Origin of the sequence: Bacillus sp. JNUCC-21, from assembly GCF_041222765.1 — a bacterium.
In the GTDB taxonomy this organism is placed as follows: domain Bacteria; phylum Bacillota; class Bacilli; order Bacillales; family Bacillaceae; genus Bacillus; species Bacillus velezensis.
Genome location: NZ_CP166019.1, coordinates 2,327,162 through 2,557,847 on the forward strand (window position 1 = coordinate 2,327,162; position 230,686 = coordinate 2,557,847).

The window sequence follows — 230,686 nt, forward strand, 5'->3', positions numbered from 1 at the left end:
AGAAGTCAGAATCTAACCATGAAGTAATCCCCTCCCCACCTGCAACCTGGACGATTAAATATTCTTTCTATAAGTTCAGCTTTTCGAATGATCAGGAATGCCACGTATCAATCAATGGTGGAGATCCTATCTATTTAAGGGCTGGACAAGGCTTTCAAATGGACGCTCACGATTCACCTATCACAAGCTTCAAAATTTCTGAGTCAGGAATTACATATAACTTTTTGGGGGCGCATAAATGAGTTTTTTCAATCCAATGGTTAATGTCTCAATTGTCACTGGGAAGTCTGCTTATGAAATCGCAGTGGACAATGGTTTTTCAGGAACTGTAGAGGAATGGTTAGCTTCACTAAAAGGTGAAAAAGGCAACACTGGAGCTACTGGCGCTAAGGGAGACAAAGGTGATACTGGTGCAACCGGTGCTAAAGGAGCTACTGGTGCTGCCGGTAAAGATGGAAAATCAGCATATGAATTAGCCGTTCAACAAGGCTTCACTGGAACATTAGATGAGTGGCTTGCTTCTCTAAAAGCAACAGCAAACTGATCATATACCCTTCTCTAACGAGGAGGGTATTTTTTTCGTTTCGTTCATAATCGAATTATTGATTTGTTTTTAATTTTCACTCAAATTCCCTTTACATTTCTTTCCTCCAATGCAACTATATAATAAAATGGATTTGAAAGGGGTTTAGGACTTGGAGAACGAAAAGGTCATTCCTTATGATTTAGTAGCAACAAAGATGAATCATTGGTATGTGGCTATTAAAAAGAATTGGGTCGGTAGAGCAGAAGAAATGCGTAAAGAAGTTATGCAGGAAATAAAAATTATGGAAGAAAACCAAGATGTTTTACTATACTACTCCCTACTTGAGTTTAGACATAAGCTAATGTTGGCATATATGTATCCTAACGCTATAAAAGACATTGAGAAAAACTATGGTGAGTTAAAAGCATACGAAGGCCATGAAAACTTAACTGGAATGCTCGAATATTACTATTATTTTTTCATGGGCATGTTCTATTTTAGACAAAAGGAGTTGGCATTCTCCCTTAATCACTATAGACAAGCTGAGAGATATTTGGATTCAATTGAGAGCGAAGATATTGAAGTTGAAAAAGCTGAATTTTATTTTAAATTGTCAGAAGTGTATTACCACATGAAACAGACTTATTTTTCAATGAATTATGCCATGAGGGCTTACGATATATTTAAAAAGCAACCTGCTATTGACGGGAGCCCTACATACGGGGTACAAAAGGTACGCTGTCAATTCGTCATATTTGGTAATTTATTGGACAGTATGAAGTTTGATGAAGCTTTAAAGCAAGCATACAAAGCGTATCAGGAAGCAGTAGAGCTAAACAAAAGTGAAAAGAATCGTGGGCATTTGATGCGTTCAGCACTGTTTAATATTGGATTATGTTATAATCAAATGGAAGAACTTGATAAAGCATTTTTTCACTTTAATAAGTCACTTCAAATCATTGAGCCGGAAAATCATGATTACGCTGCTAAAACATTATTTGTTATCTCCTTCTTAAAGGGAAGGCAAAATGACATTGAAAACGCAAAAAAATTTTATGAACAGGCCAAACAGTTGGCTGAACGGCATAACAATGAAATGGTACTTGAAAAGTTAAAAATGGTTAAAGGACTTTTCTTGGACTATGATTTAGACTTAGTTAGGAAAACATTCGAGTTCTTCAAAGAAAGAAGTATATACCCTGACATGGAAAGCTATGGTGTCTCTGTAGCAGATTTTCTCACTGGAAAACAGGATGCTTGGGGTGCAGTTGAATTTTATCGTTTGGCAAATGAAGCAAGAAGACAAATCAAAAGGGGAGAAGCAATATGAAAACTAAACTATTTATCTGTGCAGTTCTATTATTCGGCGTTGCCGGAACAGTGGGTGCTTCCTATCTCCAACAACAAAATGATACGTTCAAGGTTGCTGAAAGAGCCGAAACGTAAAAAACTAATGACTTTGTAAGGAGAACAGAGGGAGCTGCTCTCTGTTCTCATGATTTATGTCCACCCGTCAAACCTGCTCTATGCAAAGCTGTGCCTCCAGGTGTATAAGAAACAGCTCGTAAGATCGCTTTAGATCCGTATTTGTTTCTTATCCCGTCCATAACGAATCCAAGCATTCTTCTCTTCTCATTATCTTTTTCAAACAGACTTAATTGTTGATTTACATCATCCTCAATATTGGATAAGGTAACTGAAACACTTCGTACCGTTTTGCCTGTATAGAATTTATCAAACAACATCAAGCAATATCGATAAATATCCATTGTGATATTTGTAGGCAAATCAATCGTTTTAGCTCTGTGAAAGCCGCCGCTGAACTCATCTTTACTGTAACCAATACCCAAGCTAATTGTGCGCCCTACTTTGTTATGTGTTCGTGCTCTTCGTGCAACCTCTTCACAAATCTCCAAGAGAACCGCCTTGATATCCTCTTTCTTCGTATAGTCTCTAAGTAATATCTGACTTTTCCCGTAGCTTATTTGCCCTTGCATCAAAGGAGCTCCAATTTCAGAAAGGTCAATTCCATGTGCATGATAATAAAGCTGATTGCCCATAATGCCGAATCGTTTTTCAAGTAGCTCTAATGGATATTTAGCTAATTGACCAACAGTTGAAATCCCCATCCGGTTTAAATTCCTCTCCATCCTCCCTCCTATTCCCCACATTTCAGATAACGGATGAACACACCAAAGCTTATTTGGAACATCTTCATATCTCCACCGTGCAATCCCAGTCTTTGTTTTCTTACTCTCTAAATCAAGAGCTAACTTACTCAGCAACATATTGTCACCAATACCAACAGTACAAACTAAGCCAAACTCTCTCTTCATACTGCTCTGAATTGCTTCTGCCATGACTTCAGGATTTTCTTTTCCTGCATCTAAAAAAGATTCATCAATTGAGTACGTGTGCACACATGTTTCAGGAACGAACCTGTAAAACAATTTAGTGATTTCAGTTGAAACTCTGATGAAAAGTTTCATTTGCGGGTTTACTATATGAATTTTTGGATCATCTGGAATCTCAAATAACCGGGAGCCAGTCTTGATTCCATAATCTTTTTTAAGTGCAGGAGACGCTGCTAAGACAACACTTCCCTGTCTATCCGTGTTTCCGACTACAGCGAGATAACATGTCATTGGATTCAATCCCATTGTTACAGCCGATACTGAAGCATAAAAGGATTTCATATCTACACAAAGTATATTTTTACGTGGAAACTGTGAGTAATCAATCATTGTAAGCAACTCCTATGATGTCATTCATGGTGATGTATACGGTTTGATCGTGATGATCTTTTACATGCAATTTGTGTTGTTCGTAATTGAGATATTGAACTGTACCGATTAAATCCTCGGCAACCCCTTCTTTAAAGAGCTTAAACTTTAGTTCTTTATTCAGCGCCATTGCTTCAGAAACCAGGATGTCAATCTCCTCAATTTGTTGCTCATCTAAAGATGGCTTCTCCATTTTCGAAACATCTAACAAGTCCTGTTTTAATTGCGTTAAATGTTCTGGAAGCATCATGGAAGTCCATTTGATCGCCCCTCGATCTCTAAGCATTTTGAATCACTCCTTTATTGATCTAATATTAACAGAACAAATGTTCTTTATTCAATATAAATAAGAACAATAGTTCGATGTAATTGTTGGAAATGACTATTCAGCAAGTATCCACTAAGCTTTATGGGCTGCTCTAGTCGATACTTGAGTTCAGTTTCAAGAAATCCGCAGGAAAAAGTAAAAACAGCCGCCAGAAGAAAATGCGGCTGTGTGTCTTTATTTGTCTTTCTCCTTTTTTTCATTCGGCAGCTGGATGGAAGGCGTCACACCTGATCCGCCGCTTCCGTTATAAAACTGCGGCACCTCTCCTTGAATCGCTTTAATGGAGACCGGAATATTATTTGTCACGACTGATGTTTTACTGGCAAACGGAATAATGACCTTCACTTTAATTTCCACAAAAATACTGATATCGATCAGGGCATTGTTAATGCCGTACGGCTTTATTTTTGTTTTCACATCAGTTAACGCATCACCGATCAGGTTAAAGCGCACGGGGATTTTCGGCCCCAGATTTCCGAGAATGCTGTTTCCCGTGACCTGCCCTAAAGGGATGTTAATCATAATTTCATCGGCCGTTTTCGCGCCTTTTTCCGTTTCATGCTGCTTATTGTTCGACTCCGCTTCCTTCAAATGAGCCTGAAGCTGCTTTGTCACTTTCGCCTTCATGCTGTTGACCACTTGTGTATTAAAATCCATCGTTGTGACTTTTCCGTTTTCATCCGTTTTCATATCGACCATATCTTTCACATTGTCGCTGTGAGACATGTATTCTTCAATGGATTCCGTAATGACCTCTGTCGCCACCCGTTTGGTTTCCATTTCTCCTATGTTCATCAGCACCGGTTTGATTGAGGAGTTGATCATCCAGAGGCTGATGACCGTCGATATGATAAAAAAAGCAAACGACAGAAGCAACACATACCGAAAAGGCAAAGGCCCTCTCTTGCGAAGAGCGCTCCGGTATCTAGGCAAGAAAAATCCCCCCTTACATATCACAATGTATGCTTGTAAGGGGGGACATAGTAATTTATTTTCACACTTAAAAACTCCGGCACAAAGTATTGCTTTTCTTTCTGATCACGCAAATGACGGGCTATTTTTATAGCCTGCTTATTTTCGTTTTTCTAATCCTTTTTCTTTTTATGCTTTCTTTTGAAATTCCCTTATAAATTTGATGTGAATTTTCCATTTCATTGCTTAGCTCTTTTGTGTTTTCTTCCATCATAGGAATTCTTGTATTTACAATCTTAGATAGTTCCTGGTTAAATTGTTTCATCAGTTTAGCTTGGTCTTTAAGATTTACGGCAATGTCAGTATATAGTTCTATTTCATTAGGATTTACCCCATCAATGACAGCTTTAGCATAACTCCTAGCAGCTTCATGTGGGTCTGCATATGTAATGCTTGAGCCATTATGAATTAGCAAAATTTCTTTCTTCATGATAAATTTCCTCTCTTGTTGAAAATCTTAATATATCTTATAACACAAATTTCAAAAAGAAAAGTACTACATTATAACTTGTCTATTGTCAATAAGGCTCCAATAATCACAGACATATATTTGGAATTAGTGTATAATGATTCCTGTACATTAAAGCATGCTCACTCAAGGGAGTCTTGCTCATCCCCTACGAAAGGGGGTGATGCTTATGTCAACATTTCAGGCATTAATGTTAATGCTTGCATTCGGGTCGTTTATAATCGCCCTGTTGACGTATATAAATAAAAAATAGACCTCCCTTGAGCCTGGAAACCTGAAGGGTTAGGCCTATCATGAACAACTGCTGAGCAAGCCCTTTGATGGGCAGCTTTTTGTACAGAGCCGGGGTGCTACCAACACCCTGGTCTTTTTATTTTATGCATTTCTTATGAAAGAAATACACTGTAACCGATCAAATATCTTACACTTCTGATTATAACACATTAAGTGAAACCATTGAAATAATTTACAATACTTTGTTTATGGAAAAAACCATTATTTTATTTTGATTACGAATGCTTACTTTTGCATCATCTCATACAATTGCAATACTTTTGCTTAACTGTTTAATAAATCATCATCTAGCTCAATAGATAAAATACCATCGTCTTCATCGTCCACATCTGTTGATTCTTCTATAAACAGACTTTGAATGAAGCCAGAGAAAGAATTTGCCACCAAAAACGTGTCTTTCACTCCATTTGTCAATTCATGATCCCAAAAATAAACTTTCCCTGCTGCTTCTCCTTTCACACCAAGACAAATTTGATCTCCTCCGTCACCATCAGAAATCGGTATAATCCAGTCCGGCATTTGTTCTTCATAAGTAACTGTCATTGATATAACATCAAAGTCAGCATCGTCTACCCCAAACCCATAAAATAGCCCTAATCTTAAATGATTATTACTAGCCACTGGATTCTCTTCAAGGCTTGGAAATAGAACATTATCTGCCTGTATCGTGCTTCCGCCATATCTTACAACGAATTCTTTGTACACCTCATCAAGATTTATGTTTAATTCGTTTTCAAATGCTTTGATTTTTCTTTTGCTTTCTTGTTCATTGCTTGATGCGTAATACTTTAAATTAAATTTGTTCATCTTTTCAGTGATATCGTGTATGCTCATTCCAAAATCCTCACTTAGATCGGGTTTTCAGGATAATCAGCTTTATATTTCTCAATTATTCCTTTTAGAGACGCATCAGACGGTTCCTCACCTAGACACCTATGTTTCCGAAACTTGTGCATAAAACCAAAACTTTTCCCATTGCTCGGGGATCATTTCATTTATTGTTTCTGCAATCTCTTTATATAGATTGTTTAGCTCAGTCTCCATCATATGCATCGCCCAATGTACTAAAATCATCCCTTAACCAATACCAGTGCTCACCCTTATTCTCAAGCAGTCGCTGTATTAAATCAGTAAATGAAGTGGCTATTACCTGTGTTTCACCAACAATTCCATGTCGATCAAAAAAGCTGTCGTAACACTTACCTTTACGATCTTCATTTAAATCAATTGTCAGATATTCTCCTTTTCCATCCGTACAAACAATATACCACTCAGAGGAAATGTCTTCTTCACAAAGTTCCCCAACAATAACGGGATTAGCCAATTTAAACTCAGCTGGTCGTACTATATATATTGGATAATCCGCATTTTCATATAAAACTGCTCCACCGCATTGTTTATAAAATTCACTAACATCTCTTGGTAGTTGATGCTTCTCGTCTATTGTCGGGAGACCGTCAACTTCAAACAGCCGGCAGTCTGATGTAGAAGCAATCTTCTTGATTAACATATGAATACTCAAGTCCACACCTACTTTCTAAAATTGTATTGATTAAATGCATTATAATATTGCTGTCTCGCTTCTTTAGGAACATTAGCAGCATCAAACATCTTCTCAGTAAGCTCTTGTATTTCTCTAGGGGATACTTCTTTCCAGTTTACTTTGCCGCCAACTTTCTTCCCTGTTTTTTCGAACAACCATTCTCTATATACTTTCTTCGTAGCGTTGTGTTGTTCCTTAGTTAAAGCTACTGTTGGTGTGTTACTCCCTCTACTCACATAATTCGGAACATTGTGTTTAGCCCATACGTCCATTACACCGTGATGATTCTCTAAGGGACTGTTACTTGGCCTATAATCTACGACATCGAAAGGTTTTACTTCTTTATCTGACTTATTAGCAAAACTCATTAGTTGATTTTTTAAGTTTGCTCCATCCACTACATTGTATGGCACGTCACCTGTCAGAGCAAGGTCATACTTTGGATTATATGGCAGTAAATCCGGAATTTTAACATCCTTCATTTTCGTACCTGCCTGCCCTACCTTGTTTATGACCTTACCTGCTGCATCTGCTTTGTTAACGGCTCCTGCGCCTTTCGTTCCGACGACAGCTACAGCCACTGAACCGACCGCATATGTCACCCATCTTGATCGGGAATATGCATCCCCGTTCACCATATCTTTTTGATACGATTCCTCGATTGCTGCTGAAACAGCATCATATGTTTTAACTGGATGAAGTACTGCGTTTCCCAGTGCTGACAAGGTTTCTCCCGGATCGGTTATGAAGTCCCATAAACCGGTTACCGTGTCTTTCCCGACATCATATAAACCAACGCCAGCTCCTTTTAAAATATCCCAAGTCACTTCTCCGGCTTCTTCCATCTGTTTTGCTTGTTCAAGCTGGATCACATATTGCTGTTGGGAAGGTTCAAGGTTTTCATAGCCGATCTTCTTCGCGATTTCCAAATACTCATCCGGATCGGTTACACCATCAGCCAGCTTTTTCTTCAGATCCTTGATTTCACGCTCTTTCGCCTCTTCCTTTTTAATCGTCAAATAAGCATCCGAATGTCTTGCAATCTCGCCTTTTTTCTTATGGATGTCGCTTTCACGGTACGCCTTGGCGTTGTAGTGAAGCGGCGTGGCGTTTTTTCCTTTGCCTGTGGCGTTTTGAAGCTGTTGAAAGTCGGCTTGGATGAACTGTTCGTTCGCTTCCGTTTCTGCGTATTCCTTCATTAGATCATGATCGAGCTTTCCGAGCTTGTGTACGGTATTGTCCCGTTTCTTATCTGCTGAATCCAGCTTTTGATCGACATCCTCTGTCGAGAAAACATCAAGATGAACAATATCGCTTATCTCATTAAGAATATCCCTCATTTCATTCCGCTGCTCCTGCATGATAGCTTTTGATTTATTCTTCGCATGAATCAGTTCATGTTCTAAAAATGACTCTTCCACAAACGAATCAGTCAATCCGGCATCAGATACTTTTCCAGAAATACTGTTAAGAAAAGCAATCTTCATATCGATCAGATCAAGCCAGCTGTCTGTGACGCCGGCGTGGTCCTGGAAAAAGGCTTTGATGTTGTCGGCGCCACGGCCTGAGAAATCATTGTCACCAAGATCAGCCATGCCTTGAAATGCTTTTCTGAGATTAATAAACTGTTCTCTAATCTGATCGTATTCTTTTGCTCGTTTCTCCGCTGCTGAGATTAACGAGGATGCTTCAAATACTTTCATGCCTGTCTCCTTTCCACTTATTCTCATGTAAATTTTACCACATTATATTAATGTAAGGAGCTTCTTCCTTTTGTGAAAGGTCTCTTTCTTAGGAGATTTGAACTTTAACAAAATCTTAAAATAGGCTCACTTCTGTTGATAAAAAATGGAAAAGGTGATACTATCCTCACGAAAGGAGGTATTAATTGTAAAATGTATTATTTATTTACATCTCAGATACTCATAACAGGTTTAAACAGAAGAAAAAGGAGTGTAAAACCATTATGAAGTATGTGTCAAAGAGCATTTGGCTAGTTGTAGTAGCTCTCTCTTTATTATTCTCTTGCTATCCCCTCCACGATGCAAAGGCAACGACAAACAAAGAAGTCACTGATAATAATGCAACTGGCATTGACCTAAACAAACGTATCTCAACAGTAAATGAAAAACCGCAAAACACCGATTCCTCTAAAAGAGAATTATCTGGATCAGAAAGCAAGTTGCAAAAAATCGCCAAGGAACAAGGGATGGATGTTGAAAGTTCATATCAAACTTATATAGCTTATGACAAAGATGGTAATCAAACATCATCTGGACAAGTAACCTCTGAAAACCAACGGAAAACTGTTGAGAAAAAAGCAGAAAGTATTATCTATTTCAGTCACACTTTTTTAGGTGGAAAAGTTAATAAAGTGATGCACGGAGTTGAAATTTCAAAAATAGTAGGGATTCCTCCTGCGTCAGCAGAAGTACACCAGGGTTTATGCAAAAGTGGTTATTATAATAAACAGTTTACTTGCCCCCATACTATTAGAAAGACCTTTGTAGGGCCTCAAGTGAAAAAGGGATCGGAAGTTCATCAATTTATTAATGTAAACAAAACAACATTTTGGAAGTATACTGGCGGCGCAATTGCTACTTGGGCAGGGAAAAAACCAACTGTTAGAACGATATCCTGGACTGAAGGATTATACCTAACGAATATGAAGGGAATGTTTTTCCCCTCCAATTACACAGATAAGCAATCAGGATTAAATATATTAGCTCCACCTAATGCATTTATTAAATGGGTGCCTAGCGATAAAAGAGTAAAATGGGGAACTACAGAACGCAAAGCATATAGGAAATGGTATGATAAAAAATACGGCAAAAAAACTTGGGTAAAATTTGAGATTCATCATCAACTACCTAGAGAGTACGGTGGAGGAAATCAGACAAGCAATTTAATTCCTATCGATGTGAATTTTCACAGGAAAGAAGTAAATCCATGGTGGGCTTCTTATACAAAAAAGAAGTAAAATTGTAGATGAACGTAGATGAAGACTCCTATGCGGAGTCTTTTTATTCTGAAACCAGTTTATAATACTCTCGGATATTCGGATTCACTTCCCAATATTTCGTTCCATTGGAAGACACTAACATATCAAACCATATTTCAAAATTCGAATCTAAGTTAATCGCATCTTCAATATCATCAATTGAGTCTAGATATAGCATATAACCTAATCCATTTTTTGATTTGTTTGTGTCTATGACATATCTTCCATCAAAATGATATCCAATTAAAACGTATCCCTCTGGGAAATCTTGAACCTCATTATATTCAATGATTCCCTCTAAGCTAAGTATTTCAATCCCATCAAACATTTCCATCCCATTGTGCTGTAACAAAAACTCTTTATAGTCATTAGGGAAGGTAACACCTAGCTTCTGTTCTATATCGCTAATTTCTTGAGGACTAGCAGGATCTTTGAAATGAAAAGTAGCATCTTCCATGACATACCCTCCATGATGAAACATAGGGAATGTTCCGTATTTAGAAACAGCTTCCTTTATTCCATTAAGAGTCATTTGAATTAACTTCCCTTCTTCCATATAACTTTCCCTCCTCTAAGGTTTAGACCACTAAATTTTACCACACAACTTTATTTGAGTGTTTTAAAATGACAAAATCAAATTTACAATCTTTGGTTTTATATTTATAATTAGGAAGGTTTGTCCGATATAGAGACAGAACAAACAAATTTGGGGGAATCACAATGAAGAAATGGTTGTTAGGTATTAGCGCATTATCTCTAAGCTTTTCTTTGGCTGCGTGTGGGTCTGATTCTGCTTCTACAGATAAATCAGATTCAGATAAAGCTAAAACAACGCAGCAAGAAGAAAAGAATGCAAAAGAAACAAAGACCGACACTCAATCAAACGACAAAAGTACGAATGACAAGAATGAAAACGCCGAAGATGCTGCAAAGAAGAGTTCGTCTGATAAAAAGGCATCTGACAATAAGAAAAAGCTGGTCGATGTAACATTAAACAGAACGGTTGATGGGGACACGATCAAAGTTGACTATAAAGGTGAAGTCAAAACTGTTCGTTATTTACTTGTTGACACTCCTGAGACTAAGAAACCAAACTCTTGCATACAACCATATGGTGAAGATGCATCAGCAAGAAACAAACAGTTAGTTAACAATGGAAAGCTTCAACTGGAGTTTGATAAGGGAGATCGCACAGACAAGTATGGCAGAATGCTGGCTTACGTTTATGTGGATGGCAAATCTGTTCAAGAAACACTGCTTAAAGAAGGATTAGCACGAGTAGCTTATGTATATGAGCCAAACACGAAGTACTTAGACATGTATAAGAAAGATGAGCAAGTTGCGAAAGATAAGGACTTGAAGATTTGGAGTAAGAATGGCTATGCAACTGATAAAGGATTTAATGGCTGCGTAACTAAACCGAAGAAATCAGTAAGTGTGTCTAAGCCGGCTCGAAAGTCAGTTACACCACATCAATCTGAGACACATAAATCGAACTCAAGCAGTTCCCATTCAAGTAGTTCAGCATCAAGTAGCTCTTCTAACTCTACACAAGCCTCCCCTTCTACTGGAGGAACAGAACACTTTGCAAACTGCACAGAGCTGAGAAAGAAATATCCGCATGGAGTACCAAGCACTCACCCTGCTTATACATCTAAGATGGATCGGGATAATGACAACTTTGCATGTGAGAAGAATTAATCAATTTGAAGCCCTCTGAGGCTTCTTTTTTCATTTGGGTATATTCCAATCTAAACAAAAAACCACAGAGCGTGTGAGGGACTCTGTGGTCTATAGTGGCTGTTAAACCCCTATGATACATCAATTAGGATACTTTAAATTAGATTAATAAGCAAGCTGATCTAAAATGTTTCGTTAAAATGAGGATTTTATAAAGAAATTCCAATGCGCATGATATAATCTAACTACACTTACAATAAGAAGAAAGGATGAAATACTTGGCGTTACACGAAAATTCAAAAATAGCAGTTTACTCAAGAAAATCCAGAGAAGACAGAGATTCAGAAGATACGCTCGCAAAACATAGAAATGAGCTAGAATATCTCATAAAAAGAGAGAACTTTAAAAATGTTCAGTGGTTTGAGGAAGTTGTCTCAGGTGAGACTATTGATGAACGACCAATGTTCTCAATGTTGTTGCCCAGAATTGAAAATGGCGAGTTTGACGCAGTTTGTGCTGTAGCAATGGACAGACTCTCTAGAGGGTCACAAATTGATTCCGGACGTATACTTGAAGCATTTAAGCAAAGTGGGACATTGTTTATTACACCCAAAAAAATATATGATTTATCAATCGAAGGCGACGAAATGCTTTCTGAGTTTGAATCAATAATTGCCCGAAGTGAATATAGAGCAATAAAACGGAGAACAATTAACGGAAAGAAAAATGCCACAAGAGAAGGTAGACTGCATTCAGGGTCAGTTCCATACGGTTATAAGTGGGACAAGAATCTTAAAGCTGCAGTAGTTGTTGAGGAAAAGAAAAAAATATATAGAATGATGATTAAATGGTTCTTAGAAGAGGAATATTCTTGCACAGTAATTGCTGAGATGTTAACCGAACTAAAAGTACCCTCCCCATCCGGCCGTTCTATTTGGTACGGAGAAGTTGTTTCAGAAATTCTGTCCAACGATTTTCATAGGGGTTATGTATGGTTTGGTAAATACAAGAAAAGCAAAAGCAATAACAGTATTGTTCAAAATAAAAATTTAGATGAAGTATTAATTGCAAAAGGTCATCATGAAACCATGAAAACTGATGAAGAACATGCCCTAATCCTAAATAGAATAGAAAAACTTAGAACATATAAATTGGCCGGAAGACGTTTAAATATGAATACCCACAGGCTTTCTGGTATTGTTAGATGTCCTTATTGTCATAAAGCACAAGCTATAGAACAACCCAAAGGCAGAAGAAAACACGTTAGAAAGTGTTTACGAAAATCTGCTGAAAGAACAAAAGAATGCGAAGAAACAAAAGGAATTCATGAAGAAGTACTGTTCCAGTCAATTATGAAGGAAATAAAAAAATACAATGAATCTCTCTTCTCCCCTACTGAGCAAGATGTTAATGATGACTCTTATACAGCTCAGCTTATTGGTTTAAGAGAAAAAGCTGTTAAAAAGGCAAAGGGAAGAATAGAACGCATAAAGGAAATGTACTTAGATGGGGACATCAGTAAAACAGAGTACAAAGAAAAGCTGAAAATTTCACAAGAGACACTTCAAAAAGCTGAAAATGACTTAGCAGAATTAATTGCATCTACTGAGTTTCAAAATGCTCTTAGCGCTGAGACAAAAAAAGAAAAATGGAGTCATCATAAAGTGCAGGAGATGATTGAGTCTACTGACGGGATGTCTAACTCTGAAATAAACTTAATACTAAAGATGCTCATTAGTCATATAACGTATACGGTCGAGGATTTGGGAGATGGTACGAAGAATTTGAATATCAAGGTCTACTATAACTAGGTTTATGTCGTACTCAATCAATAATTCTTACGACAGATCCGGTTACGACAGGCGGGAAAAAGGATACGAGCTTGCCGAAGAAAAACGACAGCAGAATGACAAGCAGACCCGATGCCAAAATGCTTCCGTAAATGGCTGAAATCCCGTACTCCTTACCGATGGAAATAATCGGCGCTACCGCGGTGAACGTACAGCCGAGCACAACGGGCAAGCCGATGCCGAAACATTTATTCCTCCATACTTGAAGCAGCGTAGCCGCCCCGCACATAAAAATGTCAATTGATACGAGATATGTCAGCTGTTCTGCGTTCAGTCCCAATGCCGCTCCTACAATTAAGGGAACGACGACGGCGCCGGCATACATGGCAAGCACGTGCTGGATACCGAGTGAAAGTGTTTTGGCATAGCCGTTTTTCATGAACGGACCTCCTGTACAAATGTCACTTTTCCGTCTTCAAGCGATTGAATTCTCGCCAATGATTCGACCCGGCATCCTTTTTTCACCAGCTCATCTCTTCCCGGCTGAAATGACTTTTCAATGACGATTCCGATCCCGCAAACCGCTGCGCCTGCTTGTTTTACGATGGATAAAAGTCCTTCTGCCGCCTGTCCGTTCGCTAAAAAGTCGTCAATGATTAACACGCGGTCATCTTTCGACAGATGATTTCCGGAGATTGCAATCTGACTTTCTGTTTTTTTCGTGAAAGAATAGACGGATGCCGTCAGCAGATCATCCGTTAATGTGAGAGACTTCCTTTTTCTCGCAAAGATGACGGGAACGCCGAGTTCAAGGCCGGCCATCACCGCAGGGGCAATGCCCGAAGATTCAATTGTGACGATTTTGGTTATCTCGTCTTTTTCAAAACGGCGCGCAAATTCCCGGCCGATCTGCTGCATGAGAACCGGATCAATTTGATGGTTTAAAAAAGAATCCACTTTCAGCACTTGATCAGAAAGAACAATTCCGTCTTCTGCTATTTTTCGTTTTAATGCTTCCACAATGATTACCCCCGCTTATAAAAAATAAAAAAAGCATTGCCCGCTCTCCAAAAAAGAGCAAGCAATGCCGAATGATCTACACGCAACGGCCGAATAAAGCCGTTCCATTGCTCACTCATAGTCGGACATTTACGGTGACCGGTAGAAACTTGCGTGCCATATCCACGCGATTATATGAGTGTTCGTATGATATTAATCAAATTATAACAAGATACACTTCTTTTGCATAGTGAAATTTGAATATTTCCGAACTTTTACAAAGAATTGGTTCTCGATTATTCGTGTTTTTAGAATTTTTAGAAAAACACCCGGTGTATACCGGGCGTTTCGTTTATAAATATAAATTTGAATATTTGCCGACGAGATACTCAATGAGATATTGAACGTTCAGCTCTTCTCCCGTTGCATCTTTTATGATGTCAAGCGGCATTTTGCGTCTTCCGTGCTGATGAACCTTTTCTGTCAGCCATTGTTTGATCGGCTCAAAATCGCCCCGTTCTATTAATTGGTCAAATTCAGGCAGATCGTCAAGCATGGTATGCTTCAGCTGTGCCGCATACATATATCCGAGCGCATAGGAAGGGAAATAGCCGAAATCGCCGCCCGCCCAATGTACGTCCTGCAAAATGCCTTTTGCGTCAGATGGCGGCGTAATGCCTAAATAATCATGATATTTTTGATTCCACAATGCAGGCAGTTCTTCCACTGTCACTTCATTGCTGAAAATCGCTTTTTCAATTTCATAACGGATAATAATATGAAGCGGATATGTCAGCTCATCGGCTTCAATTCGGATAAATGTCGGTTTCGCCTCATTTACGGCGCGTACAAAGTCCTCTCTTTTCACATCTTGAAATTGATCAGGCGAAGCCTCAACCATTTTTTCATAATAGGCGGTCCAGAAATGTTGATTTCTGGCGATAAAGTTTTCATAAAATAACGATTGGGATTCATGAATTCCCATGGATGCACCGTCAGATAAGTTCGTTCCGCTCAACGCTTCGTCAATATTCTGCTCGTAGATCGCATGCCCGCATTCATGAATCGTTCCGAAAATCGCCGTGCGGAAATCGTTTTCGTCATATCTGGTCGTCACCCGCACATCGCCCCGGTTGATTGTCGTCGCAAACGGATGCACCGTCTCGTCCAGGCGGCCGCCGTCAAAATCATACCCGAACTCTTTTAAGAAATACAAGGAGAGGTCTCTTTGTTGTTCTTTCGAAAACGTTTTCGTTATAAAGGAAGTGTCCGGTTTATTGCCGGATTCCGTCACTTTTTTGATAAGCGGAATAATCGCTTCCTTCAATTCAGAAAACAGCTGATCCAGCACCTTTACCGTAACACCCGGTTCGAAAATATCGAGCAATGCGTTGTATGGATGATCTTCATAGCCCCAATACGAAATAAACCGCTTATTAAAATCAATCAGCTTCTCAAGGTACGGAGCAAACATAGAAAAATCAGAGGCAGCCTTTGCATCCTCCCAAGCCGTTTCAGCTTTCGATGTTAAAATGACATATTCTTTATACTCATCTTCAGGAATTTTTTTATTATGATCATAATCTTTTTTCGCAAGTTCCGCCGCTTTCACTGTATCTTCAGAGAGCTCTTCTGCATGCGCGAGAAGGATGTCGATCAGCTCTTTCATCCGGTCGGATGTCTGGATTTGAAAAACGTCAGCCGACAGCTGTCCGATGCTTTCCGCCCGGTCATCAGAGCCTTTTTTTGGGGCTCCCGTTCTTAAGTCCCAATGCATAAGTGCAATGGCTTCGACATAGTGGGATACTCTTTTTAACAGATCAAAAAACTCTTTTTCATATGTATGTAAATCCATATCCGTTCCCCTCCCTTTTCACTATCAATTACAGGCTAATGGAATGCCGTGATAAAGTCAACTTCCCGGATTTAAAAAAGCCGCAGGATAAGAATCCTGCAGCTTTTGTTTTTATACGATTTTCGGTGTAACAGGCAAAACCTTTTTGACTTCGGCCAAGACCAGTTCACTTTCTCCGCCCGCATAAATGGATATGGTTCCGCTGTCCTGATTAGAACGGATGAGGCGGCCGATTCCCTGCCGGACTCTCAAGAGCATGTACGGCAGATCAACTTCCTCAAACGGATCTTTTTTCGCTCCGTTCCGCTTTGCGGTAAACACGGGATCATGAGGCGGATACGGCAATGCCCAAATGGTCACATTCCGGAGCGAGTCACCGGGAATGTCAAGACCTTCCCATAAGTGGACGGAACAAAGCACGGATTCTTCATCCCGCTGGAATTTTTCGACCAGACTGCTGATCTCTTCATCACCTTCGTAGTATATCGGATACGGCAGCTCCCACGCGGCAGCCTGTTCTTTAAATTCCTTCATGTCTTCAAAGGAAGGGAAAAGAACGAGGGTGCGTCCTTCATTCTTCTTAATGGTTTCAATCGTTTCGGCTGTTTTCTGCTCAGACGTCATGTCACCGTGAAGCGCAACAGACATTTGCTCCTCGTAATCGTACGGAGATTCAACGGTGAATGATAAAGGATCACGGATTCCGAGGCTGTCAGCGATATAATCAAATGAACCGCCCTCAGAAAGAGTGGCCGATGAGAAGATATAAGGAATCTTTTTAGAAAAGACCTTTTCTCCCAAAACTTCGGCTACAGTTCTCGGCATAACAACAAACGTTGAGTCTGTATCCCGCGTTTCAAGCCAGCTGATGGCATCCTTTTGATACAGCGACAGCGAATATGCCATTTGTTCGACGTATTCTTCTACAACTGACAGCTCGTACTTATCGATCGTATACATTTCCGATTCAAATACGAGCGCCTCACCGATTTTATCGAGCAGACGGCACAGTTCGTCAGCCGCACGCTTAACACGCTGATCGTTTTGGATGTCCAATCGGTGAGAGCCTGCGATTTCCTTCGATTCCTCTGACAGCACATAGAAAAACTCATCGTTTGCGGCAAGGGCATCTTCAATCAGTTCGGCGAATTCCTCTCTGATGTCATTTTGAAGCAGACGCTCTAAAAACAGCTCAAGCGTCGACTGCTTCACGCGATAGGTTAACGCTTTTTGCGCGGCGAATTCCAGCAGATGTCCTTCATCAAACACGACGGCGCTGTGGTCCGGCAAAAGCGGCAGCTGTCCTTCCCTTTTGCGTGATTCTTCCGTCCATACATGCTCCATGTAGAAATCATGGGAGCAAACAATCAGATCCGTTGATTTTCTGTAATGATCTCTCGAAAGTGTTAAACCGCATCTATGTCTCATATCACAAGTTAAACAATCTTGGAAGGAATCATAGCTGACGCCTGCCCACTCTTCATTCGTCAAATCAGCGTACTGTTTGCGGTCGCCGTACGGATAAAAGCGCTGCATCGCTTGTGATTCGTGTACGAATGAAGGCAGCGACTCATAAAGATCCAGCCACTTTTCATCATCAGAACGCTGCATCGTTTTCTCAAGCTTTTTCAGACACAGATACTGCTCATGGGATTTGGACAGCCGTGTATCAATCTGCAGATCCAAATGTTCTGTCAGCTTGGAAATGTCGCCTTCTTTTTTGACAAGCTGTTCAATTAACGTTTCATCGGCGCATGCGATAATGGCCGGTTTACCCGTATATCTGGCATAGCTGATGGCAAACAGCAGATACACCAGCGTTTTCCCCGTACCGACTCCTGCCTCAGCGAACATGACCTTTTTCTCTTTAAATGCCCGTTCAAGCTGAAACGCCATAAATACCTGCTCATCCCGAAGGTCAAAGCCTTTCTCGGGAAGGATATCGTAAAACACGTCACCAATCCAATTGTTCAATTCTTCGTAAAAATTCTTTTCTTTTGTTAAAGCAAAAGGCAAACGTGATGTTGTCACCCAACTCCAACCCCTAACTATTCGGCATTCAGACCATCTATAATATCATTTAACCCTTTTCAATACAACAAAAAAACTTGGCCTCGCCAAGTTTTTGCCATTATCATTTCCGGTTAATGATATGTGTACATAGGAACGGATGGTCTGTTGAATGTGTATGTTTTACCGCATTTTCAAGTTCTTCCTGTGCGTGTGTCATGGCGGAAGGACCGAACTCCGCTCCGGCTTCCTCCAGCCGGAAAGCAGTTGCGTCTAACGCCTTTTGTATTTTACTGAAGTGCTCGCTGTTCAGCATAAAATAGATCACCTCTCAAATAGAAATAATCATCATTCTATGCCGATGCTTCACTTTCTATACATGCCATTCTGAATGATCCGCACCTGACCTGCACAAACTACAACAGATATTCGATCGAATATCCATCTGCACAAAGGGAGTGATGGTTACATGAGTTATAAAGATCGATTAGATCAGCATTCTGAATTGTTTCATCACAATTGGACGCGGCCGAAACGCTCTAAATCGCAAGTGAACGGCCACACCGAAATGTCCCAGACCAACATTATTTTACGGAGCAACGCAAAAGCGCACCGCTGGTAATGGCAGAATAAAACGTAAAGATGCCGGAGAAGACGCTGTTTCAGGCGTCTTCTCTTTGTTGCGGCTTTTTCCGCTGCGGCCGCACTTTAGCCCAATACTGATAATAATCCGTTTTGATAAAACCGTTAAAGAGCTTCCGTTTTTTGGTTGCTTTTCTTCCGTAGACCTCTTCAAATTGTTCATTTGACGTTAACATGTAGACAGACCATGTATCAAGAGATTCAAATGCCCGGCCCATTTCTTTATACATCTGCTCGACTTCCCTTTTTTCGCCGAGCCGTTCGCCGTACGGAGGGTTTCCGACGATTACGCCGTATTCGAGCTTCGTCGTAAAATCCTGCACCCGCATTTGCTTGCATTCGATCAGGTCACCAAGTCCCGCTTCTTCTGCGTTTTCTTTAGCGATGTTTACCATCCGGTGATCTACGTCACTGGCAAAGATCTGCAACGGCTGATCATAGTTCGCCTTTTCTTCCACTTCAAGACGCGCCTTGTCCCACAGTTCTTTTCCGATCCATTCCCAGTCTTCTGAAACAAAATCACGGTTAAAACCGGGAGCAATGTTTTGTCCGATTAAAGCGGCTTCGATGGCGATCGTGCCGGAACCGCAGAACGGATCGACGAACGGACGGTCAGGCGTCCAGTTGGTTAACTGAATTAACGCGGCAGCGAGCGTCTCTTTAATCGGAGCTCCTCCCTGATCAACCCTGTATCCCCGTTTGTGAAGGCCTGTTCCTGATGAATCCAGTGTAAGTACGGCTTTATCTTTTAAAAGGGAAATCTCCACCTTATACTCGGGGCCCGTTTCTTCAATCCATTCATTTTGTTTTCCTGATTGCAGTTTCAGCTTTTCCGCTATCGCCTTTTTGACGATCCGCTGGCAGTCAGGCACACTGGCAAGCACTGATTTCACGGACTTTCCGGTAACGGGGAACTTTGCGTTTTCCGGGATGTACGCGCGCCAGTCAATCGCTTTTGTTTTTTCAAACAGCTCATCAAACGTTTTCGCCTGAAACTCGGCGACCTGTACTTTGATGCGGTCAGCCGTCCGCAGCCATAAGTTAGCGCGGCAGATCGCAAGCGCATCTCCTTCAAAAATGACTTTTCCGTTGTCTACTTTGCATTCATAACCTAAATCACGCACTTCTTTGGCGACGATCGCTTCGATTCCCATCGGCGCTGTCGCTATTAGTGTGTACTTCTTCATCGTATCACCCTGTCTCTTTTAAGCTTTCGTTTCATTCAAGATAAAAGCTCCCCTTTAAAGGAGAGCTCTAATTTGTCATATCAATAATGTTTAACGTTCTGTAAGCCATGTTTTGTTCCGTCGTACTGCAATCGGCTCATCACCTCGTACTCAGGCGGCAATCATCTATCTACAGAAAGCATTCTGTCCTTCTATCTGTTCAATTCCTTCAAGAAGGTTCCCCTACCAAAATTTGGGTTTCTCGCTCGAGGGGTTTACCGCGTTCCACTCTCACCATTTCTGATGAGACTTCGTCACTGTGGCACTTTCAAGGATACTCAGCCATATCCGGAGACGTAGGCTTTTTTCCTGCCGTCAGCCTATCAAGGCTGCCCTAGCTTATTTCTTCGCTAGGCACGAACACTACGGGCATCTCAGCACCGTGCGAGCATGGACTTTCCTCTACAGATTCAAAGATCTGCAGCGATTACCCGAACGTTAAGAACACTTGTTCATTATAAAGCAACTTGTCTCATTTGACAAGTGCATCTGCCCTATTCGTCATAAAGTTTGCTTCCGAATACATGTTTCTCAAGGTTGGACAGCCTTTTCAGAATGTCAAAGTTGGTCGTATTGGACTGCACCGGCTGTTTTTTGCTTGCTTCTTCAAGCTGTTTTTTCAGCTGCAGATTTTCTTGCTGCAGTTCTTCAATTTCTTGATGAAAGGTTTCATAATCCTTAATAATCATATCTAAAAATTTGTCAACGTCTTCTTGTCTGTAACCTCTAACGCCTGTTTTAAATTCTTTTTCCAAAATGTCTTTCGCAGAAAGCTTTACTTTATCAGCAAGCATCTTTTTCACCTCATATCGTGAATCATCATGTTATATTTTATTCAGAAACACGTCCCGTTGTCAAATATTCTCTGACGTGTTATGTAAAGAAATCTTCTTCTTCAACGGCGGCACGGAGATCATCCATCGTGATCGAATAAATCGGATATCCGTCTGTTTCACGGCGTTTTTCTGCCTGCTGCAGCATATATTTCGGCGATCCTTCCATTTCAGGATCATATAAAAGCAAAAGCGCATCTGACTTTTCAATAAAGAACGCGTTTTTCTGCCGGAATTGGAGCGGACTTTCGTACGGCCGATGCGTCAGGCTCTCCTCATAATCTGCCTGAGCAAGCACCGCTTCATACATTTCTTTATTCGGTTCCTTCCACTTTTCTTCTTGGCCGTAGAAAGGCGTGATAACGGCAACCTTTAATTCCGGATACTCTTCTCTGAGATCGTACGCCGTTTCTGCCGCCCAAAGCTCAGTCCCCAGCTGTCCGGATATGAGAATCCATTCCAAGCCTTCGTCAATAAAGCTTCTGAGTCTGGTTTCTATCGCCTTTTTTATATAAACAAGCGCCCGGTCATCCTGTTTAAAAATTCCGAGTTCAAACGGCTTGTATCCTGTTACGGCTAATACTTTCAATTGATCACCTGCTTAAAAAATGGGGCTCCCCATCGGGCCCCATTTTGATTTGCTGATATCCTAACCGATCTTGCTTAAGCGTTCAATACTAATGATCGCAGCAAGGGCTTCCGCACTGAAAATGCTGGTGAGTTGTCGGGTCAACATTTGAAAAAGTGTGCGGATAGTAATGAACGTGCTCAAAGTTGTGGTGATTTACGTTAGTTGTATGTTGCGGATGAATATGCGGCACAACCGTGTTAGAAAAGCAATGGTGTTCACAGCAATGAGTCGGATGGACAATCGGCGGCATCACGTTTGGTCTGCAACAATGATGATGAAACATGCTAAATCCCCTCTCCATTAACTTTTATTACACTGTTAGGTTATGAAGAAAAGAGGGTACATGTTCTAATTCAATCACCCAATTTAAAAGTGCGTCAGCAAACTGTCTTTAAAATTCGAAAATACAAACGCAATCAAAAAAACCACGACAAAGAACAAGTAAAAAACACCTTTATACATACCAACTCTCCCCTATAAATAACTAACGCTATTTTACAAGATGCGGCACCATTCTACAACAAAATCGATGCGGATTCAGAAAAAAATATTTTTGGCGAAACAGCTCGGCTTTTGCGCTTTCCCGGACAATATTTCAAGAGGAATATTTCCTCTTGAGCCGGGCAATTCTCACATGGAGCTTCTCGGCTTCTTTTTCCGATATTTCCCCGTCTTCTGCCGCCTGCTGCGCGGCCTGCAGAGCTTTTTTGTAATCTTTTGCGTGATGCTCAAAATAGATTGCCAGCTCTACCGCTGATTGGTGTCTGCATATGTGAAGATCAGAGCCCGTCAGTTTCTCCCAAAGGGGCACGGCGTCTTGCCTGCGGTTTTGTTTTTTATAAAGCATTGCTAAGTCAAAAAGGGCCCGATCTGAATCTTCAAAGGCTTTGCCTTGCAGCGCTTCCAGCTGTGAAACAGCCCGATCGGTTTCTTTATGAGCGATAAACCATTTCGCCATGGCGTATGCTTCCTGACGTTCTGACGTCTGATCAGAAGATGCAAAGATCTTTTTTGACATATGGATGTAAAGACCGATGAGGGAAAGCACATCTTGTTCATTATGCGAGAGCACTCCCTTTAAAAGAGCCGGATCCTCCGCCTTTAAAAATTGAAAATACAGCATCGGCGCCAAATAACCAGGTGTGTCTTCGTCCCTTTTAAAAGCAAGCTCTTCATTTTCAACTGCCAAAAGCGATACACGCTCTAATTTATGTTTCCAAAGCCGTCTCGCCCCGTGCAGAAGATCAAAGTGACCGAAGTCAGGAAGCTTCGGAAGCCTGTCCCGCAGCAATGTATGCCTAGTTTTTACCTGCGGCCAGTCAAAGGCTTTTCCGTTATACGTAACAAGGGACGTAATGTCAACCTCACTTAAAAAGCTTTTGTAAAGAGCCGTCTCGTTTCCCGGTTTAGGAAGCAGATGCTGTTTAACCGCGACACGGTCTTCATACACTCTTGCATGGCCGAGCAAAAAGATCATATTGCCGGCCCCGCCGCCGAGGCCGGTCGTTTCAGTATCAAAGAAGAACAGCTGGCTTTTTTTGTATCCTTCTGCTGATAAAGTATGTGTCAAACCGCCTTTATTCCATAATGCCATGACGTCATCAAGTTCACTGAAGCTGTACCGTCCGTGGCGGTGCGAAAGCGGATAGACGGTTTCGCGGATAAGACAGTATTCATCCTCAAAAAAGAAAGGCTTCACTCCGAATGCCTCCCATTCTTCTCTAAATGGGACTTGAATATCCGGGACCGAAAGTTGTGAAGCTGCCGGCTTTTTTTCAGCTTCCGGCACATTCAGGTGGTTTTTCATCCGCTTTAATTTATTTTTCAAGGACATCTTTCGTCCCCCTTTTCTTTTACACGTAATTCAAGAGCCGGAGTATCGCTTTCTTTGCATCTATTCCTTCTATTTCGGAGCCGATGCAGGAAGGACATCCGTCTTGACATGGACATTGTCTGATCAGGCGCTCAGCCCCTTCATTGATTTCATCAAATCGCTTATATACTTCATCGGCAAGTCCGATTCCGCCCGGATAATGATCATACAGAAAGATTGTCGGAAGTCCGGTATGTGCGGCTTTGATTTGCGGCACGACATGCACGTCATTTCGGTCGCACATGACGTATACAGGCACGATATGCTGCAGGACGTGGGCAATGCCTAAAAGCAGCTGTTCAAGCGTTTTTTCGCCGATCTCCGAATCCGTCTCTTTCAATTCAAGCCAGGCAGCACTGGTATGCAGTTCTTCTTCTGGAAGATGAATCGGCCCTGATCCTATATTTTCAAATGTCGTCATTTTAATTTTTTTAAATATTGTCGGAAGTGCGTTCACGGTTACATCGCCGAAATGTAAGGCCGTTTTCTTTCTGCTGTCCGTTCTGTCAATGTCCAGCACTTTCAGCTGCACCGCTAAATTGGCATCTGTATAATATTCGACATCGACCTTTCGCACGTACGCTTTTTTATGATCCCAATCAAGCTTTTCAACCTGGTACTGCACCCCTTCATGAAGATAAATCGCTTCATCATGAAGAAGCGTCATCGCGCTGAAGCGGTCCATTTCTCCGATGATTTTTACATCAGCCGTCTCTGACCGGTCAACGATGACCACGTTTTCCTGTGACGCCGAACGGAGACTGATGTTGGAGGCGGGAAAAGATTCGCTCGCCCAGTGATAGCGTTCGCGGTTTTCGTGAAGCACCCCTTCTTCTTCTAAATACTCGAGAATGTCTCTTGCATCATTTTCTCCGAATGTTTCATCGGCTCTGAAAGGCAGCTCATACGCGGCGCATTTCAGGTGATCGACCAATATAATGAGATTATCGGGATTGATCCTTGCAGATTCAGGCGAGCGTTTAAAGAAATAATCAGGATGGCGCACAATATATTGGTCAATCGGATCAGAGTTCGCCACCATCACGATAAGCGCCTCTCCCTGCCGCCGCCCGGCCCGGCCCGCCTGCTGCCATGCGCTCGCGACACTGCCCGGGTACCCCGTCATCACGCAGACCTGAAGCTGACCGATATCAACGCCGAGCTCCAGCGCGTTTGTGCTGACAACGCCGAGAATGCTGCCGTCTCTTAACCCCCGCTCTATTTCTCTTCTTTCTTTCGGAAGATATCCGCCGCGATAGCCTCTGACAGACTTCGCGCCGATTTCTTTTTTTACGATCTCCTGAATGTGGCTTAAAATAATTTCAACCCGGACACGGCTTCTGGCAAAAACAATCGTCTGGATCTTATTTTTTAAAAAAGTTTTGGCAAGTTCGTTCACTTCCACGGTGGCGCCTTTTCGAATATGCAGCGGTTTATTTACAATCGGAGGATTGTAAAAAGCAAAGTGCTTTCTTCCGGCCGGGGCGCCGTTATCGTCAATCAGGCGCACTGATTTTCCCGTCAGCTGCTCCGCCAATTCCCTCGGATTGGCGATTGTGGCGGATGTGCAGATAAATGACGGCGTGCTTCCGTAAAAAGCGCAGATTCTCATTAAACGGCGGATGACGTTCGCCACATGGCTGCCGAATACGCCGCGGTACGTATGTAATTCATCAATGACGATATATTTCAGGTTTTCAAACAGACTCACCCATTTTGTATGGTGGGGAAGAATGGCTGAATGAAGCATATCAGGGTTTGTAATCACAATATGCCCGGCCTTTCTGACTTTCTGCCTGATGGCCGGAGACGTATCTCCGTCATAGGTAAAGCTTTTAATGTCCATGCCCGTCTCGTCTATGATTTCGTTCAGCTCGCTTTTTTGATCCTGCGCGAGCGCCTTTGTCGGAAATAAATAAAGCGCGCGGCTTGAGGCATCTTCCGCGATAGACTGAAGAACCGGAAGATTATAGCACAGTGTTTTTCCGGAGGCCGTCGGTGTGACAGCCACAATGCTTTCTCCGTTTTGAACCGTCTGAAAAGCGGAGTATTGATGTGTAAAGAGCCGCTCGATCCCCCTCTTTTCGAGAGCCGCCCGAATTTTCCGATCTACTTGCTCCGGCATCGGCATGGTTTTCGCCTCCCGCGGTTCCTCTTCATGCCAATGCACAATATTTTCATGATTTTTTAATTCCTGAATCAGTTCGCTCAGTGATTTTTTCTTCATCGTTCACACCTCTTTATGAGGTACAGTTTACCGAATATTTGTTTGCCTGGCTAGATGAAAATCCTGCACAAGAAAAAAAGCAGGGAATCAGCCCCTGCCTACTTCATTTTTATCGTAAAAAGCTCTGTTTGTCCTTTTTTCGCTTCATTTGCGCCTGCAAATTGCAAAGGTTCTGCGGCATCGCCATTCATAATCACCATAGGGATGACGGTGCTGCTTGCTTTTTCTTTTATTAAATCCAGCCGGCACGTTAAAAGCAGATCGCCTGTTTTCACTTTGTCTCCTTCTTTTACATGCGCTTCAAAGCCTTCACCGTTCATATTGACGGTATCCAAACCGACATGTATCAAAAGTTCCGCTCCGGAAAGGGTGCGGATGCCGACAGCATGTTTTGTATGGAACAGCTGAATCACTTCTCCCTCAACCGGTGAAACAATGTCTCCGTTTGCAGGCTCGACGGCGATCCCGTCCCCCATCATTTTTTGTGAAAATACGGGATCCGGCACTGAAGCCAAATCCATCACCGCTCCGTCAGCCGGAGAAAAAATCACTTCCTCGGCCGGCTTTTTCCGGCTGTCTCCCAATCCGAATAATTTTTTCAGCAATGTGTTGTGCTCCCCTTCCTAAATGTGAATCCGTTACCAGTTTATTCTCCACTATTTAACCATACTTTCTTTTTTCCTTCAATTCTTAACCATACGGCATAACATCGCATAGTCTGTTTGTAAAAAGGCGGTGGTCATATGGATCAATCACAAAACGATAAACTTGATCCGCAAAGAAATGAGGACATCATCAGCCATGCGATGGACCAATTTTTTCACTCAGGTCCCTTCGCAGAATTGATGCAGGGTTTTCAGCACCTTGTCAATTCGGCTTTTACTGAAGCGCAAGTGACGATTGACGTCAGAGAAGAGCCGACGGGCCTCGCGGTTGATATCAGCGTTCCCGAGACATTCCGTGACGGTGATATGCTGGTGGAAACGAAGGGGTGCTACCTTCACGTTACAATCCGCTACGATCATAAACAGGCTCATTCCTCCCATGTGTCTTCAAGCATGACAAGAACCGTTGTCCTCCCGTATAAGGTGAGTGAAGAAGATATGGAAACATCCTGGAATGAACAGACGCTTACCCTCTTTTTCCCTAAAAAATAAGCATGAATGATGGATATCATTCATGCTTTTTATTTGAAGATACTGGTGAAGCCTTTCACCAGCGATCCGACCTGATTTACGGCGCTTACCATCTGCCCCGTTGTATCTATCATTTTATTAAAGTCAAACTGTCCGTTCGTTTTTTTAAACTGGGAGAGTATGCCTGAGAATTGGGAAGACTGCTGCTGATTCGGTCTGGGAACGGGGTAAGGATTCACAAACCCCGGCTGCCCCCCGGGCATGGCTGCCTGAGGAGGAGAGGGAGCAAACGGCTGCAGCATATGACCGTATTCCTGATTCGGATAAAATTGCTGCGGGTACTGCCCTTGCTGATGATATGGCGGCTGCTGCAATGGCTGTATCTGCTGCGGATACGGCTGCTGTAATGGCTGTATCTGCTGCGGGTAGAAATATCCCGCCGGCTGCTGGTACATATTTTGATATGGCTCTGCTCTCCATTGCATATGACATTCCCCCTTGTCTCTCACTAAGTTTCTGCTATATATGTATGAATTCCGCCGTGGTTATGTGCTTTCGGTGATTCTGATTTTTGTCAAATGCTGTCGAAAGTCTTAATTTTTTAAAAACAGAAAAAAGTCGAATCGTTATGTTACCATAATCTCAACATACATGAGAGGGGATGCACCATTATGAACGTATCATACTTAAGAAAGCGTTTTGCTGAAGTGAAAAAATATGAAACAGATTGTGCAGATAAACTGATGGACTTTGCAAAATTCCTCTATATTCAAGGCCATCTCACCGCAACCGAATTTCGAAACAGTATGAAGGTTCTCGAAGCAAGTGGAGCAGAAAACCCGGCGTATGAATAACATACCCGACCCCTTTATATAAAAGAAGGCAGCCGTTTTCAGCTGCCTTCTTTTTCAATTTCATCCCTTAATATACGAAGCGTATATAAAACAGATTCAGTTAAATCCCTGTATCTTTTTTTATGAATATGATGAACATATGATTGGAGCATCAGCTCTCCGAAATTTTCTGTAACGGCCTGAATTTGTGCGTGATGAACGTATTTCGGACGGTTTTCCTGAATAAACGCAAGCGCTGCTTCTGTCCAAAGCGCGCAAAGCCGGTCTCTTTTTTCAACATCGGGTTTAATAATCTCAAAAAAATCATATGAACGGCCTGACTCTTTTCCATCCTGATACCTTTTTTCGGCTTCCAGAACCGCCTCTATCATTTGTTCTGTCAGCTCCAATAACGACTGTGTCTGCAAACGGACTCACCTCAGTACATATGGTACCAAAGTTTTTGCATAAAATCAGCTGATCCGGCAGGCTTTCGGCAAATCCTTTTTACGCCGGTCAGCCAAAAACAGGTCATCAATACAAACATGAAGCTCCCGCGCCTCTTCCTCAAGGCGGGAAAGTTTCTCCTGTCTGATTTCTTCAGCTTCCGCCTGACAGGATCTGACTGCTTGGGTAAGCGTCTTTTCAGCAGCAGAAATCCGGAATTCGATATCAGAAAGCAGACGGAGAATATCAGCCTTGCTCGTGTAAACAGACATTCATGTTCCTCCCTTTTATCACTTGCGTCTCTTTAGAATATAATTCTCGTTTTCATACCGCTCTCCTTTGCACATGACAAAACTAGAAGCAGTTCGGCAAACAAACAGAGATTATCCTAAAAGGCGTGCCTTTCGACAAAAAAGTGCCGCAAACTTTGTATGAACCGGCACGTTAATGCAAACGATACAGTTGAGGAGGTGCCGTATGAAAACGAGACCGAAAAATGCAGGTAAACAGCAAAAAACCGAAGCAAAAACGACTGATACGCTTGATAAAAAATTAGGCGGCCCAAACCGCCCTTCCACGTAACACATCAGCAGCCCGAAACCCCAGCGAACGGTTTCGGGCTTTTTCATTTCTTCAGCCACTCTTTAACCGCGAAGAGCGCATGGAGCTCCCGTCTTTTCTGGAAGTACCATTCCGTCAGTTCAAGCTGTTTCGGCATTTTCTTCTGTAAGAAAGCCCCTTTTCTTAACCTTTTTTGAAACCAATCCGCCCTTTCGCCGTCTAATGGGTGGGCAACAATGGGATAGGTTGTCCTCAGCATCGGTGATGTTCTTTTTTTGATGCCGATCATTTTCTCCATATCAAAGCGTGAACCGGTATGAGGAACGGTATCAAGAAAACGGTAAAAAGAAGCGTGAAGATCAGGGCTGAACAGAAGGCGGGCCAGCTGTTTTCCGAGCGTAATTCTCTCTTCGGTTTTTGAAAACCGTTTGACGGAAATTCCGTATAATTGTCCGTCAAATGAAGGGAATATCACCGTATTAAAGTGAAACCAATCACTTAAATAAAAAGGAATCGTGCCAAAAACATTCTTTTTAAACGAAGGATTTTGTATAATAGGTGCTTGGATAGTGTTTTGTTCATTTATAATAAGAGCATACATGAGCCGTTCCGTATCTCCGTCACGCCAAAAGCGAAACCACTCTTCCTGCATAAAAGCCGAGACGCGGAAATGAGGAAGATGACGGAAAAGAGGTTCGCCGATTTGTTTTGACCACTGGTAGACCAGAAGCTGAGGATAGGCATCAGAAAAAATCAGCCAATTCGCCCTTTCATACGAAAGGAAAAACCAGTTTTTCTGACTGCTGTCAAGGCCCTCCTGATAAAGGACGCCTCTTAAATCAGTCATCGACCAGCCCGCATTGCGGGACACAAAGGATGCCAAAAGCGGCCACTTGATCTCAGGATGGCGGTCATAATATGCTTTATAGGCATTCGTCCGGGAAATATTATCGGCATTTTTTATTTTCGTCTCTTTTTCGATCAGGCGAAGAATGGCGGTTACGGTCTGTCGTTTATGCACGTTCATTCACTTCCGTCACTATTAGTTTGATAAGGAGGATGGAAAAAGTGATTCGGTACCCGAATGGAAAAACTTTTCAGCCGAACAAAACGGTTTCATCCCAAAACAGCCAGAAACGGTCCCATTCTTACAGTAATCGCGGCATGACCCTCGAAGACGACCTGAATGAAACGAATAAGTATTATCTGGCTAACCAAATTGCTGTCATTCACAAAAAGCCGACACCCGTCCAGATTGTAAACGTCCACTATCCGAAAAGAAGCGCCGCAGTCATTAAGGAAGCTTATTTTAAACAGTCTTCAACAACTGACTACAACGGCATTTATAAAGGACGCTACATTGATTTTGAGGCAAAAGAAACAAAAAACAAAACGGCATTTCCCCTGCAGAATTTTCACGATCATCAGATTGAGCATATGAAGCAGGTGGTCAGGCAAGACGGCATTTGTTTTGTTATTATATCCGCTTTCGGAAAGGTTTATTTCCTCGAAGCCGACAAGCTGTTTGTCTTTTGGGACAGAAAGGAGAACAATGGCAGAAAATCGATTCGCAAAGACGAATTAGAAGATGCTTCCTTTCCGATTTCCCTTGGATACTCACCGAGAATTGATTATATTAGTATTATTGAACAGCTTTATTTTTCGCAGGAACAGTAGACTGAGCGAAAGGTTGATAAACGAAAGGTTGAGATGTTATGTCAGATCAATTTACGAGCCGTGAAGAACGCCGTAAGGCAAGGCAGACGAAAAGCACTAAGCCCTCTTCACCGAAAAAAGGCAAGAAACAGCGTAAAGGCGGTTTATTCAAAAAGATTGTGCTGTCCTTGGTTATTCTGTTTGTCCTTGGCATAGTCGGCGGAGCGGCGGCATTTGCCGTTTTGGTTTCCGGCGCGCCGTCTTTGGACGAAGCCAAGCTGAAAACGCCTTACTCTTCAACGATTTACGATAAAAACGGCAAAGAAATCGCGGAAGTGGGCGGTGAAAAACGAACCTACGTCCCGATTAAGGATATACCCGATGTTGTGAAAGAAGCATTTATCGCAACTGAAGACGCCCGTTTTTATAAGCACCACGGTATAGACCCGATCCGGATCGGAGGCGCCTTGGTCGCCAACTTTACGGATGGATTCGGTTCAGAGGGAGGAAGCACAATCACCCAGCAGGTTGTGAAAAACTCGCTTTTGACCCACCAGAAAACGATTAAACGGAAAGCACAGGAAGTGTGGCTTTCACTGCAGCTGGAGCGCCATTATTCTAAAGATGAAATCTTAGAAATGTATTTAAACAGAATTTATTTCTCACCGCGCGCCTACGGCGTCGGTAAAGCGGCTGAAGAATTCTTCGGCGTAAAAGACTTGAGCAAGCTTACGGTTGAACAGGCGGCAACGCTTGCCGGAATGCCGCAAAGCCCGACCGGATATAACCCGGTTAAAAATCCGAAGGCTTCCGAAAAACGCCGGAACATTGTTCTCAGCTTAATGGAAAAACAAGGATTCATTTCAAATTCTGACTACCAAAAAGCAAAGAAAGTGTCCATGAAAGATGAAGGCGTCGTCAGCCAAAAGGAATACGATAAAAAGGACACAAATAAATACAGCGCTTTTGTCGAAGAAGTTATGAAAGAAATTGAGACAAAAGAAAAGAAAGACGTCGATATTTCAACTGACGGATTGAAAATTTACACGACTCTTGATACGAAAGCACAAGATTATCTTGATCAATTGATGAACGGAGATACAGCCGGCTTTTCGGAAGGCATGCAGGGCGGCGTCACTCTCCTTGATACGACAAACGGAGAAATCCGCGCTATCGGAGCAGGACGGAACAGAACTACCGGGGGATTCAATTATGCAACACAAGGTAAAACCCAGCCCGGTTCAACGATAAAACCGATTCTTGATTACGGCCCGGTCATTGAAAATAAAAAATGGTCGACGTATGAGCAGATTGACGATTCGGCTTATACGTACTCTGACGGCACACCGATTCATGATTGGGACAATAAATACAGAGGCCAGATATCAATGCGAGAGGCCCTCGCAGACTCACGTAATATTCCTGCTTTAAAAGCATACCAAGCAGCAGGAAAAGATAATGCCGTCGACTTCGCAAACGACTTAGGATTGGGATTAAACAAAGATCAAGTATATGAACCCTACTCTATCGGGGGATTTGGTGAGGGTAACCGCGGTGTATCTACTATGACCATGGCAGGCGCCTACAGTGCGTTCGGAAATAACGGAACGTACAACGAACCGCACGCGGTCACATCGATTGAATTTAATGACGGCACTAAGCTTGATTTAACACCGAAACCGAAAAGTGCTATGAGCGACTACACAGCGTTTATGATTACCGATATGCTCAAATCAGCTGTCGAATCAGGAACAGGTAAACTGGCTCAGGTGCCGAACGTGGAAGTCGCCGGTAAAACGGGTACGACCAACTTTACTAAAGAGGACATTCAAAAATATAACATTGCTCCGGGCGGAGTCCCAGACTCATGGTTTGTCGGATACACCCCTCAATATACAGCGGCGGTTTGGACCGGAGTTGAGTCTGGCAACAAAGCAGGCAAGAAATCACTGTCTTCTGCTGACCAGCAAGTCGCAAAACGGATTTTCCAAAAGCTGATCTCATACGTTGATGACGGTAAAGGAAGCTTCAAGCAGCCTGACAGTGTCGTCAAAGAAACGGTTGAGAAAGGCTCGAATCCTGCCGCTTTAGCCGGACCGAATACGCCGGATGATAAAAAAGTGACGGAGTACTTCGTGAAAGGAACGCAGCCAACTGCCGTTTCTAAAACGTACACGAAAGAAAAAGCCGATAAACCTACAGGATTGCAAGTGAAATACGATAAAGATAAAAAATCATTAACCTTAAGCTGGAATTATGACGGTGATGCAACATTCAATGTCAAACAATCCGTTGACGGCGGAAGCTACAGTGACATTCAAAACAGTTCAGCAAAAGAAGCCGTCGTCTCAGATGTCACACCAGGCTCCACATACAGCTTCCAGGTGACAGCGGAAAACGATGACGGAAAAAGCGATACGGCATCAGCATCTTTCAAAGTCCCGAAAGATGAAGAAGACGATGCGGATAAAGATAAAGCGACTGACGATGAACAGAAGTCTGATGAAGATAAAGACAAAGACAAGACGCAAACCGATGATTCAAACACAGATGACAATCAAACAGATACGTCTGACGGATCGGATCAAACACCAACTGATGACCCGGATAAAAATCAGGATCAATCCGATAAGGATCAAACAGATAACAACAATCAGAATCAGCCCGGTAACGGGACCGATAACAACGGACAGCAAGATAACAGCTCTGATAATGATTCCGATTCCGGTTCAGACGGCTCAAATAAACCCGACAGCGGTCAAACGGACAAAAACAAAGACTCATCTTCAAATATCAACGGGCAGTCCAATTCGTCAACCATCCAGTCAAATTCCGCTCATTAGCGGACGAAATCCTTCACCTCAAACAGGTGAAGGATTTTTTTCATACAAAAAAACCTCCTTATGAGAAAAGGAGGTTTTTAACCTTTGTTCATGGCTTCATATTTATGATATTGTTTCTTCATCTCCGTCATCAATTCATCAAGCTGAATAAACGAGTGATATTGAGTCGGTTTCGTTAAAATAAACGCCATTCGCTCCGCCCAATTGATCGGTTCGGCGGGAAAATGCTTTGTTTCAAGCACAGTCCAGTCGAGTGATGTGACCCGCTCCCCTGCCGTCCAGTGAAAAGCGGCAATCAGACAGGCAATTCCCTTCAGCATGTCATTTTGATCACATCTCGATTTTCTTGTTTGAAAAACGGGAAGCAGCGTTTCTTTCGTTTCATTCCAAATCTGAAACAGAAACGGGACATATTCGCCCCTTTCCCTCCATGGCTGCACGGTTGGCTGACCGCTGAAATCCATATACAGCGGATGGCGGCGCAGCGCCGTTTTGATCTCGAGGCTTTCCAAGTCCGTAAGGCTGCGCAGGTATGTTTCATAGCCTGCCAGAATGTCAATCGCCGTCACCGTTTCACCAGCCCTTTTTTGTCACGCTTCTGCCCTTCTCTGCACAGCGGAAGCAAAGGACATTCCGCACAGCGGGGAGATTGCGCTTTACAATGATACCTGCCGAAAAATATTAATCTGTGATGCGTAACAGACCAATCCTCTTTCGGCACTTTTTTCATTAATGTTTTCTCTACTTCCAAAACAGAGTCCTTCCAGCGGCAGATACCGAGCCGTTTAGAGACCCGCTCCACATGAGTGTCTACTGCGATCGCAGGTACGCCGAAAGCAACAGACACGACCACATTTGCCGTTTTCCGTCCGACACCCGGCAGATTCACAAGCACATCCCGGTCTTTCGGCACTTCTCCGCCGTACTCTTCGATGATCATTTTGCTCAGCTTTTGAATATTTTTGGCTTTATTACGGTACAGGCCGATTGATTTAATATCCTGCTGGAGTTCTTCCAGCGATACGGCAAGATAATCTTCGGGCCGTTTATATTTTTGAAATAGCGTTTTTGTCACTCTGTTGACGAGAGCATCCGTACATTGCGCGGATAGTGCGACTGCCACAACCAGTTCGAAAGGATTTGAATGGACAAGTTCACATTCTGCGTGCGGAAACATATCGCCGATTTTTTCAAGACAATATTCAATCTGCTTTAAATTTAACACGTTTCTCCCCTTCTCATGTTATTGTTCCAGCCAATTGTAAAAAGGCACCTGCCTCGTATACTCTTTTTGCGGATCATTTTGTTTTGTTTGAACACGCCGGAATTTTTGGCTGTGCGCCTTCGCCTGCTCAACCGTTTTGAAGCCGTTCTTTTTCCATTCAAATAAAATCCGGTCAATATAGCGAAAACTGAGTTTCCCCGATAAAACGGCTTCTTTTAAGGCGTGTTTAATCAGAATCGCATCATGCTGATCCTGGTCCTGCCATATGGCCAGCGTCTCGCATTCAAGGGGCGACAGCGGTCTTCCGAACTCTTCTTCAAAGATGGTATACAGGCTTTTTTGTTCTCTTTCTGACGTTCTTTCCTGCGTTTCGTTTTGTGAATGCTGCATGTAATCATACAGCTTCGCCCATAACGGCTGCAGAGAATATTTTTCAAACTTTATGCCGTTATGGTCTTCACATTCTTCAATAAACAGAAAACCTTTTTGAATAAACATCCTCAGGCAGCTTGTACATTCTTCAGCAGAGATGGACATGCCTGACTGAAGTTCAAACGGCGTCGGAAAATAAGAGCCCTTTTCCAAATGCATTTTAATCTTCAAAAGCAGGATCAATTCGGTTTCATTCAGCCCGAGCTGCCGGTAATGTGTCAGCAGCAGGTTGGGAATGCTTGAAATGCCGAGTTCCTGCATATCTATAAATTGCTGTTTTTTCATCCTTACACCTCTTACTGTAAAAGGTTATCTCCGGGAGCTTTCCCCTTTACTTAGAAAAAGTCTCCCTTGCAGGAGACTTCGTTTTTCATAACTATTACGGATACAGACGGTTCAGAAGTCTCGGGAACGGAATCGTTTCACGCACGTGAGGCGCTCCGCTGATCCAAGCCACTGTCCGCTCAAGTCCGAGGCCGAAGCCGGAGTGCGGAACAGAACCGTATTGTCTGAGTTCAGCATACCATTTGTAAGCATCTGAATCCAGACCGTGTTCTTTTAATCTTTCTTCCAATAAATCCATATCATGAACGCGTTCTGAACCGCCGATGATTTCCCCGTAGCCTTCCGGAGCGATTAAGTCGGCACATAACACGACATCGTCACGATCTTTGGCAGGCTGCATATAAAACGGTTTTAATGACGTCGGGTAATGAGTGATAAACACCGGTTTGTCATAGCTTTCTGCGATCGCTGTTTCATGCGGCGCACCGAAGTCATCTCCCCACTCAATATCGTCAAAGCCTTTTTCTTTCAGGAATTCGATCGCTTTATCGTACGTAATGCGCGGGAATGGCGCTTTGATTTGTTCAAGCTTCGATGTGTCTCTACCTAATGTGTTCAGCTCGATCTTACAATGTTCCAGCACACTTTGTACGATGTATGCAACATAATTCTCCTGAACTTCAAGGTTTTCTTCAAATTCAACAAATGCCATTTCAGGCTCAATCATCCAGAATTCGATGAGATGGCGTTTCGTTTTCGATTTTTCCGCTCTGAACGTCGGTCCGAAAGAGAATACTTTTCCCAGCGCCATTGCAGCTGCTTCCATATACAGCTGGCCGCTTTGAGACAAGAAGGCGTCTTCATCAAAATATTTTGTCGCGAAGAGCTCAGTCGTGCCTTCCGGAGCGCTTCCCGTCAAAATCGGCGGATCAACTTTCACGAAGCCTTCTTTATTGAAAAATTCATAAGTCGCACGGATGATTTCGTTGCGGATTTTCATAATTGCGTGCTGGCGTTTCGAACGGAGCCATAAATGTCTGTGATCCATTAAGAATTCCGTACCGTGCTCTTTAGGCGTAATCGGATAATCAGTCGCTTCGTGAATGACTTCAATGGATGTAACAGCAAGCTCATAGCCAAGCGGTGAACGCTCGTCCTCTTTCACAATTCCTTTTACATAAAGTGACGTTTCCTGCGTCACTGATTTCGCGATTTGGAAGATGTCTTCTTCTACTTCAGCTTTGACGACAACTCCCTGAATGAAGCCGGTACCGTCTCTCAGCTGTAAAAATGCGATTTTACCGCTTGAGCGTTTATTAGCGACCCAAGCTCCAATCGTTACTTCCTCGCCTGTGTGTTTATACACTTGGTTGATTGTTGTTTTCAAACTCTTTCCCTCCAGAACAAGAAAGACATTCAGGAATCTGCCTGAATCTCTTTTTTCATCACTTTATTATACCCGTTCTACTCTAACGGGGTCAATGCAAGTGAAAAGCGGCTTTAAAAGCCGCTTTTTCAGAATCAGCTGTGTTTTTCTGTGAAGCGGCGGATTCTTTCGACCGCTTCTTCTAAAAGATCGAGTGACGTTGCGTAAGATAAACGGACGTTGTCCGGTGAGCCGAAGCCCGAGCCCGGCACGACGGCGACTTTTTCTTCTTCCAGAAGCGCCTTGACGTATTCATCGACATCTTTGAATCCACAGTTTTCTGCGGCCGCTTTGGCGTTAGGGAACAAGTAAAACGCCCCTTCAGGTTTGACACAGGTGAATCCGGGAATCTCACTGAGCTGAGCGTAAATGGTGTTCAGTCTGTGCTCAAATGCCTGTCTCATCTCTTCCAGCGGCTCAGCCGGACCGTTATAGGCCGCAATAGCGCCGTATTGAGCGATAGACGTCGGATTTGATGTGCTGTGGCTCGCAAGGCTCGTCATCGCTTTAATAATCGTCTCCGAACCCGCCGCATAGCCGATCCTCCAGCCCGTCATGCTGTGAGATTTCGACACGCCGTTAATGATGATCGTCTGCTCTTTCAATTCATCTGAAAGCTGTGCGATTGAGACGTGTTTTTTTCCTCCGTATGTAAGCTTCTCATAAATCTCGTCGGAAACGATCAGAATGCCATGCTCCAGACACACTTTTCCGAGTTCCGCAAGCTCTTCTTTCGTATACATAACACCTGTCGGGTTGCTCGGTGAATTGATAATGAGCGCTTTTGTTTTCTCGGTGATAGCCTGCTTCAGCTGCTCCGGTGAAATTTTAAACTGATTGGATTCCAGCCCTTCTGCATAGACGGGACGCCCCCCTGCCAGTTTCACCTGTTCAGGGTAGCTGACCCAGTAAGGAGTCGGTATAATCACTTCGTCCCCTTCATCGAGAATAACCTGAAATAATGTATATAGAGCGTGTTTCGCTCCGGTGCAGACAATGATTTCTGACGGCTTATATTCAATCCCCTGGTCGTTTTTGAATTTTTTTGCGATACTGTCTTTCAGCGCCGGCAGACCCCCTGAAGGCGTATATTTCGTATGGCCTTCATTCATGGAACGCACCGCGGCATCTATAATGTGCTGAGGCGTATTAAAATCCGGTTCTCCTGCTCCGAGGCCGATGACATCATGGCCTTCTGCTTTCAGCTCTTTCGCTTTTGCAGTAATTGCTAGTGTTGCAGACGGTGTTAATGCGGATACTCTTTTTGCCAATTTCAACTTGAACTCCCCCTAATACGTCTCACGGTGTGATGTTTTTGAGAATCTTGCCGCTTGTAAAGTCCACATAGCTAAAGCTATACTGCCCGCTTTTGTTGATATAGGTCACTTCCCATAACGGAACATTGTTTTCTCTCGCCGGGTGAACGTCATTCAGCTTGGAAACAAGCCCTTCGTGCCGGACGATCTTGGCAGCCTTGCCGCTTGAAATGCCGTCACTGGCTTTTTTTGAGAGAATTTTTGCTTTTTTGTCGGCCGGAACCCATACATACATATCTTTTCCATGTTTATCCGTTCCGGTAACAACATAATATTTCTGTTTGCCGACAAAGGTCTCCACTTTCTCAGCATCTGTCAGATCCGTTTTTTCTTTAGCGGCTGCGGCAGCTGTTTCGTGGCCTTCTTCTTTTTGGGCCATTGCAGATTTAAAAATGCTGGCCGAAAATAAAAGAACTGCTAAAAAAATAATACCAAATACGGCTGTAAATATTAATGCTTTTTTTCTCATCTTTTTCACCTATGTGCGATAAATGGTGAAGACCGCTTCATTTTGATTTTCTTCGTCGAGCGCAAGGCCGAACATCAGATTGTCCCGTTTCAAAGTCCGGTTTAATGTATCGACGATTTTATATAAATCATCTGAATGCTCCACATTAATCGTTGACAGAATTTCAATTTTGCTTTCCATTTTTATACCCTCCATCGGTCGAACAAATTTTGTTAGTCATAACGGGATGCGCCCGCGGCATAATAAAATCACAAGGCGGCATGAACCCGCTTTTACTATAAAAACAATTCCTCATCCCACACCACGAAAGCCGCGATTATGCGGCTTTTATTCCGTTTGGCTGACATAAGCCCCGAGTTCGGCATCCGTCAGCTCCAAAAGGGATGAAGTCGGGAGCGCTTCAAGAAACAGCCGTCCGTATCCCGCCGTCTTTACACGCTGATCTAAAAGAACGATTGTTCCTTTGTCTCCCGCCGTACGGAGCAGGCGCCCGATCCCCTGTCTGAACGTTAACACGGCCTCAGGCAGGGAAATCGTCTGAAACGGATTTTTCCCCTGCTTCTTGGCAAATTCGCATTTTGCGGCATGAAGCGGATTGTCAGGCGCCCTGAAAGGAAGTCTTGCGATCATGACGGTTGACAATTCATCCCCCGGAAAATCAACGCCTTCCCAGAAATGATTTGTCCCGAGTAAAATCGCCCGGCTTGCCGTTTTAAAGGTTTTCATTAATTTACCGGGACTCCCGCCCGAAATACCTTGGGCGAGAAGCTGAATGCCTGATATCTCCATACTGAGTTTCAGTTCCTGATACACTTTTTTCAGCATATCATGAGACGTAAACAGGACAAGGATCTTCGGCTGTTTTCCCTTTGACATGATTTCTGCATACTTGGCAATATGCTCAATGACTTCCCGCTCTCCGTCATATTTAACGGATTTCATCTCTTTCGGAAAGATGACGTTCATCTGATCATCGTAAGAAAAAGGAGACGGGATGCTTTTGGTGCGCGGATAAAAATCCGCAAGTCCGAGCCTTTCAATCATAAATTGAAAAGAATGCTCCACCATTAAGGTCGCTGATGTGAGCACAACGCTTTTTTTGCGGGCGAAAAACTGGTCTGCCAGCATTTCACCGGGCTCCAAAGGCTGCGCATAGATGCTGACGGCATTTTTTGCGCCCTTCGCGTCAATTTCAACCCAAACGGCTTCTTTCTCATCATTTTCAAACAGCAGCCTGCTGAACGTATCGCGATATTCTTTCAGCCCCCTGATACACTTTACATATTCGGCCGCTAAAAAAGCCGCTCCGCTTTTCATCTGATCAAGCTTTTGATGTAACAGTTTCTCTTGTACTGAAAACATGTCAAGCAGCTGATCCAGCATCGCACAAAGCCGCTCCGCTCCGTCCGTTATCATGTGAAACCCTTTATCCTGGCTTTTATGATTGAGACTATAGACGAGACGGTTCGAATCGTCTTTAGGTTTTCTTCGTTTGACAAAAGAATGCACTGAACTGAAAAATGCGTCGCTTTCCGATTGAATATGCTTCATCCACTCATCGGCGTCAAAAAAACTTTCCGCCGGCAGTTCATACGTATAAAACAGTTTTCTCATCCGCTTTAACAGTCCGTGTTCCTTTAAGGTGCCGATTCGGCTGAGCTTTGTGTGCAGTCCGATGTATGAAGCTCTCTTCCCCAGGTGCTCGCTGGCGGCGCGTTCGAAATGATGCGCTTCATCAATGATGACCGTTCCGCTTGCAGGCAGTTTTTTCGTTTCACTGCTTTGATCTGAAAACAGCAAAGCATGGTTTGTGATAATCAGATCTGCGGCCTGCGCCTTTTCTTTAGCCCGTTCATAAAACCCGGCAGCCGAGTCCTTCCCTTTTTTAAAAAAAGAATTCTCATCGTAAGCCATGCGCTCCCACAGCAATCTGCCGCCTGATGGAAGATTCAGCTCAGCGGCGTCGCCAGTTTCAGTCTCCGTCAGCCAGACGAGAAGCTGCGCTTTCGTCAAAACCGCATCATAGTTGTCATCTTCCTCATGCAGAATATGTTCAAACTTAGGCAGGCACAGATAATGTGATTTCCCTTTTAAAATAGCGGCTTTGACCGGCCAAGGAAATATACGCTCCAAAAGCGGAAGATCTTTAGACATGATCTGCTGCTGCAAAAGAGTAGAGTACGTGCTGATAATCACGGGAGTTTGTTCCGCTTTGGCAAATAAAACAGCCGGAACGAGATAACCGATCGTTTTTCCGATGCCGGGTGCCGCTTCAATCAGCGCATGCTCCCGATTGCGGAAGGCGCCAAGCACTTCATCCATCATCGAAAGCTGCCCTTTCCGCTTTTCATAGCGGGGGATGATGCCGGATAAGATCTGTTCTTTTTCTTCGTTCCACTTTTCAAGGTCAATGGCCGCATTCACCGGACGGGAAACCGGAATGTGATCGGGCTCTTTAATCGAAAAAGAGGCGTATGGAATGCAGCTCTTTTCTTCCGCCGGCCTGCTTTCATGTATAAAAGAATCCAAAAGCAGCGTCAAATCGCTGATAAAATGCTGTGAAAGCCTTCTAAGCTGCTTTAATGTCGGTAAAGGCAAATGTTTCAGTTTATGTAAAATGTCTAAAAAGACCAGTCCCGTAACCTCCGCATCGCTGTCTGCGCGGTGAGGTCGGTCATGAACAATATTCAGCTCCGCGCACAACTCACCGAGCTTATATCCTTCAAACCCCGGGAAAACAATACGCGAAAGCTCAACCGTATCAAGCACTTCACAATCCGGCAGCTCATAGCCCGCTTCGCTCAGTTCATGCCGGACAAATCCGAGGTCGAAATGAATATTGTGGGCAACAAAATACGCGCCGTCAAGCAGATGAAAAATCTCCTCCGCGACCGCTTCAAACGGCAGTTCATTTTCAACCATTCCGGACGAAATTCCGGTCAGCTGTTCAATAAACGGCGGGATAGCCTGATTCGGATTGATATATTTTGAAAACCGCTCAGTTATTTGTCCATTTTCAATGACAACCGCTGCGATTTGAATGATTTTATCGCCCTTTTTCGGCGAATTTCCTGTTGTTTCGACATCTATGACAACGAACCGTTGTTTGTTCATTAAAATGGACACCTCAATTCTTGCATACGAGAAAAGTGTAACACGTTTTGTTGAGAAATGGAGCGGAAAAACAGCTTTTGCCCCTAAATCTTAAAAGAAAACCCCCATGAAGGGGGCTCTTTTACAAAATCGTGTATGCCGGCTCCTGGCCCAGCATCTGCTCGATTTTATTCTGATCATCCAGAACGGCCACCTTCGGCTGATGGCTTTTTGCTTCCTGATCAGACATCATTTGATAAGAAATAATAATGACTTTATCTCCTTCTTGGACGAGACGGGCGGCTGCTCCGTTTAAACAGATGACGCCGCTCCCCCGCTTACCGGGAATAATATACGTTTCAAGTCTCGCTCCGTTATTATTATTCACAATCTGAACTTTTTCATTAGCGAGCATTCCGACGGCATCTAAAAGATCTTCATCAATCGTAATGCTGCCGACATAGTTTAAATTGGCTTCCGTCACGGTAGCGCGGTGCAGTTTTCCGGCCATCATAGTGCGGTACATATTATGATCTCTCCCATTCATCAATATCAATAATGATATTATCAATCAGTCTGGCTTTAGAAAATTGGACGGCACAGGCCAGAATGACCTTGCCGTTTAATGTTTTAAGCAGAGTCAGCTCCGGATAAGCGTACAGTTCGGCATAATCAATGACGCCGCTTGTGTTTTCGATGATATCGGTGACGGTTTTTATAACGGTTTCCGGATTTCTTTCACCGTCTCTGATCAGTTCGGCACCTTGCTGCAATGCTTTATAGATCATCGGCGCTTCTTTGCGTTCCTGCTCAGTCAGATAGACGTTGCGAGAGCTTTTGGCAAGTCCGTCTTCTTCTCTGACCGTGTCCACTGCAACCAATTCGATATCCATAAAGAAATCCTCAATCAATCCGTCCACAACCGCTGCCTGCTGGGCATCTTTCAGGCCGAAGTAGGCGCGGGTCGGTTTAACGAGATTGAAAAACTTCGTCAGCACAGTGGCCACTCCGTCAAAATGGCCGACGCGGGAGGCGCCGCACAACACGTCAGTTCTCCTTTTCACTTGCACGGCAACATTTTGCTCGCCTTTGTACATATCACTTGGAGACGGCGTAAACAAAACATCTGCCCCCGCCTGTTCTGCAAGCCGGGCATCGCGCTTTAAATCTCGCGGATATGCTTCGTAATCCTCGCCCGGTCCGAATTGAGTCGGATTGACAAAGATGCTCATCACGACAATATCGTTTTCTTTGCTTGCTTTTTCAACCAGCGTCAGATGTCCTTCATGAAGAAAACCCATTGTCGGGACGAATCCGATCGTCCGGCCTTCTGAGCGGTATTGTGCAATCAATTCTTTCAGCTGTTGAGTTTCTGTCAGTTGTTTCATCGCTTACTTTCCTCCGTACAAGCCTTGCAGCACAGTTTGGTTTATCCGAAAGGAATGCTTTTCTTCCGGGAAAACCCGTTCTTTCACATCACGGACGTAACCGCTGAGTGCCGACTCAATCGTGCCGTCGATTTTGGCGTATTGCTTCACGAACTTCGGTGTTCTGTCCACGCCGTGGCCGACGACGTCATGATAGACAAGGACTTGGCCGTCCGCTTTTGAACCGGCTCCGATTCCGATGACGGGAATGGATACTTCTTCTTTTATTTTAGCAGTCAGTTCAGCAGGCACGCATTCAAGCACGAGCATCATCGCTCCCGCCTGCTCGCATTTGATGCTGTCTTCAATGAGCTTTTTCGCGCTTTGCTCATCTTTTCCCTGTACTTTATATCCGCCTAATACGCCGACAGACTGCGGTGTGAGGCCTAAATGGCTGACGACGGGAATTCCGCCGAGAGTCAGCGCGCGGATGGATTCGAAAACGCCGTCTCCGCCTTCCAGCTTTAACGCGTCCGCGCCGCTTTCCTGAATAATGGCCGCGGCGTTTTTCAATGTATCCTCTTTTGAAAGGTGGTAAGACATAAACGGCATGTCAGTTACGATAAACGTATTTTTCGCACCGCGTTTTACCGCTTTTGTATGGTGAATCATGTCACTGACCGTTACGCCGACTGTTGAATCGAGTCCGAGCACGACCATTCCGAGCGAATCCCCGACTAAAATCATGTCGACTCCCGCCTGTTCCGCAAGCTTTGCCTGCGGATAATCGTAAGCGGTCAGCATCACGATCGGCTCTCCGTTTTCCTTCATTTTCATGAAATCCAGTTTTGTTTTCATTCTGTTTCTCCTCCTCTAAACGGTGAGGAGATGAGCCGCCAATTCTTCGCAAGCAAAAAAGCCTTCTGTAAAATAAGAAGGATTCCCACTTGTTTAACGTTCGGCGAATGTCATCCCTCTGTCCCAGTCCTTTTTTGGATCAAGGCAGACTTTTCGTAATCTCTGTTCTGCTGATCAGGTGCAGTTCATTATGATACTGCCCATAGGAAGTATACCAAATTCACGAGGCTTGTACCAACTAAGATTAATTGAGCTCGATATCGGCAGAATAGATCTTCTTTATACCGTCTCTCGTTTCCAAGAGAAGAACTCCCTCATCATCAATGCCGAGCGATTTCCCGTAAAACGTCCCTTGCAGCGTTCTCGCTCTGAGCTCGTTCCCCAGTCCGACCGCATAGCTTTCCCATAGCAGCTTGATCGGTGTAAAGCCGTGGTTCAAGTAATCCTGATAGCGTTTTTCAAAAGTCAGCAGAATCTCTTGTATCAGACCCGCTCTGTCAATTTTCTCGCCGGCTTCCATGCTCAGGCTCGTCGCAATGTCCTGAAGCTCGCCGGGAAAATCGGTTTCCTGCTGGTTCACGTTGATCCCGATCCCGAGAATAACCGAACGGACACGGTCTTCTTCCGCCTGCAGCTCAGTTAAAATCCCGACGGCTTTTTTGCCGTGAATCATTAAATCATTCGGCCATTTAATGGCGGGCTGTACACCTGTAAAAGCCTCGATGGCCTGTACGACCGCAACGGCAGATAACAGGGTGAGCTGCGGCGTTTTTTGCAAAGGAACGTCGGGTCTCAGAATGAGGCTCATCCAAATCCCGTTTCCCTCCTGTGAATGCCATACTCTGGCCATTCTTCCTCTGCCTGCCGTTTGTTTATCGGCGACTACGAGCGTCCCTTCCGGCGCGCCGTCATTGGCAAGTTCATGAGCGGTTTTTTGGGTGGACGGCAGGACGTCCCGGTAATGAAGCTGTTTGCCCAAAACCTCTGTTTTCAGCCCGAAACGGATTTCGGATTCACTGAGTTTCCCCGGTTTTTTAATGAGCCTGTACCCTTTTCGTCTGACCGCCTCAACCTCATAGCCCTCTTTGCGGAGTTCCTCTATATGTTTCCAAACGGCGGTTCTCGAGCAGCCGAGCGCGTCACTTATTTTCTGCCCGGAGATAAAGCCGTCACCCGCCTCAGAAAATAAATCAATTAATCGGGTTCTTAATGTTGATCCCATGATGCGAGCCACTCCTTTATGTCATGTTTTCGGTTAGGGAGCTTCCCTGCCAATACCGCTTCTTCGATCCGGCGAAGTTCTTCGGCCACCCATTTACCCGCGCGGCGGTTTCTGAGCTCCATCAGATCAGCGCCTGAAATGTCGAGGTCTCGAAGGCTTTTGATCGGCAGCTGCTCATACAGGCTCTGAACCTCTTTCAGCTTTTGTTCATCAATCGTCTTATGCTTTTTCAGCATCCCGATTTTAACGGCTGAAAACAGCGCCTCTCCCGCCCGGTACATCGCTTCCGCTTCCAGCTGCGCCGGATAAACGCTTATGATCTGCACCGCTTTTTTTATGACTTTTCCCGGCAGTTTCCATTGTTTTAAAAACGCCTCGGCGCTTTTCGGACAAAGACCGAGAAACAATAACAGCGCTGCCCAGCGTTCTTCGCGTGCATCTAAAGAAGAAAAGGGAAATCCGCTCGCTTCCAGCATTTGCTGCTCATAACCGGAAAGGCCGGGCAGCTCTTGTATCAAACCTGTCTGCACCATCGTTTGAATCGCATCCTGTGAGAAAGCGCCCTGCAGCAGCTTTTCAAACTCGGCGGTCTTTCGTTCTACTGATACATGTGCCAAAAGCTCCCTGTCTTTTATGACGGCCTCTCTTGTTTCTTTTTCTAACAGAAAGCCGAGCTGACTCATAAAGCGGACGGCTCTCATCATCCGCAGAGCGTCTTCCCGAAAACGGTCTTCAGGGTTACCCACCGTTCGGATCAGCTTTTGTCCGATATCATGTGCGCCTCCGAAATAATCAAGCAGCTCTCCTTCGGCAGACATCGCCATCGCATTAATCGTTAAGTCTCTCCGCTTTAAGTCTTCTGATAAAGAAGTAATGAACCGCACAGCTTCAGGGCGCCGGTAATCCTTATATTCTGATTCGGCACGAAAAGTGGTGACTTCATAGGTTTCATCTTCCCACAGGACGATGACGGTGCCGTGCTCTTTTCCTACATCGACAGTCCGCTTAAAGAGACGCTCCACCTCATTCGGCGAAGCGCTGGTTGCGATGTCCACATCACCTATTTTTCGTTTCATATAGCTGTCTCTGACGGCTCCCCCGACAAAGTATGCCTGATGGCCCGCCTTCATCAGATGATGAAGGATGGGGAGGGCTTTGACAAATTCCTGTTCCATAAGATCACTCCGGTCCTGCCAATTCGTCATAAATCCGTTCATACTGACTGACGATTCTTTGCGAAGAAAAGGCGGTCTCTACCATTTTCAGCGCATGATCAGTCAATCGTTTGCTGAGCTGTTTATCTTCTAAAACGGCAAGCGCTTTTTCAGATGCCGTCTGAATATCGCCGACTTCCACCAGAAAACCGCTTACTTGATCTTTAATCACTTCCGGGATTCCGCCGATATTTGTTCCGATGCACGGCACGCCGCAGGCCATCGCTTCAAGAAGGACGAGTCCGAAACTTTCTTTTTCAGACAGAAGAAGCTTAAGGTCGCTGATGGAATACAGCTCTTCCACCCTGTCCTGATTTCCGAGGAGCAGCACTTGATCCTGCAGGCCGTATTTTTCGACTAGCTGCCAAGCGACGCACTTTTCCGGCCCGTCGCCGACAAGCAGGAGCTTCGCCTTTGTTTTGGCTGCGATATTACGGAAAACGCGGATGACATCTTTAACACGTTTTACCTTTCTGAAGTTCGAGACATGGATGACGACTTTTTCATCCGGCAAAATGCCATGTTTCTCTTTTATACTCTCTGTATTTTTCTTAAGATAAACACGTTCATCAATAAAGTTGTAGATGGTCTCAATTTTTTTATCCGGCTTGATTAAGTCATATGTTTCTCCGGCAAGCGCGGTTGATACCGCCGTCACTCTGTCGGACGCTTCGATGGCAAAACGGATTAAATCTTTTAATGACGGATCATATCCTAAAACGGTGATGTCCGTACCGTGAAGCGTCGTCACGATGCCGATGTCGCGCTTGAGCATCTGCTTGGCAAGATAAGCGCATACCGCATGCGGCAGCGCATAATGCGCGTGGATGATATCAAGATTTTCCCTTGCGGCAACCTCGGCGATTTTGCTCGCCAGCGTAAGGTCATAAGGCGGATATTTAAATACCGCGTATTGGTTGACTTCCACCTCATGAAAATGAATATTCGGATGATATGTATTTAATCTGAACGGGATGCTTGATGTGATGAAATGAACCTGGTGCCCTTTTTCTGCAAGCAGCTTGCCGAGTTCCGTCGCAATAATACCCGAGCCTCCGACACTCGGGTAGCATGTAATCCCTATTTTTAATGGTCTCATTGTCCGCCCCCAAAAACATCATCATTCAAAACGGGAAGCTGTTTTGAAAAGAAACCCTCGGCATACCCCGTCCCGGCTTCTTTGCCATACAGTCTTTCCCGCGCTTCCACCATTTCAATATAACCGTTGGTCAGCGGTGTGTTCACTGACTGCGCCGTAGGAATAAACTGGCTTTGATAGGCGTGCAGGCTTTCTTTTTTCAGATCGATGGTTTCCGTTATGTCGATTACAAAGTCCGGACGGTGAAACCCGTTGATCATATAATAGTATACGCGCTGAGCCTTATGAGCCGGCAGTTCCTGATGATCTCTGTATTTATGAATTCCCGCCGAGAACACCGCCTCTTCGACCAAAGCCGCCGCATTGCCGTGGTCAGGATGGCGGTCTTTCGGATAAGGCATGAAAACGGTTTTCGGCCGGCAGGCTCTGATGACACTGACAATCCGGCGGATGCCGTCCTCACTTTTCAAAAGCCCGCGGTCGGGAAGCGTAAGCTGGATTCTCTCTTTTACGCCGAGAATTCGTGCCGCCTCTGCCGCTTCTTCTTTTCTTATCCCTACCGTTCCGTTGGATGATAGTTCGGCCTCGGTCAAATCGCATATCACCGCGGTTTTTCCTTGAGCCGTAAATTTTGCGATCGTGCCGCCCATACCGATCTCGACATCATCACTATGGGCGCCGAACGCCAGAATATCAACGTGTTCAGACATTCGGCTCTCCTCCGCGCACAAGATTGCGGAAATCAAATGCCCCGCCGTCCAGTGTCCGGACGAGGATTTCCGCTGTTCCCATATTTGTGGCGAGCGGGATCGCGTATACGTCACACAGCCGGATCAGCGCCGAGACATCCGGTTCGTGAGGCTGCGCAGTTAATGGATCGCGCAGAAAAATGACGAGATCCAGGGCATTTGCTGCAATCAATGCGCCGATTTGCTGATCTCCGCCGAGCGGGCCGGATTGAAAACGTTCAACAGACAATCCGGTCGCTTCCTGGATTTTCAGGCCCGTCGTACCTGTCGCGTATAACTCATGATGGCTCAGTATATCTTTATATGCGGTCGTAAACTGAACCATATCCTGCTTTTTTTTATCGTGAGCAATCAAAGCGATTTTCATTTGATGTTCTCCCCCTTGCCGATTCAGTCGATAATATTTTCGAGTCCGTATACAAGCTGGTCGATTTTCATCACTTGCTCCACTGACAGCTTCACTCCTGACATAAAGGAAGCCCGGTTATAAGAGTCGTGGCGCAGTTTCAGCGTCTGGCCGTCCATGCCGAACATGACTTCCTGGTGGGCGATAAGGCCTGGCAGACGCACGCTGTGAAGGCGGATGCCGTTTAATTCAGCACCGCGGGCGCCCGGCAGAATTTCTTTTTCATCAGGATGGCCCTGCTGCTTTTCTGTACGAACGCTTGAGATCATTTCCGCTGTTTTCAGCGCCGTTCCGCTCGGGGCATCCAGCTTTTGATCGTGATGAAGCTCAATGATTTCTACATCTTCAAAATAGTTGGCGGCCATTTGTGAGAACTTCATCATCAGCACCGCGCCCAATGCAAAGTTCGGAGCGATGATGGCGCCGATTCCTTTCTCTTCAGTCAAGGCTTGAAGCTCCTCTAAATCCGCTTCAGAAAATCCGGTCGTTCCCACAACGGGGCGGAGGCCGTGTTCAAGAGCGGCTTTCGTATGTTTTTTGCCGATTTCAGGCGTTGTCAAATCGATCAGCACATCCGGTTTTGTTTCTTGGAAACATGCGCGGATATCCGTATAAATAAGAGCGTCTGAATCAGCTGACATCACTTCCCGCAATGTTTGCTGATCGTATGTATGGTCAATGGCGCCGACAAGCTCAAAATGAGGCGTGCGGACGGCAAGTTTTACGGCCTCCTGGCCCATTCTGCCTCTCGGTCCGGCAATGACGACTTTAATGGTTTCATTTGACATGGTTTCTCCTACTTTCCTTCTTCTTTTCTAGTCCAGCGGTCTTTATCACGTGTATTAAATTTATGCATGACGCGGTTATGAGCTTCCTCCAATGAAATATCAAGGGAGTTGGCGAGGCAGATCAGGACGAACAGCACATCGCCCATTTCCTCTTCCATGCTTTTCTCATTTTCCGTCGTTTTCTTCGGCTTTTCCCCATAATAATGGTTGACTTCTCTTGCAAGTTCGCCCAGTTCTTCCGTGAGACGGGCCATCATGGCAAGCGGGCTGAAATAGCCTTCTTTGAATTGGCCGATATATTCGTCGACCTCAGCTTGTAAGTCTTTCATCGTTTTGTCACTCACTGTGCGAATACCTCCTGTCATCTCTTCCATGTTAGCTAATTCAAGTACATTTGACAAATGTTAAAAACGGCAGTTTGCTGTTTTCTTTTGTATCCACTATAATATTTACGCAATCTTATGGAAGGAAAAGGGGTTTGATGCAATGCTTGGAGAAATCAGAATCAAAAACATTTGCTTTATTTTAATCGGCGCCGCTGTTTTTTCATTCGGACTGGTTCACTTTAATATGCAGAACAATTTGGCGGAAGGCGGATTTACCGGCATTACGCTGCTTTTATATGCGTTATTCCACATCAGCCCTTCTATTTCCAACCTGGTATTGAACATTCCTATCTTTTTCATCGGCTGGCGTATGCTCGGCCGGACGATGTTTGTCTATACCCTGATCGGCACCGTCTCTCTTTCTGTTTTTCTGAGTGTTTTTCAGCGCTACGAAATTCATATGCCGCTGTCCCATGATTTAGCGCTGGCTGCCTTATTCGCCGGTGTATTTATCGGCGCGGGTCTCGGCATTATTTTTAAATACGGCGGCACGACGGGCGGGGTCGATATCATCGCCAGGCTGATCAACAAATTTTTCGGAATCCCGATGGGCCGGACGATGTTTGCCTTTGACGCCTGTGTCATTTTGCTTTCTTTGTTTACGTATCTTTCTTACAAGGAAGCGATGTACACGCTTGTAGCCGTTTTTGTCGCTGCGAGATTGATTGATTTTATCCAGGAAGGCGGCTATGCCGCAAAAGGGGCAACGATTATTTCTTCGAAAAACGATTTGATCCAGCAAAAAATCATTGAAGAGATGGAGCGCGGCGTCACCGTTTTAAAAGGACAGGGATCATATACAAAAGAAGACAGGGACGTTCTTTACTGCGTCGTTCCGAAAAACGAAATTGTGCTTTTGAAAAGCGTCATCACTTCCGTTGACCCGCACGCCTTTGTTGCAGTAAGCGACGTCCATGATGTGCTCGGCGAAGGATTTACGCTTGATGAAAATAAAAATCCGATCAGACGATAATAAAAAGGCGGCTTTTGCCGCCTTTACTGTTCGTGTTTCCATTTGACAACCGGTGATTTTTTCTTTTTCAATCGGCGGACAAATGCCGGACTGACATTGAGCGTCTGCTCGACGAAGCGCTGCGGTGTCAGTGCCAGCCATTGGTTTAAAGAGACGTCTTCGAAACGGTCGCTTTTGAAGATTTCCAGAAATCGAAGCACGGTGTCACCGGTATTCTGAACATAATGTCCCATTGCAAAAGGAACATATCCTACGTCACCCGCTTGATAGTTAAATGTCCGCGCTCTTCCCTCCGCCGCAAACACCGTCATTTTCGCTTCTCCTGAAAGATAATACTGCCACTCGTCCGTATTCGGATGCCAATGCAATTCTCTCATGCCTCCGGGTTCGACCTCCACAAGAGCTGCGGCAATCGTTTTTGACACCTTAAACGTTTTTGAATCGACAATCTTTACTCTTCCCCCGCTGGTAACAAGAGGCTCCTGCCGGGAAAGCTTGTAGCTGAACGGCTCCAAAACGGTGCCTTCCGGGGAAGAAACTGCTGCCTGTTCAATCGGGGGAGGCGGTTCCAGCTGAAACATGTAACGCTCTTTCTTGTGAATGTAGGCCAAGTCATATCCGGGAACACCGAAGTTCGTCTCCAGCACGCTGCGCGGGGTATGGGCAAACCAGTCAGTTACTGAAAAGGTGCTGTTTTCTGAAAAAGAGCCGTCATCAAAGACAAGCAAAAACTCACTGCCCCGTTCCATCCCTTGAATGGAATGAGGAATGCCGGAAGGAAAATACCACAGATCCCCTTCACTTACGTTATCAATAAAATTCCGCCCATTTTGATCAACCGCAGTTAAACGGACTTCTCCGTTAATCACATATCCCCATTCGGCTTCTTTATGCCAATGAAGCTCCCGCACAGCTCCCGGTTTCAGTCTCATGTTCACCGCCGCGATGTTTTTGGATACCGGCAGTTCCCTGACCGTCACCTCTCTGGACCATCCGCCGTCTTCAAGCCTCATATGCGTATCAGAAAATGAGAATTTCAAGTTTTGAACCGTTCCTGCATCCGTTGAGGGCGGAACGAGCATGTCAGGATTCTGGAAGTCACGCGCGAGGTTTCGCGGTCCTTCGTCAGTCGCCCCTTTTCTGCCTCTGATCGGCTGCGGGAGGTGTTTTGAAGCCAATTGCTGGATGAGTTTTTTCACTGACTTAGCTCCTTTACAGCAATTTCTGTTTATTTAGACTTAGGATACTCACGCTTTTTCTCTTTCTTTTTTTCCGCTCTGTATTTTCGGTAGCCGACATATGTCAGCGCAGTAATAATGATACCGCCTGTTGTCAGAATGACCCAGAGCAGCGAAGGGTCAGCGTCATCCCGCTCCACCTTGTCAAAAACCCGCTTTAAATCCTGCTGCAGGAGCGTCAGACGCTCAAGCTTTGTTCCTTTTGTCATCTGCTGAAACCCGTCCTGCTCAATCACCTCGATATGTTTCGCCACCGTATCAAGCTGGCCGGCCGACACATCCATTGTCAGGCTGGGATAAATTAAATCATATAATGATATAAATTCATTCCACTTTTCATTGAAATTTTCACTTCCGTTTCCGCTGACATCTTCTTTTAAGGCGCTGAATGTCGCCATAATCGGTCTTTCAAGCGAACCCCACAGCGGATCGGAGTGGTCTTCCATCGCATCCATTACCAACCTGAACTGGGCGGCTGCCCGGATTTTTTCGGTATCTGAGGCGTCTGCCTGTTTCAGAACGCGCACTAAATCATTGAAACCCAGAGTCACCTGCCTGACTTCGGCGCCGCTCAGTGAGTTTACGTGTGTCATTTTTTTCTTAAAGTAGCCAAGCACTTGCAGAGCCTCATCATACTGCGAATGCCGCGTCATTTGGAAAACGGTATCCGAAAGGTCGTTCAGTTCCTTGAGACCGCCCTCATCTTCAGCTTTGGCAGTTGTGATGAAACACATAAGAGCAAGTAAAAGACAGATCGTCAGCTTTCGTTTCATAGAGGTCCCTCCCACTCCTTCTCTTTACAGAATATGAGGAGCGGGACAAGGTTAGACCAAGATTCTATCAGTGTAAGTCAAGCTTTATCCGTCTTTTGGAAATCACCAAATAGTATGCAAGGCCGAGTGAAAATATGCTCAGCCAGAATGTAGCATAGCCGATTACTTGCATATAGTCATTGAGCATTGAGTAGCGGGGCATCATGCCGAAAAGATAATCAATGACATCATTATGAAGCGTCCAAACAGCGGCAACGGCAAGATGCCATAACCGGAACCGAAAATACGGGCTGTATAAAACGCCTTGAACGGCCATGGCGAAATGTGAAGCAATCAGCATGTACCCTTCCCAAGGCATCTGCCCCATTTTGACCAGCACAAAGACATTCATTCCGACCGCCCACAGCCCGTATTTTACAAGGGTTACAAGAGCCAGCGCTTCAAACAGCGGCGCGTTTCTTCCCATGAGAAATGCCAGAAGCACGAACAGGAAAAAAAACGTCGCCGTCGGGCTGTCAGGCACAAATATCAGAAATCGGAACGGCGTGTCCGCAAGCTGCGGCACATACCAATAATAGCCGTACACCGTACCGATAAAATTAACGGCAAGAACAAGCAGAAGCATGCCGCGCAACCCTAAAAGATAAGAAATCCACCTCATACCATCAACTCTCAGTCCGTAAAAAGTATGTATCATGCAAAAAAAAGCTGACATCCGGTCAGCTCTTTTCATAAAAGTATATCCTGCTATTGTCTACTTCACAATACGTTATTTCGCTGTCGTTTCAGAAATGAACTTCGCCAGCTGATCAAGCTGTTTGTCATTCCCTTTAAAAATACCGGCTGGCATCTGCCCTTTCCCTTTAACGGCGATTTTTTTAATTTCTTCCGGGCTCAGCCCGTTATCGACCAGGGACGGACCGGCGCTTCCGCCTTGAAGATTATCCCCGTGACAGGAAATACAGCCTTGTTCTTTAAATACCTTATAACCGTCTGATTCAGTATCAATGGCGGCTTCTTTTTTGATTTTCCCCTGTTCCTCCGCCTTCGCCCAGTCATGCGTCGCGACTGACTGCCACGTTAAAAAGACCGTAGCGCAAAGCGCCAAAAGCATCATGCCGACCGCAACCGGACGCTTCCACGGCCTTCTTTCAGACCCCCTGTCGAGAAACGGAGCCAAAAGCAGCGACCCGAAGGCAAGACCCGGTATAATCATCGCGCCGATAACGGTGTAGCTCCCTGCGGCATATTCATATTTTAATAGCTGGTATAAAAATAGAAAATACCAATCCGGCAGCGGAATATACCCTGTATCCGTCGGGTCCGCCACCCGTTCCAAAGGCGGCTCGTGCACAATCGTTAAAACGAGAAATCCGACGAGGAAAACGGCCCCGACCATCCATTCTTTCAGCAGGAAGTTCGGCCAAAACGCCTCTGTCTTTCCAGGATACTCTGAATAGTCTTTCGGTATATTCGGTTTTTTTTCAGCCGGTATCCTTGAATCTCCTACAAACTTCATTCCTTTCCCCGGTGCATGTCATCCCCTCCCTTTTATATCAGATTTGTATTAAAGCGGTCCTGAAATTCCCTGCTTGCGGATCATGACAAAGTGGGCGCCCATGAGCGCAAACAAAGCGGCAGGGAGAAAAAATACGTGAATCGCAAAAAATCTCGTCAGCGTTTGTGCGCCGACAATATCGTGGTGGCCGGCAAGAAGAGTTTTCACCTGCGCTCCGATCAATGGCGTCGCCTCCGCAATCTGAAGACCTACCTTTGTCGCAAACAGCGCCTTCATATCCCATGGAAGCAGATACCCTGTAAAACCGAGACCGAGCATCACAAAAAAGATCAGAACACCGACGATCCAGTTCAATTCCCGAGGCTTTTTATAAGCTCCCTGAAAGAAAACCCGCAGCGTATGTAAAAACATCATCACAATGACTAAACTTGCACCCCAATGGTGCATACCCCTTACAATCTGCCCGAAAGCGACTTCATTCTGCAAATAATACACAGATTCCCACGCGTTTTTTATATCCGGCACATAATACATCGTTAAAAACATCCCGGACAACACTTGGATAACGGTTACAAAAAACGTCAAACCGCCGAAACAATAGACAAAAGCCGAGAAATGGTGAGCGGGATTTACATGTTCCGGCACTTCATGGTCGGCGATATCCCGCCACATCGGCGTAATATCGAGACGTTCATCCACCCAGTCATAAATTTTGTTCAGCATGTCACCCTTCCCCCCTAGGCTTTGCTTTTCCAAGATACAAAAAGCCGTCCTTTACTTTTTGCTCATAACGGTCAAGAGGCGCGAGCGGCGGCGTGCCCGGAACGTTCGTGCCGTCTTTTTCATACAGCCCGTAATGGCAGGGACAAAAGAACTTGTTCGGATTTTTAGGATCATTGTTCCAGTTTACGGTGCAGCCCAAATGCTTACAGATCGGAGAAAGCGCTATAATTTCATCCCCATGCTTGTAAACCCAGGCTGACCTGGATTCTTCCGATTCGTACCAGGCGTCGACTTGATGAATTTTAAAGTCAAACCGCTTCGGCTCCTTCGTCAGCTCATCCACACTGACAACCTGCACCATTTTTTGATCTCCCGTCGGTTTTAATACCGGGTCCAGCGCAAAACGGACCATGGGCATAAGCGCACTGGCGGCCATAAATCCCCCCACGCCGGTGAGCGCATAGTTTAAAAATTGTCTTCTTGATATATCTTGTTTTCCGCCCATCTCTTCCCCCCCTAAAGATTGACCAAAAATTAACTAAAATAGAAAATAATTCTGAGATTTGACACCCTCATAATATATGAATCTTTCAGCAAGGTCAACAGAGGCAAAACGGGTGTTTTGCGGGATGCCTGGTGTTTTTAAGAATTGTTCCACTTCTGTAACAAAACGTTCAAAATTTCTCCGCACTTGTCATCCGCTATTTTTCTCTTTAAAGAGTCTTTCATATGTTCAAACGGAACGGCAGGTATGTATATGACATCAGACCCTATTTCAGAATCCTTCCATTTTTCGTCTGCCGTCAGGAACAAGACGTGCCGAAAGTTGGTCATCACTTCGTCTTTGAGTTTTTGAAGCAGGGCGATTTGTGATTGGTCTATATCAACATATGTATAAGAGGGGAATAAATATACCCGTCCCTTCAATTGGCGCTCAAGCTCTTCAGAAAGCAATTGGGTGCTTTCCCCCTGTTCAACGGCCTCTTTTAAGCCTCCTGAAGATTTTATGGAAATTAACGGAATGACAGCGGTATCAATGTAATCCGCAGATTGTAAATAGGCATCGGCATCAGCGGCCCTCCATCTCATGTCTCGTTCCTCCTCTTTACGCAACAAGCCTTGCATATTCTGCAAGGCTGTCATTTATGTGAGCTGATTCAATTGGCGGGAAAGCTTTTCAAATGTTTCTTTGTCGTGGCGGTCCAGCGCCTCGTCGATATCTTTAAGCAGCTTTTCCCGCTGGAAAGTGGAAATGGCATGTTCTAATATTTTTTCGGCCATCCCCTGATCCTGTTTATTTTCAAACAGGTCTTTCGGCAGATGCGGATTTGATTCAAGAACAGCGGCATATTCCGGTGAGCTGTAGGCCGAACGGAAATTCAGCTGGATAAATAAATCCTGCTGTTTATTTAACCGGATGTCGTGAAAAGATTTTTCAGCGTCCGTAGTCATGACATTTTCTTTGTAAAACCTAAACGGCACCTCATCAACGCAATGAGTAGACATGATAATGCCTCTCGGGCAAAATTCGGCTTGTTCTACAAAATGGACTTTTTCCATTAATGAATCATGACTCATTAAATAATTTAAAATCCAGACGCACTCCCGGCGTTTAAGCTGATAATGATTTAAAAACCAACGGATAAAATCCTTTTTTTCATTGACAGAAACAGGGGTCTGCATGTAATTCCCTCCTCTATCGATCGTATAATCTGACATCACTTATACATTCAGCAAGCATGGTCCAAAATCCTGCTTATCTTAAAAATTCATCCTCTATCCGTAAGATTGTTTCTTCAAGCTCTTCGTTTGTTCCATCCATTGAAAGCACTTGTTTTAAAAGCGGCAGCGCTTCTTTCTGGAGACCCTCTTCCAATAAGAAGTGAGCGTATTCATATAAGAAATCCCGATCATCCTGATAATGGAGATACGCAGCTTCGAAGCTTTTTTTCGCTTCAGCGTATTGCTCAAGGCCTGTATAAGCACCCGCCAAATACCAATTGTATTTCGGATCTTCTTCTCCGTAGCCGCGGACTTCCTGAATCAGATCAATAATCTCTTCAAAGCTTTCTTCTTTATGATAGACGGCTAAAAGCGTATGGAGCGCTTCCACGTAACCCGGATCGAGCGCCAGCGCTTCCTGAAGAAGCTTTTTGCCTTCCTCTTCGCTGCCGAGCTTTAACGCCATTTTCGCCGCATAGAGAAAAAGCTCTTTATTGTATTCATCGTAAGTAATACCTTCTTTAGCGGTTTTTAATGCATCTTCATACATGCCTTCTGCCTCGTAGCTTTTTGCAAGCGGCATATAAAGCGATGAATAGGAAGGATCAAGCCCTTTTAAATCAGACAGCTGCTTGATGGCTGTTTTGACCATTCCCGCCTGATAGGCTGTGAACCCGTACCCGAAAATCGTATTCGGTTCTGTATGTTCTGCCGCCGCTTTTTCATACCATGAAATCGCTTCCTCAAATTCACCCGCCGCGCTCAATGACTCAGCCAGCCTCTGATGAACATTTACGCCGCCGATTTCGTGCCGTTCTTTTGCCGTCTCTTCATAGTAAGGAACGGCTTTTGCGTATGATCCCTGAGTGAAGTATAATTCCCCCAGAGCGAAATCAATAACAGGTTCATCTTGTAACATCGCTTTCGCCTGTAACAGCTTTTGCTCACTTACTTCAAATAAGCCCTGCATCTGATACAGATCAGCCATTAAAAGAAGGCTTTCCGCGTAAGACGGGTCTTCCGGAGAAATCGTCTCCAGCACCTCTAGAGCTTTTTCTTCTTCATCAATATCTATTAACAATTCGGCGTAAAAATTCGTCAGCTCAGACTCATCCGGATAAAGGTCATGCAGATCACTGATCAGCGCTAACGCTTTTTCGGCGTTTCCCCATTCATAGTAGAGCTGGGCTGCAATGGCTTTGTCTTCGTCATGAAGCTGCGTTTCAGCTTTTGAAAGCGCTTTGAGTCCCTTTTCGGTTTCACCTGCTTCAACTAATTTTATGGCTTCTTGGATCAATGTATTCAAATCAGACCGGTCCTTTCTTTTCCTATACCTCATCAACCAATGAAAAGGGTTTTTATTCGGGTTATTCTTATCATAATTCAGACAGGGCCTGCCCGCAAATAAGATGCTTCACCCGGCATTATAGTTTATCAGAAAATGCTTAAGAGGAAAACGGCAAAAAAGGGGACGGCATCTTTATACGCAAACAGCGCAATTTGTTCCGGCTGTTTCTGTAACGAAAACGCATTCCCCCTTTCTGTTATTTTCTGTTTAAGACAAGCTATGTCAAAGCCCAAAGTTTTATGACACATGAAGAAAAAAGCCCGAAGAATCGTCTTCAGGCTTTTTTGGCTAATTGATCTAAATGCTCAAAAAATGTCGGATATGAGACATGGATCGCCTCAGTATCACGAATGTCAATCGGCTCTTCTGTCAGGCATGAAGCGACACTGAGCATCATGCCGATGCGGTGGTCGCCGTGGCTTGACACATCGGCTCCGCCCGCAAGCGTTTTTTTGCCGTGTATTTTCATGCCGTCTTCAGTCGGTTCAATGTCTGCGCCGATTTTCCGGAGCTCTGATACGACGGTGTCGATCCGGTTCGTTTCCTTCACCTTCAGCTCCGCAGCGTCTTTAATGACAGTTGTGCCTTCAGCCTGCGTTGCCAAAAGGGCGATAATCGGGATCTCGTCAATTAAACGGGGAATGATTTCTCCGCCGATTTCTGCCGATTTCAGAGCTGAGGTTTCAATAACCAGGTCTCCGTAAGGCTCTGCGCTGTCCGCTTCTGAAGGAATCACTTCAAGTGAAGCTCCCATTTGCTTTAAGACATCAATCATTCCCGTGCGTGTCGGGTTCAAGCCGACGTTTTTCAGCACAATCCGGCTTCCGGGAACGACAGCGCCTGCCGCGAGGAAAAAGGCTGCTGAAGAAATATCGCCGGGCACGAAAATATCAGCCCCCCGAAGCTTCTGGCCGCCCGTTACGGAGGCGCTCGTCTCCGTTTCCGCAAGCTCGGCGCCAAAAGCGTTCAGCATCCGTTCCGTATGGTCTCTTGATTTATGAGGCTCAGTGACGGTCGTCGTTCCTTCAGCCTGCAATCCGGCAAGCAGCACGGCGGATTTGATCTGCGCGCTTGCAACAGGGGAGACGTAATCAATGCCTTTCAATTGTCCGCCTCTTACGGATAAAGGCGTAAATCCTCCGTCCGCTCTTCCGTCAATCGCGGCTCCCATCTGTTTTAATGGCTCCGTCACCCTCTTCATCGGGCGCTTTGCAATACTTTCGTCGCCCGCTACCGTACTGTGAAATGGGCGTCCGGCTAAAATGCCGAGCATCAGGCGGATGGTCGTGCCGGAATTTCCGACATCAAGAAGGCTGTCGGGCTCACAAAGTGCGTCAATGCCCTTCCCGTATATCGTTACATCACTTCCGTTTTGTTCAATGGAGACACCCATTTTTCTGAAGCAGGCAATGGTGCTCAGACAATCGGCTCCGGGCAAAAAGTTTTTTACCGTTGTGGTTCCTTCCGCAAGCGCTCCGAACATAACAGAACGGTGGGAGATGGATTTATCCCCCGGAATATGAATTTCACCGTTTAAAGACGTCACTTTTTCTCTTTTCAATGTTTTCCACCTCAGTCAGCGTAAAATGTGTCATATTTGGCGCGGGATTGAATGCAGGTTTCCGCACGCTTCCGGTCATCATCAGTCTGGAAACTGATTCTGAGAATTCCGTTAATATCTTCTCTTGTTTCGATAATGCGGATGTTGGTGATACTGATTTTTTCTTCTGCCAATATCGCCGTAATTTCCGAAATGACCCCCGGATGATCGGGAACATCGACATAAAGGTCATAAAAGGACGGGATCGCTCCTTTTTGACGGAGCGGCAGACCGTCGCGATAATCTTTCGCTTTTTTAAAATATCCGAACAGGCTGTCCGCATCTTCATTTTCTACATAAGACTCGATCGTGTCAATCTCCCGTTTCCATTCTTTGAAGCGGTCAAGCAGTTTATCTTTGTTATGAAGAAGTATGTCCCTCCACATCGCCGGGCTGCTTGAGGCGATCCTGGTGATGTCCCGAAAACCGCCGGCTGCGAAACGTTTCAAAAACGGATAATCTTCTTCAGCATGATGAGCCTGATGTACGAGGCTTGCAGCAACGATATGAGGGAAATGGCTGATGACGCTCGTTACGCCGTCATGCTCCTCGGGGGTCATCTCCACAAAGTGGGCGTTTGCCGCTTTCAAAAGTTCCTTCAGATGCGTTACTGACTCTTTAGAAGTTGATTTTCCGGGTGTTAAAATATAAAACGCATTTTCGAATAAAAATTCTTTCGCGGCAGCGGCTCCGGATTTATGAGATCCCGCCATCGGATGGCCGCCGACAAATTGATAGTGAGCCGGAAGCACTTTGTCGGCGTAGCTGACGACTTTCTGTTTCGTGCTGCCCACATCCGTAATCAGGAGTTCATGGGTGATGTCTGATGCGGCCAGCACATCGAGCATTTTCAGCGTTTGGGCGACAGGCGTGGCGATAATGACAACAGACGCTTGCTGCGCCCCTTCCGTAAATGAGCCGGCCCGCTCGTCAATAATTCCGAGCTTCAGCGCGGCAGTGAGCTGTTCTTCCGAAATATCCACACCGATAATCCGTTTATGCGGATGCTCCTTTTTGATGGCCAATGCGATCGATCCGCCAATCAGCCCGATCCCCGCAAGCAATATAGTATCCTTCATTTCACTCATTTCCTTTTTCAACTATTTTAATAGAGCAAAGAGGTGATGCCTGATCACCTCTTATAATATTTCAGCTAAAATTGTGAGAATTTCCTCATTCTGCTCTTTCGTACCGACCGTAATCCTTAACGCTGTCGGAAATCCGAGCGCCTGTCCTGAGCGGACGATATATCCTTTTTCCAACAGGGCTTGGAACAGTTCATCCGCCGGGCGGTTAAAATCAATGAGCACAAAGTTGGTTTGTGAAGGATAACAAGTTAATCCGTGAGTTTCTGCAAAATCATAATACTGCTTAAGGCCTGCTTGATTTTTCTCGACGCATTCCTGAATAAATGTCTGGTCATCAAGCGCTGCCAGTGCCGAAGCCTGACCGATTCTGCTCGTATTGAACGGCTCTCTCGCCGGTTCAATCTGGCGGATCAGTGCTTCGTCCGCAATGCCGTATCCGACGCGCAGCGCGGCAAGTCCGTACGCTTTAGAGAAGGTGCGGAGGATCATAACATTCGGATATTGCTTTAAAAGCGGAATGCTTTCTGGGTAATCTTCCGCCGTAACATACTCGTAGTACGCTTCATCAAGTACAACGAGTATATGCTCGGGAACTCTGTTTAAAAAGGCAATTAGCTCTTGCTCAGAAGTATATGTCCCCGTCGGATTATTGGGGTTGCATACCCATATGATTTTCGTCCCGCCGTCAATTGCTTCCAGCATCCGGTCCAAATCATGAGCGCCGTCACTGCGGAGCGGAACCTCGCGCACCTCAGCGCCTTCAATCACCGCATTGTGTCTGTATTGCGGGAAAGTCGGGGCGGCGGTAATCGTGTTTGCCTGATCATTTAATAAAGAACGGCAGATAATCTGCACAAGCTCATCAGAGCCGTTGCCAAAAATGATCGAAGATTCACTGACCTGCAGATGCTCACTGAGCCGTGTTCTCAAAGCGGCACTGTAACCGTCGGGATACAGCGCAAGCTGCTCAATCTCCTGATGCAGCGCATCTTTAGCGGCCTGTGAACAGCCGAACGGATTTTCGTTAGAAGCGAGTTTTACTACTTTCTCAAGCCCGTATTCCATTTTCACTTCTTCTATTGGTTTGCCCGGCTGATACGGTTTCAGCTGCCGCAGCTGTTCTTTAATCTGCAAATCCAGTCACCTCATTTTACACTGTACAGTCGTCCGAACGTCTTTGCGTATTCTTCAAATTCAAGAAGCGCATCAGCTCTTGTTCCGGGATTCACAAGCTTTGTTTTAAGCTCTTCAACTTTTTTGACAAGCGCGCTGCCGACAACGACACCGTCAGATATTTCATTCATCCCGTCAACCTGTTTGCGGTTTGAAATGCCAAAACCGACCGCCACCGGAACAGAGCTGAATTCTTTCACCTTACGTATGAAAGAGTATACAGACGGATCGAATTCGCTGCGTACGCCCGTCACTCCTAAAGAGGATACACAATACACAAAGCCGCAGGCCTGTTCAGTAATTATTTTCAAACGGTCTTCACTTGTCGGCGCAACCAGAGAGATATAAGCGATGTTCGCCTTTTTGCATGTCATTTGCAAAAGGGCGCTTTCCTCTAATGGAAGGTCGGGTACAAGCAGACCGTCTATGTCGTTTTCCCGCAGTAAAGCGAAAAAGTATTCTTTTTCTAATTGTAACACAGGATTATAATACGTAAAGAGGATAATTGGAATATGAACGCCGTTTTTTTTCATTTTGCCGCCAAGTTCAATTGCTTTTACGATATTCATTCCGTTTTCCAGAGCCCGTTTTGAAGCCCGTTGTATGACGGGTCCGTCCGCAAGCGGATCTGTGTAAGGAACGCCGATTTCAAGGGCAGAGGCGCCTGCATTCTGCAATGATATTGCCAGCTCAACAGAAATGTCAGGAAGCGGATCGCCAGCCGTAATAAAAGGGATAAATAATTTTTCAGAATCTCGCAGATTAAACATGTGTCCCCACCCCGTTTTCCAAAACATTCATCAGCGTATGAACATCTTTATCTCCTCTTCCCGACAAACTGACGAGAATGATTTTGTCTTTATCCATGTCTTTTGCCATTTCAAACGCTTTTGCCAGAGCGTGGGCAGATTCAATAGCCGGAAGAATACCTTCTGTTTCAGAAAGCAGACGTAACGCGGCAATCGCTTCATCGTCTGTCACGCTTTCGTACGTTACACGGCCGCTTTTATGCAGATAAGCGTGCTCAGGGCCGATCCCCGGGTAATCAAGGCCTGCTGAAATGGAATACGGTTCGATAATCTGCCCGTATTCATCTTGTATTAAATAGGTCATTGAACCGTGAATCACCCCGAGCGTCCCTTTTGCGATCGTTGCCGCATGCAGCGGCGTATCAATTCCTTTTCCGGCAGCCTCGGCGCCGATCAGCTCAATATCTTCGTCTAAAAAGGCCTGAAATATGCCCATCGCATTGCTTCCGCCGCCGACACATGCAACAACCTTGTCCGGGAGCGTTCCTTCAACCCGGCGGAGCTGTTCTTTCGCTTCCTCGCCGATGATTTTCTGAAATTCGCGAACGATATACGGATACGGGTGCGGCCCCACTACAGAACCGATAAGGTAGAAATGATCTTCACAATGCTGGACCCAATACCTGATCGCCTCATTCGTCGCATCTTTCAGCGTGCCGTTGCCGCTTGTGACCGGCACCACTTCCGCGCCGAGCAGTTTCATCCGGAATACGTTCAACGACTGGCGTGCAACGTCTTCTTCACCCATAAAAACTGTACACTTAAAACCGAATTTTGCGGCGGCTGTCGCGGCAGCCACACCGTGCTGTCCCGCACCGGTTTCGGCGATGATTTTCGTTTTGCCCATCTTTTTGGCAAGCAGAATCTGGCCTAACGCATTGTTAATTTTATGAGAGCCGGTATGGTTTAAATCTTCTCTTTTCAGATAGATTTTCGCCCCTCCCAAATAATCTGACACCCTGTCTGCGAACGTTAATGCGGTCGGTCTTCCGGAGTAATCAAACAATAGCTTTTTATATTCGGCATGAAAAACGGGATCATTCTTTAATTCTTTGAAAGCCGTTTCGATTTCCTCAAGGGGCCGCATCAATGTTTCAGGGACAAATTTGCCGCCGAATTCGCCGTATCTTCCGATTTCATTTGGATATGGATACATAGTGGTTCATCCTTTCTTCTAAAAGCCGGATCAGTGTTTGATCCTTTTGTCCGTTTTTTTCAATTCCGCTGGCAAGATCTATACCGCACGGACGCGATTTCAGTAAGCCGGTAATCGTTTCAGGATTAACGCCGCCCGCGATAAAACAGCGCTTGTTTGCATTTTGAGCCTGCTTTCGGTACAAGGGGACACGAGCCCATGAAAACGCGATTCCCGTGCCGCCTCTCATTCCTTTTACTGAAGAATCAATGACATATCCGTCGACAGCAGGTGCAAATTGAGCCATCTGACGAAGCGTCCCTTCCCCGTGATGGAGCGCTTTCCATATCTCCGAGCGCACAAGCGGACGGAGACGGAGGGCATCCTCAGGCGATTCATCACCGTGAAGCTGGATGGCGTCAAGTGCCAGATCAGAGGCGATTTGCGCGATGTTTTCTATCGTTTCATTTACAAATACTCCGACATGTTTCTTGTCTGTCCGGATCTGCTCTTTCCATTTCCGGACCTCATCCGGCGTTACTCTCCGTTTGCTTGCGGCAAAAACAAATCCCAGATAATCCGCTCCTGAAGCTGCCGCAAGTTCGTAATCACGCTTCGATCGTATCCCGCAGTACTTTACCTCAGGCTTTTTCATATCGTCACTCCCCGAACAGTCCGCGGATCGCCTTTTGCTGCGAATCCTCTCTCATTAAGGATTCTCCGACCAATACAGCCTGCGCCCCGTGCTTGTTGACGAATTGCAGGTCAGCCAAAGAACCGATGCCGCTTTCGCTGACCAGCAGGCAGCCGTCCGGTACAAGCTGCGCTATTTTTTCCGTTTGCGAAACAGAAGTACGGAACGTTTTTAAGTCCCGGTTGTTTATGCCGAGAATGTCCGGCTGAAACACTTGTAAAATCCGTTCAAGCACAGTTTCATCATGGACTTCAACGAGAACGTCCATGCCCTTCTCGCGGGCTTCCAGATAAAGCTCATGAAGCTCTGAAGGTTCCAGCGCTTCCCCGATCAGCAAAATGGCATCGGCGCCGATCCTGAACGATTCCTCCACCTGAAGGGAATCAATAATAAAATCTTTTCTCAGCACGGGAAGAGACACGGTTTGTTTAACATCTGTCAGAAATTGATTTCTCCCCTGAAAAAAACGGGTATCCGTGAGAACTGAAAGGGCGTCGGCTTTAGCCGCTTCATAATCCGCCGCAATCGTTTCCGGAACAAAATGCTCTTTAATCAATCCTTTAGACGGCGAAGCTTTTTTCACTTCGGCAATCAGCCCGATAAAACGGTTCGGGTTCTGGAGCGCTTTTTTAAAGGATCTCCGTTCAATTTGACAGGTTTCCGGCAGCACGATGGATTTGATTTCTTCTTTTTTCTGCTGAATGATTTGATCAAGCATACATTTCTTCCTCTTTCTGTTTCAGACGTTCGAGCTGCCTTTTGGCATCTCCGTTTTGAATCGCTTCTAAGGCGGTTTTCGTTCCTTCTTTCAGATCGTTTGCAAGACCTGCCGTATAAATGGCCGCGCCCGCATTTAAGGCGGTAATATGCAGAGCGGATGACGGAGCTTTATTTGCAAAAATATTCTGAATGAGGAGCGCGCTTTCTTCCGATGAACTCACTTGAATATCCTTTAGTGAACCTTCTGTAAAACCGAATTGTTCAGGTGAAACGGAATATTCCAGACGTTCACCGTTTTTCAGTTCAATGATATCGGTCGGTGCTGAGAGGGACAATTCATCTAATCCGTCACGGGCCGACACAAGCATGACGTGTCTGACATCAAATTGTTCCAGAGCGCTTGCCATCAGGCGCGCTTTATCAAATGAATAGACGCCGATCACCTGCCGCTTCACCTGCAGCGGGTTGCTGAGCGGGCCCAGCAGATTAAATACGGTTCGGAAGCCAAGCTCTTTTCTTGCGGCGGCGACGTGCTTCATTGACGAATGAAACAGCGGCGCAAACAAAAACCCCATTTGTTTCATTTCAATGCTGCGTTTAACGCTTTCTGGAGTGGCTTGAATGGGAACCCCCAGTTTTTCCAGCACATCCGCGCTGCCGCTTTTAGACGAAACGGAGCGATTTCCGTGCTTGGCAACTTTAGCTCCGGCAGCAGAAGCTGTAATCGCCGCTGCCGTGGATATGTTAAACGTAGAAATCCCGTCTCCGCCTGTTCCGCACGTATCAACGACATCCGCCAAGCCACCTGATGTCTGTGCCCGCGCCCGCATCACTTTTACAAATCCGGCAAGCTCCTCCGCCGTTTCACCTCGGTGGGCTAATACCGATAAAATCCCGCCGATCTCAGACTGCGACATGTCCCCGTTCATCATCATCTCCATCAGCTTTTCGGCTTCTCCGGTTTTCAGCGTACGGCCATTAACGCACGATTGCAGAAATTTGTTCATCCGTCTTCTCCTCCCCGCCAGAAAAGATGTCTTCTGCGATTTGAATCGTTTTTAAAAGCGCCCCCGCTTTGTTACAGCTTTCTTCATATTCGGCTTCCGGGACGGAATCGGCGACTATTCCCGCGCCCGCCTGCACCGACGCCGTACCGTTTTTGACACTCATGGTGCGGATGGTAATACACGAATCAATCGACCCGTCAAATCCGATATAAGCGATACATCCGCCGTAGGTTTCTCTGGAAGTCGGTTCTAATTCATTTAAAAGCTGCATCGCGCGGATTTTCGGAGCGCCCGTGAGTGTTCCTGCCGGGAATGCGGACATCAGCGCGTCAACGGGATGGACGCCCTGTTTTAAACGGCCGGTTACAACAGAGATGATGTGCATCACATGTGAAAAAGAAACGACCTTTGTGAATTCCGGAACGGCTACGGAACCGTACTCCGCAACTCTGCCGATGTCATTGCGCGCAAGATCGACGAGCATGTAATGTTCAGCTTTTTCTTTTTCGTCATTCATCAGCTCTTTTTTCAGGCGTTCATCCTCTTCTTTTCCGGCGCCCCTTCTTCTCGTTCCGGCAATCGGATGAATTTCCAGGTGCCTGTCATGCACGCGGATCAGACGTTCAGGCGAACTCCCGACAATGTCTCTGTCAGGCAGTTTGATATAGTACATATAAGGTGAAGGATTGACGATGCGGAGCACCCTGTACAGCTCAAATGAATGTTTGGATACCGGAATGTCAAACTTTTGCGAAAGCACCCCTTGAAAAATGTCTCCCGCTTTTATATATTCTTTCAGTTTATTGACGCCGGCCATAAACTCTTCTTTCGTATAATTGGATGTCACAGCGGCAAAACTTGGCGTGTCAAACGTTTCTTTAGAAAAAAACGGCTCTTTCATATCTTTCGATTCTGTCAAAATACCGATAAGCTTACGAAGCTCCGCGCAATTTTCTTTAAAAACGGCCCGCTTTTCTTCCTCCGTCTCCCGGCCGTTAAGCGCCGCATATTGAATGAAATGCACTTGTTTCGTTTCGTGGTCGTACGCGATGATTTTCCGGCAGACAAACAGCATACATTTTTCGAAATCTGTTACTTTCGCGTGGCTTGGCACGGAAGGCTCAATCAAAGGAATCATGTCATAGCTCAGATAACCGACCGCCCCTCCCGAAAATGGGATATCAAGCTCGGGTGTTTTAATGCGGAAGCTCTCATTCATCCAGTCAAGCACGGCTTTTAATTCTCCGGCTTCAAACAGCGTATGCCCATTTGGATCAGCGGCAGTGAATGTGTTATGACTCTCTTTAATGGTGATAAAAGGATCAAGGCCGATAAAAGAGTATCTCGACCAGCTTGACGACTCATCCTTGCTTTCTAAAAGATACGTAATGTTTCTGTCCAGTTTTTCAACCATCTGAATGGGTGTGATCGTGTCGACCGTAAAAGTCTCTGCGATTGGAATGGTGCGGTGTGTCAGACTGTCCTTTAAAAATAAAGAAACATCCGATTGTAAATTCATGATTCTCCTCCTTACGGTAAGGAGAATGAGATGAAGAGTGAGAGGAGTCTTGCGTATAAGAAATAAACCCAAAAGAAAGGCTTCTTTTGGGCAGAATAAAAACGTGTTTATCTCAGCTCAGCTAAACTCATTCTCTGCTACCCTATTCTAAACTCAACTGTTCAATGTCTTACTTACCAGCTCTATACACACTCTTGTGTATTTCTAAGCTTTGTTTATCGTATTACATGTCAGTATTTTTTGTCAATGATAAATCCGGCCTTAACACAACGGCTTTTTCTAAATAGACATGCTTGATTTCATCCTGAGGCGTATCCGTCTGAACCGTCATCAGGACACGGATACACTTTTGCAGAGCGCCGGTGACATCCATTTCCTGCATGCACGTCACCGGGACGTATTGCCACCCGGAAAGGCGGCGGACCGCTTTTGCCGGAAATACGGAATGGATATCAGGCGTGGCGGATAACAGGATCTGTACAACGTCTTCCGGCTTGCATCCATTTTGTTCAATGATTTTTTCAAGCAGCTGCTGTGTTTTTTCTAAAATTTCTTGTTCGGTGTCTTGTTCCACCGTTGTTGCTCCGCGAATGCCGCGTATCATCATGCTGTTTCCTCCATTCGCCATTTGTTCAGCAAATTTTCGAGCTCATCTTTTGAAAGCATGCAGTCCCGCGCTTCGCCTAATTCCTTTAACACGATAAACTGTGTCATGCCTCCGCGCGTTTTTTTATCATTCATCATCCGGGCGGAGAGAACCGGCGTTTCAATATCTTGTCTGATGCTTCCCGGGTAGCCGAGCCCAATCAGCCATTGTGTAAGTTCTTTCCTGTTCATCTTGCAACCCGCAACCTGTTCACTCACGTAAAGGGCAAACTGCATGCCGAGGGCGACCGCATCTCCATGTGTAATCCGTCCGTAGCCGTATTCCGCCTCAACGGCATGGCCGAGCGTATGGCCGAAATTCAGAAAAGCTCTTACCCCCTCTTCCTTTTCGTCCTCACGCACGACGGCCGATTTGATTGAAATTCCTTTATAAATCATTTCATTCAGCTCAGCGCTTGTCAGTCCTTGCAACGTGTCAAACGTGAGAAGTTTTTCTAAAAAAGCATGATCGGCGATAAACGCGTGTTTGATCACTTCAGCCATGCCCGATCTCAGCTCTTGTTCCGGCAGGGTTTTCAGTAGCTCCGTATCGTAAATCACCGCTTTCGGCTGATAAAACGCGCCGATTAAGTTCTTTCCGAGTTTATGATTGACGGCCACCTTGCCGCCGACCGCGCTGTCATGGGCAAGCAGTGTTGTCGGCATTTGAATGAAATCAATTCCGCGCATAAAAGTTGCTGCGCAAAAGCCGGCCAAATCACCCGTCACGCCGCCTCCGAAGGCAATCATACATGAGGAGCGGTCCATATGGAAAGCGATCGCTTCCGTTTGAATCCGTTCATACTCTTTTAGAGATTTCGCTTCTTCTCCGCTTGGAACGATCACTTTTTTCACGGGCCATGTTTCGTTTAAAAGCCGGAACATCTCATCACCGTAAAGCCGGTCAACTTCAGCATCAATGATGAGAAGGACCTTTGTCAGCGGCCTGTTCAGTGAAGACAAAAGGGCAGCGGCCTGTTTCCTTATACCTTCACCGATATACACGGGATATGCGGAGGAAGCTGTCCGAACCTCAAGCTCTTTCATCAGAATTCCCTCGATAATTTTTTCATGTTTTCAACATTTTCTTTAATTCGGTCGATCTGGTCAAGCCCGAATTGTTCTACGACGGCATTTGCGATTTCCCAGGCCACTGCTGCTTCAGCCACTACACTTGCTGCCGGAACCGCGCAGCTGTCTGAACGTTCAATGCTCGCTGTAAACGGTTCTTTCGTTTCAATGTCGACGCTTTTCAGCGGCTTGTACAAAGTAGGGATCGGTTTCATAACGCCGCGGACGACAATCGGCATTCCCGTCGTCATACCGCCTTCTAATCCTCCGAGCCTGTTTGTGGCGCGTGTATAGCCTTTCTCTTCATCCCATACGATTTCATCATGAACTTCACTGCCGTTTTTGCCGGCCGCTTCAAAACCGATGCCGAACTCTACGCCTTTAAACGCGTTAATCGACAGAACGGCAGCAGCGAGCTTGCTGTCCAGCTTACGGTCATAGTGGACATAGCTTCCGACACCGACCGGCATACCTTCGACGATCACTTCAACGATTCCGCCGATCGAGTCGCCGTTTGCCTTCGCTTCATCAATGGCTGCCATCATTTGACGGCCTGCTTCTTCATCGTAGCATCTGACCGGTGATTCTTCCGTTACCCGTTTGAGATCCTCAATGGATGTGTAATCGGTTTTCTCTGCTTTTACGCTGCCGATTTGCAGGACATGTCCGGCGACTTTAATGCCAAGCTCAGCTAAAATCTTTTTAGCGACGGCTCCGGCAGCCACGCGAACCGTTGTCTCACGCGCGGAAGATCGTTCTAACACATTTCTCATATCACGGTGATTATACTTAATAGCACCGTTCAAATCTGCGTGTCCCGGTCTCGGTCTTGAAATCTGGCGTTTCATTTCACTTTCTTCTTCTTCTGTAATCGGTGCGGCGCCCATAATTTTTGTCCAGTGGGTCCAGTCTTTATTTTCTACAACGAGCGCGATCGGTGAACCGAGTGTCCGGGCATGCCGCACGCCGCTTGTGATCTTCGCTCTGTCCGTTTCAATCTGCATGCGGCGTCCGCGGCCGTGCCCTTTTTGACGTCTGGCAAGCTCAAAATTAATGTCTTCTTCAGTTATATAAAGCCCCGCAGGCACACCTTCTATAATTGTCGTCAGCTGCGGACCGTGTGATTCTCCGGCTGTTAAGTATCTCATTTCTTTCTTCTCCCTTCATCGCATTAACGCTTTTAAGTAAAACTATACCACAAGTTTTCATTAAATGTCTTCTATCTTTTTTGATAAAAAAATGTATCAGTGCTCTCAAGGCCGAATTTTTCCGGGCTGAAAATCTGTTCTGTACTGCCGACAAACAGAATTCCGTTCTTTTTCAGACTGCCCGCCATTTTCACATACAGCTCTTCTTTTGCTTTTTCAGTAAAATAAATAAAGACGTTGCGGCAGACGATCAGATCAAAATCCTGTTCATAGCTGTCGGCAAGCAGGTTGTGCCGCTTAAACCGGATGTTGTTCTGAATCTCTTGTTTTACTTGATAACTGTTGTCAGCCTGCTTGGTGAAATAACGGCTTTTCACGGAAGCCGGCACCTCTTGCAGCGAGCGTTCCTGATAGATGCCCCGCTTGGCTTTGCTTAGCGCCTTTTCATCAATATCTGTCGCCAATATATCAAATCCGGCCAGTCCCGTCTGCTGATTGAGAATCATAGCCAAAGTATAAGGCTCCTCTCCCGTTGAACAGGCCGCACTCCATATTTTTAACGGTTTGTTATGCTTTATTAACGGAAGAATTGAAGTTTCAAGAACTTCCCACCGTTTATAATTTCGGTAAAATTCAGAAACATTGATCGTCATTCTGTCCAATGTTTCGTTTAATAAAAGCTTGTCCTTTTCCAAAGCGGCGGCAAATTCCTGAAAATCTCTGAACCCCTTCTTTTCATAAAGGGACGTCAGCCGCCTTTTCATCTGTGCTTCTTTGTATAAAGATAAATCAACGCCGGTTATTTGTTTCCACTTGGTGATAAAAATGTCGTAAGGCTCCATTGCTTCTCTCCCAATCTCGCTGTCTTTTGTCCTAGTATAGCCTGTTTTCTGTCGAAATTGTACGATTTCAATAAAAAAATCAGCCCGCGGGCTGATTTGTGAGAAACGAAAAGACAGGGCAGCGCAGCCTCTGTCTTTCATAAATGATGTAAACCTTTTCATAATACGAGAAAAAGAAAGGCTGACGGTTTAGTACACCCAGTCGGCCATTAATTTTTGATACGGTACAAGCTCTTCCTGTTTAAAGAAAATGTGAATTTCCCGCTCAGCGCTTTCTAAGGAGTCTGAACCGTGAATGATATTTTTGCCGACAAACATGCCGTAGTCACCGCGGATTGTGCCCGGCAGTGCATCTTTCGGGTTCGTTTTTCCGATCAGCTGTCTTGTGATCTCTACTACATTTTCCCCTTCCCATACCATTGCAAATACGGGTCCTGATGTAATGAATTCCACAAGCTCGCCGAAAAACGGCTTCCCTTTATGTTCAGCATAATGGTTTTCAGCCATCTGTTCTGAAACTTGCATTAGCTTGGCTCCTGCCAATTGTAAGCCCTTACGCTCAAATCTGGATAAAATCTCTCCGATCAGCTGACGCTGTACGCCGTCCGGTTTTACCATGATAAAAGTTTTTTCCATAAGATTCTCCACCCCATCATTATGTATAGGCTTTCAAGTTGCACACCGAAATCGTAACATCTTTCTGACAATTAATCAATCCAGGGCGGAGAATGTTCACATCTTGTTCGTAAAAGGAATTTAAAATTTCCGTTTGCCGATATATTTGGCGATGGCGGCCAATGATGAGCGCGCACGTCCTCTCGGCAGTGTATTCAGTTTTTCAAACGCTTTTTTTAAGTACCTGTCACTGACGGCCATTGATTTTTCAATCGCGTCTGTGCGTTTAATATTTTCAATAATGGGGGCGAGCTGCTCCTGTGTTGTTTCACTGTTAATTAATTTCAGCTGATTTTTCAATTCAGGCTGACGGAGCGCGTACAAAACGGGCAGAGTGACATTTCCTTGCAGCAGATCCCCTCCGACCGGTTTTCCCAGTTCCTCTTCCGTTGAAGTGAAATCAAGAATGTCGTCAATAATCTGATAGGACATGCCTACGTAATAACCGAACCAATATAATGCTTTGTGAATCTTCTCATCAGCTCCCGAAGCGATGGCGCCGAGCTGGCAGCTGACGGCAATGAGAAGAGCCGTTTTCCGTTTGATGCGGCGCAAATAGGTTCTGAGGTTTTGTTCCATATTGTATTTATCTCTGATCTGTTCAATTTCTCCGAGGCATACTTCTACGATGGTTTTGGACAGGATCCGGTGGGCTTTCGGCTCATCCAATCTCGTCATCATCTCAAGTGAGCCCGCAAGCATATAATCACCGGTATACATGGCGATGCGGTTGTCCCATTTGGCTTTGATGGTCGGTTTTCCCCTCCGCAGCTCGGCGTCATCAATGACGTCGTCATGCACGAGGGATGCCATATGAATCATTTCCAGCGTCACCGCAACATATTTTATTTTATTAATGTCATAGTCACCAAACATGCCGGAAAGCAATACGAAAACAGGGCGGATCCGCTTGCCGCCCGCCTGGAGCAGGTGGAGCCCGGCTTCACTCAGCAAAGGATAGTCTGACCGCACCGTTTGCTCAAGCTCCCTTTCGATCACATCAATATCGTCATTTAAAAAAGAATAGGCCATTTTAAATTTCATATCATTCACCCAAACATCTGTATATTCATCATTTCCAACCGATATGCGTAGCGGCCACTCCGCCGGTAAACGAATGGTATTTGACATTCGTCAGGCCCGCTTCTTCAAACAGACGCGCAAGTTCTTTCATACCGGGAAATTCTCTTGCCGATTCTTGAAGCCAAGAATATTCTTTATAGCTCTTCGCAAACATTTTTCCGAAGAAAGGCATGATGTATTTAAAATAAAGAAAATATGCCTGTCTGAATCCGAACATTTCCGGCTGGGATGTTTCCAGACATACGACCTGCCCGCCCGGTTTGACGACCCGCCGCATTTCTTTCAGCACGGTCAGATAGTCGGGAACGTTCCGCAGCCCGAAGCCGATGGTGACAAAATCAAAAGAATCATCAGCGAAAGGAAGCTCCATCGCATTTCCGTGCAAAAGCTCAATTTGGCTGTAACCGCCCTCTTTCACTTTTTTCTCACCGATGCTCAGCATATTTTTGCTGAAATCCAGTCCTTTGATTTCGCCGCTTTTTCCGGCCGCTTCTGCGAGGGCAATCGTCCAGTCAGCCGTTCCGCAGCAGACATCAAGCGCTTTTGCGCCTTCTTTTACATTCATGATCTGCATCGTTTTATCGCGCCATTTTTTATGCTGCTGAAAACTGATAACAGAGTTCATTTGGTCATAATTTTTATAGATTTTTTCAAACACGCCGTGTACGCGCTGTTCTTTTGACTCCTGCATGTTGATTACCCTTCTTCCACTTTCTGATGATATGTTTTGTCCTGGCTGATCGCTTTAAGCCGGTTCAGCATTAGGTTTTGGATTGGTGAATTGAGCGGCAGCAGCGTTTCAATGCTTTGCTTTGCCTTTCGGAAGCTATCTTCCATTATGTCAGCCTTTGATTTTCCTGACTTTACAATATTGCCGATGACATCGAGAAATATAGCATTGCCGTTCATCAGCCGCTTATATACAAAAAAATCACTCGCCAGCTCTTTCCAGCGCGGAAGATTAAAGTGGTCTGACACTCTGTGAAACAGGGCCGCTTCCACAATCGCCATGCTTTCGATCAATTGATTCAAGTCATTAACAGACCGATCGTACAGACGGATTTTATGCTCATTGATTTCTTTAATTGCCGTAGCGAGCGTCCGAATCATATAGATATCCTTCATTTCGGATAAAAGCGAATAATACAGTCCGCTGAAATAGTCGCCGGCAAGCACGGTGAGCTGCCGGTTTTTATTTTCGTCTCGCTTTAACGCTCTGGCTGTTGTCACTTCATCGTGGGTATCAAGGGCGCTTTGGACAAGCATCGCAGTTACTATGTAATTTTCTCTGTCGTTGTTCTTAATGTCCGCCTCTTCAAACAAAGCGTGAAAAAGAAGAAGCTTATCCTCATCGATTTTAGGCGCAGAAATATGTTTCGCTAAATAAGGATGAGACAGCTTTTGTTTTAATTTCATATTTAGATTCGCTAAAGTTCCGTAGATGTCTTGCAAAAATATCACCCTTGTCCCCAAATTCACATTTATTCTAATATGTATGAGATTTACTCGTCATTATTATACGCAGGTATCATTATAGCATAAAAAAAAGAAATTGGCTGTATTCTCCCGCCGTTTGCGGGCATTTGGCAAAAGCGGGAAACAGCCGGCTTATTTTTTTTCGCTGTTCATTTCTCCGTAAGCGGTCTGGATGAGGGCGTTGCCTCTCACTTTGATGGCAGAGGTATGCTCAGTAAACTGAGCGATAATCACTTCGCCTTTGTCCAGTTTTTCGGAATGGTGAAATTTCGTATCCGTTCCTCTCGTTAAACCGATGACGTTCACGCCGTCCTCGACCGCTTTAATGACGACAAAATCACTTGAATGCTTTGAATTCATATCTGCACCCTCTATCATTATTAATCCGCACGTTTAATATGTTCTAACACTTCGGAACGCGCCGCTGCGTCATCTTTAAAAATACCTCTTACAGCGGAAGTCACTGTTTTTGCACCCGGCTTTCTTACGCCCCTCATCGTCATGCACATATGCTCAGCTTCGACGACAACCATGACGCCGTGGGGATCTAAGGTCTCTACGATGCTTTCTGCAATCGTTGAAGTGATGCGCTCCTGCAGCTGCGGGCGTTTTGAGACGGCTTCCACCGCCCGCGCCAATTTACTCAGGCCCGTCACTTTGCCGCCGCGCGGAATGTAGGCAATATGCGCTTTTCCGTAAAAAGGAACAAGGTGATGTTCACACATGGAATGAAACGCGATATCTTTTACAAGAACAAGCTCCTCATGGTCTTCTCCGAAAACGGTTTTAAAGTGTTCTTTCGGGTCTTCATTTAATCCCGAGAATACTTCCGCGTACATTTTTGCCACGCGTTTCGGCGTATCTAAAAGCCCTTCCCGGTCCGGGTCTTCTCCAATCGCCTCTAAAATCTGGCGAACCGCCTGTTCAATCTGTTCTTTATTAACTTCTTTCATTGTCTGTGTCCTCCACCATTGAATACATTTAATTTCGATTCTAGCACATTTGCCGCGCCAAAAGCAAAACGAAAGTCCTGCCCGGTGACCGAGGCTGCTTAAATATGAAAAGCCCCTTTATCAAGGGGCTTTTCTGTGAAGAAACAAAGTGTATGTATCAGATGCATACACGATCTATATTCACAATTATTTTCCTGCAACAGCGTCTTTAAGAGCTTTACCTGGTTTGAAAGCAGGTACCTTGCTTGCAGGGATTTCGATTTCTTCACCTGTTTGCGGGTTACGTCCTTTACGTGCAGAGCGCTCGCGCACCTCAAAGTTACCGAAACCGATCAGTTGGATTTTATCACCGTTTTTAAGTGCATCTAAAATCGTATCAAAAACAGAATCAACTGCTTTTGTAGCGTCTTTTTTAGACAATTCGCTTGCTTCAGCAACCGCATTGATTAGTTCTGTCTTGTTCATGCCTTTCACCTCCTCCCAAAAGGGTATCAAATCAGCAGTTTATTATCATTTCTTCACAGTTCAGCCTGATTCTAAACCTGTCTGATAAAAAATCAAAGCAGGGAAGAACAGACAAGTAAACGGCTTTTCAAAAGAAAACAGACACTTTGAGGAATGTTTGTCCAACAAAGTGAAGATTTTCTGTATGTAGAGTAACACATATAAAAAGCCATATCAAGCATTTTAAAGCCTCAATCCCTTGCTCGTCAAGGTTTTCACGTGTTTTACCGAACAAATATTCCTTTTTTTGCTTTTTTCCTCCTAATCCTTGATTGATTTCCAGTATCTAAAAAGAATAAAAAAAGACCCCCCGTTTCAGGAAGAGGTCCTTCAGCTTACAAAATAATGGCGATCAGGCCGCCTGAGCCTTCGTTAATAATTCTCTCCAGCGTTTCTTTCAGTTTATATCTCGCATTTTCCGGCATGAGTGACAGTTTTGCGGAGATTCCTTCTCTTACGATAGAGCTCAATGATCTGCCGAAAATATCGGAGTTCCAGATAGAAAGCGGATCATCTTCAAAGTCCTGCATTAAGTAACGGACAAGTTCTTCACTTTGTTTTTCCGTCCCGATGATCGGCGCGAATTCACTTTCCACATCCACTTTGATCATATGAATGGACGGAGCGACCGCTTTGAGCCTTACTCCGAACCTTGATCCCTGTCTGATGATTTCCGGTTCATCAAGGCTCATATCGGCTAAGGCCGGGGCGGCAATGCCGTAGCCGGTCTGTTTCACCATTTTCAGCGCATCTGATACCTGATCATATTCTTTTTTCGCGTGGGCGAAGTCCTGCATTAATTCAAGCAGGTGGTCTTTCCCGCGGATTTCAACACCGACAACTTCTTTTAAAATCTGGTCATATAAATGATCCGGCGCATACAAATCAATTTCTGCGACACCCTGGCCAAGTTCGATTCCGGCCAGACCGGCGCTTTCAATAAACTCAAATTCACTGAAGTGGCCGACAACCCGGTCGACATCGCGCAGGCGTTTAATATCTTTTACGGTTTCTTTCACTGATTCCTGGTAGCTCTCTCTGAGCCAGTGATTTTCTTTCAGCACCATGACCCAGCTCGGAAGGTTGACATTGACTTCCAGCACAGGGAACTCGTAAAGCGCTTCTCTGAGGACGCTTAACACATCTGTTTCCCGCATGCTTTCAACACTCATGGCGAGGACGGGAATATCATATTTCGCGCTTAATTCAGCTCTGAGCGCTTCTGTTTCCGGGTGGTACGGTTTTACCGAGTTGATGACCATAATAAACGGTTTGCCGACTTCCTTCAGCTCGTCGATGACTCTTTCTTCCGCTTCCACGTAATCGCCCCGCGCAATATCGCCGATTGAGCCGTCTGTCGTAATGACGACCCCGATTGTGGAGTGTTCCTGGATGACTTTTCTCGTACCGATTTCCGCTGCCTCATGAAAGGGAATCGGTTCTTCGTACCAAGGTGTATTGATCATTCTCGGGCCGTTTTCATCCTCATATCCCTTCGCCCCGGGAACCGTATATCCCACACAATCCACAAGACGGATGTTGACATCAAGTCCTTCCGCGACATGAACGGACATGGCTTGATTCGGGACAAATTTTGGTTCTGTGGTCATTATCGTTTTTCCTGCTGCGCTTTGCGGAAGCTCATCCTGCGCCCGCGCTCGATCGGCCTCATTGCTGATATTCGGGAGCACCACGAGCTCCATAAATTTTTTAATGAATGTAGATTTCCCTGTACGGACAGCGCCAACGACTCCTAAGTATATATCGCCCCCTGTTCGTTCAGCGATATCCTTGAAAATATCGACCTTTTCCAAGTGATCCCCTCCCGGACTTCCTATCCTTATCATTTTTCATTCACCATTCTCCAATCAAATACAGGACACTATATGTGTATGACGTTGTCCTATTTCAATATGACATCTTTAGAAAATTTTCAGGCAGTCTTTTCTATCAAAATCAAAAAAACCTTTCTCCCTATTTGTATGCGCGGGAAAAAGGTTCATTCCTGTTTCGTTTGACTTTCTAAAAAAACGGGTTCCTGTTTTTCATTTACGGTGTATGTGACTGAAAAGGCCGGGACGAAAGGAGTCTCTTTCCATAAAATATCTTGAATTTCCGCGCCCGGTTTGATTTTCTTTTTGTTTTCCTTCAGGCAGCGGGCGAGATCGACGCGATAGTCGGCATAGATTTCTCCGTCAGCGCCGATTAAAAGCGGCAGAGACGTGCCTGAAACCGGACTTTTGACTGAAGGAGAGTCTTTCATGCCGAGCTTTTTTTTATTTAAAGTGAACAGCCCTTTTGAAACGGCGTCCTCATAGGGAGGATATGTATGCTTTTCCTGATACATTTTGACACGCAGCTTCATGTCGCGGATTGCTTCCGCCATTTGGAGATCGACCAGCTTGACGGTCGGCTTATTTTCCACATCGACAAGCACGTATTGGTACATTCCACCGCTTTCATAAGCTGAGGCCGGCGGCTCCTCTATGTATCTGGGCGCGAGCCGCTTAAAATCTATCGGATATTTTTGATAGAGCGGTGTTTTCATATCTTTTGTCTGAATCGGCAGAAGTCCGCCGTTCGCCTTTTTAAATTCATCCACTGCCGCTTGCACCTGCTGAAGCTGATGTTTGTAAGATACTTTATTTTCAGTTTTTTCCGCTTCAGGGTACAGACAGCCGGACAGCAGGAGCACCGCCATTGCCGTTATGACGGCCATTTTTAACTTATGCATTCCGCGCCCCCTTTTTGCTTTATTCATTGACAGGCCCGCTGAAAACGACCATTAACACGATCAATCCCGAGATGACCATGCAGGCATAAGCAAGTGAAGAAACCGCTGCTTTTATCAGTTTGTTTTTCACTTTGTACCTGCTGACATAAATAGAGACCACCGCAACAAACATTAATCCCATAGCACCAAGCGCAAACCACATTTTCATCAATGCCACACTCACGTTCGTGCCCCCCGTCCCATCATTGTAAGCGTTATATTTCATTTTAATATACAAATGTTGAAAAGATCAACAGGTTTTCCATCTATTGAAAAAACAAAAAAACTGAAGCAAAGAGGGGGACTTTGCTTCAGTCAAGTTGACTATATTCACCTGTACGTCTGAGATACACTCTCTTGGACTTCGATGCTATAGTATGCGCAGATGCATACGTCTGCATCCTCTTCTGCCTAAATCAGCAAATGTTTTAAGCGATTTCAGCCGGAGAGTTCTGCGTTTTGGACTTTCGTCACTTCAGAATATGCTGACGGCATGTTATTGTCACTTCACCCGGTTTTCGAATGTGTTGACCAAGTCTTCCATCTCATGGGTTTTCACTCTGGCCATTAAGGATTCTACGGCCGTTTCTACCTTCTGCCCGTTAAATAATACTTGGTGAAGCGCCTCTGTGATCGGCATTTTCACTTGGTATTTTTGAGACAGCTGATACGCAGCTTTCGTCGTCCGCACGCCTTCAACAACCATCCCCATCTTATCCAGGACAGCTTCCAGCTTATATCCTTTGCCGAGCAGGTTGCCGGCGCGCCAGTTTCGGGAATGAACGCTTGTACACGTCACGATTAAATCGCCTACGCCGGTCAGGCCGGAAAAGGTGAGCGGATTTCCGCCCATCTTTGTGCCGAGTCTGGCGATTTCAGCAAGACCTCGGGTGATTAAGGCCGCTTTTGCATTATCTCCGTATCCCAATCCGTCTGTAATCCCCGCTGCAAGAGCGATGATATTCTTTAACGCTCCCCCTATTTCCACACCGATCATATCCGGATTGGTATAGACGCGGAAATGCTGGTTCATGAATAAATCCTGAACCGCTTCTGCAGCCTTGATATTTTTTGAAGATGATGTAACAGTCGTCGGGTGTCTTAATCCGACTTCCTCAGCGTGGCTCGGCCCTGAAAGCACGACGATGTCTTTTCTGTACTCCTCAGGCAGCTCCTCTTCCATTAATTCTGAAATGCGGAGAAGCGAATCCGGCTCAATTCCCTTGCTGACATGAACAAAAATCGATCGTTTCGGGATGTACGGCAGAGCCTTTTTCAGCACTTCCCGAATGGCTTTTGTCGGAACTGCCACAATGATGAAGTCAGCTCCTTTTAAAGCCTCGCTTAAATCAGCTGTACCGATGATAGAACTTGATAGCTCCACCCCCGGCAGGTAATCTTTGTTTTCATGCAGTTCGTTGATTTGATCGATCAATTCGGCACGGTGTCCCCACATCATGACTTGATGTCCGTTATCAGCCAGCACTAAAGAAAGTGCAGTGCCCCAGCTTCCCGCTCCAAGCATTGCCACTTTTTTCATCTCTGTATCACACCTTTTTATTTTCTTGCTCTTGCAAATATTTTAATTGGCGTACCTTCAAATCCGAAAGCGTCCCGGATTCGGTTTTCTAAAAAGCGTTCATAAGAAAAATGCATCAGTTCCGGATCGTTGACAAAAACAACGAAGCTCGGCGGCTTAACAGCGACTTGAGTCGCATAGTAAATTTTCAGACGGGAGCCGTTGTGCGTCGGAGTCGGATTCATGGCGACCGCATCCATAATGACATCATTTAAGACATTTGTCTGCACGCGGAGAGAGTGGTTTTCACTCGCTTTAATAATCGCAGGCATGAGTGTATGAATCCGCTTTGTCGTCAGTGCCGACATAAACAGCACCGGCGCGTAATCGAGAAATTGGAAATGTTCCCGAATATTCTGTTCAAATTCTTTCATCGTGCGCTCGTCTTTATCAACGGCATCCCATTTGTTTACGATAATGACGACGGCTTTCCCGGCTTCATGGGCGTATCCGGCGATCCGCTTGTCCTGCTCAAGGATGCCTTCTTCTGCATTCAGCACAACGCCGACGACGTCTGAGCGGTCAATGGCTTTTAACGCCCGAAGCACACTGTATTTTTCTGTTGTTTCATATACTTTACCCTTTTTTCTCATTCCCGCCGTGTCAACGATTACAAATTCCTGCTGATTGTAGGTGAACGCCGTATCCACAGCGTCTCTAGTCGTTCCGGCTACGTTGCTCACGATAACCCGCTCTTCGCCGAGCATCGCATTGACAAGGGATGATTTTCCGACATTCGGGCGGCCGATCAGGCAGAATTGAACGACATCATCACTGTACTTCGTCTCCGGAATGTTTTTAAAATGCTCGGCACAAGCATCGAGCAAATCTCCCAATCCTAAACCGTGTGTGCCCGAAATCGGATACGGTTCTCCAAAGCCGAGCGCATAAAAGTCATAGATGTTCGCTCTCATTTCGGTATTATCTAATTTATTTACGGCTAATACGACCGGTTTTTTCGTCCGGTACAGTATTTTCGCCACTTCTTCATCCGCAGACGTCACACCTTCGCGGCCGTTCACCATAAAGATGATCACATCAGCCTCGTCCATGGCGATTTCAGCCTGCTGGCGGATCTGTGTCAGAAACGGTTCGTCTCCGATATCAATTCCGCCCGTATCAATCAGGTTAAAATCATAATTCAGCCATTCCGCCGAACTGTATATCCGGTCCCGCGTCACTCCGGGGGTATCTTCTACTATTGAAATTCTTTCACCCGCAATCCGGTTAAAGATTGTGGATTTTCCCACATTCGGTCTTCCGACAATGGCTACGACAGGTTTACCCATAGTACCCTTCCTTTCAATCCAGCCGCTTACATTTTCACAAAAAATTGTTCAACCGGTTATTAAAAATCATCTTCGCTATGAAAAGAACCCTTCAAACAGAAGGGCTTAACTCATTTATTATATCAGTTTTCACTGAGATCACAATGTATTCTTCAAAATGTTTCGCATTCATGTAACAGTCTCCGTCTGTTTTCAAGACATTTTTGTCGCTCCTTTGCCCTGCTTTTTGCTTTTTTGGCTGATGCGCGCCGCAAGCTGTTCATATGTAGTCAGCCCGACGAGCAGAACCACTCCCGCCGAACAGCCTGAAAGCCATTGATAATCCCCGACGGCTGCAGCACCCGCAATATTGCGGATGACCGCAGCATACAATAGCTCCCCCTGGCACATGCCGAGAACAAAAAGACAAAGCCTCTCAGGGAACCGCCCCTCAACGGAAAGCGTAATAACGGTAAGCAGTATAACCGCCGCCCATTCAGGTTTTATGATAAACCAAACAGGATCATATAATGCAAAAAGAAAAATAAAGCTGTACGCCGCAGCCGCCGTCAGATGAATCACAATATTACGGAGCCGTTTATGCATGCCGAGGCTTCCCGCATAAACAAATGCCGCAGCAAAAAACATGACATATGCCGCATTCAGCGTAAAATAAGCCGTAATCTGATGTATGCTTGCCATCATATTAGTCAAAATAAAGACTGATACGTAAAAACGGCTTTTCGTTTTGGCAAAAATAAAAGTCGCTAGTATCCATAAAAACCACATTGACCAGTAATAATAAAACGGTTCCATAATCGCTCCTCCTCTGATCAGTATGGAGCGGGAACGCATTTTTTAAACCAATTATGCCTGAAAGGAGCGGATAAGGATGGGAAAAGACAGACAGGAGAAAAAACTGAAAGCCTCCCGCCGGGTGGAATCTGATCGCGATGATTCGATTCACCATAAAGGAGCGACAAGCCTTGAGCAAAACGGGGAATTCCGAAAAAGAAAATCGTAAAAAACAGAAAAAGGCATGCGGGTTCGCATGCCTTTTAACGTCTGCTGAAACGGGATGTGTCAATTCCCCGTTCAGAAAGCCAATGATGTGTGTCACCTTTTATGACCAAAGGCGCCTTTTGCAATTGGGAAACCGATTGGCATCCGAGGGCGGTCATAATCATTTTCAGCTCTTGCAAAAGCGCCGTCATCTCGTCAAACAGGCCCTCTTCTCCTTTAGAGGTGAGAGCTTTCAGAAAAGTGCCCGCCATTCCCGCGCCGGAAGCGCCGAGGGCAATCGATTTGGCGACATCCAGGGCGCTTTGCAGCCCGCCGGATGCAATAATTGATTGATCAGCGGAGAGCGAGTGGATTTCCGCTAAGCTTGCGGCAGTGGAAATCCCCCACGTATTAAAAAATTGAAGCGCCTTCTCTCTGCGCATATTTTCAATCTTAGAGAAATTTGTACCGCCGTATCCGCCGGCATCAACTGCTGCTGCGCCAGCCTCAAATAACTGCCGTGCCGATTCCCTGCTCATTCCGAAGCCGACTTCTTTGACAAAAACGGGAACTCCCGCTTCCGCCGCAATCCGCTCAATACGGCCGAGAGCGCCAGTAAAGCTTCTGTCACCCTCTGGCATGACGATCTCCTGAATCACATTTAAATGAATCTGGAGGGCATCTGCTTGAATCATATCAACTGCCCTTTTCGCCTGCTCGGCATCCGCCTCGCTGCCTAAATTGGCAAATATCAGCCCGTCCGGATTCTCTTTTCTGACGATCTCGTAAGAACACCGTTCGGAGGGATCTTTTAAAGCTGACATTTGCGAACCGACAGCCAGCGGCATGCCGGCTTTGCGCGCCGCTCTTGCCAGCGATCTGTTAATTTCGTATGTAAGCTGTCCGCCGCCGCCTGTCATCGCATTGATAAAAATCGGCGAACTGCTTGTGAGTCCGCCGATTTTCGTTGATATATCCACTTTTTCCAATGCTAGGTTCGGTAGGCTGACATGAACAAACGTAATATCATCAAGCCCCGTTTCCCGGTTTTGGCCGGTAGACAGCGCATGATTTATATGTTCTCTTTTTCGTTCTGCTCGTGTCACGTTTTATCACCAATTTATTTTAATTTATTAAGCTTGTCTCCGATTAAATCGCCAAGCTGGAAGCCGGTGCTCGGCTCTTCTTTCGCCTGGTATTGGCGGAAGTCCTCCTGATCGGCTTTCGGCGCTTCTTCAAGCTCACGCATGCTTAAGGAAATGCGCTCTTCGCTTTCGTTCACGTCAAGCACTTTCACTTTAACAGTCTGTCCTTCTTCAAGCACTTCATGCGGCGTTCCGATATGTTTATTGGAAATTTGCGAAATGTGCACAAGTCCTTCCACGCCCGGAAGAATTTCAACGAAGGCGCCGAAGCTTACAAGGCGCTGCACTTTTCCTTCAAGCACATCTCCCTGTTTTACCTTTTCGCCGACCTGGCTCCAAGGTCCCGGCAGCGTTTCTTTAATAGATAAAGAAATACGCTCGTTATCGCGGTCTACGGACAGTACTTTCACTTTTACGTCCTGACCTTCTTCCACCACGTCAGACGGTTTTTCGACGTGTGAATGAGACAGCTGCGAAATATGAACAAGCCCGTCAATTCCGCCGATGTCGACAAATGCGCCGAAATCAGTCAGACGCTGCACTTTTCCTTCAAGCACGCTTCCAACCTCAAGCGTTTGGAGAAAATCATGCTTTTTGGCTGTCTGTTCTTTTTCCACTACAGCCCGGTGTGACAGAATCACCCGGTTTTTATCACGGTCGAGTTCAACGACGATAAGAGAGAGGGTTTTCCCTTTATAGTCAGTGAAATCCTCGACGAAATGAGCTTCGACAAGTGATGCGGGAATGAAGCCGCGAACGCCGATATCAACGACGAGACCGCCTTTCACCACATCTTTCACTTCAGCTTCAAACACTTCTTTTGTGTCGAATTTTTTTTCAAGGTCTTCCCAAGCGCGGTCAGCATCAACGGCACGTTTAGATAAAATCAAAGCATCGTCTTCCACTTTTGTTACTTTCAGGTCAAGCTCGTCGTCAACTTTTACGACATCCGATGCTTTCTCTACATGAAGACTTGATAATTCACTGATTGGAATGATTCCGGACTGTTTGACATTGACAATTTCGACATCTACATGCTTGTCCTCTACCTTTGTCACAATCCCTTTTACTACATCTCCAACCTCTGGCACTTGAACATCAATTTGATTCATTTCCTCTGTCATTTGAATAACCTCCTTGGTCCAAACCTACACAGCTTAATTAATACGGTTTGAAAGCTGAACATGTGAATGTCCGCTTTTCAGCCGAATATGTATTAAAGAATCATCCAAAAAAGATTTTGAATGATCAATAAAAAGTTTTATTAGTATTAACTTCTAATAAATGGACTGGTTTGTCAAGCAATAACATCTTGTCTTTCGAAAAAAATTATAAAGCGCTCCGCCCAAAGTTAACGTGATTTCTGTTCGACGATCTCCAGAATTTTTCCTGCGACTTCGGCAATGCTGAGTGACGTCGTATCGATTTCAATCGCGTCTTCCGCTTTGCGCAGCGGGGAAACTTCCCTCTCTGAATCGAGTTTGTCGCGTCTGGAAATTTCTTCAATGAGCGTCTCGTAATTCACGTCATAGCCTTTTTTCTTATTCTCTTCATATCGGCGCTTCGCTCTTTCCTCTACAGACGCGAGCAGAAAAATTTTCACTTCGGCATCAGGCAGCACATGAGTACCGATATCACGGCCGTCCATGACGACACCGCCTTTTTGTCCGAGCTGCTGCTGTCTTTTGACCATTTCTTCTCTGACGCCTTTATGCTTGGCGGCGATTGATACTTGGTTGCTGACTTCGTCTTTTCGGATTTCTTCTGTCACATCTTCTCCGTTTACCAGAACGATTTGTCCTTCCGGAGCGGATACAAGCTCAATTTCCGTACGCTTCAGCAGCTCTGTAAGCGCTGCTTCATCAGTTAAATCGGCATTCTGCTTGAGCGCCGTATATGTAATGGCACGATACATCGCTCCTGTATCAATGTACACATATGATTTTTTCTCAGCCACTATTTTAGCAACGGTGCTTTTTCCGGCAGCGGCCGGCCCGTCGATCGCAATTGATAATTTCTTGTCCATAATCTCTCTCCTTGCTCTTTTCTCCTCTATGGATTGTATCATGAACTGCCGGAAAAGGGGCGAAAAAATTGAGCTGATTTACCGCTTTACCGTTTCAATCCATTCTTTTTTCTCCATTTTATCAACTCCCTCATATTTCACAGCTTTCGAAATATAAGGTTCAATAGGCTGATAATGAAGCAAAAATTGCACCGCGCCCAAAATTATAAGCTGAATGCAGACCAATTTGACCAGCAGACGTTCAAACGTTTTCATATACGCGCACCTCCATTAGGATTAGTATGGAAAAGTGCGCTGCTGTTTATTCCGACAGACTGTTTCTTCTCTGCTGAAGCTGCGCGCGCATACAATATTGGAGTAAAAGCTGCTGTGATGCGGGATCGATTTCTGCAAATTCAAGCGTCATTTTTTGTTTATCCGCCTTTTCATCATAAAAAATCCGCTGGGTAACAGCCTCGGCCGTAATATCGGCTGTATTTTCCTTGCCGGGAAGAGAAAATGAGACATACAGCTTTTCACCTGGTTCCGCGGAAATATGCTCAGGCATCACAACAGCGATTCCGCCGGCGCTGATATTAGAGGAAACCGTTTGGAAAGCGGTTTTTTTCGCTTCCATTTTGACGGATACATCCAATACTGCGTCTGCACGGACGTATCGGCGTCTTTGAATCCGCTTCATTTCCTCCTGAGGGGGGATGTCCAATCCGATCATCGGGATGGGGTCTTTTTTCTTTCCTTTGATTATGCTTTTAAATTGATACGGCACGTGGCCATTCCCCATAAATTCCGCTGTTATTTCCAATCCTTTATGCAAAAAGACCGTCCGTCCCGAATCCAAATCGACGGGATATGAGATGTGCAGTTCGCCGTTTTCAACGCTTACTGCTTTGCTCCTCGCTTTTTTGGGCTCATTGTTCTCTATGTATTCAATCCAAATATAATCTCCGACAGCTATCATGGGCCTTCACTCTTTCATTATTTATGCTTTTATTAAAGCATGTAACGAAAAAAAGGAAAAGACTTTTAGTCCTTTCCTCCTTTATTTTTTATAGGTCTTTATATATAGGTTCTGCACTTTTTAACTTTTCTATTTTTTCCTCTTTTCCGTCGTCCGCATTAATGAACATTTGATATGTGTCTTTCCCGATCGTCCCAAGCATTTCGTAGCAAAGCACTTCCTGACCGAGCTCATTCGTGATCAGCGCCTGCCGGGTCTCCCGCACTTCAACATTTTTATTCAGCTTCGCTTTCGCTTCATCAGCTGACAAAGCGGGAGCCGGAATCGTTCTCGTGCGGTGCGCCGCCAGGTAATCACGCGCGGAAAAACCGACGACTTCACCATCATCCAGCGCCACTTTCATTCGGATGGCTTCCGGATAAATGCGGACATTTTTCTCCACGGGGATAAAAGAAAAGACGCCGATGTTATTATATTGCGCGCTTTCATCAATTTCGAGGCCTTTTGTTTCATATCCATTTTTCTTTAAAAACGCGACGGCCCGGTTAGATGCTTCATTGAGGCTGATCTTTTGTTTCTTCACGGCCCGTTTTTGAATCAAATAGACCGGATGTCCGCCTTTTTGGGTAATATCCATATAGATAAAAGACTTGTTGTCGGCGTCTTTCATGCGGATGCTGTATACGTCCCGATTCGTCTTCCTGCCGCTTTTGACCACTTTAATTGAATAATTATGATCAGGCGCAAACCGTTGTGCGATTTTGACCGCTTCTTTTTCCGTAATTTGTTTTCCTTTCAGATGCGTAAAACCTTTTCGTTCTGTATTTGCTCCCGTAAATGTGGGGCTGATGCTGTCTTCAGAAAAAGCGCCTACATTTTTTTCGACTGTTTTAAAGCTGTCGACGATCGTATTATCGCTTTGTTTTTTGTCAGAGGCGAGCGCCATCTCAACATCCATCCACCGTAAATTTTTGCTCATGACGAGATGCTGAACGCTGCGGAGCTGGTTTTGAATGTTCTCCGCCTGTTTGTACAGGCTGTTCAGTGTTGTATATTCTTTCTTATCAAGCGGTTTTTGGTCTAAATCCCGGACGGATGTTTTATAGCTGAAATCTCCTATGTTGGATAAAAACTCCTCCGTCTTATTAAAAGGCATGAGAGTCAGGGGCAGCTGGCTCACATTGTTATGAGCTTCAGATGTTATTCTCCATACATCAATGAGCGCCGGAGACAGAGATTTTTTACTGTTCATCGCAAGCGTCGTCCCGATTTTGTCGTGAAGCTGATCAACATGGTACGTCAATTCATGAAAAGCCCTCTGATAATTATTTTCCGCATGCAGAAGGACCGCATCTTTTTCCTGATGCTCTTTATATCCCCAGTATCCGGTTGCGGCGATCGCGACACCGAGAACAGCGATAATGATTCCTCTAATCATGTTAACACCTCATTTTGCGTACTTTTACTCACAGAAAATGTGTTTTCCGATTCTTTTTATCTGCGGACGTCCCCAAATCCATTTGCTTGTCGCCGTATCAGGATTGAAATAATAAATCGCGTTTTCAGAAGGATCCCAGCCGTTGATCGCATCAAGAACCGCTTCTTTTGCTCTTTCATTCGGCTGCATATATATTTGGCCGTCGGCAACGGCGGTAAACGCGAGCGGTTCGAAAATGACGCCGGCCACCGTATTCGGAAATAACGGGCTTTTAATACGGTTTAAAATAACCGCGGCGATGGCAACCTGCCCTTCAAACGGCTCACCGCGCGCTTCCCCGTACACAGCCTGTGCCAGAAGATTGATGTCGTTGTTTGAGAAACCGCCAGGCATATTGGCCGCTGTCGTATTTTGCTTTTGATTTGACTGACCGCCTGTTTTGTTTTGCGGCTTTTGAGCAGGCTTATTCGTTCCCGCCGGCTTCTGCGTTCCGGCTCTCGGTTTTGTTTGGTTTTTCAATGGGACGTTGCCATAATGAGTGAACGTATTCCCTTTTTGGATCTGCTCCATTACATATTCACGGTAATATTTTGATTTAGAAATCAGCACCTGTTTGGTTTTCGCGCCGACGAGGCCGTCAACCGGCTTCATGCCGAATTTCTCCTGAAAATTTCTCACGGCCCAGTATGTGGTCCAGCCGTAAACACCATCGATTTTCCCGTTATAAAATCCGTTATATTGAAGACGGGCCTGCAATTCTATAACATCATCACCCGTCGCGCCTCTTTGAATCACTTGATTTGAAAACGCATGAACCGTTTCATGATGATCGAAGAAAGCAGCGGCGAAAGAAAATAGAATGAGACATGCCATAAAGGCTCCTTTGCACTTCATCTCTTCAAGCCTCCTACTGCAAAATTTAAAGTGTACCCGTATTGTCTGTCACGAGGTTATTTTTATGCACGTTTCCTTCTTATCCCCTGTCAAGGCATAAAAAAGAAACCGCACGCGACGCGCGGTTTCTTCACACTTGGATCATATTGACGGAGCGTGCTTTTTTTGCCTTTCGCAGCCCGAACCACCATAAAAACAGCATAAACGGCAGCATATAATATACCCAATGATTGAGGGCGGTAAGAATAAAATCGTAAGAACCGTGCAGACATGAAGGCACGGCCAGCGAAATCACAAGCCATTTGACACGGGCTTTTTTCTGCGAAAAGCGGGCTTTTCCGAGATAAAATCCCATAATCACTCCGATCAGCGCATGGCAGGAGACCGGCAGAAGCGCCCTGATGAAAGCATGCTCAACGCCGTGGCCGAATAAATACAGAATATTTTCAAGCGTGGCAAATCCTAAAGACACACTGGCCCCGTAAACGATTCCGTCATAATGCTCATCAAAATGAGCATGCGGATACACACTGATCATCAGAACGAACCATTTCACCGATTCTTCCAGAAATCCCGAAGACAAAAACGAAACGAAAAAGCTTCCTCCCCCCACATGCTCTTTTTCAAGAACATATTGGATAAACATGGTCGGAAACACAAGGACAACCCCGAGAAAAAAAGACCTCAGCACCATATGTACGGGTTCATTGTCATACTGATCTTTTAAATAAAAATAGCTTAACAGCGCAATGCCGGGAGCAATTCCTGCAGAGATGATTGCAAACATCAGGCAACCTCTTTCCTTTATATTCCTATATCTATCGTACCATGTTGTTCACATTTTTACATCTTTCAATTTTTTTAAAAAAGAGCATATGAATGATCATATGCTCTCTGCACCCAGCCGTTTTGATATTTCATTTGCGATCAAGCCGCCGTGAAAACGGCCGTTCTCGATAAAAATTTCGTTGGCGTTATTTCCAGCCGCAATGACTCCGGCGATAAAAACACCGTCAACATTTGTTTCCATCGTTTCTTCCCGGAAAAACGGCCGGCCTGATTCCGCATCAATCCGCACACCGATTTTTTCGAGGAAACCGTGATCGGGATGGTATCCCGTCATGGCAAATACGAAATCGTTTTTCAGCCGGACCGTCTCATTTCGGCCGGAGCGGAAAATGATTTCATCTTCCGTCACTTCTTCAAGACAAGCGCCGAATTCCATCCGGATTGTGCCGTTTCTGACGAGGGCCTCAAACTCAGGCAGAATCCACGGCTTGATGCTCGGGGAGTACTCATGTCCTCTGTAGAGCACCGTGACGCGCGCACCGGACTTCACCAGTTCCAAAGCCGCGTCCACACTTGAGTTTTTCCCGCCGATCACAGCAACATCTTTATCAAAATAAGGATGGCCTTCTTTAAAGTAATGAAATACCTTAGGAAGCCCTTCACCCGGTATGTTCATATAATTCGGATGATCATAATATCCTGTCGCAATGATACAAAACGGAGTGAGGTAGCGGTCTTTTGATGTTTCTACAAGAAAACGGCCGTCTTCCTGTTTCGTTACGCGCTCCACCGTTTCAAAGGCGTTTACGCGCAGCTCTTTTCTTCTGACAACCTCTCTGTAGTAAGAGAGAGCCTGTATGCGGACCGGTTTTCTGTTTTCCGTAATAAAGGCGACATCGCCGATCTCCAATTTTTCACTTGAACTGAAAAAAGTTTGGTGGGTCGGATAGTTATAAATGCTGTTTACGACATTCCCTTTTTCGATCACAAGCGCGTTCACGCCAATTTGCTTCAGATGTATAGCCGCCGATAATCCGCAAGGACCTCCGCCTATTATAATTGCTTTTTCTTCTGTCATGTCCTTCAACTCCTGCGATTGGCATTTCCATCATAAGTTTCCACTCATATAAAAAATCTCCTATATTATCATAGGAGATTTTTTTTGTTTATGCAAACGATTGGTTTATATCCAGCCTCTGAAACGCGAAGCCTCCGCCATTTTCCGCACGCCGACCATGTAAGCCGCAAGCCTCATGTCAATCCGGCGGTTTTGGGACATTTCATAAATATTATTAAACGATTTTATCATCATATTTTCCAGTTTTTCCTCGACTTCTTCTTCACTCCAGTAGAAGCCTTGGTTGTTTTGAACCCATTCGAAATAAGAAACCGTTACACCGCCGGCGCTCGCCAGAACATCGGGAACCAGCAGCGTTCCTTTGTCTGTCAGGATTTTCGTTCCTTCCAGTGTCGTCGGTCCGTTTGCCGCTTCTACAACGATTTTCGCTTTGATGCGGTCAGCGTTCTCTTCTGTAATTTGGTTTTCGATCGCCGCCGGGACAAGTATATCACAGTCCAGCTCAAGCAGCTCCTGATTCGTAATGGTGTCATTGAAAAGCTTCGTCACCGTTCCGAAGCTGTCTCTGCGGTCAAGCAGATAATCAATATCAAGACCGTCCGGATCGTAAAGGCCTCCGTACGCGTCAGAAATTCCGACAACTTTCGCGCCGGCGTCATGCATAAACTTGGCCAGATAGCTGCCCGCGTTTCCGAAACCTTGTACGACGACGCGCGCGTTCTGAATATCGAGACCTTTTTTCTTGGCCGCTTCTTTTATGCAGATGGTGACGCCTTTTGCCGTCGCTGATTCCCTGCCGTGGGATCCGCCGAGTACAAGCGGTTTTCCCGTAATAAAACCGGGTGAGTTAAATTCATCAATTCTTGAATATTCATCCATCATCCAAGCCATAATCTGTGAGTTTGTAAATACGTCAGGTGCCGGGACGTCTTTAGTCGGTCCGACAATCTGACTGATTGCTCTGACATATCCCCTGCTCAGTCTTTCAAGCTCTCTGAATGACATATTTCTCGGATCACAAACAATTCCGCCTTTACCACCGCCATAAGGAAGATCAATAATTCCGCATTTTAAACTCATCCAGATGGAAAGTGCTTTCACCTCTTTTTCAGTTACATTCGGGTGAAAACGAATGCCGCCTTTTGTCGGACCTACGGAATCATTGTGCTGCGCACGATAGCCTGTAAATATTTTCACAGACCCGTCATCCATCCGAACAGGAATTTTAACCGTTAATAATCTGAGCGGCTCTTTCAGCAGTTCATACACTTCTTCTGGATACCCCAATTTTTCCAGAGCTTTATGTATTACGGTTTGGGTTGATTTTAATACATCATGTTTGTCTTCTTCATTATGACCGGTGAATCGATCGGCTGCCATTTGAGTTAACCTCCTAAAATCTTCTGTTTCTCTCATGCTCCCTTTCAGTGACTAGTATACACCTTCAATATCTCCGTGCATAGAAGAAAGACAATGATTTTTCCATTATTTCGCTTAAAAAAAGACGGCCGCTGAAAACAGCTGCCGTTTCAAATCTTTTTTATGAAAAATGTTTCTGGATGGTCTCCACAGCATTGCCGTCCATGATGAGTTTTCCGTACTCATGGAGCCTGTAAATCGTAATCGTCGCCGGGTGTCCGTATTCAGCCAGCACCGCGATGACGCCTTCGGCGGAACGGGAGCCGAGGTCTTCAAGGCTTACATAGTATTGGTTCTCATAGTGGTAGACGGTGCCGCCGGTAATCCCGATTCGGTGAAGGCTTCCGGCAAGCTGAATGATATCTTCAAACGAATGGAACTGATAAATAATATCCGGGCTTTCGTCAAGTTTGACCTGCATCTCGATATAATCATCGTCATATTCGTCATCTTCTGCGTCCGCGTCATGATTTTTCGTTACAATCACAACCATGCCTTGTGCCTGAAGAGAATATACTTCCACCGCGATCGGACCATTCGCTTCAAAGCCGAGCTCTGTATTTGCTTCATTCATCATATCTTTAAATAACTGGTGGACTTTAAACGAGTCCTTCCAGAGGTCTTCTTTTGTCAGTCCCCGATCAGTCAGATCGTCGAGGGTTAAAAAGATTTTAATCTTATTATAGTTCAGACGCTCAAGCCGCATAATGTTCCCTCCTGCCTCTTCTTGCACACAAATCATATAACACAGTATATGAATAAATGAGTCATAGGTTCTTAATTTGTTATCAGTTTACACCGTGTACAGCGGGAAGACAAGCAGAATGCCGTTTTTTATCACAGCGGCCGGGTTTGTTTCAGGAAGACGGCTCATCCGGTCCGCACAGCGTAATCATATGCGTCTCCGGTTTCGCCCCGAGCCTCAGCGGAACTTTTGTCGTCCCGTAGCCGTTGCTGATCAGGTAATGCGCTTTTTTTACCGTTCCCGTCCCGCCCAATTCGTACGGCCCGAACCGGCCGAAACGGATTTGGCCGCCATGCGTATGGCCGCTGAACACAGCGTCAATCCCGTCTGACTCCCTCATCTGCTCATGGATGTCGGGGTTATGGCAAAGCAGGAGGTTTACTTTGTCAGCACCCGTATATCTGATTGCAGATTCGTAATCATCCATCATCATCCTGATATCATCCACCCCGCAGATCGTAACGGTTTCCCCTCTATAAGCAAACTGAACCGATTCATTTCTCAGCGGGATCACTTTGTATGCCCGTAAAAGAGAGAGCAGTTTTTGCTGGCTGACCTCGTAATCATTATTTCCCCACACATACATGACAGGCGCGAGAGCCGTCAGACGTTTGATGTTTTCTTCAATTCTGGCGTAAGGAACTCCGCCCTCCGCCAAATCACCGCCGAGCAAAACGGCATCCGGCTTATAACCTGCCGCTTCGCGGAGAAGCTTTTCATCAATTAAACGGCGGTGCACGTCAGATATAAAGAAGATGGTGAGCGGCTTCATCCCCTTCATTTTATCAAGCGTAAATGTATGTGTTTTCAGATGGCTGCCGTTTGCCGTTTTGTACATAACGGCCGCCATAACCGCAGCCGCTCCCGCCAATGAGCCGAGAATTCCCGCTGTAAGCTTCATAAACGCACTCTCCATTCTGTCATTGTCTTACATTAGACGGACAAACAAAAAAAGACGTTTCTATCCTTTCCGGAAAACGCCTCATTTTATTTGCTTTCAAAATAAAGATTGATATCATACCGATGTTTCATCAAGTGAAAAACAGATTCTCTCGCCCTCCATTTTTCAGGCTGGGGCCATAAATCCGTGCTTTTTTGGATAATTTCACATCTCAGTTTATGAAATTCACCCTCAGCTTTTTCTTCCTTTTTTTTAAAATAATAAGAAGTGCAATACGCAAAAGCGGAAGCCATAATCCAGCACAAGTAAACCGTATGGCCTAATATTTCCTGCAGAATCAGCTGCGGAGAGGCTTGGGGGGCATTAAAGCTTTTAAACATCAGCAGTATGCACATCAGGGAAAAACAAACGAGGGACGCCCACTGCCATCTTCGGCATTGTGCGGCATAATTTTCGTATTTTAATTTCCGTTTCACCAGCGCCTGAAGCATTTGTTTCGTCGGTCCGTCAGCAAATCGGTCTAATTGCTTCCATAAAGAATCCATGCGCTTCACACCTTGTCCGTTTTCATTGGTACACTATATGAAAAACGCGGTGAAAACATGCATTTATTTTAATCAGACAGCGGAATGTTCAGAACCTGGCCGGTGTACACGTCGTTTCCGTTTAATCCGTTGTAGCTGCGGATTTTTTCTTCGCCCGCCCGGCTTTTATAATATTTCATTGAAATGCGGTAAAGCGTTTCTTTCGGCTGTACAGTATGCTGTACGGTCCGCACATTTTTCGGGACAGTCCCGGCTTGATCACTCGCGGCAGCCGGAGCCGCTTTTTCACGGACAGCCGGCGGAGACTGCTGTTTTGTCTCCGCGTATTCGGTGTCTGTCGGCTTTACTTGTTTTTCTGAGGGCGTTTCCGTTTTTTCAGGTGTTTTTTCACTTGGTTTTTCTTTCGTTTTTTCAGATGCAGCCGCTTCTTTCTTATCTTTGTCGTCAGACTTTTTTTTCGGTTGTTCTAAAAGAGCGGTTTCTGACGTTTCTTTCTGAGCGCCTTTCGGAATAACGGCAGGCGCACTTTCACTGTGGTCTATGAAGACATCTTCATAGTCCTTCGGGTCAAATCTGCTGCTGTTCGTCATATAAAGAAGACCGAAAAAGACACCGATTGTTACGATAATAAACAGGACGGTCAAAAAAGTGAACAGCGGCGTTTTTGTTTTGGTTTTTTCCTTCACCTGCTCTTCCTTTTTTTTACGCTCCTCTTTTACAGATTGTCTTGTCGGGAGGCTGTCTTCAAGATATTCAATTTGTTCATCCGCGGCCGCGGCAACCTGCTGCTCGGCACGCAGCTGAGCTTTTCTTCTTTCAACTCTTGACATTTCCGTCATGCAAACCCCTCCTAACATATTGAAAACGGATCTGACAGGCAAATACCGCATCAATAATAAAATGCGCTGTAACCGGAACGAATAAATTGCCGGTCCATTCATAGATAAGCCCCAGCAAAAGACTGATGCCCGCAACCATCATAAACAGAAGCCACTTCGCCAAGTATCTGAAATGAAGCACGGTAAAAATGAAGCTGGCGGCCCATAAGCCGATATGTGTCTGCAGAACGCCTCTGAACAAAATCTCTTCGCTGAACGAAATGAGAAGCGTCAAAAACAAAATGTGCAGAACCGGCCTGTTCTTAAAAAGCAATACATTAATGCCGCCGTCATCATATAAATGCGAAGGACACCATTTCATCACCGCCAGATCGGCAAAAATGACAAGGACGGCAAGAGTTACACCGTACCATATGATATTATCGTCACGTATATGCCACAGCTTTAAAAAATCGTGAATGTCGGTAAAAAAGAAAAAGCCGATAATAGCTGAAACCGCCAATATGAGCAATTGGGTGGCATACAGCTGCATCACAATCTCCCGGTCTGAGAGCTGCCGGATCAATTCGCTTTGCCGTCTCAGCTGAACTCACCCGCAGACTCTGATCCGAAAATCCGGCCTAATTCCAGCTTCCAATCTTCAAACCGTTCCATATTTTTACGTTCTCCTTTTTGCTCGTACGGAGCCAGATCAAGTCCGCAGCTGCTGCAGCATTGTCCGGTTTGACCATCAGGCTCATACGGTTCATCAAAATAAGACAGCAGCGCTTCTCTTATACATTCTTTCCGCTCTAATAACGCCGAAAAACGATTCATTTTACGCAGCTTCTTTTCCACGCGGTATGTCAGTTCTTCCTGCAGCTGCTCTTTTGTGGTTTTTCCTTGCAGATACAGATGGACGGCCGTTCGCGCCTGTGTTTCCTGGACGCCCTTATTGATCAGAACGTCCCGAAGCTTTCGCTCATCACCCGTACCGGCATCCCGTATGACGGCCAGAATGCCTTCCAGGTCATAATCAGACAGGCTTTCTGTCTGAATAATCTGCTGCTGAAGCTCGGTATCGCCGGGCGCCCTCAGCAAAATACTGACACTCGGGCTGCCGTCGCGTCCCGCTCTGCCGATTTCCTGCATAAAGGCCTCGGCCGTTTGGGGAGGATAAAAGTGAATGACAAAGCGGATATCTGACTTATCCACACCCATGCCGAACGCATTGGTGCAGCAGATGCAATCAAGCTGGTTATGGATAAATTGCTGCTGGATTAAAATCCTGTCGCCTGTATCCATTCCGCCGTGATAATAATCCGTCCGCTTTCCCGTTTTTTCGTTCAGCTCAGCCGCAAGCTCTTCCGCCCATTTTCTGGTCGGACAATATATGATACCCGGGCCTTCAAGCTTTTCGGCAAGCTCCGTGAGCCTGCTTATTTTTTCGGCATTATCAGCCAAATGTTCTGCCGCCAGGAGAATATTCGGCCGGTTGACTGAATAAAGATGACGCACCGCATGCTCAAGTCCGAGCACATCCGTCACGTCTCTGAGCGTTTCTTTTGTCGCTGTTGCGGTCAGCGCCAATACAGGCGGCTTTCCGAGTGCCTGCCTGAAAGGCCCGAGCTTCGAGTAATCAGGCCTGAAATCATGTCCCCATTCTGATATGCAATGAGCCTCATCAATAACAAATAAACTGACCGGGACATTTTTCAAACGGTTCAGCACATAAGGTGAAGAAAGGGCTTCAGGAGACATATAGAGAAATTTATACCGGCTGATGTTGCTGAGGATAAAATGCCGCTCTGCGGAATTCAGCATGCTGTTTAATGCCGCAACCCGCTTTTCTCCTTTCGCTTTCAGTTGCTGCACCTGATCTTCCATTAATGAAAGGAGCGGCGAAATAATCAGCACCAGCCCGTCCATCATGTAACCCGGGAGTTGATAGCATAATGATTTTCCCCCGCCGGTCGGAAGCATGGCGATCGTATCTTTTTTTTGGAGCACGCTAGTCATAATCTCTTCCTGCCCTTTTTTAAAGGAATGCAAACCAAAATACCTGGATAAAGCTTTATGCAGCTCAGTCATGCTGATTCACCGTCTTTGCCAGCGCCAGCCTGATCTGAAAATAGCTGAAGCGCATCTGCATTCCTTCGCGAATCCGTTTAATTTTATTCGTTTGATGCTGTTTTGCAAATGCCGTTATCATACGCTGTTCCTCTTCAGAAAGATACTGTTCTATAAAAAATGCAGGCTGATGCAATGATATTTCTACGATATGATCTTCGATTGTGGCGGTTTTTAAATTTCTGACCGCGGCGATCCGTTCAATCGGAAACCCTTTTTCCAACAGCTCAAAGGTTTTTCTGGCAGACTGTGTCAGCGCGCTTTCCGCCTGCAGATCGGACAACAGCTCGCGCAGAGCGGGATATGCACATTGCGGAAGCGATTGAATAACATAATGTACCGCTCCCCAAAACTGGACGGACACATACCATTCATCTTCGTTCAGCTGGAGAGCAAGCTGCTTATTCGTTTTGCCGATTCTGTTGAATGAAGTTAAAGAATAGACAAAAATAAGCGCCTGCCGTTCACTTACGCCTTGCAGAAGGTGAAACAGCGTCTCATGCATTTGGACGGAGAGCTCTTTAGCGTCTCTGTTGTTCCGCATGAACCGTTTGACCCATCTCAGCGTCTGCACATCATTTGTAACCGGGATATATTGACTGCATTGATGCTCTTTGTTTGACAGGACTTGAATGAGCAGGGAAAGCCGCCTCCACAGGGTGACAGCAGGCGTTTGATAATTCGCGCCGTGGCAGTGCTTCGGCCAAGGCCGCTCGGCAAACGCCCGTTCAAGCCTTTGAACACCGTGCGCAGTCACTTTCCACGTTCCCTCTTCTTTTCCGGCTGTAATGAATGAGTTCTCGGTGAGTTTATGCAAAGAAGCCGCAATATCGCCGCGTTCACAATGTGAAGCCATGCCGAAATATTTAGCGATCTGAAATAAGCCGGCATCCTGAATGGTTTGAGACGACTTTTTTCCTTTTAATAAATGAAACACAGCACTCGGAGTCCGTTCGCCGTCTATTTTGTCCAGACAGTCGAGAACCACGGTATCAAAGTAGTTTATCGCCAATCTAAACACACCTACATTTCTTCTGTGACAAGTTTCGTTTTTTGGTTCTTTTTATTTTAACAGATTTTCATATAAATTTGACGTTTAAAGTCATCTTTTAGGGGGAAGTGCTAAAGAGAATCCCTTATGTGATAAGCATTCTCAATCATTTTTCTGTTGAAATTTGACACTAACATCATTACAATAAGTAAGAGGAATAGGTGTTATATTTAAAAATATATAAGGTAAACCATTTGTTCCAACACGAACAATCTGGGAGGTTTTATTCATGGCAAAGTACACAATTGTAGATAAAGATACGTGTATTGCATGCGGCGCCTGCGGAGCTGCGGCACCAGACATTTATGATTATGATGATGAAGGCATTGCGTTCGTTACGCTTGACGAAAATAAAGGCGTCGTCGAAGTTCCGGAAGTTCTGGAAGAAGATATGATTGACGCATTTGAAGGATGCCCTACTGATTCAATCAAAGTTGCGGATGAACCGTTCGAAGGCGACCCGCTGAAATACGAATAAAAAAGCCCTCCCCGTGAGAGGAGCTTTTTCGTCCTGAATAAGACTCCGGCTGTTATCGGCCGGAGTCTTATTTTTTGCGATCAGCACAAACAAAAAAGCGTCCGGCTGTTTTCACAGAGCGGACGCTTTGGAGTGGTTATTGTGTCTGGATGCTGCGTTTTTGTTCAATCCAAGGTTTCAGCTTCGTAAAGATGAACGTAAAGACGATGGTGATGATAACGCCTTTTACAATGTTAAACGGCAGGATTCCTGCGACAACCGCCGTTTTTAACTGGCTGTTTGACAGTGCCGGTGAATGTAAAAACCAAGTATACGCGGGCAGGATAAGAATATAGTTCAAAATACTCATCAATACAGTCATCGCTGCGGTTCCGGCCAGCAGGCTCACTGCAAGTCCTTTAGCAGATTTGAGCTTTTTAAACATAAACGCCGTCGGCAGAATAAACAGCGTTCCTGCGATAAAATTGGCTGCCTGCCCGACAGGCACGCCGGCCATGCTTCCTTGAATGATATACTGCAGAATATTTTTAATCGCTTCAACCGCAATCCCCGCCGCAGGCCCGTAAACCAAAATGGCGATAATTGCAGGAACGTCACTGAAATCAATTTTCAAGTAATCCGGCAGCCCCGGAAACGGGAAATTTAACAGCATAAGCACAAAAGCAATACTGCTAAGCATACTGATGACAACTAATTTTTTTACTTTCACAATGCTCTCTCCTTTTCGATCAAATCTCTCGAAAAGAGGAAAGGTTCTTTTGTGCCCCAATAAAAAAACCGCTTTTGTTAAAAAGCGGGAGCTTACTAAGGCTTGGCAAAGAAACGTTTGATATAAGCATCAAAACGTCTGCTGAACCTCCATCTTCTCCCATCCAGACTATACTGTCGGCTCCGGAATCTCACCGGATCCTGCCGCCGAAGCAGCTCGCGGGCTTAGAGCATGATGCTCATCACCGCCGGTAGGGAATTTCACCCTGCCCCGAAGATTGATCTTATGAATTTATTCACATTATATATGATCAAATTGCAATTGTATAGAGAACTGCTCAAATTTAAATAAAATATTGGGGAAGCCCAATTTAAGCTGATTCAGCGGTTTCCTTTTCTCCTTTACTGCGTCAATACACATTGACACTCTATTGAGAATATGATAAATTATCAGATATTTAGTCAGCTAAACTAGGAGGAAATCTAACAATGTTTCGAGTTTTGGTCTCAGATAAGATGAGCAATGACGGCTTAAAGCCGCTGATGGAATCAGACTTTATAGAAATTGTTCAAAAAAACGTCGCGGATGCAGAAGATGAATTACATACCTTTGATGCCCTGTTAGTCCGCAGTGCCACGAAAGTAACCGAAGAATTGTTTAAAAAAATGACCTCTTTAAAAATCGTCGGCAGAGCCGGTGTCGGCGTAGACAACATCGACATTGATGAGGCCACAAAACATGGGGTTATCGTGATAAACGCGCCGAATGGAAACACCATTTCAACGGCAGAGCATACATTCGCGATGATTTCTTCATTAATGAGACACATTCCGCAAGCCAATATCTCAGTAAAATCAAGAGAATGGAACCGGACGGCTTTTGTCGGGGCGGAGCTCTACGGAAAGACTTTAGGCATTGTCGGTCTGGGCCGGATCGGAAGCGAGATTGCCCAGCGCGCCAGAGCGTTCGGTATGACGGTTCATGTATTCGATCCTTTCTTAACCGAAGAGAGAGCCGGTAAAATCGGCGTAAACAGCCGGACATTCGAAGAAGTGCTTGAAAGCGCGGATATCATTACCGTCCACACGCCTTTAACAAAGGAAACAAAAGGACTGCTTAACAGAGAAACCATTGCTAAAACGAAAAAAGGCGTCCGTCTTATCAACTGCGCAAGAGGCGGCATTATTGATGAAGCGGCGCTTTTGGAAGCGCTGGAAAGCGGCCATGTCGCAGGCGCTGCCCTTGACGTGTTTGAAGTGGAACCGCCAGTTGAATCAAAGCTTCCCGACCATCCGCTGGTGATCGCCACACCTCACTTAGGCGCTTCAACGAAAGAAGCACAGCTGAATGTCGCTGCACAGGTTTCTGAAGAAGTGCTGCAGTTTGCAAAAGGTCTGCCTGTCATGTCAGCGATCAACCTGCCTGCGATGACGAAAGATGAATTCAAAAAAATCCAGCCTTATCACCAAATTGCCGATAAAATCGGAAGTCTCGTGTCACAATGTATGAAGGAACCCGTCAAAGATGTTGCGATTCAATATGAAGGCACCATCGCCAAACTTGAAACATCATTTATTACAAAAAGCCTGCTGTCCGGTTTCTTAAAACCGCGTGTAGACTCAACGGTCAATGAAGTGAACGCCGGCGGTGTAGCAAAAGAACGCGGAATCAGCTTCAGCGAGAAGATTTCCTCCAATGAATCAGGATATGATAACTGCATCAGCGTAAAAGTAACCGGAGACCGGAGCACATTTACGTTAACGGCTACGTATATCCCTCACTTCGGTGAACGAATCGTTGAGCTGAACGGCTTTAATATTGACTTAAATCCTGCCGGCCACCTCGTTTATATCCAGCACCAGGATACGACTGGTGTAATCGGACGCGTCGGACGCATCCTCGGCGATAACGATATCAATATCGCTACCATGCAGGTAGGCCGTAAAGAAAAAGGCGGAGAAGCCATTATGATGCTTTCTTTTGATAAACATTTAGATGATAAAGTCATCAATGAGCTGACTTCAATTCAGGATATTGTTTCCGTTAAACTGATTGACCTTCCGTAACCAACAAAAAACCCAAAACATTCATATGTTTTGGGTTTTATTAGGTTTAATGGCTTGGAAGCGGATTAGGCGCGGCAGGCACAGCGATAGGTTTTGTCACATCATAATTACCGATTTTCTTTGTATGCGCATGTGTGAACAGCACCTCAGAATAACCGAATTCCTTCGCAGTTAACAGAAGCCCTTCGATCATTAAAATCCCTTCCAGCGAATCTTCAACCTTATGTTTTTCGGACAATTGAATCCGCAGCTGCTCGCCGTCTTCCCTTTCCGATACCGATGCAATCGCATCGGCTTCTATAATGCTCGCGGTCTGTGAGCCTCCGTCTGTTGTCTTCATCCCGTCAATAGCCTGATATACTGAATAATAGGTTTGTTCAGACGGGATGAGATACTCTTGTCCCAGACTGTCGCTGTAAGAAAAATACGCCCGGTTTGTCTGTTTATGTACGGACATTTCAGCGGATATGCCGTAAGATTTATAAAAATCCTGTCCGGCTCCGTTTTGAATCTTTTTCAATTTAATCCGCTCGTAAGGACTCCATGTCAAAGTCTCTTTCAGCATCTTTTTCAATAAGTCAGCATCGGCAACTGATTCGATAGAAAGCCGTCCGTTTACCTGCACAAGCAAATCCTTCTTATCCGCCGTTACCTGCACACCTTCCAAAAGGTTCGGCACAGACAGGAAGGATTCGGGCACTTCTAGGTTTTCCGCTTCGGATAAAGCCTCTGATACCGATTCATCCGGCTTCTTTTTTTCAAAACTGACCGGTATGACGGCGGATGTATCTGAATCGGCAAACGCCAAAGTAATGTAATTGTTTTTGTTTTCGTTAGAAACGACAAACGTCTTCTGATCCGGCTTGACAGCAGCTGACTGACTGGCTTTTTCAGCTTGACCGCTGTCAGCTGTAAGATCACCGGCAGATTTGTTTGTCATCAGGTGAGGAGATATAATCAGAGCGATGCACAATGCGCAGACGCCGGCTGCGGCGGGGCCGATCCAGCTTCGGGCCGGTTTTTTCCTGTACGGTTTACCCGTTTCAATATTCCGGTAAATGGCCTCGGGTGAACGATGATCTCTAACCGCCGGAAGTTGTCTTAACAACTCCTCTACTCTTTCTTCGTTCCAATATGACTTCATCATCCATTAGCTCCTCCCTCAAAAGCTCCATCTGTTTCCGAAGTATTTTGAGCCCTCTGTGTTGGGTCGTTTTGACTTTGCTTTCCGAGAAGCGGAGAGCGGCGGCTGTTTCCTGAATGGAATATCCCTGAATAAATCTCAAGATAATAACAGCTCTTTGATCAATGGTGCAATGATCAAGCGCGGTATAAATTTCCCGGACGTTTTCATGCTGTACGGCGAGTTCGTCCGGAAGCAAATGCTGATCTCTGACATCTTGTGTATCCCAATCAAACGTACCCATAATACGCTGTCTGATCGTCTGCTGCTTGCGGAACCAGTCAATCGCCACATGGCGTGCGATGGACAACAGCCATGTTTTTTCACTGCTTCTTCCTTCAAATGTATGATAGGAATTCAAGACGCGGATATACACTTCCTGCGTCAAATCTTCAGCCTGCGACTTATCTTTTACCATATAAAATAAAAATTGATATAAATCTTGATGGTATGCATCATATAATATCTGAAAGGTTTCTTCCATGGGAAACCCCTCCGTTCACTTTTTTGTCGTAAAAATGCGTTGAAAAGTTACATTACAACTATATTACGAGAAACTGGAATTTGGAAGGGAATTTATATTAACATATTCTTAAATTTTTAAAGGAGAAACAAATAAAAAACACCCGCAGAACATGCGGGTGTTTCGTATGGAACAAGATTGTTCGTCAATTTCAGACGTCATCCTGCGCTTTTGTCGGAATATAAAATGTAAACGTCGTCCCTTTGTCGATGCTGCTGTGAACCGCAATTGAGCCGCCGTGGGCTTCCACGATATTTTTTACGATGGCGAGTCCGAGTCCGGTTCCCGCCCTGCCTCTTGTTCTTGCTTTGTCCGCTTTATAAAAACGTTCAAAAATAAAAGGCAGATCCTCTTCCGGTATTCCCGAGCCGGAATCTTTGATATCGATTTTCAGTCCGTCTTTTACGGTCTGAGCCGCGATATGAACGCTTCCGCCTGACTCCGTATGGCGCAGCGCATTATCTATAAGGTTGGTAAACACTTGTTCCATTTTGTCTTCATCAAAGACACACTCCGGCTGAGACACCGAGATGTCCTCTGTGAGCGAAACGCCTTTTTCCTTCGCTACCCCGGAAAATTTGCGGGAGATCTTCTCCAGAAATTCATGCAGGTTTACCGTTTCATAGTGCAGGCCCGTATGTCCGGATTCCATTCTGGCCAAATCCAGCAAGTCATTGACGAGCCGGCCCATGCGAAGAGATTCATCATAAATGATCTGCGCAATTTCTTTTTTCTCCTCTTCTGTGCTTGCAATGTCGTCCACTATTGCTTCGCTGTATCCCTGCAGCATAGAAATCGGGGTTCTGAGCTCATGACTGACATTGGCAATGAAGTCTTCACGCAATTTATCCAGCCTGCGCTCTTCGGTCATATCACGGAGCACGGCCACGGCGCCGCGGACGTGTGATTCCGCATAAAGAGGCGACATCAATAAAACCCATGACCTTCCTTGAAGCGTCATTTCAATCATTTGCTCTTTTTCCGTGTTCACTGCATTTTGAAATAGCTCTTTTGCTTCAGGGGGAAGGTTGTCTCCTTCTTTAATGTTCATGTTCTGCTCATAATACCATGCCTGCAGAAAACGTTCGGCCGGCGGGTTGGTCACCAAAATGGTGCCGTCGATATTAATGGTGATGACCCCGTCTGCCATACTGCTTAAAATATTGGACAGCTGTTCTTTTTCCTGATTCAGCGCGTTAATATGGAAATTGAGCTGCCGTCCCATCTGATTAAAGGCAATGGCCAGTTCCCCGATTTCATCTTGGGTCAGAATCGGAATTTTTGTATCAAACTTTCCTTTCGCCAAGTCTTGGGCGCCTTCCCGCATTTTCCGAAGGGGATATGTCACCCTGCTGGATAAAAAGAACGCGAAAAACGTTGTCAAGACGATGGCAATGCCCGCCGCAAGAAAAATATAGCGTGTCGTATGTTTCGTCGTATCTTTGACGGCAAGCAGCGATTGGGATAAAAAGACCATGCCTTTTTTGCCGTCTTTTTCATACGGCACTCCGACGATCAGCCGTTCGTTATCCGAACCGGCATTGTTGGGGACCGCTCGTTTGCTTACTTTTTTGCGGTCTGTCAGCGCCTTGTGCAGATCCCGGTCATGTTTGATCTGCTCTAATGTAATAGAGGATAAATGATTATCGTCATTGGGCGAATACCAGACATGCTTATCATCCTGAATGATCGCGATGCTCGTTAAATTGTCCGCCAGTTCCCACGTGATGGATCTGGCAAGCGGCTGGTCTTCATGATTTTCTATTATGACCGCAATTTTATCGGCAAGCTGCGTTAAATCTTTTTCCGCTTCTTCAACGTGGTAATTTTCGATAAATTCCAGAAGCAGCACCGTTAAAATAAATAAAACAATTAACACGAGTGAAAGAATGGTAAACCAAAGCTTTCCTACTACGCTTTTCCAAAACTTCATTCAGCGCCTACCTCAAATTTGTATCCGACTCCCCATACGGTGACGATTTTTTTCGCCGCTCCCGGGGACACTTTATTTAATTTTTCACGGAGCCGTTTGACATGGGTGTCCACCGTTCTGAGGTCTCCGAAAAATTCATACTGCCACACTTCTTTTAAAAGCTTTTCCCTGTCGTACACTTTGTCCGGTGTTTTCGCCAGGAAGTACAGCAGTTCATATTCCTTCGGCGTCAGGCTCACCTCTGTGCCGTCCGCAGTCACCCTGTGAGCATCGTGATCAATGGATAGATGCGAAAAGACGAGCACATTTTTTGTCGGGGTATTGGCTGTCAGATAAGATGTTTGGGAAGCTCTTCTTAAAAGCGCCTTTACCCGAAGCACCACTTCTCTCGGGCTGAAAGGCTTGACGATATAATCGTCCGTACCCGCTTCAAACCCCTGGACGCGGTTGGCTTCTTCCCCTTTTGCCGTCAGCATGATAATCGGCGTCGCTTTTTTTTCTCTGAGCTGCCGGCATACTTCGATTCCGTCCGTTCCCGGCATCATTAAATCCAAGAGTACCAGATCATAATCTGATGCCAGCCCCATTTTAATGGCCTCGTCGCCGTTTTCCGCTTCTTCAATCACATAGTTTTCCCGTTCAAGGTACATTCTTAAAAGGCGTCGAATTCTGGCTTCATCATCTACTACTAATATTTTAGTTTCATTTGTTTGATCCATCGTTTTCCCCCTGCTTTCCTTCTGTTACTTTCATTTTAACAAACTGTGCGGCAGCTTGAGAACTGTATCGGCTTTTTGCATCTATGCGTACGAATGAAGTCCGGCAAGCACGAGATTCACAAAAATTAAGTTAAACATAATAATGGCGAAGCCGATGACGGCAAGCCACGCGGACTTTTCACCATGCCAGCCTCTTGACAGCCGCAAGTGCAAATACGCTGCGTAAAATAAAAAGGTGATCAGTGCCCATACTTCCTTCGGGTCCCAGCCCCAAAAACGCGTCCATGCAAGCTGCGCCCAAATCATCGCAAACACAAGCGCGCCGAGTGTAAATACCGGAAAACCGATGGAAACAGCGCGGTAGCCGACTTCATCGACCAAGTCCAGATTCACATTTTTGACGAGCGGGCTGATAAGAGCGCTGATTCTCTTTCTGAATATCAGCCTGAGCGCACCGTATAAAACGAGACCTGCGCCAAACGACCAGATCACCGTATTGACCTTTCTGCCTGAAAAAATGGCCGGAAGCTCAATAAGCGGCTTCATTGCGCCTTCCGTAAGCAATTCTCCCTCATGCGGGCCGACAAGCGCAGGCATATCATATATCATGACGCTTTTGGCTTCTTTTTTATCCACCCAATTAAATTCAGCTTTGTAATCCGCCAGCCGGAATGCCGACGTGACGGCGATAAATGCCACGGTCGTCACGAGTATAAACATGATGACTTCAAGCCAGAACGTTTTTTTGCCCGGTCTGGATTGGTCGACATGCTTTAACAGGAAAATGACGCCGGCTACAAAACTGATCGCAAGAATCGCCTGCCCGAGCGCCGCCGTCGTGACGTGAATGTACAGCCAATTGCTCTGCAGTGACGGAATAAGCGGCGTGATGTCTGTCGGAAACATGCTTGCATATGCGATAAGCAAAAGCGCGATAGACAATGTGAACATGCCTAATGAAGGCAGTCTGTAAATAAAGTAAATAATAATAAAAGCGAGAACAAGCATCATGCCGAATGACGTCGTAAATTCAAACATATTGCTGACAGGCGCATGTCCGCTTGCCGACCATCTCGCAATGAAGTAGGCGAGATGACAAAGAAATCCGAATATGGTTAACGTGATTCCGATAGCCGACCAGCGGCCCTTACCGTCCTTAGCACCTTTTGTTCCCCGGATGGCGCCGCCGAAAACCGGGACGGCAATTAAATAAATCAAAAAGGCAGCATAAAGAAAATTTGCGCTCAGCTCCGCCATGACACCACTCCTTTTTCACTAGGCCTGATTTTTGGCCAATTCTTTTTGATCGGCCGGCTCTTGAATCCCGGTCCCGCTAAGAACAAATTCGATATCCTTTTTCAGACCGAACCAGTTTTTGTTCGTATGTCCCGCCACAAGCACTTCATGATCACCTGTTTTGATCCAGATCCTTCTGTGCTGCCAGTACATTCCTTGAATGACGCCGATCATAAAGATCGCGCCGCCGACGGCAAGCACCCATAAGGTTAAATCTTTTCTGACGGTGAGTCCTGTAATGTTTTTCGTTTCCACATGGTCGAATTTTAATTTGTACTTGTTACTTTCGGAACCTTCAACAGTCTGCTGAATCGCAACAAAACTTTTCTCCCCTTTTGGCTTGTCAGGAGCCGTGATTTTAAAGACAAAAGCCGGATTGTTAGGAACCTTCGTTTTCGTGCTCGGTTCTCCGTCCTTGTTAAAATAAAAATCAGGAAGATAACTGGCGATCTGCACTTTGTAACCGTTACCAAGATCATAGTCCGTGTCGGGATCAAGAAGATTGATCTTCAGTTTGCCGAATGACTGTTTTGTTTTTTGGTCGATCAGCTGAAATACCATCTGATCGAGCTGGTTTTCTTTATAGTCCACCTGATACACAGAATAGGAGTCAAAACGCAGCGGTTCATTGACGCGGATATTGTTTTCTTTGACTCTTTTAAGCTTCGGCTTTTCGCCGAATACAATGTCGCCTTCCCTCTTGTACAAAACCGCGTCCGTTGTGAAGGATTTGGCGACTTTGCCGTTTCCGGCTCTGTCAATGGCGTCGGCGAATACTTTTTTCTCAGTGTCTTTGTTATATGTCTGCATCGTGAACCGGTTGTTTTTTAAGTAATACTTGCCATCAGTGCCGGGGATCTGAGCGGTTTCGCCTTCACGGACCCAGAGCGTTTCATCGACATACATACCGGGTACAAATCTCAGCATGGCTCCGATCAGAAAAATGATCAGACCGATATGATTGACGTAGGGCCCCCACCTTGAAAAACGGCCTTTTTCCGCCAGAATGCTTCCCTCTTGTTCTCGCACTCTATAATGCTTTTTTTTCAATCGTGTTCTGAGGCTATCAGCCGCATCCCCGCTCAGCTCGGTTTCTGTCCGGCTGTATAGACGCTGCCTCTTCAAAAAGATCGGATTCCGCCGAACTCCTTGATTTTTCAGCGCCCTGTACAAAGGAATCACCCGATCCAAGCTGCAGATGACCAGTGATATACCAATGGATGCGATCAGGAGCATATACCACCATGAGCCGTACAGGTGATGAAATCCCAGCAGATAGTACAGTTGACCGATTATGCCATACTGCTGTTCATAATATGTATCCGGCTGGGCGCCCGGCGGCAGATAAGCTTCCTGCGGAAAAACCGTGCCGAAAGCAGACGCCGCCAGAGTAATGACGATCAGCCATATTCCGACTTTTACGGAAGAAAAGAAGTTCCATACCTTATCTACGATTGTTTTGTTATATGTTTGCGAACGCCTTGCGCTGCCGTCGTACCGCATATCCGCAAGCAGCGATTTTTGATCATCAAGCGGCTTCCCGCACGACTCGCATAAAACCGTCCCGGCTGGATTCACGTGCCTGCATTCACATTTGACCTTTTTCATGAAGACGCCTCCGGCTTAATTAAATTCATATAGTCATGAACCATGCGTTCTGTCATCGTGCCGGTCACCACTTTCACGACTTTTCCGTCGGGATTGATCAAAAATGTCGTCGGAATAGGTGATACGCCGTACGCGTCCAGCACTTGCCGGTCAGTATCGAGCGCAACCGGGAAATTGACGCCGTATGTTTTCATAAAATTATGTACTGCAATTTTTGATTCGCCGACATTTACCGCAACCACCTCGACACCGAGGTCTTTAAAATGCTTGTATTGATTCTCCATGTAGGGAAATTCCTGCTTGCACGGCTCGCACCACGTTCCCCAGAAATTCAGAAAAACACCTTTTCCTTTTAACTGACTCAGTTCTATGAGTCTGCCCTCTGTATCTTTCAGCGCGAAATTCGGGGCTTTGGACCCCTCAGATATACGCTCACCGTTTGTGTATACGGCATTATAGATGGTATATCCGAGCGCGCAGAGTAAGATGAGAAGGATGCCGGTCCGAATGAATAAACGCCGCCGTTTTTTGTTCATTGTACACTGCTCCCCTCCCCTGCCTGCAAATCCATTCAATTATATCATCAACACGTTTTGTAATTTTTGAAGGTTATGTGAAAATTAGAAAGCGTTTTTACCGTGTTCAGCTAAAGCCCGCAGCCTTTTCACCTCATGCGGCGACAATTCTCTTGCGTCTCCTGTGCGCAGGCCTCTTAAATCTAAAAATGCGTATTCTTCACGTTTTAGTTTCAGCACGTCATGACCGATCGCCTCGAACATGCGGCGGACCTGTCTGTTTCGGCCTTCATGAATCGTCAGCTGAATGATGCTCGTCTGCTTTCTTTTGTCCAGGGAAAGCATTTTCGCTCTGGCCGGCGCCGTCTTGCCTTCCTCAAGCTGAATGCCGCGCTCAAGCTTTCTCAGAAGTTCCTTGGAAGGAATCCCCTTCACTTTGGCGACGTACGTCTTATCAATTTCGTATTTCGGATGCATGAGTTTGTTGGCAAACTCGCCGTCATTTGTCAGCAATAAAAGTCCGCTCGTATCATAATCAAGCCTGCCGATCGGATAAATGCGCTGCGGCACTTCTTTGAAAAAGTCGGTCACCACTTTCCGCCCTTTGTCGTCATCAGCTGCTGAGATCACTCCTCTCGGTTTATAAAGCAGAAAGTACACGGGTTCTTCCCGCTCCACCTTTAATCCGTTTACTTCAATCTGATCAGAACCGGTCACTTTTACGCCGAGCTCTGTTATTACTTTTCCATTCACCTTTACTTTTCCTTCTTTTATCAGCTCTTCCGCCTTTCTGCGTGATGCCACGCCGGCATGAGCAATAACTTTTTGCAGTCTTTCCATGTCGTTCACCTCAAGTATAATCTTACTTTTTTCCCCTTGAACAAACAAGCTTTTTCAAGGAGAGTTATTTTGATATATAAAAAGCGCCTGATTTCAGGCGCTTCCAAATAATAACGTAACTATGATGATTGATGCAACCACCCCGATCAAATCAGCAAGAAGACCAACCTTTAAAGCATCCCCCATTTTTTTGATGCCGACCGCCCCGAAATACACCGTCAGGACATACAGCGTCGTGTCAGTCGATCCCTGCATGACCGAAGCCAGCCTGCCGATAAATGAATCAGGCCCGTACACGGCGATCAGATCTGTCGTCATGCCGAGCGCCGCCGTCCCCGAAATCGGGCGGATCAGAGCAAGCGGCACGACTTCTGCGGGAATGCCGATTTCTGTAAAGAGAGGCTTGCACAGCCCCATGACAAAATCCAGCGCGCCCGAGGCCCGGAATACGGTAATCGCCACCAGCATCCCGACCAAATACGGAATGATGGAAAACGCAATCTCAATTCCTTCTTTTCCGCCTTCAACGAATGATTCATACGTCGGCACTTTTTTGATCGTGCCGTATATCAATATACCGGCGATAATAATCGGAATCATGGCTAAAGACAGCCAATTCACCATTTCCATTCGCTTACCTCCCTTTTCTTTTACGGCGGTACCAGAAGTAGCGGTCAATGAAAATCGCGCCGATTCCCGAAATTAAAGTCGCTAAGATGGTCGGCCCGACGATATCGGTCGGTGATTTCGCCGAGTAAGCCATGCGCACGGCAATGACGGTTGTCGGTATCAATGTAATACTCGAAGTATTTACCGCCAAAAAGGTAATCATGGAACGGCTGGCCTCAGACTTACCTCCATTCAGCTTTTTCATCTGCTCCATGGCTTTAATGCCGAGCGGTGTCGCCGCATTTCCCAGTCCGAAAAAGTTTGCCATGAGATTTGATAAGATGTATCCCATCGCCGGATGATCAGGGGGAATATCGGGAAACAGCTTAGAAATAAACGGGCGGCACATTCTGCTGAATATATCCAAAAGGCCGGACTGCTCGGCTATTTTCATCAGGCCGAGCCAGAACACGAGAACGCTCATTAATCCGAACGAGATCGTAACCGCTTCTTTCGCTCCTTTAAAAACGGCTTCATTCACATCCTGCAAGGTACCGTTAAACATCGCAAAGACAAGTCCGATTACCGTCAGACATACCCAGATTAAATTGACCATGACGAACCGCCCGCCGCGCTCATAAACAGGCTCGTAAACGTCTCAATGAAATGCTTTTTCGGTTTTTTATGGCGCTCGTTTTCATAATAGACGGGGATCCTGGCGATCACTTTCCCATCATGCATAACAGTCATTCGGCCGACGACATCAGGAATGAGAGCGGCGTCCTTTTTCCAGGCTTTTTTCGGTTTTATTAAGGTTGTGCGGATTTTTACATCGTCGATTTCATCCTCTTTTAACAAATATTTTACATCCCGGGCAATAAAAGCGCGCTTTCCGTAAAACGTCTTTTTCAGCTTCGGAATGCCGCCTTTTTTGGCGACGACATAGGTTTTATAGTGATCAAAGACATAATTAAACATATTCATATGATCATCCCAATCATCCGGATCATTTATGGTGACCGCGATGAGATCCGTACCGTCTTTTGAGGCCGTCGAGACGAGCGTCCGTTTCGCGATTTTTGTGTAACCTGTTTTTCCGCCTGTGCTGTAACGGTAGAGCCCTGTGAGAAGCTTGTTTTTATTTTTCCATACCCGGTCCATCGTTTCCGCCTTATACACTTTTGTGCCTGAAACGGTCCGGTATTCCTTGATTTTCATCGCGTATTTAGTCAAAAGCGCCATGTCATACGCCGTTGAATATAAATTTTCATGGTCGTCCAGCCCGTGCGGATTTTGAAATTTTGTATTTTCCATCCCGATTTGCTCGGCTTTTTTGTTCATCATAAATACAAAACCGTCAAGGCTTCCGCCGACATATTCCGCTATTGCCGCAGCGGCGTCATTTCCTGACCTTAACATAAGCCCGTATACGAGATCTTTCAGCTTTACTTTTTGTCCCGGCTGAAGATAAATGGCTGAGCCTTCCGTTTTTACGGCATTCGGGGAAACCGTCACGGTCTCTTCCATCTTCCCTGATTCAATCGCCAGCACCGCCGTCATGATTTTCGTAATGCTTGCAATCCGCCGCTTATGATGTTCATCCTTGGCGAATAACACCCTGCCAGATGCTCCGTCGATTATAATCGCGCTTTTTGCGCTGACATGTATTTGGGCATGTGCCGTATTGCCGTCTGTAATGGAAAAAAGAATAACAAAAGTCAAAAGAAATACGGCAGCTTTTTTGAGAAAGCGCATGAATGCTCACGTCCTTGTTGTGGGTTTGTACAAGTTTATGCGCATGTCCATGACTTATGAATACCAATTGCATCACTTTCACATAAAAAAACTCTCCCAAAAGGAAGAGTTTTTATCTGACTGATGCCATATTTGAGCCTGATGCTTCATATTGCGCCAATTCTTCCCGCATGCGCAGAAATTCACTGCTGAGCGAAAGCAGAAGGCTCCGCAGCGAGTCCGGCACTTGCTGGTAGAATTCAATCGCGCTTTGGCCTGTATAAGCGGCGCGGCTGTTTTCGTACCATGTATCCTTTTTCGGCATGAAAAACTCTTCCACGCACTGATGATATACTTTATACAGCGTTTTTTCCGCTCTCGCCTCATGAAACGTCTCCTGCATTAAAAGCCGCCTGCAGGCTTCCTGGGCGCCTTCGCAAAAGACGGTCATCCTCCTCAGCACACTGAGCACGTCGCGGCAGTATGCCTCATCCGCCTCTCCTTGAGCCCGCATCTCCGGCAAAGTTGTATGATTTAAATAGCTGCTGACCATCGTGACAACCTCGGCTAAAAATTCACCAGTTTCTTCAGTATGAGCCCTCACAATCGAATTTCCCATTTCCGTCCGTTTCCTTCCTCTCTTGTACGTCGTCATTTGCGTCATTCATCAATGGCCTTTCCCTACTATCGTATGATGAAAAACGATTATTATTTAATATCCTCAAAAGTTTGGTTGAAGTTTTCAAAGAATAAATCGGCTTCCTCCTGGAGAACGTCTTCCTCCGCATTTTCAGGAAGCGGCGGGAGCTCCTCCAATGTTTTTAAGCCGAATTGTTCAAGAAATACCGGTGTCGTGCCGTATAAAATCGCCCGGCCGGGACCGTCGGCGCGGCCCACCTCACACAGCAGCGCTTTTGACACGAGGCTGTGCAGAATCCGCTCAGACTTCACGCCCCGGATATCTTCAATTTCCGCCCGTGTGATCGGCTGCTTGTACGAAACGATCGCCAGCACTTCCAAAGAAGCCTGTGACAGCCCTTTTGACGGCACTTCGATTAGTTTTTTCAAATAAGGCACGAATTCTTTTTTCGTTCCAAGCATATACGTATCCGCATATTCGGTAAGCTCGATGCCTCTGTCGTCTTCCTTGTACTGAGCGGCCACTTCTTCCATGATTCCGGCCAGTTCCGCTTCTTCTATTTCAAGCACCGTCACCAATTGCTTTTTGGTCAGCCCTTCATCACCCGCCGCATACAGCAAGGCTTCCACAATCGCTTTCCAATTCACGATATCAAGCGCCATGAATGGATTCACTCCCCGTAATGTATATATCTGAAAAGTTTTCTTCCTGTTCAATGATAATCTGCTGATTTTTCATCAGTTCCAGGACTGCTAAAAACGTCACGACGAGATGGTCCTTTTGCCGAGAGGGAAAAAGCTCCGTGAAGTTTATTCTTCTCCCCGCCGTTTTTAAGCTTTTTACGATTTCGTTCATTCTGTCTTCAATCGGTATTTCCTGTCTTGTAATGGTCGTTTCTTTCGGCCGCGTGATTTTTTTACGCTGAAGCACCTTTTGAAACGCGCCGATCATGTCATAAACGGTCACCGACAGTTTCTGCTCGGTCTGTTTGATTTCTTTTGCATACTCACTTAAATCACTCGGCGGCTTTGTAAATGACTTTTGTCTTTCTTCTTCCCGCTCTTTTAAATCCTTCGCAGCGGTTTTATACTTTCTATACTCAATCAGCTTTTCAATCAGCTCGTCCCGAGGGTCTTCTTCTTCAAGCATTTCGTCTTCAAACAGCTCTTCCTCTTGTTTCGGAAGCAGCATTCTGCTTTTAATGCTGAGAAGCGTCGCCGCCATGACCAGATATTCACTGGCGACATCAAGTTCAAGCTCTTGCATTGTATGTACATATAATAAATATTGTTCAGTAATGGTTGCCACGGGTATGTCGTATATGTCGATTTCAAGACGGTTAATCAGATGAAGCAGCAGGTCCAATGGGCCTTCAAACGTATCAATTTTCACTTGATATTCTACCATTATCTCACCATTTTCAATATCACTCTCATTGCCGGAAAAACTGGCTACCCTTTAGTATAATCCACCGAAATGCTCTCGTCCAATACTTTTATACACGTCCTCCGTTATTTAGAAAATACTGAAAAAGAAGATATACGCCTATACCTTTAAAGGCGGATGCACATATGATAGCCGTGTAAACTTGAAACAAAGGGAGGCTGATTTCACATGAGCGGAGCTTGTTTCGGCGGAGGTTTTGCATTAATTGTCGTTCTGTTTATTTTGCTCGTTGTCGTAGGAGCATCTTACATCTGCTAGTTCCTCAGGCTTCAGACACCAAGCCGCTCTTTTTTTCCTTTTCATAGCGCTGTGGTACACTGGTTTTAGCATAAAAGGAGGAATCGGCTTGTATCCTAAAGCTTATATCGGCTTTTTGGCCGAATTTCACGCATCAAGAGATTATTTTGAGTGTCATGAACTGTTAGAGGAATATTGGAAAGAAAGCCCGGCTGAAAAGCGGAGCATTCATTGGGTCGGCCTGATTCAGCTTGCCGTCGCTCTGTATCACCAGCGCAGGGGAAATGAAGCCGGGGCGAAACGGCTGATTGCCAACAGCTTACGTATTCTCCGGTCTGAAAAGCAGGCGGTCTGTTCTCTCGGTCTCAGCCACCCGAAGCTGATTGAGCTGATAGAAACGCTGTCAGACGATATAGAAGCGGGCCTGCCTTACAGAAGTGTTATGCTGCCGATTACAGATGAAGCCCTGAAAGAAGCATGTCTTGCCGAATGCCGCCGAAAGGGCTATACATGGGGGCAAGACGGCGTATCAGATACCTTTCTTATTCATAAACACCGCCTGCGGGACAGGACGGATGTCATTAAGGAACGCGAACGGGAAATTGAGAGAAGAAAAAAAAGCAGAGGCTGACGGTCAGCCCTGCTTTTTCTATATCAAAACAGCTCCCGAAACCGTGAAGATTCCGGGAGCATTTGTCAGTTATTATATGAGATATCCTGATCTTTTTGATGTTGACAGCGTTCAAAAAAGCTTTGCGTTAATTCATTCGGAACGAGTGCCTCCGTTTTGAACAGACGTTTTAAGGCGTCCATCATTTGCTTTCCGATTCCTTGATGGCGGTGAGAAGGATTCACGCTGATATGCCGGATTTCAACTTCTGAGTCCTTTTTTTCGACTCCGATCGCTCCGACGATATCTTCATCCTCTTTCCAAAGAAAGAGCTGGCGGCCAGTATCCGTTTCATAGTCCTTTATTGTCTGCTGAAGCTGCTTGAGATCTTTTTCATTCGGCATAAATGACAGAAGACCCATCGCAATCTTTTCAAACGATTTTTTATAACGAATTAACATAAAAACCCCTCTATATCCAAAATGTCCATTCATGTCCTATCAAACGGATACATAAAGGCGATCCGTTTCCTCACATTATATCATTTTCGCCGCTGTTTTAAACGCTTTTCAACAAATTATTCAAATGAACGGTTTAAATTTGCCATTTCAATGGCAGATACTGCGCAATCCGCTCCCTTATTTCCGGCTTTTGTTCCGGCTCGTTCGATGGCCTGCTCAATGGTTTCAGTCGTCACGATGCCGAAGATAACCGGGACGCCCGTCGCCGTTCCCGCCTGGGCAATGCCTTTTGCCGCTTCATTGCAGACATAGTCATAATGCGTTGTCGCTCCTCTGATAACCGTGCCGAGCGTAATGACGGCATCGTATTTTTTCGTTTCCGCCATTTTCTTTGCCGCAAACGGGATTTCAAACGCTCCCGGCACCCAAGCGACGTCAATGTCGTTTGATTCTACACCGTGGCGAAGCAATGTGTCTTCCGCTCCGCTTAACAGCTTGCTCGTAATAAATTCATTAAATCTGCCGACGACGATTCCGATTTTAAGTCCTGTTCCTACTAGGTTTCCTTGTATGATATTCATATGTTATCCATCCTTTTTTGTGAGATTTGTTTTTAGAAATGAAGCAGATGTCCAAGTTTTTTCATTTTGGTCTGTAAATATTGCTTGTTATGCTCACTCGCTTCCATTTGAAGCGGCACCCGTTCTGAAATGCTGAGACCGTATCCTTCGAGGCCGGCGATTTTCCGGGGGTTATTGGTTAAAAGTTTCATATGCTGAACCCCTAAGTCGCGGAGAATCTGGGCGCCGATGCCGTAGTTGCGCAGATCAGGCAGAAAGCCGAGCGCTTCGTTCGCTTCAACCGTGTCGTACCCTTGTTCCTGCAATCGGTACGCCTTCAGCTTATTGATTAAACCGATCCCTCTGCCTTCCTGGCGCAAATACAATAGAACGCCGCGGCCTTCTTCAGCAATTTGCGCAAGCGCGGCATGAAGCTGAGGTCCGCAATCACAGCGATGGGATGCAAACACATCGCCCGTCAGGCATTCTGAGTGCACTCTGACAAGAACGGGTTCGCTGTTAAACGGGACATCCCCCATGACAAAGGCGAGATGTTCTTTTCCGTCAACCTCGTTTGTATATCCGTAAACTCTAAACGTGCCGAAGTCAGTCGGCAGCGTAATATCAACTTCTCTGTTCACAAGGGTCGTAATGTTGTAACGGTACTCTATTAAGTCTTTTATCGTAATCATTTTCAGCTGGTGGCGTTCGGCGATTTCGGCTAACTCCGGCACTCTGGCCATAGTGCCGTCTTCATTCATAATTTCACAAATGACGCCCGCTCCCTGAGATCCGCAGGCTTTTGCAAGGTCAACGGCTGCTTCCGTATGGCCGGCCCGCTTCAGGACGCCTCCTTTTTTTGCGATTAAGGGGAAAATGTGGCCCGGACGCTGAAAATCGTCAGACACAGATTCTTCGTTCAACAGCGCCTGAATGGTAAAGGATCGTTCCTGCGCGCTGATGCCCGTTTTTGTCAGCCTGTGGTCAATACTGACCGTAAACGCGGTCTCATGTGAGTCCGTATTATGATCGACCATCGGGTGAAGATCCAGCCGGCCGGCGATGTCTTCAGACAGCGGCGTGCAGATCAGGCCTCTCCCATGGGTCGCCATAAAATTAACCACTTCCGGCGTGGCATGCTCAGCCAGCGCTACGAAATCTCCTTCGTTTTCTCTGTCTTCATCATCGACAACAATGATGACTTCACCTTTTTTCAGCGCCTCTAACGCCTCTTCTATCGGATGAAACATATCGATCTTCCTTTCTAAAAGCCGTTCTCGCTTAAAAAGGCTTCCGTGATAGTTTGATTGCTTTTCATTTGTTCTGTTTTGTGCAAAAAGCGGTATAAGTATTTGCCGATCATGTCACACTCAATATTTACGGTCGATCCGACTGTTTTCGTCTGAAAAATCGTTTCTGAGATGGTATGCGGAATGATGGATACCGTCACGCTTTCGTCTGATAAACCGAAAATCGTCAGGCTCACGCCGTCTACCGTAATTGAACCTTTCAATACGAGCGTTTTTGTCAATTCCGGCGAAAGTTTTAAATCGTAATAGACCGCGTTGCTTTTTTTCTCGATCCGCGTAATTTCCGCCGTTCCGTCCACGTGCCCTGATACAAAGTGGCCGCCGAACCGCCCGTTGGCGGACATCGCTCTTTCCAGGTTTACTTTACTGCCTTTTGACAAGCCGTTCAGCGAAGTGGCTTTCACTGTTTCCGGCATGACATCAACCGTAAATTGATTGTCAGAAAATCCGGTTACGGTCAGGCAGATGCCGTTTACCGCAATGCTGTCGCCAAGCTTCACATCACTTGTCACTTTTGAAGCGGCGATGGTTAATGCCATGGAAAGGCCTGTCTTTTTGATTGCTTGGATCGTGCCTGTTTCTTCAACGATTCCTGTAAACATCGTCACCATCCTTTCCATCTTTAGGTATGGCCGTCAGTTTTATATCCGGCCCGATTTGGGTGATTTGTGTGAATTGTAAATGGGGGACATCTTTCATTGATTGAAAACCTTCACCGGAGATCAAGCTGGGAGCAAGCGTTCCTCCGATTAATTTAGGGGCGAAATAGAAATGAAGCTCTTGGAAACAGCCTTCCTTGACAAAACTTCCGTGTACGGATGCTCCGCCTTCCACATAAACGGACATTATGCCGTTTTCAGCGAGAATACTGAGCACCTCAGGGACGTGAATGCGGTCTGTTTCCAACGGAATAACTTTTATTCCGAGTGCGGTCAGCCGGTCTTTCTTTTGCACGTCTGCACCTTTGGCCGTAAATATCCATGTCGGCGCAGCGCCGTCAGTGAGCACATTTGCCGTTTCAGGAATGGTCAGCTTTGTATCGAGAATCACTCTGACCGGCTGCTTCACCGCATCAGGAAGCCTGCAGGTCAGGCTCGGATTATCGGCTTTGACTGTGCCTGCTCCGACAAGAATGCTTTGATGCGATTTCCTGTATTGCTGGGCATCAAGCCTTGCTGCCTCTGATGTAATCCATTTGCTGTCACCGGTTTCAGTCGCTGTTTTCCCGTCAAGGCTCGCGGCCGCTTTCAAGGTGACATACGGAAGTCCGGTCCGCATGAAGTGAAGAAACATTTTATTCAGCTCTTCTGCCTGCTGCCTGAGAAGTCCGGTTTTCACTTCGATGCCCGCTGCTTCCAGCATTCCGATGCCTTTTCCGGCTACAAGCGGATTCGGATCTTTCACAGCGATGAACACCCTTTTTATCCCCGACTTTATTATCAGTTCGGCGCATGGCGGTGTTTTTCCGTAATGGCTGCAAGGCTCCAGCGTCACATACAAATCGGCGCCTTTTGCGTGTCTGCCGGCCATATGAATCGCGTGAACCTCGGCATGCGCTTCTCCGTATTGCAAATGGGCGCCCATTCCGACGATCTGTCCGTTTTTGACGACGACAGCGCCGACAAGAGGATTGGACTGTGTCTGTCCTTCACCGCGTCTGGCAAGTTCTATTGCCGTATTCATATAATATTCCTCCATCGTTATCCCTCCCTTCTTCCACGCAATTTGGCGTCAAAAAAGCCCCGAATGTTTACACAGTTCGGGGCTTTGCCAGTTTTAATCCATAGGAAATAAGACTATACAGTAAGTTTATTTTTTGCATAGCTTCTCTCATCCTTCTCCCATCCAGACTTTCACTGTCGGCTTCAGCTTTTCACTGAATCCACCGTATACAGATGCATACGGGTCACGGGCTGTAAAGCGCAAAACGCCTTATTACCGCCGGTCGGGATTTTCACCCAGCCCCGAAGGATACAATCAATATTTTTTTGTCCTTATCCGCTATTATAACATCCTTTGCGGCAGGCGCAATGAATTTGCACCTAATTATTCAGAAAAATAAAAAGCGCCCTTTTCCCATAAAAGGCGCCTTTATTTATTCGTTCACTTTGACGACCTTCAATAAGCCGTCAATCCGGTTTGATTTGCTGAAATACGCTTTAATCTTATCTCCCTTTTTCACGTCGGAGAGATCCTGCTTCAGCTTGTCGCCGTTAAAAATAATTTTTGTGCCGTTTTCTGCCGTACCGTGGTACTCAGTTCCTTCGATTTTCGTAATTTTATATGTTTTGACTGTATATTCTTCTTTTTCCTGGGACAGGGTTTGTCCGATTGCAGTCGGCACGTCTTTCAGTTCAATATCGTTTATGACCATATAACCGCCCGCTAATAACAGCAGCAGTACAAGTAAAATGGCTGCTTTTGTTTTAATTCTTCCCATTTTTCTACCTCCAGCCCGTATCAATCTATTCATTACTATGTCATATTCCTTTTTTTCATGAATAGAAAACCGTTCTTCCCTGCGTGAGTTATTCATATAACGTTTCATAAAGGGAAGATGTTTCATGTATCTGTAAAACTTTCTATCTATTAAATAGATATACGAATTTATGTTCTGTTTTTGAGGGTGGAAAGATAAATTTATATAAAAAAGCAGTTTTCCTCATGAAGAAAACTGCCTGTACGGTTTATTTCGTCTTGCGAATTTCATTAAACGGGAAGAAGACGAATTTTGATGTGCCCGCTATTTGTTTTTTCGTAAAAAGACCGAGGCCGTTGCGGCTGTCCATAGATTCTCTGCGGTTATCACCCATGACGAAATATTTGTCGTCCGGCACCTTCACCGGGCCGAAGTCTTCTGTCAGCCGGTCATAGCCGTCTTGCTTCGCCTTGTGCTTATTTGCCGCTAAATACGGTTCGGACACTTTTTTGCCGTTGATGTACAGCTGGTCGTTTTTCATTTGTACCGTGTCGCCGGGAAGTCCGATAATCCGCTTGACATAGTGCTCGTTTTCTCCGTTCAGAACGACGATCTGGCCGCGTTTGAAGTCGCTTATGTATTTGACCGTCATATTGACAAAGATTCTCTCGCGGTCATGCAGCGTCGGATCCATTGATCTTCCATCAACGAGATAAGGGGCAAATAAAAAGTTTCGGATGAGCAGTGCCAGAACGACAGCGATGATAATGGCTTTCGCCCAATCAAGTACGGCGCTTTTTTTAGAAGTTTTTTCTTTTTCTGATTTCAAGTGATTTCCTCCCATTAGCCATGGTCGTTTTTATTTTACCATGAATCCCTGCACAGAGGGCAAATAAGCCCCGCACCTCATCCATTTTTTCATTTTATAAGCTGGATCTGCTGATTTTACGGTATTTCACGAAGCTTCCGATCCGCCAAATGCACAAATACACAAAAGCAAGTTCCATCGTTAAAACGGCGAATTCCGCCGCGTCAATGTTTTTGAAATATTGGCTGAGCACGATACGGATCGCAATAATCGCGATAATGACATATTTAAAGTTTTTATTCCGCTTGGAGTAGACAAAGCCGTCTTCCCGGATTTCATAGGCGGTTTGCGACAGCATGATGACGCCGAATACCGCGCCTAACAGTCCGGCGATGGCGAGCTCCCAAAGAGCGGGAAAATGAAACGGCTTTCCCGGGATATTCATGAGCTGGCTGATGCTGAATGTAAAAATGACGGCGATAATCAAAAGCGGGAGAATGATGCCGAAGCCGCCGCCTTTAATCGGCCTGTTCCCCTTTTTCACCCTGAACCAAATTATAAGTGCGAGAATGATAATGACAAATAAAACGGTTGCCAATTGAACCAACGTTTCTACCTCTTTTCATTGTTGTAATCGGTCTTTATCACTATACCAGAGGAACTACTATCATTCATATATGTATTTTTTCATGATTTACACATGAGAATTTTCATATACATAAAAAAACCCGCCTGAAAAAGGCGGGTTTTCCGTCATTATCCTTCTACACGGATTTCTTTCATTTTGTCTCCGTTAGACATGTTTTTCGCATGCTCTAAACCGCTTGTCACTTTTCCGAATACAGTATGAACGCCGTTTAAATGCGGCTGCGGCTCATGTACGATGAAGAATTGGCTTGAACCCGTGTCTTTACCGGCATGCGCCATTGATAAAGAACCGGCTTCGTGTTTATGCGGATTGCCTTCTGTTTCACATTTGATCGTTTTTCCGCTTCCGCCCATGCCTGTCCCAGTCGGATCTCCGCCTTGGCTGACAAAGCCCGGAATCACGCGGTGGAAAATAACGCCGTCATAAAAGCCCGTATTCGCCAGGTTTTCAAAGTTAGCGACTGTATTAGGCGCTTCATTCGGATAAAGTTCAAATTCAATTCTGCTGCCGTTTTCCATTTCGATGTAACCAGTTTTCATTCTCATTCCTACTTCCGTATTGTTTTTTGTCAAAGCCTTCTTCAATATGAATTTCAATTGTAAGCCGGCTTTCTTTTTGATATTCTTTTGAAGGAAGAGGCCTCTGCTCTTCTTTTCGCGGCTATTATACCACACCTTCAGCCGGAAAACGAATCTCCCCGCTTCCGCAGAAAGAAAATGAAACCAGAACAGCTTCACAGCCGTCTATGTATCGGAACTGCTTCACGCAGGTCCTCACAAACCGCTTCAAAACGGCATTTGTGAAAAGAAGGAGGTTAACCGCTTTGAAAAAAATGTGGATTGGATTGCTGGCGGCGGCCGTTGTATTGTGCACAATACCGAAAATCAGCCTGGCCGATGCCGCAGTCGGAGATGTCATCGTCACACTGGGGGCGGATCTGTCAAACGAAAACCGTCAGAAAGTGCTTGACGAATTAAGTGTCCCTGATAACGCGACAAAAGTGACGGTCACGAATAAAGAAGAACATGAATATCTGGGAAAATATATATCGAATGCCCAAATCGGCACAAGAGCCATCTCTTCATCATCCATCACGGTGGCAAAGAAAGGGTCCGGGCTTGACGTTAAGACCCATAATATCAATTCCATCACGGATGAAATGTACTTAAACGCCCTGATGACAGCAGGAGTGAAAGATGCGAAAGTATACGTGACGGCGCCGTTTGAGGTATCAGGCACCGCAGCATTAACGGGAATCATCAAGGCATATGAAGTCTCATCAGACAAAGCGATTTCAGAAGATGTAAAACAGGTCGCCAACCAAGAGCTTGTCACCACTTCAAATCTCGGGGATAAAATCGGTGATAAAAACGCCTCCGCGCTCATCGCAAACATTAAAGATGATTTCGCGAAAAACGGTGTGCCCGATACAAAAGAAGGAATCGGGAAAAAGGTCGATGATGCGGCTTCAAACCTTAACATTACACTGACTGACGCTCAAAAAGACCAGCTCGTTTCATTGTTTAATAAAATGAAAAATGCCAAGATTGATTGGGGCCAAGTCGGCAGCCAGCTTGACAAGGCAAAAGACAAAATCACGAAGTTCATTCAATCCGATGAAGGCAAAAGCTTTGTTCAAAAAGTCATTGATTTCTTCGCTTCGATTTGGAATGCGATCGTGTCTGTATTTACAGGAGACAGCGGATCAAGTTCTAACAACAGCTGAATGCAAAAAGAGACCGGACGCCATTGTTCCGGTCTCTTTTTTATTTATTGTTTGACCCCCGTCTTAAACGGCAGATCCAGTTTTACAATGTCTTCATAAGTTTCCCTTCTAATGACAAGATGCGCTTCGCCGTCTTCCACAAAAACGACGGCGGGACGCGGAATGCGGTTGTAGTTGTTAGCCATGCTGTATCCGTATGCTCCCGTGCAGAAAACGGCGAGAAGATCGCCTTCTTTCACTTCCGGAAGGTCTATATCCCAAATGAGCATATCACCGCTTTCACAGCACTTACCCGCGATGGATACCGTTTTATCGTGGTGTTCTCCGATTCTGTTTGCCGATACGGCTTCATATTTCGCCTGATACAGCGCAGGACGGATATTATCGCTCATGCCCCCGTCAACCGCTGCATATTTACGGGTGCCGGGCACTTCTTTTTGCGAACCGATGGTATAAAGCGTCGTTCCGGCGTCTCCGACGAGCGAGCGTCCCGGTTCAATCCAGATCTCCGGAATGTCAAAAGCGTGCAGTGCTGCGTTTTCTTTTACCGCTTCGATAATTTTTTCCACATAAACGGCGGGATGAAGGGGTTCATCCTCCTCCGTGTAGCGGATGCCAAAGCCGCCCCCTAAATTCAGCACTTCAGAGACAAAGCCGAATGATTCTCTCCATTCATTCAGTTTTGCGAAGATTTTTTCTGCGGCCAGCACAAAGCCCGCCGTATCAAAAATTTGCGATCCGATGTGGCAGTGAACGCCGAGAAGACGGATATGGTCTGACTGTAATACTTGTTCAATCGCCTTTTCTATTTGCCCGTTATGCAGATCAAAACCGAATTTGGAATCTTCCTGTCCCGTTGTAATATAATCATGCGTATGCGCCTCTACCCCCGGAGTGATCCGCAGAAGCACATCCATTGTGCGCCCTGATTTGCGGCACAGTTCCGCGAGTAAGGATATTTCATAAAAATTATCAACGACAATGCAGCCGATTTGATGATCGAGCGCCATTTTCAACTCTTCTTCGCTTTTGTTATTGCCGTGAAAGTGAATCCTGTCAGCCGGAAAACCAGCCGCAACCGCCGTAAACAGCTCTCCGCCGGATACAACATCCAATGAGAGCCCCTCCTGCTCAGCGAGCTGTATCATCGCAACGGAAGAAAACGCCTTGCTCGCGTACGCGACCTGCGCCTTTAAATCCGCGTCAATGAATGCCTGTTTAAAGCTTTTAGCGCGCTCACGTATTAAAGCCACATCGTAAACATAAAGAGGCGTGCCGTAATGCTCCGCTAAATACAGCGCGTCCACACCTCCGATTTCCAAATGACCTAGTTTGTTTTGTCTGCTTGTGCCATGTAAGAACAATGCTCATTCCCTCTTTCTGATCCGCATATGGGTGAAAAGGACAGCTTCTTTTGAGCTGTCCTTATACAAGTCCCGTATAAGTTAAGACATACAATATCATAATCTTCTGTCGGTTTCAATGCGATTATGAACCGCTTGGCTGTCTTTGACGGTCTTTCGGGTGAACAATGCTCGGTCTGACTTTGGCTCCCGGCACTGTCGTCCGGACGAGCACCTGCCACAGCGCCTTGCCGTTAAACGGTAAAAACGGCCATAAATACGGCGTGTGAAACGAGCGGATATTCGCCATTATGATCAGCAGCAATGTAAAACCTATCACAAAGCCTTTCACTTGGAAAATGGCCACGAGCACCATTAAGATGAGGCGTATCATTTTATTGGCGAGGCTGAGCTCATAGCTCGGCGTGGTAAATGATCCGATGGCGGCGATCGATACGTACAGAATCACTTCTGCTGAAAACAGCCCCACCGCTATGGCGATTTGACCGATCAGCACCGCCGCGATCAGACCCATGGCGGTGGATAAAGCGGTCGGCGTATGGATCGCGGCCATCCTGAGAAACTCAATCCCCAAATCGGCCAAAAAGATTTGCAGAATGATCGGGATGTGCGTATTTTTATTTAAACCGATAAAATCCAATCTTTCAGGCAGAAGAGACGGTTCGAGAACAAAGAGGAACCAAATCGGAAGCAGAACGGTTGAAGCAATAATACCGAAAAACCTGATCCATCTTAAAAATGTGCCCACTGAAGGCGCCTGCCTGTATTCTTCCGCATGCTGAACATGGTGAAATATCGTTGTCGGCGTTATGATCACGCTCGGTGACGTATCGACGACGATGATGACGTGCCCTTCCAAAATGTGATTGGCTGCCACATCCGGCCGCTCTGTGTATCTGACCATCGGAAACGGATTGTAGCCTTGTTTGACGATGAATTCCTCCACCGTTTTATCAGCCATCGTCAATCCGTCAATGTCAATCGCATTCACTTCGTTTTCGACGATGCTGACAAGGTCCGGGTCCGCGATGTCTTCTATATACACAATCGCAAGATCGGTCTTAGAGCGCTCGCCGACTTTCGTAATTTTGACGCGGAGCCTTTCGTCCCTGATTCGTCTTCTGATCAATGCTGTATTAATGACGATATTTTCGATAAAACCGTCTCTTGCACCGCGGACGACCTTTTCCGTATCCGGTTCTTCAGGTGTGCGTCCGGGATAACTTCTGACGTCAACGATAAAGGCGAAGCCCGCGTCTTCAACGATAACCGCCACAAGTCCGGAAAGCACTTGATCCGTTGCTTCGTCGAGCGTTTTGACTTTTTGAACCTGCTGATTGACAAGCCTGTTTTCAACAACGTCAATCGCTTCATCCGCATTCTCGTCATAATTATTGACGTCGACGAGCTGTTCCATTAAATGAATGATAAACAAAGTATCGGTTAATCCGTTGACAAAGTAAATCTGGACTTCCCGGTCTAATACTCGAACTTTGCGGACGCCGACATCATAGCTCGTTCCCATACCGACGCGGTCTTTAAAAAATTGTTCATTTTTTCTAGGATCCCGGTACACCTTGATCATGTTTTCCGGTTTTTCCGGCATGGCTTTCGCTCCTTTCTAAAATGAATTCGACCGCCTTCATCGTGATCGGCGAGCCTTTGGATATGTCATCTTTTCTTCCCATCTTACCTATGTCGCCGATGCCCACAATGAGGGGAACGTCCAATTTATCCAGACAATACACCGTATCTCCGTTCATTCTGTGCTCGTCCATTTCTCTCATTCCGGTTTTATCGACGCCAAACTCCGTCACTTCTCCATCACGGTCAATGGAGACATCGACTTTCGTCCATTCAGCCTGATGGGTCTTAGAAGCGACCGCAATCACCCCCAGCACTTCAATGTCCTGATGTGAGGCGACATATTTCAGCGCCGTTTCGCCCGGCCCTTCCCCTTGCAGGCCTGAATCGTCAAACATGACAAACACCGGGTCATTCGGCGCGGCTTTAATCAGCTGAACAAGTTCGGGGCCGCTTCTCGTTGACGGATTGCCTTTTGATTGGGAAATACACCGTCCGCCTGCTTTTTCCGCGGCGTATTCAATTGTTTTGGCGGCGTATACGTCCCCGTCTGTCACAAGAATGACCTTCCGTTTCGTCATCAGGCATTATCCTTTCGGTTTAAAAATAACGGCTACAAGAAATGCGAATAAAATCGCTGAAGATATACCGGCGGAAGTAAGTTCAAAAATCCCCATGGCGATCCCGATAAATCCATGCTCGTGAGCTTGATGCATGGCGCCGTGCAATAAGCTGTGACCAAAGCTGACGATGGGAACCGTCGCGCCCGCGCCTGCGAATTCGATAAATTTGTCATAAATTCCGAACCCATCTAACAAGGCGCCGATAACGACAAAAGTTGTCATCACATGGGCGGGTGTCAGTTTAAAAATGTCAAGCAGCAGCTGACCGATAATGCATATGATTCCCCCGCAAACAAAAGCCAACAGATATTCCATTTATGATGCACCTCCCGCCCGCTCAAATACCACACCGTGCGCGATGGTCGGAATGGTTTCCTTCTGCTGGATCATTGTCGGACTCAAAAGCGCTCCTGTCGCGACAACGAGTACCCTGTTTAGAGTCCCCGCTTTTAATTGATTAAAAATATGTGTGTACGTAACAAGCGCGGAGCAGGCGCAGCCGCTTCCGCCCGCAAACACCTGCTGGTCCGGCGTATAGATGAGAAGACCGCAGTCATCGTGTTTCGTTCCCACGGGATAGCCTTCTTCTTTGAGCAAATCTTTCACGATCGGCGAGCCGACGCCTGAAAGGTCTCCCGTTAAAATCAGATCATAATCATCCGCCGTGCGGTTTAAGTCCTGCAGGTGCTGTTTGATTGTGTCGGCGGCAGCGGGCGCCATGGCGGATCCCATATCGAACGGATCTGTTATTCCGAGGTCGCTTACTTTTCCCACTGTTGCGCTTGTAATCTTGATGTCAGAAGGGTTTTGGCTGATGATGACCGCCCCGCCCCCCGTGACCGTTGAAGTGGCAGTATCCGGTTTTTGCCCGCCATACTCCGTCGGATTGCGGAATTGCCGTTCTGCCGTCGCGTTATGGCTGCTCGTGGCTGCGATCGCCCGGTTCGCAAAACCGCCGTCAATGAGCGCGGATGCGACGGCAATCGTTTCCATTGATGTCGAACAGGCGCCGAACAGACAGAGGAACGGAATTTTCAGATGTCTGGCGACGTAGTTGGCGGTCACATTTTGATTTAAAAGATCCCCCGCGAGTAACAAATCAATATCGCTCTTTTTCAAATTCTGTTTTTGCAAAGCGGAGTTGATGGCATCTTCCATTAACTGACGTTCCGCCATTTCCCAGTTTTTCTGATTGCAATGCATTTCATCGTATGTCTTATCAAACAGCGAACCGAGCGGGCCGTCTTTTTCTTTCGGTCCGGCTGCCGTCCCCGCCGCATTTACAAATAACGGGTTTTCAAACACCCAGGTTTGCTTTCCGGTCAATTTCATTTTTTCTCCTCCTACGAAAACAGTTTTTCACAAGCAAACCGTATCAAGCCTACGATATAGGCTGCCACGACGCCGAATACAATGACGTTTCCCGCCAATTTAAACATGTTTGTCGCTACCCCGAGCACGAGTCCTTCACTTCTGTGTTCGAGAGCGGCGCTTGTCATACTGTTTGCAAAACCCGTCACCGGCACGGCTGAACCCGCTCCGGCAAACTGCCCGAGTCTGTCATAAATGCCGAATCCGGTCAAAAGGGCGGAAATTAAAATAAGAGTGGCGGACGTCGGGTTGCCCGCTGTTTTTTCATTAAAATTAAAAAAGTGGATGTAAAAGTCTTGAAGAGCCTGCCCGATCAGACAGATCAAACCGCCGATCAGAAAGGCTTTGACGCAATTCCAAACATATGGCGGTTTCGGCTGATAGTCTTTCACTTTTGTTTTGTAATTTTCTTTTAAGTTTGTCACGTCGGTTCCTCCTTATGAATGATGGATAAAATACAGCCAATGAAATAAAGAGCCGGCTATTTTGCCGAACACAATGGCCATCAGCAATATTATGATTTTGCTGCCGAAGCCGATCCGTTTGGCAAGAATGGGAAGCACATTCAGCACTTCTGTAAGCGCGGCGGCCAGCATGCCGACAAACATGCCGGCCAAAAGCCCGACCGGAACGGCCAGCCATTCAGATAAAAAAAAATGATTCATATTTAAGGTTTCCCAGCCGCCGAACACAGCTCCTGAAATAACAGCTCCTTCGTAGGCCTGTACAAAGCGCATTGTTTTTGTCAGCTGCATAAGGCGGGGGACGATTCCCATAACGGTTAAAAAAGCCACAAAGCCCGCTCCCACGGTCAGCCCTCCGCCAAGCCCGACAAACATAACGAAAAGAATGCTAACGATCATGCAGATCTTTCATCGTCTCTTCATTTTCGTGCATTGCGACATAATGATCGAGATCAAGCTGATAATTAAACATCTCGACTTCCAGCGGGCTTGGCTCTTCATTCAGGCGTTTTTTGAAGATGTGATTAAAAAAGACGATCATACCGAGACCGAGGCCGATGCTGTACGGAATCTGAAGCAGATACGGATATTCATTCCGTTCGCCCGTTATGATTTCATATAAGGCGATATGAACTTCTCTCATACTGACATCTTCATGAAAATTCATAATGGCAAGACATGAACCGATAAAAAGCAGGAGCCAGACACCGACGAACAAAACGGCTGACAGCTGCTTTTTCTGGTAATGGATTTCCACTATCGTTTCAGCGCCGCCGACGGTCTGTACATCAAGAGCGGGAAAAGCGGTATGAATGGTTTTCAGCACTTTTATGATGTCCAGCACAACGATATTTTTGTCTTTTTTCGTGACCTTATACAGCGGCAGTGCCGACAGTTTTTTTTTCAGCTTTTGCTGTCCCGCGATCTGCGCGGCGTCGCCGATTGTGATGATATCTCCGGTATGAGCCTTCACGCGGTGGCGAAGTCTGAGAAATATTCGTCTTTCCATCTTGCATCACCATCTTTCGGGTGGTTATATATGTAGTATGCGGTTCACTTTTGTTCTCATTCATCAGCGGCAAAAGACCATAAATTACCACCGATGCACAAATAAAAAAAGCCGGCCCGTAAAAGGTCAGCTTTCCGTATGATCCATCTGCACTTTAATCTGCTTTAATATTTTTTTCTCCAGCCTCGATACCTGGACTTGGGAAATCCCGAGCCGTTCGGCTACTTCCGACTGTGTCTGATCTTTATAATATCTCAGATAGACAATGAGTTTTTCCCGTTCTTCCAAATCACTGATCGCTTCCTTGAGGGCGATTTTGTCAAACCACTTCTCTTCTGAATGATCGGCGATCTGATCAAGCAGGGTGATCGGGTCCCCGTCATTTTCATACACGGTCTCATGAATGGATGAAGGCGCCCGCACCGCTTCCTGCGCAAGCACCACATCCTCCGCATCAATTTCTAAATGGTCCGCGATTTCCTGGACGGTCGGCACTCTTCCGTATGTTTTTGACAGTTCATCTTTCGCCCGGCGTATTTTATTGCCGAGCTCTTTTAAAGATCTTGAAACTTTGACGGTTCCGTCATCGCGGATGAAGCGCTGGATTTCTCCGATAATCATCGGCACGGCATAAGTTGAAAAACGGACATCATAGGACAAATCGAATTTATCAACGGATTTTAACAATCCGATACAGCCGATCTGAAACAGATCGTCCGGCTCATAGCCTCTGTTTAAGAACCTTTGAACGACGGACCACACAAGACGCATGTTTTTTTCTATGAGGAGGTCTCTTGCCTGCTGGTCGCCCTCTTGGCTCTTTTTGATTAATTCTTTGACTTCATGGTCCTTGAGCTGCGCGTTTTTGCTGTTTTTCTTAACCTCCACATCCATAACAAATCTCCTTAATTACAAAGCGCTTTGCTTTTTGATAGGTGTTTTGTTAAGCGTATCGTCGTTCCCATCTCCGGCGAGGAGTCAATCGTGACATCATCCATGAAGTTTTCCATAATGGTAAAGCCCATTCCGGAGCGCTCAAGCTCGGGTTTTGTCGTAAAGAGCGGCTGGCGCGCTTCCTCAAGATCCGTGATCCCGAGACCTTCATCACGTATGGTCAGATAGACGACATGATCCTCCAGCGTAACGGAGATGTACACCTTTCCGTCGCAGTTTTCTTCATAGCCGTGGATGATTGCGTTTGTTACCGCTTCTGATACGACGGTCTTGATTTCCGTCAGCTCATCCATCGTCGGGTCGAGCTGTGCGATAAAAGAAGCAACTGTTACGCGCGCAAACGATTCGTTCTGACTGAGGGCTGAAAATTCAAGATGCATCTCGTTTTTCATGATGCCACCCCCAACGTTAAAAGCGCTTTTTGTTCTGATTGTTCGAACCTGATGATTTTAAACAGGCCGGACATGTCAAACAGACGCCTCACCGCGGGTGAAATCGCGCACACGACCATTTCTCCGCCGAGCTGTTTAATTTGTTTATAACGCCCTAAAATCACGCCGAGGCCGGAGCTGTCCATGAAGGTAAGATCTTCAAGGTTCAGCACGATGTGACGGATGCCGTCAGCCTCCAGCGATTCAGTAACCTTTTGTTTTAATGATTCTGCCGTATGATGGTCGAGTTCACCTGTTAATCGAATACAAAGCACGGATTCTTTGACATGAAAGTCAATTCCAAGGCTCATGCTCATTCCTCCTTGATATGATCGGATAATGAGTGTTTCGATTTTCGGGAAAGCAATTCCTTCACTATGACAAAACTAGTGCCCGTTCGCCACGATTATTTAAATTTTGTCCAATCTCCCATCGTGCGCTTCAGAAAAGTGAGAAAACCCGCTTTTTCCATGTCGTCTTTTGCCGTGACCGGGCTTTCAACGAGCACCTTTCCGTCTTTTTTCAGAACGAGGCTGCCGAGCACCTCTCCTTTTTTAACCGGAGCCGTTACATCGCCGTTGATTTTCACTTCTTTTTTTACTTTGTCCATGTTCTCTCCCTTTTTGGCCAGAAGAGAAATCGGCTCAGACGTGGTCAGCTTGATCAGTTTCTTTTTTCCTTTTATCACTTTTACCGTTCCGACGATTTGATCCCGTTTGTACAGCGGGTGTGTTTTGAACTGGCTGAAGGCGTAATCAAGCATTTTGGTCACTTGGGCATTTCTTTCTTTCGGAGTGCTGGCTCCGAAAACGACAGCAATGACCCTCATATTTCCTTTTTTAGCGGTGGCGGTTAAACAATACTTCGCTTCGCCTGTAAAGCCCGTCTTCACGCCGTCTACACCCGGATAAAATTTGATCAGCCGGTTTGTATTGACGAGCCAGAACTTTTTGTCTGTATTTTCTCTTAAATAATCCTCATACGTTCCTGTAAATTGAGTGATTTTATCATACTTTAATAATTCCTTCGCCATTTTCGCCATGTCATAAGCAGAGCTGTAATGGTCTTTTTCGGGCAGTCCCGTCGGGTTTTTGAAGGAGGTATCTTTCAATCCCAATTCTTTTGCTTTTTTGTTCATCCGGCTGACGAAATCCTCTTCTGAACCGGCGATATACTCCGCCATTGCGACAGATGCGTCATTTCCGGAAGCTATCGCAATTCCTTTGAGCATTTCTTTTACCGTCATTTCTTCTCCGGGTTCAAGGAAAATCTGTGATCCGCCCATGGACGCGGCATGTTCACTCGTCCTGACTTTATCGCTCATCTTTATTTTCCCTTTGTCAAGCGCTTCCATGATTAAAAGCATGGTCATGATTTTTGTCATGCTTGCCGGCGCCAGACGCTCCCGGCTGTTCTTGTTATAAAGAATACTTCCCGTATCGCGTTCAATCAGCACGGCGCTTTTGGCTTCATGAGCGAGCTCCGATGTATGTTTTCCGTCCGGCTTTGCAAAAGCGGACGGTGCTGATGCCGTTAATAAAATGCCAATCAACAAAGTGGATATAAGACGTTTCATCTCCAAAGCCCTCCATTTCATAATCCTTTTTATTTTTTCCAAATCCGGTGGTTTTATACGCCTCATCTGGAAAATGTTTCGTGTTGAGGGCACAAAAAAACAGCTGCTTCCGAAGAAACAGCTGACTTATGCTGACTTATTTTTGAGATCGTGCGACTACGGCTTTTACAAGCTTCAAAAAGCCGCCTTTTACTTTTTCCGTCATTTCCATTACTTCTTCATGGGATAACGGCTGGTCAAGAATACCTGCCGCCGCGTTGGAAATGCATGAGATGCCGAGCACGCGCATCCCCGCGTGGTTGGCGACGATGACTTCCGGCACGGTCGACATGCCGACAGCGTCAGAACCCATCGTTCTTAAAAACCGAACCTCAGCAGGCGTTTCGTAAGACGGCCCCGTAACAGCTGTATACACCCCTTTTTGAACAGGGATGCCAAGCTCATCGGCCGTTTTTTCAGCCAAGCCTGACAGCTCTTTGTCATAGGCTTCTGACATGTCCGGGAATCTCGGTCCGAATTCAGCTTCGTTCGGCCCGATTAACGGGTTGGTGCCCGTAAAGTTGATGTGGTCTGTAATAATCATCAGATCGCCGGCGCGGAATTCAGTGTTGATACCGCCGGCTGCGTTCGTCACGACAAGAGATTCAACGCCGAGCGCCTTCATCACGCGGACGGGAAATGTGACCTGATCCATTGAGTAGCCTTCATAGTAATGAAAGCGGCCCTGCATCGCGATGACCTGCACACCTTCAAGCGTTCCCATCACAAGCTGGCCGGCATGGCCTTCTACCGTTGAGACCGGAAAATCAGGGATCGTTTCATATGTAAGCTTGACAGCTCCTTCAATTTCATCGGCCAATACGCCGAGCCCTGACCCTAAAATCAGACCGATCTTTGGTGTTTCTTTCACGTGTTCTTTAATAAATGCAGCAGCACGTTCGATCTTTTGTTTCAAAAAAAGTCCCCCTACTGTAATCTTGATAAAAAGCTTTTTCCGTATTTCGGCTTTTCCGTTTTGAAATTATCCGCAATGGTTGCGCCGATATCGGCAAATGTATCCGCAAGCGGCAGCTGTTCAGTGTGTTTGTGCTTTTTGCTGTACACAAGAAGCGGCACATACTCCCTCGTGTGATCCGTGCCGTGATGGACAGGATCATTGCCGTGATCCGCAGTGATGATAAGCAGATCGTCTTCTTTCATTTTCTCAAACACTTCCGGAAGCCTCGCGTCGAATTCCTCGAGCGCTTTTCCGTACCCTTCCGGATCGCGGCGGTGTCCGTACAGCGCGTCAAAATCAACGAGATTGGCAAAGCTCAGGCCCGTAAACTCTTCACCGAGCGTTTCAATCACTTTGTCCATGCCATCCATATTAGATACCGTGCGGCGGGAAGATGTAATGCCTTCTCCGTCATAAATATCAGAAATTTTGCCGATGGAAATGACGTCTAATCCGCTGTCTTTCATTCCGTTCATTACCGTGCGGCCGAACGGTTTGAGCGCATAATCATGACGGTTCGGCGTGCGTTTGAAGCCGCCCGGTTCTCCGACGAACGGTCTTGCGATAATCCGGCCGACCATGTATTTCGGATCAAGCGTCAGTTCTCTGGCCGTTTCACAGATGCTGTACAGTTCGTCAAGCGGAACGACATCTTCGTGAGCCGCAATCTGCAGCACGGAATCTGCTGATGTATAAACGATCAGCGCACCCGTTTCCATATGTTCTTTTCCGAGCTCATCCAGAATCGCCGTGCCTGAAGCCGGCTTATTTCCGATGATTTTCCGTCCTGAACGCCGCTCAAGTTCCTGAAGAAGTTCATCCGGAAATCCTTCCGGGAACACTTTAAACGGTTTTTCAATGTAGAGGCCCATAATCTCCCAGTGCCCCGTCATCGTATCTTTCCCGTTTGACGCCTCCTGCATTTTTCCGTAGTACGCAAGAGGGTGCTCCGTTTTTTCCACGCCCTTAATGTCTCCGATCAGTCCGAGACCGAGCTGCGCCATATGGGGCATATGTAAGCCGTTCATGTGCTCTGCGATGTGTCCGAGCGTATTTGCGCCTATATCATTAAAATCGGCGGCGTCCGGCGCTTCACCGATTCCGACAGAATCCATTACGATCAAAAATACCCGGTTATATTTGTATTCAGACATCATAAAAGCCTCCTTTTCTTCCATCTGTCCATTGTAGCTTACAGAGGTCAGACAACTCAAGTATAAACCGTTTACATTCTTGCTGACAATGCCGATTCAAATAATTAGAACCTTCTCTGTATTCCGCCAATCCGGCAAAAAAGCCGCGGCCCCTCTGGCAACGGCTCCTAAGCGCGCGGATGATACTGTTTGTACACGTCCTTCAGCCTTGTTTTCGTCACATGCGTATAAATTTGCGTCGTGGAAATATCGGCATGTCCGAGCATCTCCTGCACGGCGCGCAGATCCGCCCCGTTTTCGAGCAGGTGCGTTGCAAAGGAGTGCCGGAGCGTGTGCGGTGTCAGCTCTTTTTTAATCCCCGCTTCAAGTGCGATTTTTTTTAGGTTTTTCCAGAATCCCTGACGGCTGATCTGCCTGCCGTGATGATTCAGAAAAAGCGCTTCGGTTACGTTTTTCTTTAATAATTTCCCTCTGGCTTTTTCAATGTATGCTTCTATCGCATGAGAAGCGGCTTCACCAATCGGCACAATCCGCTCTTTCCGCCCTTTTCCGAAGCAGCGGACAAATCCCATCGTCAAATGGACGTCGGATAATTTCAGCTCGATCATCTCGCTGACCCTGATGCCGGTCGCGTACAGCAGTTCAAGCATGGCTTTATCCCTGAGGCCGAACGGGCTGTCAAGCTTAGGCGTGTCCAATAACCGCTCAACTTCGTGAAGCGCCAATACTTTCGGAAGCGTCCGCTCTGTTTTTTGTGTTTCAATATGTACCGAAGGATCTTTATCCGCGGCTTTTTCCCTTAACAGAAATTGATGAAAAGACCGGATTGACGCCAAATGCCTCGCAGACGTCTTGCCGGATTTCCCGGAGTCCTTTATATGCTTTAAATATTGAATAATATGAAGACGGGTCACATCATTCCATGAAGTGATCTGAAGGCTTTCAGTTAAGAAGAGAGAATAACTTTTCAGATCACGCTCATAGGACATCATCGTATTTTGGGACAGCCCTCTTTCAACCCTCACATAATGGATGAAATCCTTAATTTGATCCTTCACTCTTGATCTACTCCCCGTTTTGGTAAAAAAAGATCAATCGGCCGAACCAGCCGTCTTTATCCTCTTGTTCCGTTTTGGCCACTTTGACGGCGGAGCCTTCCGGTTTATCGTACCGATGATAGTTTTCATACTCTGAATTCACCCATATCATAGCATAATAGAACAGCGCGGTAAAACCTGTGAACAGAATAAACACTTTGATCGTATCCGCGGCTGTTTTTAGGAATCTGCCCATCTTTCGATCGACCCTTTCTTTTGGCGGCTGTTAGTACACCTTATGCCAATTTCAAAGGCTTTTATACATAAAAACAGCAAAAAACCCTTTCCTGGCAGAAAAGGTTCGTAGGCTTTTACTCTGTTTCATCGCCGCGGCAGCGGTGGCAGATTCCGTGAAAAGTCAATCTATGATCTTTAATTTTAAATTTCCAATCACGTTCAATCACTTCTTCAACGTCTTCAAGCAGATCTTCTTCAATTTCATCGACGGCTCCGCACTCCATGCACACCAAATGGTGATGAAAGTGAGCCGCGCCTTCTTTGCGAAGGTCGTAGCGGGATACGCCGTCCCCGAAGTTAATTTTATCAACGACTTTTAATTCTGTTAATAATTCTAATGTACGGTATACTGTAGCGAGACCAATTTCAGGAGATTTCTCTTTTACGAGGAGGTATACATCTTCTGCGCTTAAATGGTCTTCTTCGTTTTCAAGCAGCACTCTTACCGTTGCTTCCCGCTGTGGCGTAAGCTTGTAGCTTGACGAGTGCAGCTGCTTTTTAATTCGATCAATACGGTTTTCCATGTCTTTCCCTCCTACGCCGCATTCCATGACTCATTATAACAAAATACGCGCAGAGTTCCAACTATAATTATTATAAACTGATAAATAAAAGTATTATTTTGTGATAATCATTCTAAAATATGCGTGATGACAGCTTTTCCATAAACAGCGGAGACACGTACGCCTCGAGCAGCGAGGCGATGACCGAGAAGAAAACGATGAGAATCAGCACGAAGGCGTAACGTCCGAACCATTGGATCGGCGCGTCATGAAGGCTGCGTTTGACAAACAGCTGCCGGATCAGTTTCAGTGAAAAAGCGATAGAGCATGTCCCCATGATAAGATACGCCGGAATGAGAACGATGTTTTGCGGCAGAACCGAAATAAATGACAGGAAAAACCCGTTCATCCCCATTTGATTCACTAAAAAACCGACCGTGAAGCCGACGACGATTCCTTTTAAGAACACCATAATGAAAATAACCGGAAGACCGATCACGGAAATACCGAGAATCCACATCAGCCCCAAATATTTCACATCATGAAAGACGGCCTGCCAAAACATTTCTGAAGCGCCGGCATGTTTTCCGTCAGACAGCTGTCCGAAAAACTTGCTTAAATAGTAATACAAATCTTCTTTCTGCGTGATGGTCATGCTGTTGACGATGATCGCCCCGAAAATGACCCCCATCAAAAACAAGACGAACACAAATATATAAAGTGACAGATGATCCTTTACATGGCGAAAAAACAGTTCTTTGTACGATTGTTTTCTCATACCGCTTTCCTCCCGCTAATCTATTGACTTGATTTAGTAGATTGTATGAAAGAAAAGAGAAAACATGACAGAGAAATCATAGAAAGGCGCGAGATTCGGGCATAAAAAAAGAACCCCCGTCATCACTCCGGTGATCATAGGGGTTCCTTTTTTTATGCTTTATTCTTTCAAGCCTGTCTTTTTTGGTTTTCGTTACTCTTTCATGGGTGCTGAAAGACGGCGCCGTCCCCCTTGACAGGACTGCGTCACGCATCCCGTTTCTTTTGAGATGCTCCCGCATTTTTTTCGTTTTGCTCTTCGCCATGTGCCAACCGCTCCTTTTTCCCTTTTCTTTATCATAACAAAAAAGTCCGGATGTGTTCATGAATACGGCTCATGTTTCGACCGGTAAGCGCGCAGAGACGTTTTGGCAGATGAATAGCTCCCCATTGCGGCGTATCCGTAAAAAAACCCCATAAAAATCCCCGCATACACGTGTTCATGATGACCGAAAACGATAGACACAACATTTCCGGCAGCAAGGGCAATCGTGGGAACGAATATGCCCGGAACCCGGCAGAACACTTTGATCAGCTGTGTGACGCATAAGACGACCGGCACGCCGATCACAGCATCCCAAATATTTGTATGGATCAGCGGAAAATAATCCACATCGACACCTCTTTATTCCGTCTTTTGCTATCTGTTAGCCTGCCTAAGAATTCCGCTTCCTATTCATGATAAAAAAACAGCACCGGCACATGTCCGGTACTGTAAGAGTTGTTTATTTCCCTGCCGCGGCCCGTTCTACGGCTGCTGATACGGCTTGATGCACGTCCGCATCCAAAGGCTGAGGCACGAGATCGCCGTGTTTCGTGCAAGAGGCGATGGCTTCTGCGGCCGCCACAAGCATTTCATGGTCGATTTTCTTGCTTTTGGCGTTCAGCGCGCCGCGGAAAATCCCCGGGAAGCCGAGAACATTATTGACCGAACGGCCGTCAGCTGCATAAGCGGCCCCGGCTTGTAATGCCTCTTCCGGTTCAATCTCCGGCTTCGGATTAGATAAAGCCAGAATGACGTGTCCTTTTCTGACATCCTCTTTTTTAATGAGACCCGGAACTCCTGTGGTGCTGATCACAATGTCACACGTGTCCATTAATTCTTTGATGCTTCCAAGCGGCTGACCTCCGTACTGAGCGAGGCGGTTCATTGCGTCTTCTGACTTGTCCGTTCCGCAGACCGCTTTGACTCCGTATGCCATAAACATGCGGCAGATGGCGACGCCTGCCGCGCCGAGACCGATCTGACCGACCTTCGCTTCTTTTAAATCAAGACCGGCGCTTTTACAAGCGGAAATGGCGGCGGCGAGCGTGACGACCGCCGTGCCGTGCTGGTCATCGTGCATAACCGGAATGTTCAGTTCTTCTTTCAGGCGGTCTTCAATGTCAAAGCAGTGGGGCGAACCGATATCTTCAAGCAGAATTCCGCTGAACCCCGGAGAAATATGTTTTACCGTGCGAATGATTTCTTCCGGATCAGAGGTATCGAGCAAAATCGGAATTCCGCTGATACCCGCCAGCTGGTCAAAAAGCGCGGCTTTCCCTTCCATTACGGGCATTCCGGCGACAGAGCCGATATTGCCGAGGCCGAGAATTGCCGTTCCGTCGGTGACAATGGCGACAGAATTGCTGATTGTCGTATAGATGGACGCTTTTTCAGGCTCGTTTTCAATCAGTCTGCACACATCGGCGACACCCGGTGTATAAACACGCCCAAGCTCAGCCAGTGTCCGGATCGGCATTTTGCTTTTCATCTGAATTTTGCCGCCTTCATGAGCAGAGAGCACTTCATCTGAGACTGTATGAAGCCGGATGCCTTCACCGAGAGCTTCAATGGCTTGAATGATTTCCTGCAGCTGCTCTTCATTTTCGGCCTGCACCGTGATGTTGCGCATTGTATAGTTCGGGCCGACTTTAACAGTTTCAACTTCCCCGATATCTCCGCCCATCACTCCGATGGCGGTTGCCACTTTTCCGAGATTTCCGGGAACAGTCGGCGTTTCAATCATTAACGTCCGAATCATATGCTTTGTAATCATGAAATGAACCTCCTAACCCAATTTTTGAGATTGCAAGGATTTTTCTTTCGTGTACCAAATGAATTTCCCCGTGTATCCGTACAATATTGCCAGTCCGATAGATACAAAACTGAGCCACATGAACGGCAGATAAGAAAATGTGGATACGCCGAGAATGCCGGCCATATAGATGCCGTTATCAGACCACGGCACCATCCCTGAAGTAAGCGTGCCGCCCACCTCTGCGTTCCGGGATAAAACTCTTCTGTCAAGTTTCAGTTTATCATAACTGTTCTCCATGATTTTCGGCGTCAGGATCAATGACACGTACATCGCACAGCCGAAAATGTTTCCTAAAAGGGCGACGATCAATGTCGAAAGCGTTACATTTCCCGGTGTGGTCAGCTTTTTCTCAAAAGTTGAGACAATCACTTTTAATACGCCGAGCTTCTCAAGAATTCCTCCAAAACCGAGACCGAACAGGATAACGACTAACGTATCCAGCATACCGGTAATGCCTCCGCGGTTTAACAGGCCGTTTAAAAATTCGACGTCCGTTTTAATAGAAAAACCATTATAAGCAGTCGCGATGGCACTGGCAAAATTCATTCCCTGAAAGACGGAAGCCCAGATTGCGCCAAGCAAAGCACCGATGACGATAACGGGCATAGACGGCTTTTTCAAAATCAGAAGGACAACGACGACAACAGCCGGAATGAGCATCCATATATGAATGTCAAACGTTTTCTGCAATGAAGATTTTAAAAATTCCACTTTGCCGAGATCAATATTTTTTCCGCCGTATATAAATCCCGTTACGGTAAATAGAATGGCCGTAATAATATAGGACGGAATTGACAGATACATCATCGCTCTGACGTGTGACAGCACATCCACCTTAGAAAGCGTGGAGGCAAGCACCGTACTGTCAGACAGCGGTGAAAGCTTGTCTCCGAAGTAAGCGCCGGACAAAACGGCTCCCGCTACGATCGGAAGCGGTATACCCATTCCCTCCCCGATGGCAATCATGGCGATCCCTGCGGTTCCCACGGTTCCCCACGACGTTCCGGTCGCAACGGACATAACGGAACAAATAACCAGTGTGGCCAGAAGGAAAATATGAGGATTAATAAACTCTAAACCATAATAAATTAACGTCGGCACAACGCCGCCGGCAATCCATGTCCCGATGAGCGCACCGACCGAAACGAGAATCAATACCGCTTCAAGACCGTTTGATATCCCGGTGACAATCGAAGCCTGCAAGTCTTTATATGAATATCCCAGCCTGACTCCGAGAATAATAGCGAAAAACCAGGATATTAATAGAGCTAGCTGGATCGGCAGGTCTAAAAACACTGTGAACGATAAGACAAGTGCTAAAAACCCGAATAATAAGATAATAATTTCCAATAAATTTGGCAATCTGGCCTCTTTCACAAGAAAATCCCCCTAGAAGAAAAAAGCTAAAACGCTTTCATCAAATGATATAACAAATTATACTATACTGCCTCATCCCTTTGTATGGCAACCGCCTATTCACTAAAAAACGTGAAAAGGCGGCTGTTATTGCTTTAAAATTTATTTTTCTAATAGATCTTTTCCGGCAATCCCCGGTTTTGTCATTTCATATGGATTCAAAATGATATCCAATTCTTCTTCTGTCAGTACATCATTTTGAAGGCAAAGATCTCTTACAGATTGCCCCGTCATGATTGCTTCACGTGCAATTCGCGCAGCCGCTTCATACCCGAGGTGCGGATTGACCGCTGTAATGACGCCGACGCTTTTTTCCACGTATTGCTTCAGGCGTTTTTCGTTGGCTTCAATTCCCGCCAGACAATGATCGGTAAATGAACGGAACCCGTTATTCATGATGCTGATGGATTGAAGCAGGTTAAATACGAGTACCGGCTCCATTACGTTAAGTTCCAGCTGGCCCGCTTCTGAAGCGAGGCAGATCGTATTGTCATTCCCGATGACCTGGAAGGCGATTTGGTTGATCAGCTCTGCCATTACAGGGTTGACTTTCCCAGGCATAATGGATGATCCCGGCTGACGGGCGGGCAGTGAAATTTCCGCAAGTCCCGCGCGCGGACCCGAAGCCATTAAGCGCAGATCGTTGGCGATTTTAGACATGTTCATCATGCATACTTTCAACGCGGCTGAAACTTCCGTATACGCATCAGTGTTTTGTGTGGCGTCAACCAAATGGCCGGCGCCGACAAGCGGCAGTCCGCTGATGTCAGCCAGGTGCTTCACAACCTGTTCTATGTAGCGCGGATCGGCGTTAAGTCCCGTACCTACGGCCGTTGCCCCCATGTTTACTTCATACAGATGCTGGCGGGATTGTTTAATTCGCTTTATGTCACGCTCAAGCACGCGGCTGTATGCTTCAAATTCCTGTCCGAGACGGATCGGCACAGCGTCCTGAAGGTGTGTGCGCCCCATTTTAATGACAGAATCAAATTGTTTCGCTTTATCTTTAAAGACACTGAGCATATGCGCCATCGTATCAAGGAGCTTATCCAAAAGTTTCAAGGTTGAAATATGGATTGCCGTCGGAAACACGTCGTTCGTCGATTGTGACATGTTGACGTGTGTGTTCGGGCTGAGGTGAATGTATTCACCTTTTTTATGCCCCATGATTTCAAGAGCCCTGTTGCCGATTACTTCGTTGGCATTCATGTTCATGGACGTTCCGGCTCCCCCTTGGATCGGATCGACGATAAATTGGTCATGCCATTTTCCCTCAAGAATTTCATCTGCGGCCTGTACAATCGCATTTCCGATTCCTTCATACAGCCGTTTTACATCCATGTTGGCAAGCGCCGCCGCTTTTTTGACGATGGCGAGCGCATTAATCATTTCTTCGTGGATGCGGTAGCCGGTAATCGGAAAGTTTTCTTTCGCGCGCAGCGTTTGTATTCCGTAATACACATCAGCTTCAATTTGTTTTTCTCCGAGGAAATCTTTTTCCTGACGATATTCTTTTTGCGCGTTTGTCATGCTAAAACCCTACTTTCTCTTTGTGGTAGTCATGTTTTTACAGTACAACGTCGTCTGCGATCGGTGTCTCCATAATGTTTTTGACTTCAGCCAAGTTGTGAGACTGGCCGAGCGCCCACATTAATTTCGGCACGATGGCTTCCGTGTTCATATTTCTGGAGCGGATAATGAGATCTTGATTAACTCTTCGGCCGACTTCATAGACGCTCATGTCCTCTCCTTCTTCAAGACATTGTGTCGTAATGACGACGACAATGCCGCTTTCAATCATTTCATTGACTTTGGCGAGAATGTCTCTTCCTTCAAACGGCACGCCGCCGCTGCCGTAGCTTTCAATGACGATTCCTTTGTACATGCCCTTTAATGCGTCAAACATTTCCGGTTTCAGCCCCGGGTGTAGCTTGAGCAGGCACACGTCCGTGCAAAGTGAAGTATTGACCGTAAAAGCATCGTCTTTTGGCATGTGCACTTGTTTGTTGTATTCAATTCCGTTTTCGGTAATAAACGCGATATACGGATAGTTAATGCTCTCAAATGCATCATAGCTTTTCGTTCTTAATTTAATGGCGCGTGTGCCTTGAATGACTCTGCCGTCAAATACGACGTATACGCCGCCCACTCCTTCACATGCGAAGCGGATCGCGTCCGTGATATTTTTTTTGGCATCGGTTTTTTGAAATGTAATCGGGATTTGCGAACCCGTAATGACGATCGGTTTATCAGCATGCTGAAGCATATAAGACAGTGCCGCTGATGTATAGGCCATTGTGTCTGTTCCGTGCGTAATGACGAACCCGTCATATGCGTCATATTTTTCTTTGACAGCATTTGCGATTTCGGCCCAGTATTCAGGCTGCATATTTGTGCTGTCGATGTTCATTAACGAATGGGTTTCCATCGTGTAATCGTTATCAAGTTTTGATACGTAGGTTAACAATTCGTCTGCTTTCACCCCGGGTGCAAGCCCGTTTTCTCCTTCGACTGAGGCGATTGTTCCTCCGGTTGTTAACAGCAATAATTTTTTCATACCCTGCACCTCTTCATCCATTTCTCAAGATGTGTTAAGCATTCGCTTTTCGCATACTTTTAATCAAATTATAGACAGACGAATGAAATTAATCAAGTGATTATTATTCAATTCGCGTACACTTTTGCATATCGATATGATATAATTTGCTCAAGTGAAAAGGAGCGGTTTTGAATATGAATTTAGATCGTTTAACTGAACTGAGAAAAAAGAAAAATTGGTCTCTTCAATATACGGCTGACCGTCTCGGCATCGCCAAAAGCACGTACGCCGGGTATGAATCAGGATACCGGCGTCCGTCATTCGAGGCGCTGGGCACGCTTGCCGATCTGTTTGACACGACGTGCGACGATTTACTGGGGCGCACTGAAAAAAAGGCGGAGCCGTTTGCCCAGACCATCGAATTAACAAACGCCGCACAAGGCCGCGGCATACTGACCGTTGACGGACAGCCGCTTAACCAGGATGAAATCATCGAATTGATTGCGTTTGTCCGCACGAAAAAGAAGGTGCAGGAGGAGCTCCGCTAAAAACCGGCTTTTACGGCTTGATTCTGCCGTACGTCCCTCCGCCCCCGGCCTCAAGGACAAGCTGCCCGGTGCGCGCTTTATGAATGACAGCCGCTATTTTAGGCTGGACGACACGCGCCAATTCCTCTTCTTGCGCCTGATGAAGAATCGCCATCTCCGTCCCGAAAGCCCGCTTCAGTTTTTCTAACGTTTTCGGCCCGACCCCGGGAATGAACTGCAGCGGGATTTGATGAATATACGGCGGCCGCGGCACGCGGCTTTTTTTCGGGCCGCTCAGTTCCTCCAGCCGTTCACTGACCCCTTTTGTCTTTGTTTTCCCCCCGCACTCCGGACATACGGTAGCTCCTTTTTCAACCGGGCTGCCGCAGCGGTCGCAAGCCGTCCGGTAATACTTCCCGAGCTTCGGGTTCAGCCCGTAATTCGCCGTGATTTTTCTTCCGTCCTTCCCTTTTAAAGCCAGCGAAAATTCCGTGAAATTCGCTTCTTTAAGAAGCATTTCATTATATTCTCTGCCGATTTTTCCTAAGGAATGCGCATCAGAATTTGTTAAAAATGTATACGGATCAAGTTCTGCTACCCGCGAAGCCATGTCGGTGTCACAGCTTAACCCGAGTTCCGCCGCGTCAATGAGCGACGGGTCGAAAACCTCTGTCAAAGAAGATCTGACCCCTTTTCCGTACAGGCTTTTATGCGGGGTGAACATATGGGCGGGAATAAACAGCCCGCCCAATTCCTTTGTTTTCCTTTGAAGATTCAAACCGGTTTCATAAATGCGCTGGGAACTGAGATGGATATTTTTAAGCCTTTTTGCAAGCCACTCAGAAAACATCTTCATTTCGGCAAGAGACGGCATAAAGACGAGAACGTGAATCGGCCCGCGGCATGTGTGATCATAGATTTCAAGCTCACTGCCCAACAGAAGCGTCGTATTCCGATACCGGATGCCGCCTTCTTTCAGCTCACGGTATCTGCCTTCATCAATTCCGCGCTCGATTTCTTCTATGACTTCCGGGGAATGGCAGTCGATGATGCCCAATAGTTCAATTCCCTTCCCCTCACTGGCTTCTTCTAAAATCCGGTGCAGCGTCAACGTTTTGGCCCCGGTGATTTTGACCGGTTTTCCCGTATAGGTGCGGCCGACATGAATATGCAGATCCGCATAGATGGTTTTCATCATTTTTCCTTCAGCGCTTCTTTCAGCTGGAGATACTGAATCGCGTACGCCGTTTTTGCGTCATACACCCTGCGGGATTCAATCAGCTTCACGGCCTCTTCAAGCGTGACCTGCATGACTTCGACAAATTCATCCTCATCCAGCTCTCGTTTTTCTTCCAGCGGCGAAAGCCCTTCCGCAAGAAAGAGATGCACGATTTCATCAGCAAACCCGGGTGATGTATAAAAAGCGGTGATTTTCGTCAAGGTTTCCGCCGTATATCCCGTTTCTTCCTCGAGCTCTCTTAACGCCGTATGTTCCGGCTCTTCCCCCTTTTCAAGCTTCCCGGCCGGAATTTCAACGATTGTCCGTTCCAGCGGCTTTCTGAACTGGTTCACCAAAATGATTTTTCCTTCTTCGGTTACCGCAAGTACGGCCACCGCTCCCGGATGTTTGACGATTTCCCGCTTGCTTGTTTTTCCGTTCGGGAGCTCTACGTCCTCTAAGTAAAGATCTATGACTTTCCCGTCATACAGCTTTTTTTTCGCAAGTGTTTTTTCTTCTAAATGTTTCATCATGTCATCTCCCGTTCTGTCTCTCTATTATGCCTCATATATTTTATCATACATGCATGAGAGGGAGGTGCTTTTCGATTGAAGGTGTACCGGAAGGATAAGAGTATCGTATTGGTCGGAAAGGCGTGGGAAGTGCGGGCTAAACTGAAAGAATACGGACGGACATTCCGCTATGTCGGAGATTGGATCACCGGGCCTTAACAGTTGAAAACTTCGCGCCTTTATATTACGGTCAATAAAAGACTATAAAAAGGAGCGAAACGATGAGAAAACGCACACTGGGACATTCTGATTTAGAAATAAGCGAAATCGGGCTCGGCTGTATGTCGCTGGGCACGGATAAAGCTAAAGCGCTGTCTATTTTGGATGAAGCGATCGAGCTTGGAATCAATTATTTAGATACCGCTGATCTTTATGATTTCGGCAGAAATGAGGAAATTGTCGGGGAGGCCGTCAAAAACCGCAGGCACGACATCATTTTAGCCACGAAAGCCGGAAACCGCTGGAATGATGATAAAGACGGCTGGCATTGGGACGCTTCCAAGGGCTACATAAAAGAAGCGGTCAAAAACAGCCTGCGCCGGCTGAAAACGGACTATATCGACCTTTATCAGCTGCACGGCGGCACGATGGAAGACCATATTGACGAAACGATCGAAGCATTTGAGGACTTAAAACAGGAAGGTGTCATCCGGTATTACGGCATTTCCTCGATTCGTCCGAATGTTATTAAAGAATATGTGAAAAAATCAAATATCACCAGCGTTATGATGCAATACAGCCTGCTGGACCGGCGTCCCGAGGAGTGGCTTCCCCTTTTAGAGGAGAACGGAATCAGCGTAGTCGCAAGAGGGCCTGTCGCTAAAGGGCTTCTTACGGAAAAACCGCTTGATCAAGCGGCCGCAAGCGTAAAAGAGAACGGCTATTTAACATATTCTTTTGCAGAACTGACAGAAACCAAAAAAGCGATCAGCGCTGCCGCACCTGACTTGAGCATGACGGAGCTTTCTCTTCAATACTTGCTGTCACAGCCGGCCGTCGCTTCTGTCATCACCGGAGCCAGCTCACTTGAGCAGCTGAGAGAAAACTGTTCGGCTGCAGAAGCCAGGCGTTTAAGCAGCCAGGAAATCAAAGCCCTGCAATACCATACAAAACGGGACGTATACGAAGCCCATCGTTCTTAAATAATAAAACCGGCACCTTTTCAGATGCCGGTTTATTTATATTTGTGCCAATCGAGACTGCTTTCATTCAGCAGCTCTTCAAAGCTTTTATGTTTTTCTTTTTCTTTTCGTTTTCTGATTTGTTCCGCCTTTTGCTGCGCCTGTTTTTTCTCGTCTTCTTCCTTCAGCTCACTTTTCATTTGCAAAAGCCTGGCCTTCAGATCTTCCTCCAGATCGTCTTTTAAGCTGTGTTTTTCTTTAGGCAGCTGCTTTTTCATCATTACGCCCCCCGTATCTGAATATGGTGAAGCAAGTGTACCACGGAGCGCCGGAGGCCGGCAACGTTCACGGTCCTGAATAGCCGGAGGAGGGATTTTCCATATGAAAGGAGGGTGCCTGTGTGAAAAAATGGCTGGCGGTGTTCGGTTCGGCTTGCGCAGTCTTTTTGGCTGCCGGATTCGCTTTTACGAATCTGATTATGTTTATGAAGAAAAAGACGGATGAAGATATCATGAAAAAAGAAACGGCGGACGGGCATGATAGATTTGATTCCTTTCAGGCCATGGAAAAAGAAGAGGCCGTCATCCTGTCACGCCACGGGTATGAGATCAAAGGCTTTTACATCGCCCCGCATCATACGGCAAACACCATGATTATTTGTCACGGCTTTACCGTAAATTCGTTCAATTCATTGAAATACATGGATTTATTTTTAGATTTAGGATGGAATGTGCTCGTATATGACCACCGCGGGCACGGAAAAAGCGGCGGCAGAACGACGAGCTACGGCTATTTTGAAAAAGATGATTTGGAAGAAGCCGTGAATTGGGTGAGACACAAAACCGGAGACGGCGGTCAAATCGGCATCCACGGGGAATCGATGGGGGCGGTGACGGCCTTATTATACGCGGGCGGGCATCAGGATGAAAACGGCGCTGATTTTTATATTGCGGACTGTCCGTTCGCAAGCTTTCGCGATCAGCTCGCCTACAGGCTGAAACGGGAGTTCCGGCTGCCTCCGTGGCCGCTTCTGCCTTTGGCTGATTTCTTTTTGCGGATGAGAGAAGGCTACCGTATCCGTGATGTATCTCCTCTATCGGTTATCAGCCGCATCCGGCAGCCCGTGCTGTTTATTCACAGTAAGGAAGATGATTATATACCCTCCGCTTGTTCCGAATTGCTGCACCGCAAAAAACGCGGCCCTAAGATGCTCTATCTGGCCGAATCGGGCGGGCATGCCATGTCGTACACCAAAAATCCGGAGAGCTACCGTAAAGCCGTTCAAACCTTTTTAGATACCATGACGCAAACGTAAAAAAGCGAAAGAACGTATGCTGGTTCTTTCGCTTTCCCGTCATAAAACGTCGGTAATCCCGTCCATATTTTCTCCGATCCAGTCAATGGCGAGGTCGATTGTCGTAAACTCCTGCGCTTTGAAGGTCATCTCATCCTGAAGCAGCCAGACATCCTTCTGAACGGATTCAGCCCCTCCGATGGACCAGTGCAGCAGACTGTACGGGTGGTTGTTGTTCAGAAAGGATACCCACGTTTTATGCTGTGCCGTCTGTTTAATGGCTTTCAGCTTTTGATTCACTTTCCGTTTCTCCCTGCTTTACTAATATGCTCATTCTCGGGCTCAGCATCTCTGCCGGGCTTTTTAAGACGAGCGTTTTTGCCTTTTCATTGTAATCGATTGTCATTTCCTCGTCAAAAAACACTTTTTGTGAGGTCTGGATGTAAAGCGGAAGTCCGTTGGTTTCAATGGCTTCGCATTGTCCCGTTAATTCGTCCGCCAGCCAGATGGTCGGCACGCCGCTCACCGCGCACCCGCAGCCTTCTGCGTCATAGCGGAGCTGCGCTTTTTTCCCCGGGTTGGCGTCCATCGCCTGCTGAAGTGTGTGTTTCGCCGCATCCGTCACATGTATTTGCATAGATGATCCTCCGTTTTTCATTTTCGCCATTGTAGCATACCGAGCCGCTGTATGCATTGTTTCTGCTTTCTTTACAGCAGCCCGCTCTCCCAGACCTTTGCCTCTTGTTCAGCCGCCTTGATCCAGTCATTTTTCCCTTCACTATACTTTGCCATATCGTATGGGTACGTCTTAGCGAGGTGCCGTTTCAGTTCCATGTATTGAGCCGCTTTTTCAGGCTTTGCGGTGAGGTAATCCCGGAACAGCAGATGACGCTTCACGTCCGGATGGCCTGTTTCGTATATGTGAACGTGGTGTGTGCGCTTGTTGCCGCCTTTTTGAAAGAAACGCCGGCCCTCTATCCCGTTTTCCCCTTTCGCCTCATAGCCGAGTGCTTCCAGCTGCGGACTGAATCGGTCAGCGTCCGAAATATCTTTAACCTCCGCCAGTATATCGATGACGGGTTTGGCGGCCATCCCTGGGATAGAGGTGCTGCCGATGTGGCTGACAGAATGAAGTGCTGGGCCGAAGATTCGGATCAAGTCCGTCTTCTCTCTTTCAAATATTTCTTTCCATTCCGGCTTGTACGGAACAACTTCCGCTTTCCTCTTCGGATAAAGATGAAAAAACGAGAGGGTCAGCCCTTCCGGCGTCTCTATCTGTCCGGCTTCTGTGAAACCTGTTTTTAAATAGAGAGAGACTGCCGGAACGTTTTGGCTGGCGGTAGCCGCCTCTATTTTTTGGGCGTCCCGGTTTTGATTTATCACAAATTGAATAAGCGCCCGTCCGATTCCTTTCCGAAAGCCGGACGGGTGCACCGTCAGCCTGCATATGACAAGGTCATATCCCTTTTTTTCATACGAAATGACGCCTGCAAGCTGATCTTTTTCCTTGAAACCGGCAAACGTCTCCCGTGACCGCTGTATATCATCGGGTGTTTCATGCAGGGCGGGAATGCCGAAAAAGCCGATCAGCTCGGCTTCTTTTTGATAAGAGCAGCGCTGAACCGCCGCAATTTCCCGCGCGGTCTGTTCTTGTGTATGCTGTAAAAATGTAATCAATCTTCCGCCCCTTTTGACGCAAACATCCGCTGCGACTCCGTCTTCGTAATGCGGACCGCGTACGCTTCATACCAGGCGCTTTTTCCTTTTTGTTTTGCCGCCTGGTGGTCAGTATGATCTTTCCACCTTTTAATCGCTTCCAGGCTGTCCCAGTAGGAAACCGTGATGCCGCAGCCGTTTTCCTCCCGAACGCTTTCCGCACCTAAAAAGCCCGGCTGTCCGCCTGCCAAATTCATCATGCGCTCTGCCGTATGTTCATATTCCTCATCATATTTTCCCTTTATTGATGAAAAAATGACCGCATAATAGGGCGGTTTGGGCGTGTCAGCTAAAAAACCCATATTCATCCCCCTCTACATATATTTCACAAACAGAATCCGGTCTTCTCCCGGACCGTCATAATTCGCAAAAACAGGGATTCCGTTTACGGTTTTGGTTCCTTTTTCAGCTTCAAATCCTAATTTTGTATGATAAGCGATTGATACTTTATTGACAGGCGCCGTCACGCAATTGACTTTCGTGCAGCCCCTTTTCTTCACCGTCTCCATAAATCGGTCGTAGAGCTGTTTTCCAATTTGCATTTTTCTGAAATCCGGATGCACACCGGAAAAATGAATGTAGGCTGTCTCAGGGTCTGATTGTGACTGAAAACCGATTAAAAAACCGGTCATTCCCTCCGGCCCGTACGTGATAAAGCTTGTGTCCTGAAAATGTTCAAAAAACAAGCGCGGCAGTTTGTCTTTCATCTGCCTGCCGCCCCACCATTCATTCAAAACAGACGTAACCATTTCATAGTCTTCAGAGGTAATTGTTCGAATATCCATTATCGATTGACTCTCCTTTTCGTCCGGCAAAATGAATGTCAGCTCTTCTCATTGGAATATAAAAAATTATATGTGGGTTGTTTGCAATTGTAAATGATTTCTTTTCAAGCGAACGAATCAGCACGTCTTCCAGCCGGGGAATGATTTACCAGTATAAACGTGATCATTGTTCGGGTACAATGAAAAACAGAACAAATGTTCCCGGAGGTTTTTTTATGGCTGATATTCTTCTTGTAGATATGCAATCGTTTTATGCGTCTGTGGAAAAAGCGGAAGCGCCTCATCTCAAAAGCCGGCCCGTGATTGTCTCGGGAGATCCCGAAAGACGCAGCGGCGTCGTGCTTGCGGCTTGTCCGCTCGCCAAACGATACGGCGTAAAAAATGCCGAACGGCTGTGGGAAGCGCAGGCCAAATGTCCCGATGCCGTTATTGTCCGTCCGCGGATGCAGCGGTATATTGATGTATCCGTCATGATTACCGAACTGTTTGAACGGTATACCGATCTTGTAGAACCCTACTCCATCGATGAGCAGTTTCTCGACGTGACCGGAAGCAGGCGGCTGTTCGGTGATCCTTTTACAATTGCCAAAAGCATTCAGCAAGCGATTATGCGTGAATTCGGAATTTATGCCCGTGTCGGCATCGGGCCGAATAAGGCGCTCGCGAAAATGGCTTGCGACCATTTTGCCAAAAAAAACGCATCCGGCATCCACAGATTGGATATGTCAAATATCAGGCAGGATCTGTGGCCGCTGCCGGTCGGAAAATTATTCGGCATCGGAAAACGGATGGAGCATCATTTAAGACGGATGGGCATCAGCACAATCGGCGGGCTTGCCGGACACCCCGCCGAATTGCTGAAAAAACGCTGGGGTATTAACGGCGAATTGCTTCAGCGGACAGCCCGCGGCATCGATCCCTCTCCAGTCACCGTCAACACGCACAGCCGGCAAAAAGCGATCGGCCATAACATGACCCTCCCGAGAGACTACAGCCGCTTTGAGGATATCAAAGTCGTGCTGCTGGAGTTAAGCGAAGAAGTGGCCCGCCGCGCCCGTTTCAAACAATACATCGGCCATACGGTTTCGGTCAGCATCAGAGGCGCTGATTTTGAATTCCCTTCAGGTTTTCACAGACAGAGAAAGCTGGTGTCTCCGACTAATTTCGGAATGGATATTTTTAAAGCGGCGGTCAAGCTCTTCAAAGAGCATTGGAACGGTGAGCCGGTCCGCAGCGCCGGCGTCTCCCTTTCCCAGCTGGAGCCCTGTGATTATGTTCAGCTGAGCCTGTTCGATGCCCAGGAAAAAAAGATCAGTCTCGGCAAAGTATTGGATGATATTCATGAGCGGTACGGCCCTGCGTCGCTCCTCCATGCCGCTTCACTGACAGAGGCCGGCCAAGCCTTTCACCGGGCTGAAAAAATCGGCGGGCATTACAAATAATTTGAGGTGATATACATGAATCCGAACAAATTAACACCCGGGTATAATGTCATGTGGGAATCAAGCCGGATGATGCTGCCCGAACATCGGGAACAGCTGCTTGCGAAAAAACAAAAAGAACGGGAATTCCGGCCTCCGGAACTGAGCGAAGAGCAACTGAACGACATGAACCGCATCATTGCGGCGTCGATTGAAGAAGACAGGGCCATCTCGGTCACCTATGCTTCAGCACACGGTCCCCGCCGCTTTTGGGGCTGGGTAAAACAAGTGATGCATGACGAAAAGCGTTTAAAAATCATAAACGATGAAGATGCGTTAACGCTGCCGTTTCATCGTATTCTCTCAGCTGAATTGGAATAAAAATCCTACCCCGGCCTGACAGAAAATATGATAGAAGAGTGGGAGGATCACATGATATTTAGTAGAATAAAGATGAATGACAAGAATAGGAGAATATATGATGGATCAATTTATAGAAAAAATGCTGGGACAAGCCCTCCGCCAGTATGGACGGAATGTGTCGACAGATCCGCTGAGCCCCTATGAAAAACAGAGTTTAAAAAAAGCTTTAGAAGAAAGAAGGAATGAAGAACCCGATGAGGATCTCCATGCCCATGTAGAAGATATTATCTACGATTACGTCACCAATCAGGGGCAGTTTTCCTGACACGACGTTTATGCACCGGGCGATAAGGGAAATGTCCGAGAGTAAACCCTTAAAGATTGCGTGGTGCAGGATATGCCTGTCGGGCCTTATTTCAGGATCGGCTATGCCGTTCTTCTGTTATTTCTCATCATTTATCTCGGAACATTAGTAGACTTTTTGTTCCAGCCTGTTGTGATTACGGTTAAAACCTTATTTCCGCCCATTGTATTATCGGGCGTCCTTTATTATTTGTGCCGCCCGCTCGTCAGACTGCTGCATGCGAAATTAAAGCTGCCCGAAGGAATCGCGATTTTAGCGATTTATGCGGGAACAGCCGGCCTTTTTGTCCTCTTCCTTTATACGGCGGGCCCTGCCGTTCAAAAACAGTTTACAGCCTTCACAGATCATATTCCGGAGCTTTCCGCAAAAGCTGAAAATTGGATCGGGCATCTCCAGGACAGCAAATGGTTTTCCCGGCTCCAGCATGGGGATTCCTTTAAAAAATTAGCAGACAAAGCCGCAAATTATTCCGGTTCAATCGCTGATTCTCTCAGCAGCCTGGCCGGTACGGCTGCCAATGCCGCCATCACCGCAGCCATTATTCCGTTTGCGCTGTATTACATGTTAAAAGAAGGAAACAAAGCCCCCCGGCGACTGCTGCAGCTTCTTCCGGAAAAACATCAAAAAGAAGGAAAACAAATCCTTCGGGACATGGATGAAGCTCTCAGTTCATACATACAAGGACAGCTGCTCGTCAGTTTCTGTGTCGGCGTTCTCGTCACGATCGGCTATTTTATAATCGGGCTCGATTATCCGCTCGTTCTGGGCGCGTTCGCCATGGTGACAAACCTGATTCCGTTTATCGGGCCTTGGATCGGCACATTTCCCGGAGTCATTGTCGGATTGTTCGATTCACCGACCGAGGCGGTGCTGGTGATTACGGTCGTCGTCATTGTCCAGCAGCTTGAAAGCCAGCTGATTTCCCCGCAAATTATGGGACGGAAGCTGGACATTCACCCGCTGACCATTATTTTTCTTCTGCTTGCCGCCGGCAAATTCTCAGGAATTGCCGGGATGCTTCTGGACATTCCGGGATATGCGGCCGCAAAAGTGGTCATAAGCCACATGCAGAAACTATTCATTCTCAGAAAAAAAACAAAGCTAGGAGAGAAATGATTCATCCCCCATGTCTTCACATCGGTCAAAATGAAAAAACGGCGGGCTGAAGAAGCCCGCCGCACACGGAGGTAAAAAAGATGAACATCGGTGATGTCATTTTTCAATTGATTTCATTTATTGCAGCCGCATTTTTCCTGTTTGCCGTGATATACGTATTCAGAAGCTTGAACAAGCGCCGCATACAATTGGACAGAATCGAAAAGAAACTCGACGCGCTGCGCGAAGAAAAAAACGAAAAGTTATAGTTCATTCAGAAGCAGGAGCAACGAGCTCCACTTTTATCCGATCCGGGTCCTCCGTGTATACGGCGTAATGCGTGCTTCCGCCTGCATATGGATGGCGGTCCCTGTAAAGCACGGGGCATCCTCTGGCAAGCAGCTTTTCTGTCATCTCGTCAACCTGCTCTTTTGATGCAGCATGAAAAGCCAGATGGTTCAGCCCGACCCGGCATCTGTGGTACTCCGGTGTTAAAAAACGCTCCTCTGTCTGTACAAGCACAACATAAAATCCTGCGTTTTTCCAGCTGATGCCGGAGTCCCAATTTTGAAATTCCCTATAACCGAGCTCACCTAAAAACCATCCCCAAAACCGGGCGGAGGCATTCAAGTCAGATACATACAACTCAATATGATGTATCATAATATTCGCTTCCTCCTCCCATCACACCCGCCTTACCAGCACCTCTTCAACTTTATGGCCATCACCTTTTCTCAAAATCAAATCCGATCTGAATTTTGTCGGCAGGATATTTTCATACAGATTCGGACGGTTGACGCTCTCCCAAATGGAGGCGGCCATGGTATCCGCTTCTGCATCAGACAAATCCTTAAATTTATGAAAATAAGAAGCCGGATCCTGAAAAGCGGTTTCTCTTAAGAGGCGGAAACGCTCCAAATACCACGTGAAAATCCGGCTTTCTTCGGCATCCACATAGATCGAAAAATCAAAGAAATCCGATACAAAAATCCGCGGATCTTCCCTGTCGTCCTCTAAGGTCGGCGACTGCAGGACATTGATTCCTTCGATAATAACGATATCCGCACCTTCGACAACCTCGACGGCGCCCTCTTCCCTGTCATACGTAAGATGGGAGTATACGGGCGCCTCCACTCTCTCTTTCCCCGACTTTATATCGTTCAGAAATTCAAGCAGCGCTTTCACATCGTAGCTTTCCGGGAATCCCTTTCTGGACAGAAGGTTTTTCCTTTTTAATTCCGCCGTCGGATACAAGAAACCGTCGGTTGTCACCAGGCTCACCTTCGGCCTGTCCGGCAGACGGGAAAGAAGCTTTTGCAAAATTCTCGCCGTCGTGCTTTTGCCGACGGCGACGCTGCCCGCGATTCCGATGATAAACGGGATTTTCGCTGAATGCGGATGTTTAAGAAACACATTGACATGCTGATTCCGTCTTGCGGCAGACGTGACATGAAGATGGAGCAGGCGCACAAGCGGAATGTAAATTGTTTCTACTTCTTCCACCGACAGGTAGTCATTCAGCCCCTCTACGGCCTTGGCTTCTTCCTCTGAAACGGCAATGGAAAGATGGCCGCCGAATCCGGCCCACGACTCGCGGCTGTGCTGCGTATACAATGTATGTAAGTTCAATTCTTTACTTTTCACAATTCACACCAATCTCTCTGTATGGCTTTCCGATAAAAAAACAAACGCTTACAAAGATTGTAACGGAAAACCGCTTCACTGTCTGCCCATTTTTTTCAAAAATGAGGAACCGATCCGGCTGTACTCTTCCATTTCCTCCTCCGGAACCATGCTTCCGCCGGTGCTCCACACAAGGTGCACGGCATTTTCCATCTCAAGCCCCCGCTCTTTTATATAACGGTTTCCGGCTTCGGTCTGAACGACCTTGACGGCCCCGGCCAGTCCGGCGAGTGCAGAGGGTTCAAGGCTCTTATTCTCGGCCGCCCTTAATTGATAAAGCAGCGAAAAAAGCGTGCCGTCATCGGCGGTATAACAGCCGCTGAGTATAGGTTCCATCAGAGGGCCGGCCAGTCCGGACGGCCTTCCCACCGCGAGTCCGTCGGCGGCCGTTTGATTATCAAGACCGATATCCTGCACGCTGATTCCGTCATGCAAGCCGGAAAACAGTCCTAACAGCATACACGGTGAATGCGTCGGCTCACCGAAAAAAATATGGACATGCTCGCCATAGATCAGCTTTAGCGCAAGCGCGACGCCGCCCGGGCCTCCTCCGACCCCGCATGGCAAATAAACGAAAAGCGGTTCATCTGCATCAGGCTTTATGTTCATTTTATCGAGCTGCTTTTTCACACGGCTTCCCGCAACGGCATACCCCAAAAACAGATCCCGGGAATGCTCATCATCAATAAAATAACAATAAGGGTCCTGCTTCGCCTGCATGCGCCCCTCTTTGACAGCCAGACTGTAGTCTGCTTCATATTCGATGACGCGAACCCCCTTTTCCCGGAGCAGCTCCTTTTTCCACTGCTTTGCGTCACTGGACATATGAACGGTCACACAAAAGCCGAGCTTCGCGCCGATTATGCCGATACTCAGGCCTAAATTGCCCGTAGAGCCGACGGCTATAGAGTATTTTGAGAAAAAAGCGGTAAACCGTTCTTCAGTCAATATGCTGTAATCGTCGTCTGCTGAGAGCATTCCCGCTTTTACCGCGAGATCTTCGGCATGCTTCAGCACTTCGTAAATCCCGCCGCGCGCTTTAATGGAACCGGAAATCGGAAGTTCGTCGTCGCATTTCAAAAGCAGACGCCCGGGGAAAGCCTGAGCGGCGCTGTGTTCCAGACGCTTTTTCATTTCATTAACCAAGACAAGCGGAGATTCAATGAGGCCTCCCTCCGCTTCCGTCTCCGGAAAAGCCGACGCGATATAAGGCGCAAACCGGCGCAGCCTTTCTCCCGCTTCGGCAATCTCCTTTTTCCATTCAGCGCCATGCTTTACTGGATCATCGGTTTTATGCGGATTGATCCAAAATACTTCACGCGCCTCCGCCATTTGCCTGACTAGAGGCTCTGCCATCAATGCCTTGTGTATATCCCGGTCGGACATTCCTTTTTCCCCCTTGTTACTTTTTCTTTAATGCGCGGCCGGCCAGTTTTTCTGTAAACGATGGGAAAAGCTGATACAGCTTCGTCCCGAGGCTCATCCATCGCGGAAGATTCATTTCCCGTTTATCCGTCAGAATCACGGATGTAATGCGCTCTGCCACATGGTCGGCATCAAGCATCCATCTGCCGACGCTTTTCACATAACCGCCCTCTTTATCTGCAATTGTAAAGAAGTCTGTTTTGATCGGACCGGGATTAACCGTTGTCACGGCTACACCCGTACCGGCCAGCTCAAGCCGCAGCGCATTGGAATACCCTAACACGGCGTGCTTCGTTGCAGAATAAAGGCTTGATTTCGGCGTCGCCAATTTGCCGGCCTGTGAGGCGATATTGATAATATGGCCGCTTTTCGCATGAAGCATCACAGGAAGACAGGCCTTCGTACAGGCGATTAATCCGAAGACGTTGACTTCAAACATTGCCTTCATATCATCCAAAGATGAATCAGCGGCCGTTTCAAAAATGCCGAAGCCGGCGTTGTTGATTAATACGTCAACATGACCGATCAAACGCCTTACGTTTTCAGCCTCTTCTGCATACCGGACGTCAAACGGAACGACATCACACTGTCCGCCGCGCGCGGTAATCGTCTTTTTCACTTCCTGCAAGCGGTCCTCCCGCCTGGCCGATAAAAAAACATGAGCCCCTTCTGCCGCGCAAGAATATGCAAGCCGTTCTCCGAGTCCGCCGGATGCTCCGGTGATCCAAATCCGCTTATCCGTTAATCTGCTCATTTCCTTCACCCCTTCACAGCTTTAAACTTCAGAGTGTTCCCCGACTGAAAGGATACAGCCTTCCCTTCGGCGGCCAGCACGTCAAGATGGCCGATCGTTTCTGACATCGTTAAAAACAATTCATTTTCATACACAGCCGGAAACAGCCGCCGGCATACCTGGAAAGCCGTCAGTGTTTCCTCTGACAACAGGCGCAGCACATATTCCGACCGATTTCTCTGTTTTTCAAGCCGCCTGTCAAAAGCAGACTTTACGTCTGTCAGCAGATCGCCGTGTCCCGGATATAAAAAGGACGGGTTTACGTCATACAGCCGCTTCATTGAGTTCAAGTAGTCGAGCATCGGGGCCGCGCGCACGCCCCCCTTTTCCGGAGCTTCCAGAATCGGATTGGTGGAGCTGTTGGACAAAAGCAGATCGCCGCTGAACATTTCACCGCTTTTTTCATGGTAGAGCGCAATGTGAGAAGCGGCATGACCCGGGATTTCGAGCACCGTCCAGCCGTTAAGCCCGTCAATTTTTCCGCCTTCCCTCACTGTTTTCGTTAACGGACGGTTTGCAGAAAATAAGTATGACAGCTTAACTGTTTTATGTATGTCTTCGGGCGTCAGAGGAACGCCCATTTCTGTCATAAGCGACAGAAAAAAATCCTCCTGCCGGGCGATATACGACTGGTTCTGAGTAATGTACCTGTCATTCAGCGGATGCCCTATTACTTCCGCATCGTCGGAAAAAAGGTGCAGCAGACCTGAATGATCTGCGTGATGATGAGTGAGCACCACCTGTTCTATATCCGCCGCAGAAACCCTGTGTTCCTTAAGCTGCAATGAGAGCGATTCAGCCGCTTCCTTTGTATTCGGGCCGCAATCAATAAGGGTTAGGGCTTCATCTTTTACTAAATAAACGATAACGTCGCCGACTGCAAACGGAGTCGGCACACGTATCGGAATGATCTTTCTCGCTGCCATGTTTACGCTCCTTCGTTCTTTTCATTCCTGAATAATCATATTTTAGCGTTTTCTTTTCACTGTGTCATTATTGCCGCATATCGGAAAAAAAGATTGACATCCCGCTCTTGCGCATAGCATAATGAACAACAAACTAGAAAACACGGAACGCGATGACGAGGAACTAGTATATAAACAACGGCAGCAGAGAGCAATGTCCCCGGCTGAAAGACATTGCGGCCCTCTTGTTTACAGAACCTGCCCTCAGAGCGGTTAGGAAAACCTAAACGTATCCCCTCGTTACGGGATTTGAGCTGAGCACGGCTGATTCGTGCTAATGTAAGGTGGTACCGCGAAACCTTTTCGTCCTTTTTGACGGGAAGGTTTTTTTGTGTTTTGAGAAGAAGGAGGATTTATATGAAGAAAATCGGTTTTATCGGGGCCGGATCAATGGCGGAAGCAATGGTGAACGGACTGCTGCAAAGCGGGATGACAGCCCCCGGACATATATATATGACAAACCGGTCAAATGACAGCCGGCTTGAAGAGCTCCAAAAAACGTACGGAGTGAAACCGTGCCGGGATAAAGAAGAGTTTTTCAGCAATACCGACATTATCGTTCTCGCCTTTAAACCGAAAGATGCGGCAGAAAGCATTGAGAACATTCGCGAATACGTGAAAGATCAGCTTGTGATTTCTGTCATCGCAGGGCTGACGATTCACACGATTCAGCAATATTTCGGCAGAAAGCTTACCATCATCCGGGCGATGCCGAATACATCCGCGGCCATTCAGCAATCGGCGACCGGTTTTTCCGCAAGCTCCGAGGCGAGTGAAGCTGAAATCCGGACGGCAAAAGAGCTTCTGGAAACAATCGGAGAAGCGACGCGCTTTGAAGAAAAACACCTTGATGCCGTCACAGCCATTGCCGGAAGCGGTCCCGCCTATGTGTACCGGTATGTCGAAGCAATGGAAAAGGCCGCCCTTCAAGCCGGCCTGCCGGAAGAAACGGCAAAAGAGCTGATTTTACAAACCATGGCCGGGGCGACGGAAATGCTTAGAACAAGCAGCAAACGGCCTGAACGCCTGCGCAAGGAAATCACAAGCCCGGGCGGCACGACTGAAGCAGGCCTTCGCGCATTAGAAGAGCGCCGCTTTGAAGAAGCCATCATGCACTGCATCGCAGAAACCGCAGCCCGGAGCGCCGAAATTAAAGAACAATTCGCAGGCTCCGTTCTGCAAAAGACGGACCAGTGATAAAGCATGGGGCTTCCCATGCTTTTTTCATTCTGTTTAACTGCCGTATAAGCGGCTGATTCTCTCTTTTACTTCAGGAAGATGGAATGTGGCTTCGTGCATGTTCACCTCTTCCTCAACCGCTTTTGTCAGCTCTCTTTTGATCCGTGCGGTCACATTGGTTTTCAGCGCAACCAGTGAGGCTCTCGGTTTATCCGCCAGCAGCCGGGCTAATTCGCGGCCTCTTTGAAGGACGTCTTTTTTCGGCAGCACTTCAAACGGAACTCCCCGTTTTTCCAGAGCGGCGCCGCTGAAATTCGCGGCCGTAAACAGCATTTCTTCCCCGAGGACAATTCCCAGTTTTTCAGGCACAATATACGTCGCGCCCATTCCCGGTGTAAATCCGTACTTCATATAATTACAAGAATAAAAACTCTCTCTGCTTAAAATCACGAAATCCGAGCTCAGACCGATCGTAAAGCCGGCTCCGATCGCATGCCCCTGCATGGCGGAAATCACAGGGATCCTGCAATCCAATAAAAGACTGTGAAGCTTTAAATCTGTAAATTGGAGCTTTCCGCTCTGAATGGTCAAAAGCCCCTCCTGCGTTCCTCCCGTGCAGAAATAATTTCCGTAACCCGTCAGAAGGACGGTTTTATAGGACGGATGGGCATTGATGTCTTGGAATACCCGGTGCAGCTCTCTGACAAACTCTTCTGACAGCCCGTTTTTCCCGGCCGTATCCTGCATTGTGACCTGCACAATGCCCGGTTCTGTTTCCTGTACATCAATCATTGGATTCATGTTTATTCTCCGTTTCTTTAAAAATACTCAAGCCTTTCCGGCTCTGAGTGTTTCTGATACTAGGTCGTCCATTCATACTTTCTGTGAAACTCTTTTATTTCAGTCAGCATCAATCGCGTTTTTCCTTGATGCGTATTCGGGATGTCTGCTGCGGGCGCGGCATTTCTTGTGCCGAATTTTACGATACCGCTGTCTTGGAGCAGCCGGTCATAATCAGCCATCGATAAACGGACGCGTTCATCCAAATGCCGGCTGATCTGAAATTGATTCTGCCGCGTCCGGCTTTGCGGCATAACGACACCGCTGTAAAATTCAGAGCAGCAGCCCGAACCGTATGAAAAACAGCCGACGCGTTTCGGCGTTTCAAAAGAGCCGTTATCAATCGTGCTGGCAAGAGATAAAAATACGGTGGCCCCCATGATGTTGCCGACGCGCTGACAGTATTGAATCCCAGGCAGCACGCGTTGCTGAAAATCCGCTTCAATGTCTTGCGGCTTAGCCTTTGCCAATTTTCTCATCATCGTCCGATGCGCTCCTTTTACCATTCCGCCAAACGGAGTATGAAAAGAAAGGTATTGAAATGTATTCTTATAATCCGCCCCGCTCACACGCTTTCTGTATTCCTGAAATGATTTTTCACAGCAGTCCAAATAAGACATGAGCGACAGATCAGCATCCCCCGCTTCACTATCCGGGATCGGGCGGCACGTATCCATGACTTCATACCCGTAATACCCGCTTGCGCCTTGATCAAGCAAAAAGACATGAGGGGTGCTGCTGACTAAAAGCGCCACAGCTCCCGCCCCCGCACTCGGTTCGGCATAGGACCATTCCTCCGTCAACGCGTCACCGCCTTCAGCCACTAAAAAGCGGGAAATATCCGTTCCGATGATGAGCGCTTTCGCTCCCGGCGATGTTTGCGATAAGATGAAATTCACGCCCATTTGAAACCCGGCCGTTAAAGAATAGCAAGCCTGTTTCACCTCAAATAACCGGCAATTCCGCTTCAGCTGCAAATAATCATGGACGTATGTACTGATGGATTTGCCAAAATCAATCCCGGATTCCGTACAGGTGATGACCATTTCAATCTGATTCCGTTCCTCTTCTGACAGAGAGTCGATAATTGGTTTTGCGGCATTTACGGCGAACGTAATCGGATCTTCAAACGGAAGCGCCACCACTTTTTCTTTCATCAGCAGGTTCTCAAACCTTTTTTTATCCAAGTTCCGATGTTCCGCAAGCTCCATGACGTCTACATACGCGGTTCCGCCAAACACGTTCATTGCTTCGATTCCTACATTCATTTCTCCAAGCCCCCAGAGTAAAGAGGCTTCCTGTGGAAGCCTCTTTTATTTTTCCGCTCAAAACTCAACAAGCAGCCTGTCAATGCCGTGAAATACAGGGCTCGGAACCAGATTCGGCTCTTGATCCTCAGTAAAACGCCATGCGGGCACCTGTTCAAAAAAGTGGGAAAGCGCGATTTTCGCTTCAAGCCGGGCCAGCGGCGCTCCTAAACAATAATGGCTGCCCTGACCGAATGACAGATGCTGATTCGGCTTTCGTCCCAAGTCAATTTGATCGGCATTTTCAAACTTCTTTTCATCTCTGTTCGCCGATCCAATCCACGCATACACTTTTTCTCCGGCCGGAATCGTTTTTCCGCCAATCTCGCTCTCAACCGCGGTGTAGCGGGTTACCCGCTGAATGGAAGGTCTGAGGCGGATGACTTCCTCAATAAAGTCAGGAAGGAGCGCCTTGTTTTCAAGCAGCCGGGGCAGAATGTGCGGGAACTCCTTGAGACTGAGAAATGAATTTCCGATCACATTTTCCGTCGTTACGTGCCCCGCGACGATCAACAAGCCGCAAAAACCGATTAATTGCTTGTCTGACAGCGGCTCTCCGTCTAAATCAGCTGAAATTAAATGGCTGATTAAATCATTTTGCGGCTGTTTTCTCCGCTGTAAAATAAACTGCATGAAGTATCCGATCATCTGCTTTTGCACTTCATTCATTTTCTTTTCATCTTTTACATTCTGGCTTTGGTCGACCCAGCTTTTAAAGATATCTCTGTCTTTCGGAGGGAATCCTAAAAGCTCTGCGATCACGATAATCGGAAGCGGAAATGCGTAATCTTCAATAATGTCCATCCTGCCTTTTGAACGGACGGCCTGAAGCAGGTCATCAGCGATAGCGGCTATACGCGGTGCAAGAGACTCAACCGATTTCGGCATGAACGGCTGATTGACCAATTTTCTGAAGACGGTGTGTTCAGGCGGGTCCATTTTCAAAAGGCTGTCTTTGTTAATATGCCGGATCATTTTTTCCTGTTTGTCCGCACTTAAGTATTTATGATCGGAAGAAAAATGACTGTAGTCAGAAATCACCCGCTTCACTTCATCATAGGTGAAGATTTCCCAGCAATCTTCCTTTTCATTGTAATGAACGGGAGAGGTTTCTCTCATCGTTTGGTACCACTTGTACGGCTGCTGCTGTCTGATTTTTGTTAAACTGGTCATTTTCATTCCTCCAAGATGTGATCAAGATTTGAAATGACCCGCCAAAGCTTACGAGTAAACCCGGCGGGCGGATATGTGAATTTACGGTCTTGTTTTGGCGGGCTGCTTCAGCATCTCACCATGCACATTCAGTATCTTTTCCTGCAGCTGCAGGAAGCTGTGTTCTGTCATTCCGTCTGCCGAATATAAAACGCCGCAAAATTCAGAAATCGTTTCGGCTGCGCTGTCTTCAGCCAATAACGTCATATGGTTGGATACCGCCACATCCATGATGGCGATGTTTGTCATATGCTCTTCCCACTGGCTCCAGTAGTTGACGAAATCAGCGGATAAAATATCGGCCCTGATCGTAAAATACGGATCAAGCTCACCCAAGAAAATACCGTTTTTATTTCGGAAATAATAGCATGTCACCCCGTTCGGGTCCGGAAGCGGCAGGAGTTCGTAATCAGTGATTTCGTAAGCGTCCTGAACGTTTATATTCTGCCTGATCAGATTTTTCACCAACGCGTCCGTCTTCGTTAACCCCCGCTGTTTGGCTTTTGCGATTAATTGCTCTAAAAATATGTCTTCATGAAGATCGGCATTCAGTTCATCACGATGAATCAAGGTTTCAGATATGCGTTCCGGATGTTGATAGACCGGTGCAAATAAAGCCATGTTCACCGTCTGCAGCATCATATTTTTATCAAATAATTCATCAGGAATGTTTATTTCCCGCGCACCCGCCGAGTCAAAGGAGTCGAGCATGACGATTGACTCAACGGTTTCTCCAGCCAGCTGCAATTGCCGGGTGACTTCATAAGCGAGCATGCCCCCTAATGAATAGCCGCCTACATCGTAAGGACCCCGGGGCTGCACGGTACGTATGAGCTTAACGTAATATTCGGCCATGTTTTTAATGCCGCGGATCGGTTCCCGGTCTGTCATCCACCCTCTTGCCTGAATTCCGTAAAAAGGACGCCCGGTCCGTTCGGCAACAGGCTGGTACAGCTCCACTGCCCCCAGCGCGGAATGAAACCAGAAAATCGGTCTTCCCTTTCCACCCGGGTTAAGACAGATCAGCTCGGGCGGTTCTTGATCATCTGTCTCTTCTGATATATCGTTTTGTTTCGTATGTTCCTCATGTACTTCCTCAGTGTCTTTTTGGACAGAACCGGTCAGATACCCGGCTAATGTTGCGATTGTCGGGTATTCATAGACCAGATTTGCCGTAATAGACGCTTGATAGGTTTTATTAATGGACTGAACCCATTCCACACCGATAATAGAATCCAGCCCCATCTCAATGAATGCCTCATGCTCATCAATATCTTCCGGCTTCAGAAATAGGATCTCCGCAAGGCTTTCTCTGAGCTCTTTGCGCAAAGTGCCGTCAGAGATGCCGGCAAGGGGAGTTTCTGCTTCCGGGATTTGCGGACGTACCGCTGTTTCCTCCGCTTCAGCATACTCGGGTTTCTTTATTTGTCCCGCTATATATTCCGCAAGCTCTTCAAGCGTCGGGTGTTCATACACCTTATTGGCAGTAATCTCAGTGTGGTACGTTTTATTTACTGTTTGTATCCATTCAACCCCGATAATGGAGTCAAGCCCCATATCGATGAAAGGCTCATCAGCATCAATATCTTCCGGTGACAAAAATAAAATATCTGCCAGGCTTATCCTCAACTCTTCAAGCAATGTTCTATTGTCTTCGGAAACGGCTTTTTTCGGCTGCTGGACAGAAACAGTACAATCCAAAGGCTGTAACACGATCGGTTTTTGCAATGTCTCCGGTTCAAACGCTCTCATTTCGATCTCAGTTAAAGGAGTCAGAGAAATCAGCCCTTCATGGTCAGGCTGCGGCGAAGACGGGAGAACGGTTTGCGTTTCAGACTTTTTCATGGCTTGGCCTGGTAAAGAACTGTTTACATCAGCCGCCCAATACCTTTCTTTTAAAAACGGGTAGGCAGGAAGCGGCGTTTTATAATATTGCCCTCCGTCAAAAAGCCGTGTAAAAGGAAGATCATACCCTCTGCAAAAAAGGTCAGCGATATGTGCCAGGTTTTCTCTGTACTGCGCGGGCGAAGCCGCCGAGCGGCACTGTTCAATGCATTCCATTCCGAATGTTTTCATTCCGGCTTCTTCTGCCGGCTTCTGATCCTTCAAATTGGACACAAACACACCCGGAAGCTCTCTTTTTACAAGCCACTCCGATAATACCCGCTTCAGTTCGTCCGCACTGCTTACGATACAGGCAAACCGTTGATGTAGATGCTTTCTGCCGAGCAGGAGCGTATAACTTATATTTCCCAGATCGCTGTCTTTGTTCTTGCTGAGTGAATCCAGCAGGCGTTCTGCCTGAATTTCCAGCTGACGCTCCGTCCGCGCAGATAAAGGAATGAGGCAGGCCGGTTTTGCCGGTGACCGGCGCACGGTTTGCGGCGCCTCTTCAATCACAAGATGGGCATTTGTTCCGCTGAATCCGAATGAACTGATGGCGGCTCTGCGCGGTGCATTCGGATTCCGTTCCCACGGTATCAGCTTTTCATTCACAAAAAACGGGCTGTCCGCAAATTGAATATGCTGATTGGCTTGATGAAAATGCAGGGAAGCCGGAATCTGCCTGTGCTTCAGCGACAGCAGGATTTTAAACAGTCCGGCCATCCCCGCGGCCGCAGCGGCATGTCCGAGATTGGTTTTTACAGAGCCGATGGCGCAATATCCTTTTTTATCCGTATAGCGGCGGAAAGCGCGCGTTAAGGCGCCGAATTCGATCGGGTCGCCCAGTGCAGTGCCCGTTCCGTGAGCTTCCACCATTTGAATGGTTTCCGGATCAATGTGAAAAGTATCATAGACATGACGTTCCAATCGTTCTTGAGAAAGCGCGCTTGGAGCGGTGATTCCGTTTGTAGCGCCGTCCTGATTCATTGCAGATCCTTTTATGACGCCGTACACATGATCTCCGTCACTAACGGCGTCGCTAAGACGTTTCAGCACCACCGCTCCCACGCCTTCACCAGGCACGAACCCGTCCGCGCTTTGATCAAACGTATGGCAGCGTCCGGTCGGTGACAGCATATTCGCCTTATTTGACGACTGATAAAAAGCGGGAGTGGATTGAATGAAAACCCCGCCCGCCACCGCCATTTCCGTTTCTTTCGTCCAGAGCCCCTGACATGCCAAATGAATGGCTGTCAGTGAACTGGAACATGCCGTATCAACAGTGATCGCCGGACCTTGTAAATTAAGGTGATAGGCGATCCTTGCCGGAGTGACGGAATTGTGATTGCCCCAAAACGCCTGCGCGGGCCCCTGCTGTTTAAAAATGGCCTGGTAATCTCCGCCGCAGGAGCCGGCATACACGCCGCATTCCCGGCCTCTTACCGAGTCTCCCGCATATCCCGCATCTTCAAGCGCTTTCCATGATTCTTCCAAAAACAGCCTCTGCTGAGGGTCCATATAGGTCGCTTCACGTCCCGATATATGAAAGAAAACGGGGTCAAAACATTCAATGTCCTCTATAAAACTGCCATACTGGCATTGGCTGTCAGAGACATCCCATCTGTCTGCTTTTTTAATCAGATCCCGTCCGGCGGCTAAGTGTTCCCAAAACTCATGGAGATTCTCCGATTCAGCAAACCGCCCGCTCATCCCGATAATCGCGATCGGTTCTTTTTCAGGTAACACAGCTGCTGATTTTACTGTATCGGCCGGATCCTTTTGTTCGCGGCGGTACGTCATTTGATACGGCTCAGAAACGCTGATGACGATTTTCCCGATATTTCCGCGGTCATCCAGACAGTGATACGCTTCTTTTATGTCTTCAAAGGAAAAGATTTTTGAGATGACAGGCTGAATGACTCCCTCTTCCGCCAGCCGCTGCAGTTCCAATTGATAGTCCTTGACCTGATCCGGATTTTGAAGGGACAGCTTCCGCAAATCCACGCTGTGAAACGATTGATTGTTATGAAGGACGGACAAGTCGACTGATTTAGCGGATTTCAGCGCAGTCATGGCAATTTCGATATATCTTCCGCCCGGCGCCAGGCAATTCATTCCTTTTTGCATGGCATCACCGGCCAGGGTATTAATGACAACATCCACCCCCCGGCCGCCGGTCATTCGCATGATTTCCGTTTCAAAATCTTCTTCTAAATAGCAAATGGTATTGCGGACCCCGAGCGAATGCAAATACTCAATTTTTTTCTGTGATCCGGCCGTGGCATATATTTCCGCGCCGATATGCCGGGCCATTTGCACCGCGATCAGCCCCGTTCCTCCCGTCGCGGTCTGAATTAATATTTTTTCGCCTTTTTTAAGTCCGGCTTTCCGGAAGGCGTCTATCATTGTCACCGCCACGGTGGGAAGAGCGCATGCTTCTTCAAAGGTCAGCCGGGCCGGTTTATGATAGACTTGATGTTCTTTACATGTGATGAGATTCGCCTGAGATCCAAATTCCTCTCCCATGCCGACAATCACTTCATCACCTGGAATGACGGATGTTACATGCCTCCCTGTCTTGATCACGACGCCGCTTGCTTCAAATCCCGGAGTGAACGGATAAGGCGGCATCGTCGGGTACAGCCCTCTGACACAAAGCAAGTCTCCGAAATTTAAAGAAAAGGCGCGGACGGCTATTTGAACCTCGTCATCTTTTGGCTCGGGCACTTCACTGCGGGCAATCGTCAGATCTTCAATGCCGCCCGGACGGTCAATCACAACCCGGAACATTCCCGAGTTATCGGACTTTGCGAAAGAAGGCGGCATACGTTCTTGTTTCGGTTTCTGATAACCGTTTTCCTTTCTTTCCGTCTGCAGAGGTTTTTCAGCAGGCCGTTCTTCCTGAAGCGCCGGGCGGATTTTCGCTCTTTCGGCCTTCAGAGACGAGGCTATGAGGGTTTCGTATTCTTCCGAGATATAACGGGTCAGCAGTTTCACATGATAGTAATCAAATAAAATCGTTGTCTGCAGTGTAAGATTCAATCGCTTATTAATCTCGTTAATCACATTGACGGCCAGAATGGAATCAATGCCGTATTCAGAGAAATTCAGTTCTTCCTGAATATCCTCTTCTTTCATTTTTAATACATCGGCAATACTTGTTTTGATGACTGAGCGGACATGGGAAGCGACCGATTCCCCATCAGCCTTAACAGCTTGATGCTCCTCTGGCGCGCGGCTGCGGGAAACAGGCTGCGCGGGCTTTCGGAAAACTTCGGCCGGGGCGGCGTATGGCTTTCTGCCGTCTCTGATCCCTTGCATCCGGACGAGTCCGTCACTCTCAGCTGCGATAATCTGCTGACCTAAATCATGAGCCGTTTCAGCAGGGAAGCAGACCGCTCTGTATCCTTCCGAATGCAGCACACGCTCCCACGATTTTGGATATAAGCCGGGACTTCCCGGAATCCGAAGCTCAGCATCTTCATAGGACCACCAGCCGTCAAGCAGCCCGAAGGTTAAATGGGTAAAAACAGAACGATCGCTGATTTCGTTTATCAAAATCATCCCGTTGTATTTCAGGAGCGCTTTCAGACGGCGCAGTGTCAAACCGATATTTTTTGTGGCGTGAAGCACATTGGCGGCGATGACAATATCGTAAACACCCGTTTTGATATTTTGTGATTCGCAAGGCTCCTCCGCATTAAACAAGGCTGTTGTCAAATACGGCACATCAGGTCCGTATTCCTGTTCGGCATGCATTAAAAAAGCTTTAGAAACGTCCGTATAACAATATTCCGCAATCTGTTTTGCAAATGGTTTCAGTTTTGTAAACAGCATGGCGCTCGTTCCGCCCGTCCCGGCCCCTACTTCTATCAGCCTGATACGGGCATCGGGGTGTTCTGTAAGATAGGCTTTCAGGTAAGCGGCCGCGGAATCTGCTAACACTTCATTAAAATAATCCGCGACAGGATTATGCTTATAAACACCTTCAACGAGCCGCATTGATGAATCGGGAAATACGATATCCGTAGCCGGACGTTCTCCTTTTAAAATGGAAGGCATCGCTTTTATCGTCGCCTCGGCCAATTCAGCTTGCGCAAGCTCCCCATTGGGAAGCAGGCGTTTATGGGCATTCCACTCATTCCAGACTGTGCGGCCGTCCGGGCGCTGATCCGTGAGAAGAGTGATCGTGTATCCGTCATACGCGATATATCCGTTTTCTTTTAATAGATTCAGGCTTTCTTCCAGCCATCTGCCGTATGTGCCGATCACGCCGGCGCTCCGCATGAATGCTGCAGGTGTGGTGACAGGCTCGCTGAAAAACCCGATTGACTGTAATTGGTAAAAGAGCAGTTTGCAAAGAAGGCTGTTCATATGCGCAACTCCATTTCTCGTTTTAAAGTCTCAAGCCGGTCATTCCGATCCGGATTTTGCCGCTTGACGCTTTCCATAAATGAAGGCTTCGGGCCGGATACAACCGATATTGCATCTTGATCCGTCAGCGCGGCTAAGCCGTGCGGAGCAGCTTTGATGAATGCCGCTTGGCTGAACGGTTCTGATAGTAAGACTTCCAGCGCCTCCATTGCTTCATCGGGTTCAATAGAACCGATCCCTGACGCCTCCATCCGTTTTCTGTAAGACGGGTCTGATACAACACCCAGACTGCCCCAATATCCCCAATTCATGACTTTCACTTCACAATCAAGCAAGGAAGCGATATGGCGGGCAAAGGCGTCTTGAAATGTACACCCTGCCGCATAGTTGCTTTGCCCGGCATTTTTTGTGAAAGAATTAACGGATGAGAAAAACAGCACAAAATCAAGCGGTTCTCCCTTAAAAGCTTCGATCATTCGGACGCTCGTATTCACCTTAGCTGAATAAGCGTTTCTGAAAGAAGCTTCATCCATATTCGCCATACTTTTGTCGGCAAGCGTTATCGCGGAATGGATGACTCCCGTTATATTGCCGTATTGCTCTCTTACGGAACGGACGGCCGCTTTAAGCGCTGCGGCATCTTGAGCATCAGCCTGTATATAATGCGGCGCGGGGCCTGATAGCGCCAGCCTGTCTATTTTGCTCTGAATCTCCTGATCCTTAGTCCGCCTGCCGATCCATATCATCCGTGCCTTGTAACGGGTGATCATGTATTTGCTCCATGCTTCTCCGATGCCGCCCGCTCCGCCGATGACAGCATAAACGCCGCCTTCTCTGTACGACATACGCGGAGCGGAACTTGTCAGCACCCGGACTGTTTTTTGCTTGTGCCAAGCTCCGTTACGGTACGCGGCAGCATTTCCGCCCGGATCTGGAGGAAGGCGCCAGATGTTTTTCATCTCAGACGAATCACTGCCTTCTTCTGCATCAATCAGCCTGATGTCCCAGTTCGGATATTCTTTTGCCAATGAACCGATCAAACCGTGTACACCCGCATGCTCAGGCTGCGGCAGATCACCCGGATACACGGACTGTGTCTGCCGGGTCACCGCCGTAAAGCTGATGTTTCGGTTTCCATACCCGAGTGACAGCAGCGCTTTGATGAAACGGAAACATTGAATCACCCCATTCTCCTGCTCATCAAGCATTTCCTGACTGACGGATGCGGGTGCGAAACGATCCGGCGCAATCCATAAGAAATGGCGGATATCCTGATACCCGGCTGTCAATTCACGTAATGTTTGCTCGCTTGAGTGATCCGGCGTCTCCGCCAGATGGGCGCGGGGCCACATTTTTGCCGCAGCCTTTATGGTATTTCCCGGCTTTCCGATGATCAGCAATTGTTCTTGATCAACCGCTCGATTTTCTTCCAGAGAAAAGAAAGTTTTGTCCCAAATAGGGGCAAGCATCGCCGTCTGAACTTCCTGCCGTTTGCTTTCGGTTTGGTTTGTCTGCCGGACAGCCCGGCAGGAGAAGCCTGTCAATCTCATACAAACAGCGCCGTTTTCATCACATAAATCAATATCCAGCATCAGCGCTCCGTTATCTGACCGATCGCTCTGTTTGCGGACAAGCGCCCACATCGTTTTCTGAGTCGGCTGAAATATTTCTGCCTGCCGCAGGGAAAACGGCAGCATCGGAGTGTCTCCGGCAGTATCTGAACCGGCACCCAGTGACGCCTGAAAAGCGGCATCTAGAAGACTCGGATGGATGACAAACTGATCGGCGGTACTGCCTGCCGTTTCCGGCAGCGACAGCCGGGCTGCAGCGCCCCTCTCTCCGATCATCAGCTGATCAATTCCTTGATGGCTCGGCCCGTATATCATACCCGCATGCCGGAAAGCCTGATAAACCTCATCAGACGTCATAACCGATTGGCTGCAGCCGGACAGCCAGCCCTCTAAGTGAACTGACGGAACTGCTGCTATCTCTCCTGATACCGCGGTGCCTTTACTGTATATAATCCGTTCTCCCCCGGGTTCTTCCGATAGGCTGTAAATCGTAAATTCAATGTCTTCATTTCCCTTAAGGATAAGGCTGATATGGACTTCTACATCCGTCCCCTTATGAACGACAGGCCTCATCCATATGAGATCTTTCAAATACATTCCTTTACGTCCGTCCGGCACAGCGTATGCGGCACGCTCAACGGCCGCCCTGGCCATTTCGATCACGGCGGCTCCCGGGAGCACCTTCTCCCCATTGACTGTGTGGTCAGTGAAAAAGAATTCCCGTCCGGTAAAAACGGATGTGAATTTCAGCTCCCACAGATCGGATGTGTTTTCATGAAGCAGCGGATGGATCACCGTTTTGCCGTCATTCCGTTTTGAAACCGCCTCGGCTTCATCTTGAATCCAGCATCTGACCTTTGCAAACGGATAGGCGGGAAGGCTGATTCTCCGGGGTTTTTGTCCCGAATATAACAAGTTCCAGTCCACATCGACTCCCTGCACCCACATGTTCAGCAAATGACCGTACTTTCTCTTTTTCAGCCATTTGACCATGGCTTCCTGCAAATCTTCATCAGATTCAAACACAGCCACTGTCTCATGATTTCGCTTCGCCCGCCCTCTGTAAAGATGCAGTGCGTTTTCATTTTCCAAGTACGATCTGAGCTTGTCCTCCAGCTCCTTAAGAGAGTCCGCAATGAAAGCCAGCCGCTCATCCATCGCTTCCCGCCCCGCTTGTAAAGTGTATGCGACATCAAATAAGTCCGGCTTATCCGTATGCTTCTTTTGAAGAAAAGCAAGAAGGCGCTCCGCGTATTCTGTCAGACGCCCCCCATTTTTCGCAGACAGCAGAATGACAGCCGGCTCTTGGCTGCTGATTGCTTGTTTGACAGGAGCCTCATATTCTTCAATAATGATATGCGCGTTAGAACCGCCCGCACCAAAGCTGCTGATCCCCGCCCTGAGCGGCTGTTCTGCTCCGTCTGCTGCAATCCGTTTCCAATCTGTTAATTCCCGGCAGACGGAAAACGGTCCTTCATCAAATTGGATATTCGGATTTAAAACATCTGCATGCAGAGATGGGGCGATTTGTTTGTGCTTCATCTGCAGCAGCACTTTTGTGACAGCGGCGATGCCTGCTGCAGATTCCCCATGTCCGATATTTGATTTGACAGACCCGATGAGACATGTTTCAGGAACATCACCGAATGCATCGGTTAAAGCCCGGATTTCAATCGGATCGCCTAATTTCGTCCCTGTCCCGTGCGCTTCCACATAGCTGATCTGGCTCGGAGAAACCCCCGCCTCCTGTAAAGCTTGAGAAATGACTTCGCTTTGCGCCTTGGGGTTCGGTACGGTGTAACCGCTCGCTCTCCCGCCGTGATTAATGGCAGCTCCCTTAATGACGCCGTAAATCCGATCTCCGTCTTGTACGGCGTCTTCTAAACGTTTAAGAAGCAGCACCCCGACCCCTTCTGCCGGAATATAGCCGTCACCCCCGGCGCCGAAACTCCCGCAGTGTCCTTTAGATGAGATGAACTGCCCCTGGCTCAGCATGAAGTACTTGTTAGGATGAACGGTGAGATTCACTCCGCCGGCAAGCGCCGCCCGAATCCGATGATCCCGCAGATCTCGGCACGCCATGTACAATGAAGTCAGCGAACCCGAACACATCGTATCGACCGAAATGCTCGGCCCTTGAAAATCACAAAAATAGGAGACACGGTTAGCAATGGATGAAATCCCGCCGGGGAGCCCGATATGCCGTCCTTTCACTCCCGCTTCAGCCGCGAATAGCGGGTATTCCTGATACATGACACCGGCATACACACCTACCTGACGGCCAAGTTCAGGTGATGTCCTCGTATATCCCGCATCCTCCATGGCCATCCACGCATGCATTAAAAACAGCCGTTCCTGAGGATCAAGGTGTTCCGCTTCACGGGGGGAAATCTTAAAGAACTCAGGATCAAAATCGGCGATCCCGTCAATGAATCCGCCCCATTTGCTGTAGATCGCTCCCGGCGCCGTCCGGTCCTCGGAAAAGTAATGTTCCCATTTCCAGCGGTCTTTCGGAATTTCGGTAATACAATCCTTTCCTTGTTTGAGATTTTCCCAAAACGCATTGATATCATCGGCCTGCGGATACTTGCCGGAAATCCCGACAATGGCAATATCCAGCGGTTTTCCTTTCGTTTTCGGACGGTTTTGATTCCCGGACGGAGCAAAAGACGCATTTTCAAGCCGATTTGGCTGAAGCACTTCTTTCACAGACGCGTTTTTCAATTCCGCCAGCTGTTCCCCGGTATGACTGAGGACTGCGGCATCAAATGAGAGAAACCCGTCTTTTTTATGTTTGATTGTATTCACCACATAAACGGTATCAGACATGACAGGTCCGTAAAGCGTCAGCCTCTCAATCATGAGCGGGACGTGAATCCGCTTTTTCAGCTGCAATTCTTCTTCACCGAGCGACATATAACAAGAATTCAATATAAGCGGGTCAAATGCAAAGTGACGCAGATCGCCTTTTTCTTTTTTTCCTGATAAGTCCAGCTGCAACAAAAAGGAGCTCTCACTCATTTTGTATCCCGCCGTTACCGTTTTCAGCATCGGGCCTATCATGAAGTCGGCAACCGAATCGTACAGACGGGAAATAACATCCGGCGCTACCTTTTCTGCATGCGCCTTCATTTGTTCAACGTCATATGATTTTTTTACGGGTGCCTCTATACCTCTGCTTATTTCTCCTTCGGCACACGTCTTCCGGCTTTCTTTACCGGAAACAGTGCAGCTTGCGGTAAAGCGTTCGGCACTCTTTTCTGCCGCAAATGAAATGTCAATCTGTGCGGCCTCTCCCGGCTCCAGCGTGACGGGCCCGCCCGTAAAGCGGATATCTTTCAGCTCGGCGGGATACGTGCCGGAATGAGACGCTCCGGATGCTTCAAGCACCAGACATGGATACACTACACCCATCAGTGCCGGTTTGCCGAAAACCAGATGATCCTGAAGGAATGCTTCATGTTCATAGAAAGTAAATGTCTGACTGACTGATTGCGTTTCAGAGACCGGTGCTGCATCCGCGACAAGGCCGGAAGATTCTTCTGTTCCTTTTGTTTTTATGTCTTCAAGCAGTTCGGATATGCTGCTGCACTCAAATAAAAGAGTCGGATTCAGCCGCAGATCAAACGCCCCTTCGATGTCTTTAATAATGGCCAGAAGCTGTGACGATTCAAGGCCTAATTCAAAAAATACGGTGTGCGCATCATTTCTTGTGACTGGACGGCCTACGTATGTTGAAAAAATGCGGTATAAGGTTTCCTCCATCTGCTGAAGGCCTGGTATCAGCTGCCGGTCTGTCCGCACCTTTTTGGCTGTCAGGCCGAGCAGTGAAGCAATATGCGCACCGCTAAGGTTGTAAAAGTCAATATCCATTTTCACCATTTCAGAAGGCGTGCCGGATTTTTTCGAAATCACCGCGTAACAGCGCTCCGTAACGGTTTCAGCGGCACTAAACGAATCATAATAAATCGGTAAAAACAAACCGGCGCCTGCAGCTGTCTGCAATACGCCGGAGGCCATGGCGGCACCGTCCATCAGCGCGGGATGAAAGAGAGCGCCGGGGAGATTTTCCTGGCATGAATCAGACTGCCGAATATCAAGGAAACATTCCTCTTCATTTGCATAGATCTCTCCCTCCGGCTTCATCAGCCCGTCATGCGACAGTCCGCGGCTTCTCGCGTCTTCGTAAACCGTATGCAAGGAGACTGATGGAAGCGCAACTTGTTTTTTCTCTTCCGCGTCAAGGCGCCTATCTGATGAGAAGACTCCTTCATGCACCTCCGCTGATAAGAAAACCGTCCCGGAATCCGCCCCGCAAATCGAGGCTGTCCAGAACTCCTTTTCTTTACTGAATATGACACTCACATCAAGCCGCTCTGACCGCTTCACTGATAAAGGATGATAAATGGTCACCCGTTTCAGACAGATGGAACGGAATGAAAGATCAAGGCTTTGCTTTGCCAGCTGATACAGCATATCAATATAGGCCAGACCGGGCATGACAGATTCTCCGTGAACAAGATGGTTTTTCATAATGGGATGTTCTGCCGTCAGGCGCAGATTCACTGTTTTTTTCATGGTTAGTCCCCTTTTAAAAACATCACGTTGTCACCTGCCAAAACGAGTCTGCAGGTGCAGTGCTTGTCTCTGCTTTTTTCTCATATTTCTTTAAAAGATCCGCAATGTCTGTTTTTTCATTACTTGTTTTTTCCGCTTCATTCTCCGTGCTGTTCCAGCCGCCCAAAAGCGGGTAGTGTTTTTTTCTGAATTCCGGCGGCTGAGGCGCCCGGTGATGTTCCCCCTGCCTTTCACCTCTGTATTCTTCAACGAGGATATGAGCATTTGTCCCGCCGTCAGGAAATGAACTCTGAGCTGCGACGCGGGGTTTCTTCTCTGAATGCCAATCAACGGGTTCACGATTAAAATGAATACGCGACGCTTCAAAGTCATAATGTTCAAATGGCTCACGCGCTGATAAGAAAGGCGGAATCCGCTTATGATAGACGCTCAGCACACATCGGATGAAGCCCGCAAGACCTGAAGACAGAAGCAAATGCCCCACATTCGGTTTCACCGATCCGATCCGGCAGGGCAGAAGCGTTTTCCGGTTCAGCTGATAGACATCTGAGAGTGCCTTGATTTCCACCGAATCAACGATTGGGGAACCGCCTCCGTTCACTTCTATATATCCAATGTCTTCGGGCGACTTTTCCGCCATGTCAAGCGCAGTTTGAATGGCGTCTCTCTGCGCTCTTATATTCGGTGAACCGGGACCGAGCGTCCGGCCGTCATTGTTTACCGAGACGGCTTTTATGACGCCGTAAATACGGTCTCCGTCCCGCACCGCATCGCTCAATCGTTTGATAAAAACCGCCCCCGCTCCTTCTCCGAGCACTTCTCCCGCTGATTCACGGTCGAATATATGAAACACGCCGTTCTCATTTAAAATATGACGCGCTCCGAATAACCGGTGCGCGGACGGAGATAAGAGCAGACTCACCGAACCGACTAAGGCCGCGTCAATCCTTCCGGCCAAAAGGGCGTCTTTTGCAAAGGACAGCCCGATCAGCCCTGAGGAACATGCTGTATCCACGACAAGGCTCGGCCCTGTGACATTCAAAAATCGTGAAATGTTGGCCGCTAAATAGTTTTGCCCCGCCCCCAAAATCGGGTTAGGCGCCTGCAGGATATGTTCCATACCGGCTGAAGGCTGCGCCCTGCCGCCGATGTACACGCCGACTTTCCGGCCCGATAAATCCTTTTGGCCGTACCCGGCATCATAAACGGAATGAACCGCTTCTTCTAATATGATCCGCGCCTGCGGGTCCATAATTGCCGCGTCTTTTTCAGAGATGCCGAAAAAGCCCGCATCAAACATGTCGATATCATCAATCCACCCCGCATAATCCTTTGCATTTGCTGTTGCATGCCAGCGCGTTGCGGGGACAGGCCGGATGGCGGTGTTTCCTTTCATCAGCAGCTCCCAAAAAGCATCCGTTCCGCCCGCCCCCGGAAAACGGCAGGACATGCCGACGACGGCAATATCGTCTTCGGTATCCGCTTTCGGCTCCATGAATGTTCTCTCTTCAGCGTCAGCGATTAAATCAGGCTCTACGTCCCTGTCTTGAACGAAACCATTTTCTTTTGTCACAAAATCGGCTTCATGATGCGCTGCGAAATAGTCAACCATTTCTGTAATCGTTTGATATTGAAGCATTAAGGACGGTGTTAACTTAATGCTGATCCGTTTTTGCAATGATTGAACCAATTCCGCAAAGAGTATTGAGTCAATCCCGTATTCATCAAACGGCATATCATCTTTTATCTGCTCATCCGTCATTTTCAGTTCTTCGCTGAAAACGGTGCGAACCCATTGACGAATCATGTCCTTCACCTTTTGGTCACCGGCAGTGCTTTTTTTCACGGGAGCTTCAGATTTCTTCACCTTCAGAAGATCACCAAAATCAGGCTCACTGTCTTCGGGAACACAAGGAATTCCGCAGCTTTGTCCGTTTAAGATGATGTAATCTAAAAACTTCAGTCCGTCTTCGGCAGACAGCCTGGAAAGTCCTGATTTTTGATAAGCAGGTGTTTCCGGCAGGCCTTCAGCCATGCCGGTTTCTTTCCAGACGGGCCATTGAACGGCTTTAACAAACACGTTTCCTTTACCTGCTTGATGATTTGCAAAAGAGTCCATAAATGAATTAGCCATCGCGTAGTCACTTTGCCCCGCAGCAAGCGAAGGGATCAGACCCGAAACGGATGAGAACAAAATAAAAAACGACAGCGGCTCATTCTGAACAGCTTCATAGAGACCGCGAAGCCCTGTTACTTTCGGTGTGCAAACGCTTTCGATTTCAGTTTCGGTTTTGTTATAAAAAGCGGGGTGTTCTCCCATAGCGCCCGCGCAATGAAAAATGCCGGTAATCGGCCCCATCGTGCCGCTGATGCTGTCCGTCATTTTCCGGAGCCCCTTTTGATCCGTAAGAGAAACGCTGTAATAGCGGATCTCCGCGCCCCGCTCGGCTAACCTCTGCATCCGCTCGGCTTTTTCCGGGAGAATGCCGTCCTTTTTCATGTCTGCCCACTCTGAGGAATCGGGAAGCGGCTCCCGCCCCATGATGACCAGTTTCCTGCAGCCGCGTGAAACGGCATGCTCCGCCGCAATTGCGCCGATCCCGCGCGATCCGCCCGTTATTAACAGCACATCATCAGACGAATAGGAAAGCTCAGGCGCCGCCGAAACATTCATACCCTGCTTCAGAAACGGCACATAACGGCGATTCAGCCTGTAGCAGCATTCACTGCCGCTTTTGGCCCGCGGCTGTAAAAATTCAGTCTCAATCTGTCTGCTTAATTCTTCTGTATGCTCAATCTCACAATCGCTATCTATCGTAAAAGATTGAATGTTGGCATACTCAGCGCCCAGCATCCGGTACAGCCCCGCCGTTTTCGCCCCTTGCATCAGAGGTTTACTTTCCTTGAAAGGCTGGAGGCGGTGTGTCACTTGGCTGAACACAGCGCCGCTATGACGGAATGATTCAAGAGCCTGCTGTAAAAAGGCAAGCTTTCCGTGTTCTATCTCTTCCTGCCGTTCATATTCCGCGTCATATGCGGTTATGTCGACGACCCCGAGTATCTGTTTGTTTTGAAGAGACTCCCGCACTCTGCCGTAAAGGTTTCGCCCCGATGCGGCGGCGTAATAATCGGCGCCGTCTTTTGCCTGATGGATGAAGCAGATCGTTTCAATATGGCCGTTTCCTTTAAAAAGAGCATCGGCCAATCGGCTCGTCTTATCAGTTGCAAGTATCATTACTGTTCCTGATAATGCTTCAGACTCCGCCGGATCTTGCTGCTTCCAGTCTTTTTGAAGAATGATCTTTTGGTTTTCCGCCGGTTCGTCTGTCTGTTTCCGGATATCCGCAGGCACAGGCACCCAATACCGTTCCTTCGCGAACGGATATACAGGAAGGCTGACCCGTTTCGGCTTCTCTCCTTCGTATAACAGGCTCCAGTCAACGGCGGCTCCTTTTGCCCACTCAGTGAGCAATCTGGAATATTGCTTGTTTTTCAGCAGCTCGGCCAATCCACTTGATGAAATATCATCTTGAGCACGTCCGCGGAAACATCCTTCAATTTCTGTTTTCCGTTCAAGCACATCCTTCAGTTTCGCTTGCAGGCCGAAAACGGATGTAACGATAAATGCCAGCCGTTCAGGCATCGCTTCTCTGCCAGCTTGAAGCGTGTAGGCCAGGTCTTTAAGGTTGACTTCTTTTTCCCGTAAAAAGCGGTCATACCGTTTGACATATTCTAATAGGCGTTCTTCATTTTTTGCCGAAAGCAGAAACAGAACCGGCTCGTCTTCCCGTATATTTACCGATTTCTTTTCAGCCTGCGGCGGCAGATATTCTTCTATGACAAAATGGGCATTGCTCCCGCTGGCGCCAAAAGAACTTAAACCCGCTCTTCTCGGCTGATCAGGATGTGACGGCCGTTCCCATTCTTCCAGCCGGTCCGCCACATAAAACGGCGTGTCCGGAAACGGAATATGGGGATTCAGCGTGTCCGCGTGCAATGACGGAAAGATTTCTCCATGCTTCAGCTGCAAAAGCACCTTTGTTAATCCGGCGATCCCGGCTGCTCCTTCTAAATGGCCGATATTTGATTTGGCAGAGCCGATGGCGCAAAACCGCTTCTTGTTTGTCCATTTGCGGAAAGCGCGGCTCAGCCCTTCAATTTCAATCGGATCACCCAGAGACGTACCCGTTCCGTGAGCTTCAATATAACTCAATGTCTCCGGATCAATGCCGGCACTCTGAAAGGAATCTGTAATGACTTCCGCCTGTGATGCCGGATCAGGCACGGTCAAACCGGATGTTTTTCCGACATGGTTTAAAGCGGAGCCTTTTATGACGCCATATATCGGACAGCCCATTCTTTCCGCTTCTTGAACGGTTGTCAGTAACACCGCGCCGACGCCTTCTCCCGGCACATAACCGTCACCGCCGTCGGCGAAGCTTTTGCAGACGCCTTCTGAAGACAGAAATCCGGCATTCGCCAAAAACGCATATTTATGCGGGTGTGTGACCGCATTCACACCGCCGGCAATGGCGAATTCGCACTCCCCTCTTTTAATGCTTTCACATGCCAAATGTATGGATGTGAGCGAAGAAGAGCACATCGTATCAACAGCCATTGACGGCCCTGTAAAGTTCAGGCAGTGAGACACGATATTCGGAACAGAGGCAGGCGTCACGCCCATAGACAGCGGTGTGCCCCGCTGTGTGATTTCAGCGCCGAACAGCTCATAATGGCTCCAAAACACACCTGCGAATACCCCGACGCGTTTTCTTTTTTGTGAAGATGGCCCGCGCGCCGTTCTGTCTTGATAAAAACCGGCATCTTCACAAGCTTCCCAAGCCGTCTCTAAAAACAGCCGTGCCTGTGGGTCCATCATTTCAGCCTGGCGCGGAGTCAAATTGAAAAACAGCGGATCAAAGCTGTCTATACGATCTAAAAATCCTCCGTAACGGTAGAACTGATCTGCTTCATATGAGAAAGGATAACCTTTCCATCTGTCTTTCGGCATTGTTGTGATGCAATCTTTCCCTGAGCGCAGATTTTGGTAAAATTCATCAATGCTTCCCGCCTGCGGGTATCTTCCCGCCAATCCGATTACCGCAATATCGTGCTCTTCTGTATGTCTCTCTTGTTTTCGGCTCCTTCTCTTTACAGCTGCATGGGATAATGAAGATCCGTTCTTGTCTCCCTTTGGACCCAATCGGCCCATGTTTTCAGTTACAGCCGGCTCTTTCCCGTATAAAATAACGGATTGCAGCTTGCCGAGACGCAGCATATATTCAAGTGCAGCCATCCCTTCCCCGGCCGGAAGCGGGCTGGTGCCCGTTGCATCATTCATGATCTCTTTCATCAAGCTGTCAACCTGCATGCCGCCATCTTCCCAAAGCGGCCAGTTGATTGTTATAGAAGCCCCGGTCCGTTCGCCTTTTTCCGCTTTGCAATCGCGATATTTCATATATTCATCCATAAAAGCGTTCGCCGCGGCATAATCTGTCTGGCCCGCATTTCCGGCCAACGCCGAGAATGAGGAAAATACGGCGAAAAATTCAAGCGGTTCATGCCGTGAAGCTTCGTCCGCATGAATCAGGCCGCTGATTTTCGGCAGGAACACCTGTTTCAAGTCAGAACTGTCTTTTTGGATGATAAATTGATCTTTTAAAACACCGGCGCAATGAAAAATGCCCGTCAGCCGGCCGAAGGTTTCTGTAATCTGAGCAAATGCCCGCTCTGTTTCGGCTTTGCTGCCGATGTCCGCTTGAACGTAAAGAACTTCTGCGCCCAATGCTTTCAGTCTGCTGATCTTCTCAGACTGTTCCGGCGAACGGCCGATGAGTGCGAGCTTCACCTTTTCTTTTTCTGCAAGGTGACGGGCTAGCAGAAATCCAAGACCGCCGAGACCTCCTGTAATGACATATACGCCGTTTTGTTTCCAAGGAGACTGTGTCTGCCCGTCCAGTTTCTCAATACGTTCGAACAATCTGATCTGCCGCATATTGTCTTTATACCGAATGTCTGTGCAGCCTGCATGAGAGCAGTCTGCTTCTGTTCTTATCATTGCGGCCGTATCACTTGGCAATCTCTCATTCTTGTCACAGAAGGTGATTACCTGAGTGCGAAGAGCCGGATTTTCCAGATGTGCCGTTTTCAGCATAGCCCCGAGAGCGGAAGACAATGCCGCTCCATTCTCAACGGCGCATACAAGCTGAATCAATGTATGTTCTTTCGGATGGTCTGTCAGTTCTTGTTTGAGCATACGAAATATGCGCTCGGCATCTGCTTCAAACTGCTCATCTGCAACCTCATGCTCCCTTTTCAGTTCTATCACTTCCGCTTCCGGGCAATGTGTGCCGAGTTCACCGGTGAGACGGGGTCCTGCATCGGCAGCGATAATGAGATGACGGGTGTGTTTTTGCCCGTTCTGCACCGCCGTTTCCAGCGGATGATCTTTCCAGGCGGGTTCAAAAAACAGAACCTCATCAGCAATGTCAGCGTCTGATGTATGCCGTTCTTCGGCCGAATCTTTCAGCACACAGCCCGCTTCATTGATAAGGTAATCCGCAAGGCGGCGGACAGAGGAATATTCAAAAAGCAGTGTCGGATAAAACTGCTGCTGAAAAGTCTGCTCTAATATCTTTACAAGCTTCAGCAAATGCGCCGAGTCAAGCCCCATATCATAAAAGCCTTTCCGCACATCAATATCCTGTGCCGGACGATTGATCAACCTGGCGATTTCCGACTTTATGTAAGTCACCATGTTTTGTTCCGGCGTTTGCTGTTCAGACACGTCTTCTGCGGCCACAGAATTTTCCGACTCACCACGGCCGCTTCTGTTCTGCTGAGGCGGCTTCTCTTTGTCTATCAGATGGGTAATCATATTCGCTTGTCTGACCCTTTTTACTGTCAGTTTCTCACATTCGGCCAATATGTTCCCTGCCCTGTCGTAAATCGTGAAGTCAGCCGAATAAACATCAGGTTCGCTATCTGATACGCCGCTTTCAGTGCGGCTGTTTTTCGCAGAATAAGTGTAAATCGTTTTCGGAAACGGCTGATACATGCAAAAACGATCGATCATAAAAGGAATATAAGGTGTGTCATTCTGCTTTTGGGCCGACAATGCAAAGGAAGAGCCGGCAAGGGTGGACGCATCTAAAAAAGCCGGATGCGCCTTAAATTTCTCCCGGAATCCTTCAGCCAAATCACTTAGAGTGAGCTCCATTAATTCTTCTTTATCCTGAAGCTGATAAACGGCCCCTTCATTTTTCATAAACTCGCCATGCTCAATATGGCTTCTTCTTGCAATTCCGTAAATGTCATGCATGTCCCATTTTCGGCTTGCGTTTTTCATGAACGCTTCAATATTCAGTTCTTTTGCCCGGGGCGTGTCTTCTTGCAAATAAAGCTGGCATTCCATATTCTCATCCCGGTTTCCGCCAAGCGGTGTGCCGTTTTTTGCTTTTTCGCTAGTAATCTCAACTTTCCAGCTGTCACGCGCCGGCGTAAAGGTCACATACAGGTGTTTATCAAACTCTTCAGATGTTACAACAGGCTGCTTAAAAATAATCTGTCTTAATTCTATAGGCCTTTCACCGAGATACCCGGCGGCGAGCCGATACAGCATATCTATTAAAGTCACGCCCGGGAGGACGCGGATTTGATGAACGCGATGATCCCGGACGATATAATTCGTATGGCTGATTTTCTGCAGGAACGTTTTGACTTGATCGGTGGCAACTGCCAATCTATCACACCTCGCTTATTTCAAACATTGCTTCTGTGCCCGCCTCATTTTCTTCCGCTTCGGACAACTGTGCTTTTTCAGGCCAATACCGTTGTTTTCGGTATACTGTCTGGCCGCCTTTCGGTTCCATGGCCGCTTTTCGCTCTTTCGGAATTCCTTCGTTGCTGACAATGATATGGGCGTTATTCCCGCCCAAACCGAACGCGCTGACCCCGGCCCTGAGTATCTCTTTTTTTCCGTTCCACCGCTTCAGCTCAAGCACAGGATAAAGCGGAGAATCTTTAAATTGGAAGCGGGGGTTCGGTTTATGGCAATGCAAAGTCGGCGGCAGTTCTTCATTGGCAATCGCCAGCAAAACTTTGATGATTCCCGCCGCGCCCGCCGCACTCAGCAAGTGGCCGATATTGCTTTTGACGCTTCCTACACCGCAAAATTGTTTTTCATCGGAATAAGCAGACAAGACATTGGTTAATCCCTTTAATTCAATCGGGTCGCCGATCAATGTACCGGTTCCGTGCGTCTCTACGTATGTCATGGTGTCCGGATCGATTTCCGCTGATTGAACCGCCTGCTCAATCAAGTCCTGCTGCGCCCGGGGATTCGGCGTCGTCACGCCCATTGTGCTGCCGTCATTATTTATCGCAGAGCCGTCAATAACGCCGTATATTTTATCTTCGTCTTCTATCGCTTTTTCGAGCGGCTTCAGCATCAGCACACCGCAGCCCTCTCCGATTCCTGTTCCGTCCGCATCGGCATCGAAAGATTTTGAACGGCCATTTGGCGATAAGATTCTCGCCGCGCTCATTGTGAGAAAAGGTTTTTCATCAAGCAAAATGTCAACCCCGCCCGCAAAGGCCGCTTCCGCTTCTCCATTTTGAATGGCCTGTACGGCCAAATGAATTGCCGTAAGCGAACTGGAGCAGGCCGTATCCACGACCAGGTTAGGCCCTGTAAAGTTATAAATGTGCGCCATGTGTGCGGTAATAAAATTTTGCCCCGCGCCAATAATCGCATCTTTTTGCAAATATTGAAATTTCTGATGAAACGCACCTGCCCTTGCACCGGCAAAAACGCCGATACGGCGGCCCCAGAGATCCTCTTTTTGATAACCGGCATCGGCCAAAGCTTCCGCGCTCACTTCGAGCCACTGCCTTTGCAGCGGGTCTATCATCGGTGCCAGCGTTTCTGAAATATTGAAATACTCCGGGTCAAATTGATCAATATCGTGAATAAAACCGCCCCATTTACTGATGCTTTTTCCTTCTTGATATTCACCCGGCTGATAGTGTTCCCCGGCGTTCCATCTGTCCGGCGGAACTTCAGTGACGGCATCCGTTCCGCTGCGGAGATTCTTCCAAAATTCTTTTATATCTCCCGCTTTCGGAAAATGGCAGGCCATGCCGATGATCGCAACCTTTCCCCGTTTCCCGGGGTTATCTGCCGTTTTTTTGCTCCGTTTCGGCGTCTTCTGCAAAGGGACCTTCTCCGCTGGAACCGCTGCATCTGCCGAAAAAGCTTCCGGACAATGTACGGCTAAATAATCCGCGAGCTGTTCTATGGTAGGGTGTTCCAGAAGGACAGTCGGATCAATTGAAACGGACGGCAGTTTTTGATCGATCTTTGTCAGCACTTGCGCCAGAAAGATAGAATCCATTCCGTATTCCTGAAAAGGCACATCGATATCCATATGCGTTTCATCGATACTCAGCTCTTTTGCCAAAAGCGACCTTAGCCAAGATTGAATATCAATCCGGTTATGTTCCCGTTTTTTTGTTTCAGGAGGTTTGGAAGCTGCTTTCATTCCTTTATGGGCGGCTGGCTTGGCATTTTCCAGCGCTTTGGCGTCCCAATCATGTTTCACTTGTGCCGGCAGCACGACAGCTCCGGGTCTTTCTCTTAAAATGTAATCAAGCATCTTGAGACCTTCAGCGTCAGAGTGCCGCAGCAATCCCGTTTGCTCATAAATCCCGCTTTTTATATCCCTGCTCATGCCCGTCTCATCCCATGCCGGCCATTGTATGCTAATGATGCCGCTCTCATTGTTTTCTGCAAAATAGTCCATGTAAGAATTAGCCATCGCATAATCGCTCTGTCCCGCCGCAAGAATCGGGACGGCTGCTGAGACAGATGAAAACAGGACGAAAAATGCCGGCGCATCATCCTTTACACTCTCATACAGACTGTGAAGGCCGTCTGCTTTCGGCGCGAGCACCCGCGCGATACTGTCTTTGGATTTGCGGAGAAAAGCAGGGTTTTCACGGTCCGCAATTCCCGCGCAATGCAGAATGCCTCCGACAGGTCCGAGCGTTGTGGTTACCTCTTTTATAAGCCGTCCGACGGCCTGCTTATCCGTCAGATCAACTGCTGAGACGCACACTTTTACACCTTGTGATTCCAGCTGCCGGATAAGCTGTATTTTTTCCGAAACGACAGGGTCTGTTTGCTCAAGATCCCACTCGGTTTTCGGCGGCAGCTCCTTTCTGCCTGTCAGAAGCAGTTTCTTCACACCGTATTCGGAAACGAAATGCTTGGCGCATAAAGCGCCGAGTCCGCGCGTTCCTCCGGTTATCACCAGGACGGCGTCTTTTGGAAACGCAGTCCGGTCTGTTTGCACAGCTTCTGGTTCAATCTGATCAGTCTGCTGAAGAACATAGCTGAAGCGCATGCCGTCCCTGCAGCAAACAGCAGACTCCGTTAAGTCTGATTCAATTTCTTGTTTAATAAAAGCGGCTGTCTGCTCCAGCGGCCCTTCAGGATCAATATCGGCGTGACAGGTGAGAATATGGCTGTATTCATGCCGCAGCATGCGATAAAGCCCCGCTTTTTCAATACCATGCATGACGGCAGCCTTATTTTTGAAGGCTTCAAGCCCTTTTGTAAGATAAAGCATTTTCATGTTTTCTTGTCCGCCGCCGTATTCAATCAGCTGCTGCAGCGATGCCACCCAGCTGATGTCCTGCCGCTTTTGTCGGGAGCCGCAGCCGGTGAAGTCAATAAACCCGGAATAGATGGCCGCGTTCGGACCCTGTAAGCAAGAGATGAGCTGATTTTCCTGCACAATGTCAGCATCATTCAGCTGTTTTTTCACCTCGGCGGCAAGGTCTTTTGTATCTTCAGAGACGATGAGCGCTATTTTGTTGTTGAACGGCTCGGATGAAGACACTGCCTCGCACGGTTCCCATGTTTTTTGCAATAATACTGTTTTTTGATTCGAAAGCGGCAGCTGCTCCCGTTTCGGCACCCAATAGCGGTCGGCTCTGAACGGATAGGAGGGCAGGCTGATGCGGCGCGGCTTACTGCCCGTATACAGCTGCTCCCAATCCGTGTCAAATCCGTTTGCCCAGAGCCGCAGCACTTTCCTGTATTTCTTTTTCTCAAGCCAGGCGCTGACGAGGTCAGCCGCGTCTTCATCTTCTGAGAACATGGAAATCGTGTTATTCTCGCGTTTTTTACGGCCGCTGATGATATCTTCGCTGTTTTTTCCCAACAGAAACGCGTTCAGTTTTTCAGTCAGTTCCTCTGCGGAGCCTGCAATGATTCCCAGCCTCGCTTCCATCGCATCCCGTCCGGTCTGCAGTGTGTATGCGGCATCTGCAAGATCGATATCGCGGGATGAACCGTTTTTGATAAAGTCGCGAAGGAGACGTGCTCTTTCTTTCAGCCGCTCTTCATTTTTAGCCGACAAAACAAAAAGAGATGACGCTTTCTCACGGGTTTCCTGCTGTTCCGTCTCACTTCTGCCCATGTATTCTTCAATAACGATATGCGCATTGACACCTCCGAAACCGAATGAGCTTACACCCGCCCGGCGGGGCAGGACCCGGCCGTTTTCATCACGCAGCGCTTCCCACTCCTTTGTTTCTGTCACAATGTAAAACGGGCTGTCCTTCAATTTGATATGGGGATTGATGTTCTCGCAATGCAGACTTTTGGCGAGCGTCCGATGTTTCAGCTGCATCAATACTTTGATAACGCCCGCAATACCTGCTGCGAGCTCCAAATGTCCGATATTTGTCTTCACTGAGCCTATCCCGCAATATCCGCCCGGCGCCCCGTCTGTTTGGAAAGCTTTTTTCAATGCATTGATCTCAATCGGATCGCCGAGTGCCGTTCCTGTTCCGTGCGCTTCTATATAAGTGATGGTTGACGGGTGAATACCGGCTTTTTGATAAGCGCTTTTCAGCACATCCGTCTGAGCCTGCGGATTCGGCGCGGTAAGTGACGCTGAGCGTCCGCCGTGATTTTCCGCTGTACCGCGGATGAGGCCGTAGATGTGATCCCTGTCACGCTCAGCCTCTGAAAGCTTTTTCAAGACAATCATCCCGGCACCCTCTCCTCTGACATAACCGTCAGCCTGATCAGAAAATGTTTTGCAGCGCCCGTCTTCACTGAGCATGCCTGCTTTTTGAAAACCGATATGCCCTTCAGGCGTGACGATCGTGTTGACGCCCCCTGCGACCGCCATATCACAATCTCCCGTTTCAATGGCTTTTACCGCGCGGTGAATGGCGACTAAAGAGCTTGAACAAGCGGTTTCTACCGGCTCGCTCGGCCCGTGGATATCAAGAAAATAACTCATCCGGTTCGGCCCGACGGACGGCACGATTCCGGTCATCGTATACCCCTCGACAGGAAGACCCGCCTTATTGATTAAAGTTTGATATCCGCTTCCCAGTGTGCCGGTGAAAATGCCGGTTTTTGTTCCGGCAATCCGTTTTGCTGAGTACCCCGCGTCTTCAATGGCTTTCCACACATACATCATTAATAGACGCTGCTGAGGATCCATCATTTCAGCTTCTTTCGGAGATATCCCGAAAAACAGCGGGTCAAACCCGGCGATTCCATCTATGAAACCGCCCCATTTAACTGACGTTTTATTTGCATCCGCTGCCGGATCGCCGTAATATTCGCGCCAATCCCAGCGATCTCGGGGAATTTCTGTAATGCAATGCTCTCCTTTTTGTAAACGTGTCCAGAATTCATCTATGTCTTTCGCCTGCGGAAAAATACCGCTGATTCCGATAATGGCTATCGGTTCGGTTTTTTCTTCTGATTTTCCTTTTACGGATACGGGCGTTTCCCGCTTGACATGAACGGCCGCCGGAGCTTCAGCTTTTCTTATTCCGGCTTTTGGAGCGGTTTTTAAACGCTCTCTTTCTAAGCCGCTGAATGCTTCTTTCCATTCAGATATCAAATGGCCGCTCAGTTTGCGCAATGTCGGAAATTCAAAGAAGATAGTCGGGCTGAGCTCAAGCTGATAAGACCGATTTAATAGATTTGTAAATTCAGTGAAAATGATCGAATCAAATCCGTATTCCGTCAGTTCGCTGTCAGCCTCAATATCTTTCATGCTTACCTTTAAAAGATCTGATACATGCCGCTTTAGTTTCTCTTGAACCTGATCTTTCAGATCTCTTGCATCTGCCACTGCCGGAGCTTTTCCGGCGGCGCTTTGTTCTTCGCCCAGATCGAAAATATGGCTGCGGATCCGTTTTTCGTCGCCCTCTGCCACCATGACCTGGTGTTCTCCGGAGGCAAAAGCGGCGTACAGTGCTTGGATGCCTGAGGCTGATCGCATGGCTTTCATTCCGGTCTGTTCGTACATCAGCCGTTCGGTCTCTTTGTCCACACGCATACCGCCTTCTTCCCAAAGCGGCCAGTTGACAGACAGAGTCTGCCCGCTCCGCCTGTTGTCCCGCACGAGACGGTTCCGGCGGGCTGCATAAACATCCATAAATGCGTTGGCTGCCGCATAACCGGCCTGCCCCGGATTTCCCATACCTCCCGCCAAGGAAGAAAACAGGATGAAAAAGTCCAGCCGCACATCTTTCGCTGCTTCATCAAGATTGATAAGCCCTTTCACCTTCGGCGCCATGACGGTCTTCCGTTCGTTTTCTGTCTGGTTCAGAATGTAATTGTCAGCGATCACGCCGGCGCCGTGAATGATCCCGTCGAGTGTTCCGTGCTCCTCCTGTATGCCGCGGACGAGGGCGATGACCGCCGCCCTGTCTGTCACGTCTACCGGTTGATACAATACGCGGGCGCCCGTCGCTGCCAAGCGCCGTAAGCGGGCGGAGCGGTCTTTATCAAGCGCTTCCGCCCTTCCCGTTAATACGAGGACGGCGTTTTTGACGCGGGAGGCTATTTCTTCAGCGAAAATCAGTCCGATGCCGCCCGCTCCCCCGGTGAGGAGGTAGACCCCTTCGTCTTTCCACGGAACGGCGCCGCTTTGAGGGGCCGGCAGATGACGCCAGTTTCTGACGAGACGTTTGCCGTCTTCATAACGGATTTCCGCTTGTTCAGGATGCGCCCGGTTTTCTTTCAGCTTGGCAAGAAGCGCCGAGGCTGACTCGTCCGGATCAGCTTGGATGACTTGGCCGTACAGCTTCGGATGTTCAAGGTGAGCCGTTTTCAGAAAAGCGGCCAGCCCCGCCAATACATTGTCTTCCCCCCTGTCGGGGACAAGAAGCTGGATCAGCGTTTTTTTCTTCTGTTTTTCTTTGATAAGACGCGTGACGATCGCTGACAGCTCCGCCGCGCAGGCGTCATAACGGTCTTCAATCGGACCTTCGCCGTCAGCCGCACATACGGCGCCGCCGCTTATGTCCTCAGCGTTCATTCCGCCATACAGTGTCACGTATCTGAAAGACTCTTCTTGTCCGCCGCCTTCACCCGGCGGTGATTCCTGCCACTTTGGCTGAAGCAAGAGCGGTTTTTCCTCCGTTTCCTCTTCCAGAAAACGGGCGGTGAGCCCCGTCAATCGGACACATACCGCGCCGTTTTCATCACACAGCTCAATATGATAGGCGCCGTCCGCTGAGGAAAGCACCGCCCACATCGTCTCCCGGCACGCAGAAAACACCTGCATATCCTGGAGGGCAAACGGCAGAAACGGCCGTCCGGACGCGGAACCGTCTGAGAGCACGAGACCGATAGAAGCCTGAAGGGCGGCGTCCAGCATGCTCGGATGCAGGATGAACGGCTCCTTTTCTGCGCGGGTGGACGGCGGAAGAGTGAGCTTCGCGAGCACTTCTCCGCTTCCGGCATAGACGGCCTCAAGCGCCTGATGCGACGGTCCGTAGGTGATGCCGAGGCTGTCGAACGCTTCATAGCACTCAGCCTTTGACAAGCGACGGCCGCTGCAGCGCGCCTGAAGCGCTTCCACATCGAGTACCGGAGCACGCTCCGTCTCTTCGAGCACGGCCTTTCCCTGGAAAAAGACAAGCGGCTCTTCTCCTTCGGCATACGCTTCAAAAGCGATGTCTCCGTTTTCTTCCGGCTGAAGCTTTACATGAAGCGTCACTCCTTCAGAAAGCGCCGTCACCGGACGGAGCCAAACGATCTGTTTGAGCCTGACACCCGTTTTCCCGCCGGGCAAGTCTTCGGCGGCAAATGTAACGGCGGCCCGGGCCATTTCTAAAGCAGCCGCGCCCGGAAGCACCGGTTTTCCATTGACGATATGATCGGCAAAAAACGGTTCATATCCTGAAAAAACAGAAGTAAAACGCTGGGCGGTAAAGGTCGATGTATTCGCATGGAGCAGCGGGTGAAGCTTTTCACGTTCAGCTGAATTCCGGCTTCCAATCTCTCTCTGAAGACGATCGGACGCCCAATACGTCTGCCTGGCAAACGGGTAGCCCGGCAGATTGCCGATTCGCGGCAAAGGTCCGCCATAAAGCAAGTCCCCTTCGATTTCATAACCTTGACAATAAAAATCTGCCAGCACGCATAACAGCTCCTGATATTTTCTATGGTCAGAATATGAGGCGCTGCACTTGCCGAGCACTTCTATCATGTGCTCCTGAATATGCTGACGCCCTGCAAAGTGCTGCGGTACTTTTCCCGAAAACACATAAGGATGATGTTCATTAAGCTTTGCCTGCTTCCATACATACACTGCGTCATCAGCATCTTGAACCACGATGGCGGCGCGATGGTTAAAGTGATGCCGTCCTTTTAACAACGTATAGCTGAGCTGGGCCAGATCATTTTCTTTCAGTCCGCCATTTTCCGCCCAAGTGATCATATCTTCGATTTTTTCCTGAAGGGCCTCCTTTGTTTTTGCTGATAAAGTCAGTAAATATGCAGGGGCATCCGGATGAGGTGAAGCGCTGCGCTTATAGCTTTCCATAACGACATGGGCGTTTGTTCCGCTCATCCCGAATGCGCTGACTGCCCCCATTCGGTTTTTACCCGGCAGAGAAGGCCACGGTTTACCCGTTTTATTCACATAAAAAGGACTCTTCTCCCAGTTGATATAGCGGTTTTCCCCGCTGCAATGCAGACTGGCGGGAATCATTTCACGGGAGAACGCCTGTAAAAGACTGATCAAACTGACAATGCCTGATGCGGCAAACGTGTGGCCGATATTGGTTTTAATTGATGTGAGTGCGCAAAAAGCTTCTTCGTTTGTATAGGCAGAAAATGCGTCATAAAGCGCGTTAATTTCCACCGGATCACCGAGTTTTGTACCTGTGCCGTGTGTGACGATATATTCGATATCTTCAGGGTTGATACGGCCCCGGTCATAAACGGAAGTAAGCAGCCGGGTCTGCGCGACGCCGCTCGGAGCGGTAATTCCGTTTGTTTTCCCATCATAATTGATGCCGCTCGCCCGAATCACCCCGTAAATCGGATCACCATCTTTTTCCGCCTCTCTCAGAGGCTTCAGAATAACCGCCGCGGCCGCTTCCCCCGGAACCATGCCGTCAGCCCTTTTATCAAACGCGAAGCATTTCCCGTTTTCCGACAGCATTCCGGCTTTATCTATCGTTTCAAAAAAGTCCGGGGTATTCATGATATTCACCCCGGCCGCAACAGCTGTTGTACACTCTTTATTCTGCAGGCTTAATACCGCCTGATGGACAGACACGAGCCCCGAAGAACATGCTGTATTTATCGCCATCACAGGACCTGATAAATTCAAGTGATAAGCCAGCCGCGCCGCCAAAATACCGTTATGATGAGACGTGACATTGCCTTTGTCCCGTGTTAAAAGGTGATAATCTCCTTCTTCCGCCCCCACAAACATACCGATCGTCTGCTGCTTGATGTGACTGGCGCCGTAGCCGGCGTCCTCAAGGGCCCTCCACGCTTCCTGAAGAAGCAGCCGCTGTTTCGGATCCATCGTTTCAGCTTCCCTCGGCGATATTTCAAAAAATAAAGGGTCGAATTCGTCCGCCCCCGGTACAGCGCCGAGTTTCCATTTTGAACTTGTGAAGCCTTTTTTTGCGACCGGTGCGACAACATCCTTTTCCTGAAACAGAATGTCCCACAGCTCGTCCGCCGTGCGCGCCTGAGGAAATCGGCCGCTCATGCCGATAATGGCAATGGAATCAGCTGCCTGACTGCCCTCGGTTCCGGCATTCAGCTTATTTCTTCCCCTCTGCTTCTTTCGCTTTTCCGTTCCTGCCTTTTCAAAGACAGATTGATCTGCGGATTCAGGTTTCTTTTCTTCATAGACATGCTCCATGACGGACTTGTGTTCCGTCAGAAAATAGCGGACGACCTTCTCCAGTGTAGAGTGTCCGAAAAACAGGGCCGGTGTCACTTCAATTCCGTAATGGGCGGACAAAGAAGAGGCGAATTCCGCCAAACTGATAGAATCAAAGCCGAAATCAGCCAGATTGTCAGCGTCCGTCAGTCTGTTCTTGTCTATTTTCAAAAGCCCCGCCGCCAGTTCTTTCACATCCCAGCTTACGCATTCTTCCAGTGTAAAGCCTTTCATTTCACTCCGCCTTCCTGAAAACGGGACGTTCCTGTTTACAGAACCCGAAATCGGCCGTTCGCCTTGATCTATCTGCAGGAAGCGTTTGGCCCTCGACGGAAAACCAGCCAGGACGAGATACTGGCTGGACGGCTGGACTAACAATGTTTCAAAAACTTCGAGTCCTTCCTCAGTGTATAAATAACGCTGTCCGCTTGATTTTAAATACATATCGGTGCTTTCCGCCGTGCCGACATGCATCCCCCCTTCTTTCCAAAGCGGCCAATTGATTGCAAGTGACTTGCCGCTTCTGAGTCCGAGGCTCACAAGTTTATCCCGGTGACGGACAAAAGCCATTTGGAAGCGGTTCCCCATCGCGTAGTCACAAGAACCGAAGTCTCCTAAAATCGCTGAAGAAGAAGAGAAACAACAGAAGAAGTCAAGCGGCTCCCGTGACAGAACCTGATCTAACACCGCGGTGCCGTCCGCTTTTGGCGATAAGACTTGCTGAAAGGTTTGCAGATCTTTCTCCAGAATGCTTTCAGTGCCTTGAAGACCTGCAGCGTGAATGACACCTTGAATCGGCCCGCATCCTTTCTCTTTCGCTCCTTGCAAACCTTTCTCCATCTGAGCCTGATCAGCGGCATCCGCCTGCACGTAAAACACCTTGGCGCCTGATTCTTCCAATCTCTTTATCTTGTTCAGCACCGGGCCGCCTGCCGCTGATCTCCCCGTCAAAATGAGCGTAATCGGTCCTTTTTCAGCAAAATATCCGGCAAATAACAAGCCTAATCCCCCGCATCCGCCGGTAATCAAGTACGTTTTCCCGCTTTTTATCACACGCTTCTCAACAGGGGCAATATCCGTCTGCTTCATTTCCATGACGTGACGAATTTCCCCACTGTACATGACACTGCGGAACAACTCGCTGTGAAATTCTTCACATACGTTATAGATCAGTTTTTCTAACGGTCCTTTTTGTCCAAAATAAACCGCGGCCGTATCCGTCTCCGGCAAGATCAGTTTCAGCGACCGTTCCAGCCCGATCCATGACTCGGCGTAACTGATATCGGTATCGATTCCGCACTGAGCGGAAAGAAGGATTCGGCTCGGTTTAGAACGCAAAGAAGCAGCTGCGCGGATCACATGATACAGAATGGAATAGTCTTTCACGGCCTTTTCATCTTCAAGCGGCCATCCATATAAAATGGCATCCGCTTTGCCTGCAGCCGTTTCAATATGCCGAAACGTTTCTTGATATGCTTGTCCGTCAGTGATTTTAATTTGATAATGCGTGTTTGAAAGCTTTTGAGTTTCCTCACCCTGTGAAATAAAAAACACGCCGGCTCCCGGATAAAGGGATTGTAAAGACTGATAAGCATGCTTTCTGGCAGCTTCTCCCGTAAGAAAACAGATGACCGTTTTCAGCTCTTCATGAATGGATTTCTTCAGAGGCTGCTGCTTCCACATTTCTTCAAATATCATCATCTCGGATTGTTCCTCTTGCCCGTGATCCTGCTGAGACGGCTGTCTCATTCTTATCCCTTTGATTTCTGCGCAGACAATGCCGGTTTCGTCACATAATTGAATGTCACAGCCGGTTTGTTTCTTTTTATTAATATACATCCACATGCTGGATGAGCACGGACGCATGACGCGCAGTTCTTCAACCGCTTCAGGCACGATATGGACTGACGGCTCCGTTTTTGCCAGGACATGAAAAGCTGCGTCCAGAAATTCCGGCGGTATATGATATCCCGGATTACGGCCGCTTTCATCTGTGAGAGCAAGCTTCGCCCAAACCGCACTTTCTCCCGCATAAAGCTTTTCAACGGTGCGGAACTCCTTACTGATCGTTACACCTGATGTGCCTGGTGTTTCATAATCGAATGACAGCGGGCGGCAGTCTTTTTGTAAGGAGGCAATATCAAGCACGCGGGATGGCTGTATGTTCCCTTGTCCGATGATTCCATAATGATGCAGCTTCTCTTCGTCACTGTATATTTCATAATGAATGCCTTCCTCGTCTTCAGACAGAAGGGAGAGATTGACGCCCGCACCGTGAAGTCCGCCGGTAATCGGGTCAGTCCATGCCGCTGTTCGGATCCATATCTCTTTTTCTTCAGAGCTGTCTGCCGCATGATGAAAAGCCGCAAGCGCCATTTCTAAATAAACGGCTGCCGACAGAACCCGCTCCCCGCTCACATCCTGGAAAACGTGTTCCCGGCCTGTAAAAGATGTATGATAGCTTTGCTCCGCCAAGGTTGACGTATTTTCATGCAGGAAAGGATGCACATATTCAGTTGTTCCTGCTTTTTGTTCTTCCCGCTTCATCCAGTAGCTTTCTTTTGCAAATGGATAAGACGGCAGACTGATACGATGCGGCAGCGCGCCTTTATATAAAGATGCCCAATCGACGGGCGTCCCGTGAACCCAGGCATTCAAAAGACTGTCAAATTGACGTTTTTCCATCCAATCACTGACTGTGCCTTCCGTCTCCGTGACAGCACTATCACTCCGGCCCGTAAACACCCCGCTTACAGAACCAGCATTATTCAGAAAAGCAGTCAGCTTCTGTTCCAATTCAGAAACAGAGTCCGCTGTCATCGCCAGCCGTTCTTCCATCGGGACCCTCCCGACTTGAAGGGTAAATGCCGCGTCAAGCAGGTTCGCATTTGTAATTGTTCCGTTTCCGGCGGCATCCGACAGCAACAGAGCCCGCTCGCGCAAGCGGTCTTTATCTTTTGCCGATAAAACAAAAAGCGCCGGACGGCCGGTGTCTGCCGAAGTCATTTCAGCCGGTTCATACTCTTCTATCAGCAGGTGGGCATTTGCACCGCCCGCTCCGAAAGAAGATGTACCCGCGATTCTCGGATATTCCCGTGTTACTCCTTCAGATTCTATGACCGGCCGTCTCCATTCCGCTGTTTCCTGCTGCACGATAAAAGGAGAAGTTTCAAAATCAATTTCCGGGTTCAGCTGCTTTGAATGCAGCGACGGCACCAGATATCCGTGTTTCATCTGAAGAAGAATTTTGGTGACCGCAGCAATGCCCGCCGCACTTTCCAGGTGTCCGATATTGGATTTAACAGAACCGATGGAACAAAATTGGTTTGCATCCGTATAGCGGCGGAAAGCCTTGGTTAACCCTGCGATTTCAATCGGATCTCCCAAGGAAGTGCCGGTGCCGTGGGCTTCCAGATAGCTGATTGCTCTCGGGTCAATCCCTGCCCGCTCCATCGCATCTGCGATCACTTCTCCTTGTGCATTCGGATTCGGAACGGTGAACCCGTTCGTTTTGCCGCCGGCGTTCAGAGCGCTTCCTTTAATGACACCGTATATATGATCATGATCTTCAACAGCCTTCTTCAACGGCTTTAACACGATACAGCCGACGCCCTCTCCGTCAACAAACCCGTCAGCCTTATCACCGAACGCTTTGCACGCGTTTGACGGTGACAGCATTCTCATAGAAGAAAGTCCGATATAATGAACCGGATCTGTAATCAGGTTTACGCCGCCGGCAATCGCGCATTCAGATGCACCTGTTCTGATGCTTTCTGCGGCGAGATGAATGGCGGTTAAGGATGAGGAGCATGCGGTATCGACCGCGATGCTCGGACCGTGAAAATCAAACACATAGGATACGCGGTTCGGGATAAAGTGGTAGTGGGCCCCTGTCGGATAGTTGCCGTTCATGACACCCGCAAAGACACCAACCTTTTTACCGGCGCATAGTGAATCAGGGGTATATCCGGCATCCTCAAGGGCCGCATAAGCGGTTTCCAGAAACAGTCTCTCCTGCGGGTCCATGCGCTCCGCTTCTTTCGGAGAGATTTTAAAAAACAGCGGATCAAATTTATCAATATCTGTTAAAAAGCCGCCCCACTTTGTATACATCCGGCCTTCCTTACCTTTTGTCTCATCATAGTAGTCCCGCCAATCCCAGCGGTCTTTCGGAATTTCGGTGATTCCGTGTTCACCGGTCTTTAACCGTTCCCAGAACTCATTAACATTTTCAGCTCCGGGATACCGTCCGGCAAGACCGACAATTGCCACTTCAAGGTGTTTTGACGGCGGTTCGGAAGCGGGCGGCGCTTTTTCAGAAAAAGATGCCGCTTGGCGCTTCGTCAATCCCGCGCTTTTGTTGCGGCTTTGCTTTTTCTGTAGAATGTGCGGCGCCTTTTCGGCTTCTTTATTTGTCTTGAAAATCCCAGCCATATCTTCCTGTCTTGAGCTGACGAGATAGTCCGCTAATCCGCCGATTGTCGGATACTCGAAAAACAATGTGCTGCTGATATCAGGGACGTCTTCCCGCACGCGGTTGGTCAGCTGTACGATTAAGATGGAATCGATTCCGTATTCTTCAAGGGGCGTATGGGCTTGAACGTCCTCAATCGGCATCTTTAAGATGGCGCTGACGATCTGTTTCAGATACTCTGTGCTTTTTTCAAGCAAAGAGCCGGATGATGCCGCTTCAGTATGACGGACTTCTTCAGAAAATTGCGCATGCAGTTCGCGCTCCTTCGTTTCAGCCAAGTATGCGGCAAGCTCTCCTATCGTCCGGTATTCAAAAAACAGCGTGCTGCTGATATCAGGGACGAGATCCCGCAGCTCATTCGTCAGCTGAACGATCAGAATAGAGTCAATGCCGTATTCATCCAGAGGAGCCAGCGGATTTATCTCTTCTGCCGGCATTTTTAATACTTTTGCCGCAGCCCTTATCAGAAAAGCCGCTGTCTTTTCCGAAAGCCCCTCTCCCGCTTGTTTGATTGGGAGCTGACGATCAGAGGATGTTTGCGGTACGTTTGATTGGCGCTTTTGCGCGGTGTGAGCTTCCCTGCTCTGCCTGATGACTCCGTTGCTTTTCGCCGTGATAATCTGCTGGGTGTGCAGACGTTCGTTTTCAGCCGGAAATTGAATGGAATGAAAACCTTCAGCCATTAAAGCGGATTTCCATGTTTCCGGATAAAGACCGGGACACCCCGGAATCCGCAGCGCCTCGTCTTCGTACAGCCACCAGCCCTCTAATAAGCCGAATGTAACATGTGTAAACGGCGTATGCCCGCCCAGTTCATTAACAAGCAGCAAACCGTCCTTTTTCAATACGGCTTTTGCCGTCCTTAAAGTTTTCCGGATATTTTTGGTGGCATGCAGCACGTTTGCAGCGATAGCGATATCGTAGGTTCGCAGATGTAATCCCTGGCCCGCCGCAGGCTGCTCCACATTAAACAACTGATACGTCAAATACGGATTGTCCGCGCCGTATTCCTTTTCGGGATGCATTAAAAAAGCTTTTGACAAGTCGGTATAACAGTATTCCTGAATATGGTTTTGATAGGGGCGGAGCTTTTTAAACAGTGTGCTGCTCGTTCCGCCGGTGCCCGCTCCGATCTCCAGCAGACGGATGTTTGCATCAGGATTGTTTTTCATTACATTTTCCACATACATACACGCTTCATTTGCCAGCACATCGTTGTAATAATCAGCGAGAATGTTATGCTTATAGATTCCTTCAACAAGCTTCATTGAAGAATCGGGAAACATCACGTCAGTGGCTTTTATTTTGCCTGTTAAAATGTCAGGCAAAGCTTGAATGACGGTATCCGCCAGCAGAACCTGCGCTTTCATATCCGAATCTTTCAGCCATTCGTTTTTCTTCTTATGCCACTCTTCCCAAACCGCGGCCGTTTCACCGCTTTTAAAATCGCTGTCTAAAAGACGGATGCTTTCTTCCAGCCAGCGTTCATATAAAGGCAGACAGGAAGCCGCCGGCGCTTCGCCGGTCAGACCCATTGAACGCAGCGTCACCCGCAGCACTTGCAGCAAAAGCCGATTCAATTCTTTCATTTGATTGCTTATTTCTGTTCTTAAGGATAACTGTGTACGGTCTTTTTGTTTGTCTCCCTTACCCAAAACCTTATCCTCCTAAGAAAATTAAATTTGCTCCGTCATTTTGACAGGCAATCAGATAGTCACAAATTCATGAGGGTTCATTCCCTCGATCGGAATCGGCTTGGTCAGCTTCATCAGCCCCATACGGGAGATCGGCTGCGTCAGCAGAGTTTCCAGCGCCTGCATCCCTTCCGCACGGCTGATCAGCCCGAGACCGATTGCACTCAGTCTGTCAAACTCTTCAGAAATGTGATTGTCAGCCCGCTCCCAATAACCCCAGTTCATCACTTTGACCCGGCATGACAGCCGTCCGGAAAGCTCATGGGCAAATGCGTCTTTAAATGCGCACCCCGCCGCATAATGACTTTGATTCGGATTCTTAATATATGAAATAACCGAAGAGAAAAAGAGAATAAAGTCCAAAGACTCTTTCGCAAATACTTCGGCAATGTTGACGGAAATATCCACTTTCGCCGCAAGACCGGCGTGAAACTGTGATTCTTCCATATCTTTTACGCTTTCATTCGCAAATACCATCGCTGAATGAACGATGCCGCTGATGGTGCCGTATGTGTTTTTAATCTGTTCATAGGCGCGCTGAAGCGATGAAAGATCAGAAGCATCTGCGGCTATATATTCGGGAGCCGGGCCTGATGGCCGGTACCGGTCTATTTTTTGGCGTATCCGGCTGTCCAGCGGCCGCCTCCCGATCCAGACGACTCGGGCTTTATACGTCGTCACCATATAATCTGTCCAAGCCTCGCCGATGCCTCCCGCACCGCCGATGATGACATATACGCCCCCATAGCGGTAAGGAACACTTTCAGACGGCCCGCTTTGGACCGGAAGCAATTGAGGCCGGTACCATTCCTGATGTCTGCGCACCCATGCTTTACCCGTACGGTCGCGGGGCAGGCTGAATATGTCTTCTGCGGGGAAATCCCCCCCGTCTTCAAGATCGGCGAGACGGATGTGCCAGCTCGGATGTTCTTTAGCGAGAGACCCGACGAAACCGTGCACACTGGAATGAGCGGGACGCACCTCATCATATTGAGTAATAGGCTGTGCTTGGTGCGTAATCACCGTCATCCCGAGCTGCTCCTTTCCATACCCGAGACCGATAAGAGCTTTGGCCGCTCTGAAAATCTGCAGCACCCCGCTTTTTTGATCATGGCTGTCAGAATCAGCCGGCTGAGGGGCAAACCAGATCATATGCTGAATCTCACCGAGACGGCGGAGCCGATCAGATATCACTTCAACGGAAGCACTTTGGCCGATATCAAATCGCACAGCTTTAGGAAACAATCGTAAAACCGCGTCCGCCTGCCCGTCTGTACCGCCTATGATGACAGCTTTTGCTTCAGAAATGGGGAAGCCGGTTTGGTTGTCTATCGGTTCCGCGTCCCATACCTGCATCAGTTTGACGGCTCCGGTAAGGTTACCCGGGAGATCGTATTGCTTATTATCGGTTACGGCCGGCGCACTTTCGGCCATCCGGGCAGAAAATCCTTTTATCCTTACACACACATTGCCGCGTTCATCACATATATCAATGTCCATTCTTCGCACGGCCGGTGTTTCATGCGTCACAAATACGGCCGCCCACATGTTTGGACTGCACGGATGAAAAACGGTCAGTTCATGCAATTCAAAAGGCATTAACGGCTGCTCCGGATAACCCGCTTGATCTTCATTCATAACGCCGATGGCCGCCTGAAAAGCAGAATCTATCAGACTCGGATGGAGCACAAACTGTTCGGCTTCATCAGAAACGGAAGCGGGGAGCACCAATTTTGCCAAGGCTTCTTTTTCCCCGCAATAAATGTGATCAATTCCTTGATGTGAAGGTCCGTATACAATTTCCGCCTTTGCAAACGCCACATAGCAGTCTTCTTTTGACAGCACTTTTTTGCGGCATCGCGCTTTCAGCTGTTCAATATGCAAAACCGGCGCCTCAGACAGCGGCTCAATCACAGCGCTGCCTTCACAATAAATGTCTGAATCATTTTCATTGCTGTACACTTGAAATGAAACATTGCCGTTATCCTCCAAAGAAAGCCCTGTCGTCATACGCAGCGGCTCTTTTTTATGAACGGCCTGGCGTATCCAGCTGATATACCGCAGCGAAATGCCGGTTTTAGCCGTGTATTCAGCGGCTAACGGCGCGGCAGCCAGTTCAGCCGCGGCTCTCGCCATTTCAAGATAAGCCGCCCCGGGGAGAACACGCTTGTTTCGGACGATATGATCGGCTAAGAAGAATTCATCTCCGTTCAGTATCGTACTGAATTTTTGTTCTAACAAATCTGATGTATTGCGGTGAAGCAGCGGGTGAAGCCTGCTTTCTGTATTTACGGAAGTGACGGGATGATCGGGCTCCGGTATCCAATATCGTTCCTTTGCAAACGGATACGTCGGCAGACTCATCCTGCGCGGTTTCTCCTCCTGATACAGCCGCGTCCAGTCTATCTCAAATCCTTTTGACCACAGCTCCGCAAGTTTTTTGTAAGTGCCGCTGTCCGTCCATTTTCGGATCAGCTCCTCCGTATCCTGATCATCATTCAGGAAACCCCTGATTTCCGTTCCGCTATCAGACCGCCCTTGAAAGCAGCCGTCAATCTGCCGTTTTTGTTCTGTAAATTCAGTTAATTTCCTGATCAGGTCTGCTTGATCGTTCACTAAAAAAACAAGCCGTTCTTCCATTGCCAGCCGTCCCGTTTGCAGCGTATACGCCAGTGACCGCAAGGAAAAAGATTCATCAGGCTGCTTATCTAAGCCGGACTGGCCGAAAAGACCGGAAAGAATATTCTTATGTTTCTCATCGTTTGTAAGACATTCTGCTAAAGTCCGGACGGAAGTATGCTGTATGAGATCAGTCATGTCTATTGCCAGCCCGTATTGATCCGTCATCAGCTCAGAAAACTGTGTCAGCTGCATGACATCCAAGCCGAATTCCTTCCAATCCTGTTCATCATCTACCGAGCCGGCCTCTACATGCAGAACATCCGCCAGAACGCTGCGTAACGCATTTTCCAGCTGATTTTGCATTGTATCTCTTTTGTCATGAAGCGGCCCGCTTCCTTCAGGCGCTTCATCTTTGAGAAACATCAGCAGGCGGGCAGCGTATTCCTTCAGCCGCTCCGGATTTTTCGCTGATAGAGGCACGATATACGGTCTCTCTTGATTCTCCGTAATGCCGGGGTTTTTGGGCCTGTACTCTTCTAAAATGAGATGAACGTTTGACCCCGTCGCCCCGAATGAACTGATGCCTGCGCGTCTCGGACAGGAATGTTCAATGCCGTTCTCTGTATACGCCGGCTTTTTCCATGACTCGGTTTTTTGCTGCACGTAAAATGGCGAGTCCTCTAAACGGAGATACGGATTAATCGTCTTTGAGTGTAAGGAAGGGACAAGCGTTTTGTGAAACAGCTGCAAAACCGTTTTATGAAGCCCGCTGATCCCGGCGGCTGATTCCGCATGTCCGATATTCGATTTAACGGAACCGATCGCACAAAATTGCCGATCCTCCGTAAACGTGCGGTAAGCTTTAACAAGACCTTGTATTTCAATCGGATCTCCTAAAGAAGTTCCGGTTCCATGCGCTTCCACATAAGAAATCGTCCGGGGATCGATCCCCGTCTTTTCAAGACATTCAGCTATCATATCCCCCTGCGCCACGGGGCTCGGCACAGTAATCCCGCTGACGGTCCCCACGTGATTGACGGCGCTGCCTTTTATCACCGCATAAATATGATCCTTATCTTCTTCGGCTTTGTGGAGCGGCTTCAGCAGCACGGCACCGATGCCGTCAGCTGAGACATAGCCTGTGCCTCCTTCGCCGAACGTGCGGCACAGCCCGTCACTCGAATGCATATCCATCAAGCCGTATGTGATATATTTTGTCGGATGCAATGATAAATTGACGCCTCCGGCAAGAGCTGCTTCACATTCACCGCGTCTCAGACTTTCCGCCGCCATATGGACGGCCGTCAGGGATGACGAACACACCGTGTCAACCGCCATGCTCGGCCCGTGAAAATTGCAAAAATATGAAACCCGGTTTGCGATCGGCGCATAGTTCAAGGGATAAGGAAAGACCAGCCCTTTGACCGCAGCTTCAGCGCCGGCGAGAGAATAATCCATATGCATCACCCCGGCAAACACACCGACGTTCATTCTCTTATTCGGCCCTTTCGGCTGAACGATTGTTTCCGGGGTGTAGCCCGCATCCTCAATCGTTTCCCAGCATGTTTCTAAAAACAAGCGTTCTTGCGGATCTTTAGCTTCTGCCTCCCGCGGAGAAATCCGGAAAAATTTCGCGTCAAAACAATCCGGATCGTCTATAAAACCGCCCCATTTGGAAATCGGCTTGCCGGACGGCGATCGCAAATGCTCATATGTCCTCGTATCCCAGCGGGAACGAGGCACTTCCGTTACGCTGTTTTCTCCATTTTTTAAATTTGTCCAAAATTCACGAAGATTTTTGGCGCCGGGGTACCGTCCCGCCATCCCGACGATGGCAATATCTCCATTCTGCGTTCCGGCTGACGCCGATTTTTTCACGCGGATTTGGGTCGTCCTCTTTTTTTCCCGGTGCAAAGGCTCAGCACTTGAAGGCCCGCTTTGAGCACGACCGAAACCGGCTCCGTAATGTTCGCACAAATATCCCGCCAATTCCGCGATTGTCGTGTATTCAAATAACAGTGTCGGCAGAAGCTGCGTTCCGATTTTTTGTTCAATTTCCTTTACCATGTCCAACAGCCCCGGAGAATCCAGCCCCATTTCATAGTAGCCGATATCCGGGTCAATCTCTTTCACAGGTTTGTTCAATCGGGCGGCAAGCAATTCTTTTAAATAAAGGATGCACTGTTCAGTAAGGCTGGCGGAAGCCTCCGCATGGCGGGGCTCAGAAGGCGCCGGTTCCGCTTGCGGAGCCGGGACGGCATTCCGCCCGTCAGGTTCTTTCTTTTGCCGTTTCTGATTGATCAGTTCCGGGTCCCTCACCAGTTTATTGGCGAAGTTTTTCAGTTCGCCGACTTTTTTGCCTTCCTCATTGAAAAACTCCATTGTCACGTAAACGAGATCTTTCTTACGGGTGACGGATTCTTTTTTTATCTTAGTGATACATGTTGTCTGCAGCAATTCGGCGCAATAAAACGATTCATAAAACAGCGGCAGAAATAATTGCCCCTCCTCCCTCGTCAAAGGAGCGAGATATACATTGGAGCCGATGCTGCTCGCATCTATCAATGCGGGATGAAACATCGTCTCTTCTGCATGTTCCAGCTGATCCTTTTGCACCGACAGATCAATATAAATCTCTTTTTCAGTTTGGTAGACGCTTCCGCAGCCTTTCATCATTCCTGAATGAACCAGTTCTTGATCCCTGCATTCCGCGTAAATGTCCTCAAGCGGTATTTCTGCCGCCGTTTGTTTTACGGCATCCATCCGGACGTTTTCTTGGAAGCCGAGAGACTTGACGGAATGCATTTGCGCCGCGGCATATACCTTTGTCTCTGCTGCTTCGTCACCTTGTTTTTGCCCTTTCACCTCTACCTTCCACTGCCCTTCGACGTTCTCTGTACAATCAACGGAAAGCAGGATTGTTTCTCCCTGTTCAGGAGCTAAAGGGTGAAAAATCGATAAGTGCCTGAGTTCAAGGCCGGCATGAAAAAAACCGTTTTCTCTGAAAGTCTGATAGATCAGGTCAATATAAGCCAGACCCGGCAGCAGTTCCTTTCCATAGGCTTTATGATGTTTCAGAACGGGATGCTGATTGTTAATAAGAAGCTGCTCTTGCATATGAACTTCCTCCATATCGACGTTCAATTTTCAGCGCAATCAGTAAGTCTTCATTTGTTTCCAAAACGTATTCGGGCGGGACTTATGTGCGTTTTCATGCAGGCTTTCGGCTTTGTCCGAACGAATAGGCCGGCGTTTTAATTCCTGTCTCGGCAAAGGCTTTCTGACCGGGGTATACGCCTCTTGCTCCCAGGCTTCCGCTATGACATGGGCATTCGTCCCTCCGTCAGCGAAGCTGCTGACGGCGGCAATCCGCGGTGAATCCGTCCATTCACGCAGAGCTTGCGAAAAATAAAACGGCGAGGCGGACAGATCGTAATGTGTCATCGGCTCTTTGCCCGAAAGGAAAGGCACACGCATTCGGCGCGAGAGCATAAGCACTGTTTTAATGAATCCGGCAATCCCTTCAGCGCATAACGGGTGTCCGATATTCGGCTTCATCGACCCCAATTCGCAAGGCGCGCTGTTTTGCATACGGTACACCGCTTCAATCGCCCTCAGTTCCAAAAGGTCTGTTACTTCAGAGCCTGAACCGTTTGCTTCAATGTAGCTGATATCCTCCGCTTTTCTGCCGCTTTTGGCAAGCGCCTTGGCCATCACTTCTTTCTGCGCCTGTATATTCGGTGTGGCAGGCCCCGCGGTTCTGCCGTCATTGTTTACGGAAATGCCTTTAATGACCGCATGAATCCGGTCCCCGTCTTTTACAGCCTGGGCCGCTGTTTTTAAATACACCATTCCGACGCCTTCTCCCAATACGATGCCGCCGGTGCGGCGGTCAAAAATATGAAACGCAGGCTCTTCGCTTAACAGATTGCGAAGTTCGAACATCCGGTGGGTTTGACCGGATTCCAGCAGACTGACTCCCCCGACCACCGCTGAGTCGATTTCACCGCAAGAAAGCGCCTGTATCGCCATATTCATACCGACAAGCGCTGAAGAACAGGCCGTATCCAAAACAAGACTCGGCCCCTTCAAATCAAAGAACTGAGAAAGATTGGCCGCTAAGTAATTCGGACCGGCTGCGACTATCGGATTTTTTGCATGCTTCAGACGGTTTTCATCAGGCATACTGCCGCCGCGTCCTCCTAAATAGACACCGGCTGACCTGCCTTTCATTTCTTGTAAAGAGTAACCGCTGTCTCTGAACAGATGAAGCGCCTCTTCTAATATAAGAAAGGACTGGATATCCATCGCCTTAATGTCTTCTTCGGGAATAAGGAAAAACTCCGGGTCAAAATGCGTTACATTTTGTAAAAGGCCCGCATAATCCGCCTTCTCCGTTTTCCAGCGCTCTTTCGGAACCCTTTGAATGGCTGACGTTCCTTCAGACAGCAGCTTCCAATAAGCTTCAATTGATTCAGCTCCCGGAAAACGGCAGGACATTCCGACAACAGCGATGTCTTGCGCCGCTCTAGCACGAGAAGGCTGAATAACAGCGGCTGCTGTTTGTTTGGGAGCGTCCGGGATTACAGGCTGAACCGGTTTTGAAACGGCAGCTTTGATTTCCGGATATGCTGTTTCAAGCCATCCCGCCAGCGCAGCAACCGTAGGATATTCATACAGCACCGCCGGGTCAAGGTCAGCTTTGATCCTCTTTCCGATCGCTCTGGACACTTGGGCAAGCATGATGGAATCGGCTCCGTAATCTTGAAACGGTGTATCAGATTCAAATCTTGACGGCTCCAGTCTTAATTCCCGGCAGCAAATGCCCGTCAGCCACTCCTCAACGCTTTCTGTATCGGCCTGTTCCTGCTGCTTTGTTTCAGTAAGGCCGGATGAAAGCAGCAGACGGTCAGGCTCCCATTTTTCCGGGTGAATGACGGCCGGCATAATAACAGATCCGCAATCGCCTGCCATGATGGCATCAAACAGGCTCAGCCCTTCTCTGTCAGTGATGCTCTTTAAACCGCTTTTCTGATAGGCCCGGCTTTTTGATTCGCCCATACCCGTTTCTTTCCAGCTCGGCCACTGGATGCTCAGCACCGGAAAACCTTTTGCGGCCGCAAAATAATCCATATAGGCGTTAGCCATGGCATAATCGCTTTGTCCCGCTCCTAATTCCGGCATCACGCCGGACACTGAAGAAAACAGCGCAAAAAACCGGAGAGGCTCCTTGTGCAGCGCTTGATACAAAAGGTCCAGTCCGTCTGTTTTAGGCTCAAGCACGGGCATCATCTGTTCGCTTGTTTTGCGGATAAAGGCCGGATGATCGAGATCTACGGCTCCCGCTGCGTGTAACACGCCTCCTATCGGCCCCATTTGATCTTTCACACGGCTGACGGCCTGCTCATATTCAGGGCCGGAAGATACAGACAGCACTTCCGTTCGGACACCTTTTTGTTCGAACTCTCTGATTCTTCTCACTTTTTCAGAAAACGGGGAATTCCGTTTGATATGATCATCCCACTCCGCTTTCGGCGGCATGGTTTCTTTTCCTGTAAGCACGAGTTTCGTGACTCCGTATCGTTCGGCAAAATGCCGGGCGAATAAATATCCGAGTCCCCGGGTCCCTCCGGTGATCCAGAGTACATGGTCTTTCGGAAATGAAAATTCTTTTTCTGCTAAGCTGTTTGTTTCTTTTAACCGCGCGTGATAGCGCACACCGTTTCTGTAACACACTTCGATGTCTTCAGAATCGCGAAAAAACTCCTCTGCGATCTGGTTTGCCAGCTCAGGATCTTCGGCAGTCCGTTCTGCATCCATATGCCGCGAGCGGATATCCTTATACTCACTTTGGAGCATCCGGTACAATCCGGCCTTTTTTGCACCTGAGAAATTTATCGTTTCATTTGCAAAAAGTTCAAGCCCCTTTGTCACACAAAGCAGCTGAAGCTTTCGGCCGCGGTTTCTGTTGTCAATGAGAGACTGCAGATGATGAATCCAGCCGTCATCATGATTGATTTCCGTTCCGCATCCGGTCACATCAATCAGACCGCCAAACCGGGACGCGTCCCCGGATATTTCCGATGACGCAGCGTCAATGATTTCAGACTCGGGGAAATAACGGCACAGCTCAACGGCCAAATTTCCTGTCTGGTGATCGGCGGCTATTCCGATGACGCCCCGCACTTCCTTAGCCGAAACACTGCTGCTTTCTGCCCAGCTTTTCTGTAAAAAGCGGGTTTCACGCAATGTTTCAGAATGTGTTTCAGCATCACGAACATTGTCCGGCGCTGCATCGACCGGCCAATACCGGTCCTTTATAAATGGATAACCGGGAAGGCTGATGCGGTGCGGCAGGCTGCCATTATAAAGCTCTGACCAATCAATCTTCAGCCCTTTTACCCAAAGTTCCAGAAGCTTCGCGAATTTTTTTCGTTTCATCCATTTACGGACGGCGTCCTGCATATCTTCATCCTTAAAAACGGCTAGAATGTCTTTATACTGTTTGCTTTTTCCGAGAAAACAGCCGTCTGTCCCGCCGTCAATAAAACGCTGCAGTTTTTCCGCTAACTGCTCTGTCGACGTCACGATAAACGCCGCACGTTCTTCCATCGCTTCTCTTCCGGTTTGAAGGGTGTAAGCCGCATCCCGGAGACTGCGGTCTGTGACGTCATTTTTTCTGATCGCTTGAAGAAGCTGCTGCGCCCGCTGCTTCAGGCTGGACTCCTGTTTAGCGGATAATAAAATGACTGCGGGATCTTCATCTGTGAATGGCTCAGAAATCTCCCTATCAGGTTCAATATATTCTTCTATCAATATGTGGGCATTTGCCCCGCCCGCGCCAAAAGAAGAGATTCCCGCGATTCTCGGAATCTCCTTTTGCGCTCCGTTTTCCTCAATGACCGGCCGTTTCCAGTCTGCCAATTCACGCTGCACCACAAACGGCGTCCGGTCGAATACAATATTCGGATTCAATTTCCGGCAATGTAATGAGGGGGCCAGCTTTCGTTTTTGAAACTGAAGCAGCAGTTTCGTTACACCGGCAATGCCTGCCGCGGCTTCCAAATGCCCGATATTGGATTTAACTGAGCTGATGGCGCAAAAACCTTTATCTGACGTTTTCGTTTGAAATGCGCGGGTCAAACCGTCAATCTCGATCGGATCTCCGAGTTCAGTGCCCGTGCCGTGGGCTTCGATACAGCTGATCATCCGCGGATGTATTCCTGATTTATCAAGCGCGCCGGAAATCACGTCAGCCTGGGCGCTCGGACTCGGCACTGTATACCCGTTTGTTCTGCCGCCGTGATTGATATGAGTGCCGCGAATCACACCGTAAATATGGTCCTTATCAGCCATCGCTTTTGACAGCGGCTTTAACAGCACGGCTCCGACGCCTTCACCGGGAACAAATCCGTCCCCGCCTTCACCGAAACTTTTGCACGTTCCGTCTTTTGAAAGCATTCGATAGGCGCTGAGCTCCGCATAAGCCGAAGGATGCGTATACACATTCACACCGCCGGCAATCGCCATGTCGCATTCGCCGCGAAGGATGTTTTCACACGCTTCATGGATTGCAGTCAGCGAAGATGAGCACATCGTGTCGACCGGCATGCTCGGCCCTTTCAGATTAAGAAAATAGGAAACTCTGTTGGCCGCTGAACTGAACGACGTTTTCGGCTGCAGGGTGCCGCCGTTTTTCCAGTACATTCCGTACCCGTTTTTCGTAATGCCCGCAAAAACGCCGACCCGGCCGTAATACAGATTCTCAAGCTGTTCCTTCGTATAACCGGCATCCTCCAGCACCTGCCAGCACATTTCAATAAAGAGACGCTCCTGCGGGTCCATATTCAAAGCATCACGGGGTGAAATTTGAAAAAACAGCGGATCAAAGAAAGCGGCATCTTTCAGAAATCCGCCCCGCTTACTGTAACTTTTCCCTTCTTTCACGGCCGTTTCGGGATCAGGGTTGTAGTACTTGTCCTTTTCCCAGCGCTCTTCGGGAATTTCCGTCACACAGTCTTTTCCGTCTGCTAAATTATCCCAGTACTCTTCAAGTGTTTCAGCTTGCGGATAACGTCCGCTGACTCCGATAATCGCAATCCCTTCTTTCTCCTGGTTCTCATTGGATAAAGAAGGCCGTTTCTTTCGCTTGATAAACGACGGAAGCACCGGAAAATCTTCATTTGCCAAAACCTGTTCTGATATGCCTGAATGGTGGTCATCATCATTTGTCCACTTTCGGCATTCTTTTGGATAATCCGTGACAAAGTGAGCTGCCAGGGAGCCCAGTGTCTTATATTCGTAAAAAACCGTTTTGGAAAGGTCACCGAAAAGCAGAGACAATTCGCGGTTCAATTTCGTCACAGTGACTGAGTCGATTCCGTAGGTTTCCAGCGGCTCTTCAGTGTCTATGTTGGAAACAGCAATTTTTGTAGTCAGGGCAAACAGCGTTTTGAGCTGAAGAAGCGTTTGTTCATACAAACGTTCACTGTGGTGTTCGGCATTGGTTTTTCCGGGAGCGCCCGTCTTGATGACAGGCTGCAGCTTCAACCCTGATAGGGAAGCCCATATTTTTCCTTTTTTGTCACATAAATCAATATAAAAGCTCCCCGCCTTCTCTTGTATCTCGGCCCATACCTTGTCAGGACAAGGTTCATAAAACAAAAGCTCGTCCAATGAAACCGGGGCGAGCGTTTTATATTCTTTGCCGCCAAGCAGCGCGCATGCCTCTGTCACACTTTGCATCACACAGGGAGGGAGGCCGAATCGGGCGGATTCTTTTTGGTCTGTCAATGGAATTGATATGTCTGCCAGCATCCGTCCTGCTGAGGCGTAAATACGCTCAATTCCTTTCATGTGCTCACTGTATTGAACGGTATCGTTCTGAGTGATGGCTTCAATTTGCTGCTGATCCATCAGGGAACCGCTGTTTTCCTTCAAGCGGCTGATATCCAGCATGCCAGGCGCAGCATCAACTGGCTGAATCGTCCCTTGGCTGTACACATCATGATGACTGAAATCGGCAGAAAATGGATTGTAAATCTCAAACCTTTTGGCTTCACCCTCTGCGGGTATCAGCCTGATTTCGATATGGAACGGTTCAGCCTCAGTCAGAATGGGCTTTGACCACACGATATGTGTCAGCCGGACAGCCTCAGTCTCCTTTACTGTCAAAACAGCCGCAGCTCTCGCCATTTCCAAAAGAAGTTCTCCGGGCATAAGCTTTTTACGCTGTAAAGAAACATCAGCGAGAAAAAATTCCCGGCCGCTGAAAGCTGCCGAGAATCCCAGTCCCGTTTCATCGGAAATATGCTGCTGAGCAAGCGGATGAAGGGAATCCGCTTGGCGAAGTCCCATCCGCATATCATAATCGCGCAAAATGCCGATCGCATCCTGTTTTGTCATTTTTTTATTTTTGACGTCAGAAAAAACCCGGTGCAGAAACTCTTTCATATGGTTTCCTCCATTACGCTAATCCCTGTAAAAACCGATCGTTCTTTTTACAGCGGTTTCTATGCTTATTTCGTTTTTCTCCAAATCATCAAGCAGGCGCTCATAAGTCTCAAGCGGGGACGTATCAGTCTCATAAGTCTCCCGGTGCCTTATATGCTGCGCACTGTGCGGTATCCAGCAATGTGTTTTCGCAAAAGGATAGACGGGCAGGCTGACTTTTTTTGGCCTTTCATCCGGATATAATTTATTCCAGTCGACATGTAAACCTTGCACCCATAATTTTGCAAGCATTGTATACTTTCCTGCTTCAATCCATTGATCTACGGTCCCGCTCATTTCTGCGTTGTCCGTCATCTCTGTAAACAGCTGTTTCATCGCTTTGTTCCGGCCTGTAAAGAAATTCTGCCCCGTCTCCTTGCCGCTGAGGAAATCATTCAGCGCGTTCGTAAGCTCTTCTTTTGTTTCAGCAATGACGGCAAGACGCTCTTCCATTTCATCCCGGCCAAGCTGAAGCGTATAAGCGATACCCGCAAGAGCTCCGTCAGCTGAATGTGTCTTTTCCAAATATCTGCACAGCTGTTCCGCACGTTCCTTCAGCTGTTCCGCCGTCTTTGCCGAGAGAATGAATAAGGACGGCTGAAGTTCACCGGCCGTCCATTGCTTCTCTTCAACAGGAGAAACATATTCTTCGAGCACGACATGAGCATTGACACCGCCAAATCCGAACGAGCTGACACCCGCTCTCCGCGGCAGTTCATTTCCGCTATCATCAGTCGCAGCTTTCCACGGCTGAGTGTGGCGGACGAAATAAAACGGGCTGCCGTCGAGGCTGATATACGGATTAACGGTTTCACAATGCAGACTTTTAACGAGCGTTTTGTGCTGCATCTGCAAAATAATTTTTAAAAGCCCGGCCATGCCGGCGGCAAGCTCTGTGTGGCCGATATTCGTTTTGACGGAACCGATGGCGCAATGAGGCTGATCGGGCGCCGTTACTCCGGCTTTCTGATAAAGCGCTGCAAAAGCCGCTTTGAGTCCATTGATTTCTATCGGATCTCCGAGCGCCGTTCCTGTGCCGTGGGCTTCAATATAACTCACTGTACGGGGGTCGATGTTCGCTTGCTGATAAGCTTTTATCATGACTTCTGTCTGTGCTTTCGGATTCGGCGATGTAAGGGAAGCCGCCCGTCCGCCATGATTTTCCGCCGTTCCGCGAATAACGGCATAAATACGGTCGCCGTCACGTTCCGCATCGGATAATGTTTTCAAAACAATCATGCCCGCACCTTCAGCTCTGACATACCCGTCCGCTTGATCGGAAAATGTTTTGCAGCGCCCGTCTTCACTGAGCATTCCCGCTTTATTAAAGCTGATATGCATATCCGGCGACACAATAGCATTGACGCCTCCTGCAATCGAGATGCCGCAGTCTCCGGCCTGAATTGCCCTGACCGCACGGTGAACAGCGACCAATGAGCTTGAACAGGCGGTTTCAATCGGTTCGCTCGGCCCATGTATATTCAGAAAATAGCTCATGCGGTTCGGACCGATTGACGGAACCGTTCCGGCGGCGGAAGAACCCTCAATCTCTATATGGAACTTTGAAGCTTCCTGGGCGTAACCGCTGTTTGTCGTGCCTGCAAAAATGCCTGTATTTGTACCTGACAGGCTTTTGGCAGAGCAGCCGGCATCTTCAATCGCTTTCCATACATGCATCATTAAAAGTCTTTGCTGAGGATCCATCATTTCGGCTTCATGCGGAGAAATACCGAAAAATAAAGGATCAAATTGAGAGGTTTCATCAATGAAGCCGCCCCACTTTACATTGCTCGCATTTTTATCTTTCTGCGGATCTCCGTAATACTGTCTCCAGTCCCAGCGCTCCGGCGGTATTTCAGAAATGCAGTCCTTTTCTCCGGCTAAATTCTCCCAAAACATTTCCGGATTTTCGGCCATTGGAAATGCACAGCTGATTCCGATTATCGCCACGGGCTCAGGTGCAGCTGCGGTTTTTGTTTTAGGAAGGCGGGACTGAATCGAGAATGGCTCCGTCTTCATTTTTTTACGCACAACCGGTTTCTCCGTTTCTGTTTCTGCCTGTGAGCCGAATGTATCCGGATGTTCCGTCAGCAAGTATTGGGCAAAACTAAAGACTGTCGGGTATTCAAAAAATACGGCCGGTGTCAGTTCAAGCCCATACGTTTTATTTAGTTCATTTGCAAACTGCGTGAATGAAACCGAATCAAAGCCATAATCTCTCATCTCTGATTCAGCATCTATTTCTTCTTCTTTCACCTTCAGAATGCCTGATATCATATGTTTGAGTTGCGCTTGTACTTTATTTGGCAGATGGACGTGCGTCTTCCTTGACACATGAATGCTATTGGACGGTTCCGGCGCTTCAGGCATCAGGTTTTTTCGAATCCGTTTTTCGTCGCCTTCTGCCACCATGACCTGGTGTTCTCCGGAGGCAAAAGCCGCATAAAGCGCCTGGATGCCTGAAGCCGATCGCATGGCTTTCATCCCGGTCTGTTCATACATCATCCGTTTGGTCTCTTTGTCCACGCGCATACCGCCCTCTTCCCAAAGCGGCCAGTTGACGGACAGGGTCTGCCCGCTCCGCTCGTTGTCCCGCACGAGACGGTTCCGGCGGGCTGCATATACGTCCATAAATGCGTTGGCTGCCGCATAACCGGCCTGCCCCGAATTTCCCATGCCTCCCGCTAAGGAAGAAAACAGAATAAAAAAGTCCAGCCGCACATCTTTCGCTGCTTCATCAAGATTGATAAGCCCTTTCACCTTCGGCGCCATGACGGTCTTCCGTTCGTTTTCTGTCTGGTTCAGAATGTAGTTGTCAGCGATCACGCCTGCGCCGTGAATGATCCCGTCGAGTGTTCCGTGCTCCTCCTGTATGCCGCGGACGAGGGCGATGACAGCCGCCCTGTCTGTCACGTCAACCGGTTGATAAAATACGCGGGCGCCCGACGCTTCCAAGCGCCGTAAGCGGGCGGAGCGCTCTTCATCAAGCACTTCCGCCCTCCCCGTTAATACGAGGACGGCGTTTTTGACGCGGGAGGCTATTTCTTCAGCGAAAATCAGGCCGATGCCGCCCGCTCCCCCGGTGAGGAGGTAGACCCCTTCGTCTTTCCACGGAACGGCGGCGCTTTGAGGCGCCGGCAGATGACGCCAGTTTCTGACGAGACGTTTGCCGTCTTCATAACGGATTTCCGCTTGTTCAGGATGCGCCCGGTTTTCTTTCAGCTTGGCAAGAAGCGCCGAGGCTGACTCGTCCGGATCGGCTTGGATGACTTGGCCGTACAGCTTCGGATGTTCAAGGTGAGCCGTTTTCAGAAAAGCGGCCAGCCCCGCCAATACATTGTCTTCCCCCCTGTCGGGGACAAGAAGCTGGATCAGCGTTTTTTTCTTCTGTTTTTCTTTGATAAGACGCGTGACGATCGCTGACAGCTCCGCCGCGCAGGCGTCATAACGGTCTTCAATCGGACCTTCGCCGTCAGCCGCACATACGGCGCCGCCGCTTATGTCCTCAGCGTTCATTCCGCCATACAGCGTCACGTATCTGAAAGACTCTTCTTGTCCGCCGCCTTCATCCGGTGGTGATTCCTGCCACTTTGGCTGAAGCAAGAGCGGTTTTTCCTCCGTTTCCTCTTCCAGAAAACGGGCGGTGAGCCCCTTCAATCGGACACATACCGCGCCGTTTTCATCACACAGCTCAATATGATAGGCGCCGTCCGCTGAGGAAAGCACCGCCCACATCGTCTCCCGGCACGCAGAAAACACCTGCATATCCTGGAGGGCAAACGGCAGAAACGGCCGTCCGGACGCGGAACCGTCTGAGAGCACGAGACCGATAGAAGCCTGAAGGGCGGCGTCCAGCATGCTCGGATGCAGGATGAACGGCTCCTTTTCCTCGCGGGCGGACGGCGGAAGAGTGAGCTTCGCGAGCACTTCTCCGTTTCCGGCATAGACGGCGTCAAGCGCCTGATGAGACGGTCCGTAGGTGATGCCGAGGCTGTCGAACGCTTCATAGCACTCAGCCTTTGACAAGTGACGGCCGCTGCAGCGCGCCTGAAGCGCTTCCACATCGAGAACAGGAGCACGCTCCGTCTCTTCGAGCACGGCCTTTCCCTGGAAAAAGACAAGCGGCTCTTCTCCTTCGGCATACGCTTCAAAAGCAATGTCTCCGTTTTCTTCCGACTGAAGCTTTACATGAAGCGCCACTCCTTCAGAAAGCGCCGTCACCGGACGGAGCCAAACGATCTGTTTGAGCCTTACACCCGTTTTCCCGCCCGGCAAGTCTTCGGCGGCAAATGTAACGGCGGCCCGGGCCATTTCTAAAGCAGCCGCGCCCGGAAGCACCGGTTTTCCATTGACGATGTGATCGGCAAAAAACGGTTCATATCCTGAAAAAACAGAAGTAAAACGCTGGGCGGTAAAGGTCGATGTATTCGTATGGAGCAGCGGGTGAAGTCTGGCTGCTTTCTCACTTTTCGCTGAGCCTGTTTTGTCAAGTGACACATCAGCTTTTGTGACCCAATATCGGTCTTTGGCAAAAGGGTAGGCCGGGAGACAGATGCGGCCCGGGTTACACTGATAAAGAGCTGACCAATCGACGTCAAGTCCTTTAACCCAAAGGTCAAGCAGCTTTCCGTATTTCCCTTTTCTCAGCCAGGCATTTATGGTAAGCGCCATATCTTCATCAGAAGTGAGCGAAGCCGCCAATGAATGATGTTTGGCTGTCCTGCCCCGCCAGATATGAGCATGTTCGATATTATGATCGTTTGAGAAACTCATAAGCTTCATTTTCAGTTCTTCTATCGACTCGGCCGTAAATGCAAGCCGCTCAGCCATCGGTTCTCTTCCCGCCTGAAGCGTGTAAGCGATCTTGGCCAAATCCCCGTCAGAACGTTTTTTTCTTATGACATCATCCAGAAGCTGGCGGGCGCGCTCTGATAATTGCTGCTCATTTCGCGCTGATAAAATGATAACAGCCGGTTTTTGCGGAGAAACAGACGCGTTTTCCATTGGTTTCAGGCTGTCAGACGGCACATATTCCTGAATGATGACATGTGCGTTTGAACCTCCTGCTCCAAACGAGGAAATGCCGGCAATTCTCGGATATTCCTTCATTTTACCCGTGATATTCAAGACAGGTCGTTTCCATTCCGTTTCTTTTTGCTGTACGAAAAACGGAGTGTGCTCAAACTCAATATTCGGATTCAATTCCGCCGCATGCAATGAAGGGGCAATCCTCTTATGTTTCAATTGCAGAAGCAGTTTGGTGATCCCCGCAATCCCGGCAGCGCTTTCTAAATGTCCGATATTTGATTTAATGGAACCGATGGAACAAAACTGCCGGTCTTCTGTTGTCAGGCGAAAAGCTTTCGTTAACCCGTCGATTTCAATCGGATCACCGAGCGCAGTGCCCGTTCCGTGGGCTTCCAAGTAACTGACCGTTCTCGGGTGAATGTCTGTCCGTTTCAACGTCTCTGCGATCAGATCAAACTGCGCTTTCGGATTTGGCACCATATAAGCGTTTGTCCTGCCTGCTGCGTTCAGCATGCTTCCTTTGATAACGCCGTAAATATGATCGCCGTCTTTCTCCGCTTGAGCAAGCGGCTTTAACACAATCGCCCCTACTCCTTCACCGTCAACAAAACCGTCCGCACTGTCTCCGAAAGATTTGCATTTATCACCGGGAGACAGCATTGAAAAAGCGGACAGCCGCTCATAGTGGGCCGGATCAACGATAAGATTGACTCCGCCGGCAATCGCTGTTTCACTCATTCCGCTCCGCAGGCTTTCTGCGGCGAGATGGACAGCTGTTAAAGAAGAAGAGCATGCTGTATCCACAGCCATACTCGGCCCTTGGAAATTGAACAAAAACGATACTCTGTTTGCGATAGACCAGTCGCTGGGAACTGTCGGGTAATTGCTGTTCATCACACCGACAAAGACTCCGATTTTCCGGCTGTCACAAAGCGTGGCCGGGGTGTACCCCGCATCTTCAATGCTTGAATAAGCAGTCTGCAGAAACAACCTTTCCTGCGGATCCATCCTTTCAGCTTCCGCGGGAGATATACGGAAAAACAGCGGATCAAATTTATCAATGTCATCGAGAAAACCGCCCCATTTTGAATAAATGGACCCCCATTTTCCGCGTTCCTCGTTATAAAACGTTTTCCAGTCCCAGCGATCTTTCGGCACTTCAGTAATAGAATGCCTGCCGGCTTTTACATTTTCCCACAGCTCATCAACGTGATCGGCGCCCGGATACCGGCCTGACAGACCGATGACAGCGATATCCTGGATAGAGGGATCTCCGTTCGTCCTGCTGCCTTCCTCGTTTTGAGGAATTTTGTTTGGTTTTACATTCAGGTTATCTGTGTGATCAGACAGCTGCTCCTCACGCACACCCATCGCTTTCATAAATGCTCCCCGCTGAGAAAGAAACAGGTAATCCGCGATTTCTTCTATCGTCTGATATTCAAAAAAGAGGGTGCTGGTCATTTGGTCAAACACGTTACGAAAAGCATTCGTGAGCCTGACGACCAGAATAGAATCCAAACCGTATGCGGTTAAGGAAACCGACGGATCCATTCTCCCGCTCGGAATCTTCAGCGTTTTTCCTATTAATTCCGTCAGATATGTGATGCCCCGTTCCCTTACGTTTGGAATCGGCGCGGCGCTTTCTGCGGGAGCCTGCACCCGTCCGGCGTTTTCGGGAAGAGCCGGTCCATTCCCGAATTGCCGCTCGAGCGTTTCTTTACGGGAAGACAGAAAGTAATCAGCAAGCTCATCAATGGTTTGATATTCAAAAAACAAAGTGCTGCTGACAGAACCGAAGACGTCTTTTAACGCGTTGGTCAGTCTGACGACCAGTATGGAATCCAATCCGTATGCGGTTAAAGGTTCATGGGATAAAAGACGATGCGCCGGCACTTTAAGCGCTTCACCGATTACCTTCTTCATCAGTTCAACGCTTTTTTCTCTCAGGCTGAAATGCAAAGTATCATCCGAAAGACCATCTGCGTCATACGGACGGCGCTCCGGCTTCTCTTCTGACGCCTGCGGGAGGGCAAGCCTGACCGTTCCGTCACTTTCAGCCGCTATAATCTGCTGGCCTAAGTCGTGTGCGGCTTCAGCCGGAAACAGAGGGTGGACGAATCCTTCAAGCGAAAGCGCTTCCGCCCAGCCGGACGGCTCAACCCCCGGACAGCCCGGAATCCGTAAATCATGATCCTCATACAGCCACCAGCCTTCAAGAAGGCCGAACGTCACATGGTTGAATATGGTGCGGCTGTTGATCTCATTTAAAAACAGCTGGCCGTTTTTTTGCAGCATTGCTTTCGCATGGCGCAGCGCAGAGCGGATATTTTTTGTCGCATGAAGCACATTGGTCGCGATCACTGCGTCATACGTGCCGATGTCCGGCGCTTCTGTTGATACCGGCTGCTCAGCGTTGAATATTTTATAAGTGACATAAGGATATTCCGGACCGAATATGTCTTCCGCATGTAAAAGAAATGCTTTAGAAATATCCGTGAAACAATATTCGGCAATATGCGCTTCATACGGTTTCAATTTTCTCATGACCGCGGCGCTCGTCCCGCCCGTTCCGGCTCCGATTTCTAAAATGCGGATTTTCGCCTGCGGGTCTTTTTCCAGACGTTCCCGCAAAACTGCAATCAATGTGTCAGCTAGCTTGTCATTGAAAAAATCAGAAATGATATTATTGCGGTAAATGCCTTCCACAAGACGGAAGGAGGAGTCAGGGAACATCACTTCCGTTGCCGGAAGCTTACCGGTTAAAATGTCTGGAAGCACACGCAATGTCTCTTCTGCCAATTTGACATGCGCCCTCATGTCTTTCTGGCGCAGCCAAGTCTCTTTTTTCCGCTCCCATTCCTCCCACACCTGCCCTAGATCCGTTTTTTCCGGAGCAAGCGCTAATTCAGTCAGGAGGACAAAGCTCTCTTTCAGCCATCTGCTGTATTGTTCCGTTATGCCGGCAGCCGATTGAAATAACGGCAAAGCCTGATCAAGACCGGCTCCCATCTCATAAAGGGTTGATACAAGCATTTTTTCAATAAGGGATTCCATCTCTCTCATGCAGCTCATGAAACTTGATGCTTTTAACCGCTCAGCTTCGTCATTGTGCGTGATGTTAACCGCTAATTGTCCGAGTGCGGAAGGAATCTTTTCCGGATAAACCGTTACTTGTTCTTTCAGATCGTCTTTCATAAAAACCGGATCTGTCGTTTTGATCAGCGCCAGCTGGTCATGAGGTCCGGAAAGCAGGGTTTCCAGCGTTTTCATCGCTTCGGGCGCCTCAATAGAAGCGATTCCGTCCCGCTCCATCCGTTTCCGGTATTGTTCTGAGGCCACGACGCCGACACTTCCCCAAAAGCCCCAATTGACAACTTTTACAGCATAAGGCGCTTTCTGTGAGATCCGCTTAGCAAAAGCGTCTTTAAACGTGCACCCGGCGGCATAATTGCTCTGTCCCGGCGCTTTTTGAAACGACATCATCGAAGAGAAAAACAGCAAGAAATCCAGGGGTTCCCCTTCAGCTACCCGGGCAATCTGCAAGCTCACATCAGTTTTTGCAGAAAGTGACGCGCGGAACTGATCCTCTTCCATATTGGCAAAACTGCGGTCTGATAACACGATGGCGGAATGAATGATTCCGCGGACCTTTCCATTTTCCTTTACAATGGTGTCATACGCCCGTTTGAGAGAGTCATAATCGGCAGCATCCGCGCTGAAATATTGCGGTGCGGGACCTAAAGCTGCAAGTCTTTTCAGCTTTCTTTCAATCTGTGTATCTTTTTTCCGTCTCCCGATCCAGATAATTTTCGCCTGATAGGTCTGAATCATATATTCAGTCCATACTTCTCCTATTCCGCCTGCTCCGCCGATAATCACATAAACCCCGCCGTGCCGGTATAATGAAGGCTCATCTGCATGAGGCTGGCAGACGGCCAATTGCTGTCGGTGCCACTGACCTGCACGAAAGACCCACGGATTTCCCTCGGGGTCCGACGGTAAAGAGAAGACATCAGGAAGATGCCGGTCTCCCCTTTGAGATTCCAAATCAAGAAGCCGGATGCTCCAATTGCTGTATTCTTTTGCGAGCGCCCCCGCTAATCCGTGTATGCTTGCATGACTCGGATTGACCTCATCATGTTCATGAATCGGCTGTGCTTGAAACGTGCAGATTGTCAATGATAGTTGTTCCGTGTCAAAATTCAGAAGCAGAAGCGATTTTACCAGCCGGAAAAGCTGCATGACCCCGTGCTCCTGTCCCTCGGCCGTATCCGCATCATAAACGGATGGAATGGGATGATCCGGCGCCGCCCATATCATGTGTTGAAAAGAGCCTTGCGCTTTCAATGTTTCAGCCATTTGTTCCGCGCTGTCCAAAGAAGTGATGTCCGGAAAACGGACATCGGAATACATCTCTTTCAAAGCCTGCTGAAAATCCAGCCCGGCCCCGATGACGATTATTTTTTCTTCACGCATGAAAGACATGCCGGTTTCCGGAATGGTGACGGTGTTCCAAACCGGTGTCATAAGCAATTCCGTTTCACAGCTTTTCTTCGGCGTGACGCCAGCTTTTTGGTTAAACCCGGCGCTTTCCTGCACCTCTTTTATGATAAAATCTTTCACTGCCGCCAACAGCACGCCGCGCTCATCACAAATATGCAGATCAAATTGGTGAACAGAGGCCGCTTTTACCTCCGCATACACAAATACGGTTTTCGCTAACGGTTCAAGCAGCTGTATTTCTCCGAAGGAAAACGGTACGATAAGCGCAGGCTCTTTTTGAAATTGCAGCACATGCGCCATTGCAGTTTGAACAGCGCCATCCATTAAGGACGGATGTAGGATGTACTGTTTAAAATCGGCTTCCAAGTGTGACGGGAGCGTTAATTTGGCCAGTGCTTTCCTTTCTGTATAAGAGAATTCGCGGATGACCTGAAAACTGTCCTTTTGCACGATTCCCGCCTCAGAGAACGAGTGATAGATGTCTTCCGGCTCCGTTCTCTGCGCAAATGGCGCCGGGAGCTGAAAGGCCGGGGCCTCTAAAGACGTCCCTTTTTCTTTACAAATCACTTCTCCTTGCGAAAAGAGGGTGCCGTCCGCTCCTTTTTCTTTAATGACATAGCTTATACGCTCTTTTTCTGCTTCAAACTCTATCATGACGGATCTTGGGTCTGTCCCTGTCACAATCGGCTCCATGTACCACACACTTTGAAGAGAGACGACCGGGCGTTCTCCCCACAATCCCGCGCCGTATGCCGCCATTTCCAGATGACAGACTCCGGGAAGCACATATTTTTCGTTCACTAAATGATCTTTAAAGAAATATTCATCCTTGGAAAATATCTTTTGAAACGTCCCTTTCCGGGCGGATGAAATATTCTCATCAAGCAGAGGATGCAGCGCTTCACGCTTTTTGATATTTTGGGGCTTTTTTGTATACCGCTTTTTTTGATCGGTCAGCCAGGACGTTTCCTTTAAAAACGGATACGTAGGAAGCGGAACTTTCTGATACGGCGTTTCCGGCTTTTTGCAACCTTGAAGGCCTTTCACCCACAGCGCGGCAAATTTCTCAGGATCTGAAACGGATTGGCCTGAAACGTCCGGCCGCCCGTGTGACGCTTTTCCGAAGTACATATACCTGCCGTCGCTGTGACCGCTTACAAATCCGTCCAATCGCTGTTTCAGCTCAGAAAGGGATGATGCAATGACAGCAAGCCGGAAGGAGAAAGGCTCTCTGCCTGACAATAAGGTGGCAGCGATATTTTCCAGACTGTATCCGCCGGCAGAAGGCAGGTTTTCCAAACGGGCAAGAAAGGAGCTCAATTTCCCGGCATATTCTTTCAGCTGCTGTTCGGAATGTGCGCTTAATACGACGGCATGCGGTTTTTGCTCAGTATTCTTGTCCGCTTGCCGTTTTGGCTGATAAGCACCTACGATCAGATGGGCATTAGAGCCTCCTGCGCCGAATGAACTGATTGCGGCGATTCTCGGTTTATCTCCTTCAGCCGGCCACGGCCGGTTGTTTCGGACGACATAAAATGGCGAATCAGAAAAAGAAATCTTGCGGTTCAGTTCCTCGGAGTGCAGACTGGCGGGAAGCGTTTCATGTTTCATGCTTAAAAGCACCTTGATTAAACCGGCGATCCCTGCAGCCGCTTCCAAATGTCCGATATTGGATTTCACCGAGCCGATTCCGCAGTAGTTTTTCTCATCGGTCTGTTTATCAAATGCCATAGACAGGCCGCGTATCTCAATCGGATCGCCGAGCGCCGTGCCGGTTCCGTGAGCTTCAATGTAGCTGATATCCGCCGGACTTACCGCGGCTCTGTTTAGAGCGGATAAAATCAGGTCCCGGTGCGCTTCCGGATTCGGCACCGTATACCCGGTCGTTTTGCCGCCGTGATTAGTGGCTGACCCCTTAATGACACCGTAGATGTGGTCTTTGTCCGCAATCGCTTTTTTCAATGGTTTTAACAAAACGGCTCCCGCGCCTTCGCCGGGCACGTAACCGTCTCCGCCTTCACCGAAACTGCGGCATTTTCCTTCAGAAGACAGAAAATGCGATTGGCTTAAAAACATGTATTTTTGCGGATGTAAGCTGAGGTTGACGCCTCCGGCCAGCGCCATTTCACAGTCGCCCGACATAATGGCCTGACAAGCCTGATGGACGGCGACAAGCGATGAAGAACACGCCGTATCAACAGCGATGCTCGGGCCATGGAGATCAAGGAAATAAGAAACCCGGTTCGGAATGCCCCAATATAAGGAGCCGGGGCCTTTGTACTGATCTTTGAGGAAACCTTCTTCGTGTGCAATTAATGAATATTCATTCCAGGTCACTCCGGCGAATACACCGATTTGATCCGTCGGCCTCGCCGCCGGATTCCCGTAACCGGCATCCTCCATCGCTTCCCAGCAGCACGTGACATACAATTTTTGCTGAGGATCCATTAAATCAGCTTCCCACGGGGAAACAGAAAAAAACAGCGGGTCAAATTGATCCGGATGATCAATAAAACCTCCCCATTTACTGTATGAAGCGTATTCTGCCGTTTTCTCTTCCGAGTAATAAGAGCTGTCCCATCTGTCCTCTGGGATTTCAGTGACACAATCTTTATTTTCCATTAAATTGTTCCAAAAATCATGCTGGTTTTCCGCTTTCGGAAACATCCCGCTCATTCCGATAACCGCAATATCAGAGCTCCCGTCCGTTGCCGGTTCAGGCACCTTTTCAGCCGCCTGTACGGGAAGCAATTCTTCTTCCTGCCGGCTTCCCGTATCAGGCTCCGTTTCTGTGAATTCAAGAACGCTTTCGGGATTTCGTTTCTGCGCACTTAAAAACTCACTCAATTTCTCAATGTTCGGATATTCAAACAGCAGCGTTTCAGAAAGGCCGGTAAATTCTTTATGCAATATGGTCATGATTTCTTCACTGATGAGAGACGTCACGCCAAGAGTAAAAAAAGCGGTTTTATCTTCCGCTTCGGTCACCTCGGCACCCAGCTTTTGCGCTATTACCGTTCTTAAAAATTCGTTAATACATTTCATGAGGATACCATCCCTTGTACAAAAGAATTTTTCTGTGCTTTAACAAGTTAATCCGCCGTCTATTGCCATTGTCTGTCCGGTCATAAAGGACGATTCAGGAGAAAGCAGGAAACGAACGAGTCCGGTCATATCGTCTGTTTCACCTAAACGTCCCATCGGCGTCCTTCTGATAATCTGCGATTTTTGTTTTTCCGGCATATTTTTCGTCATATCGGTGTCCACAAAACCGGGCGCAAGTGAATTGACACGGATTCCTTTAGACCCGAGCTCCCTGGCCAGGCTTCGCGTCAAGCCGTCAAGAGCCGCTTTGGATGCACTGTAGACTGAAGTGCCTTTAAATCCTCTTGAGCCGATAATGGAGCTTATGTTAACGATTGATCCGGAATTTTGTTTCAGCATGACACGGGAAACGTTCCGGGTCAGCTTGATGACTGAGCCGATATTCAGATTGAGGATGCGGTCAATGTCTTCATCATTGGTCAGGGGCAGCAGCTGATCAAGGTTCAAACCGGCGTTATTGACCAAGCCGTCTATTCTGGAAAACTTGCGGTATACTTGAAGAACAAACTGTTTCATGGCGGCATCATCCGCCGCATCCGCCGCTTCCCAATAAAAGCGGCCGCGGTACTTTTCACTCTCTCTCAATGTGTTAATAAAATCAGATTCACTGCGGCTGAAAGCGGCTACTATGTAATCCTCATCCAAAAGCGTCTGTACAATCGCTTTTCCGAGCCCCCGGCTTCCTCCGCTGACGACCGCTACTTTTCCGTTATTCATATTTGCCTCCTGTTTTACACGTTTCTTATTTTTTTAAATCGGTCATTAGACAGTTTCCGATCTGTAACAGAGATGATCTGCGGTATCTGATATGGCTGCAGCTTTTGTTTGCAATGAGCTACGGCCCGCTTTCTGAAAGATTTGATATCTTCCTCTTTTTCAAGCACGGCCTCCGCCGCAACAATCTCGCCCGTAATCGGATTTTTTCTGCCCGTTATGAGAACATCCCGGACATTCGGTATCTCCAGAAAGACGCTTTCCACCTCTGCCGGAAACACTTTCTCTCCGCCCACATTAATGATTTCACTCTTTCTTCCAAGGATTCTTATATATTCGCCGTCTGTTTCCACCTGGTCACCGGTGTCATACCAGCCGTCTTCATCGAAAGGTGACGGTGCGTTTAAATAGCCGAGCATCGCGGACTCAGAACGGACCCAAAGCGTGCCTCCGGTAATTTTGGTCTCTGTTCCGGCACCGCCCACTTTCATCCAAGTAGATTGGCTGTCTTTTGATTTCGTTGAGAATATACCCAGTTCAGTTAATCCGTATGTTTGTTTCAGCCGTACATCCGGAAACAGCCGGTGAATGCCGCGCAGCGTTGATTGGGGCATCGGTTCTGTGCCGTAAGTGATCAGCCGGAGTGAAGAGAGGTTATAGCCGGCATCCGCCTTGGACATCAGCAGCATGTTTAAAAAGGTCGGGGTGGCGGGGAGCACTTGGACAGCATGCTTGTCGACCGCCTGATAAACGGACTCCGGCGTTCTGCTGTCTGATGTGACGATGGTTCCCCCGTTAAACAGAATCGCAAACAGCGTATTAATGCCGCCGATATGATCCAATTTCAGAAAAATGAGCGTACGCAGCGGTTTTCTCTTCGCCGTTTTATATTTTTCAAGCAGCCGGCCGGCGCTTAACACGGATGCTTTGCTTTTGCCGGAAGTTCCCGATGTGAAAATAATAATGCCTGACTCCTCTCTCTCGCGCAGGTCATCAAGCAGAGGGTGAGAGGCGCTTTCAGAACCTGCACGAAGCGTCCAGCTGTCATTTTCATTTATTTCAATGATTTGATTCACTTTCGCGTCTTCAAACATATCGAGATGCTTTTCCCTTGATTCATTGCTGAGAGGGACAACGATATTTCGGTTTAACAAAAGCGCCATCAGCAAAAAAATGGCGTTCGGGGAATAATCCCCGATAAGCGCCACACATTCTCCTTCACGTATTCCGTTTTGTTCAAGTTCTTTCTGAAAAAAGCTGATTCGTGTCAGCAAATCATCATACGTAAAAGTCTGCCCTTTAAAAATGAGAAACTCACTGTCTTGCGTTTCCCTAAGCTTATCAGTCACCCAGCTGATATCTCCCCCGCTTTCTGTTTTCATGATTGAGCACTGTCCATATATTTTTGATAAATATCACAAATGCTGCCGACGGTTGTAATGCTTGAAATTGTTTCTCCTTGGGAAAAAGGATCTACTCCGGTTTCCATCTCCATCTGTGCGACTAATTGAGCGATATCCAGTGATGAGAAGCCCAGATCCTCTATGACTCTCACATCATCTCCCGCTTCGACGGCCCGATATGACTGCTGTTCTTGAATGTCCTGAATGATTTGAGCGATGATCTGCTTCATTTCCTTGGTTTGTTCCATTTGCTTTCAGCTCCATTCTTCATTTTATAGACTTCTGATGACCCGCTTATAATCCGGAATATGATCTTGTGAAGAGGTCGGCACCGCCAGCAGCTTGTCCACCTTGGAAATGGCCAGCAATGTATGATTTCTTTTCATATAGACTTCAATCTGATAGCTGATTTTCGCCACTGAGATCATACCGAGGGACTCACCGTGAAAGTCGGGATCGCATTCTTCAATGTGTCCCGTCATATAAATATCAAGCTCTTCATCTGCAAAACAATTTCCGTAATAATACGTCTCTCTTTCAAGCAAAAATAAATGCCGCGCGATTGAAACCGGAAAACCCGGCTTCGACCGGCGCGTCATCCATTCAAATTCCGCCGCATCCATTATCTTGCTGAATTTCGCAAACACCATGGCATGCCCGGGCGCAGCATCCTGATCAACAGGAACCCGATATGAAACGGGGTCTGCTGTTTTGAGATTGCCCGGCTTCATACCGAAGGCGTCCGTTCTGATTTTCTTTGACCGCATCAGGGCGTAAGGCGGCTTGGCTAGCTTAGAAAGTTCCGCAATGCATTCAGCCTTAGGCGCTGAGACTTTGCGCGTCGAACCTTCTGTTTGTGTGACGTCGACGACAATTAAACTATTGGCTTTCATAGAAGGAAACCGTCCCCGGTCCCACTCGCTTTTATCAGAGCTGACCGCTCCTTTCGGCCCGAACAAATAATCAGATTCTAATATGGTTTCTCCAAACCGGGAGATATCGACTCCGACGGAAACCTCGTCCCATAATCGGTACTGATCAAGAGGCTGATCTGAAGGAACTTTGAGATGTGTCATAAAATAAGCCGGATACAAAATCAGCCCTTGGTGATCGGCCATCTGATCAGGCCGGAATCCCGTTCCGTCCGTTAAATGGTGACTGTGTGCGTTGCCGAATAACAGCAGCAGCGCGTACTCATTCAAATTCCCTAACCCGACATGGCTCATCGTTAATTCATGATTTTCAATCAGCATGGTCTGTCCTCCGCAGAAAAAATGTAATGGCTGGTCATACTCAGCCTGTAATCGATACCAGCCTTTGCGCAAGAAGGCCGGCTGTTTCTTCCATGAGCTGTTTGCCGATCAGATCGACATGCCTGTTTCTCCAATTTTCAAGCGGGGTTCCTTTCACCCATTGATTAAACGCGCCGAGCGCAGGACCGCAATGAATTTGGTAATCTATTTTACTTTCACTTTTTCCTTCCAGAGCGAGCCTTGTCGTATGAGAAAAATACCATTTAAATACCATCGCCATTTTGTGTTTCGGATTCTGTTCGGCTTTGGCGATCTGCTCAGGAGATTTATCACGTTTCAACTGCTCATACACTTCTTCAAAACTGCGCTGGAAATACTTTTCTTCAATTAATGTTTTCGTTTTTTCATCTATTTCATCTAAAGAATTGTATTGTCTGTACAAGTCAAAGAGTTTATTGGCTCTTGCCGGGAAAAACAGGCCTTTTTTCAGCACCTGCACCCTTGCTCCCGCTTCAAACATATCTCCCGCAGGAGCGTATGACGTATCCTGCACGTTCGCTTCCTGAAGCAGATCTTTCACTGAATCACTTGTCCCGGCTTCGACCGTGCATTGATTAATAGAACCGGTTCCGATAAATTCGGCGCCGAGCAGAAACGCGGCAGCAGCCGCTTCCGGAGTGCCGATGCCGCCCGCTGCGCCGATTCTTACTTTTTTCGCATAACCGTGCTTCTCCATCATGCGGTCTCTGAGTCTGATCATGGCAGGCATTAATGTATACGGAATCCCTTGGTCGGTATGCCCTCCTGAATCCGCTTCAACGCAAATGTCATCAGCCATCGGAATTTCTTTTGCAAGCGCCGCTTCCCCGGCTGTCAGCCGATTGTCAGACACAAGTCTTTCCAGCACATGAGCCGGAGCCGGATTCAGAAAGGCCTCAGCGACTTCAGGCCGGGATACTTTCGCGATGATTTTGTTTTGAACTGACACCGACCCGTCATGATTCCTGGTTAATCCCTTTGCCCTGTATATAACAAGAGCGGGGGTTATGCCCATAAATGCCGATGCTTCAATAAGATGAATGCCGTTTTTCAAATATAAATCTATCATTCTGACTTCCTTGTCAGGTGACATCATATGATGAAGAAGATTCATTCCGAATGTTTCCCCTTGCCGCAGTGCAGACCGGATGGTGCCGATGGCCTGTCCGATCCGTTCGATACTCAATCCGCCCGTTCCGAAAAAGCCCAGCATTCCCGCTTTTGCCGCTTTAATGACCATCTGTTCCGAAGCAATTCCCCTGTACATGGAGCCCGTCATGTAAGCATATTGGATGTTATAATCTTTTTTAAAATCTTCGTTCCCTAATCTCATTCCCGCCGTTTTTTGCGGATCAGCTGCCGATGCTTTAACATCAGCAGTATCAGACTCTTCTTTCGGCATAGGTAATGGGACGGCATCTTTTTTAATCTGACGCGTCAGTTTTGTCAGCACTTCCCCGGGCCCGACTTCTGCAATTTCATTATTTTCAAGTCCCATCAGACGGCGTATCGTGTCCGTCCACTTTACCTGATTGGTCATTTGCAAAGTCAGATTTGTTTTGATTTCATCATTCTTATAAGGTGCGGCATGAAGATTTGAGATCACCGGAAAACGAAGAGGCAAAAACACCGTTTCTTCTAAATAATCCGCGAACTCTTTTTCAGCATCTTTCATATAGCGGGAATGGAAGGCGCCGCTCACATTTAAAGGAAGGTACATTCTCACGCCGGCTTTTTCAAAGACGGGGCCCGCTTTTTCAATGTCTTGTTTCGTTCCGGCGATCACAATTTGCGAAGGTGAATTGTGGTTAGCGATATCAATGCCGGTCAGATGATAATCGGATAGAACCTCTTTTACTTGTTCAGCGGTAAACCCCAAAACCGCCGCCATGCCTCCGGGAGCTGCCTTGCTCATGAGCTCCCCTCTTTTTTTCACAAGCTGCAAACCGGTCTCAAAATCAAAGCAGCCGGCCGCAAATAACGCATTATATTCTCCTAAACTGTGCCCTGCGGCGTAATCAGGCTCTCTGCCGGACTCTTTCATTTTCTTTAAATAACTGAGTGCACTCACCGTATATAACGCCGGCTGGGTAAATTGCGTTTTCCCCAGCTGGTGATTCGGATCCTCCAGACACAATTCTTCTATAGAGTAGCCTAATATGTCATCAGCCTGACGTGTCAGATCTTGAAATTCATCAAACAGTCCGGCTCCCATTCCTTTAAATTGAGAACCCTGCCCCGGGAACACAAACGTAAGCATCTTATCCTCATCCTTTCCGCATCGCCAATTTTGTACATCACATGTGGTTCTCCATACAAAAACGTCTCTTATTTCATATATTGACTGGTGTAAACACCGGCATAAAAATAAAAACACAAACGCGTTTGCGATTCAGCACAGGTTTAAAAATCGCAAACGCATTGTGTTTTCCTTTTCTAACATAATTTATATAAAGACATCTTGCTTGTTTACTGAATGTTTCGCATGACAAGCTGCAGTGCCAATATGCCCGAAAACAGCCATGACGGCACACTTCTCCCTTATCATGTATATGTAGATATATACACTACAATCATTTTTATAATCCCTATTTCCTCTTCAACGTGCCGAAACAGCGATTGAAATTTAATAGGTGCTTTACATCAATTTAATAAATTTAACAAATAGTTGCTATTTAAAGAGAATAATATCAATTTATAGATAATAATGTCAAGGAATTATTTCATTATTTTCTGACATTTATTTCACAGTTTTATGTTCGGTGGACAGTCGGCATAATTGTTTCGGGATAAATGTCAGATAATTCCCTGAACCCTTTTCATGTCAAAGAAAATTCATCGCCTCTCTGTCAATTGGGTCTATACTTATTTTTCATTTTCATATATTATGTAAAAAAAAGACGAATTAGAAAAATTTTTAATCATTTTAAATACTATCCATTAAATACTTTCTTTGTATAATAATTTCTTATTATTCTAAGGAGGACCCAGTCATGAAATGGTACGCACTTTTTGTAGAGTCCGGAAAAGAAGAAACAGTTCAAAAATTTCT

Annotated in this window: 198 protein-coding genes, 1 other RNA gene, 4 pseudogenes and 3 riboswitches (1 of these 206 only partly in view); of the genes and pseudogenes, 30 read left to right on the plus strand and 173 right to left on the minus strand. The window is 47.1% G+C overall.

The window, feature by feature from the left end:
* The first annotated feature begins 238 nt into the window (after positions 1-238).
* Both JNUCC21_RS11645 and JNUCC21_RS11650 read left to right on the plus strand, forming a co-directional pair.
* A complete protein-coding gene (locus tag JNUCC21_RS11645; protein WP_099762739.1) occupies positions 239-544 on the plus strand; it encodes a hypothetical protein in 306 nt (101 codons plus the stop codon).
* 151 nt (positions 545-695) lie between these two features.
* Positions 696-1,856, plus strand: a complete 1,161-nt coding sequence (locus JNUCC21_RS11650) for a tetratricopeptide repeat protein (protein WP_020954197.1) — start codon at positions 696-698, stop codon at positions 1,854-1,856.
* Between the two features lie 163 nt (positions 1,857-2,019).
* On the opposite strand, the gene JNUCC21_RS11655 is transcribed toward JNUCC21_RS11650, so the two are convergent.
* The 4 genes from JNUCC21_RS11655 to JNUCC21_RS11670 all read right to left on the minus strand — a co-directional run bounded on the left by JNUCC21_RS11655 (position 2,020) and on the right by JNUCC21_RS11670 (position 5,039).
* Positions 2,020-3,270, minus strand: a complete 1,251-nt coding sequence (locus tag JNUCC21_RS11655; protein WP_014470073.1) for a UV-damage repair protein uvrX — start codon at positions 3,268-3,270, stop codon at positions 2,020-2,022.
* Positions 3,263-3,595 carry a YolD-like family protein gene (locus tag JNUCC21_RS11660; protein ID WP_064778347.1) on the minus strand — a complete coding sequence of 111 codons (333 nt, stop codon included), beginning with the start codon at positions 3,593-3,595 and terminating at the stop codon, positions 3,263-3,265. The genes JNUCC21_RS11655 and JNUCC21_RS11660 overlap by 8 nt, the downstream gene beginning before the upstream one ends.
* Before the next feature lie 216 nt (positions 3,596-3,811).
* Positions 3,812-4,570, minus strand: a complete 759-nt coding sequence (gene yunB, locus JNUCC21_RS11665) for a sporulation protein YunB (RefSeq protein ID WP_076982785.1) — start codon at positions 4,568-4,570, stop codon at positions 3,812-3,814.
* Between the two features lie 127 nt (positions 4,571-4,697).
* Positions 4,698-5,039, minus strand: a complete 342-nt coding sequence (locus JNUCC21_RS11670) for a hypothetical protein (protein WP_064778345.1) — start codon at positions 5,037-5,039, stop codon at positions 4,698-4,700.
* Positions 5,040-5,241: 202 nt separating this feature from the next.
* Between JNUCC21_RS11670 and JNUCC21_RS11675 the strand changes: the two genes are divergently transcribed.
* Complete coding sequence (locus JNUCC21_RS11675; protein ID WP_076982784.1) at positions 5,242-5,331, plus strand: putative holin-like toxin; 90 nt, start codon at positions 5,242-5,244, stop codon at positions 5,329-5,331.
* A gap of 305 nt (positions 5,332-5,636) precedes the next feature.
* Here JNUCC21_RS11675 and JNUCC21_RS11680 read toward each other — a convergent pair whose 3' ends face one another.
* The 4 genes and pseudogenes from JNUCC21_RS11680 to JNUCC21_RS11695 all read right to left on the minus strand — a co-directional run bounded on the left by JNUCC21_RS11680 (position 5,637) and on the right by JNUCC21_RS11695 (position 8,618).
* Positions 5,637-6,206, minus strand: a complete 570-nt coding sequence (locus JNUCC21_RS11680) for an SMI1/KNR4 family protein (RefSeq protein ID WP_369878167.1) — start codon at positions 6,204-6,206, stop codon at positions 5,637-5,639.
* Positions 6,207-6,308: 102 nt separating this feature from the next.
* Positions 6,309-6,416, minus strand: a pseudogene (locus JNUCC21_RS11685) (immunity protein YezG family protein); the annotation flags it as partial.
* A complete protein-coding gene (locus tag JNUCC21_RS11690) occupies positions 6,406-6,894 on the minus strand; it encodes an SMI1/KNR4 family protein (protein WP_064778459.1) in 489 nt (162 codons plus the stop codon). The gene JNUCC21_RS11690 and the pseudogene JNUCC21_RS11685, both read right to left, overlap by 11 nt.
* An 8-nt stretch (positions 6,895-6,902) precedes the next feature.
* Positions 6,903-8,618: a T7SS effector LXG polymorphic toxin gene (locus JNUCC21_RS11695; protein WP_369878168.1), complete on the minus strand. Its 1,716-nt coding sequence runs from the start codon at positions 8,616-8,618 to the stop codon at positions 6,903-6,905.
* A gap of 263 nt (positions 8,619-8,881) precedes the next feature.
* Here JNUCC21_RS11695 and JNUCC21_RS11700 point away from each other — a divergent pair, with 263 nt between their 5' ends.
* Entirely contained in the window at positions 8,882-9,895 is a 1,014-nt protein-coding gene (locus tag JNUCC21_RS11700) for a hypothetical protein (protein ID WP_231937506.1), read from the plus strand.
* Between the two features lie 43 nt (positions 9,896-9,938).
* On the opposite strand, the gene JNUCC21_RS11705 is transcribed toward JNUCC21_RS11700, so the two are convergent.
* Positions 9,939-10,373 (minus strand): SMI1/KNR4 family protein, encoded by a 435-nt coding sequence (locus tag JNUCC21_RS11705; protein WP_076982859.1) that lies wholly within the window; start codon positions 10,371-10,373, stop codon positions 9,939-9,941.
* A 263-nt stretch (positions 10,374-10,636) separates the two neighbouring features.
* Between JNUCC21_RS11705 and JNUCC21_RS11710 the strand changes: the two genes are divergently transcribed.
* Positions 10,637-11,617, plus strand: a complete 981-nt coding sequence (locus JNUCC21_RS11710) for a thermonuclease family protein (RefSeq protein WP_369878169.1) — start codon at positions 10,637-10,639, stop codon at positions 11,615-11,617.
* Positions 11,618-11,865: 248 nt separating this feature from the next.
* Entirely contained in the window at positions 11,866-13,407 is a 1,542-nt protein-coding gene (locus JNUCC21_RS11715; RefSeq protein WP_160229000.1) for a recombinase family protein, read from the plus strand.
* A gap of 19 nt (positions 13,408-13,426) precedes the next feature.
* Here JNUCC21_RS11715 and JNUCC21_RS11720 read toward each other — a convergent pair.
* From JNUCC21_RS11720 to JNUCC21_RS11740, 5 genes and pseudogenes are all read right to left on the minus strand, one after another.
* Positions 13,427-13,825: pseudogene (locus JNUCC21_RS11720) on the minus strand (solute carrier family 23 protein); the annotation flags it as partial.
* Positions 13,822-14,406, minus strand: coding sequence for a xanthine phosphoribosyltransferase (gene xpt / locus JNUCC21_RS11725; protein ID WP_012117825.1), 585 nt, complete (start codon positions 14,404-14,406; stop codon positions 13,822-13,824). The pseudogene JNUCC21_RS11720 and the gene xpt, both read right to left, overlap by 4 nt.
* Before the next feature lie 98 nt (positions 14,407-14,504).
* A riboswitch (purine riboswitch) is annotated at positions 14,505-14,604 on the minus strand.
* A 133-nt stretch (positions 14,605-14,737) separates the two neighbouring features.
* Positions 14,738-16,240: a carboxypeptidase M32 gene (locus JNUCC21_RS11730; RefSeq protein ID WP_052827583.1), complete on the minus strand. Its 1,503-nt coding sequence runs from the start codon at positions 16,238-16,240 to the stop codon at positions 14,738-14,740.
* 111 nt (positions 16,241-16,351) lie between these two features.
* Positions 16,352-18,271: an ATP-dependent DNA helicase gene (locus JNUCC21_RS11735; protein WP_253600138.1), complete on the minus strand. Its 1,920-nt coding sequence runs from the start codon at positions 18,269-18,271 to the stop codon at positions 16,352-16,354.
* A 103-nt stretch (positions 18,272-18,374) separates the two neighbouring features.
* A complete protein-coding gene (locus JNUCC21_RS11740) occupies positions 18,375-18,566 on the minus strand; it encodes a hypothetical protein (protein WP_003153550.1) in 192 nt (63 codons plus the stop codon).
* 153 nt (positions 18,567-18,719) lie between these two features.
* On the opposite strand from JNUCC21_RS11740, the gene JNUCC21_RS11745 reads away from it, so the two are divergent.
* The gene (locus JNUCC21_RS11745; RefSeq protein ID WP_003153548.1) at positions 18,720-18,872 is read left to right on the plus strand and encodes a YpzG family protein; all 153 of its coding nucleotides are present in this window, start codon (positions 18,720-18,722) and stop codon (positions 18,870-18,872) included.
* A gap of 40 nt (positions 18,873-18,912) precedes the next feature.
* Here the strand turns inward: JNUCC21_RS11745 and JNUCC21_RS11750 are convergent, their stop codons facing one another.
* The 9 genes and pseudogenes from JNUCC21_RS11750 to JNUCC21_RS11790 form a co-directional block, all read right to left on the minus strand.
* Positions 18,913-20,079 (minus strand): class I SAM-dependent RNA methyltransferase, encoded by a 1,167-nt coding sequence (locus JNUCC21_RS11750; RefSeq protein WP_015240079.1) that lies wholly within the window; start codon positions 20,077-20,079, stop codon positions 18,913-18,915.
* Between the two features lie 96 nt (positions 20,080-20,175).
* Positions 20,176-20,557: RNase P RNA component class B (gene rnpB / locus JNUCC21_RS11755), an RNA gene on the minus strand.
* 55 nt (positions 20,558-20,612) lie between these two features.
* Positions 20,613-20,912 (minus strand): cell division regulator GpsB, encoded by a 300-nt coding sequence (gene gpsB / locus JNUCC21_RS11760; RefSeq protein WP_003153541.1) that lies wholly within the window; start codon positions 20,910-20,912, stop codon positions 20,613-20,615.
* A gap of 79 nt (positions 20,913-20,991) precedes the next feature.
* Complete coding sequence (locus JNUCC21_RS11765; RefSeq protein ID WP_007409499.1) at positions 20,992-21,540, minus strand: DUF1273 domain-containing protein; 549 nt, start codon at positions 21,538-21,540, stop codon at positions 20,992-20,994.
* Positions 21,541-21,628: 88 nt separating this feature from the next.
* Positions 21,629-21,865 (minus strand): spore coat protein CotD, encoded by a 237-nt coding sequence (gene cotD / locus JNUCC21_RS11770; protein ID WP_003153539.1) that lies wholly within the window; start codon positions 21,863-21,865, stop codon positions 21,629-21,631.
* 83 nt (positions 21,866-21,948) lie between these two features.
* Positions 21,949-22,056, minus strand: a pseudogene (locus tag JNUCC21_RS11775) (hypothetical protein); the annotation flags it as partial.
* 121 nt (positions 22,057-22,177) lie between these two features.
* A complete protein-coding gene (locus JNUCC21_RS11780) occupies positions 22,178-23,416 on the minus strand; it encodes a ribonuclease H-like domain-containing protein (RefSeq protein WP_369878170.1) in 1,239 nt (412 codons plus the stop codon).
* A 19-nt stretch (positions 23,417-23,435) separates the two neighbouring features.
* On the minus strand, positions 23,436-25,682 hold the full coding sequence (locus JNUCC21_RS11785) for a DEAD/DEAH box helicase (RefSeq protein WP_369878171.1): 2,247 nt from the start codon (positions 25,680-25,682) through the stop codon (positions 23,436-23,438).
* Positions 25,683-25,780: 98 nt separating this feature from the next.
* Positions 25,781-26,287: a PTS glucose transporter subunit IIA gene (locus tag JNUCC21_RS11790; protein WP_012117833.1), complete on the minus strand. Its 507-nt coding sequence runs from the start codon at positions 26,285-26,287 to the stop codon at positions 25,781-25,783.
* A 138-nt stretch (positions 26,288-26,425) separates the two neighbouring features.
* On the opposite strand from JNUCC21_RS11790, the gene JNUCC21_RS11795 reads away from it, so the two are divergent.
* On the plus strand, positions 26,426-26,839 hold the full coding sequence (locus JNUCC21_RS11795) for an Hsp20/alpha crystallin family protein (RefSeq protein ID WP_017418017.1): 414 nt from the start codon (positions 26,426-26,428) through the stop codon (positions 26,837-26,839).
* 29 nt (positions 26,840-26,868) lie between these two features.
* Here the strand turns inward: JNUCC21_RS11795 and JNUCC21_RS11800 are convergent, their stop codons facing one another.
* The gene (locus tag JNUCC21_RS11800) at positions 26,869-27,303 is read right to left on the minus strand and encodes a YppG family protein (protein ID WP_061582128.1); all 435 of its coding nucleotides are present in this window, start codon (positions 27,301-27,303) and stop codon (positions 26,869-26,871) included.
* 186 nt (positions 27,304-27,489) lie between these two features.
* Here JNUCC21_RS11800 and JNUCC21_RS11805 point away from each other — a divergent pair, with 186 nt between their 5' ends.
* On the plus strand, positions 27,490-27,672 hold the full coding sequence (locus tag JNUCC21_RS11805; protein WP_003153532.1) for a YppF family protein: 183 nt from the start codon (positions 27,490-27,492) through the stop codon (positions 27,670-27,672).
* A 38-nt stretch (positions 27,673-27,710) separates the two neighbouring features.
* Here the strand turns inward: JNUCC21_RS11805 and JNUCC21_RS11810 are convergent, their stop codons facing one another.
* The gene (locus JNUCC21_RS11810) at positions 27,711-28,079 is read right to left on the minus strand and encodes a YppE family protein (RefSeq protein WP_007409492.1); all 369 of its coding nucleotides are present in this window, start codon (positions 28,077-28,079) and stop codon (positions 27,711-27,713) included.
* A 45-nt stretch (positions 28,080-28,124) separates the two neighbouring features.
* A complete protein-coding gene (locus JNUCC21_RS11815; protein ID WP_015240083.1) occupies positions 28,125-28,370 on the minus strand; it encodes a DUF5446 family protein in 246 nt (81 codons plus the stop codon).
* Positions 28,371-28,575: 205 nt separating this feature from the next.
* On the opposite strand from JNUCC21_RS11815, the gene sspM reads away from it, so the two are divergent.
* On the plus strand, positions 28,576-28,680 hold the full coding sequence (sspM, locus tag JNUCC21_RS11820) for an acid-soluble spore protein SspM (RefSeq protein ID WP_003153525.1): 105 nt from the start codon (positions 28,576-28,578) through the stop codon (positions 28,678-28,680).
* Positions 28,681-28,723: 43 nt separating this feature from the next.
* On the opposite strand, the gene JNUCC21_RS11825 is transcribed toward sspM, so the two are convergent.
* Positions 28,724-29,686 carry a DUF2515 domain-containing protein gene (locus JNUCC21_RS11825; RefSeq protein ID WP_369878172.1) on the minus strand — a complete coding sequence of 321 codons (963 nt, stop codon included), beginning with the start codon at positions 29,684-29,686 and terminating at the stop codon, positions 28,724-28,726.
* A gap of 41 nt (positions 29,687-29,727) precedes the next feature.
* On the opposite strand from JNUCC21_RS11825, the gene recU reads away from it, so the two are divergent.
* Together recU and JNUCC21_RS11835 are read left to right on the plus strand one after the other, a co-directional pair.
* A complete protein-coding gene (recU, locus tag JNUCC21_RS11830) occupies positions 29,728-30,336 on the plus strand; it encodes a Holliday junction resolvase RecU (protein ID WP_031304205.1) in 609 nt (202 codons plus the stop codon).
* 38 nt (positions 30,337-30,374) lie between these two features.
* On the plus strand, positions 30,375-33,158 hold the full coding sequence (locus JNUCC21_RS11835) for a PBP1A family penicillin-binding protein (RefSeq protein WP_015240084.1): 2,784 nt from the start codon (positions 30,375-30,377) through the stop codon (positions 33,156-33,158).
* Positions 33,159-33,235: 77 nt separating this feature from the next.
* On the opposite strand, the gene JNUCC21_RS11840 is transcribed toward JNUCC21_RS11835, so the two are convergent.
* The 18 genes from JNUCC21_RS11840 to JNUCC21_RS11925 all read right to left on the minus strand — a co-directional run bounded on the left by JNUCC21_RS11840 (position 33,236) and on the right by JNUCC21_RS11925 (position 49,451).
* Positions 33,236-33,727, minus strand: a complete 492-nt coding sequence (locus JNUCC21_RS11840; protein WP_032870046.1) for a YpoC family protein — start codon at positions 33,725-33,727, stop codon at positions 33,236-33,238.
* Entirely contained in the window at positions 33,724-34,383 is a 660-nt protein-coding gene (gene nth / locus JNUCC21_RS11845; protein ID WP_060562797.1) for an endonuclease III, read from the minus strand. Before nth ends, JNUCC21_RS11840 begins: the two co-directional genes overlap by 4 nt.
* A gap of 18 nt (positions 34,384-34,401) precedes the next feature.
* Positions 34,402-35,100 carry a DNA replication protein DnaD gene (gene dnaD / locus JNUCC21_RS11850; RefSeq protein WP_003153516.1) on the minus strand — a complete coding sequence of 233 codons (699 nt, stop codon included), beginning with the start codon at positions 35,098-35,100 and terminating at the stop codon, positions 34,402-34,404.
* Between the two features lie 94 nt (positions 35,101-35,194).
* The gene (gene asnS / locus JNUCC21_RS11855; RefSeq protein ID WP_003153515.1) at positions 35,195-36,487 is read right to left on the minus strand and encodes an asparagine--tRNA ligase; all 1,293 of its coding nucleotides are present in this window, start codon (positions 36,485-36,487) and stop codon (positions 35,195-35,197) included.
* A 134-nt stretch (positions 36,488-36,621) separates the two neighbouring features.
* The gene (locus tag JNUCC21_RS11860; protein WP_020955983.1) at positions 36,622-37,803 is read right to left on the minus strand and encodes a pyridoxal phosphate-dependent aminotransferase; all 1,182 of its coding nucleotides are present in this window, start codon (positions 37,801-37,803) and stop codon (positions 36,622-36,624) included.
* A 22-nt stretch (positions 37,804-37,825) separates the two neighbouring features.
* Positions 37,826-38,311: a cell wall elongation/penicillin-binding protein regulator TseB gene (gene tseB, locus JNUCC21_RS11865; RefSeq protein WP_369878174.1), complete on the minus strand. Its 486-nt coding sequence runs from the start codon at positions 38,309-38,311 to the stop codon at positions 37,826-37,828.
* 9 nt (positions 38,312-38,320) lie between these two features.
* Complete coding sequence (locus tag JNUCC21_RS11870) at positions 38,321-38,491, minus strand: YpmA family protein (protein ID WP_003153512.1); 171 nt, start codon at positions 38,489-38,491, stop codon at positions 38,321-38,323.
* Between the two features lie 147 nt (positions 38,492-38,638).
* Positions 38,639-41,425: an ATP-dependent DNA helicase DinG gene (dinG, locus tag JNUCC21_RS11875; RefSeq protein ID WP_369878175.1), complete on the minus strand. Its 2,787-nt coding sequence runs from the start codon at positions 41,423-41,425 to the stop codon at positions 38,639-38,641.
* A gap of 121 nt (positions 41,426-41,546) precedes the next feature.
* Complete coding sequence (gene panD, locus JNUCC21_RS11880) at positions 41,547-41,930, minus strand: aspartate 1-decarboxylase (RefSeq protein ID WP_369878176.1); 384 nt, start codon at positions 41,928-41,930, stop codon at positions 41,547-41,549.
* Position 41,931: 1 nt separating this feature from the next.
* On the minus strand, positions 41,932-42,792 hold the full coding sequence (panC, locus tag JNUCC21_RS11885) for a pantoate--beta-alanine ligase (protein ID WP_043021746.1): 861 nt from the start codon (positions 42,790-42,792) through the stop codon (positions 41,932-41,934).
* 3 nt (positions 42,793-42,795) lie between these two features.
* On the minus strand, positions 42,796-43,629 hold the full coding sequence (panB, locus tag JNUCC21_RS11890; protein ID WP_369878177.1) for a 3-methyl-2-oxobutanoate hydroxymethyltransferase: 834 nt from the start codon (positions 43,627-43,629) through the stop codon (positions 42,796-42,798).
* A gap of 244 nt (positions 43,630-43,873) precedes the next feature.
* Positions 43,874-44,851 (minus strand): bifunctional biotin--[acetyl-CoA-carboxylase] synthetase/biotin operon repressor, encoded by a 978-nt coding sequence (locus tag JNUCC21_RS11895; RefSeq protein WP_012117846.1) that lies wholly within the window; start codon positions 44,849-44,851, stop codon positions 43,874-43,876.
* Complete coding sequence (locus JNUCC21_RS11900; RefSeq protein ID WP_369878178.1) at positions 44,836-46,026, minus strand: CCA tRNA nucleotidyltransferase; 1,191 nt, start codon at positions 46,024-46,026, stop codon at positions 44,836-44,838. The genes JNUCC21_RS11895 and JNUCC21_RS11900 overlap by 16 nt, the downstream gene beginning before the upstream one ends.
* Positions 46,027-46,030: 4 nt before the next feature.
* A complete protein-coding gene (gene bshA / locus JNUCC21_RS11905) occupies positions 46,031-47,164 on the minus strand; it encodes an N-acetyl-alpha-D-glucosaminyl L-malate synthase BshA (RefSeq protein WP_043021744.1) in 1,134 nt (377 codons plus the stop codon).
* Complete coding sequence (bshB1, locus tag JNUCC21_RS11910; protein ID WP_003153501.1) at positions 47,161-47,874, minus strand: bacillithiol biosynthesis deacetylase BshB1; 714 nt, start codon at positions 47,872-47,874, stop codon at positions 47,161-47,163. The genes bshA and bshB1 overlap by 4 nt, the downstream gene beginning before the upstream one ends.
* On the minus strand, positions 47,867-48,280 hold the full coding sequence (gene mgsA / locus JNUCC21_RS11915; protein WP_003153499.1) for a methylglyoxal synthase: 414 nt from the start codon (positions 48,278-48,280) through the stop codon (positions 47,867-47,869). Before mgsA ends, bshB1 begins: the two co-directional genes overlap by 8 nt.
* A gap of 23 nt (positions 48,281-48,303) precedes the next feature.
* Positions 48,304-49,107 carry a 4-hydroxy-tetrahydrodipicolinate reductase gene (gene dapB / locus JNUCC21_RS11920; RefSeq protein ID WP_369878179.1) on the minus strand — a complete coding sequence of 268 codons (804 nt, stop codon included), beginning with the start codon at positions 49,105-49,107 and terminating at the stop codon, positions 48,304-48,306.
* Between the two features lie 8 nt (positions 49,108-49,115).
* Positions 49,116-49,451, minus strand: a complete 336-nt coding sequence (locus JNUCC21_RS11925) for a nucleotide pyrophosphohydrolase (protein WP_003153495.1) — start codon at positions 49,449-49,451, stop codon at positions 49,116-49,118.
* Positions 49,452-49,593: 142 nt separating this feature from the next.
* Between JNUCC21_RS11925 and JNUCC21_RS11930 the strand changes: the two genes are divergently transcribed.
* Positions 49,594-50,466, plus strand: a complete 873-nt coding sequence (locus tag JNUCC21_RS11930; RefSeq protein WP_003153493.1) for a YitT family protein — start codon at positions 49,594-49,596, stop codon at positions 50,464-50,466.
* 23 nt (positions 50,467-50,489) lie between these two features.
* On the opposite strand, the gene JNUCC21_RS11935 is transcribed toward JNUCC21_RS11930, so the two are convergent.
* From JNUCC21_RS11935 to JNUCC21_RS12105, 35 genes are all read right to left on the minus strand, one after another.
* Positions 50,490-51,665: an oxalate decarboxylase family bicupin gene (locus JNUCC21_RS11935; RefSeq protein WP_369878180.1), complete on the minus strand. Its 1,176-nt coding sequence runs from the start codon at positions 51,663-51,665 to the stop codon at positions 50,490-50,492.
* Between the two features lie 29 nt (positions 51,666-51,694).
* Positions 51,695-52,477 (minus strand): sporulation protein YpjB, encoded by a 783-nt coding sequence (gene ypjB, locus JNUCC21_RS11940; protein ID WP_007612217.1) that lies wholly within the window; start codon positions 52,475-52,477, stop codon positions 51,695-51,697.
* Positions 52,478-52,544: 67 nt separating this feature from the next.
* Positions 52,545-53,138 carry a DUF1405 domain-containing protein gene (locus tag JNUCC21_RS11945; protein WP_007612218.1) on the minus strand — a complete coding sequence of 198 codons (594 nt, stop codon included), beginning with the start codon at positions 53,136-53,138 and terminating at the stop codon, positions 52,545-52,547.
* A 108-nt stretch (positions 53,139-53,246) separates the two neighbouring features.
* Positions 53,247-53,996 (minus strand): c-type cytochrome, encoded by a 750-nt coding sequence (locus JNUCC21_RS11950; RefSeq protein ID WP_369878181.1) that lies wholly within the window; start codon positions 53,994-53,996, stop codon positions 53,247-53,249.
* Between the two features lie 48 nt (positions 53,997-54,044).
* Complete coding sequence (qcrB, locus tag JNUCC21_RS11955) at positions 54,045-54,719, minus strand: menaquinol-cytochrome c reductase cytochrome b subunit (protein ID WP_003153485.1); 675 nt, start codon at positions 54,717-54,719, stop codon at positions 54,045-54,047.
* Position 54,720: 1 nt separating this feature from the next.
* The gene (locus JNUCC21_RS11960; protein ID WP_003153484.1) at positions 54,721-55,224 is read right to left on the minus strand and encodes a ubiquinol-cytochrome c reductase iron-sulfur subunit; all 504 of its coding nucleotides are present in this window, start codon (positions 55,222-55,224) and stop codon (positions 54,721-54,723) included.
* Between the two features lie 137 nt (positions 55,225-55,361).
* The gene (locus JNUCC21_RS11965; protein ID WP_216061703.1) at positions 55,362-55,808 is read right to left on the minus strand and encodes a YpiF family protein; all 447 of its coding nucleotides are present in this window, start codon (positions 55,806-55,808) and stop codon (positions 55,362-55,364) included.
* A gap of 54 nt (positions 55,809-55,862) precedes the next feature.
* Positions 55,863-56,402, minus strand: a complete 540-nt coding sequence (locus JNUCC21_RS11970; protein ID WP_003153482.1) for a ReoY family proteolytic degradation factor — start codon at positions 56,400-56,402, stop codon at positions 55,863-55,865.
* A 73-nt stretch (positions 56,403-56,475) separates the two neighbouring features.
* Positions 56,476-57,747, minus strand: a complete 1,272-nt coding sequence (locus JNUCC21_RS11975) for a tetratricopeptide repeat protein (RefSeq protein WP_085342147.1) — start codon at positions 57,745-57,747, stop codon at positions 56,476-56,478.
* 316 nt (positions 57,748-58,063) lie between these two features.
* Positions 58,064-59,350 carry a 3-phosphoshikimate 1-carboxyvinyltransferase gene (aroA, locus tag JNUCC21_RS11980; protein WP_369878182.1) on the minus strand — a complete coding sequence of 429 codons (1,287 nt, stop codon included), beginning with the start codon at positions 59,348-59,350 and terminating at the stop codon, positions 58,064-58,066.
* Positions 59,351-59,361: 11 nt separating this feature from the next.
* Complete coding sequence (locus tag JNUCC21_RS11985) at positions 59,362-60,477, minus strand: prephenate dehydrogenase (protein WP_025284926.1); 1,116 nt, start codon at positions 60,475-60,477, stop codon at positions 59,362-59,364.
* 51 nt (positions 60,478-60,528) lie between these two features.
* Positions 60,529-61,611 (minus strand): histidinol-phosphate transaminase, encoded by a 1,083-nt coding sequence (hisC, locus tag JNUCC21_RS11990; protein ID WP_369878183.1) that lies wholly within the window; start codon positions 61,609-61,611, stop codon positions 60,529-60,531.
* An 11-nt stretch (positions 61,612-61,622) separates the two neighbouring features.
* A complete protein-coding gene (trpA, locus tag JNUCC21_RS11995; RefSeq protein ID WP_025284927.1) occupies positions 61,623-62,420 on the minus strand; it encodes a tryptophan synthase subunit alpha in 798 nt (265 codons plus the stop codon).
* Positions 62,413-63,615 (minus strand): tryptophan synthase subunit beta, encoded by a 1,203-nt coding sequence (gene trpB / locus JNUCC21_RS12000; RefSeq protein WP_025284928.1) that lies wholly within the window; start codon positions 63,613-63,615, stop codon positions 62,413-62,415. The genes trpA and trpB overlap by 8 nt, the downstream gene beginning before the upstream one ends.
* Complete coding sequence (locus tag JNUCC21_RS12005; protein WP_283886753.1) at positions 63,596-64,249, minus strand: phosphoribosylanthranilate isomerase; 654 nt, start codon at positions 64,247-64,249, stop codon at positions 63,596-63,598. Before JNUCC21_RS12005 ends, trpB begins: the two co-directional genes overlap by 20 nt.
* A gap of 4 nt (positions 64,250-64,253) precedes the next feature.
* A complete protein-coding gene (gene trpC / locus JNUCC21_RS12010) occupies positions 64,254-65,006 on the minus strand; it encodes an indole-3-glycerol phosphate synthase TrpC (RefSeq protein WP_012117859.1) in 753 nt (250 codons plus the stop codon).
* The gene (gene trpD, locus JNUCC21_RS12015) at positions 64,999-66,015 is read right to left on the minus strand and encodes an anthranilate phosphoribosyltransferase (RefSeq protein ID WP_069007644.1); all 1,017 of its coding nucleotides are present in this window, start codon (positions 66,013-66,015) and stop codon (positions 64,999-65,001) included. Before trpD ends, trpC begins: the two co-directional genes overlap by 8 nt.
* Positions 65,987-67,534 (minus strand): anthranilate synthase component I, encoded by a 1,548-nt coding sequence (trpE, locus tag JNUCC21_RS12020; RefSeq protein WP_025284930.1) that lies wholly within the window; start codon positions 67,532-67,534, stop codon positions 65,987-65,989. Before trpE ends, trpD begins: the two co-directional genes overlap by 29 nt.
* A 223-nt stretch (positions 67,535-67,757) precedes the next feature.
* Positions 67,758-68,141: a chorismate mutase gene (gene aroH / locus JNUCC21_RS12025; protein ID WP_003153463.1), complete on the minus strand. Its 384-nt coding sequence runs from the start codon at positions 68,139-68,141 to the stop codon at positions 67,758-67,760.
* Positions 68,138-69,226, minus strand: coding sequence for a 3-dehydroquinate synthase (gene aroB / locus JNUCC21_RS12030; protein ID WP_151280692.1), 1,089 nt, complete (start codon positions 69,224-69,226; stop codon positions 68,138-68,140). Before aroB ends, aroH begins: the two co-directional genes overlap by 4 nt.
* Positions 69,226-70,398, minus strand: a complete 1,173-nt coding sequence (gene aroC / locus JNUCC21_RS12035) for a chorismate synthase (protein ID WP_003153459.1) — start codon at positions 70,396-70,398, stop codon at positions 69,226-69,228. Before aroC ends, aroB begins: the two co-directional genes overlap by 1 nt.
* Before the next feature lie 71 nt (positions 70,399-70,469).
* Positions 70,470-71,240, minus strand: coding sequence for a protein-glutamate O-methyltransferase (locus tag JNUCC21_RS12040; protein ID WP_012117864.1), 771 nt, complete (start codon positions 71,238-71,240; stop codon positions 70,470-70,472).
* A gap of 189 nt (positions 71,241-71,429) precedes the next feature.
* The gene (gene ndk / locus JNUCC21_RS12045; protein WP_007409456.1) at positions 71,430-71,876 is read right to left on the minus strand and encodes a nucleoside-diphosphate kinase; all 447 of its coding nucleotides are present in this window, start codon (positions 71,874-71,876) and stop codon (positions 71,430-71,432) included.
* Between the two features lie 120 nt (positions 71,877-71,996).
* Entirely contained in the window at positions 71,997-72,959 is a 963-nt protein-coding gene (gene hepT / locus JNUCC21_RS12050) for a heptaprenyl diphosphate synthase component II (RefSeq protein WP_003153454.1), read from the minus strand.
* Positions 72,960-72,987: 28 nt separating this feature from the next.
* On the minus strand, positions 72,988-73,689 hold the full coding sequence (gene menG, locus JNUCC21_RS12055; RefSeq protein ID WP_003153453.1) for a demethylmenaquinone methyltransferase: 702 nt from the start codon (positions 73,687-73,689) through the stop codon (positions 72,988-72,990).
* A gap of 5 nt (positions 73,690-73,694) precedes the next feature.
* Positions 73,695-74,450: a heptaprenyl diphosphate synthase component 1 gene (gene hepS / locus JNUCC21_RS12060; RefSeq protein WP_015240105.1), complete on the minus strand. Its 756-nt coding sequence runs from the start codon at positions 74,448-74,450 to the stop codon at positions 73,695-73,697.
* Positions 74,451-74,606: 156 nt separating this feature from the next.
* Positions 74,607-74,834, minus strand: coding sequence for a trp RNA-binding attenuation protein MtrB (gene mtrB, locus JNUCC21_RS12065; protein ID WP_003153449.1), 228 nt, complete (start codon positions 74,832-74,834; stop codon positions 74,607-74,609).
* Positions 74,835-74,854: 20 nt separating this feature from the next.
* Positions 74,855-75,427, minus strand: coding sequence for a GTP cyclohydrolase I FolE (gene folE / locus JNUCC21_RS12070; protein WP_003153448.1), 573 nt, complete (start codon positions 75,425-75,427; stop codon positions 74,855-74,857).
* A gap of 186 nt (positions 75,428-75,613) precedes the next feature.
* Positions 75,614-75,892, minus strand: coding sequence for a non-specific DNA-binding protein Hbs (gene hbs / locus JNUCC21_RS12075; protein WP_003153447.1), 279 nt, complete (start codon positions 75,890-75,892; stop codon positions 75,614-75,616).
* Positions 75,893-76,266: 374 nt separating this feature from the next.
* Positions 76,267-77,745, minus strand: a complete 1,479-nt coding sequence (gene spoIVA / locus JNUCC21_RS12080) for a stage IV sporulation protein A (protein WP_007409454.1) — start codon at positions 77,743-77,745, stop codon at positions 76,267-76,269.
* A gap of 185 nt (positions 77,746-77,930) precedes the next feature.
* Positions 77,931-78,665 carry a hypothetical protein gene (locus JNUCC21_RS12085; protein WP_007409453.1) on the minus strand — a complete coding sequence of 245 codons (735 nt, stop codon included), beginning with the start codon at positions 78,663-78,665 and terminating at the stop codon, positions 77,931-77,933.
* 19 nt (positions 78,666-78,684) lie between these two features.
* On the minus strand, positions 78,685-78,888 hold the full coding sequence (locus JNUCC21_RS12090; protein WP_122504095.1) for a DUF2768 domain-containing protein: 204 nt from the start codon (positions 78,886-78,888) through the stop codon (positions 78,685-78,687).
* Positions 78,889-79,206: 318 nt separating this feature from the next.
* Complete coding sequence (locus JNUCC21_RS12095) at positions 79,207-80,244, minus strand: NAD(P)H-dependent glycerol-3-phosphate dehydrogenase (RefSeq protein ID WP_369878184.1); 1,038 nt, start codon at positions 80,242-80,244, stop codon at positions 79,207-79,209.
* Positions 80,245-80,261: 17 nt separating this feature from the next.
* On the minus strand, positions 80,262-81,572 hold the full coding sequence (gene engA, locus JNUCC21_RS12100) for a ribosome-associated GTPase EngA (protein WP_003153433.1): 1,311 nt from the start codon (positions 81,570-81,572) through the stop codon (positions 80,262-80,264).
* Positions 81,573-81,764: 192 nt separating this feature from the next.
* Complete coding sequence (locus tag JNUCC21_RS12105) at positions 81,765-82,367, minus strand: hypothetical protein (protein WP_122504096.1); 603 nt, start codon at positions 82,365-82,367, stop codon at positions 81,765-81,767.
* A 76-nt stretch (positions 82,368-82,443) separates the two neighbouring features.
* On the opposite strand from JNUCC21_RS12105, the gene JNUCC21_RS12110 reads away from it, so the two are divergent.
* Entirely contained in the window at positions 82,444-82,575 is a 132-nt protein-coding gene (locus JNUCC21_RS12110) for a YpzI family protein (RefSeq protein WP_003153429.1), read from the plus strand.
* Between the two features lie 34 nt (positions 82,576-82,609).
* Here the strand turns inward: JNUCC21_RS12110 and fni are convergent, their stop codons facing one another.
* The 17 genes from fni to JNUCC21_RS12195 form a co-directional block, all read right to left on the minus strand.
* Complete coding sequence (gene fni, locus JNUCC21_RS12115; protein ID WP_122504097.1) at positions 82,610-83,659, minus strand: type 2 isopentenyl-diphosphate Delta-isomerase; 1,050 nt, start codon at positions 83,657-83,659, stop codon at positions 82,610-82,612.
* A gap of 14 nt (positions 83,660-83,673) precedes the next feature.
* Positions 83,674-84,822, minus strand: a complete 1,149-nt coding sequence (gene rpsA / locus JNUCC21_RS12120) for a 30S ribosomal protein S1 (protein WP_007612259.1) — start codon at positions 84,820-84,822, stop codon at positions 83,674-83,676.
* A gap of 227 nt (positions 84,823-85,049) precedes the next feature.
* A complete protein-coding gene (cmk, locus tag JNUCC21_RS12125; protein ID WP_015240110.1) occupies positions 85,050-85,724 on the minus strand; it encodes a (d)CMP kinase in 675 nt (224 codons plus the stop codon).
* 78 nt (positions 85,725-85,802) lie between these two features.
* Positions 85,803-85,979, minus strand: a complete 177-nt coding sequence (locus JNUCC21_RS12130; RefSeq protein WP_003153420.1) for a YpfB family protein — start codon at positions 85,977-85,979, stop codon at positions 85,803-85,805.
* A gap of 46 nt (positions 85,980-86,025) precedes the next feature.
* Positions 86,026-86,682 (minus strand): flagellar brake protein, encoded by a 657-nt coding sequence (locus JNUCC21_RS12135; RefSeq protein WP_007409449.1) that lies wholly within the window; start codon positions 86,680-86,682, stop codon positions 86,026-86,028.
* 88 nt (positions 86,683-86,770) lie between these two features.
* Positions 86,771-88,120 (minus strand): germination protein YpeB, encoded by a 1,350-nt coding sequence (ypeB, locus tag JNUCC21_RS12140; protein ID WP_007409448.1) that lies wholly within the window; start codon positions 88,118-88,120, stop codon positions 86,771-86,773.
* Between the two features lie 24 nt (positions 88,121-88,144).
* On the minus strand, positions 88,145-89,014 hold the full coding sequence (gene sleB, locus JNUCC21_RS12145; protein ID WP_012117872.1) for a spore cortex-lytic enzyme: 870 nt from the start codon (positions 89,012-89,014) through the stop codon (positions 88,145-88,147).
* A 130-nt stretch (positions 89,015-89,144) separates the two neighbouring features.
* A complete protein-coding gene (prsW, locus tag JNUCC21_RS12150) occupies positions 89,145-89,801 on the minus strand; it encodes a glutamic-type intramembrane protease PrsW (protein ID WP_003153415.1) in 657 nt (218 codons plus the stop codon).
* Positions 89,802-89,897: 96 nt separating this feature from the next.
* Entirely contained in the window at positions 89,898-90,881 is a 984-nt protein-coding gene (locus tag JNUCC21_RS12155) for a YpdA family putative bacillithiol disulfide reductase (protein ID WP_012117874.1), read from the minus strand.
* Between the two features lie 105 nt (positions 90,882-90,986).
* On the minus strand, positions 90,987-92,261 hold the full coding sequence (gene gudB, locus JNUCC21_RS12160; RefSeq protein WP_003153413.1) for an NAD-specific glutamate dehydrogenase: 1,275 nt from the start codon (positions 92,259-92,261) through the stop codon (positions 90,987-90,989).
* Between the two features lie 160 nt (positions 92,262-92,421).
* The gene (locus JNUCC21_RS12165) at positions 92,422-93,006 is read right to left on the minus strand and encodes a genetic competence negative regulator (RefSeq protein ID WP_003153412.1); all 585 of its coding nucleotides are present in this window, start codon (positions 93,004-93,006) and stop codon (positions 92,422-92,424) included.
* Positions 93,007-93,157: 151 nt separating this feature from the next.
* The gene (locus JNUCC21_RS12170) at positions 93,158-93,946 is read right to left on the minus strand and encodes a metallophosphoesterase (protein ID WP_369878185.1); all 789 of its coding nucleotides are present in this window, start codon (positions 93,944-93,946) and stop codon (positions 93,158-93,160) included.
* 86 nt (positions 93,947-94,032) lie between these two features.
* Complete coding sequence (locus tag JNUCC21_RS12175) at positions 94,033-94,491, minus strand: YpbF family protein (protein WP_007409443.1); 459 nt, start codon at positions 94,489-94,491, stop codon at positions 94,033-94,035.
* Positions 94,492-94,559: 68 nt separating this feature from the next.
* Complete coding sequence (locus JNUCC21_RS12180) at positions 94,560-95,330, minus strand: LysM peptidoglycan-binding domain-containing protein (RefSeq protein WP_063636684.1); 771 nt, start codon at positions 95,328-95,330, stop codon at positions 94,560-94,562.
* Positions 95,308-95,895, minus strand: a complete 588-nt coding sequence (locus JNUCC21_RS12185; RefSeq protein ID WP_015240111.1) for a CPBP family intramembrane glutamic endopeptidase — start codon at positions 95,893-95,895, stop codon at positions 95,308-95,310. The genes JNUCC21_RS12180 and JNUCC21_RS12185 overlap by 23 nt, the downstream gene beginning before the upstream one ends.
* Positions 95,896-95,909: 14 nt before the next feature.
* A complete protein-coding gene (locus JNUCC21_RS12190) occupies positions 95,910-97,400 on the minus strand; it encodes an ATP-dependent DNA helicase RecQ (RefSeq protein WP_032866327.1) in 1,491 nt (496 codons plus the stop codon).
* A complete protein-coding gene (locus JNUCC21_RS12195) occupies positions 97,393-98,451 on the minus strand; it encodes a helix-turn-helix domain-containing protein (protein ID WP_127069529.1) in 1,059 nt (352 codons plus the stop codon). The genes JNUCC21_RS12190 and JNUCC21_RS12195 overlap by 8 nt, the downstream gene beginning before the upstream one ends.
* Before the next feature lie 268 nt (positions 98,452-98,719).
* Here JNUCC21_RS12195 and JNUCC21_RS12200 point away from each other — a divergent pair, with 268 nt between their 5' ends.
* Positions 98,720-98,968: a ferredoxin gene (locus JNUCC21_RS12200; protein WP_003153403.1), complete on the plus strand. Its 249-nt coding sequence runs from the start codon at positions 98,720-98,722 to the stop codon at positions 98,966-98,968.
* Positions 98,969-99,104: 136 nt separating this feature from the next.
* Here JNUCC21_RS12200 and JNUCC21_RS12205 read toward each other — a convergent pair whose 3' ends face one another.
* Positions 99,105-99,677, minus strand: coding sequence for an ECF transporter S component (locus tag JNUCC21_RS12205; protein WP_015240114.1), 573 nt, complete (start codon positions 99,675-99,677; stop codon positions 99,105-99,107).
* Between the two features lie 147 nt (positions 99,678-99,824).
* Positions 99,825-99,959: riboswitch (FMN riboswitch) on the minus strand.
* 206 nt (positions 99,960-100,165) lie between these two features.
* On the opposite strand from JNUCC21_RS12205, the gene serA reads away from it, so the two are divergent.
* Complete coding sequence (gene serA, locus JNUCC21_RS12210) at positions 100,166-101,743, plus strand: phosphoglycerate dehydrogenase (protein WP_369878186.1); 1,578 nt, start codon at positions 100,166-100,168, stop codon at positions 101,741-101,743.
* 46 nt (positions 101,744-101,789) lie between these two features.
* On the opposite strand, the gene JNUCC21_RS12215 is transcribed toward serA, so the two are convergent.
* The 14 genes from JNUCC21_RS12215 to JNUCC21_RS12280 form a co-directional block, all read right to left on the minus strand.
* Positions 101,790-102,851, minus strand: coding sequence for a sugar dehydratase (locus tag JNUCC21_RS12215; protein WP_072589347.1), 1,062 nt, complete (start codon positions 102,849-102,851; stop codon positions 101,790-101,792).
* Entirely contained in the window at positions 102,826-103,410 is a 585-nt protein-coding gene (sigX, locus tag JNUCC21_RS12220; RefSeq protein ID WP_003153399.1) for an RNA polymerase sigma factor SigX, read from the minus strand. Before sigX ends, JNUCC21_RS12215 begins: the two co-directional genes overlap by 26 nt.
* A 190-nt stretch (positions 103,411-103,600) precedes the next feature.
* On the minus strand, positions 103,601-105,382 hold the full coding sequence (locus tag JNUCC21_RS12225; RefSeq protein WP_025284944.1) for an ATP-binding protein: 1,782 nt from the start codon (positions 105,380-105,382) through the stop codon (positions 103,601-103,603).
* Positions 105,379-106,101: a DNA-binding response regulator ResD gene (resD, locus tag JNUCC21_RS12230; RefSeq protein ID WP_003153397.1), complete on the minus strand. Its 723-nt coding sequence runs from the start codon at positions 106,099-106,101 to the stop codon at positions 105,379-105,381. Before resD ends, JNUCC21_RS12225 begins: the two co-directional genes overlap by 4 nt.
* An 81-nt stretch (positions 106,102-106,182) precedes the next feature.
* Positions 106,183-107,358 (minus strand): c-type cytochrome biogenesis protein CcsB, encoded by a 1,176-nt coding sequence (gene ccsB / locus JNUCC21_RS12235; RefSeq protein ID WP_020956016.1) that lies wholly within the window; start codon positions 107,356-107,358, stop codon positions 106,183-106,185.
* An 18-nt stretch (positions 107,359-107,376) separates the two neighbouring features.
* Complete coding sequence (locus tag JNUCC21_RS12240) at positions 107,377-109,005, minus strand: cytochrome c biogenesis protein ResB (protein ID WP_216061707.1); 1,629 nt, start codon at positions 109,003-109,005, stop codon at positions 107,377-107,379.
* Positions 109,002-109,541 (minus strand): thiol-disulfide oxidoreductase ResA, encoded by a 540-nt coding sequence (gene resA / locus JNUCC21_RS12245; RefSeq protein ID WP_003153391.1) that lies wholly within the window; start codon positions 109,539-109,541, stop codon positions 109,002-109,004. Before resA ends, JNUCC21_RS12240 begins: the two co-directional genes overlap by 4 nt.
* Before the next feature lie 84 nt (positions 109,542-109,625).
* Positions 109,626-110,360, minus strand: a complete 735-nt coding sequence (rluB, locus tag JNUCC21_RS12250; RefSeq protein ID WP_007612296.1) for a 23S rRNA pseudouridine(2605) synthase RluB — start codon at positions 110,358-110,360, stop codon at positions 109,626-109,628.
* Between the two features lie 93 nt (positions 110,361-110,453).
* Positions 110,454-110,990, minus strand: a complete 537-nt coding sequence (spmB, locus tag JNUCC21_RS12255; RefSeq protein ID WP_216061708.1) for a spore maturation protein SpmB — start codon at positions 110,988-110,990, stop codon at positions 110,454-110,456.
* 4 nt (positions 110,991-110,994) lie between these two features.
* Complete coding sequence (locus JNUCC21_RS12260) at positions 110,995-111,585, minus strand: nucleoside recognition domain-containing protein (RefSeq protein WP_003153385.1); 591 nt, start codon at positions 111,583-111,585, stop codon at positions 110,995-110,997.
* The gene (locus tag JNUCC21_RS12265; protein WP_216061709.1) at positions 111,573-112,724 is read right to left on the minus strand and encodes a D-alanyl-D-alanine carboxypeptidase family protein; all 1,152 of its coding nucleotides are present in this window, start codon (positions 112,722-112,724) and stop codon (positions 111,573-111,575) included. Before JNUCC21_RS12265 ends, JNUCC21_RS12260 begins: the two co-directional genes overlap by 13 nt.
* Positions 112,725-112,836: 112 nt before the next feature.
* On the minus strand, positions 112,837-113,322 hold the full coding sequence (locus JNUCC21_RS12270) for a DUF3907 family protein (protein WP_216061710.1): 486 nt from the start codon (positions 113,320-113,322) through the stop codon (positions 112,837-112,839).
* An 89-nt stretch (positions 113,323-113,411) separates the two neighbouring features.
* Entirely contained in the window at positions 113,412-114,005 is a 594-nt protein-coding gene (scpB, locus tag JNUCC21_RS12275) for an SMC-Scp complex subunit ScpB (RefSeq protein WP_007409428.1), read from the minus strand.
* The gene (locus tag JNUCC21_RS12280) at positions 113,995-114,750 is read right to left on the minus strand and encodes a segregation/condensation protein A (protein WP_007409427.1); all 756 of its coding nucleotides are present in this window, start codon (positions 114,748-114,750) and stop codon (positions 113,995-113,997) included. Before JNUCC21_RS12280 ends, scpB begins: the two co-directional genes overlap by 11 nt.
* Before the next feature lie 207 nt (positions 114,751-114,957).
* On the opposite strand from JNUCC21_RS12280, the gene JNUCC21_RS12285 reads away from it, so the two are divergent.
* Together JNUCC21_RS12285 and JNUCC21_RS12290 are read left to right on the plus strand one after the other, a co-directional pair.
* Positions 114,958-115,047: a YjcZ family sporulation protein gene (locus tag JNUCC21_RS12285; protein ID WP_003153376.1), complete on the plus strand. Its 90-nt coding sequence runs from the start codon at positions 114,958-114,960 to the stop codon at positions 115,045-115,047.
* 88 nt (positions 115,048-115,135) lie between these two features.
* The gene (locus JNUCC21_RS12290; protein WP_003153375.1) at positions 115,136-115,657 is read left to right on the plus strand and encodes a DUF309 domain-containing protein; all 522 of its coding nucleotides are present in this window, start codon (positions 115,136-115,138) and stop codon (positions 115,655-115,657) included.
* A 65-nt stretch (positions 115,658-115,722) separates the two neighbouring features.
* On the opposite strand, the gene ribT is transcribed toward JNUCC21_RS12290, so the two are convergent.
* The 9 genes from ribT to JNUCC21_RS12335 form a co-directional block, all read right to left on the minus strand.
* Positions 115,723-116,097: a GNAT family N-acetyltransferase RibT gene (gene ribT / locus JNUCC21_RS12295; protein WP_003153373.1), complete on the minus strand. Its 375-nt coding sequence runs from the start codon at positions 116,095-116,097 to the stop codon at positions 115,723-115,725.
* A gap of 116 nt (positions 116,098-116,213) precedes the next feature.
* Positions 116,214-116,678 (minus strand): 6,7-dimethyl-8-ribityllumazine synthase, encoded by a 465-nt coding sequence (gene ribE, locus JNUCC21_RS12300; protein WP_003153372.1) that lies wholly within the window; start codon positions 116,676-116,678, stop codon positions 116,214-116,216.
* A gap of 32 nt (positions 116,679-116,710) precedes the next feature.
* Complete coding sequence (locus JNUCC21_RS12305) at positions 116,711-117,907, minus strand: bifunctional 3,4-dihydroxy-2-butanone-4-phosphate synthase/GTP cyclohydrolase II (RefSeq protein WP_003153371.1); 1,197 nt, start codon at positions 117,905-117,907, stop codon at positions 116,711-116,713.
* A gap of 14 nt (positions 117,908-117,921) precedes the next feature.
* Positions 117,922-118,569: a riboflavin synthase gene (gene ribE, locus JNUCC21_RS12310; protein ID WP_216061711.1), complete on the minus strand. Its 648-nt coding sequence runs from the start codon at positions 118,567-118,569 to the stop codon at positions 117,922-117,924.
* Complete coding sequence (gene ribD / locus JNUCC21_RS12315) at positions 118,550-119,665, minus strand: bifunctional diaminohydroxyphosphoribosylaminopyrimidine deaminase/5-amino-6-(5-phosphoribosylamino)uracil reductase RibD (protein WP_015240125.1); 1,116 nt, start codon at positions 119,663-119,665, stop codon at positions 118,550-118,552. The genes ribE (JNUCC21_RS12310) and ribD overlap by 20 nt, the downstream gene beginning before the upstream one ends.
* 131 nt (positions 119,666-119,796) lie before the next feature.
* Positions 119,797-119,943, minus strand: a riboswitch (FMN riboswitch).
* A 119-nt stretch (positions 119,944-120,062) separates the two neighbouring features.
* The gene (locus JNUCC21_RS12320; protein ID WP_007409423.1) at positions 120,063-120,407 is read right to left on the minus strand and encodes a hypothetical protein; all 345 of its coding nucleotides are present in this window, start codon (positions 120,405-120,407) and stop codon (positions 120,063-120,065) included.
* A 247-nt stretch (positions 120,408-120,654) separates the two neighbouring features.
* Positions 120,655-121,230: a signal peptidase I gene (gene lepB / locus JNUCC21_RS12325; protein ID WP_032861567.1), complete on the minus strand. Its 576-nt coding sequence runs from the start codon at positions 121,228-121,230 to the stop codon at positions 120,655-120,657.
* A gap of 79 nt (positions 121,231-121,309) precedes the next feature.
* Positions 121,310-121,801, minus strand: a complete 492-nt coding sequence (locus tag JNUCC21_RS12330) for a CcdC protein domain-containing protein (protein WP_052827617.1) — start codon at positions 121,799-121,801, stop codon at positions 121,310-121,312.
* Between the two features lie 149 nt (positions 121,802-121,950).
* Positions 121,951-122,382, minus strand: a complete 432-nt coding sequence (locus JNUCC21_RS12335; protein ID WP_003153363.1) for a peptidylprolyl isomerase — start codon at positions 122,380-122,382, stop codon at positions 121,951-121,953.
* A 284-nt stretch (positions 122,383-122,666) separates the two neighbouring features.
* Between JNUCC21_RS12335 and JNUCC21_RS12340 the strand changes: the two genes are divergently transcribed.
* The gene (locus JNUCC21_RS12340) at positions 122,667-123,569 is read left to right on the plus strand and encodes a DUF1002 domain-containing protein (protein WP_025284949.1); all 903 of its coding nucleotides are present in this window, start codon (positions 122,667-122,669) and stop codon (positions 123,567-123,569) included.
* Positions 123,570-123,613: 44 nt separating this feature from the next.
* Here JNUCC21_RS12340 and lysA read toward each other — a convergent pair whose 3' ends face one another.
* From lysA to JNUCC21_RS12460, 24 genes are all read right to left on the minus strand, one after another.
* Positions 123,614-124,933 (minus strand): diaminopimelate decarboxylase, encoded by a 1,320-nt coding sequence (gene lysA, locus JNUCC21_RS12345; RefSeq protein ID WP_012117893.1) that lies wholly within the window; start codon positions 124,931-124,933, stop codon positions 123,614-123,616.
* 124 nt (positions 124,934-125,057) lie between these two features.
* The gene (locus JNUCC21_RS12350; protein WP_007409417.1) at positions 125,058-126,539 is read right to left on the minus strand and encodes a spore germination protein; all 1,482 of its coding nucleotides are present in this window, start codon (positions 126,537-126,539) and stop codon (positions 125,058-125,060) included.
* Positions 126,493-127,101 carry a stage V sporulation protein AE gene (locus JNUCC21_RS12355; protein ID WP_025284950.1) on the minus strand — a complete coding sequence of 203 codons (609 nt, stop codon included), beginning with the start codon at positions 127,099-127,101 and terminating at the stop codon, positions 126,493-126,495. The genes JNUCC21_RS12350 and JNUCC21_RS12355 overlap by 47 nt, the downstream gene beginning before the upstream one ends.
* Before the next feature lie 3 nt (positions 127,102-127,104).
* Positions 127,105-127,455, minus strand: a complete 351-nt coding sequence (gene spoVAE / locus JNUCC21_RS12360; RefSeq protein WP_007409415.1) for a stage V sporulation protein AE — start codon at positions 127,453-127,455, stop codon at positions 127,105-127,107.
* Positions 127,456-128,472, minus strand: a complete 1,017-nt coding sequence (spoVAD, locus tag JNUCC21_RS12365) for a stage V sporulation protein AD (RefSeq protein WP_015240132.1) — start codon at positions 128,470-128,472, stop codon at positions 127,456-127,458.
* Between the two features lie 11 nt (positions 128,473-128,483).
* A complete protein-coding gene (gene spoVAC, locus JNUCC21_RS12370; protein WP_007612334.1) occupies positions 128,484-128,936 on the minus strand; it encodes a stage V sporulation protein AC in 453 nt (150 codons plus the stop codon).
* Between the two features lie 12 nt (positions 128,937-128,948).
* Positions 128,949-129,374: a stage V sporulation protein AB gene (locus JNUCC21_RS12375; protein ID WP_014418289.1), complete on the minus strand. Its 426-nt coding sequence runs from the start codon at positions 129,372-129,374 to the stop codon at positions 128,949-128,951.
* The gene (locus JNUCC21_RS12380; RefSeq protein ID WP_007409412.1) at positions 129,364-129,984 is read right to left on the minus strand and encodes a stage V sporulation protein AA; all 621 of its coding nucleotides are present in this window, start codon (positions 129,982-129,984) and stop codon (positions 129,364-129,366) included. The genes JNUCC21_RS12375 and JNUCC21_RS12380 overlap by 11 nt, the downstream gene beginning before the upstream one ends.
* 126 nt (positions 129,985-130,110) lie before the next feature.
* Positions 130,111-130,878 carry an RNA polymerase sporulation sigma factor SigF gene (gene sigF / locus JNUCC21_RS12385; RefSeq protein ID WP_003153348.1) on the minus strand — a complete coding sequence of 256 codons (768 nt, stop codon included), beginning with the start codon at positions 130,876-130,878 and terminating at the stop codon, positions 130,111-130,113.
* Positions 130,879-130,889: 11 nt separating this feature from the next.
* Positions 130,890-131,330: an anti-sigma F factor gene (spoIIAB, locus tag JNUCC21_RS12390; RefSeq protein ID WP_003153347.1), complete on the minus strand. Its 441-nt coding sequence runs from the start codon at positions 131,328-131,330 to the stop codon at positions 130,890-130,892.
* The gene (spoIIAA, locus tag JNUCC21_RS12395; protein WP_007409411.1) at positions 131,327-131,680 is read right to left on the minus strand and encodes an anti-sigma F factor antagonist; all 354 of its coding nucleotides are present in this window, start codon (positions 131,678-131,680) and stop codon (positions 131,327-131,329) included. Before spoIIAA ends, spoIIAB begins: the two co-directional genes overlap by 4 nt.
* A gap of 95 nt (positions 131,681-131,775) precedes the next feature.
* Positions 131,776-132,945, minus strand: coding sequence for a D-alanyl-D-alanine carboxypeptidase family protein (locus JNUCC21_RS12400; protein WP_043020831.1), 1,170 nt, complete (start codon positions 132,943-132,945; stop codon positions 131,776-131,778).
* A gap of 136 nt (positions 132,946-133,081) precedes the next feature.
* Positions 133,082-133,900 carry a purine-nucleoside phosphorylase gene (locus tag JNUCC21_RS12405; RefSeq protein WP_007409407.1) on the minus strand — a complete coding sequence of 273 codons (819 nt, stop codon included), beginning with the start codon at positions 133,898-133,900 and terminating at the stop codon, positions 133,082-133,084.
* 11 nt (positions 133,901-133,911) lie between these two features.
* Positions 133,912-135,096 carry a phosphopentomutase gene (gene deoB, locus JNUCC21_RS12410; protein WP_072589351.1) on the minus strand — a complete coding sequence of 395 codons (1,185 nt, stop codon included), beginning with the start codon at positions 135,094-135,096 and terminating at the stop codon, positions 133,912-133,914.
* 167 nt (positions 135,097-135,263) lie between these two features.
* Positions 135,264-136,154 (minus strand): site-specific tyrosine recombinase XerD, encoded by an 891-nt coding sequence (xerD, locus tag JNUCC21_RS12415; RefSeq protein WP_007612347.1) that lies wholly within the window; start codon positions 136,152-136,154, stop codon positions 135,264-135,266.
* Between the two features lie 7 nt (positions 136,155-136,161).
* Entirely contained in the window at positions 136,162-136,389 is a 228-nt protein-coding gene (locus tag JNUCC21_RS12420; RefSeq protein WP_015240136.1) for a YqzK family protein, read from the minus strand.
* Positions 136,390-136,504: 115 nt separating this feature from the next.
* A complete protein-coding gene (fur, locus tag JNUCC21_RS12425) occupies positions 136,505-136,954 on the minus strand; it encodes a ferric iron uptake transcriptional regulator (protein WP_003153330.1) in 450 nt (149 codons plus the stop codon).
* Between the two features lie 112 nt (positions 136,955-137,066).
* A complete protein-coding gene (spoIIM, locus tag JNUCC21_RS12430; RefSeq protein WP_007409404.1) occupies positions 137,067-137,711 on the minus strand; it encodes a stage II sporulation protein M in 645 nt (214 codons plus the stop codon).
* Between the two features lie 76 nt (positions 137,712-137,787).
* Positions 137,788-138,015, minus strand: coding sequence for a hypothetical protein (locus JNUCC21_RS12435; protein WP_012117898.1), 228 nt, complete (start codon positions 138,013-138,015; stop codon positions 137,788-137,790).
* 56 nt (positions 138,016-138,071) lie between these two features.
* The gene (locus JNUCC21_RS12440) at positions 138,072-138,362 is read right to left on the minus strand and encodes a hypothetical protein (RefSeq protein ID WP_003153325.1); all 291 of its coding nucleotides are present in this window, start codon (positions 138,360-138,362) and stop codon (positions 138,072-138,074) included.
* 112 nt (positions 138,363-138,474) lie between these two features.
* On the minus strand, positions 138,475-139,788 hold the full coding sequence (locus JNUCC21_RS12445; protein WP_059368500.1) for an NAD-dependent malic enzyme: 1,314 nt from the start codon (positions 139,786-139,788) through the stop codon (positions 138,475-138,477).
* Between the two features lie 12 nt (positions 139,789-139,800).
* Positions 139,801-141,207, minus strand: a complete 1,407-nt coding sequence (nhaC, locus tag JNUCC21_RS12450; protein WP_025284952.1) for a Na+/H+ antiporter NhaC — start codon at positions 141,205-141,207, stop codon at positions 139,801-139,803.
* Positions 141,208-141,348: 141 nt separating this feature from the next.
* Positions 141,349-142,776 carry an aspartate ammonia-lyase gene (gene aspA / locus JNUCC21_RS12455; RefSeq protein WP_003153322.1) on the minus strand — a complete coding sequence of 476 codons (1,428 nt, stop codon included), beginning with the start codon at positions 142,774-142,776 and terminating at the stop codon, positions 141,349-141,351.
* Positions 142,777-142,813: 37 nt separating this feature from the next.
* Positions 142,814-143,803 (minus strand): type I asparaginase, encoded by a 990-nt coding sequence (locus JNUCC21_RS12460; RefSeq protein ID WP_003153321.1) that lies wholly within the window; start codon positions 143,801-143,803, stop codon positions 142,814-142,816.
* Between the two features lie 176 nt (positions 143,804-143,979).
* On the opposite strand from JNUCC21_RS12460, the gene JNUCC21_RS12465 reads away from it, so the two are divergent.
* On the plus strand, positions 143,980-144,333 hold the full coding sequence (locus JNUCC21_RS12465; protein ID WP_063094863.1) for a helix-turn-helix domain-containing protein: 354 nt from the start codon (positions 143,980-143,982) through the stop codon (positions 144,331-144,333).
* 10 nt (positions 144,334-144,343) lie between these two features.
* Here the strand turns inward: JNUCC21_RS12465 and JNUCC21_RS12470 are convergent, their stop codons facing one another.
* Together JNUCC21_RS12470 and JNUCC21_RS12475 are read right to left on the minus strand one after the other, a co-directional pair.
* On the minus strand, positions 144,344-145,507 hold the full coding sequence (locus JNUCC21_RS12470; protein ID WP_072589352.1) for a TIGR00375 family protein: 1,164 nt from the start codon (positions 145,505-145,507) through the stop codon (positions 144,344-144,346).
* Entirely contained in the window at positions 145,507-146,061 is a 555-nt protein-coding gene (locus tag JNUCC21_RS12475; protein ID WP_003153317.1) for an NUDIX hydrolase, read from the minus strand. Before JNUCC21_RS12475 ends, JNUCC21_RS12470 begins: the two co-directional genes overlap by 1 nt.
* Before the next feature lie 78 nt (positions 146,062-146,139).
* Between JNUCC21_RS12475 and mciZ the strand changes: the two genes are divergently transcribed.
* Together mciZ and JNUCC21_RS12485 are read left to right on the plus strand one after the other, a co-directional pair.
* Positions 146,140-146,262, plus strand: a complete 123-nt coding sequence (mciZ, locus tag JNUCC21_RS12480; protein WP_003153315.1) for a Z-ring formation inhibitor MciZ — start codon at positions 146,140-146,142, stop codon at positions 146,260-146,262.
* Between the two features lie 62 nt (positions 146,263-146,324).
* Positions 146,325-147,245: an aldo/keto reductase gene (locus tag JNUCC21_RS12485; RefSeq protein ID WP_072589353.1), complete on the plus strand. Its 921-nt coding sequence runs from the start codon at positions 146,325-146,327 to the stop codon at positions 147,243-147,245.
* 32 nt (positions 147,246-147,277) lie between these two features.
* On the opposite strand, the gene JNUCC21_RS12490 is transcribed toward JNUCC21_RS12485, so the two are convergent.
* Entirely contained in the window at positions 147,278-147,502 is a 225-nt protein-coding gene (locus JNUCC21_RS12490) for a YqkE family protein (RefSeq protein WP_007409396.1), read from the minus strand.
* A gap of 122 nt (positions 147,503-147,624) precedes the next feature.
* Between JNUCC21_RS12490 and JNUCC21_RS12495 the strand changes: the two genes are divergently transcribed.
* Positions 147,625-148,539, plus strand: coding sequence for an alpha/beta hydrolase (locus tag JNUCC21_RS12495; RefSeq protein WP_072589354.1), 915 nt, complete (start codon positions 147,625-147,627; stop codon positions 148,537-148,539).
* Between the two features lie 39 nt (positions 148,540-148,578).
* Here the strand turns inward: JNUCC21_RS12495 and JNUCC21_RS12500 are convergent, their stop codons facing one another.
* The 5 genes and pseudogenes from JNUCC21_RS12500 to JNUCC21_RS12520 all read right to left on the minus strand — a co-directional run bounded on the left by JNUCC21_RS12500 (position 148,579) and on the right by JNUCC21_RS12520 (position 151,019).
* Positions 148,579-148,818: a DUF2552 family protein gene (locus JNUCC21_RS12500; RefSeq protein WP_003153307.1), complete on the minus strand. Its 240-nt coding sequence runs from the start codon at positions 148,816-148,818 to the stop codon at positions 148,579-148,581.
* Positions 148,793-149,155, minus strand: coding sequence for an iron-sulfur cluster biosynthesis family protein (locus tag JNUCC21_RS12505; RefSeq protein ID WP_014305346.1), 363 nt, complete (start codon positions 149,153-149,155; stop codon positions 148,793-148,795). Before JNUCC21_RS12505 ends, JNUCC21_RS12500 begins: the two co-directional genes overlap by 26 nt.
* A 74-nt stretch (positions 149,156-149,229) precedes the next feature.
* Positions 149,230-150,195 (minus strand): annotated as a pseudogene (locus JNUCC21_RS12510) (GNAT family N-acetyltransferase); the annotation flags it as partial.
* Positions 150,192-150,536: an antibiotic biosynthesis monooxygenase gene (locus JNUCC21_RS12515; protein WP_007409393.1), complete on the minus strand. Its 345-nt coding sequence runs from the start codon at positions 150,534-150,536 to the stop codon at positions 150,192-150,194. The gene JNUCC21_RS12515 and the pseudogene JNUCC21_RS12510, both read right to left, overlap by 4 nt.
* 12 nt (positions 150,537-150,548) lie before the next feature.
* A complete protein-coding gene (locus JNUCC21_RS12520) occupies positions 150,549-151,019 on the minus strand; it encodes a GNAT family N-acetyltransferase (protein ID WP_012117908.1) in 471 nt (156 codons plus the stop codon).
* Positions 151,020-151,234: 215 nt separating this feature from the next.
* Here JNUCC21_RS12520 and JNUCC21_RS12525 point away from each other — a divergent pair, with 215 nt between their 5' ends.
* The 5 genes from JNUCC21_RS12525 (at position 151,235) to JNUCC21_RS12545 (ending at position 154,531) form a co-directional block, all read left to right on the plus strand.
* Positions 151,235-152,461 (plus strand): DNA polymerase IV, encoded by a 1,227-nt coding sequence (locus tag JNUCC21_RS12525; protein WP_015240144.1) that lies wholly within the window; start codon positions 151,235-151,237, stop codon positions 152,459-152,461.
* 15 nt (positions 152,462-152,476) lie between these two features.
* Positions 152,477-152,821 carry a YolD-like family protein gene (locus JNUCC21_RS12530; protein ID WP_069007650.1) on the plus strand — a complete coding sequence of 115 codons (345 nt, stop codon included), beginning with the start codon at positions 152,477-152,479 and terminating at the stop codon, positions 152,819-152,821.
* Positions 152,822-152,921: 100 nt separating this feature from the next.
* Positions 152,922-153,128 (plus strand): YqzH family protein, encoded by a 207-nt coding sequence (locus JNUCC21_RS12535; protein ID WP_003153294.1) that lies wholly within the window; start codon positions 152,922-152,924, stop codon positions 153,126-153,128.
* 72 nt (positions 153,129-153,200) lie between these two features.
* Positions 153,201-154,283: an AI-2E family transporter gene (locus JNUCC21_RS12540; protein ID WP_369878188.1), complete on the plus strand. Its 1,083-nt coding sequence runs from the start codon at positions 153,201-153,203 to the stop codon at positions 154,281-154,283.
* Between the two features lie 80 nt (positions 154,284-154,363).
* A complete protein-coding gene (locus JNUCC21_RS12545) occupies positions 154,364-154,531 on the plus strand; it encodes a DUF4083 family protein (protein WP_007409388.1) in 168 nt (55 codons plus the stop codon).
* Between the two features lies 1 nt (position 154,532).
* On the opposite strand, the gene JNUCC21_RS12550 is transcribed toward JNUCC21_RS12545, so the two are convergent.
* The 5 genes from JNUCC21_RS12550 to JNUCC21_RS12570 all read right to left on the minus strand — a co-directional run bounded on the left by JNUCC21_RS12550 (position 154,533) and on the right by JNUCC21_RS12570 (position 159,089).
* Complete coding sequence (locus JNUCC21_RS12550; protein WP_150941574.1) at positions 154,533-154,922, minus strand: VOC family protein; 390 nt, start codon at positions 154,920-154,922, stop codon at positions 154,533-154,535.
* Between the two features lie 24 nt (positions 154,923-154,946).
* Positions 154,947-155,906 carry a type I pantothenate kinase gene (gene coaA / locus JNUCC21_RS12555; RefSeq protein WP_003153290.1) on the minus strand — a complete coding sequence of 320 codons (960 nt, stop codon included), beginning with the start codon at positions 155,904-155,906 and terminating at the stop codon, positions 154,947-154,949.
* A 75-nt stretch (positions 155,907-155,981) separates the two neighbouring features.
* On the minus strand, positions 155,982-157,331 hold the full coding sequence (gene dsdA, locus JNUCC21_RS12560; RefSeq protein ID WP_015240148.1) for a D-serine ammonia-lyase: 1,350 nt from the start codon (positions 157,329-157,331) through the stop codon (positions 155,982-155,984).
* Positions 157,332-157,347: 16 nt separating this feature from the next.
* Complete coding sequence (locus tag JNUCC21_RS12565; protein ID WP_015240149.1) at positions 157,348-158,124, minus strand: SDR family NAD(P)-dependent oxidoreductase; 777 nt, start codon at positions 158,122-158,124, stop codon at positions 157,348-157,350.
* Between the two features lie 5 nt (positions 158,125-158,129).
* Positions 158,130-159,089, minus strand: coding sequence for an MBL fold metallo-hydrolase (locus JNUCC21_RS12570; RefSeq protein WP_072589357.1), 960 nt, complete (start codon positions 159,087-159,089; stop codon positions 158,130-158,132).
* Between the two features lie 396 nt (positions 159,090-159,485).
* Here JNUCC21_RS12570 and proC point away from each other — a divergent pair, with 396 nt between their 5' ends.
* Complete coding sequence (gene proC, locus JNUCC21_RS12575) at positions 159,486-160,325, plus strand: pyrroline-5-carboxylate reductase (protein ID WP_012117916.1); 840 nt, start codon at positions 159,486-159,488, stop codon at positions 160,323-160,325.
* 36 nt (positions 160,326-160,361) lie between these two features.
* On the opposite strand, the gene JNUCC21_RS12580 is transcribed toward proC, so the two are convergent.
* From JNUCC21_RS12580 to fabD, 15 genes are all read right to left on the minus strand, one after another.
* Positions 160,362-161,108 carry a polyketide synthase gene (locus JNUCC21_RS12580; protein WP_015240152.1) on the minus strand — a complete coding sequence of 249 codons (747 nt, stop codon included), beginning with the start codon at positions 161,106-161,108 and terminating at the stop codon, positions 160,362-160,364.
* A gap of 59 nt (positions 161,109-161,167) precedes the next feature.
* Positions 161,168-162,415, minus strand: a complete 1,248-nt coding sequence (locus JNUCC21_RS12585) for a hydroxymethylglutaryl-CoA synthase family protein (RefSeq protein WP_253600158.1) — start codon at positions 162,413-162,415, stop codon at positions 161,168-161,170.
* A 57-nt stretch (positions 162,416-162,472) separates the two neighbouring features.
* Positions 162,473-163,627 carry a cytochrome P450 gene (locus tag JNUCC21_RS12590; protein WP_369878189.1) on the minus strand — a complete coding sequence of 385 codons (1,155 nt, stop codon included), beginning with the start codon at positions 163,625-163,627 and terminating at the stop codon, positions 162,473-162,475.
* A gap of 81 nt (positions 163,628-163,708) precedes the next feature.
* Entirely contained in the window at positions 163,709-169,924 is a 6,216-nt protein-coding gene (locus JNUCC21_RS12595; RefSeq protein WP_369878190.1) for a beta-ketoacyl synthase N-terminal-like domain-containing protein, read from the minus strand.
* Entirely contained in the window at positions 169,921-176,073 is a 6,153-nt protein-coding gene (locus JNUCC21_RS12600) for an SDR family NAD(P)-dependent oxidoreductase (RefSeq protein ID WP_369878191.1), read from the minus strand. Before JNUCC21_RS12600 ends, JNUCC21_RS12595 begins: the two co-directional genes overlap by 4 nt.
* A 22-nt stretch (positions 176,074-176,095) precedes the next feature.
* Positions 176,096-183,814 (minus strand): SDR family NAD(P)-dependent oxidoreductase, encoded by a 7,719-nt coding sequence (locus JNUCC21_RS12605; protein ID WP_369878192.1) that lies wholly within the window; start codon positions 183,812-183,814, stop codon positions 176,096-176,098.
* A 4-nt stretch (positions 183,815-183,818) separates the two neighbouring features.
* A complete protein-coding gene (locus tag JNUCC21_RS12610; protein ID WP_369878193.1) occupies positions 183,819-199,436 on the minus strand; it encodes an SDR family NAD(P)-dependent oxidoreductase in 15,618 nt (5,205 codons plus the stop codon).
* A gap of 51 nt (positions 199,437-199,487) precedes the next feature.
* Positions 199,488-205,214 (minus strand): type I polyketide synthase, encoded by a 5,727-nt coding sequence (locus tag JNUCC21_RS12615; protein WP_369878194.1) that lies wholly within the window; start codon positions 205,212-205,214, stop codon positions 199,488-199,490.
* 39 nt (positions 205,215-205,253) lie between these two features.
* Positions 205,254-211,550 carry a beta-ketoacyl synthase N-terminal-like domain-containing protein gene (locus tag JNUCC21_RS12620; protein WP_369878195.1) on the minus strand — a complete coding sequence of 2,099 codons (6,297 nt, stop codon included), beginning with the start codon at positions 211,548-211,550 and terminating at the stop codon, positions 205,254-205,256.
* Between the two features lie 18 nt (positions 211,551-211,568).
* A complete protein-coding gene (locus JNUCC21_RS12625; RefSeq protein ID WP_369878196.1) occupies positions 211,569-224,165 on the minus strand; it encodes an SDR family NAD(P)-dependent oxidoreductase in 12,597 nt (4,198 codons plus the stop codon).
* Between the two features lie 39 nt (positions 224,166-224,204).
* Positions 224,205-224,942: an SDR family oxidoreductase gene (locus JNUCC21_RS12630; protein ID WP_025284970.1), complete on the minus strand. Its 738-nt coding sequence runs from the start codon at positions 224,940-224,942 to the stop codon at positions 224,205-224,207.
* Positions 224,943-224,956: 14 nt separating this feature from the next.
* Entirely contained in the window at positions 224,957-226,321 is a 1,365-nt protein-coding gene (locus JNUCC21_RS12635; protein WP_122504119.1) for a long-chain fatty acid--CoA ligase, read from the minus strand.
* Complete coding sequence (locus JNUCC21_RS12640) at positions 226,318-226,590, minus strand: acyl carrier protein (protein ID WP_003153264.1); 273 nt, start codon at positions 226,588-226,590, stop codon at positions 226,318-226,320. Before JNUCC21_RS12640 ends, JNUCC21_RS12635 begins: the two co-directional genes overlap by 4 nt.
* Positions 226,591-226,614: 24 nt before the next feature.
* Positions 226,615-227,595 (minus strand): LnmK family bifunctional acyltransferase/decarboxylase, encoded by a 981-nt coding sequence (locus JNUCC21_RS12645; protein WP_015240163.1) that lies wholly within the window; start codon positions 227,593-227,595, stop codon positions 226,615-226,617.
* A gap of 40 nt (positions 227,596-227,635) precedes the next feature.
* Complete coding sequence (fabD, locus tag JNUCC21_RS12650) at positions 227,636-229,894, minus strand: ACP S-malonyltransferase (RefSeq protein WP_032866379.1); 2,259 nt, start codon at positions 229,892-229,894, stop codon at positions 227,636-227,638.
* Between the two features lie 733 nt (positions 229,895-230,627).
* On the opposite strand from fabD, the gene loaP reads away from it, so the two are divergent.
* Positions 230,628-230,686 carry the beginning of an antiterminator LoaP gene (gene loaP / locus JNUCC21_RS12655; RefSeq protein ID WP_007408401.1) on the plus strand. It continues 472 nt past the right edge of the window, so 59 of the gene's 531 nt are visible here — the first part of the coding sequence; its start codon is at positions 230,628-230,630; the stop codon falls past the right edge of the window.

Coding starts and splice junctions, on each gene's coding strand:
- JNUCC21_RS11645 (WP_099762739.1), top strand. CDS start 239: ATGAGTTTTTTCAATCCAATGGTTAATGTCTCAATTGTCACTGGGAAG.
- JNUCC21_RS11655 (WP_014470073.1), bottom strand. CDS start 3,270: ATGATTGATTACTCACAGTTTCCACGTAAAAATATACTTTGTGTAGAT.
- JNUCC21_RS11660 (WP_064778347.1), bottom strand. CDS start 3,595: ATGCTTAGAGATCGAGGGGCGATCAAATGGACTTCCATGATGCTTCCA.
- JNUCC21_RS11670 (WP_064778345.1), bottom strand. CDS start 5,039: ATGAAGAAAGAAATTTTGCTAATTCATAATGGCTCAAGCATTACATAT.
- JNUCC21_RS11675 (WP_076982784.1), top strand. CDS start 5,242: ATGCTTATGTCAACATTTCAGGCATTAATGTTAATGCTTGCATTCGGG.
- JNUCC21_RS11680 (WP_369878167.1), bottom strand. CDS start 6,206: ATGAGCATACACGATATCACTGAAAAGATGAACAAATTTAATTTAAAG.
- JNUCC21_RS11695 (WP_369878168.1), bottom strand. CDS start 8,618: ATGAAAGTATTTGAAGCATCCTCGTTAATCTCAGCAGCGGAGAAACGA.
- JNUCC21_RS11700 (WP_231937506.1), top strand. CDS start 8,882: ATGAAGTATGTGTCAAAGAGCATTTGGCTAGTTGTAGTAGCTCTCTCT.
- JNUCC21_RS11705 (WP_076982859.1), bottom strand. CDS start 10,373: ATGGAAGATGCTACTTTTCATTTCAAAGATCCTGCTAGTCCTCAAGAA.
- JNUCC21_RS11710 (WP_369878169.1), top strand. CDS start 10,637: ATGAAGAAATGGTTGTTAGGTATTAGCGCATTATCTCTAAGCTTTTCT.
- JNUCC21_RS11715 (WP_160229000.1), top strand. CDS start 11,866: ATGAAATACTTGGCGTTACACGAAAATTCAAAAATAGCAGTTTACTCA.
- JNUCC21_RS11730 (WP_052827583.1), bottom strand. CDS start 16,240: ATGGATTTACATACATATGAAAAAGAGTTTTTTGATCTGTTAAAAAGA.
- JNUCC21_RS11740 (WP_003153550.1), bottom strand. CDS start 18,566: ATGCTGAACAGCGAGCACTTCAGTAAAATACAAAAGGCGTTAGACGCA.
- JNUCC21_RS11745 (WP_003153548.1), top strand. CDS start 18,720: ATGAGTTATAAAGATCGATTAGATCAGCATTCTGAATTGTTTCATCAC.
- JNUCC21_RS11750 (WP_015240079.1), bottom strand. CDS start 20,079: ATGAAGAAGTACACACTAATAGCGACAGCGCCGATGGGAATCGAAGCG.
- gpsB (WP_003153541.1), bottom strand. CDS start 20,912: ATGCTTGCTGATAAAGTAAAGCTTTCTGCGAAAGACATTTTGGAAAAA.
- cotD (WP_003153539.1), bottom strand. CDS start 21,865: ATGTTTCATCATCATTGTTGCAGACCAAACGTGATGCCGCCGATTGTC.
- JNUCC21_RS11780 (WP_369878170.1), bottom strand. CDS start 23,416: ATGTCCTTGAAAAATAAATTAAAGCGGATGAAAAACCACCTGAATGTG.
- JNUCC21_RS11785 (WP_369878171.1), bottom strand. CDS start 25,682: ATGAAGAAAAAATCACTGAGCGAACTGATTCAGGAATTAAAAAATCAT.
- JNUCC21_RS11795 (WP_017418017.1), top strand. CDS start 26,426: ATGGATCAATCACAAAACGATAAACTTGATCCGCAAAGAAATGAGGAC.
- JNUCC21_RS11800 (WP_061582128.1), bottom strand. CDS start 27,303: ATGCAATGGAGAGCAGAGCCATATCAAAATATGTACCAGCAGCCGGCG.
- JNUCC21_RS11805 (WP_003153532.1), top strand. CDS start 27,490: ATGAACGTATCATACTTAAGAAAGCGTTTTGCTGAAGTGAAAAAATAT.
- JNUCC21_RS11815 (WP_015240083.1), bottom strand. CDS start 28,370: ATGTCTGTTTACACGAGCAAGGCTGATATTCTCCGTCTGCTTTCTGAT.
- sspM (WP_003153525.1), top strand. CDS start 28,576: ATGAAAACGAGACCGAAAAATGCAGGTAAACAGCAAAAAACCGAAGCA.
- JNUCC21_RS11825 (WP_369878172.1), bottom strand. CDS start 29,686: ATGAACGTGCATAAACGACAGACCGTAACCGCCATTCTTCGCCTGATC.
- JNUCC21_RS11835 (WP_015240084.1), top strand. CDS start 30,375: ATGTCAGATCAATTTACGAGCCGTGAAGAACGCCGTAAGGCAAGGCAG.
- dnaD (WP_003153516.1), bottom strand. CDS start 35,100: ATGAAAAAACAGCAATTTATAGATATGCAGGAACTCGGCATTTCAAGC.
- tseB (WP_369878174.1), bottom strand. CDS start 38,311: ATGAGAAAAAAAGCATTAATATTTACAGCCGTATTTGGTATTATTTTT.
- JNUCC21_RS11870 (WP_003153512.1), bottom strand. CDS start 38,491: ATGGAAAGCAAAATTGAAATTCTGTCAACGATTAATGTGGAGCATTCA.
- dinG (WP_369878175.1), bottom strand. CDS start 41,425: ATGAACAAACAACGGTTCGTTGTCATAGATGTCGAAACAACAGGAAAT.
- panD (WP_369878176.1), bottom strand. CDS start 41,930: ATGTACCGCACTATGATGGCCGGAAAACTGCACCGCGCTACCGTGACG.
- panC (WP_043021746.1), bottom strand. CDS start 42,792: ATGAAACAACTGACAGAAACTCAACAGCTGAAAGAATTGATTGCACAA.
- panB (WP_369878177.1), bottom strand. CDS start 43,629: ATGAAAACAAAACTGGATTTCATGAAAATGAAGGAAAACGGAGAGCCG.
- JNUCC21_RS11895 (WP_012117846.1), bottom strand. CDS start 44,851: ATGGGATCAACATTAAGAACCCGATTAATTGATTTATTTTCTGAGGCG.
- JNUCC21_RS11900 (WP_369878178.1), bottom strand. CDS start 46,026: ATGGAACAGGAATTTGTCAAAGCCCTCCCCATCCTTCATCATCTGATG.
- bshA (WP_043021744.1), bottom strand. CDS start 47,164: ATGAGACCATTAAAAATAGGGATTACATGCTACCCGAGTGTCGGAGGC.
- bshB1 (WP_003153501.1), bottom strand. CDS start 47,874: ATGTCTGAACACGTTGATATTCTGGCGTTCGGCGCCCATAGTGATGAT.
- mgsA (WP_003153499.1), bottom strand. CDS start 48,280: ATGAAAATCGCTTTGATTGCTCACGATAAAAAAAAGCAGGATATGGTT.
- dapB (WP_369878179.1), bottom strand. CDS start 49,107: ATGTCAAATGAAACCATTAAAGTCGTCATTGCCGGACCGAGAGGCAGA.
- JNUCC21_RS11930 (WP_003153493.1), top strand. CDS start 49,594: ATGCTTGGAGAAATCAGAATCAAAAACATTTGCTTTATTTTAATCGGC.
- ypjB (WP_007612217.1), bottom strand. CDS start 52,477: ATGAAACGAAAGCTGACGATCTGTCTTTTACTTGCTCTTATGTGTTTC.
- JNUCC21_RS11945 (WP_007612218.1), bottom strand. CDS start 53,138: ATGAGGTGGATTTCTTATCTTTTAGGGTTGCGCGGCATGCTTCTGCTT.
- JNUCC21_RS11950 (WP_369878181.1), bottom strand. CDS start 53,996: ATGAAGTTTGTAGGAGATTCAAGGATACCGGCTGAAAAAAAACCGAAT.
- qcrB (WP_003153485.1), bottom strand. CDS start 54,719: ATGCTGAACAAAATTTATGACTGGGTGGATGAACGTCTCGATATTACG.
- JNUCC21_RS11960 (WP_003153484.1), bottom strand. CDS start 55,224: ATGGGCGGAAAACAAGATATATCAAGAAGACAATTTTTAAACTATGCG.
- JNUCC21_RS11965 (WP_216061703.1), bottom strand. CDS start 55,808: ATGAGATGGAGGGCCGCTGATGCCGATGCCTATTTACAATCTGCGGAT.
- JNUCC21_RS11970 (WP_003153482.1), bottom strand. CDS start 56,402: ATGCAGACCCCTGTTTCTGTCAATGAAAAAAAGGATTTTATCCGTTGG.
- JNUCC21_RS11985 (WP_025284926.1), bottom strand. CDS start 60,477: ATGAGTGAAATGAAGGATACTATATTGCTTGCGGGGATCGGGCTGATT.
- trpA (WP_025284927.1), bottom strand. CDS start 62,420: ATGTTTAATCTGCGAGATTCTGAAAAATTATTTATCCCTTTTATTACG.
- trpB (WP_025284928.1), bottom strand. CDS start 63,615: ATGTATCCATATCCAAATGAAATCGGAAGATACGGCGAATTCGGCGGC.
- JNUCC21_RS12005 (WP_283886753.1), bottom strand. CDS start 64,249: ATGAAAAAGCCTGAGGTAAAGTACTGCGGGATACGATCGAAGCGTGAT.
- trpC (WP_012117859.1), bottom strand. CDS start 65,006: ATGCTTGATCAAATCATTCAGCAGAAAAAAGAAGAAATCAAATCCATC.
- trpD (WP_069007644.1), bottom strand. CDS start 66,015: ATGAACAAATTTCTGCAATCGTGCGTTAATGGCCGTACGCTGAAAACC.
- trpE (WP_025284930.1), bottom strand. CDS start 67,534: ATGAATTTACAATCGGATGTTTCTTTATTTTTAAAGGACAGTCTGACA.
- aroH (WP_003153463.1), bottom strand. CDS start 68,141: ATGATGATACGCGGCATTCGCGGAGCAACAACGGTGGAACAAGACACC.
- aroB (WP_151280692.1), bottom strand. CDS start 69,226: ATGAAAGAGCTTGAGGTTCGGACAGCTTCCTCCGCATATCCCGTGTAT.
- aroC (WP_003153459.1), bottom strand. CDS start 70,398: ATGAGATACTTAACAGCCGGAGAATCACACGGTCCGCAGCTGACGACA.
- JNUCC21_RS12040 (WP_012117864.1), bottom strand. CDS start 71,240: ATGGAGCCTTACGACATTTTTATCACCAAGTGGAAACAAATAACCGGC.
- ndk (WP_007409456.1), bottom strand. CDS start 71,876: ATGGAAAAAACTTTTATCATGGTAAAACCGGACGGCGTACAGCGTCAG.
- hepT (WP_003153454.1), bottom strand. CDS start 72,959: ATGAAATTTAAAATGGCCTATTCTTTTTTAAATGACGATATTGATGTG.
- menG (WP_003153453.1), bottom strand. CDS start 73,689: ATGCAGGAGTCAAAAGAACAGCGCGTACACGGCGTGTTTGAAAAAATC.
- mtrB (WP_003153449.1), bottom strand. CDS start 74,834: ATGAATTCAAAGCATTCAAGTGATTTTGTCGTCATTAAAGCGGTCGAG.
- folE (WP_003153448.1), bottom strand. CDS start 75,427: ATGAAAGAAGTTAATAAAGAACAGATTGAACAGGCGGTTCGCCAGATT.
- hbs (WP_003153447.1), bottom strand. CDS start 75,892: ATGAACAAGACAGAACTAATCAATGCGGTTGCTGAAGCAAGCGAATTG.
- JNUCC21_RS12085 (WP_007409453.1), bottom strand. CDS start 78,665: ATGCATAAGTTAAAAATGGCCGTCATAACGGCAATGGCGGTGCTCCTG.
- JNUCC21_RS12095 (WP_369878184.1), bottom strand. CDS start 80,244: ATGAAAAAAGTGGCAATGCTTGGAGCGGGAAGCTGGGGCACTGCACTT.
- engA (WP_003153433.1), bottom strand. CDS start 81,572: ATGGGTAAACCTGTCGTAGCCATTGTCGGAAGACCGAATGTGGGAAAA.
- JNUCC21_RS12105 (WP_122504096.1), bottom strand. CDS start 82,367: ATGGAACCGTTTTATTATTACTGGTCAATGTGGTTTTTATGGATACTA.
- JNUCC21_RS12110 (WP_003153429.1), top strand. CDS start 82,444: ATGGGAAAAGACAGACAGGAGAAAAAACTGAAAGCCTCCCGCCGGGTG.
- rpsA (WP_007612259.1), bottom strand. CDS start 84,822: ATGACAGAGGAAATGAATCAAATTGATGTTCAAGTGCCAGAGGTTGGA.
- cmk (WP_015240110.1), bottom strand. CDS start 85,724: ATGGACAAGAAATTATCAATTGCGATCGACGGGCCGGCCGCTGCCGGA.
- JNUCC21_RS12130 (WP_003153420.1), bottom strand. CDS start 85,979: ATGAAAACGTTTGAACGTCTGCTGGTCAAATTGGTCTGCATTCAGCTT.
- JNUCC21_RS12135 (WP_007409449.1), bottom strand. CDS start 86,682: ATGATAGCTGTCGGAGATTATATTTGGATTGAATACATAGAGAACAAT.
- ypeB (WP_007409448.1), bottom strand. CDS start 88,120: ATGATTAGAGGAATCATTATCGCTGTTCTCGGTGTCGCGATCGCCGCA.
- sleB (WP_012117872.1), bottom strand. CDS start 89,014: ATGAAGTGCAAAGGAGCCTTTATGGCATGTCTCATTCTATTTTCTTTC.
- prsW (WP_003153415.1), bottom strand. CDS start 89,801: ATGTTTGCAATCATCTCTGCAGGAATTGCTCCCGGCATTGCGCTGTTA.
- JNUCC21_RS12155 (WP_012117874.1), bottom strand. CDS start 90,881: ATGACAGAAGAAAAAGCAATTATAATAGGCGGAGGTCCTTGCGGATTA.
- gudB (WP_003153413.1), bottom strand. CDS start 92,261: ATGGCAGCCGATCGATTCACCGGTCATAATGAAGAAGACAAACATGAT.
- JNUCC21_RS12165 (WP_003153412.1), bottom strand. CDS start 93,006: ATGCGGCTTGAGCGTCTGAACTATAATAAGATTAAAATCTTTTTAACC.
- JNUCC21_RS12170 (WP_369878185.1), bottom strand. CDS start 93,946: ATGAAGCTTACAGCGGGAATTCTCGGCTCATTGGCGGGAGCGGCTGCG.
- JNUCC21_RS12175 (WP_007409443.1), bottom strand. CDS start 94,491: ATGGATTCTTTATGGAAGCAATTAGACCGATTTGCTGACGGACCGACG.
- JNUCC21_RS12180 (WP_063636684.1), bottom strand. CDS start 95,330: ATGACGGAAATGTCAAGAGTTGAAAGAAGAAAAGCTCAGCTGCGTGCC.
- JNUCC21_RS12190 (WP_032866327.1), bottom strand. CDS start 97,400: ATGACTGAGCTGCATAAAGCTTTATCCAGGTATTTTGGTTTGCATTCC.
- JNUCC21_RS12200 (WP_003153403.1), top strand. CDS start 98,720: ATGGCAAAGTACACAATTGTAGATAAAGATACGTGTATTGCATGCGGC.
- serA (WP_369878186.1), top strand. CDS start 100,166: ATGTTTCGAGTTTTGGTCTCAGATAAGATGAGCAATGACGGCTTAAAG.
- sigX (WP_003153399.1), bottom strand. CDS start 103,410: ATGGAAGAAACCTTTCAGATATTATATGATGCATACCATCAAGATTTA.
- JNUCC21_RS12225 (WP_025284944.1), bottom strand. CDS start 105,382: ATGAAGTTTTGGAAAAGCGTAGTAGGAAAGCTTTGGTTTACCATTCTT.
- resD (WP_003153397.1), bottom strand. CDS start 106,101: ATGGATCAAACAAATGAAACTAAAATATTAGTAGTAGATGATGAAGCC.
- ccsB (WP_020956016.1), bottom strand. CDS start 107,358: ATGGCGGAGCTGAGCGCAAATTTTCTTTATGCTGCCTTTTTGATTTAT.
- JNUCC21_RS12240 (WP_216061707.1), bottom strand. CDS start 109,005: ATGAAAAAGGTCAAATGTGAATGCAGGCACGTGAATCCAGCCGGGACG.
- resA (WP_003153391.1), bottom strand. CDS start 109,541: ATGAACAAAAAACGGCGGCGTTTATTCATTCGGACCGGCATCCTTCTC.
- rluB (WP_007612296.1), bottom strand. CDS start 110,360: ATGGAAAGACTGCAAAAAGTTATTGCTCATGCCGGCGTGGCATCACGC.
- spmB (WP_216061708.1), bottom strand. CDS start 110,990: ATGGAAATGGTGAATTGGCTGTCTTTAGCCATGATTCCGATTATTATC.
- JNUCC21_RS12260 (WP_003153385.1), bottom strand. CDS start 111,585: ATGGTCAATTTAATCTGGGTATGTCTGACGGTAATCGGACTTGTCTTT.
- JNUCC21_RS12265 (WP_216061709.1), bottom strand. CDS start 112,724: ATGCGCTTTCTCAAAAAAGCTGCCGTATTTCTTTTGACTTTTGTTATT.
- JNUCC21_RS12270 (WP_216061710.1), bottom strand. CDS start 113,322: ATGGGAAATTCGATTGTGAGGGCTCATACTGAAGAAACTGGTGAATTT.
- scpB (WP_007409428.1), bottom strand. CDS start 114,005: ATGGCGCTTGATATCGTGAATTGGAAAGCGATTGTGGAAGCCTTGCTG.
- JNUCC21_RS12280 (WP_007409427.1), bottom strand. CDS start 114,750: ATGGTAGAATATCAAGTGAAAATTGATACGTTTGAAGGCCCATTGGAC.
- JNUCC21_RS12285 (WP_003153376.1), top strand. CDS start 114,958: ATGAGCGGAGCTTGTTTCGGCGGAGGTTTTGCATTAATTGTCGTTCTG.
- ribT (WP_003153373.1), bottom strand. CDS start 116,097: ATGTTAATTCGTTATAAAAAATCGTTTGAAAAGATTGCGATGGGTCTT.
- ribE (WP_003153372.1), bottom strand. CDS start 116,678: ATGAATATCATACAAGGAAACCTAGTAGGAACAGGACTTAAAATCGGA.
- JNUCC21_RS12305 (WP_003153371.1), bottom strand. CDS start 117,907: ATGTTTCATCCGATAGAAGAGGCGTTAGAGGCGCTGAAAAAAGGTGAA.
- ribE (WP_216061711.1), bottom strand. CDS start 118,569: ATGTTTACAGGAATCGTTGAAGAAACAGGCACGATCCAAGCAATCAAA.
- ribD (WP_015240125.1), bottom strand. CDS start 119,665: ATGGAGGAATATTATATGAATACGGCAATAGAACTTGCCAGACGCGGT.
- JNUCC21_RS12320 (WP_007409423.1), bottom strand. CDS start 120,407: ATGGGAAGAATTAAAACAAAAGCAGCCATTTTACTTGTACTGCTGCTG.
- lepB (WP_032861567.1), bottom strand. CDS start 121,230: ATGGGAGGAAATCACTTGAAATCAGAAAAAGAAAAAACTTCTAAAAAA.
- JNUCC21_RS12335 (WP_003153363.1), bottom strand. CDS start 122,382: ATGAAAACTGGTTACATCGAAATGGAAAACGGCAGCAGAATTGAATTT.
- JNUCC21_RS12350 (WP_007409417.1), bottom strand. CDS start 126,539: ATGCCGGAAAAACCGGAAAACATGATCAAGGTGTACCGGGATCCTAGA.
- spoVAE (WP_007409415.1), bottom strand. CDS start 127,455: ATGGAATATCTGTTGGCTTTTGTTTGCGGGGGAATCATATGCATTATC.
- spoVAD (WP_015240132.1), bottom strand. CDS start 128,472: ATGAAATTGACCGGAAAGCAAACCTGGGTGTTTGAAAACCCGTTATTT.
- JNUCC21_RS12375 (WP_014418289.1), bottom strand. CDS start 129,374: ATGATCGTTAGCATTCTTTTCGTTATGTTTGTCGGGCTTGGCGGAGGG.
- JNUCC21_RS12380 (WP_007409412.1), bottom strand. CDS start 129,984: ATGGAAAGACGAATATTTCTCAGACTTCGCCACCGCGTGAAGGCTCAT.
- sigF (WP_003153348.1), bottom strand. CDS start 130,878: ATGGATGTGGAGGTTAAGAAAAACAGCAAAAACGCGCAGCTCAAGGAC.
- spoIIAB (WP_003153347.1), bottom strand. CDS start 131,330: ATGAAAAACGAGATGCATCTTGAATTTTCAGCCCTCAGTCAGAACGAA.
- spoIIAA (WP_007409411.1), bottom strand. CDS start 131,680: ATGAGCCTTGGAATTGACTTTCATGTCAAAGAATCCGTGCTTTGTATT.
- JNUCC21_RS12400 (WP_043020831.1), bottom strand. CDS start 132,945: ATGAAACGTCTTATATCCACTTTGTTGATTGGCATTTTATTAACGGCA.
- deoB (WP_072589351.1), bottom strand. CDS start 135,096: ATGTCTGAATACAAATATAACCGGGTATTTTTGATCGTAATGGATTCT.
- JNUCC21_RS12420 (WP_015240136.1), bottom strand. CDS start 136,389: ATGGGCAGATTCCTAAAAACAGCCGCGGATACGATCAAAGTGTTTATT.
- fur (WP_003153330.1), bottom strand. CDS start 136,954: ATGGAAAACCGTATTGATCGAATTAAAAAGCAGCTGCACTCGTCAAGC.
- spoIIM (WP_007409404.1), bottom strand. CDS start 137,711: ATGAGAAAACAATCGTACAAAGAACTGTTTTTTCGCCATGTAAAGGAT.
- JNUCC21_RS12435 (WP_012117898.1), bottom strand. CDS start 138,015: ATGGCGAAGAGCAAAACGAAAAAAATGCGGGAGCATCTCAAAAGAAAC.
- JNUCC21_RS12445 (WP_059368500.1), bottom strand. CDS start 139,788: ATGATTACAAAGCATATGATTCGGACGTTAATGATTGAAACGCCGACT.
- aspA (WP_003153322.1), bottom strand. CDS start 142,776: ATGACAAACGCGCAAAAAGAATATCGTCAGGAAAAAGATTTCCTCGGA.
- JNUCC21_RS12460 (WP_003153321.1), bottom strand. CDS start 143,803: ATGAAAAAATTATTGCTGTTAACAACCGGAGGAACAATCGCCTCAGTC.
- JNUCC21_RS12465 (WP_063094863.1), top strand. CDS start 143,980: ATGAATTTAGATCGTTTAACTGAACTGAGAAAAAAGAAAAATTGGTCT.
- JNUCC21_RS12470 (WP_072589352.1), bottom strand. CDS start 145,507: ATGAAAACCATCTATGCGGATCTGCATATTCATGTCGGCCGCACCTAT.
- JNUCC21_RS12475 (WP_003153317.1), bottom strand. CDS start 146,061: ATGAAACATTTAGAAGAAAAAACACTTGCGAAAAAAAAGCTGTATGAC.
- JNUCC21_RS12485 (WP_072589353.1), top strand. CDS start 146,325: ATGAGAAAACGCACACTGGGACATTCTGATTTAGAAATAAGCGAAATC.
- JNUCC21_RS12490 (WP_007409396.1), bottom strand. CDS start 147,502: ATGAAAAAGCAGCTGCCTAAAGAAAAACACAGCTTAAAAGACGATCTG.
- JNUCC21_RS12505 (WP_014305346.1), bottom strand. CDS start 149,155: ATGCAAATACATGTGACGGATGCGGCGAAACACACACTTCAGCAGGCG.
- JNUCC21_RS12515 (WP_007409393.1), bottom strand. CDS start 150,536: ATGGGTTTTTTAGCTGACACGCCCAAACCGCCCTATTATGCGGTCATT.
- JNUCC21_RS12520 (WP_012117908.1), bottom strand. CDS start 151,019: ATGGATATTCGAACAATTACCTCTGAAGACTATGAAATGGTTACGTCT.
- JNUCC21_RS12525 (WP_015240144.1), top strand. CDS start 151,235: ATGGCTGATATTCTTCTTGTAGATATGCAATCGTTTTATGCGTCTGTG.
- JNUCC21_RS12530 (WP_069007650.1), top strand. CDS start 152,477: ATGAATCCGAACAAATTAACACCCGGGTATAATGTCATGTGGGAATCA.
- JNUCC21_RS12535 (WP_003153294.1), top strand. CDS start 152,922: ATGGATCAATTTATAGAAAAAATGCTGGGACAAGCCCTCCGCCAGTAT.
- JNUCC21_RS12540 (WP_369878188.1), top strand. CDS start 153,201: ATGCCTGTCGGGCCTTATTTCAGGATCGGCTATGCCGTTCTTCTGTTA.
- JNUCC21_RS12545 (WP_007409388.1), top strand. CDS start 154,364: ATGAACATCGGTGATGTCATTTTTCAATTGATTTCATTTATTGCAGCC.
- dsdA (WP_015240148.1), bottom strand. CDS start 157,331: ATGTCCGACCGGGATATACACAAGGCATTGATGGCAGAGCCTCTAGTC.
- JNUCC21_RS12565 (WP_015240149.1), bottom strand. CDS start 158,124: ATGAGCAGATTAACGGATAAGCGGATTTGGATCACCGGAGCATCCGGC.
- JNUCC21_RS12570 (WP_072589357.1), bottom strand. CDS start 159,089: ATGGCAGCGAGAAAGATCATTCCGATACGTGTGCCGACTCCGTTTGCA.
- proC (WP_012117916.1), top strand. CDS start 159,486: ATGAAGAAAATCGGTTTTATCGGGGCCGGATCAATGGCGGAAGCAATG.
- JNUCC21_RS12580 (WP_015240152.1), bottom strand. CDS start 161,108: ATGAATCCAATGATTGATGTACAGGAAACAGAACCGGGCATTGTGCAG.
- JNUCC21_RS12585 (WP_253600158.1), bottom strand. CDS start 162,415: ATGAATGTAGGAATCGAAGCAATGAACGTGTTTGGCGGAACCGCGTAT.
- JNUCC21_RS12590 (WP_369878189.1), bottom strand. CDS start 163,627: ATGACCAGTTTAACAAAAATCAGACAGCAGCAGCCGTACAAGTGGTAC.
- JNUCC21_RS12595 (WP_369878190.1), bottom strand. CDS start 169,924: ATGAACAGCCTTCTTTGCAAACTGCTCTTTTACCAATTACAGTCAATC.
- JNUCC21_RS12600 (WP_369878191.1), bottom strand. CDS start 176,073: ATGAAAAAAACAGTGAATCTGCGCCTGACGGCAGAACATCCCATTATG.
- JNUCC21_RS12615 (WP_369878194.1), bottom strand. CDS start 205,214: ATGCAAGAGCAGCTTCTTATTAACAATCAGCATCCCGTTCTGAAACAT.
- JNUCC21_RS12620 (WP_369878195.1), bottom strand. CDS start 211,550: ATGAAAGAGTTTCTGCACCGGGTTTTTTCTGACGTCAAAAATAAAAAA.
- JNUCC21_RS12625 (WP_369878196.1), bottom strand. CDS start 224,165: ATGAAATGTATTAACGAATTTTTAAGAACGGTAATAGCGCAAAAGCTG.
- JNUCC21_RS12630 (WP_025284970.1), bottom strand. CDS start 224,942: ATGAATAACGGAAAAGTAGCGGTCGTCAGCGGAGGAAGCCGGGGGCTC.
- JNUCC21_RS12635 (WP_122504119.1), bottom strand. CDS start 226,321: ATGAAAACAGAAAGCGGGGGAGATATCAGCTGGGTGACTGATAAGCTT.
- JNUCC21_RS12640 (WP_003153264.1), bottom strand. CDS start 226,590: ATGGAACAAACCAAGGAAATGAAGCAGATCATCGCTCAAATCATTCAG.
- JNUCC21_RS12645 (WP_015240163.1), bottom strand. CDS start 227,595: ATGCTGATTGAAAATCATGAATTAACGATGAGCCATGTCGGGTTAGGG.
- fabD (WP_032866379.1), bottom strand. CDS start 229,894: ATGCTTACGTTTGTGTTCCCGGGGCAGGGTTCTCAATTTAAAGGAATG.